Raw genomic sequence first — 230686 nt, 5'->3', positions numbered from 1 at the left:
GCGTAGAGCGCAAAAAAGGCCAGGCGGTACGACTGCCCCCAGGGCGTGGATATCTGCGCATCACGCATCATGGTTTCGCCGTCTCTTTGAGCTCATCCGGCCCCTGCACCAGCGCCCGGAATGGTTCTGCATCGGTGCGCAGCACCATTCGGGTATTGCCGTTGACGATGGTGCTCAGCGTATCCAGCGAACGCAGCAGGTTATAGAGCTGCGGGTCGCTGGCCCAGGCTTTACCGTAAATCGTTGCCGCATCGCGCTGGGCGTTCGCCACAATGGTCGCCGCCTTGACCGAGGCATCGGCCTCCACAATGCGCCCATCACGATCGGCCTGGGAGTGAATCTCCGCCGCCAGACGTTTACCTTCCGCCGTACGCTCCGCCGCGATGGTTTCACGCTCGGCGCGCATGCGGTCAACGGTGGCATTGAGGGTCACCGCCGGTAACGTCAGCCGCTCAATGCCGGTCTGGATAACTTCAATACCGTAGCTATTGAGCAACTGTGCTTTTAGCTGCAACTGAAGCGCCTGCTCCAGCTGAGCGATTTTCACCTTGCTGCTGTCGACGTTGACGATATCCGCCAGCGCGTAGTTACTGGTGGTGGTTTCCAGCGCCGAGCCGATAAAAGTGCGAATCTGGCGTGCCGCTTCATCTGGCTGGTTCTGCACTGCGCGGATAAAACGCAGCACGTTGCCGTCATCCGGCTTCACCTTCCAGATAACCCAAGCCTGCACCAGCACCCGCAGCCCGTCTCGGGTACCCACATCCTGCAAGCCGCTGGAGGTAGAACGCACACGCAGGTCAACGTTGATTGGCGTTTCAAACGGCGCCGGTAAACGCCACGCCAGCCCCGGAGAAAGCAGCACGCGCTCCGGATTGCCAAAACGGGTCACCACCGTCGCGCTGCCCGCGCTGACGTTAAGCAGGCAGGCCGTCAGCACCGCCAGCGTCAGTAAAAAGGCCGCAATACCGAGCCGCAGCGCCCGCTTATTACGCAGCGGCGCGGGAGAGGCCGTCTGACGCACGCCCACTTTTTCCGTACGCTGCGGAGGAACGATAGAATGGATCTTCATGGTTTGCTGGCCTTCTGTGGTGCAGTGCTATCGGAAAGCGCAGGATACTGGCGCATATCCAGAACGGGTTCATTGGTGCCCTGAAGATGACTATCCAGGATGAGAAGCGGCGTATGGGCCAGCGTCTGGCTCAGAATGTGGTAACGGCGCTCAAGAATAAAGGCCTGACCGGCCTGCTGCCAGGCCTGGCTGTCGGCAGCAAACTGCGCGGCAGCGGCCTGGGCGCGGGAAAGATTTTCCGCCGCAAAGGCCTGCGCGTCGTTCTCGCGGGTTTCGGCGTTTTGTCGCGCACCGTTGGTCACCGTCACGGCATAGCCCCGCTCGCGAGCCACTCGAGCGCTGGCAGCAATTTGTGCAGCCTGCACGCCGTGATAGGCGTCGGCGGCCCCGGCTGGCGGATGGATCGCTTCGATACGGGTAGAGAGCAGCTCAACACCGGTATGCAACGCGGTTAAACGCTGCTGGATTTGCTGATTGAGCGTCGTCGCCAGGCTGGCGCGCTGCTCGTTAAGCAGTTCATCGAGCTGCTTGCTGGCAAACTGCGCCACCAGCACCTGACGGGCAATACTGCGGATCAGCACCGGCAAATCTTCTGCCTGATACTGACTGTTGAGCGCATCTTCATTGCGCAGCCCCACGCGCCAGATAAGACGGATATCCATGTTCACTATCTGGAAACTCTGCTTATCGGCGGCCTGGCTGGCAATCACCTGCGACTGGTCGGTCAGATGGCTACTGTCCCACAAACGCCAGCTATTCTGCGGCGCCGGGCCTTCTGCGCTGTCCGGCACGTCGTTACGCGCCTTCTGCTCCGGCTCATCGCTCAGGCGCAGCTCATGCACCGCGCCGAACTCCACGGCGCGAACCCGGCCAAACGGCCAGGGCAGACCGGCGTGCAGCCCCGGCGAGAGCACCGCCATCGGGCGACCAAAGCGCTCGTAAATTCCCCGCTGATGCAGCGGCACCTGCGTCAAGCCGCTTAGCAACCAGCCAAGCACCGCCAGCCCGCAAACCACCGGAACGATGGTTTTACCCATCAGGCGAAATGCCTGAACCTGACGGAGATCGATGCCAAAGCGTTGTTCCAGCGTGTCGAGGACAAAAGCCAGCGGGCGTAGCGGCCAGCGATACTGCGCAGCAAGCAGGCTGCGGGTCAGGAAATGGGGATCGGTGTCCTGCGGCAACGGCGTGGCCATCACCATCAGCACGCGCAGGAAATATTCCAGCGCGACCAGCAGTATCAGTAGACAGCCCAGCTTGATAAGCCACAACGTCAGCGTCGGCGAGTAGGTGACCAATAGCAGTGATCCGGCCAGCAGGAGCAGCAGGTTCAGCATGACGCGCGTCAGCCCGACATATTCCTGCTGGTAGCGCCAGTGGCGGATGGTCTTGAAAGAAATAGTGCGTTCGATAACCAGCAGGCCGAAGCTGATGACCAGCAGAATGCCGGGGATGCCCCGGCTTATCGCCGTGTCGGCTTCACTGGCGGGGCTGCGGTCCGCCAGGCCGGAAACGGCGAAAAATATCGCCAGCAGCGACAGCACTGCGGTCAGCGCCAGGTGGTTTTGGAAATAGTTCAGCCAGCCCTGTATGGCGGGAGGGAGCAACAGACGCTGCCGAGTTGGGGGGGCTTCATCGGTTTGCGCCGCAGGGGCTGGGCTCTCATAGCGTATGGCGTTATCAATAAACGCCAGCGCTACCAGCACGATAGCCAGCAGCAGTCGGAACGTGGGCAGCCAAAGGCCGGTTCCTGCGATTAACAGCAGGAACGCGTAAATCAGGCCGACCAGCAGCAGTACGCCGTAGAGGGAAAATCTAGCAATGGTAAGACGCAAAAACAGGCGCGGATGTGGCGCCTTATTCTGCAATAGCGGTGGTAATGACACCCTGATGCTCCCAATGGTTTCGCCTACCCGGCTGCAACACATCTGGTAATAGCAGGAATGGCAAACGGATGCGGATTTTGGCGTTACGATATAACATCATTATCATATACAAAACAGAATATAATAAGCCGCCGCAACCATTTTCGTATCAATATGTAACCGGATATTCCGTAGGCTTATTCCTGCGCCATCGTGCGGTGCTCTCCGCCTTTGCCTCTCATCACCATCACAAAACACAGCAGCGTAAAGGCCATCATGATCCAGGCCATCGCCCACGGCGTGCCGTCGCTAAACACCGATAGCAGCAGCGATGAGACGATCCCGCTGCCGTACTGCAACGAGCCTATCAGCGCCGAGGCCGAACCCGCCAGATTCGATGGCACCGTATCCAATGCGGCAGCGGTGGAAGCCGCGGCGACAATGCCGTTCATCGAGAAGAAGATAAAGATGGTCAGTACCATCGCCACCATGCCGCCAATATGCGTTTTCACCGACAACGCCAGCAGTACGGTCGCCAGCGCGGCCACAAAGGCGGCTACCCGCAACAGCGTATGCAGCGGGTGGCGCTGCACTAAGCGGCGGTTAACGGAGCTTAGCGCCATCACGCCGATAATATTGACTGCAAACAGCCAACCATAGTGCTGCGGGTCAACGTGGTAATAGCTGATATAGACAAACGGTGAACCGGCGATAAAGGCGTAGGCCGCCACGTAGAAAAAACTCACGCACAGGGTGTAACGCATAAACTCGCGGTTTTTCAACAGTGAAGCATAGTTACCAAACGCGCTGCTGATTGGCGTAGTCAGCCGTTTTTCGCCCGGCAACGTTTCCGGTAGCCACCACAGCGCGATAAACATCGCCGCCCCCATCACCACCAGCAGCCAGAACACCGCGCGCCAGGAAGCAATCGTCACAATCTGTCCACCGAGCAGCGGGCCAACCACTGGCGCAATGGCGCTGATGATCACCAGCGTCGAGAGCATCTGTGCGGCGCGGGTGCGGGCATAGAGGTCACGGATCATTGCGCGCGCCAGCATTGGGCCGGTACAGGCGCCAAACGCCTGAAACACCCGCCAGAATACAATCTGCGGCATGTCGCTCGACAGCGCGCAACCGGCAGATCCAATCACAAACAGAACCATACCAATAAACAACGGGATACGACGGCCAATACGATCGCTAATCGGCCCCCAGATAAGCTGGGCAAACGAGAAGCCAATCAGGAAGCCGGTAATGGTTAATTCGACGTTCCCCTGCAACTCAGCGGCCATCATTGGCATGGCGGGCAGGTAGATATCGGTTGAAAGCGAGGTAAATGCCATCAGCGCACCGAGAATCACAATAAAGAAGATCCCGGAGGTGGCGGCGCGTTTATTCGGCGTTGAGTGCTCTGTTCGGCTCATAATATCCTGACACAAAAGAAGAAACCGGCAGACGCGCGCTGCCGGTGAAGGGGTTACTCGCCAGCGGGGAAATCGGTCGATGCCGCAAGCGCTTGCTGCGTTTCAAAATCGGCAACGCGAGCCCGCAGCGTCGATATCGTGCTTTGCAGTGCCTGCGAGCCCAATACCATACGCAGCGGGGCCGGATTGACCTCCACGCTTTCAATAATGCGTGCCGCCATCCGCGCCGGGTCACCCGGTGCCTGACCGTTCGCCGGGTCGAGCATCTTAAGGAAGCTATGCGCCGGTGTCGCATCGTATTCCGGCATCAGGGTTGCAACCTGCGCGCTGCCGTAACGGAACTCGGTACGCGCACCGCCGGGCTCAACGATAGTCATTCCGATACCAAACGGCGCCACTTCTTGCGCCACGGCTTCGACGAAACCTTCAATGCCCCATTTGGTGGCGTGATACATCGAGTTTCCGGCGAAGGCCACCTGGCCGCCGTAGGAGGAGATCTGAATCACTCGGCCACCGCCCTGGGCGCGCAGATGCGGCAGCGCGCTGCGGATAAGCTGGATAGAACCAAGCAGGTTGGTATCAATCATTTGTTGCACCTGCGCGTCGTTCAACTCTTCCGCCGCGCCAAACAGACCGTACCCGGCGTTGGCAATCACCACGTCAATGCGGCCAAAGCGCGCCCAGGATTCATCAACCACCTGACGCACTGCTGCACCGTCGGTGACATCCAGCAGCGGTGCGCTGAAGGTCTCCGGCCACGCAGCCAGCAGGTCTTCCACCTTCGCCGTGCTGCGCACCGTGCCAATCACGCGTTCACCGCGCGCCAGCAGTTGCTGCGCCATTTCACGACCAAAACCGCTGCTTACGCCTGTAATAAGCCATGTCCGCTGATCCATAAATCCTCCTGCTAACCGTTGATATTTGCGCCGTCAGACGTTGCCGCCCCGCGTTTCGATGCCGTGATTATCCGCCGCAGATTATTACCAGTATATGAATATTTCCTGCTTTCAGAATTCCATTTCTGGATATAATAACCAGTAAACCCTTAATCATCAGGCCACACCATGCTCGATAAACTTGATGCGCTGAAAATTTTCTGTACTGCCGCGCAGACGCTCAAATTCCGCGAAGCTGCCACTCAGTTGGGCCTCGCGCCGCAGCAGGTCACTCGCGGCATCGCCGAGCTGGAAAGCCAGCTCGGCGAGATGCTGTTTTTGCGTAATACCCGGCAAATTAAGCTCACGCCGTTTGGTCAGCAGTTCTGGCCTAAAGCCGAGCGGCTGTTGGCGGAGAGCGAAGCGCTGTTTGCCGAAGGCCAACAGCGTAATGAGCAAGCCATGGCGGGCAAAGTGCGTATCACCCTGCCCCCGCTGTTTGAGAATCGGGATATTATCTGTCAGCTTCTGCATCAGCTGTCGGGCTACCCGGAGATTGCCATCGAGTGGCATAACACCGGTCGTCACCTGAATATTATTGATGAGCAGATTGACATTGGCATTCGTATTGGCGCGGTGCCGGATAACCGCTATATCGTCAAAACGATCCGCCCGGTCGGGGTGCAGATTGTCGCCGCACCAGCGTTAATCCAGCGGATGGGCGAACCCGCTGACCTCAAAGCGCTGCAGCTTCGCTACCCGTTGAGCGCACTCAGCAACAGCAACTCCGGCCGCGTCTGGCCGTGGCAGTTTGCCAACGACAACAGTTTCTTCCCGACCAATCCGGCGTTTGTCGCGTTTGATATCGACAGTGAGCTGGCGGCGGCGCTCGCCGGGCGCACCGTTAGCCAGTTGGCGGATATTTCCGTGCGCCCGTTCCTGCTGCGCGGCGAACTGGTGAATTTGCTGCCAGAGCTAAACTATCAGCCGTGGCAGCTCTATATATTTCGCCCCCATCTGCCGCTGCTCCCTGCCCGCGTGCGGCTGGTGTTTGATCTGCTGACGCAGATCCTGCGCGAGCACTTCGCGCATTAAGCCGAGTGCAGCGTGATCACTTCGCGGTTTCAGCAAGAAACTGCGCCAGAACCGTATTGGCATTGGCCGCCATGTCCGAAGAGCACTTCGCAGCCAGTACGGCGATGAACGCCTGAAGCTGCTCTGGGGTGATGCCGTTATGATGACTGATGGCAAAGTGACTTTTCAGCTGGCTTTCTGCGCCGGGAATGGCGGCCAGCGCAGAAATCGTCGCCAGTTCGCGTGCAGGCCAGTCCAGCACATCGCGCTGGAAGATATCGCCAAACAGATGCGCTTTCAGGTAGGTATCAATAGCCGGAGCAAAATCAAACAGCGGCCCGCTCACCGCTCTGCCCACCAGCGCCGTTTGGGTATCACGCCCGGCGGCCAGGCTATCCCATCCCGCTGCCGCTGGGGTGGCAGCCTTACCTTCTTCATCGACAATGCCCTGCGCCTGGCGCGCGTTCATCACCGACATAAAGCAGCCGAGGCCGTTGAGACTCCGCGGGAAACCGCAGTAAGCATAAAGCTGAACCAGCACTTCTTTGATCTCATTCACGGTCAGCCCAGCGTCCAGTCCTTCATGCAGCGCGGTGGTCAGTCGGGTCATGTCACCGCAGGCGGTCAGCGCGGCAATGGGGATCATCGCCTGCTGGCGGTCATTTAATGGGTTTTGCATCAATGCCTCTCCGAAGGGAGCCCGCAGACTCCCGCATGAACGGGTAAATGGGAAAAGTATAAAGCGTTAGCGTTAGGTTGATTAGCTGGTGAAATCAGAACTGGCCTATGAGCCAGTTTCATGAATGTCATCCGCGAGCGCCTCGAAAAAAAGCAGGATTTTCGCCGGTTATGCCGTCCGCAGTTCGGCGGCAAAACGTGCCTTAAACTCGCTCAGCTTGTCCTTATTACGGGCCGCCACCTCATAGAATGCCAGCGGCGAGCGGTAGTCCATGCCCACATAACGGGCGCTGGCTTTCATCGGGGTGAGCACCTCTTCCATGGTGCTGTTGAGCAGACCTTCATGGGAATAGGTGAATTCGCTCGCCCCCGCCGTGGTAACAATTTGCAGTTGTTTCGCTTTCAGCGCCTCGCCGCCGGGGCCAAAGGCCCAGCCATAGGTCCAGACCGCATTCAAATAGGCTTTGAGCATCGGCGTCAGGTTGAACCAGTGGGTAGGATAGAGGAACACCACCCGGTCAGCCTCCGCATAGGCTGCCTGCTCTGCCGCCACGTCGATATCCGCAGGGTTATCACCGTACAGCGCTTCCAGGTTACGTACCGTCACGTTTTCCGCCTCTTCGGCGGTCTGCTGCAGCGCATGGATCGCGCGGGATTGTGAGAAATAAGGATGGGAAACCACCACCAGTGTTTTCATATGTCGATGACCTTGTCGCGTTTATCTCGAATGACACGCAGTATGCGACGACCTATTGCTAACTTTAATAGGCCCTATGGTTGATGTACTTTCAACCTAAGGTTAATAATAAAGGCCACTACCCCTGCTATCGGAACCGGACATGGATCTTTCTCAGCGCGTACGCGCCATTACCTCGTTTATCGATGCAGCCGATGCAGCCGATGCAGGCAGCTTTGCCGCCGCCGCGCGGCTTCAGGGCGTGAGCGCCGCCGCCATCAGCAAAAATATCGCCGGGCTGGAGCAGGCGCTGGGGGTTCGCTTAATGAACCGCACCACTCGCAAGCTCAGCCTGACCGAAGAGGGGGCGGCCTTTTTGCAGCAGGCACGCATCGCCATCGAGGCGCTGGATACCGCTGTCGATACGGTTGTGGCCGGGAAAATGGAGACGCGCGGGCACGTGCGCATCTCCACCAGCGCGGCCTTTGGGCGCGAACAACTGCTGCCCGCCCTGCCGGGGCTGCGTCAGCGCTATCCCGGCCTTTCCGTTGAGGTGGATTTTGACGATCGGGTGACGGATATCGTCCGCGATGGCTACGATCTGGCTATCCGCGGCGGGCGCATTGTCGATTCGTCGCTGATTTCTCGCCCGGTTTGTCTGCTGAATATGGTGCTGGTGGCGTCACCGGCCTACCTGGCGGAGTGTGGCGTCCCGACCACGCCGGACGCGCTCAGACATCACCATCTGATCGCCCGTCGCTTTCTCGGCGGCAAAGTGTCTCCCTGGAACTTTCACGCGCCCGATGGCAGCCTGATAACGCTGGAACCGGACGCCGCCGTTGTCACCCTCTCAGCCCCCGAAGCCCAGCTTCAGGCGGCGCTACTGGGCCTGGGGATTGCGCAAGTTGGCGTCCACCACGCGCTGGCGTATCTGCAAAACGGTCAGCTAAAAACGCTGCTCTTCGGGCAACACGATACCGGTAGCTATGAAATGGTGATTCAGTACCCGCACCGGGCGCTGGTCGCGCCGCGCGTCAAAATGACCGTCGAATACCTGCTGGAGACGTTCCACCAGGATCCCAGACTGCATTTCCCCGTGGCCAGACTGGCGGAGTTTGCCGCATAGTCCAGAATAGATATATTCATCACACAAATATTGCATTTCATGCCGCATTTTCGGCATTTCATTCCCGTTTTCAGGCCGTTAATGCCTGAAATGTCTGACGGGCGACAAAAAGGCCTACAGTAGCGTTTATTTACAGGTGTGCCCTATGCCGAAGTCTCTGTTGCAACGTGAAAACCTGTTGTCCGGGTTTCAGTGGTTCTTCTTCATTTTCTGCAATACCGTGGTGGTCCCGCCAACGCTGGTTTCCGCTTTCCATCTGCCCGACAGCAGCCTGTTGATGCTGACCCAGTATGCGTTTCTCAGTACCGCAGTCGCCTGTTTACTGCAGGTCTTTTTCGGCCACCGCCGCGCCATTATGGAAGGGCCAACCGGCTTATGGTGGGGTACCATTCTGACCATCACCCTGGCAGAGGCCTCGCGCGGCACGCCGCTGAACGACATCGCCAGCAGCCTGGCGGTAGGGATCGCCATCTCTGCGGTATTGTCCGTTATTATCGGCATCAGCGGCCTCGGTAATCGCCTGTCGCGGTTGTTTACCCCGACGGTGATGGTCGCTTTTATGCTGTTGCTAGGTGCGCAGCTCACCACCATCTTCTTTAAAGGGATGCTGGGGCTGCCGTTTGGTATCGCCAAATCAACCGTCGGCCTGCAGCTTGCGCCGTTCGCCATTTCGACGGCCATTATGTTCTTCGTGATTGGCTTGATTGTTTTCTTACCCGCGCGCATTTCCCGCTATGCCCTGTTGATTGGTACGGTCGTCGGCTGGCTGGTGTGGCGCATCTGTTTCGGCGCGTCGGCCACCTCCTTCGGCGAACTGCACTGGCAACTGTTCCCGCTGGGCAGCCACGGTACGCTGTCGCCGGGGATTATTCTCACTGCGGTTATCACCGGTCTGGTGAACATCAGTAATACCTACGGCGCCGTGCGCGGTACCGATGTGTTCTACCCGCAGAGCCCTGCCAGCAGCGCGCATTATCGCCGCAGCTTTGTGGTTTCCGGGGTGATTACGTTGGTGACAGTGCCGCTGGCGGTGATTCCTTTCTCGCCCTTTGTCTCTTCCGTTGGCCTGTTAACCCAAACCAACGACAGCTCGCGAAAATCCTTTTTCTATGGTGCGCTGTTGTTCCTGCTGGTCGCCATGGTGACCCCACTCACCCGCTTCTTCTGCGCCATTCCGTTAGGTGTTAGCAGCGCGGTAATGCTGGTCTCTTATCTGCCGTTATTATATTCCAGCCTGGTATTTAGCCAGAAGGTGAAGTTCACTTCGCGGAATATCTATCGCCTGGCACTGCCTTTATTTATCGGGCTATTTTTAATGAACCTTCCGCCGGTATATTTACAGGATGTACCGCTCACCATTCGTCCATTGTTAAGTAATGGCTTATTGATGGGGATTTTGTTATCCGTATTGTTAGATAATATTATTCCGTGGGATCGTTTTAAATAATTGCTCCTGCAGCTCCCCGAAACTTCGGGGAGCACACGCGCGTTCTGCCTCACACACCGCTTTACATGCCAGCGTAATGTGCTATTAATAAGTATAGCTGTATGGCAAGTGATTAATTCAAAAACACATAACGCAAGCGTTTCCTGTTGCATAAGAGAGAACGGTAAGAAGCTTTTTATCCCATCCATCAAGATGTAAATAAAGTGTTTCTTTACGTAACCAAATAATAGGCAAATCGTAATGAAAAAACGTATTGATAGCGACAAAATAACAAAAACATTTCTCGAATATACCTTAATTAACACTACCTCCGTTCCCACCAGTCAGAATTTACCGAGTTGTGATAATCAATTTAAACTCGCACAACACGTCGCCAATCAATTTGCTCATCATGCTGGCGTTACCGTTGATATAAACCAACACGCTATCACCACCATTACGCTTCCAGCGAATATTGCCAACGCCCCTTCTATCGTCTTCTTCGCACATCTCGACACCGCACCTGACCATACCGGCGATACCCATGCCATTCGCGTGAACCAGTATGACGGGCAGGCCATCGTCCTGCCGGGCAGCGGCGAACGCTTCTCACCGGAGAACCACCCGGAGCTGCTGGACTACATCGGTCAGGATCTCATCACCACAGATGGCACCAGCCTGCTGGGTGCCGATGACAAAGCGGCGATCGCCGCCGGTGCCGAAGCGCTGCAGTACCTGATTGCCCACCCGGAAGTGCCGCACGGTGATATTCGTCTGGTGCTGCTGCCGGATGAAGAGATCGGCATACGCGGAGCGAAAGCGCTGGACGTGCAAGCGCTGAACGCCGACTTCGGTATCTGCCTCGACTGCTGCGGCGTCGGCGAATACGTGATTGAAAACTGGTACGCTGGGAGCGCACAGATTACGGTTAAAGGCACCACCGCTCACCCGATGAGCGCGAAAGGCAAGCTGGTGAACGCGCTGTGTATCGCCACGGAGGTGATTACCGCCCTGCCGCCAAAAGAGCGCCCAGAGCACACCGAGGGCCGCGAAGGCTACTACTGGCCGCACAAGCTGGTCGGTGATACCGCCAGCGCCACACTGGATATCGCTATCCGTGATTTTGAAATCGACGGCTATCAGCAGCGTAAATCCACGCTGCAGGCGATTGTTGCCGACCTCAAACAGCGCTGGGGCGACGAGCGCGTCTCCATCACGCTGAATGATATTTACGACAACGTGAAGCCGAGCCTCGACAAATCACCGGAGATTCTGGAAAACGTCAAACGGGCGATGCATAACCTCGGCATTACGCCAAAACCGCTGCTGATGCGCGGCGGCTATGACGGCAGCGTGATCACCCCGAAAGGTCTGCCGACCATCAACATCTTTACCGGCGCGCACAACTTCCACTCGACCAAAGAGTTTTTACCCGTTGAATCCCTGCGTCTGGCCGCTGAAATGTTGCTGGAGATGGTGGAACTGAGCACCGGTGAGGTTGGCGCGTGAAAAAGTGGACCATTGAATTCGTACTCTATGCCGTCTACATGGTGTTCGGCGCCGCCTGGGCCACCACTGGTTCAGTGATGCCGCAGATAATGGCTGATTTCAACGTAGATGTGTCGCACGCCGCGCTGATGTCGAACGTTATTCTGTGGGCCAAGATTGTCGGTGCCGTGGGCACTGCCGTGCTGGTTGCCCGCATGGGGACGCGCAAGTCGTACCTGTTGGGCTGCGTAATGATTGGCGTGTCGGTCTTTATTCCCTTCGTCGATAACTTCACCCTGCTGCTGGTTATTCGCTTCCTCGGCGGCCTCGGCGGCGCGGTATGCCTGGTGTCGCTGGTACCAACGGTGGCCCGCTTCTTCGATAACAAGATGGCGGCAACCCTGAACAGCATCAACTGCACCTCAAACATCATCGGCACCATCATTGCGCTGACGCTGGCGGGCTATCTATCCACCTTCTTCGGCGGCTGGCGCAACCTGCTGGCAGCCTACGGGGTGATTACCCTGGCGCTGGGCGTGGTGTGGATGCTGTGCTTTACTGACGAAGAGCGCAGCGAGCAGCATGCGGCGAACCTGAGTCGTGAAAGCAAGATGGCGGTGCTGAAAGAGGCTATTTTCAGCCGCATCGTGTGGGGGATGATTGCCCAGTACGCTGGCGCGATGATCATGATGGTGTTTATGTTCACCTTCCTGCCGCTGTACTACGCCAAATATGCGCATCTGCCAGCAGACTCACACGCACATCTGAGCGGCACGGTGAACCAGGTGGGGATTATGCTCGGCGCGCTGGTGGGGCCGTACTTTAAAAACCGCGGCTATCACTATAAAAACTGGCTGTTTATCTCCAGTATCTTTATGGCGGTAACGACTTTTGCCATGCTGTTCGCCACCAATGACATGGTGATTCTGGTGTGCTCATTCCTGACAGGCGGTATCTTTGCGACCTGGTTTGCGTTTATCTTCTCGATTCCGAAAGAGGGGCTCAAAAACGCCACCACGCAGACCGTCACCTACGCGATGTCCACCTTCTGGGTCTGCACCTTCCTGCTAGCCACCATCAACAGCCAGCTTATCGGCTGGTCGGTTGACCTGACCGGCGGCTTTACCGTGGGCTTTACCTACGTCTTCGCCCTGATGGTGGTTTCACCGATTGTGGCGCTGCTGGTCTTTCCCAAAAAAGCACGATAATCAGAAACAACAACGGGCACGATACTGTGCCCGCTTACCATGAAAAACGGGCCACCCGGCCCGTTAACGATTAACACACTTCAAGTACCTGCCGCTTCGCGCTTTCCGCCTGCGTTCGGTAGAATTCATACCGCGCACAGAACCACGTTCTTTGCTGCTCGTTCATATTGCCGGTTACTGCACCTATATCGACAGGGCGGCCTCGCGACTGCATTTGGGCAAAACTGCGGGCCAAAAAATCAAAGTTCATTAACGCCTGCTGATCCTGTTGTTGCATTGCATATCCCTCCGGTCTGATACTCGTTTTCAAGGCTATATGCTCTACTGTTTCCAGTATTCGCCTGTTATCAGTTACTTTTTGAACACTGCGTGCGCATTCCAGTCGCGCGCCGTCACACTTCAGCCATTTCCCTTTTTTCTTCACGAGCGGATCGTGCTGAATACGCGTACGGGTCCATATGCGGGTACATCAATCAACATTTTTGCAATATACTGTGACAATTGTAGAACAGAGTGAGTACAGGTGAGCGATGGAAATTGATCTCGATAATCTGGTCTTTGATGGACTGGAAGAGGCGCAAGAGCGCAACGCAGAACGTCTTGACGATGCGGACAAGAAAGCGCAGGCGATTGTCGCCGACGATGATTGCGGCGATGCCTGCAAAATCTGATAACAGAAACCGGCCTGAGGGCCGGTTTTTTTATATGGGGCGGGACTCTTTCCCGGCGTCGCTGCGCTCGGCCGGGCTACATATTCGTGACAACGTCACGCCAAATCAATCCGCTGTCTGTTCTCTGGCTAGCGCGACTAGCTTTTTTATCGCTGCGGTGCGCTCCCGTTTGCGGTACAGCAACCACAGCACCGAAGGTATTTCATCACCATCTATCTCCCGATAGCACACGCCGGGCAGATTGATGGTCTGCGCCATCACCGCAGGAACCACCGCCACGCCGTTGCCCAGTGAAACGTTCGCCAGCACCTCAGTCAGCGCTCCGGCCCGTCGGGTGTGTTCAAGAGTAAAGCCGCCGCGTTTTGCCACCTCAACGGTGCCGGAGCGCTGTTCCGGCAGAATAAAGGTTTGCTGACGGAGGCTTTCCGGCGTAATCGCCGCTGTCTGTGCCAGCGGATGACCGTCCCTTAGCGCCAGGCAAAAGTGGTCATGATACAGCGCCAGATGGGTTATTTCAGCGGGCAACGCTAGCGGCCCGCGCACCAATGCGACGTCCAGTTTCCCCTCCACCAACAGTGCCGCCATCCCCTCCATCGGCAGTTCGTTAACCTCAATGGCGACGTCGGGGTACTGCTGGTGATAGCCATTAAACAGAGAACTGAGCACCCCGGACAGCAGCGTCGATGACACATATCCGACACGGAGATACCCGCGTTCACCCCGCGCCGCACTCTGCACCCTCGCCCTCGCCTGATCGGCCTGCGCAAGCGTTGCCTGCGCCTCGTCTCGCAGAATTTCACCTGCCTGCGTCAACGTCACCCGACGCTGGCTGCGTATAAACAGCAGCGTCCCCAGTTCACGCTCAAGCTGCGCTATCTGTACGGAGAGCGTCGGCACGGCGATACCGAGCGCCTCCGCCGCCGCGCCAAAATGCAGGGTGTTAGCCACTTCAAGGAAATAACGCAGATGACGCAGCTCCATGACGACTCCAGATTGTTAGGTTTTACCTAATAATAACGGCAAGTCTCTGGATTGAACAAGGCTGCCGGAACGCCGATGCTAATGGCTATACGAACCTTTTCGGATGCCTGCCATGCTGTATCGTTTTGCCATTTTTAGCGATGTTCACGCCAATTTACCGGCGCTTGATGCCGTCCTCACCGATATTGACCACCATGGCATTACCCAATGCTACTGCCTGGGCGACGTTGTCGATTTCGCCCCCTGGCCGAATGAAGTTATCGCCCGATTACGCGAGCGAGAGATACCCGTTCTGCGTGGCAACCACGACCAGCGGGTCGCCTGCGATGAGCCGGTGACGACCATGGCGGTGCACAGCCCCGAAGAGCGGAATGCCCGGGTAGAAGCCATTGCGTTGAGTAAACGGGTGATCACCGAAGAAAATCGCCGTTGGCTGCAAGCGCTTCCTGATTCGTTACGCCCAGCGCTACCGCTGCCTATTTTGCTGGTGCATGCCAGCCCGCGCTCGCTGTCGGAATATCTGTATGCCGACACCACCGCAGACACGCTGCTGGCCTTTCCACAACTGCACGACGTCGACGCGTTGATTTGCGGACACACCCACTTTGCCTGTGTGCGGGAAATCAACAGAGGTACGAGTCGACCGCTGCTGTTCGCCAACCCCGGCGCCGTCGGGCGCATTAAACCGGGACAGCCGCAGGCAAGCTGGTTGTTAGGGGAAATTCGTGAAGGGAAACTCTCATTGACGGTTAAAACGGTGCAGTACGACGTGGCGCAGGTGGCACAGGCCATCCGCGACAGCGATGTACCGGATTATTATGCCGACGAACTCATGCGCCGCATCGCGCAGTGATAAGCGCCGTTGCGCACCGAGCGGCGCAGAACAGCAGCGATGGTATGCACACCGCCACGCACCAGACGCTGCTCTAACGGGCTGAGACGCAAGTCCAGCATCTCCTGCGCCCAGTCGGGCAGCAGGTCAATCCCCGCCTTCATCAGAATCGTGCCCGCGGGTTGTGCCATTCGTCCCGGCAGACGGGTGGTCATCAGCACGCGAGCGACTTCCCGGGTGCGTTCATCGCATCTTAGCTGAGGCCGCATCTGTTCGAGATAGTCCGCTACTACCTGCGGTGTTTTCGGCACGTTACGCGCGCCCAACCGCTCAGCGATACTCGCGGACTCAATAAAATATTGCGCCTGCCTTGCGGGGCTCACCACTACGCGGCGATAACGTAGATGGGAGGCCATAAACGAGCTGCACTCCGCAACGTGAACCCAGGTCAGCAGATCCGGGTCGCTGGCGGCGTACGGCGTTCCGTCGATGTCCACCCCGCTAACCCGGTCATGAATCGCTTTTACCCTCGCTATTAGCCGCTCAGCATCGGGTTCGGTGGCGAAAGTGGTGGCCGAGATAAACTGGCTGGTGCGGCGCAGACGGCCAAAGATATCTTCACGAAACGAGGAGTGATCCCACACACCGGCCAGCGCCAGTGGGTGCAGCATCTGCAGTAATAACGCGCTGATGCCGCCGCACAGCATGGAGGTGAAATCGCCGTGCACCGGCCAGATAGCCGACTGCGGGCCGAACAGCCCCGGTTCTCCGGCAGGATGCTCAAAGTCGATTTCATTCAGCGCTATCCCCGTCAGGCCTAGCACCTGACGTTCAATACGCTGGCGTACCCACTCCATGCGCGTTCTCCCTTGAGCTTACGCTTTACGCGCGTTATCAAGCCAGGCGTACACCGCCGCCAGATCCTGCTCGGCCAGCCCGCCCTGCGACGCCTGCGTCCACATATCGACGATATCAGCCATCATCGGCATGGTGCCCTGCGAGGCATTTGCCAGCGCCAGACGCGCATCTTTGAGCGCATGCTGAAGCTGCATCTGCGGGGCGTAATCTTCTTTGCGAATCATCTCCAGCTTACCCTTAACGTACGGTGCCGCCAGCGGGCCGCCTTCCAGCGTGTCCCACAGCTGACCCGGGGTAAAGCCAAACTGTTTGGCAAGCTGCATACTTTCCGCCACGCCCTGCATCATCGAAATCAGCCAGGCGTTGATTACCAGCTTCATTTTCTGGCTGTTGCCCGCGTCGCCGTACCACTGGGTGCCGCGAGAAATGGCGTCAAAGACCTGCTGCGCCTCGCCTGCTCGGGATGCGTCACCGCTGGCCATCACCAGAATCTGAGCATTTTCTGCCGGGGCTTTGGTGCCGGAAACCGGCGCATCGAGGTAGAGCATATCGGGACGAAGTGCTTCGAGCAGCGCGATGGCATCGGCGGTTTCCTGAATGCCGATGGTCCCCATCTGGCAGAAGGTTGCACCCTGCGGGCAGGATGGTGCGACGGCGCGGATGGCCGCCAGAGTAGCGTCGCCGTCGGTGAGCATGGCGATAATCACCTGCGCGTCACTCACCGCTTGTGCGGCGGTTTCACACGCGACAAGGCCCGCTGACAGCAAGTCATCGCCACGACCCGGTGTGCGGTTCCAGCCGTATACCGTGAAGCCTTTTTTCAGCAGGTTGGCGGCAAATGCGTGCCCCATCGCGCCTAAACCCAGTACCGCTACCGCGGGCAGTGCCTTCATGTTTCTCTCCTCAGATGGTCGGTCTTTTAGGTAGCGTGATGATTATTCGGCGGAAAAGCAACTGGTTAATGGTTGAGGTTGTTGAGCTTTGGGTTTTAAGCGTAAATTCGCGGGACAGAACCACATATATCAATCTGGCGAAGGGTTCCGTTCACTTTACGTCGGGTGGAATATGACGTTCCTTCACCGGTGAACGGGCCAAGGGGGGCGGCCGCGCCCCCCTTCGCAATCCCCGCGGCCCCGCAGGGAAATCGGTGCTTCGCACTACGCTCGCCTACGACTCCAGCCTGCGGCACGGCGAAACTCGACATCCTGTCTCGGTTCGCCTCAATCCGCCATCCCTGGCGGATTGACCTTGTCTTCCATTCTTCGGCTCGCCGATTTCCAGCGGGGACTCATCGGTTTCAGTAACATTCGTGTGTTTTTTGTGTGTGTTTTTTTGCCGTTAACTTAAAGACCGCACGGTTTTTGGTGGCGTCTAAATCGCCGAAGCGTTTCCCGTAGGCCGGGTCAGCCCACAGGGATGTGGGCTGAGGGCGTGGTTCACAGGGATGTGAACTCACGCCCGACCCGAAGCCGAAGGGAATAAGCTGAGGGAACCACGAAGTGGCGATTTTGCCGCCAGAGCCCGGGGGTGCAGGGGGAGGTGGCGATTGGCCTCCCCCTGCGCGCTCCCTGCGCCCACGCAATTTATATGGCTAGTGCTGGATGGGAGCGCAACAGAGTGATAAGCCTGAATGCAACTCAGAACGAAGGCATTAGCAACGATCGCGCTACCCCCCTTTCCGCCCCCCAGACTTCCCAATCGCCTTATGCAAATCGTTAATTCGCTTCATCGAACGCAGCGTCCGCTGCGAATGGGTAGAGGCCACCGACAGCACCAACATCTCCAGACACACCATCACCGTACCATGCAGCGGTACCCGACCATTCTCTCCGCGCGGGACGTGGATCACCACCTGCGCCATATCGCTAAAACGCGAATCAGTAGCCTGAGTCAGCAAAATCGTTGGGATCCCCAACCGCTCTGCCTCACGCAGCGTCGTCAGCCCTTCCCGGTGCGGCGATTTTTGCCCCATCATAATCAGCACATCCCCTCGTTGCAGCGCAATAAGCTGCTCGGCGAGACTAAAGCCAGTGCGGTTGAGCACACAGGACGGCAGACCAATCCGGCTGAACAGTCGCGCGGTGTACTCGGTCAAAATCCCCGACGCGCCAATGCCAAACAACGCCACCTGACGCGCGTCACCGAGCAGCGCCACCGCCTGGGCTATCGCGGCACGGTTGCTGGTGCTGGCGAGCATCTCACAGGCACGCTGATGCCCTTCCAGCACAAAATCAATGCTGGAGTTCACGTCGCTGGTCAACGCCCCGACCGTCGAAGCCATTTTTTCCGACGAGGTGATGGTCGGGCCAAACCAGTGCTGCATGGTCTGCTTCAGGTCACGCAGCCCGGCGAAGCCGAGCGCCTGGATGGCGCGTACCACGGTGGCATCGGAGGTTTGCGTAGCTGCGGCAATCTCCATCGCCGTGTGGTCGAGCACCGCCTCGCGGTTGTCATCAATCCAGTGCGCGACTGTCAGCAGGCGCGGCGAAAGCTGAGGGGTGCGGCTGCGCAGGCGTTCGCCAAACAGGTCGACCCGGCGTTTCTCTTTACGCATCACCGTCTGGCTCATTTCGCCTCCTTAGGCAGTGGACGACCGGCAATCTGCGACTGCACCTCCGCCACCAGCAGGTTCAACGAAGCATAAGAGTTAGAGATAACCTCGTCGCGCGGCAGCAGGATGTAATGCCCGGTGCGGCAGGCGCGCATAAAGTCGCACCAGCCCGGCATCACTTTTTCCATGTCGTTGAGTTCATCCTGCGGTTTGCCGCCGGTGTCCGAGCGCCAGGTAGCAAACAGGAAATCGGCGTCCAGCTCCGGCAATTGCTCAGCGCTCACATCGATACGCTGGCCATCGGGAATGCCTTCAATCATCGGCGGGAATCGAAAACCTGCGTCGCGCAGCACGCGTCCCAATGAATGATAAGAGTGATGTACCGTCACCTTGCCGTTATTGGCCTGAATCACCGATACGGTGATCTTATTGGTATCGATGGTTTGTTTGAGCTGTTCGATTTGCGTCTGATAGCGGCGCTCAAGGAGTGCCAGCCGCGCCTGTGAGCCGGTCAGTTCGGCAAGTTTGCTGTAGATGCGCGGCGCGCTGCCGAGCAGATGGTCAATGCTCACCGTCGGGGCGATTTTTGCCAGTTGCTCAATCGGCACGTTACGGTTGGGTTCGGTAATAATCAGGTCTGGTTTCGCTGCCGCCACCGCTTCGAGGTCAATATCCGCGGTGCCGATAAACGTAATATCGCTGTTGTCAAAATCGACGCCGGTCAGCATCGCGCTGGAGCGCAGATAGTGGCTACCGTCCGGACGCGTCCGCCCGTGGCTGGCGACCGGCGGCACGCCAAGTTCGATGAGCGGAATCGTAATATCGAGATCGTGCATCGACACGATACGTTTCGGGTGATCGGGAACCTGAACCACACGGCCCAGATCGTCGGTAAACGGGTGCGTTTGTGCAAACGCCGAAACACTAAACAGGCACAACGCTGACATTAGCCCACGTAGGGTCATTCAGAACCTCACAATGCGTCGCGACGACGCCACAGCAGTAAAATAAAGAAGGGGCAGCCAATTAACGAAATAATGATCCCTGCCGGAATTTGTAGCGGCGCGAAGGCCAACCGCCCGAGGGTATCGGTGAGCAGCACCAGCAGCGCACCAATCAGGGCGCTACCGGTAAGCAGCGCGACCTGACCACCGCGCAGCATAAAGCGCGCCATATGCGGAGCCATTAGCCCGACAAAACCGAGGCTACCGACGCAGGAGACGCTTGCCGCCGTTAGCAGCACCGGGGCGAAGAAGCGCAGCAGCGTCAGGCGCGATAACCGCACCCCGAGCCCATTTGCCACCTGGTTGCCCATCAACGCGACGTCTGCCGCCCTTGCCGTCAAATAGAGGATCAGCACCGCCGGCAGCGCCCAGGCCACCGCGACCGCCAGCAGCGACCAGGTGGCAGCGTGCAGGCTTCCCGCAAGCCAGGTCATCGCCGTCTGCACATCGCGGATATCAGCAGTAGTGATAAACAGCCCCATCGCCGCCGACAGCGCCCACGACACGCCGATACCGATCAAAATAAAGCGCGGGCGCGAGAGGTCGCGGGCCAGCGCAATGACCAGCAGCGCCACCAGCACGCCACCGAGCATGCCGACCAGCGGCCGCCAGGCGAGGCTCACAGCAGGGAATGCCAGAATTAAGGTCAGCACCACCACGCTGGTTCCCTCTTTCACGCCAATCAATCCAGGGTCAGCCAGGCCATTACGGGTAATCGACTGCATTGCTGCACCGGCAAGGCCGAGCATGCCGCCACAGAACAGCGCCATCAGCAGCCGGGGTAAGCGGATGTCGCGCACGATGTACACCTGCTGCGCACTTAACGCCTCTGGCATAAACAGCGCCCGCCCGATAGCGCCAGTAGGAATGGGCAGCGAGCCTCGCGTGACGCCGAAAACCACTAATAACACAATCACGGTCATCAGCGCGGCGGCGATGTTCAGCAACCGAGGGCGCAGCAGAATACGTAATGGGCCGATTGTGACGGCGCGAAAGCCCGCCCGAGTCACCGTTCGCGTCATTTAAAGAACCTCACCGCAATCGCGATAAACACCGGCGCACCGACCATCGCGGTCATCACCCCGGTTGCCAGCTCCTGTGGTGCCAAAAGCCAGCGGGCGAGAATATCCGCCAGCAGCAACAGCAACGCCCCGGTAGGTAACGCCAGCAACAGACCGGTGCGGATATCCTGCCCGGCCCAGCGGCGAATAACGTGTGGCACCACCAGTCCGATAAAACCAATTGGCCCGGCTACCGAGACCGCCGCACCGCACAGCAGCGCGATGGCAATCACCCCCAGCACGCGGGTGCGCGCCACCGATACGCCGAGCCCGCTGGCCACCCGGTCGCCGAGCGCCAGAATGTTGAGACGCGGTGCGAGTAACGCCGCCATTAACACGCCGAGCAGAGCAGGCACGCTGGCAATCTGTAGCGTGCCGAGACTAATGCCGGAGAGATCCCCCGCAAGCCAGGTACGCATCGCCTGTAGCGTCTGTTCATCAAGGATCAGAATCGACGCGGTGACAGCCGACGCAAACGCCGACAGCGCCACCCCGCAGAGGGTAATTTTCATCGCCGTCGCACCGACACGCCCGGCGGAAGCCAGCAGCATTACCAGCCCGAACAACGCCGCTGCCCCACAAGCCGCCGCCAGCGGGCGACTCACGCCATAAGAGATCCCCGCCGCAGAGCAGACCACCACCGCCAGCGTTGCTCCGGCGTTGAGGCCGAGAATATGCGGTTCGCCCAGCGGGTTGCGGATCACCGTTTGCAGCAGCAGCCCCGCTGCCCCCAGCGCCGCACCGGTCAACAGTGCCGCCAGCAGGCGCGTCAGACGCAGGTTAATGATGATGCGGTGGTCAAAATTTCGCGGGTCGTAGTGCAGCAGCGCGTCAATCACCACGCCGGGGGCAATGGCACGCGCGCCAAGCCCGAGATGGATCACCGCGCCGAGGCATAGCAGACTGCTAACCAGCAGCAGTGCCCACAGCGGACGAACCGTTTTTGGCCGTTGAATCAGGCTCTGAGTCGCCATCAGGCAGACTCCGGATGGGCGCAGAACGGCATAAATAGTGGTTTGCCGGTTTGCGGGTTAGGCAACATATGCACGTCGACGTCGAAAACCTGTTTGATGATTTCGGCGGTGCAAGGCGCGCTGTCATCCACGATGCTGGCAATCTTCCCCTGCTTCATAAAAATCAGCGTGTCGGCGTAGTTCACCGCAAAGTTGAGATCATGCAGCACGGTCACCACGGTGCGCCCATGTTCACGGGTAAGCTGCTGCAGCAGTTCGAGGATCTCTACCTGATAGCGTAAATCAAGCCAGGTGGTGGGTTCATCCAGCAGAATGGTGGCGGTTTGCTGCGCCAGCGCCATGGCAATCCAGCAGCGCTGGCGCTGGCCGCCAGAGAGGCTATCGACCGGCAGATGCGCAAACTCCAGAGTGCCGGTCAGACGCAGCGCTGTCTCGACCGCCTGTTCATCGTCCGCCGACCATTGGCGAATCAGCCCCTGCCACGGGTAACGCCCGCGCGAGACCAGTTCAAAGACGGTCAGCCCTTCCGGGGTCAACGGCGATTGCGGCAGCAGGCCGAGCTGACGCGCGACCTGTTTTGTTGGCTGTTGATGAATGTCGTGACCGTCCAGGCGAACGCAGCCGCCCAGCGGTTTGAGCATCCGCGCCATGGTGTTGAGTAATGTGGATTTACCGGAACCGTTGGCGCCCGCCAACACCGTCATCTTGCCGACGGGGATGGTCAGGCTGATGTTATCAACGATGCGCTGGTTGCCGTAACCGGCGCAAAGGGACTCCAGCACGATCCCGCGTTCCTGAGGGGCGTTTTGTTGCCGCTGTGGCATGTTTCTTTCTCTCCGGCCGCAACGACGTGGTATCGTTCTGCACTTTAAATAAATCTCATTCTCTTTTGATCATGCAATGCCGTAATGTAGTAGTCAATAGCACTACATTACCACTTCATTTCATAAGGAATAGGTTATGAAACGCGATTTCCGCACCTAACAAAAACCATTAAAATCATTTATATTCAATTAATTATGAATAACACCTCTATTTTCCAGCCTCGCATTTCGGCTCATTTTGAGTCGCCGATAAATTTATTGCCGATTGGATTTACTACTACATTTCTGCATGTTTGAATGATTCTCAATTACATATCCTGAACATCCCGGCTTGATGTGAATGGGTAATTTTGGCTTTTCAGGGCAATGATTTTTATCAATTTTGACTGCCATCCTTCGGCAGTTTTTTTATGGGAAACAGAGAGATGACACAGTTATTCCCGACGTTCACGGGAAAATCCGGACGCGCACTTTTTTCATTGGTTTTTCTGGGGGCGGTCGGCTCCCCTTCGCTGATGGCGGCAGAAAATACCCCGAGCGGCGATAGCGCGAAAAAAGAAGAAGCGATGACGGTTGTAGGCACCGCGCAGGCTGACCAGACGGTTACCGAAGGGTATCAGCCCATCAGCAGCTCCACCGCGACCCTCACCTCGATGCCGCTGCTCGATATTCCGCAGGTGGTCAACACGGTGAGTGACAAAGTGCTGGAGGACCAGCACGCCACTTCACTTGACGAGGCGCTGTATAACGTCGCCAACGTGGTGCAAACCAACACGCTGGGCGGCACCCAGGACGCCTTTACCCGTCGTGGCTTTGGCGCCAACCGCGATGGTTCGATCATGACCAACGGCCTGCGCACCGTGCTGCCGCGCAGCTTTAACGCCGCGACGTCTCGCGTGGAAGTGTTGAAAGGCCCGGCCTCTACTTTGTACGGGATTCTGGATCCAGGCGGCCTGATTAACGTCGTCACCAAACGCCCTGAACGCACCTTCTCCGGCGATATTTCCGCCACTTCCAGTAGTTTTGGCGGCGGCACCGGGCAAATCGACGTGACCGGTCCAATTGAAGGCACCCGTCTGGCGTATCGCCTGATTGGTGAATACCAGAACGAAGATTACTGGCGTAACTTCGGCAAAGAGCGCAGCAGCTTTATTGCGCCTTCCCTGACGTGGTTTGGCGATGATGCTACGGTAAACCTCTCCTGGTCACACCGTAACTACAATACCCCGTTCGACCGTGGCACCATTTTCGACCTCGATACCGGGCATGCGGTGAACGTGTCGAGCAAAGAGCGTTTTGACGAGCCATTCAATATTACCGACGGTAATTCCGATCTGGCGCAGCTTAATGCGGAATACCGCCTGAACAGCCAGTGGACCGCGCGCTTCGATTACAGCTTTAGCCAGGACATGTACAGCGATAACCAGGCGCGCGTGATGGCTTACGATGCGAAGACCGGCAACCTGACCCGACGCGTCGATGCGACCCAGGGCTCTACCCAGCGTATGCACTCCACACGTGCCGATTTACAGGGCAACGTGGTGATTGGCGGCTTCTATAACGAGCTGCTCACCGGTATTGCCTACGAGAATTATGATCTGCTGCGTACCGATATGATTCGCTGCAAGAACATCAAAAATGGCTTTAACATTTATGACCCGGTTTACGGCTCGCTGAGTAAATGTACCAGCGTCTCCGCGGCCGACAGCGACCAGCGCATTCAGCAGGAAACCTACGCTACCTACGTACAGGACGCGCTGTACCTGACCGATAAATGGATCGTGGTGGCCGGCGCGCGCTACCAGTACTACACCCAGTACGCGGGTAAAGGCCGTCCGTTTAAAGAGAACACCGACAGTCAGGATGAGAAGCTGACGCCGAAGCTGGGTATGGTCTACAAGCTGACGCCGAACGTCTCGCTGTTCGGCAACGTAGCGCAGTCGTTTATGCCGCAGTCTTCAATTGCCAGCTACATCGGCGATCTGCCGCCGGAAGAGTCCACAGCCTACGAGATGGGCGCGAAGTTTGATCTGTTCAACGGCGTGACCTCGAATATCACCTTCTTTGATATTCATAAGCGCAACGTGCTGTATACCGAGACCATCGGCGACGAAACCTACGCCAAAACGGCGGGTAAAGTGCGCTCACGCGGGATTGAAGTGGATGTCGCAGGCTCGCTTACCGATAACCTGAACGTGATTGCTAGCTACGGTTATACCGATGCGAAGGTGATTGATGATCCTGATTATGCAGGCAAACCGCTGCCAAACGTTCCGCGCCATACCGGTTCACTGTTCCTGACCTATGACATCAACAACGTCTACGACAGCAACACCCTGACCCTCGGCGGAGGCGGCCATGCATTGAGCCGTCGTTCAGGCACCAACGGCGCGGATTACTACCTGCCGGGCTACGCGGTAGCCGATGTCTTTGCGGCCTATAAAATGAAGCTGCAGTATCCGGTCACGCTTCAGCTGAACGTCAAAAACCTGTTCGACAAGACCTACTACACCTCCTCTATCGCCAGCAACAACCTGGGCAACCAGATTGGCGACCCGCGTGAAGTGCAGTTCACGGTGAAGATGTCCTTCTAACCGCCAGCGGCCCCACTCACGGGGCCGCCTTTACATACTCTTTCAAACCCTTAGCACTTCCCTACAGTTCCCTTCCGCATAATAGTCGCTTTAACTTTTAAGCAACATATTGCGACTTTGAGGGATTAGAGTAATGAAACAAACTCTGCAACTTTCACGCTGGCTACTGGGATTACTTCTCGTCGCCAGCGTTGCGCTGCCCGCCAGCGCCAATAGCTGGCCGTTACCGCCGCCAGGCAGCCGTCTGGTTGGCGAAAACCGTTTCCACGTCGTCGAGAACAACGGCGGTTCACTGGAATCTATCGCCAAAAAATACAACGTTGGTTTCCTGGCCCTGCTTCAGGCCAACCCTGGGGTCGATCCTTACGTGCCCCGCGCCGGTAGCGTACTGACCATTCCGCTGCAAACACTATTGCCGGACGTTCCGCGCGAAGGCATTGTGCTGAATCTGGCTGAGCTGCGTCTGTACTACTATCCGCCGGGCAAAAATACGGTCACCGTCTACCCTATCGGCATCGGCCAGCTAGGCGGCACGACGGTGACGCCAACCATGGTGACTACCGTCTCCGATAAACGTGCCAACCCAACCTGGACGCCAACGGCCAATATCCGCGCCCGCTACAAAGCACAGGGGATCGATCTACCAGCGGTAATGCCTGCGGGTCCAGATAACCCAATGGGCCACCACGCGATTCGCCTTGCGGCCTACGGCGGCGTGTATCTGCTCCACGGCACCAATGCCGATTTTGGTATCGGCATGCGCGTCAGCTCCGGCTGTATTCGTCTGCGTGACGGCGACATTAAAGCGCTGTTTGACCAGGTGACACCGGGCACTAAGGTGACCATTATCAACACACCGATTAAAGCGTCAGTCGAGCCCAACGGTGTGCGTCTGGTGGAGGTTCACCAGCCGCTGTCCGAACATATTGATGACGATCCGCAGACGCTGCCTATTGTGTTAAACGCCAGCATGCAGGCGTTCAGCCAGAATGCGAACACCGACACGGCCGTGATGAACAAAGTGATGGACGTACGCTCCGGGATGCCGGTTGATGTCACCCGTCACCACGACGTCGCGCAGCAAAATATGTAGCAGAACCCATAAAGAAAAAGGCCCTGAGCGGGATACGCTCAGGGCCTTTTTTATGGCAGTGACATAAGCATTATGAGGGTTTTAACGCTTATTTATAGATAACTGCGGTGCCGTGCAGGTTGTTTGGACCGCTTACAGAAGTGATACGGAACGATTTCGCGCCCATGTCATCTGCTTTCTGAGCCAGTTCTTGTTCCAGAGACGCCAGGTTAGGGCCTGCGGAAGCGGAGATGCTGCCGACTTTGTGCTGGTCTGCCGGAGTAGACTGCACTTCTACGGCAGCAAAGCTTGCGAATGATAGGGAGCTCAGTACGGCTGCGATGGCCAGAGTTTTTACGGTTTTCATGATTTTTACCTTTGCAGATGATTTTGTAGGTCAGACGTTATTAACTTAACGATCGATAAAATAATCATAATGAGATCCAGGTCACACGTCAACGTATTTTTATAACGATCGTTTATTTAATTAAGATTCATATATTTTTCATATGAATATGTTCTTTTTATTTTTCCTCACGAAGCGCTAGCCCCTTTCGGGGATTATTTTTATAATGAGCGTTCACTAAACACCGACTAAGGTAGGCGGCACGATGACAACTGACACGCAAAGTTGCGCGAAAAAAGGCCGCGGTCGACCTAAAGTATTCGACCGGGAAGCGGCGCTTGATAAAGCGATGACGCTATTCTGGCAGTATGGCTATGAAGCAACATCCCTCTCCGACCTCGTCGAAGCTACGGGTGCAAAAGCGCCGACGCTATATGCCGAGTTTGTGAATAAAGAGGGGCTGTTCCGCGCCGTTCTCGATCACTACATCACGCACTTTGCCTCAAAAAATGAAGCCTGCTTGTTCTGCGATGAGCAACCGGTAGTGGAAGCGCTACGCAACTACTTCACCGCGGTAGCCACCTGCTTTACCAGTAAGGACACGCCGGCAGGCTGCTTTATGATCAACACCTCGGCGGCGCTGGCGGCGTCATCGAAAGAGATTGCGAAGACCATTAAGTCTCGCCATGCGATACAGGAGCAGACGCTGAACCAGTTTCTTCAGCTGCGCCAATCACGAGGGGAAATTCCGGCGGAGAAAAACGTCACCGAGCTGGCGTTGTTCTTGAGCTGTATTTTGCAGGGCATGTCCATCAGCGCGCGCGAAGGTGCCAGCTTTGATACCCTGATGCAGATAACCGACACCACGCTGCGACTCTGGCCGCAGATGATCGCCCCGTCATAAAAAAAACGCCCCGCCATCTGAGTGATGGCGGGGCGAACAACTGACTACCTGCTATTTTAGGCTTTATTCAGTACCAACTGGCCGTTGCTATCCAGCGGGATCTGGCTACCAGGCTGTTTATCCATACGGATTTTTCCCTGCTGATCGCCAATTTTGTAGGTCACATCATAGCCGAGCGTCTTTTCGGATTTGTCATACACCGTTTTACAGCGCTGCTCGTTGGTGGTGTAGGTGTCATTATTCTGCATCGCACCCTGCACCTGGTTACCGGCATAGCCGCCGCCTAACGCGCCAACTACGGTGGCCACGCTTTTACCGTGCCCGCCACCAAACTGATGACCAATCACGCCGCCTGCCACCGCACCCAGCACGGAACCGGCGATACGGTTTTCATCCTGTACCGGACGACGATGCGTCACCGCGACGTTACGGCACTCCTGACGCGGATTTTTGACGGTTTCCTTGATAGGCGTAGCGGAGATAACCTGCGCATACTGCGGGCCACGATCGAAAACGTTCATACTCGCTACGGCGGCCACCCCAAGCGCGGCGGCAACGCCAATACCTATACCCGCCAACATTGATTTATTCACGGGACATCCTCCTTTGTTGCTATTGCTAACAATTGTGCAACCGATCGTTAGCAGTGCCTATCAGACAAAAACTCAAAAGCAGGATTTTATGTGGGGAGATGGGTGTTTCGGAGGATTCTGAGGATGGAAGCGCAGCTAACTCTTGCCGGCCTGATAAGCGCGCCGCCATCAGGCGAGATGCGAGCACCTGCCGGATGGCGGCGTAAACGCCTTATCCGGCCTACAGGTGTAGGCCGGGAACAGCACGATGATTAATGCAGCTTCAGACGCGGACGAATCACACGGTTGATGCTACCAACCAGCATCATCAGGCCAGTTTTCACGTAGCCGTGCAGCGCAATCTGGTGCATACGGTACAGAGAGATGTAAACCATACGCGCAATGCGTCCTTCAATCATCATCGAACCGCGCATCAGGTTGCCCATCAGGCTGCCGACGGTGGAGTAATTGGAGAGCGATACCAGCGAGCCGTGATCTTTGTAGCTATAGGCTTTCAGCTCTTTACCCTTCATCTGCGCCAGAATGTTATTCAGCGCGCAGGTCGCCATCTGGTGCGCCGCCTGAGCGCGCGGTGGCACAAAGCCGCCTTCCGGACGCGCGCAGGAGGCACAGTCGCCAATCGCGTAGATATCCGGGTCGCGGGTGGTTTGCAGCGTTGGCTCAACCACCAGCTGGTTAATACGGTTGGTTTCCAGGCCGCCGATCTCTTTCATAAAGTCCGGCGCTTTAATACCCGCTGCCCAGACCATCAGATCGGCCTGAATATACTCGCCGTCTTTGGTGTGCAGGCCGCCCGCGTCAGCGCTGGTGACCATCGTTTGGGTCAGCACACGCACGCCCATTTTGGTGAGCTCGCTGTGCGCAGCACCGGAGATACGCGGCGGCAGCGCAGGCAAAATACGCTCACCGGCTTCCACCAGCGTCACGTTCAGCGCTTCGTTGCTTAAGCCTTTATAACCGTAGCTGTGCAGCTGTTTCACCGCATTGTGCAGTTCAGCCGACAGCTCAACACCGGTCGCCCCGCCGCCAACAATCGCAATGTTCACCTTGCCGTTTGCACCCAGGTTTGCAGAGTACTTCAGGAACAGGTTGAGCATTTCCTGATGGAAACGACGCGCCTGATGCGGGTTATCCAGGAAAATGCAGTGCTCTTTCACGCCCGGGGTATTGAAGTCGTTGGAGGTACTGCCCAGCGCCATCACCAGCGTGTCGTACGCCAGCTTACGCTCAGGCACCAGCAGTTCGCCCTTGTCATCGCGCAGTTCAGCGATGGTGAGAGTTTTCGCTTCACGGTTGATATCCATTACAGAGCCCAGTTGGAACTGGAAGTGATGGTTACGCGCATGCGCCAGATAGCTCAGCGCATCCACGCCTTCATCAAGAGAGCCCGTAGCCACTTCGTGCAGCAGCGGTTTCCACAGGTGGCTGTGATTACGATCCACCAGCGTGATTTTCGCTTTTTTACTGCGGCCAAGCTTTCTACCCAGTTGAGTAGCCAGTTCCAGGCCGCCAGCACCACCACCCACAATTACGATTTTTTTCATTGGCGTAGTCATGTGACCCCCTTAAAATTTATTAACCAATTGTTAATTAAAAGTTATGAATATAGCCTTTAATTAACAACAAGTTACTTGTGTGAAACCATTCAGCTGCAATGAGAATAACATGAATGGTGCATTGGTCATACCAAAATTGATGTGCATCAAGTTTTATCGCGCAGAAGTTGAGCGAACGGTATTTTGATAGCCGAAAAACGGGTAGGTTCGGTTAAAAATTAACAAAAAAAGCCCCGACAACGGGGCGTTGCCGGGGCGCTTTGCGGGACGCTTAGCCTAAGGTTTTAAAGGCTTTGATCCGCTGCAGATGCGGGGAGATATTCTTGAACTTATGACCCTGCTCTTCATCCCAGATGATCTCATAGTAATGATGCAGCATGTCGGCTGAACGCTGACTATCCAGCGCATCATCGTGACGCGAGAGAATGGCCAGGCAGCGGTCGCGGTTCTTTTCACGGAAGTTATTCACGCACTTGGTCGCGATATCCATATACTCTTCCGGGCGGTCAATCTTGCCGTCCATGTTCTCGTTCGGGAACAGGTTCGGGTTAAACATCACCTGACGGATATCACACAGGAAGCCAATACGTTCCGCCCAAAAACCACCCAGACCAACGCCGCAGATGAGCGGTCGCTCGTCAGCGTTCAGCTGCAGCATCTTGTCCACTTCCTTGAGCAGATGCTGCATGTCATGTTTCGGATGCCGCGTGCTGTAGCTAATCAACCGCACGTCCGGGTCGATAAACTGTAGCTGCAGCACTTTTTCGTGGTTGCCTGGGCTATTCGAGTCAAAACCGTGTAAATAGATAATCATTTGATCCTCACCACACCATTACTCCCACACCGGGAGGGTTAATGACCAGCCTTCTCTTCCTGCCAGCGTTCGTGGAGTTGCTCCAGCTCAGCGCTAACCGTTTTCCAGCGGGCGGAGTCCATCAGTTCCTGACGGCTAAATGAACCTTTATGATACAACTTCGTAACACGCTCAGCGTTGATCGGCGACAGGTTATCTAACACGCTGACGGCCCCTTTACGATTATTGCAGACGAGGATCATATCGCAACCTGCATCCAGCGATGCCTGGCCGCGCTCGGCGTAGCTGCCCATGATTGCCGCCCCTTCCATCGACAAATCGTCGGAGAAGATCACCCCATCGAAGCCCAGCTCGCCGCGCAGCACGGTTTTCAACCAGTGCGGCGATCCGCTTGCCGGACGCGGGTCGACTTCATCATAGATAACGTGCGCGGGCATAATAGCGTCGAGCGCGTTTTCGGTAATCAACGTTTTGAATACCGCCATATCTTTGGCGCGAATCTCAGCCTCTGAACGCGGGTCATGCGGCGTCTCTTTATGCGAGTCAGCGGTCACCGCGCCGTGGCCGGGGAAGTGTTTACCGGTGGTTTTCATCCCGGCGCTGTGCATGCCGTCAATAAAATGACGTGCCATTGCCAACGCTTTGTGCGGGTCAGCATGATAGGAACGTTCGCCGATGGCGGTGCAGATATGGCCGACGTCCAGTACCGGCGCAAAGCTGATATCAATATCCATGGCGATCATTTCGCTTGCCATCAACCAGCCAGCGTCTACCGCCATGCGCCCGCCCGCCTCTTCGTCCAGCACGGCGGCGAAAGATTGCGCAGCCGGCAAACGGGTGAAACCTTCGCGGAAGCGCTGGACGCGCCCGCCTTCCTGGTCGACCGCTACCACCAGATGATTCCGGGAGGCGCTACGAATCTGGCGAACCAGTTCACGCAGCTGCTCCGGGTCATGATAGTTACGGGTGAAGAGAATTAAGCCGCCTACCAGCGGATGCGCCAGAATCTCACGTTCTTCGGCATCCAGCTCATAGCCTTCAACATCCAACATTACTGGCCCCACACGGCCTCCTTTTTGTCGCTAAGCTGGCACCATATTTCGTTTGCCAGCGTGATGAATTGTTTGTCGCCGCTTTGCCGCCAGCGACACTCGAACCAGCCAGCCATGAGCATCAGCACCCACGGCCGCCAGCGTTTAACTTGTCGCCAGAGCGCTTGCGGCGAAAAATGCGCCTGCTCGGCGTATGCCCACGTCAGTTCGCGGCGCTGCTTCATATCTGCCGTCCAGACGGCGGCAAGCTCCAGCGCCACATCGCCGTCACCCGCATATTCCCAGTCGATCAGCCGCAGCCCGTCGGCAGTATGGACAATGTTGCCCGCATGAACGTCCATATGCAGCGGTGCCAGCCGCAGCGGGCGTGGTTCGCCCTGCTTACGCAGACGCTTAAGCTCCCGCAGCCACAGCGGCGTTCGCCGCGCCGGGTCGCACTGCTCCCAGTACTGCATCAGCAGCGGCTGTAGCGAAAGCGCCCAGCCAAACCGAGGCTGCTGGTGCAAATCATACAGGAGAGCGGCGAGCTGACGATGCGCCGGGAGCACGCTTTTGATCTCACCGGCTAAAAAATCGACGGCCATCCAGCCAGGCGTATAAAAAACCGGCTTTGGCGCCAGTGAGGACGGGAGTTGACGCAGAGCGTGATACTGACGAAGGAAGTCGCTTTCCGGCGCTTGCGGGTCATGGTGCTGACGCAGCACCAGCCGTCGTTCGCCGTGTTGCAGGATGCAGCTACTGCCGCTCAGCCCCGCGGTTTCGGGGCTGGCGACAATCTCATAGTGCGGGAAGACGCGTGACAGGAGTGCGTCACGCGAGAGCTTACTGTTGCGCAACCGCACCCTTACCTGACCAGACGATCTCACCGGTCTGTACCAGCATCAGCTGCATTTGCAGCGTCGGCGCGTTGACGTTACCGGTGGCGTTGGAATAGAGCACGTACTGCGCGCCCACGTTACGGGCGATGCCCATCGCTTTGCTGCGGGAACCGAGGCTATCCTGCGGCGACAGGCCAAGCTGCTGCTTCGCCACCGCCAACTGCTGCGCAGAAACCAGAGTGAATTTACCGTTGCCCGCCAGCGCATTGCGCAGCGCGGTCGTCGCCTCACCGGCGTTCAGCGAACCGTTGGTACGGTTGTTGACGCTATCAACCAGCAGAATGCTGCCCGCGTTAACGCCGCCGGCCTGGAGCATTTTGCCCACCAGCGGCTGTGCGGCGCCGTTCCAGTCATAGTGACGGACGCGCGGCGTTGGCTGCGCAGGCGTTTCACCGCCGTGCTCAATTGGCCCCGGCTGCTGCGGAATCGTCGGCACGCTCGGCACCGTCGGCACCGGCTGCTGCGGTTCCGTTGGCTGCTGCGGCTGCTGTGGATTTGCCGTGTCAACCGGTGCCGGTTGTTCACGCACCGCACACCCGGCGAGGAACATTGCCAGGGAAGCAATTAACGCATAGCGACCCAATTTACTCATTGATAGTTTACCCCTCAGAGATAAAGATAAAGCCGGGCTTTATGCGCCCCAAGACTGTTAGCCGTCCCGTACAGCGTCACCGACCCCATTGCTGGAACCGTGATGCTGCGCGGCGCTTCCAGCGGGTGCATTTCCAGCCCTCTGGCGTCATACCAATAAAAACGATAGTGAACGGTGACCGGCTCTCGCCTTTCATTAAACAGCTTCGCGCTGGCGGTAGACTGGATATCCGATGAACTCAGCACCGGCTTTTCCGCGCTGACCCCCGCCGCCAGGACGTTGGATTCCATGACCAGCGTTTGCTGCTCGCTGACGGCAATTTCCGGGCGCGAATGGCACCCGGCAAGCAGCGTCGCGCAAAGTACAAGACCGAGACAGACCGGTTTCATAGGTTAGCCTTTATGCGCCAGCATTGGCCCCAGCGGGCGACCGCCCACCAGATGCATGTGGATATGGTAAACTTCCTGCCCGCCGTGGCGGTTGCAGTTCATGATCAGACGATAGCCGTCCTCAGCAATCCCTTCATCACGAGCAATTTTCGCCGCCACGGTGACCATACGCCCCAGCGCCTGTTCGTGCTCGGCGGTAACGTCGTTGGTGGTGGCAATCAGCGTGTTAGGAATGATCAGAATATGCGTCGGCGCCTGCGGAGAAATATCGCGGAAGGCGGTGACCAGCTCGTCCTGATAGACGATGTCTGACGGGATTTCACGACGAATGATTTTGCTGAAAATCGTTTCTTCTGCCATTGGGAGTTCCTTTATTATTCTCATGTGCAGCCGGTAAAATCGTTACCGACGAACAGGTTACATGCCAAGAGTATGAGCGAGTTGCCGCCCCTGTTTCAACCGTAATGCGTTTTTTCTTATACGCCCCAGCCTTTACTTCCGCACCCACTGGCCGTTAATGCCCTGGACGTATTCCCCCGGCAGGGCTTTCTCAATCAGCTTTTTCCCAGCCAGACGCGCCACTTCCTGCGACGGCAGGTTGTTACTTTGCGCCAGCTGCTGATAGCTTTGACTGCGCGCTTCATTAATTTTCTTCACCAGCGCCAGCGTCTCGCTATCCTGGGCAATGGCCGCCAGATAGCCCCCCTGCGTTTCTCCCACTCGCCCCTGCTGGCGAGCCTCGGGCAGTGTAAGCGCCAGCGCCTGTAGGCTGAAGAGCGTGAACGCCAGCACGGCGATAATCCCGATTTTTCTCATCATAGCCTCAGAATAGGTCGCTACGGGACTTGAGCAGATCCTCAACGTCCTTATCGGCCTTAATATGGATTTCGTGTTCAATTTTCACGTTCATATTGATGGTGATCGGCTCTTTTGGCGCCGCCACTTCAATGCGCGGCACGCACCCTGATAACAGGCCGGTTGCCATCAATCCCAGTATGGCGATGGATAATTTCATTGTTGCTCCTTACATTCCGTGCCGCTGCGACACGGCACACCGGGAAGGGTTGCGTGTTGCTCGAGCCATGACTGAAGTTTGTCGCCAAAGCGCAGGCTTCGCCACAAATCAAAAACATTCTCCTGGTGCGTGTAGTTCAGACGCACCGTGCTGCGTTTCTCGTCCATCACGCCGGTCCCGGTGACCGTTGCCTGTAGCGTCAGCAGACCGAGACTATCGAGATTGATACGCGTCCACGACCGCGAAATCTCCATATAGCGTAACCAGTTAATCGCAGCCCCGGCGGCAATATTATCGTCGGCGACGGCATCGGCGGTGTCTTTATCCAGTCTCAAGGTCATCGGGCCGGGGTTATGCAACCAGCCGTCTTTGATTATCCATTTACTGTCGTTCAGCCAAAGCGGCAGCGCACCGTCTACCGGACCGGACATGGCGAACTGTTTCGGGTTGACCGCGCTGACCAGTTCGCTGGTCGAAATATGCTGCAAGCGCAGCAGCGCCGCATCGTGCTGCGGCATGCGCAGTTGCTGCATGGTCACCTTGCCGCCGAGCACGTCAACGCTGACATCGCTCAACTGTAATGGAGATGCTTCGCTCCAGGGCCAGGTGCCCTGCAGATCAGCGGTGACATTACGCGCCGTCACCTGGTTGACGATTTCAGCAATACGCAGCGACACCGGGCGACGCGTCCCCAACTGCCATACGCCGGCTTTCAGACGGAACGGCAGCACGAAATCGACGCCGTTGACTTCGTTATCTGGCATCCACGCGCTGCCGTTGCGCAGCACGCCGTGGCCACCGGCCTCAAAACCTTGCCCTACCGCCGCAGAGAACGCCACCTGGGCATACAGCGAACCGTCACGCAGCTTCATTTTCCAGTCCGGTGGCACCAGCGGCTGGAACACCGTCAACGACTGCTTCGGCCACCATGCCTGCCCGCGCAGACGTTCGCCGTCCCAGCGGCCGTTGACGCGAATCGGGCCAATCTCCTGCGCCCTCAGGTCACCTTTAAACTGGAAGAAGGTCGGATCGCGGCCGTCAACGCTGAAATTCAGGGCCGAGACCGGCAAGACGCTGCCGCCGGTAAAGCGGGTCTCTTTGGCATCAAGCGCCAACGCGCCGGTAAAAGAGGGATGCTGTTCGTCGCGGACCCAGTGAATCGGCTGCTGTAGCGTCAAGCGCGGCTGCTCGATGGTCATGGTGCCGTACTGAAGTTTGTCAAAGCCAGTGGAGAGTGCGTTGAGCACAATCGCGCTGTCGCGCCACTCGCCGGTGCCGGTCACGTCCCAGCGCGCCTGCATCGGCGTGAAGTGGCCGTCGCCCCAATAACGCCAGTTCCAGACGCCTTTATCCGGCAAGAAATTGTCGGCCTTACCGTCCAGATGAAGGACAAAATCGCCGGTTTGCTGCTCATGGGCGCGAAGGATTGCCTGCAGACGGCCGTCAATCCCTTGAGTGGAGATTTTGACCCCGGCCAGTGGCCAGCGGACATCATCAATATTAAGAGCATCAATAACGCGGCCGCGCGAACGCAGTAGCGAACCGGGCTGGAAAGCCAGCGTCGGCGCCGAAAGCGGGCCACTTAACTGCGCGGGAAGCTTGGCGTAGAAAATCAGATCGCCCTGCTTGGCCTCACCGACCAGATGCAGCGGCATGTCGCTGTTGTCCATGCTCAGCGTTCCCGGCCCAACGTTCAGCACCGCGACGCCTTTACCGGCATCACCGGAGGTCAGTACGCTTAAGCGACCGGTAATCAGCGTTTTATCGATGCCCTGTTGCCAGTTATCCAGTTTCACGCCCACACGACCACTTAGCGGAATACCCGCCTGATACGGCCAGCTCCAGCGACCGTCGCTGATAACCAACTGCTGTTCGGTAATCTGCCACGGGAAATCGGCAATCGGGTCGTCTTCACCGCGTGCCATCATCACCAGTTGCCCCTGATTTCCGTCCCAGTTCAGCTCAGCATCCACCAGCGACGGCACCTGAGGCACCTGGAATGTCGACTCAAGATGCCCCTTCACCGGCAGCCCATCCGGCACCAGCGGCATGGTAAATTCACCGAGCAGCTTCACCGGCGGCTCACCTTCCAGCAGGCTGGCGTGAAACTCGCTGACCGTCAGCGCCTGCCCGCGCAGGCGGGCGTGCAGGGTCACCTGGTCACCTTCATATTCCAGCTCCTGGTGCTGGGCGGTGAGCGAGACCTTGAGCTTGCCCTGCCACTTTTCCCACGGCGAGATGCTCAACGAGTCGATGGACAGCCAGGTATTCGGCAGCATCGATTGCCATTCCGCCAGCGTGCGCGGCGCACCCGGTACCGCATCGTTTTGCGGGAGCTTATTAAAGCAGACGGAATTGAGATTGACGGCGGCGGCATGCAGCTGCCAGCGGCTAGGATGTGACAGCGTCACGTCTTTCAGCGTGGCGAGCTCGCAATCCCCTACCAGATAACGTAGATCAGGAACGCGTAAGGAGGTGCGGGTGAAACGTGGGCTGTCGTTCAGCGCGATGCGTGTTCCCGCCGGCAGCCAGATGCCGACCAGCGTTGGCACCCAATACCCGAGCGTCATCACCAGCGTCAGCGGCAGGAGTATTAATACCAGGAGTAGCGCAATAACGGCTTTATATTTACCCTTCATGGGTGCAGTGATATCCAGATTAAGCAGGCAGTCATGCCGTGAACGCGCAGCGGGCGATCCAAAGAGGCATATTGTGTCATGTCAGACCTGTGAGTGAAAGCCGCCACCATGGATTAATCATAGCTGCTACAAAATAAAACGTGAGGAATTTCAGTTGATTCTGATTGAGACCGTGAGTTCTCCCCCGCCGATTATCCGCGTATACTGGTGATAGTTTCTTTACGTAACTTTAGCCTTCAAAACATTTTTATATTTTGTAAGATTTTTTGAATTGTGCTAAATTAACGCCAAAATCATTGGAGAAAAGTCTTATGAAAATCGCCGTTTACAGCACCAAGCAGTACGACAAAAAGTACCTGCAAAATGTTAATGAGACATATGGCTTTGAACTCGAATTTTTTGATTTCCTGCTGACGGAAAAAACCGCAAAAACCGCCCACGGCTGTGAAGCAGTTTGTATTTTCGTCAACGATGACGGCAGCCGTCCGGTTCTGGAAGAGCTGAAGAGAATCGGCGTGAAGTACATTGCGCTGCGCTGTGCGGGCTTTAATAACGTCGACCTCGATGCGGCAAAAGAGCTGGGGCTGCGCGTGGTTCGCGTTCCGGCCTATTCGCCGGAAGCCGTTGCGGAACACGCTATTGGCATGATGATGACGCTCAACCGTCGTATTCACCGTGCTTATCAGCGTACCCGTGATGCTAACTTCTCGCTGGAAGGTCTGACCGGCTTTACCATGTTTGGTAAAACCGCTGGGGTGATCGGTACCGGTAAAATTGGCGTTGCCGCCCTGCGCATCCTGAAAGGTTTTGGTATGCGTCTGCTGGCGTTTGACCCGTACCCAAGCGCGGCGGCGCTGGAACTGGGCGTAGAGTACGTTGACCTGCCGACGCTGTTCGCCGAGTCGGACGTTATCTCGCTGCACTGTCCGCTGACCGCAGATAACTATCATCTGCTCAACGCCAGCGCGTTTGAGAAGATGAAAGACGGCGTGATGATCGTCAACACCAGTCGCGGTGCGTTAATTGATTCTCAGGCAGCGATTGAAGCGTTGAAGACGCAGAAAATTGGCGCGCTGGGGATGGACGTGTACGAGAACGAGCGCGATCTGTTCTTTGAAGATAAGTCTAACGACGTGATTCAGGATGACGTGTTCCGCCGCCTCTCCGCCTGTCACAACGTACTGTTTACCGGTCATCAGGCGTTCCTGACTGCGGAGGCGCTGACCAGCATTTCGGAAACGACGCTGGAGAACCTGCGCCAGATTGATACTGGTGCTGATTGCCCTAACGCTATTGCTTGATGCGTTGTGCCTCCCCTGGTTCAGCTATGATCAGGGAGATGTATTTAGGTTTATCACTCCGTTGCGCTCTCTTCCAGCGCTAGCCATATAAATTGCGCTGACGCGGAGAGCGCGCAAGGGGCGGCCAATCGCCGCCGCCCCCTGCACCCCCAGGCTCTGGCGGCAAAATCGCCACTTCGTGGTTCCCTCAGCTTATCCCTTCCGGCTTCGGGTCGGGCGCGAGTTCACATCCATGTGAACCACGCCCTCAGCCCACATCCCTGTGGGCTGACCCGGCCTACAGGGAACGCTTCGGCGATTTAGACGCCACCCAAAATCGTGCGGTCTTTTAGTTAACAGCAAAAACCAGTCTTTCTGAAACCGATGAGTCCCCGCTGGAAATCGGCGAGACAGAGAATGGAAGACAAGGTCAGGACGCCATGGATGGCGGACTGAGGCGAACCGAGACAGGACGTCGAGTTTCGCCGTGCCGCAGGCTGGAGTTCGTAGGCGAGCGCAGTGCGAAGCACCGATTTCCCTGCGGGGCCGCGGGGATTGTTAAGGGGGATGCGGTTATCCCCCTTAACACGTTCACCGGTGAAGGGTCTTCATATTCCGCCTGACGTATAGTGAACGGAACCCTTCTCCAAACTAACATATCTTCTGCCACTAAGAATTTGACTAATAACGTCAGCCCCCCGCCCGGGAAGCATTTTCCGCCAAGTCCCACAGCCCTCTCCGGCTGTACAGTAACCCCTCAGTAACATTCACCTGATCAATATATTTATAAGAAGTCTCAAGCAATGAAGAAAATGTTATTCCTGCTAGCCGCAGCCGCTCTGCTTTCAGGCTGCGTCTATAACAGCAAAATGTCTACCGGCGGTGAACAGCTCCAGCATCACCGCTTCGTACTGGAAAGCGTGAACGGCAAAACCATCAGTAGCACTGATGCTCCGCTTGACGTGAGCTTTGGTGAAAAGCAGCCGCTGTTGAATCACATTTATCTGTCCGGCGAGATGTGCAACCGCTTCTCCGGAACGGCAAAAATCAGCAACGGCGAGCTAAAAGCATCCGATCTGACGATGACGCGCAAGATTTGTAGCGATGCGCAGCTGAACCAACTCGACGCCACGCTGAGCACCATGCTGCGTCAGGGCGCCCAGGTCGATTTAACCGAACAGCAGCTGACGCTGGCGACGGCCGATCAGACGCTCATCTTTAAGCTCGCCGACCTGGTGCATTAAGGCTTAATAATTACCGCAGCTTCCCGCCGCCAGCGATTGCTCGCTGCAGCGCTTACCGTTTGGCAGCGCGCACATGCCGATGCTGGAGCCATCCAGTTGGCGGGCGGCGGAGAGTGACCCACCGATCATCGCGCAGTTTGCTTCGCCTGAGCTGGACATTGCCGCTCTCATCCCTGGCGTCACGTGCGCCGCCGTTGCCTGCTGGGCAGGTTCACTACTACACGCGGATAATAAAAGCGCCGCACACCCGACAAAAAAAGCAGCTCGCATCACTTCCCTCCGAATCGCAAAAATAGGAACAAACCTATGCATCATAGGCAGCGTAGCGGCGCTCGTCGAGAGAGGAAGCGCGCATTTATGCACCTTAGAAACATTTTCTGGCAATTTTGTGGCTAAAAACATTCGCGTCATTGATATAGACGCGCCCCAAGGACACAAAAGCAAAAATGATTCAGCGCGGGGTTTGCTAAACTTCACCTAACATCATCGACAAGAGCGATGTGTCTATTAAGGATAAATTTCCGGCCTTCGGTACGCCCGTGGGCCACTTTTCTGCGCAATGTAAGGTGTCATAACCAATGATCACAACTGACGGTAATGGTGCGGTCGCCTCAGTGGCGTTCCGAACCAGTGAAGTCATCGCCATTTACCCGATCACGCCGAGTTCAACGATGGCCGAACAGGCCGATGCATGGGCGGGGAATGGGCTTAAAAACGTGTGGGGCGATGTCCCGCGCGTGGTCGAAATGCAGTCTGAAGCCGGTGCCATTGCCGCCGTGCATGGCGCGTTGCAAACCGGTGCGCTGTCGACCTCTTTCACCTCATCGCAGGGTCTGCTGCTGATGATCCCAACGCTCTACAAACTGGCCGGTCAGCTGACCCCGTTTGTTCTGCACGTCGCTGCCCGTACCGTAGCGACTCACGCGCTGTCGATTTTCGGCGACCACTCCGACGTCATGGCTATCCGCCAGACCGGCTGCGCGATGCTCTGTGCCGGTAGCGTCCAGGAAGCGCAGGATTTTGCGCTGATTTCGCATATCGCCACGCTGAAAAGCCGCGTGCCGTTTATTCACTTCTTCGACGGCTTCCGCACCTCCCACGAAATCAACAAAATCGTACCGCTGTCGGATAACACCATTCGCGACCTGCTGCCGCAGGATGAAATCACCGCGCACCGTGCGCGAGCGCTGAACCCGGAACATCCGGTGATTCGCGGGACTTCAGCAAACCCGGACACCTACTTCCAGTCTCGCGAAGCCACTAACCCGTGGTACAACGCGGTATACGACCACGTTGAGCAGGCGATGGCTGACTTCGCCGACGCGACTGGCCGTCACTACAAACCGTTCGAATACTACGGCCATCCGCAGGCCGAGCGCGTGATTGTTATCATGGGCTCCGCCATCGGCACCTGTGAAGAGGTGGTGGACGAACTGCTGACCCGCGGCGAGAAAGTCGGCGTGCTGAAAGTGCGCCTCTATCGCCCGTTCTCCGCGCAGCATTTATTGCAAGCGCTGCCGGAAAGCGTGCGCAGCGTGGCCGTGCTAGACCGTACCAAAGAGCCTGGCGCGCTGGCTGAACCGCTGTACCTCGACGTGATGACCGCGCTGGCGGAAGCGTTCAATCAGGGCGAGCGCGAAACCTTACCTTGCGTGATTGGTGGGCGCTACGGCCTGTCGTCAAAAGAGTTTGGCCCGGACTGCGTGCTGGCTATCTTTGATGAGCTGTCACAAGCGAAGCCAAAACCACGCTTCACCGTCGGCATTTACGACGATGTTACCAACCTCTCCCTGCCACTGCCGGAAAATACGCTGCCATCGCGGGCGCGTCTGGAAGCGCTGTTCTACGGCCTTGGCAGTGACGGTAGCGTCTCGGCAACCAAGAACAACATTAAGATCATCGGTAACTCGACGCCGTGGTTTGCGCAGGGTTACTTCGTCTACGACTCCAAAAAGGCCGGCGGCCTGACGGTCTCTCACCTGCGTGTGAGCGACACGCCTATTCGCTCTGCTTATCTGGTTGCGCAGGCCGATTTCGTTGGCTGCCACCAACTGCAGTTTATCGATAAGTACCAGATGGCCGAGCGCCTGAAGCCCGGCGGTATTTTCCTGCTCAACACGCCTTACAGCGCTGATGAAGTGTGGGGACGTCTGCCGCAGGAAGTACAGGCCGTACTGAACCAGAAAAAAGCGCGCTTCTATGTGATTAACGCAGCGAAAATCGCCCGTGAATGCGGGCTGGCCGCACGTATTAACACCGTAATGCAGATGGCGTTCTTCCATCTGACGCAAATCCTGCCGGGTGACAGCGCGCTGATGGAACTGCAAAACGCCATCGCCAAAAGCTACAGCAGCAAAGGTCAGGATCTGGTTGAGCGTAACTGGCAGGCGCTGGCGCTCGCACGCGAGTCGCTGTTTGAAGTGCCGCTACAGCAGGTTAACGCCACCAGCCCGAACCGCCCGCCGGTGGTGTCCGACGCGGCTCCAGATTTCGTCAAAACCGTGACCGCCGCGATGCTCGCCGGGCTTGGCGATGCGCTGCCTGTCTCCGCGCTGCCGCCGGACGGTACCTGGCCTGTGGGTACGACCCGTTGGGAGAAACGCAACATTGCTGAAGAGATCCCTATCTGGAAAGAAGATCTCTGTACCCAGTGTAACCACTGCGTCGCGGCCTGCCCGCACTCGGCGATTCGTGCCAAAGTGGTCTCCCCGGAAGAGATGGAAAACGCCCCGGCCACCCTGCACTCTCTGGACGTGAAGTCCCGCGATATGCGCGGTCAAAAATACGTCCTGCAGGTAGCGCCTGAGGACTGCACCGGATGTAACCTGTGCGTGGAAGTCTGTCCGGCGAAAGATCGTCAGGATCCAAGCATCAAGGCCATCAATATGATGTCCCGCCTGGAGCACGTTGAAGAAGAGAAAGTGAACTATGACTTCTTCCTCGACCTGCCGGAAATCGACCGCAGCAAGCTTGAACGTATCGATATCCGTACTTCGCAGCTGATTACCCCGCTGTTTGAATACTCTGGCGCCTGCTCCGGCTGCGGCGAAACGCCGTATATCAAACTGCTGACCCAGCTGTACGGCGACCGCATGCTGATTGCCAACGCTACCGGCTGTTCTTCTATCTACGGCGGTAACCTGCCTTCCACACCGTACACCACCGATGCTAACGGTCGCGGCCCAGCGTGGGCTAACTCGCTGTTTGAAGATAACGCCGAGTTTGGTCTGGGCTTCCGCTTGACGGTCGATCAGCATCGCCAACGCGTGATGCGCCTGCTGGACGGTTTTGCCGAACATATTCCGGCTGAGCTGAACGACGCGCTGCACGCCGATGCCACACCGGATGTCCGTCGTGAACAGGTTTCACAGTTGCGCAGCGCGTTGAAAGGTGTCGAGGGTGCTGAAGAGCTGCTGACCGATGCCGACGCGCTGGTCGAGAAATCGATCTGGCTGATTGGCGGCGATGGCTGGGCCTACGATATTGGCTTCGGCGGCCTGGATCACGTGATGAGCCTGACCGAGAACGTCAATATTCTGGTGCTGGATACCCAGTGTTATTCCAACACCGGTGGCCAGGCCTCCAAAGCGACCCCGCTTGGCGCAGTCACCAAGTTTGGCGAGCACGGCAAGCGAAAAGCGCGTAAAGATCTGGGCGTCAGCATGATGATGTACGGTCATGTTTATGTGGCGCAGATTTCACTCGGCGCTCAGCTCAACCAGACGGTGAAAGCAATTCAGGAAGCCGAGTCTTATCCAGGCCCATCGCTGATCATCGCCTACAGCCCTTGCGAAGAGCACGGCTACGATCTGGCGCTGAGCCACGATCAGATGCGTCAGCTTACCGCTACCGGCTTCTGGCCGCTGTTCCGCTTCGACCCGCGTCGCGCTGACGAAGGTAAAATCCCGCTGGCGCTGGACTCTCGCCCACCGTCAGATGCGTTAGCCGAAACGCTGATGAACGAGCAGCGCTTCCGCCGTCTGAACAGTCAGCAGCCGGAAGTGGCCGAGCAGTTGTGGAAAGACGCGGCAGAGGACCTGCAAAAACGCTACGACTTCCTCGCGCAACTGGCCGGAAAGGCTGAGAAGACAACGCCGCAAGAGTAACGATTGTTATCGACAGCCGCCTTCTTTATGAAGGCGGTTTTTTTTGCCCGATACGTAGTTAATTCGACCGATACGATCATTCCCCCGCATCGCCATATTTTTTCATGTAACTCCGAACCGAATACAGAAATGACAGAAACATTTAGTTTTATGCTATCGATCACACTATTTAATCTCGCATGGTTAAATTTCCGCCATCCGGTGTGAGAAAGGTATTCAGCCATCGATTTATTATCTACTTCCAGCCGTTTCTTAACGCATCAAATATACAGCGTCATGTCCGTCTACTTTGTGTTTATTGCCTATCAAAAGTCGCCATCAAATAGCACGATAATGATCTGATGAGAGTGTAGATAGAATTGATTTCACCACCAGCAGACACACGCTGCCACGCCGTAAAAAACACATAAAAACAAAGTAATAAAAAAAGCCCGAATGGCTATTCGGGCTTGTCATTTGAGAGTGACGAATCAATAAAATGACACACGGCAACTTAAATACGTTGTGTGACAAAAAGGCATATAACGGAGATAGCTTACGGCAGCGAATATTCTTTGTATAATTTTTATTTTATATGTTTAGACGATAAATATTCATGAAAATTATCATCGTTTCATGGGAATTATATTCTTTAGATTTTACTCATGTTGTAACAAATGTTATTTACCATCTCCGATAGGTCTCCTTTAGCATTGCCTTACTTCCTCTATTTGAGTGGAAGTGCGCGAATAAAAATACTAAAGGAATAATTTCAATGAACAGAAAAGTACTGGCCCTCGTTATCCCTGCGCTGTTAGCAGCAGGCGCAGCTCATGCCGCAGAAGTTTATAATAAAGACGGCAATAAATTAGACATCTATGGCAAGGTAGATGGTCTGCACTATTTCTCCAGCAACTCTGCACACGATGGCGATCAGTCATATTTCCAGGGCGGCTTTAAAGGCGAAACTCAGATTACTGACCAACTGGTTGGCTACGGCCAGTGGGAATATAAAGTCATGGCTAACCAGACCGAAAGCAATTCCGGTACTGGCTTTACCCGTCTGGGCTTTGCTGGTCTGAAATTCGGCGACTACGGCTCATTCGACTACGGTCGTAACTACGGCGTGCTGTACGACGTAGAAGGCTGGACTGATATGTTGCCAGAACAAGGCGGCGACACCTACACCAGCGCTGATAACTTTATGACCGGTCGTGCGAACGGCGTTGCTACCTACCGTAACAATGACTTCTTCGGTCTGGTTGATGGTCTGAACTTTGCCCTGCAGTTCCAGGGTAAAAATGAAAACCAGAGCGGCGCTGATAGCAATATTGGTACCAATAACCGCGCTGATAGCAATAGCGACGTTCGTAAGGACAATGGCGACGGCTTCGGTATGTCCACGTCTTACGATCTGGGCATGGGCGTTAGCGCGGCAGCGGCATACGCAACATCTGACCGTACTAACCAGCAGATCACCGACTCCAACGCTGGCGGTGACAAAGCTGATGCATGGACTCTGGGTCTGAAATACGACGCTAACAACATCTACCTGGCAACCATGTATGCGGAAACCCGTAACATGACTGCATACGGTGACAGCAACGGTGTTGCCGATAAAACTCAGAACTTCGAAGTGACTGCACAGTACCAGTTCGACTTCGGTCTGCGTCCAGAAATCTCTTATCTGCAATCCAAAGGTAAAGATCTGTCCAACACCACCAGCGATCTGAAGAAAGGCCAGAACGTCAGTGGCGACAAAGATCTGGTTAAATACCTGGATCTGGGCGCAACCTACTACTTCAACAAAAACATGTCCACCTACGTTGATTACAAAATCAACCTGCTGGACGGCAACGACAGCTTCTACGCTGATAACGGTATTGCTACCGACAACATCGTTGCGATGGGCCTGGTTTACCAGTTCTAATGCAACAAAAAACCCGCTGGCAACAGCGGGTTTTTTCTTTTATCAGCCAGCACAGCATCACTGCACCGCGCTTTCTCCGTGAATCTCACCCTTAAACCCGGTTTTGGCTATCGCCGCCAGCAGCTGTTGGTTATCGAAATTCTCCGGCACCACCACCTCCGCCTGACGCGTTTTCAGCGACGCTTTCGCCTTAATCACCCCATCGGTCGTACGTAGCGCCTGATTAATCGAAATCACGCACAGCGGGCAGTTCATCTCGCCGATATCAATGGTGACCAGCTTATCGGCGGCCCAGCCCAGCGGCGTAAAGAGCATCAACGCCAGACATACTGCTTTTTTCATTCCATCCACTCCCAAATCCAGGGCAGAACATAAGGATAGGTGATAAGCGCCAGCACCAGCGGTACCGACAGCCAGTAGAGCCACACCAGCACCCGACGACTCACCACGTTCACGCACACCGGCTTCGACGACAAATGCAAACGCCAGAAACCCCGTGCCATCAGCCCTACTGCGACGACGATCATCGGGAACTGTAGCCAGGACGCGCCGGGAATACCCACCAGCCCCGCTGCCGAGATACCGAACAGCAGATACAGCAGCGGACCAATGCAGCACAGCGTCGAGGCACCAGCGGCAACGATCGCCGCCAGTAGCGTCAGGACGCCGCCCTTAATGCTGTTCGACGCTGACATAGTCGTAGCTAAATGCCGCAGGATCGTAGAAGTTCAGCGGATCGCCATCGACCTCGGCGTACGGGTAGCCCAGGTTGTTAACGTCACCCTGCTCTGCCGCTGGCGACAGCGCGAAATCACGCGCGTGGTTGAAGCCCACCCAGTTCATCTCCCAGTTACCGAACAGGTAGTCGTTCACTGCCGTCACCGCCGGGTCGCCGTTCTCTTTTTTCTCGGTCAGACGCATTTTGGTGACGTCCGCCGGGTCGGCAGGCATCCAGCCGAAACCGGCCAGCCAGAACATCGCGCGACAGTGTTGGCCGCCGCTGACTTTTGCCACGCCCTGCGCATCGGCACTGCCGAAGGCTTTTTTAGAGTAGCCGTCGAGTTTGCGGCTCGCGCCCAGGCGAATCCCGAACATTTCACGCGCCGGGATCCCGACCGCGCGGCACAGCGCCACGAATACGGAGTTGATATCGGTGCATTTACCGCCAAGCTTACCGGTTTTCAGGATCTCTCCTACGTCGCCGGTACCGCAGCCAATCACCGCATCGTCACGGTGCATATGCGTGCTTACCCAGTCATGAATCAGACGCGCCTGCTTCAGCGGCGCTTTTTCGCTGCCGATAATTTTCAGCGCGGTTTCTTTGACCAGACCATCAACGGGAATATGGGGAGTCGCCTGCAGGAACGGTTTGATCTCATCAGGGATCACCGCGCCTTCAACCGGCAACTGCCAGTCGGCAAGACGGTTTTCTTTCAGTACTTCCCAATCGCGAGTTTCAATCTCCATTTCGACCTTGATCTCCAGCGGGCCGCTGGAGGCAGGCCAGGTCACAAACAGGACTTTCGCCCCGTAGCGGTTATTCGCGTTGAGGCTAGCGCTTTGATAGTTGCCGCTAAAGGAGAGGTCAAGCAGCTGCTGGAAGGCGGTATCTTCCGGGATGGGGATCCACAAGTTGACCTTGCCTGAAGAACCCTGTGGGGCCTTAAGACTGTAGGTCTGGGTCATCACGAAACGGCGTGATTTGCCGGAAGACGAGACGGCAGGCTTTGCGACGGCTTCGGTTTTAGCAAAAACCGGGCTCACCAGCCCAAGGGTGGAGAGTGCCGCGGCACCTTTCAGAAAGTTACGCCTTTCCATTGTGTTTCCTTCATCACCAGAAAAAGCTGGCGCTTAACCCCGCACCTGCGGAGGTTGGCCGCTATTATGCGGCTACGCATTCATCGCCACAATAAATAACGGGGCATTAAAGGCGCGAAATGCCAAGCGGACGCCAGACAATGCGCCACTCGAGACCTATAATCTGGCATCGTGACAAAAATTGCGGGTATAATCCTCGCCATTATTCATCCTATTCAGAAGCGAAAATGACAAAACTTACCTTACAAGAGCAGATGCTAAAAGCGGGATTAGTCTCCAGTAAAAAAGTGGCCAAGGTCCAGCGTACGGCGAAAAAATCGCGCGTTCAGGCTCGTGAGGCAAGAGAAGCGGTCGAAGAGAATAAGAAGGCGCAGGTTGAACGCGATAAACTGCTCAGCGAGCAGCAAAAGCAGGCCGTGTTATCCAAAGAGTATAAAGCGCAGGTTAAACAGCTGATTGAAATGAACCGCGTCATGCCGGGCCGCGGCGATATTAGCTTTAACTTTACCGACGGCAGCATCATCAAAAAAATCACCGTCGATAAACTGACGCAGACCCAGTTAATTAACGGGCGTCTCGCCATCGCGCGTCTGGCCACTCAGAGCAATGGTGAGAGCGAGTATGCGATTATCCCGGCGGTCGTGGCGGAAAAAATCGCTCAGCGCGATGCCAGCAGCATTGTTCTGCACAGCGCCCTAAGCCAGGAAGTACAGGATGAAGACGATCCGTATGCAGATTTCAAAATCCCTGACGATCTGATGTGGTAAGCATCACCTCGCCAACGTCTTACCAAAAGCCCTCACGGGCTTTTTTAATGTCTAAAACGGGCTAGCATGACGCGCCTTGACCGCTTCACCACTAACGGGATGAACAAAATTCAGCTCGCTGGCATGCAACATCAGCCTGGGTGCTTCTTCTGCACCTGACATCAGTAATCCGCCATACAGATCGCAACCTAAAATCGGATGGCCCAGTTGCTGACAATGAATACGCAGCTGATGCGTGCGCCCGGTTTCCGGCGTTAAGGTAACTCGCGTCAGCGGCAACTGCGCTCCCTCTTTTCCCTGCTGGAAAAAACGCGCTTCAACCCGGTAATGTGACCGTGCCGGTTTTCCCTGCTGCGGGCAAATTGTCATGCGCGGAAACCGCGCGGGATCCTTAGCAATCGCCGCGTCAATAATCCCTTCGTCATATTCAAGATGGCCGCACAGCAGCGCTGTGTATACCTTAGTCACGCTACGCTGGCTGAACTGCTGACACAGCGCGGCATTCATATCTTTGTTACGTGCCACCACCATGAGCCCGGAGGTGCCAAAATCAAGACGGTGAACCAGCGTACAGCCGGGATAATCTTTTACCAGCCGATAGTGTACTGAATCGACGTTCTGCGGATTCTTACCCGATAGGCTCAGCAACCCGCTGGGCTTATTGATAAGCAGCAAATACGCATCTTCATAGAGGATTTCTATCTCGGCGGAACACGGTGGAGCGATAAAGGTATCAACAATCGTAGGCATCAGGCGACCAGCATTGCGAAGGAGTGAGGATCATAGCGAAATTCTCGCCCTCTGGCGAATCAGCAGCGCTTTATTAGCTCACGCGCAAAACGTGCTGACATTCGTCGCCGTAATCCGTACCATACACGCCACACATTCGCTGATTCGCTATTGACCAGTCAGCGCGAGACAGGTCTTTTATCGCAAATCAAATGGATGGGAAGACGCTGTGTTTGGCCTGAACTTCCATTTAGATTTTTGAGTAACCATTAAATGCAACAAAATCAAGAAATTAGCCAAAAAGAAAAATACAATTTAAACAAGTTACAGAAGCGTCTGCGCCGTAACGTGGGCGAAGCCATCGCTGACTTCAACATGATTGAAGACGGCGACCGCATCATGGTTTGCCTGTCCGGTGGTAAAGACAGCTACACCATGCTGGAAATTCTGCGCAACCTGCAGCAGAGCGCCCCTATCAGCTTCAGCCTGGTCGCGGTCAACCTCGACCAAAAACAGCCAGGTTTCCCGGAGCACATTCTGCCAGAGTATCTGGAGAAGCTGGGCGTGGAGTACAAGATTGTCGAAGAAAATACTTACGGCATCGTTAAAGAGAAGATCCCAGAAGGGAAAACCACTTGCTCACTCTGCTCGCGCCTGCGCCGCGGCATTCTGTACCGCACCGCCACGGAACTGGGTGCAACCAAGATTGCGCTCGGCCACCACCGTGATGACATTCTGCAGACGCTGTTCCTGAACATGTTCTACGGCGGCAAAATGAAAGGCATGCCGCCGAAGCTGATGAGCGACGACGGCAAGCATATTGTTATTCGTCCGCTGGCCTACTGCCGCGAAAAAGATATCGAGCGTTTCTCTGAAGCGAAAGGTTTCCCAATCATCCCATGCAACCTGTGCGGCTCGCAGCCAAACCTGCAGCGTCAGGTGATTGCAGATATGCTGCGCGACTGGGATAAACGCTATCCGGGCCGTATTGAGACCATGTTTAGCGCTATGCAGAACGTGGTGCCATCGCACCTGAGCGATATCAACCTGTTCGATTTCAAAGGTCTGACCCACGGCGGTGAAGTGATTGACGGTGGCGATCTGGCGTTTGACCGGGAAGAGATTCCGTTACAGCCAGTAGGCTGGCAGCCGGAAGAAGAAGAAGGTCAGCTGGATGAGCTGCGTCTGAACGTAGTCGAAGTGAAGTAATCAGCTTGTCGCGTCTCAGGTCAGCACCTGAGACGCGTTCTTCTGCCGTTATTTCAGCAGACGCACACGGCACGCCTTGCCTTTGATTTTCCCTTTCTGCAGCAGTTTCCACGCCTGATGCGCCACGCCTTCGCGAACAGCCACGTAAACATGTGCCGGATGCACGTCAATTTTACCGATATCTGCCCCGACCAGACCCACATCACCGGTTAACGCCCCCAGCACATCGCCCGCGCGCATTTTGGCTTTCTTACCGCCGTCGATGCACAAGGTCATCATTTCTGGCTCCAGCGGCACGATACGCGCTTTACCCGGTTCCGCCACCCAGTTGAGTTTAATCTGCAGCATTTCGGCGAGAATATTGGCGCGCTGCGCCTCTTCCGGTGCGCAGAAGCTGATGGCCAGGCCGCTGTTACCGGCACGCGCGGTACGACCAATGCGGTGTACGTGCACTTCCGGATCCCATGCCAGCTCGTAGTTCACGACCATCGCCAGCGATTTAATATCCAGACCGCGAGCGGCAACATCTGTCGCCACCAGAATACGCGCGCTACCGTTAGCAAAGCGCACCAGCGTCTGATCGCGGTCGCGCTGTTCGAGGTCGCCGTGCAGCACAATGGTGCTCTGACCCGCGGCATTCAGTTCCTCAAAGACCGCCTGGCAATCTTTTTTGGTGTTACAGAACACTACGCAGGACGCGGGCTGATGTTGGCTCAACAGCTGCTGCAACAGCGCGATTTTACCGTGACGCGGCACGTCGAAGAACTGCTGTTCAACGGCAGGCAGCGCGTCTACAGAATCAATTTCAATGGTTTCCGGCGAGCGCTGCACGCGACCGCTGATGGCGGCAATCGCCTCCGGCCAGGTGGCGGAAAACAGCAGCGTCTGGCGAGAGGCTGGCGCAAAGCGAATGACTTCATCAATAGCGTCACTGAAGCCCATATCAAGCATCCGGTCTGCTTCGTCCATCACCAGCGTTTGCAGCGCATCCAGAGAGACCGTGCCCTTTTGCAGGTGGTCAAGCAGACGACCCGGCGTCGCCACAATAATATGTGGCGCATGCTGCAGAGAGTCGCGCTGAGCGCCGAACGGCTGGCCGCCACACAGCGTCAGCACTTTAATGTTCGGCAGATAACGGGCCAGGCGACGAATCTCACCGGCGACCTGGTCGGCCAGTTCACGGGTGGGGCACAGCACCAACGATTGGGTCTGGTAGAGACCGGCGTCCACGTGTTGCAGCAGGCCAAGACCAAATGCAGCCGTTTTACCGCTGCCGGTTTTCGCCTGCACCCGCACGTCCTTTCCCGCAAGGATAGCCGGCAGCGATGCCGCCTGTACCGGGGTCATTGAGAGATAGCCCAGGTCATTGAGGTTTTCGAGCTGGGAGGCTGGGAGGATGTTCAGGGAGGCAAAAGCGGTCACGGTGTAGTTCTCACGAATTAGGGGCTGACGTTCAGCAGGCGCGTATCCTCGCAGATCTCGCCGCGGGATGCGACAACTAATCAACGAGTGTAGCCAGGGTAGCGGAAAAAAAGATAAAAAAAAGCCGACTATTCTAAGCCGGCGTCGTACGAATCAATTGTGCTATGCAGTAATTCAAAAAAAGGAAGTAAGACAATATGGAGCGCAACGCCCATCGCTTGACGTTGCATTCACCTGCAGGAACGATATTGCCTCGATTGGGGTGCTGGTTTATTGACCTCGCTCAAATTAAGTCGCGTTATTGGCGCTTAATGGAATAAAAAAGATGACTTTTTACAACCATTTACTGCGATGTAACCACCACGTAACACCACCAATGAGTACTACCAGCATAATACAGAAGAGGGAGAAGCCCAGATGCGATCCGCCGCCGGGAATACCCCCAAGGTTGACCCCAAACAGCCCGGTCAGGAACGTGCTGGGTAAAAACACCATCGCCATCAGCGACATGGTGTAGGTGCGCCGTGAGAGCGACTCCTGCATCATCTGCGCAATTTCATCGGTCATTACCGCCGTCCGCGCAATGCAGCCATCAATCTCATCCAGCCCACGACCCAGACGATCGGCGATATCCTGCATCCGGCGGCGTTGATCATCGGTCATCCAGGACAGGCGCTCGCTGGAGAGCCGGGCATAGACATCCCGTTGCGGTGCCATATAGCGACGCATCACAATCAGCTGTTTACGCAGCAGCGCCAGGAAGCCACGTGGCGGCACCTCCTGCTCCAGCAGGCTGTCTTCCAGATCGATAATCTTGTCGTGCAGCTGTTCGATAAATTCACTGGCATGGTCGGTCAGCGCGTCGCAGACATCCACCAGCCAGGAACCGCAGTCCGTCGGCCCGCTGCCGTCCTGAAGATCGCTGACCACATCATCTAGTGCCAGCACTTTTCTCTGCCGCGTGGAGACGATCATGCGTTCATCTATATAGAGCCGCATTGCCACGAGCTGGTCAGGACGTTCGTCGGTACTACCGTTGATGCAGCGCAGCGTGATTAGCGTCCCTTCGCCTAAACGGCTGACACGCGGGCGGAGGCTTTCGCCAGAGAGCGCATCGCGGACCGTGTTGGGCAAGAGCGGCGTGGTTGCCAACCATTGCGCACTGTCGGGGTGGGTGTAGTTCATGTGTAGCCAGCACGGGTTCTCTTTGCTGACGGTTTCATCATCGGTCAGGGGCCTTACGCCACCCTGCCCGTCAAGCATCCACGCGAATACCGCATCAGGTACGTTGAGATCAGATCCCTTTATGGCTTCCACTTCGCCTCCGGTCAGAACTATTTATCCTGTTAGTCTAGCCATCTGCGTTTGTTAAGCAATATGTGGACGAGGCATCGCGCTGAAATTGTTCATAAAAGGGGGACGGTGAAAGTTACTCAGCAGTAGGCCGGATACGCAAAGCGCCATCCGGCCTAGCCGTTTTTCTGAAAGCGATGAAGCTTTACCCTACGCTAAAACGACTGCCAAAAATCCTTATCATGACTCCCGGCCACCGCTGGCTTAAGTACCGCCGCTCCCGGCGCCGCCTCCACCTTCCGCGGCTCATCCCCGATGCGGAAGTTCTGCGTCCGCGACTGCAGATCGATAACCTGATTTTTCAGAATATCAGAGGACCGCGCCAGCTCCTCCACCACCATCCCGTTACTCTGCGTCACGGTTTCCAGCTCCGTCAGCGCCAGGGTTATCTGATCGATACCTTTCTCCTGCTCGGCGGTCGACACTGCAATCTGCTCCATCAGACTGTTCAGCTCGCCGGATCCGCTCACGATATCCTGCATATTCCGCTCGGCCTCGGCGACAATATTAGCCCCCTGCGTCACGTTATCGCTGGTTACACTAATTAAGGTCTTAATGCTCTTCGCCGCCTCGGCGCTGCGGTGCGCCAGATTCCGCACTTCTCCTGCCACCACCGAGAACCCTTTACCGTGGTCGCCTGCCCTCGCCGCTTCTACCGCCGCGTTCAGCGCCAGAATATTCGTCTGGAAGGCAATCCCATCAATCATGGCGATGATTTCCGTCATCTGTCGCGCACAGTCGGTGATCGACTGCATGTTCGTCGCTACCTCTCCCATCAACTCCCCGCCTTTACGGGCGCATCGGGTAGCTTCACCCGCCCGCTCGCTTGCCAGACGGGTGTGCTCGGCATTGTTTTTGGTCCCAGCCCCAATCTCCTCCATGCTGGATGCGGTATGCATCAGCGTGGCAGACTGCTGCTCGGTCTTCACCGCTAACTCCGCGCTGCGGTTTGCCAGTTGTTCAGACAACGTCATCGCCGTATCGGACGAAGAACGAATCTCCGCCACCAGCGTGGAGATATTATTCGATAAGCTATTGATACCTGGAATTAAGCGCCCAGCACAGTTATTACCAAATATCGGAATACGTACCGATAAATTACCATCATTAACTTCATCAATGCTGCGCTTTACGGCGTTAATCGGCGTAACAAGATATTTGGTCATATAAAGCCAGAGCGAAGCCAGCGCCACCACCCAAACCAGGTTAATGGCTAAATGCAAGAATATATTCTTTGATAATATTAAGCAGATCACATCTACAATAAGGAAAACCGCCAGAATAAATACCAGGATAAACGTTCGGACGCTAATGTTTTTAAACATAATCTTTTCCCCAACACCGTTGTGTCATTTTGTTATATCACCACAAGGGGTATTTTCCAGATTATTTCCATGTTTATAAGGAGTTTAATTGTTAGCAGTGTCAGTTTCACTTTTACCAGACAATTACGCCACCCAAAGTAAAACTAATAACCCTAACCACTAATGAAACACTTAAGCAGCGGTAAAATAAGAATTATATAAAAAAGCAATACTTAACATTCATTGGCATTTCATCAAGGTTTAGCCGTACTTAATTGAGTTCAATTCAGTAAAAAGAGTCGCAGGTTATTGTTATTTCGCTGTGTAAAATTCGGAATTTACTGATAGATTAATTAAACCCCCTTTATGAAAAGGTATGGATTACATGATGCTGCATGCTTCGTGGGACCCGATACTAGTCGGTATTTCATTTTTGGTGGCCTTCATTGCGTCTTTCGTTGCGCTTGATAGTGCTGCAAAAATTGCTGCGTCTAATAAAAAAGCCGCTATCTTCTGGCGCATTACCGGCGGCGCGACGCTGGGTATTGGTATTTGGTCGATGCACTTTATCGGCATGCTGGCGATGAAAATGCCAATGCCGATGAGCTATCACCTTGAGCTCACGGTTATTTCTCTACTGGCAGCCATTATTGCTTCTTCATTAGCGATTAATATCGCGGTTGCAGGCAACACGCTGTCGTTAAAACGCCTCTGCATTGCCACCGCCCTACTCAGCTCTGGCGTCGTCACCATGCACTACGTGGGCATGGCGGCGTTGATGGCCCACGATGATATTGTCTGGAGCATTCCGCTGATTATCGCCTCGGTGGTCATTGCTATCGTGGCCTCCTGCGTCGGGCTGTGGCTGGCCTTCAGCCTGCGGCTCAACAGCAAAGGCGTGCTGTTGACCCGCGTCGGCGCGGCATTCGCCATGGGCATCGCTATCGCCGCCATGCACTACACCGGCATGAGTGCCGCCACCTTTACCGGCCACGGTCATATGACGATGGGCCACGACGCGATGGTCAGCGAAGAAGGGCTCTCTATCTGGGTATCGGTGACTACCCTGCTGCTGCTCGGGCTGATGCTGATGATCTCAATGGTTGACTCGCAGGTGCGTACCGCCCGCCTGACGGAGAATCTACAGCGCCTTAACCAGCAGTTGGAACAGCAGGCCCGCTTTGACGGCCTGACCGGGCTGGCAAACCGCAGCCAGATTGATATGCGGTTGCTGGCCTGTCTGCATCAATCTCGCCTGGCGGGCAGTACGTTTGCGCTGGTGCTGATGGATCTCGACCGCTTTAAGCTGATTAACGACGCCTGGGGTCATCACGTTGGCGATAATCTGCTGGTTTCCGTCGCCAACCGCATGAGTGCCTGCCTTAATCCTAAAATGACACTTGCACGTATCGGCGGTGACGAGTTTATCCTGCTCGCGCCAAACTGCACTGAAGCGGAAATTACCGATATTTGCACCCGCCTGGTGGAGAGCGTCCGCCGCCCGTTCTACCACTCCGGGCAGATCCTACAGATTTCACTCAGCGTGGGGATTAGCCTCTATCCAGGCCACGGTGAAACGCCGCAGGAATTGAAGCTCTCGGCAGATACCGCGATGTATCACGTGAAGCACAATGGTCGTAACGGCTGGGTTTTCTACCATGAGTCAATGCTCGATAGTACCTGGCAGGGGGCGCATTTCCTGCAGGATCTGACCCAGGCACTGGATCGCGGCCAGTTTGAGTTGTGGTACCAGCCTAAGTATCACGTCAAAGAACAGCGAATATACGGCTTTGAAGCGCTGCTGCGCTGGCGACACCCTAAAAAAGGTATCCTGCTGCCCGACGTATTCCTGCCCACGCTACAAAATACCGGGCTCATTGTCCCGGTGGGCAACTGGATAGTCGAACAGGCTAGCCAGCAATTGCATAAGTGGAGCATTGCCGGGCACGACGATTGGACGGTATCGCTGAATATCTCCCCCGTGCAGTTTGAGCAGCAGAACTTTTACGAACGGGTATGCGAGGCGCTGGTACGCCACCACGTCTCCCCAACCCGCTTAACCATCGAGTTGGCAGAAACCACCGCGCTACACGGGTTTGACCGCAGCGTGCAGATTTTCAACGACTTCTGCCGTATCGGCATTACCATCTCCATCGATAACTTCGGCGTGGGTTACTCCAACATGCTGGCGCTTCAGGACCTCCCCGCAGGGGAGCTGAAAATCGATAAGAGCTTTATGAAGGATATGCGGGAAAACAGTAAGCACGTCAAAATCGTCTCGACCATCATCAACATCGCCCACTCAATGAATATGGACGTCGTTGCCGAAGGCGTGGAGACGCAGGAGCAGCAGCGCATCCTCAGCGGGCTGGGCTGTGACGCGCTGCAGGGTTTCTGGTTCTCCGACCCGGTTCCGGCAGAAGATATTGAGACGATGCTGAATAACCTGCCGTTGACCGGCGACCCGAATGCGCCCGCGGCGCTGAGGCGGGATATTTCATCCGGGAAGAAACGGCAGGCCTGAAGTCTGGCGATCGGTTTCACGCCGCTCGCCAACTTATTAATGAATTTTGATCATTACCATTAGTGTATTTCCCCCTCTAATCAAATAAATCCCCACGCGCTATCCTTCTTCTACTCAGAAGAAGGATAACCCCATGCAAACAGTAAAACTGAACAACGGTATTGCGATGCCGCTACAGGGTTTCGGCGTCTACCAGATGACCGATGCTGCCGAGTGTGAACGCGCGGTGCTCGATGCCCTCGAGACCGGCTACCGTTTAATTGATACCGCCGCTTCCTACCAGAATGAAACCCAGGTGGGCAACGCCCTGAAGCGCAGCGGCATTGCCCGCGATGCGCTTTTTATCACCACCAAGCTGTGGCTACAGGGCACCAGCTACGACGGGGCGAAAGCGCAGTTCGAGCGCTCGCTGAACCGCCTCCAGCTTGACTACGTCGACCTCTATCTTATTCATCAGCCCTTCGGCGACGTGCACGGCGCGTGGCGAGCGATGGAGGAACTGCATGAGGCGGGAAAAATCCGCGCCATCGGGGTCAGTAACTTCCAGCCGGACCGGCTGGCCGACCTGATGGCCTTCAACCGCATTGCACCCGCCGTGAACCAGGTCGAAGTGAACCCGTTCAACCAGCAGCTTCACGCCACGCCGTGGATGCAGAGCCGCGGCATTCAACCGGAAGCCTGGGCACCGTTTGCCGAAGGGCGTAACGGCCTGTTTGCGCATCCGGTGCTGACCGCTATCGGTAATAAATATGGCAAAAGCGTGGGCCAGGTCGTTCTGCGCTGGCTGCTCCAGCGCGGCATCGTCTCGCTCGCTAAATCGGTGCGTAAGGAACGTATGGCCGAAAATTTTGCCATCAACGACTTTGCGCTGAGTGCTGACGACATGCTGCACATTGCCGCACTGGATACCGCCACCAGCGCCTTTTTCTCCCATCGTGACCCGGCCATCGTTGAGTGGCTGGCGGCCCGTCAACTCGACGTTTAACGTGATTAAGGAACCCGCAATGCAACAGAGAACCCTCGGCCAGTCTGGCCTGAAAGTGTCCGCACTCGGTCTGGGCTGCATGGGCCTGAGCTATGGCTACGGCCCGGCAACCGATACCCGTCAGGCGGTTGAGCTTATCCGCGCCGCCGTTGAACGCGGCGTGACCTTTTTTGATACCGCCGAAGTGTACGGCCCTTATCTGAATGAAGAAGTGGTCGGCGAAGCGCTGAAGCCGTTTCGCGATCGCGTGGTGATCGCCACCAAATTCGGCTTTACCTTCGGCGATGACAACAAGCAGCAGATTTTAAACAGCCGTCCGGAGCATATCCGCCAGGCCGTTGAAGGCTCGCTTAAGCGCTTAAAAACCGACGTTATTGATCTGCTCTACCAACACCGCGTTGACCCGGAAGTGCCGATTGAAGACGTGGCGGGTGTAGTGAAAGACCTGATTGCCGAAGGCAAGGTGAAACACTTTGGCCTTTCCGAGGCCGGTGCGCAAACCATTCGCCGCGCCCATGCCGTTCAGCCCGTTGCCGCGCTGCAAAGCGAATACTCCATGTGGTGGCGTGAGCCAGAGCGGGAAATTATTCCGCTGCTGGAGGAGCTGGGCATCGGTTTTGTCCCGTTCAGCCCGCTGGGTAAAGGCTTCCTGACCGGAGCCATCACCACCGACACTGCCTTTGGCAGCGATGATTTCCGCAGTAAAGTACCGCGCTTCCAGGCGGAGGCTCGCGAAGCAAACGCCCAACTGCTGACCGTGCTGGGTGACCTGGCCGCCGAACGCGGGATTACCCCAGCGCAGATTGCTCTCGCCTGGCTGCTGGCCCAGAAACCGTGGATTGCCCCTATTCCAGGCACCACAAAACTGCACCGCCTGGAGGAGAATCTGGGGGCGGCCGAGATTGTGCTGGCGGCAAGCGACCTGCAGAAAATCACCCAGGCGCTGGATGCGATTAAGATTGTGGGTGACCGTTATCCGGCGTCCATTCAGGCTCGCGTCGGGCGCTGATTGACCTTCCCGGCGTCGCGATGCTCGGCCGGGCTACGCGACCTCGGGGAATCTCCACGCTTATCGTTCTCCACAACCACCAGTCCGCTGCGGCCAACGCGAGTGAATGAGCAGAACTATACTCCATGCTGGCAGCCTCGCCTGCCGGGTTGAAGTTCATCGTTTCGGTTCGAACATGAGGAGCGTAGTGATGACGGTATTTCAGAACAAATCGGTACTGGTTCTCGGCGGCAGTCGCGGTATTGGCGCGGCGATTGTCCGGCGTTTTCGCGCTGACGGTGCGTCGGTAATATTCAGCTATTCCGGTTCGCAAGAGGCCGCAGAACGTCTGGCAGCCGAAACGGGCAGCACCGCTGAACGGGCCGACAGCGCCGATCGCGATGCGGTTATTGCGCTGGTTCATCACAGCGGCCCGCTGGATATTCTGGTGATCAACGCGGGGATTATTCTTTTCGGCGATGCGCTCGAACAGGACAGCGATGCCGTCGACCGCCTTTTTCGCATCAATATCCATGCCCCGTACCATGCCGCCGTTGAAGCGGCGCGTCGAATGCCCGAAGGCGGACGCATTATCGTGATTGGCTCGGTGAACGGCGATCGCATGCCGCTTCCAGGCCTTGCGGCCTATGCGGTCAGCAAATCAGCGCTACAAGGGTTGGCACGCGGCCTAGCTCGTGATTTCGGCCCGTTAGGGATCACCGTCAACGTCGTCCAGCCCGGCCCCATTGATACCGACGCCAACCCTGAAGACGGGCCGTTGCGGGAGGTGATGCACAGCTTTATGGCGGTTAAACGGCACGGTCGCCCCGAAGAGGTGGCGGGTATGGTCGCCTGGCTCGCGGGGCCAGAAGCGGCTTTTGTCACCGGGGCGATGCACACCATCGACGGCGGATTTGGTGCCTGACCGACAATGGGCGGCTGGCGTCATGCCGCCCTTTTTCACCGCCACAGAATACATCGTCATATCCGTGACGCAGCGCGCGCTTTGCGGTTCGCTATCCCCCCGTCGCCAGGCTATATCTTAGTCATCTTTACTCAACGAGGACGGGTTATGGCAGGCAAAAAGATTCTGATGCTGGTGGGCGATTATGCGGAAGATTATGAAACCATGGTGCCTTTTCAGGCGCTGCAGATGATTGGTCACCAGGTGGACGCGGTCTGCCCGGATAAGCCGAAAGGCGACTACATCATGACGGCAATTCATGATTTCGACGGCGCGCAGACCTACAGCGAAAAACCAGGGCACCGCTTTGTGCTCAACGCCGATTTTGCTAGCGTCAACGAAGCGGATTATGACGCGCTGCTGATCCCCGGTGGGCGTGCGCCGGAGTATCTGCGACTGTACGAGGCGGTTATCAAGCTGGTGCAAGCTTTCGATGTGGCGAACAAACCTATCGCCGCCGTCTGCCATGGCCCGCAGCTGCTGGCCGCCGCTGGCGTGCTGAAGGGACGCACCTGTAGCGCCTATCCGGCCTGCGCCCCGGAAGTACGGCTAAGCGGTGGGGAGTATGCGGAGATTGGTATCGATCAGGCGTATGTCGATGGTAATCTGGTCACTGCCCCAGCGTGGCCGGCGCATCCGCAGTGGCTGGCGAAGTTTGCCGAACTGCTGCGATAGCTGAGATTTGATACTAAAAACAGGCGCTTAAAAGCGCCTGTTTTATCACGAATCAATAAAGCGTCATGAGAGTGGAATAAGTGCACGTTTTACAACACATCCTCCATCACCCATACGCTGACGCTGCCCCCCTGGCAAGTAAAAATCCCCGTGCCTGTCACATCAGTGACCACCGTTTCCTCCCGGTTGTTGAGGAAATCTCTCCAGCTTTTGTTACCATAGTTTTCGCCCAGCGTAATATTTTTTTCGCCATCATCACCGTTGGACATCACAACAACACAGCCCGGCGCCTCCTGGGTACCACTGCGGCTAAATGCAATACAGTTCGGATGATCGAAGAACAACGTCTGGACCCCGTGCGCAAAACGCTGCCGCGCGTCAATCAACTCATGTAACTGGTGAATGACCGGCATATCAATATGGTAGGCATTACCATCCCGACCGGTGTCCTCATAAGAGGCACCAAAAAGATCGGGATAAAACACCGATGGTACCCCATTTTCGCGCAACAGGATTAAGGCGTAAGCCAGCGGTTTAAACCAGGGTTCAACCGGTGCTTCCAGGGCCTGCAAAGGCTGGGTATCGTGATTGGCCACCAGGGTTACAGCATGAAAAGGATCCACTTCAACAAGGGTACCCGTGAAAATCTGGCTCAGGTCGTAGTCTTTTCCTTTACGGGAAGCCTCGTGAAACTTCATCTGCAGGGGCGCATCAAACAAAAGTGTCTGCCCATCGACCTGACTAATATAGTTCTGTAGCTTACCCACCTCGTGCGACCAGTATTCCGCCACAATAAACAGAGATTTTGGCGCCACTTCCTGCACGTGCCCAATCCACTCTTTGTAGAACCAGGCAGGAATGTGTTTTACCGCATCGAGACGGAAACCGTCACACTGCGTTTGTTCCATCATCCAACGGGCCCAGAACTTCAACTCCTCGGTCACGGCGTGATTACGGAAATCTGTGTTGGCCCCCATCAGATAATCAAAGTTACCCATTTCGTCATCGACCTGATCGTTCCAGCCTTCACCGCTATAGTCATTCACGATTTTAAAGACGCCGTTTTCATCAGGATTTTCGATATGGTCAATACCGTTAAAACATTTATGATCCCAGATAAATTGAGAATATTGCCCTGCGCGCGCAGGATAGGTGTACTTAGACCATGCATCACACTCAATCACTTCTTCGTCAATCTGCGTGCGGTCTTGCTCATTAACGCGCTGAACCTGTATACGCTCTTTCTCATCAGCGCCCATTTTATGGTTCAGTACCACATCCATCAGTACCGCGATATCATGCTTTTTTAAGGCTGAAATGGCGGAGAGGAGCTGTGCTTTATCACCGTATTTAGTGGGAACAGACCCTTTTTGATCGAATTCGCCAAGGTCGAACAAGTCGTAGCTATCGTACCCTACCGAATAGCCACCGGACGCACCTTTGTACGCTGGAGGCAACCAAATCATATTAATGCCAATCTCATTCAAGTACGGAGCCAGTTCTTCAACTTCACGCCACAGCTCACCGCCATCTGGATAGTACCAATGAAAGCATTGTAATAACGTGGGGTTGACCATTATCCTTTACTCCCAAAAAGCGTTAATATATTAATGCAGTACGCAATGATTCATTCAGTATAACGAAGTAATCACATTCCACACGACATCCACTCCATTAGATATCGTGATAGATGTTATTGATTGGGGGAGCTAAAAATCAACCTGTTGCTATGCTGAAACCACCCATCGTTTGAATACATCGCTTTTCAGCGTTGTAAAGAAGTTGACGAGATTGGTACAACCTAATTTTGTAATTAACTTTTGTCGATTTTGATAGACTGTTTTGTAATGAAGTTTATTAAGCATGGCAATTTCTTGCACGCTTTTCCCAGAACTAAACTGATCGATAAAAACCTTGTCTCTATCAGTTAGCACTATTTTCTCAGTTCTTTTCCTGACTTTTTCACCATCCGAGGCAATGTCTTTAATGCTACGTTGCAGGGTAGAGAGATCGCTGCGGGCATTAAGCCTGAACATTTTAAAATCGCTGAGAAAATAATACATATCACCCTGTGTCAGTAATACCAGACGATGGGTAGATAAATCATAATTCTGTGCCTTAACGGCATAATAATTTTCGATAGTAAAAAAGACAAAGCGTTTATGTGCTGGCGCTGAGAACGACTTATCAAGCAGTGTCTCAAGCCCACGCTGTAGGTAAACATCACTGACCCAGATATCTGCTGTTTTCACTCGCTTCATTTTAGGCTCCGGATATTTATTGCATTTTATATTTTTGCTACGGCTTACTTCGATGACAACGCGTACAGGGGATTAAAAATCATCAGAGGTATGACTCACAACAATTTCCAGCGTCTTACGAATAATATCTGCCTCAATTACCCCTTCCGCACACTCGAGTGATTTGATGAGACAAATAATCAAATTCTTATTAGTTAATGGCATACCGGCATCAAGCATCCCCTGCGCCACATCGCCCAACAGTTTGGCTTCTTCAGCCATCGCCTCACCGGAGCGTGAGAAAAAGTTTTCGAGCGTTTTGTCAGACAACGCAACGGTAAATGGTTGAGTCTGCATCGTTATTTTTCCTGAGAGGTAGGTTAATGTAATTTATTCATTTTGTGCAAAATTGTGTGATGTCTCTTTTCGTTACCGGGTTTCTCTTCACTGATATCCTCACCGTCTTCCCGGCGTATCATTCCTGCATCTGGCATGAATTTTTTGACGCTTATTGAGAGTTCAGCGATCAACTCCTGCAAAACTTCATGACGTGCTGGGTCGGTCTCCATGTTTTGTATTTTGCGTAGTTGCATAAGCAGCGCGAATTCGGATATCGGACTTTTCTGGCCCAGTAGCGCCAGTATGCCCTGTCCGATAAGTTCGTTACGGATCTGCGTTTTGATTAACGTCTTCATAGCATGGGTGTCTTACTGATATTTCCGGTTTCACAGAAATGATTTAGTCAAACAACATTCCAATCAGACGATTGCAGTGTGCTTCCTCTTCGGTGTTTTGGACTTTATCAAGCCGGGAGAGCAGTTTTGTGCAAATCGCTTTACGATTCAGGCTGCGCCCATCATGTAAAATTTCAGCCACTATCTCACCAAGAATCAGGTGCTGGGTCGGTAACTCCGCCTTAGCAAAGTAACGGGTAATCGCAGCGGCCGAATCGGCGCCTGGAAGTGATTTCTGCATTGTCTCTCCGGTTATTAGCAGGGGGTAATGCTTTCGTTAAATAAACTTAGCAAACTTATACAAAAAATGTGTACAAATTTATTGCGCAACAATTAGCAAAAAGTGCTTACACTTTAAAATCAAATAGATAAGTTGTTTTATTGTTTTTGAAATACCTATGCACCTGTACAGTTAATCAACAACCTTAAAAAAAACCTGTACAAGAATGGGCAATTACCACTTTTGTAGTTAAGGAATCGTGAGAAAAATGTTTATAAAATAAGCATTTGAAGTGTTTGTCTGTTAACATTTCCCTTCCCCTACTTTGTCACTGGACAATCTATGCTCACCACACTTATCTACCGCAGTCGATTATGCGACGCCGTTCCTTTCAGGGACGTCGAGACGATGATCTCCGCGGCCAATCTCAGGAACGAGCATGAAAGCGTTACCGGAATTCTGCTGTTTAATGGGCTTCACTTCTTCCAGCTTTTAGAGGGTCCAGAGCATTCCGTCAAAACTATCTACCAGCAGATCTGCAAAGATGTCAGACATTACAATGTCGTAGAGCTGATGTGTGACTACGCCCCAGCTCGACGCTTTGGAAAAGCCGGGATGGAGCTGTTTGATTTACGTAAACACGATCAGGATGATGTATTGCAGGCGGTATTAGATAAGGGGACCAGTCGGTACCAGTTGACCTACAGCGATCGCGCGCTGCAATTTGTCAGAACCTTCGTGCTGACAGCCGGCAAAGACAGCGTTTATGAGATCCCGCCCGCCGACAGTTGGCATTTTGTACCCAACGTCATCAGCGATCGTACTACCTGCTCTGATGTGGCCGAAGAGATATGCTTTCAGCCATTGATTGACCCGCTATCCCGGGAAATTGTGTCGCTAGAGGCAAGACAGAGCAGCACTGACCAGGCCCTATCTGCCCATGGTTTGACTAATAATGATATCTATCAAGCTGACCTGATGGCCAAAAAAGCGGCTTTTTGCGCGGGTGCTCAGCTTCTGGCACGTTCCGGCGTACTGTCAGTCAGTCTGATGCCCATGACACTGGTAAAAGAACCTGCCGCCGTCGATTTTCTACTTACCGAAATTGCCGCGAATGGCCTGGTTCCCGAGCAGATTGAAGTTCAGTTCACTGAAAATGAAATCATCTCGCGGTTTGATGAATTCGCCGGGGCTGTCAAAGGACTTAAAGCCGCAGGGATAAGTGTGGCCATCGACCATTTCGGCTCAGGTTTTGCGGGTCTACAGCTGTTGGCACGTTTTCAGCCTGACCGTATAAAAATCAGCCAGGATTTGATTACGGATGTCCACAAAAGTGGCCCTCGACAGGCGATTATTCATGCCATTATCAAATGCTGCTCTTCACTTGAAATCCGGCTTTCCGTCGACGGCGTCGTAAACGCAGAAGAGTGGATGTGGCTTGAGTCTGCAGGTATTGAGCACTTTCAGGGGCCGCTTTTTTCAGCGCCCGAATACAACAAAATACCGAACATTGCGTGGCCAGAAAAAAGGTATAATGCCGAAGTCTGACGGTACAATAATCCATTTCGTCATGGACCAGATTCCGAAATATGCCCCAGGAGTTTGACCTCTCTTCGGGCATTGAGTAAATGTTTAGTTCAGTGCTGTATCTTAAAGAGACTTAACGGTCGCTTAACACCGCCTTCATCCGGACAGTGCTTATAGGGGAAATATGTCGAGTTATAGCATTGGTGAAGTTGCCGAGAGATGCGGAATCAACCCGGTCACACTGAGAGCGTGGCAAAGACGTTATGGTCTTCTCAAACCTCAGCGTACTGAGGGTGGCCACCGTCTTTTTGATGAAGAAGATATTCAGCGTATCGAAGAAATTAAGACTCTGATTAAAAGCGGTACATCGGTCGGGAAAATTAAAGCGCTGCTGGATGCAGAAAAATCCGTTCCCGCTGACAACGTCCATGCCTTGCAAGAGAATCTGATGACCGTACTCCGATTAGCCTCCCCAGCAAAACTCCGGGCAAAGCTAGTGATGCTGTCGCGCGAACATTCGGTTCCTGAATTGATCGATAACATTATCAATCCGGTCCGCCAGCGTCTCATGCTAGATAATCAGACGGGTAAAATGGTATCAGGAATGTTTGAAGGCATTCTGACTGAGCTGGTGGCGGCATCGCTGAGTGATTCTCGTCGTAAGTCAGGTAAGGAAGCGTTGATAATGGCATGGGACATCGAAGACAGAACCGGCCTCTGGCTTGAGGCGTGGCGCCTGTCTCAGGAAGGATGGCATCTCACCGTCATACCAGAACTCGTCTCATCGCCCCGCCCGGAGCTGTTTCCTGGGCAAACCTTATATGTCTGGACCGGAAAAACAACGTCTATCAGACAGACTGAACTTCTTCAATACTGGTCAGAACAGGGGTATGTGGTCAAGGTCCACCAGGCCTGATGGCTCAGGCCGGAGTGGCGAAGTGCCATCCGGCAGAACACGCATTAACGATGACATCGTTCAATCGTGGATTTTTACCCCAAGACAGCCGCGTACAAATTCCGGATTAAAATGCTTCACCGCCTCGCCCACATAGCCTAAATCCAGCGCGCTAATCTGCGCCATTTCACCCTCAGTGAGCGAGAAATCCCAGATAGCAAAGTTCTCTTCAATACGTTCCTGGCGGGTAGATTTAGGGATTACCGTAACGCCACGCTGCACGTTCCAGCGCAGGACGACCTGGGCGACGGTTTTTTGATGCGCGTTGGCAATCCCCTGCAGCATTTTATCTTCATGTGCCTGATGTCTGCCGCCGCCTAACGGTGCCCAGGCTTCCGGCTGAACGTTGTAGCGCTTCATGGTTTCAAGCGCTTCAGGCTGTGCAAAATAGGGGTGCAACTCAACCTGGTTTACCATCGGCTTAACGTTGACGGTTTCGCAGAAGTTGGTTAACACGTGGGCATAGAAATTCGATACGCCAATGGCTTTCAGTGTTCCTGCCGCATACGCTTCTTCCAGCGCGTGCCAGGCGCTGAAATAGTCGCCCATCGCCTGATGCAGTAAATAGAGATCAAAATAGGCTAAGCCTGATTTCTTCAGCGATGCGTCAATGCCGGCTTTTGCCGCATCATAGTTTGCCATGTCCTGTACCCACAGCTTAGAGGTGATAAACAACTCCTCGCGGGTGCACAGACCTTCGGCAATCGCTTCACGAACGGCATCGCCCACGGCATCTTCGTTGCCGTAGACGGCGGCGGTATCTATCAGACGATACCCCGTGCGAATCGCGGTTAACACCGACTGCTTGCATTCTTCTTTATCGGTGACCTTAAAAACGCCAAAGCCCAGCATCGGCATTTTGAGGTTGTTACTTAAAACGGAATATTCCACGGTACGGCTCCCGGCAGGTTAAAACATGATTTTAGGACAGAAACATCATGAGGATTAGTCGGTAATCCGTGATTTGACTTATGCAGTGAATTCATCAATAGCGCTTCACCTGTTTTGCAGGTTGCCATTGATTAATGAAAATCTGAGCCGTGATGATAGAGGAAAGAACGAGTGATTGTAGAGGTTAAAAGCGCCAGTGAAGGCGTGTGGCGATGATGCAGAATACATCCCACACGCCGAACAGGTAGCCTATTATGGCATCAGAAACGCTACGCTTAGAATGCCGATCTCAATGATAATTCGAAAATAATCATCTCAGCCTGACAAGAGAACGTCACCGAAGCGTTCAGCTTCACGTCGTTATCGGCTTTCACAACCTGATAAGTCACCACGGCGTCTTCATCCGATGACGCTGCAGCGGCCAGTTTCTTAATTTTCGCCGCGGCGAGTTCGGCTTCATTTTCCGATGGGAAAAAACGCTCGATCACACTGGTGCAATTATCATTCTCAATGATGGTGCCAATATCGATTGCACACCCTTTGGTACTGCATTTATCCACTACGTCTTTCATGATGATAACCTCGTATGTTTCCTCCCAAGATAAGACTCTACCGATGGAAAGTCCAACCATTAATAGGGTTAAAGATTATCGTTTTTGAGATTAAACGCTGCGGATTTTCCAGAAGGTCGATTTTATTGCTTAACCGGAGCAAATGTCTGATGTTTTAAACCTATCAGCGAACTGGGCCGACCGTATCGTCTGGCGGTATTCGATGGCACAGGTTCCAGGTTACAAATGCCAGGAATAAGCATCTACTATCATAATTCTATCCAATATATTATTTAGATTACATTCTCAATAGATATATAATCATGACCTATTCTTCGAATAAGGTTAATGAAATGAAAAAACTATTAGTTTTACTGATCGCTTTTGCATCATATGGTGCGAATGCACAATGCATTGGCACCGATGCGTTATCGACTTGTTATGATAACAACGGAAATACCTACACTGTTAATCGTATGGGAAATACCACAGTAGTAAATGGAAACTCTGCAAACGGCACCAGCTGGTCACAGACCTCCAATACCATAGGAAATAGTACTTATACTAACGGCACAGCCGCAAATGGTGAGAGCTGGAACGAAACACAGACCAATATGGGTGGAGGTAATCGAATTATTTCAGGAACGAACTCACAAGGTGAATCGTACTATCACAATTGCAATCAATACGGTTGCAATTAGTTAACATTTTCAGCCGGGCCATATTCCATTTTCAAATATAATTAATCTGGATAAATAAAAACAATCTTTATGTGACCTATTCACTGAGGATCTAAGACCAGTCTCCCAGTCAAATGCTACTGGCTTGATCGTACTAATGAAATAACAACTAACCGCGACAGAACGGTCCTGCACCATCGCATTACTTTTTTTTGGTAAGGTTAATGAATGAAAAAGATAATAGCACTATTACTGGTTGCCGCATTCGGCATGACCTCTACTTCCACTATGGGCTGTCCTAAAGGCACACATCCGCATGGAGGCACAGGTTCTCACCATAAAGGTGGGACTTGTTACTAAAATTAGGGGTGGCTTCGGTCACCCGTTTTACCTCCTTTGCTTTAGTAAAAAAGCCCCTTACCGCCTCAAACGCACCAGTGACAATCTCACGGGCTTTGTGGGGAAACTTGGCGCATATCTTCCCGAACTCAGAAACGTGCAGGTAACACAGCGTACCGCCACGAAACGACGTACTTACGTAGAGAGAGCCGCCCTTTTTGAATACCAGCTAGCCAGAAGAGTCATTGCTCGCCGTGTTCGCCGCCCTGATTTCCTTCGGCAGCTTGTCATATGCGTACTTCACTTTTTCGCGGAACAAGCGCTTGGCGTCATTCAGCGTATGGGCGATCAGCGCGCACTTTGCCGACTCGAATAGTGCCGCATCGAGTTGAATGATGTACACCTCGGTCGTGAAGCCGAGCTGACGAGCGTTTAGGATGATATTACGGGTGTGGATCCCCTCGAAGTATTCCAGCTACTCAGGCGTCATCCTGAAGCGCGTGGGCTTGCTCTCTTTGTCGGTGAGCCAGTATAGGTTGTTCAGCCGCCAGTCTTTATCGGACAGCAGCTTGAGGTACTCAGGTTTCATTACGCCCCCTGAGAGAGCGAATCCATCAGATCAGACAGTGCGTCCACGACCTTATCTTTTTCGCCTTCATCCATGCTGTAAGCCTGCCGCTCGAGGCCAATGAGATTCTTCAGCGTCTCGCTCAGGGCCTTCATCGACTTAACCCGCCCGGCATACTGATGATGGCATGGTAAACGGTCACGACCGTTCTCGTCTGGCTCCAGCATCAAAGCGCCCAGCTTACGCAACGCCCCAATGTCTGCACACTCGGCTTCAAGCTCATCGAACAGAGAGTTTGCCAGCGTTCTCGCCCGACGGATGTCGCCGCGATGTTCCATGCGTACCGTGGCAATAACCTCGGCGTTGGCCTCAATAAGTTCGCGTTCTGAGGTTGCATTTTCGGTGCGAACCTCTCGCCTGCGAACCAGGTCATCGGCCTTAGCCTGAATCTTTGCAGCTAAGTCTCGCGATCATTCTTCTTTCTTTGCTCGCTTACGGACCGCTGTATCGCTGATGCCGTGCTGCGATGCAATTTCACGAAGGGACATCACTCCGGCCCGGTAAGCCGATTCGATGGCCTCCCAGTCAGGTTTGCTCATTCGTTATACTCAACAATTATGATCGACATCAAAAACGGATATGATGGGTTTAATACAATCGCGGTTTTTGTGGGGTGGTAATGAAAACGATTTTAACAATAGTGTTACTGGCCTTATCCTCGGTTGCCCATGCAACCGCTGTATATGACTGCCAAGGTAAACCCGTGGTACTGACCAATGAGACTGCAATTATTGGACAAACAACATATAGCAACTTAGTTCGTGTGAGTGTACCGACTATGGCAGATGCTACTAATAGCCAGAGCGCGGAGATGCTGAGCGTGATTACTACACCATCACAAGACTTCGCATTTTCTCTTAATAGCACTAAAAATGAGTATGTTTTAGCTGATTATACTGATGCGAGTGAAGGCCTTCGCGTCTGCAAATTGAAGTCAGCAGGATAAACTTGCCCGTTGCCATTACGATGGGCCTACCCATGGTGATGGCAACAAAAAAGCCACCGGTGGATGTCAGTGGCTTGGTGCAGCTTTATTGCTATTTTTCTGCGAGTTTATACAGGTGTAATTCTGGATTTAGCTCACTTTTGCCGGGAGTCTTCCTTACATCCCAAGCCACACGAACTCCACTGTCAAAAACCGAGTACTGGTTGTCATCATCCGCATAGCCTTTAAGAATCCCCACGCTTTTCCCCCTGTAAGTGAACTCCTTACCTGCGAAAGATACATAGGGCCCATTTTTCATAAGATCGTAGAGGTTATCCATGTAATTCTCCTTAAGTTGCTCATACAGGATAGCAACTATAAGCATTATCACAGGCACTCAGTGAATGCCTGCTGCAATGCCCATGGTGATGTGTAAGTATCCCTGCAAAACGGCCCATTCACTTTTAGAGATCTTCCGACATACTGATTATGTCCCCTGAGGAGATCGCTATGCGTAAGATCCGATTCACCGAGCACCAGATCATCGCCGTCCTGAAGTCCGTCAAAGCGGGCAGGACCGTCAAAGATATGTGTCGTGAGGCCGCTATTTCCGAAGCCAGCTACTACAACTGGAAGGCGAAATATGGTGGGATGGAAGCTGCTGATATCAAAAAAATCAAAGACCTTGAGGACGAGAATCGTCGTCTGAAGCAGATGTTTGCCGATCTCAGCCTTGAATGTCGGGCACTGAAAGACGTTATCGAAAAAAGCTTTAAAACCAGCGATAAAGCGGGAGCTCGTCAGCTATCTGACGGCACAGTTTGCCATGAGCATCCGCCAGGCGTGCAGGACATTATCGCTGAGCAGGACGGTGTATTTTTATCAGCCCAATACCCGATGTGATGAACCGGTGATACTTGCGTTGACTGAACTGGCAGAACGCTATCCGCAATACGGTTTTAAGAAGCGGTTTCAGGTGCTACGCAGGCAGGGTAACACCTGGAATCATAAGCGTGTTCACCGGATTTACTGCGTACTGAAGCTGAATTTTCGCCGCAAAGGCAAGCAGCGTCTGCCGGTACGAAACCCTGCGCCACTGGCAAGCCCTGAGGCACTTAATCAGAGCTGGTCCATCGATTTTATGCACGACGCGCTGGTGTGTGGCAGACGCTTCCGTACCTTCAATGTGGTGGACGATTTAAACCGGGAAGCGCTGGCGATAGAAATCGATCTGAATATCCCGGCCCAGCGTGTAGTCCAGGTACTGGACAGGATAGTAGCAAACCGCGGATATCCACTTAAGATGCGAATGGATACACGGGGTGATGCTGGAGTTTATCAGGCCGGGTAAACCGACGCAGAATGCCTTAATCGAACGGTTTAACCGGACGTACCGGACAGAAATACTGGATTTTTATCTCTTCAGAACCCTGAATGAAACACGGGAAATCACTGAGCGATGGCTGGCTGAATATAACAGTGAGCGGCCCCATGAATCCCTGAATAACCTGACGCCAGAAGAGTACCGTCTGATGGCTAAAAACCCGGAAATCTCAAAAAGTGCGTGGAACTAAAACGGGTGTGCTTACAATTCTCCAGATGAGATTAGCTTCTTCGCTTCGTTTAATTTTTCTCTTGCTTCGGCAAGGCTAATGCCCTCTGGCCCATACCTTCTAATAGTTAGCGTTTCACGGCGACCGTTAATGCGATAGTCATAACGAAACGCAACCGTTCCAGCAGCACTGACGGTAACGTACAAGCCATCACGGTCTGATTGTTTGTACATTTTTTTTAGGTTTCAGATTCTTGAGCTTTTTATCGGTAAGCATTGACCGTATCCAGTATCAATAAATACCGTCACAAGTGATGAGCTATGACGGTAAAAACTGGATCTTACCGTAACGGTAATTCGTTGAATACGTCATTTATACCGTCAAAAAAATGAGGTTTTCTGATGTGGTTAGCAAAGGTTAACGAGAGGTGCTGGCGCTACAATCCGCGCCAGCTCTGGTTTTAGATGAGGTTAACGAAGGTTATCAGGAGCATGTATTCAACTAATGCTTCACGATATACATCGTATGCGTATAAGCCACGTCTTCCGGATTGGTAATCGGGTAGCCTTTCACCCACGGCTTGATTAACCGTCCATTGGTGTACTGATAAATAGGCGCAATAGGCGCTTTCTCGGCCAGAATTCTCTCGGCGGTGTTGTAGTCCGCGTTACGCGCCTCGGCCGTGTTCTCCAGCGACGCCTGGCGGATTACTTTGTCATACGCCGGGTCGCTGAAACGGGAAATATTGCCGGTGTTGGTGGAGGTCAGCAGCGACAGGAAGGTTGATGGCTCGTTGTAGTCACCTACCCACGATGCACGGATTACGTCGAAATTGCCGGTATTACGGCTATCGATATAAGTTTTCCACTCCTGGTTTTGCAGCTTCACGTCAACGCCGAGGTTTTTCTTCCACATCGATGCCACCGCGATAGCGATTTTCTGGTGGTTTTCCGAGGTGTTGTACAGCAGCGTCAGTTTCAGTGGGCGATTCGGGCCGTAGCCTGCCGCCTGCAGCAGCATCTTCGCCTGTGCGTTCAGTTCGGCCTGGCTGCTTTGCGCCATCTCAGAGGCCTGCGGCTTAAAACCAGCAGTCACATCAGGGGTGAAGCGCCATGCCGGTTTCTCACCGGTGCCTAAGACCTTCTCGGCGATAATCCGGCGGTCAATGGTCATGCTCAGCGCCAGGCGTACGCGCGCATCGGCGGTTGGCCCTTTTTGGGTGTTAAACGCGTAGTAATAGGTACCCAACTGCGCCGGAGTATAGACCTGGCCCGGTAGCTCTTTGAGCAGCTTCTGATACTGGTTTTTCGGGAAGGATTCGGTGATATCGATATCGCCCGCCAGGTAACGTTTGGTGGCGGAGGACTCCTGGTTGATTGGGATGAAGGTCACTTTCTGGATAACCGTCTTCGCGTTATCCCAATAGTTCTTGTTCGGTACCGCTACCAGCTTCTCATTGACCACGCGGTCAGCCAGCACGTAGGCACCGTTGCCAACAAGTTTACCTGGGCGCGTCCAGTTTTTATCACTCTCGACGTTGGCTTTATTGACCGGATAGAGCGAGAAGTTGGCGGTCAGATTCACAAACCACGGCAGCGGTTTATCCAGCTGTACGCGCAGGGTGTGGGCATCCACCGCGGTTACGCCCAGCGTCTCCGGTTTGGCTTTGCCGTCGAGAATATCCTGAGCGTTTGTAATACCGGCCAGCGCGGCAAACCAGGCAAACGGCGACGTGGTTTTCGGGTCGACCAGACGCTGCCAGCTGTAAACGAAGTCCTGCGCCGTGACCGGCGTACCGTCGGACCATTTTGCATCGTTGCGCAGGGTAAACGTCCAGATACGCTGATCGTTCGTCTGCCAGCGGGTAGCGACGCCTGGAATGATATTGCCGTTGGCATCCTGGTTCACCAGCCCTTCAAACAGATCGCGAATGACCTGAATCTCCGGCAGCCCCACCGCCTTTGCGGGATCTAATGAAGCGGGTTCATCTTTAATATGACGAACCAGCTCCTGCTGCTTCGCCAGCACCGTCCCAGCGGGAACGTCGGCCGCGACGGCGATAGAACTCAGACCTGAAAGCAAGACGGCGCAACAGGTCAAGGTGAACGGTAACTTCATGTCATCCCCTTAAAATTGGCAAACCCACACAACTTGATGAAAATATTATTTGTTTCAGTCTCGGTAATTGCAAACAACATGACACATAAACTTGATATGTCACCAGCAATATCTATCAGGGAAACTATTTGATTCGCGGCGAATTTTGCACAACACTGCTCAATATCCCCATTGCGTATCAGGACTCAGCGTATGTCATCCACCCGCCCTCGCGCCCAGCGCGGCGCGTTCCCGCCCGGAACACAACACTATGGTCGCTCTCTGCTTGGGGCTCCGCTCATCTGGTTCCCCGCCCCATTGGCTGGCCCGCAGAGCGGTTTGATCATTGCCGGCACGCACGGTGACGAAAACTCCTCAGTCGTTACCCTCTCCTGCGCACTGCGTACGCTGGCAACCGATCTTCGCCGTCACCACGTGGTGCTGGCGGTAAACCCGGACGGCTGTCAGTTGGGCCTGCGCGCGAACGCAAACGGCGTGGACCTTAACCGTAACTTCCCGTCGGCAAACTGGAAAGCGGGCGACACGGTGTACCGCTGGAACAGCGCGGCGGAACAACGCGATGTGGTGCTGCAGACCGGCAGCCGTCCCGGCTCAGAACCGGAGAGCCGGGCGCTGTGTCAGCTGATTCATCAGATTAACCCGGCGTGGGTGGTGTCATTTCACGATCCGTTGGCCTGCATTGAGGACAGCCGTCATAGCGAGCTGGGGCAATGGCTTGCCGAAGCATTCAGCCTGCCGCTGGTCAGCAGCGTCGGTTATGAAACGCCGGGATCGTTTGGCAGTTGGTGCGCCGATATTGGCCTGCACTGCATCACCGCCGAGTTCCCACCCGTCTCCTCAGACGAGGCCAGTGAGAAGTATCTGGCGGCGATGACGGCGCTGCTCCACTGGCAGTCAGCGCATCACAAATGAAGTTCACCGCAGGTAAAACGCAGCGCCGGTTCGGCATCGGCTGCCAGCCATGTCGGGCCGTCGAGGTCGGCAAAGCGAACCTGAGGTGCCAACGGTAGCGCGGCTTCAATGGCCCGTGAGGTGCACAGCATGCAGCCGAGCATCAGCGCAAAGCCCTGCGCTTTGGCCTCGGCGGCCAGCGCCAACGCTTCAGTCAGGCCGCCGGTTTTGTCGAGTTTAATGTTGACCATCTCATAGCGCTCGCGCAGCACGGGCAAATCTTCCCGAGTGTGACAGCTTTCATCGGCACAAATCGGCAGCGGATGGATAAAATGGCTGAGCGCCTCGTCTTCCCCGACCGGCAACGGCTGTTCCAGCATAGCGACGTTCAAATCAGCCAGCAGCTGGCAGCGCGCGGCGAGCCCATCGCCGTGCCAGGATTCATTGGCATCAACAATCAGCGTGGCATCCGGCGCGGCAGCACGGATGGCGACCATACGTTCGCTGATAAAGTGGTTATCGAGCTTGACCTTGAGCAGCCGGGCGCCGCTCTCATAAAGCGCTTTCGCACTCGCCGCCATCTGCTCAGGCGTGCCGATCACCACCGTCTGTGCGGTGGTAATGGTCTCCGGCAGACGAATACCCAACTGGGCCACCACGTCGCTTTGTTGCAGGCGGGTTTCCAGGCTCCAGAGCGCACAGTCCACCGCATTACGCGCGGCACCGGCTGGCAGCAGCGTGGCCAGCTGCTCGCGGGTTAACCCCTGCTCAAGCTGTTCACCCAGCGCCATGATCTGCGCCATCACCGAAGCGATGCTTTCGCCGTAGCGCGGATACGGCGTGCACTCACCCACCCCTTTTACGCCATCCTGCTCCAGTTCTACCACCACTACCTTCGCTTCACTGCGGCTACCGCGTGCGATAACGAAGGGGGTATGCAGTGGCCAGGCTTCTTCGAAGACTCGCAGCTTTCTCATTTTTGCTCCTTACAATCAGGCGTAAATAGGGTTTGCCGTGTTAACACCTGTTGTCATACACTAGGGTTGACGTTAACTATATGTAAACAGGAAGATAATCATGTCGCAAACCGTACATTTCCAGGGCAATCCCGTTGCTGTTCAAGGTTCTATCCCACAGGCGGGCGATAAAGCTCAACCGTTTACGCTGGTGGCAAAAGATCTGTCAGACGTCACCCTGGGCCAGTTCGCAGGCCGTCGTAAAGTTCTGAACATTTTCCCAAGCATCGATACCGGCGTCTGCGCGGCATCTGTGCGTAAATTCAACCAACTGGCTGGCGAACTGGCCAACACCGTGGTGCTGTGCGTTTCCGCTGACCTGCCGTTCGCGCAGTCTCGCTTCTGCGGCGCTGAAGGCCTGAGCAACGTAGTTACTCTGTCCACCCTGCGTGCTCCAGAATTCCTGCAGACCTACGGCGTAGGCATCGCAGACGGCGCGCTGAAAGGCCTGGCGGCACGTGCTGTTGTTGTTATCGATGAAAACGACAACGTGGTGTACAGCGAGCTGGTGAACGAAATCACCAACGAGCCAGACTACGATGCAGCACTGGCTGCCCTGAAAGCGTAATACTCTTGTCCTGGCGCTATCAGTGGCCAGGACATTTTCTTATCCCTCAGCCTCTTAGACTATATGATTTGCGGAACGGGAGGGAACTTTTGTCCGATAATTTCGAAAGGGAGTGATAAACCAGGCGTCTTCAGATATTTCTCTGATGCACTAGCCAGAAAGATATCGCGTGTTAATTTCTATTCGGAAGGCTTTCTGCGTTCCTTTCGCTCATCAAGTTTTGCAAATAACCATGACCTGACGGCTGCAGCGGTGCCTACAATAGCACTTACCACAACAACTCGCTTAATATCTGACCGTTCAATAACAACCTCGTGGTGGATAATGAATTTAATAGCGATCAGTGCCAAAGAGAAAAATACCAGGCAACACACAAACAAGTAAACAATGCTGAGTAATAGCGTAAAGATAGTAAGCTTGCTTTTAATCATCTTTGTTCACTCCATCTTTTCCGCATGTCGTTTCTGCGTGAGCCTCCAAAAACTAAGGCTTTATTTTGGAACGGGTAAAAGTCCAGATAACCCCAACGAACCCTACCGTCGGGGTGATTATCAGATATCGACTATTCCTCGCCCTTCTTGTTGCTCAACCCATATTCCCGCAATTTATTAGCAATCGCCGTGTGCGATACGCCCAGACGCTTGGCTAGTTTTCGGGTACTTGGATAGCTGCGATAAAGCTGCGTCAGTACCGAGCGTTCAAAGCGACGAGTAATATCGTCCAGCGAGCCTTCCATCGCCTCTTCCCCTACCGCCGCGCTTGATACATCGTGATCCGGCAGCAGTACGTCTTGCGGACGCAGTTCGTAGCCCTCAAGCTGGGTCAACGCACGGTACACCGCGTTCTTCAGCTGGCGAACGTTGCCCGGCCAGCCGTAGCGGGTGAGCACGGTGTTGAGATCGGCAGAAAGTTTAGGACGGGAGATCCCCTGCTCATCGGCAAAGCGCGCCACAAACAGTTCGGTCAGCGGCATGATGTCCTGCGGACGATCGCGCAGCGGCGGCAGGTTAAGGGTCAGCACATTGAGACGGTAATAGAGATCCTCGCGGAACAGCCCTTTTTGCACCAGCTCGACCAGGTTTTTCTGGGTGGCGCAGATAACGCGAACGTCGACATGCACTTCGTGATCTTCGCCCACGCGGCGGAAGGTGCCATCGTTGAGGAAGCGCAGCAGTTTAGTCTGCATGCGCGGTGACATTTCACCAATTTCATCCAGTAGCACCGAGCCGCCGTTAGCCTGTTCGAAGAACCCTTTTTTACCCTCAGCGGCATCACCGAACAGCTCGCTCTCAACCGCATCTTCCGGAATAGAGCCGCAGTTCAGCGCCAGGTACGGCTTCGCCGCACGTGGACTCGCCAGGTGGCAGGCGTGGGCCAGCAGATCTTTACCGGTGCCGGTTTCCCCGACGATCAGCAATGGCGCAGTCAGCAGCGCCAGCTTGCGCGCCTGATCCACCACCTGGCGCATACGCGGGCTAACGCCCACAATCTGGCTGAAGGCGCTGACATCCTGGGTCGTCATGGTTTGCAGCTGGCGGCCCATACGCAGCGTGGAGCGCAGCATTAGCACCGCCCCGGCCAGCACGCGGGCGTCATTTTCGCCGCTCAGGTAGACTGGCGTGGCTTCCAGCAGGAAGTTCTGGCCGTGGATCACCACATGTTCGGCGTGAGACTCCACTTCGTCGCTCTCGAACCAGCGCGGGAAGTTAAAGCCGCTGATCAGCTGCGCCACGTTATGGTTGCGCATTTTTTCCTGGCTCATGCCAAACAGCTGGCAGCTCGCCGGGTTAGCGCGTTCGATTTTACTGCGCGTGTCCAGCGACAGCACCGGCTCCGGCATCGCTTCCAGCAGCGCGCTCAGCGCCAGATGTTCACGTTCAGAAGGCATCCACGGGACGGTACGAACATCGGTCACGCCCGCAATGCGGCGGATTTCCGCCATCAGACTGCTGAAGCTGGTGAAATCCAGCTCCGCAAAATTTAGGTAGATTCGGCCAACAGGGTCGATATCGATACCGCGCAGGTCAATGCCGCGTAGCACCAGAAGATCGAGCAGTTCACGGGTCAGACCGAGACGGTCTTCACAAAAGACTTCAAGACGCATGGGAGTGTTCACCCTTATAAGCCAAAGACGTATGAATAATAAGACACTTATTCGCTGCCGTGAAGATGAGTGTCAACAATTATTGACAGTATGGCGGAAAAATGGGCGTTGTGCCGTAAAGTTATGCGTTCAGAAAAGAGAAAAAAGTGAAAAACAATAAACCGCACCTGACGGTCCCCTCGCCCCTCTGGGGAGAGGGCTAGGGTGAGGGGAACGGCGCGATAGCCAATCCGTAATGAGGTGACTTTAGCTGCGGTGGCTTAACCCTCACCCCAACCCTCTCCCTTAGAAAGGGAGAGGGGGCAGATTGTGCCAAAACGTTAACTGGTTACCCCATCCGATGCTCGCCGCGTTCCAGCGCGTTGCGGTTAAAGAAGCGTTGAATCACCCCACCCGCCATAAAGGCAGCACGGTCAGACATATGCGCAATCACGTCCGCATCGTGACTCACCAGCAGGTAGGTCATACCGTGGTCCTGTTTCAGGCGGTTGAGCAGATTCAGAATCTCCGCCTGCACCGACATATCCAGCGCCGAGGTGGGTTCGTCGAGCAGCAGGATTTTAGGCCGCAGCAGCAGCGCGCGGGCAATCGCCACGCGCTGACGCTGGCCGCCGGAAAGCTGATGCGGATAACGGCTGGCGGCATCGGCGGGCAACCCCACCTGCTCCAGCGCCGTCTGCACCCGAGCTGCAATGTCAGCTTCACCATGAATACTCAGCGGCTCAGCCAACGTGCGCCATAGCGTATGGTTCGGATGTAGCGAAGCATACGGGTCCTGGAACACCATCTGCACGTTGCGACGAAGTTCACCCTGGAAGCGTGCGCCGGGGGTAATCGGTTTATCGAACAGCGAAACCAGCCCACCCCACTCTCGCTGCAGCCCGGCGATGACCCGCAGGATTGTCGATTTCCCGCAGCCGGACTCACCAATCAGGCTGAACGTTTCGCCAGCGCTGACGTGGAAACTGGCCGCCGACACCGCCGTTTTCTCACCAAACGTCACCTGTAACGCCTGAATATCAACGATCGCCATGCGCCGTCTCCTCAAAGTTCTGACTGCGATCCAGCGTCGGCAGCATCTGACCATAGGTCTGCGCATTCGGGCGGCAGGTCCACAAAGTTCGGGTATAGGGGTGCGTGGCCTGCGGTAGATCACGGGCCGCCATCTCGTCCACGCCATTACCCTGATACATCACCAGTACCCGGTCGCAATGCTGAGCCACCAGCGGTAAATCGTGGCTGATCAGCAGCATCGCCATTTGTCGCTGCTCGCACTGCGCCACCAGCAGCTCAAGGATCTGGTTGCGCAGACGGGCATCCAGCGCCGAAGTAGGTTCATCGGCTATCAGCACTTTGGGATCGTTAATCAGCGCGATCGCAATCATCACCCGCTGCCCCATACCCCCGGACAGCTCGCCCGGATAGCGGTTCAACACCGCCACGTCAAGCCCCATCGCCAGCACCGCGGATTCACACTTCTCCTGCCGCTCGCGGCGGTTCAGCCGCTGATGCAGGGTGAGCGCCTCTTCCAGTTGCTCACGTACCGTTTTCACCGGATTCAGCGCATAGCGTGGATCCTGGAGCACCATGGCGATGTCATTACCCCGCAGCGCGCGCCAGCCGCGCGCATTCAGGGAGAGCACATCATGGCCGAGCACGTTTAGTCGGTCGGCGCTGACGATACCCGGCTTACGCACCAGCCCCATCAACGCCCGCGCGGTCATCGACTTGCCGGACCCGGATTCTCCCACCAGCGCCAGCCGCTCGTTACCGAGCGTAAAGTTCATATTGTTGACCACCCGCGCGCGGGGATAATCAATATTCAGCCCCTGTACGGTAAGGCGTTGCTCAGTCATGTTGCGGCTCCAGAACGTCACGTAAACCATCACCCAGCAGGTTAAACGCCAGGCTGGCAATCAGAATCGCGGCACCTGGTGCGGCGGCAATCCACCACTGATCAAATATTACCTGCATGCCATCAGCAATCATCGCGCCCCACTCTGCCATCGGTGGCCGCGCGCCCAGACCGAGGAAGCCTAACCCCGCTGCGGCCAGAATGATCCCTGCCAGATCCAGCGCCAGACGTACGATCGCCGACGGCAGACACAGCGGCAGAATATGGCCGGCCAGCAGGCGCAGGCCGCGAATCCCCATCATCTCGGCGGCGGCTAAATAGTCGCTATGCCGCAGACGTTGGATTTCGCTACGCGCCTGTCGTGCATAGGCAGGCCAGGTGGTCAGCGCCAGTGCTAACGCGCCGTTAACCAACCCTGGGCCCAGCATCGCCACGAAGGCAAAGGCCAGAATCAGGCGTGGCATCGACATCACGACGTCGGTAAAACGCATCAGAACGCGCTCCAGCCAGCCGCCGTAATAGCCGGAAAGAATGCCAATCAGCAGCCCGACCGGCAGCGTAATCACCGTCACCAGCGCCACCAGACCCAGCGCCGGACGGGTGCCGTAAATCAGCCTCGAGAGCAGGTCGCGCCCGTAGCTGTCGGTGCCGAGCCAGTGCTGCGCGTTGGGCATTTGCAAACGCACGGCGGCGTCCTGCCAGTTGGGATCCTGCGGCGCGAGCCATGGGGCCAACAGCGCCGTGAGTACCAGCACGGTAATAATAATCAACCCGCAGCAGGCCGCAGGCGAGCGCAGTAATCGACGTAAAAACAGAGATGATGGCATCAGCGAACCCTCGGGTCGGTCAGCCGCACCAGCACATCGGTGAGGTTATTAATCAACACAAAGCAAACGCCAATCAGCAGCGTTCCCCCCATAATCGCCGCCGTATCGCCAGCGAACAGCGCCGTCGTCAGATAGCGGCCAATCCCCGGCCAGGAGAACACTGTCTCAGTCAGCACTGCGCCTTCAAGCATCGAGGTATAGGCCAGCGCGATGACCGTCAGCAGCGTGCCACGAATATTCGGCAGCACATGACGCAGCAGAATACTCATCTCGCCTGCCCCTTTGGCGCGTGCCAGCAGGATGTACTCTTTGTTCATCTCGCTCAGGCAGGCAGAGCGCGTGAGACGCGTGATACTGGCAAGCGAATAGTAGGCCAGCAGCAGCACCGGCAGCACCAGATGGCTGAACGCGTTGCGGAAAGCCTCTTTGTCGCCGGAAAGCCAGGTATCAATCAGCGCAAAACCAGTTTTAGGTTCGATGGTGAACTGGTAGATGTCGTCGAGGCGACCGGGGCCAGGACTCCACTGCAGCTTCGCGTAAAACAGCGCCAGCATCAGCAGCCCGAGCCAAAAAATAGGCACCGAGTTACCCAACAGCGTCAGCGTTCGCACCGCAAAATCCCAGGGAGAACCCGCGTAACGGGCGCAAAGGACGCCGGCAATCACGCCGAACACCGCGCCGATAATCAGCGCCAGCGTCGCGAGTTCAAGCGTTGCGGGAAAGGCGGCCAGCAGATCGTGCAGCACCGGTTGCCCGGTGGCGCTGGCGGTGCCGAGATCGCCATGGAACAGGTTGACCAGGTAGTGCCAGAACTGTACCGGTAGAGAACGGTCAAGGCCCAACTGATGGCGAACCTGGTCGTAGGTCGATTGGCTGGCGTGGTCGCCGACAATTTGCAGCACACGGTCAACGGGTGAAAGCGCAGAGAGCGCAAAGGTGGCAAGCAGCAGACCCAGCAGCGTGAGCGCGAGCGTTAGCAGGCCCTGAAAAAGCGCAGACAGTAACCGACGAGTTCGCTGCGCGGTGGGATTCGGTAAAGCGGCGGGCATGGGTATTCCGTATATCAACGAGAAAAACGACAATGGCCCGGACGGCTTACGCCGCCGGGCCAGGGTTATCAGATGGACTATTTCGTCACGCGGTCATACCAGACCATGTCGGCGTTCAGCCCTTGCTGGTAGCCCTTCACGTTGTCGCGAACCACAATCTGCGTTTTGCCCTGATCAATAAAGACGTACGGCGAATTACGCTGCAGCTCTTCCTGCATTTTTTTGTACAGGTCGAGGCGTTTTGCGACGTCCGGTTCCGCGACGGCCGCGAGCGTGGCTTTATTCAGCTCAGGAATTTTCCAGCCGTTCAGGCCCGCCACGGTGCTGGATTTACCGTCGTTAAAGGCAAAGGCGCTCGCGTTGGAGTGCGCGTCAAAGTAGTCCGGGATCCACAGACGAATCGCCGCCTGATGCTGCTTCGCACGTACGCGAGCGTAAACCTGGCTGCCCGCCGCCGGCAGCAGATCCACCTTCACGCCGCCCTGGGCAAAGCTTGCCTGCATCGACTGCGCAATGGTGATAAACGGCGGTTTGTTTTCTACATCGAGAGTGAAGTGGGCGTCTTTGATGCCCGCTTTCGCCAGAATGTCTTTGGCTTTGGCAGGGTCAAATTTAAACGGCGTGTTGTCCAGCGCGCCCGGGAAACCGACCGGCAGGAAACTCTGATGCACAAAGTACTGCCCTTTCAGCAGATCTTTGGTGATGCCGTTGTAGTCCACTAACCAGCGCGCCGCTTCCCAGAACGCGGGATTCGCCAGCAACGGGTTGGCGGTGTTCGCGGTGTTGAACACCACGTAGTTTTGCTCGGCAGACGGAATGCTTAATACCTGTAGACCCGGTTTGCCCTGCAGAGCGTCAATCTGATCGGCGCCGAGGTCGCGCGCCACGTCAGCATCGCCCTGCTGAATCAACAGACGGCGGGAGGCCGGATCCGGCACGTTTTTAATGATCACGCTTTTCAGCTTCGGCGCGCCGGTTGGCGAAGTCTCGTTAGCTTCCAGCACGATAGCCTGATGCGGCTGGTAAACACGCATTTTGAACGCGCCGCTGCCCGCAGAGTGCATTTTCAGCCATTCGTTACCGAAGTCATTGCCCTTCACGTTGGCTGCCACCAGTTTCTCATCCACAATCGAGGCAATCGGCGTAGAGAGAATATTCAGCGCCACCGATGGACTGACGTCAGCAGTCCAGCTTAGCTGCAGCGTATGGTCGTCAATTTTCTTCAGCTGGCTGGCAATGTTGCCTGGCTCCCAGCCGAGGACGTTAAGAATAAACGCCGGGGATTTGTTGAGAGTGACAGCACGGGTGTAGGAGAAGATCACATCTTCCGGACGCAGCGGGTTGCCGGACGCAAATTTGGCATCGCTTTTCAGCTTGATGGTCAGCGTTTTCTTCGCGGCATCCGCCTGCCAGCTTTCCGCCAGAATTGGGGTGATTTTAGCCGGGTCGTTACGGTCAGGCTGAACCAGACGCTGGTAGAGGCTCGGTACCGTCTGGATGCTGGAGAGCTCGTTGGCCTCCGCCGGATCCAGACTCACAATATCGTCCAGACCCTGAGCCACGACCAACGTGTTTGGCGGCGTAGCGGCATAAGCGGAGGCTGACAGCGCGGTCAGCACGAGTAACGGCAGCAGTTTTTTGGTCATCGGGACTTCCTGAAAATGAACGTGTTGTGGACGATTCAGCTAAAGTAGCGCTGGTTGTCACTTTCAGTAAAGATAAGTATAGAAATAGGTTATACAATTTTCGCATAACCATATTTTATCTCGTCAATTATCCCGCTGCGCCGCCGATTTTCCTTTCTGCACCGTCGCTTTCAGTTGCCCAATAAGTTCGCGGCGGAAGTCACCGAGACGCGGCTTATCGTTGTCGATCCACGGCAGCGGTCGGCAAAGCTCCATCGCCTTGATCCCAAGACGCGCGGTAAGCAGCCCGGCACCAATCCCCTGCGCCGCACGGGTCGACAGGCGCGCGGCGAGATCCTGAGACATCCAGTCCATACCGATTTCCCGCACCAGTTCACTGGCCCCGGCGAAGGCGATGTTGATCAACACCAGTCGGAACAGGCGCAGACGGCTGTAGTAACCCAGCTCAATACCGTAGAGGTTAGCGATGCGGTTAATCAGCCGCAGGTTACGCCACGCAATAAAGCCCATATCTACCAGCGCCAGTGGGCTGACGGCAATCATCAGCGTCGATTCCGCCGCCGAGCGGCTGATTTCGCGGCGCGCCTGCGCATCCAGTACCGGCTGCACCAGATGGGCGTACAGGCTGACCACTTCGCGGTCGCTTTGGGTTTCGTGGATAGCCGCGTACCAGCGCTGTAGCGCCGGGTGCGACTGGTCCAGCCCCGCCTGACGCGCCAGCCCCTCGCAGAACGCACGTCCTTTGCCCACGCTGTGACTGTGCATTAAGGTCCGCGCTTCATCGCGTTCTTCCGCGCGCTGGCGTAAGCGCCAGAGTCGACGCCATTCGGTGACCACCGAACCGACACCCGCGCCGACGATAAGCGCCCCGGCGGCACAGCCACCAAGCGCCGCCCAGTCGTTGGTTTGCCAGGCGGTCATCGTCCACTGTACGCCCTGGGCAACCACGCTGATGCCAAACAGACCGAGCCCCGCGGTGACCATTTTGCGCCACAGGCTACGCTTCGGGCGCAGCGCCGCGTCGAGAGTGGCTTCCACCTGCCCTTCCTGCTCGGGTTCGTCGTCGAGCATCACCGGCGCGAATTTCTCCGCCGTCACGTCGTCAAACGCCTGCGAAGTTTTAAACTGTTCCGGCTTCACCTCATCAAGCGGGCCATCAAAGTCAATTCGTGGTTTATAGGCGTCGTTCATCGCAGCTTATCTCCAATCAAAAACTCCAGCGCGGCATCCAGACGGATATGCGGCAGCGGCTGGTCAACGTCCATCGTCTGCGGACGGAAGGCCTCAAACTGAAAACCTTGTTTATCCCAGAACGCCTGTCCGGGAAGGCGCGCCGGTACCTCACCTGGGTAAACGGTGAGCGGCTGGCCGTCACTCAAGCGATGACCGCGTAGCGCCGGGATCTTCTCACCATTCACCTCAATTAGCCCACTCTGCGTTGCCTGCACCGAGGCCAGCCCCAGACAGTCCATGGTAATGCCTTCAAAAGCGGCGTTCTGCCAGGCGTCCTGAATCAGCTGTTGCAGCAGCGACACCATATTGCCGTGCTGATCGACGGTGACGTGATCCGCCTTAGTGGCAGCAAACAGCAGCTTGTCGATAACCGGCGAAAACAGGCGACGGAACAGGGTGCGCTGCCCGTAATGGAAGCTGTGCATCAGCTGTGTCAGCGCCAGGCGCATATCGTTAAACGCCTGCGGGCCGCTGTTGAGCGGCTGCAGACAGTCGACCAGCACAATCTGGCGGTCGAAGCGCAGGAAGTGATCCCGGTAGAACCCCTTCACCACTTTTTCGCAGTAGTAATGGAAGCGTTCGCGCAGCATACCGGCATTGCTGTGTTTGTCCGCCTGCGCGAGCTTTGACTCACCGATGGCATCGACATCCGGCCATGGGAAAAACTGCAGCGCCGGGGCACCTGCCAGGTCACCCGGCAACACAAAGCGGCCCGGCTGAATAAAATGCAGCCCTTCCTGCTTGCACTGGTGCAGGTAGTCGGTCCAGGCCTGGGCAATTTCCGCCAGTCGGTTCTCGTCAGCGGGTGCGAACGGATCCAGCCCTTCGCAGAGCTGTCGCCATTTTGCCGACCACTCGGCACGCTGGCCGGTCAACAGCCCGGTCATCTGGCGCGACCAGCCCAGGTAGTCCTGGTTGAGCATCGGTAAGTCGAGCAGCCACTCGCCGGGATAATCGACAATCTCCAGATAGAGCGTGGAGGTCTCTTTAAAGTGACGCAGTAGCGAGTCGTTCGATTTGTAGCGCAGCGCCAGGCGAATTTCGCTCACCCCGCGCGTCGGCGTCGGCCAGGACGGCGGTTGGCCGTACAGCTGCGCCAGCCCTTCGTCGTAGGTGAATCGCGGGATACCAAGATCACGCTGAGGAATACGTTTGACGCCGAGCAGGCGCTCTTCGCGCACCGCGCTCAACAGCGGCAAGCGCGCACCGGTATGAATATTGAGTAGCTGATTCACCAGGCCGGTGATAAAGGCGGTCTTACCGCTGCGGCTGAGGCCGGTAACGGCAAGACGAAGATGCCGGTCAACGCCACGGTTGACCAGCGCATTGAATTCATTTTTGAGTCGCTTCATTGCTTATCAGACACTCCTCGCTACGCCGATAGCCCTATTTTGCCATGGGGAAATAACGTTTGGCGAGGCGGGACAACAGCGGTTCCAGCGCCACCGCCAGAAACATCTTCAGCGGACGGCGGGCGACGGACTTCACCGCCCATCCGGCTACGCCTGCCGGGCCGTAACGCAGGGCCGTCAGGAGCGCCAGCTTGCCAACGATTTTCAAACCGGGCTTCACCTTCTGGCCTGCCCGCTGCCATTTATTATTCATCAGTAGCCTCTTGCTCAGAGCTGACGGAACCGGCTGCGCAGGGTAAAAGTGTCAGATGTCACGTAACGTTCCATCTCGCGCAGTCGCTGCTCGCCAGCGGCTAATTCAGCATCCACCGCATCCAGCAAATCGCGGCTGGAGGGTTGATGCGGGTTGTTCATCGCCCCTTCCGGCATCGGGTCGAGGGCGAAGGTCAAAATCACGTAGGCGACGACGACAAAGAAAAACAGACCAAACAGCATCGCCAGCACGGTAATAATACGAATCAGCTTTACCGGCACGTCGAGGTAGTCGGCAATACCGGCGCAGACCCCTTTCACCATGCCTCGCTGCGGGATACGCCACAGCTTTTTGTTCAGATCCAGCGCCATTATTTGTCCCTCCAGTTTGGATGTTCTGCATCCAGAATGGCTTCCAGCGCCTGAATACGCTCGCGCATCCGTTTCGCGTCATCGGTCAACTGCATCAGCCGCTGCTGCTCGCCCTGTGAAAGCTCGCCGGAGCGGGAGCGATTGCTATAGTGAAGCCACAGCCAAATCGGCAATACAAACAGCACAAACAACGTCAGGGGAATGCCGAGGAAAAGCGCGCTCATAGAAACTCCTTATATATTATGAGCAGCGGCACGGTCAGTGCCGCCGGAATGATTATTCGTTGTCCTGCTTCATTTTGGCTTTCAGTGCCGCCAGCTGCTCGCTGATTTCATCATCCGCTTTCAGCTCGGCAAACTGCTGGTCCAGCGACGGTGTTTTACCAAAACGATGGCTTTCGGCTTCCGCTTCCATATGGTCGATGCGACGTTCAAAGGATTCAAAGCGAGCCATTGCTTCATCCAGTTTACCGCTGTCCAGCTGGCGACGCACATCGCGGGATGAACTCGCCGCCTGATGACGCAGCGCCAGAGACTGCTGACGAGCGCGGGTTTCGCTGAGTTTATTTTCCAGCTCGCCGATCTCTTTTTTCATACGCGCCAGGGTTTCATCCACCAGCGTCACTTCATGCTCCAGCGTGCCGATAACATCGGTCAGCTTCTGTTTTTCAATCAGCGCCGCACGTGCCAGATCGTCTTTCTCTTTACGCAGCGCCAGTTCGGCCTTCTCCTGCCATTCAACCTGCTGCGCCTGCGCACGTTCCACACGGCGGGACAGGTCTTTCTTTTCTGCCAGCGCACGGGCAGAGGTGGAGCGTACTTCCACCAGGGTGTCTTCCATCTCCTGGATCATCAAGCGGACCAGTTTCTGCGGGTCTTCCGCTTTTTCCAGCAGCGAGTTGATGTTGGCGTTCACGATGTCGGCAAAACGAGAAAAAATACCCATTGTTCAATCCTCTTAGTTCTGTGTATCGGGCTGAGCCCTGCGTAAAGACTATTACAACTTCCGTGCCAACTTTTTATCTTATTGATTATCAAAGAGGTGATTGAAATTCAGCCGCTAAACGCCTACAGTGAAATGGCGAATTACACCAACATGTGGCGAATTTCATCATGGCAGATAACAAAGATACCCTCCTCGGCGAAGCGAACCGCTTTATTGAGGTGCTGGAACAGGTTTCCCGATTGGCGCCGCTGAACAAACCGGTGCTGATTATCGGCGAGCGCGGGACGGGCAAGGAGCTTATCGCCAACCGCCTGCACTACCTCTCCTCCTGCTGGCAGGGGCCGTTTATTTCGCTTAACTGCGCGGCGTTAAATGAAAACCTGCTCGACTCCGAGCTGTTCGGTCATGAAGCCGGGGCATTTACCGGGGCGCAAAAGCGTCACCCGGGGCGTTTTGAGCGCGCCGACGGTGGCACGCTGTTTCTCGATGAGCTGGCCACCGCGCCGATGCTGGTGCAGGAAAAACTGCTGCGAGTGATTGAATACGGCGAACTTGAACGCGTCGGCGGCAGCCAGCCCTTGCAGGTCAACGTGCGCCTGGTGTGCGCGACCAATGCGGATTTGCCGCAACTGGTCGAAGAAGGCACCTTCCGTGCCGACCTGCTCGACCGGCTGGCCTTTGACGTGGTGCTGCTACCGTCGCTGCGCGAACGTCAGAGCGACATTATGTTGATGGCGGAACACTTCGCGATTCAGATGTGCCGTGAACTGGGTCTGCCGCTGTTTCCCGGCTTTACCGAACGCGCCCGCGAAACGCTGCTGCACTACCGCTGGCCGGGGAATATCCGTGAGCTGAAAAACGTGGTGGAGCGCTCGGTCTACCGCCACGGCTCCATTGATGAACCGCTGGACGATATTATTATCGATCCGTTCCGTCGTTCGCCTGCCGTCGTGCCGCCCATCGCCACACAAAGCAGCGGCCCGGCGCTACCGTTAGACCTGCGTCAGTTTCAGCTCAGCCAGGAGAAAACGCTGCTGGAACAGAGCTTGCAGCAGGCGCGATTCAACCAAAAACAGGCCGCCGATCTGTTAGGGCTGACCTATCACCAGTTACGGGCTCTGCTGAAAAAACACGCCCTGTAGACTGCTTTGCAGGCAATCCCCGGTAAAAGTGGCGACTTTTAAGCCAGTCACCTTCAGACTTTTGTACCTGGTAGCCGTAAGTGCGATACACTTTGCAGATCAATCGAAAATATAACGAAACTATGCGCCTGAATTTGCCATCCTTCCTCGCCGCATTGGGGCTCTTTTGCGGCCAGGCGATTGCCGCACCGCAACCGCTAGCCCCCCCTCGCGCCGATATTCGCGACAGCGGATTTGTCTACTGCGTCAGCGGGCAGGTCAACACCTTCAACCCGCAAAAGGCGGGCAGCGGGCTGATTGTCGACACGCTGGCGGCTCAGCTATACGACCGTCTACTGGACGTTGACCCTTACACCTATCGTCTGGTGCCGGAGCTTGCCGAAAGCTGGGAGGTGCTGGATAACGGTGCAACCTACCGCTTCCACCTGCGAAACAACGTGCAGTTCCAGACCACCCGCTGGTTTACGCCAACGCGCGCACTGAACGCCGACGATGTGGTCTTTACCTTTGAACGTATTTTCGATCGCCATCATCCGTGGCATAACGTCAACGGCGGCGCCTTCCCTTACTTCGACAGCCTGCAGTTTGCCGATAGCGTGCAGAGCGTGCGCAAGCTGGATAACCACACCGTGGAGTTTCGTCTGACCCGCCCGGACGCCTCGTTCCTCTGGCATCTGGCAACCCACTACGCCTCGGTGATGTCCGCCGAGTACGCCGACAAGCTGACCAAACAGGACCACCAGGAGCTGCTCGACCGCCAGCCGGTCGGCACCGGACCGTTCCAGCTTGATGAGTATCGGGCCGGGCAGTACATCCGTTTACAGCGCCACCCGACATTCTGGCGCGGCACCCCGCTGATGCCGCAGGTGGTGGTCGATTTAGGCTCCGGCGGTACCGGGCGGTTGTCCAAACTGCTGACCGGTGAATGCGACGTGCTGGCCTGGCCTGCCGCCAGCCAGTTGACCATTCTGCGCGACGACCCACGCCTGCGCCTGACGCTGCGTCCGGGGATGAACATCGCCTATCTGGCGTTTAACACCGACAAACCACCGCTGAATAACCCTGAAGTGCGTCACGCCCTGTCGCTGGCTATCAACAACCAGCGCCTGATGCAGTCGATCTACTACGGTACGGCGGAAACCGCGGCCTCCATTTTGCCGCGCGCCTCCTGGGCTTACGATAACGAAGCTAAAATTACTGAATACAATCCGAAGGAAGCGCGTCGTCGTCTTGAGGCATTAGGTCTGCAAAAGCTGACGCTGCACCTGTGGGTGCCGACCAGTTCGCAGGCCTGGAACCCGAGCCCGCTCAAAACCGCCGAGCTGATTCAGGCGGATATGGCGCAGATTGGCGTGAAAGTGGTGATCGTGCCGGTGGAAGGCCGTTTCCAGGAAGCACGGCTGATGGACATGAACCATGACCTGACGCTCTCCGGCTGGGCTACCGACAGTAACGACCCGGACAGCTTCTTCCGCCCGCTGCTAAGCTGTGCGGCCATCACCTCGCAGACCAATCTGGCGCACTGGTGTAACCGCGAGTTCGACAGCGTGCTGCGCAAAGCGCTGGACTCCCAGCAACTGGCGTCGCGCATTGATGCCTACGATGAGGCCCAGCAGATCCTCGCCCGCGAACTGCCGGTGCTGCCGCTGGCTTCGTCGCTGCGTCTGCAGGCCTATCGCTACGATATGAAAGGGCTGGTGCTAAGTCCGTTTGGTAACGCCTCGTTCGCGGGCGTGTCGCGGGAAAAAGAAGAGAAGGTGCAGAAACCATGATTATTTTCACTCTTCGTCGCCTGTTGCTGCTGCTGGTTACGCTCTTTTTCCTGACCTTTGTCGGCTTCAGCCTGAGCTATTTCACCCCCCATGCGCCGCTGCAAGGGGCCTCACTCTGGAACGCATGGGTGTTCTGGTTTGAAAGCGTGATGCACTGGGACTTCGGCGTCTCCAGCATTAACGGCCAGCCGATTTCCGAACAGCTGCGGGAAGTGTTCCCGGCAACCATGGAGCTTTGCATCCTGGCGTTTGGCTTCGCCCTGCTGGTCGGCATTCCCGTCGGTATGCTGGCCGGGATCACCCGCAACAAGTGGCAGGATAAAGTCATCAGCTTCTTCGCGCTGCTGGGCTTTTCTATTCCGGTGTTCTGGCTGGCGCTGCTACTTACCCTGTTCTTCTCACTGACGCTGGGCTGGCTGCCGGTTTCCGGGCGCTTTGACCTGCTATATGAAGTTAAAAACGTCACCGGCTTCGCGCTGATTGATGCCTGGCTTTCCGACTCGCCGTGGCGACATGAAATGATCATCAGTGCCCTGCGCCATATGGTGCTGCCGGTGCTGACGCTGGCGGTTGCGCCAACCACCGAAGTGGTGCGCCTGATGCGTATCAGCACCATTGCAGTGTATGACACCAACTACGTGAAAGCCGCCGCGACGCGCGGGGTTTCTCGTCTGACCATTCTGCGCCGTCACGTGCTGCACAACGCCCTGCCGCCAGTGATCCCGCGTCTGGGGCTACAGTTTTCCACCATGCTGACGCTGGCGATGATCACCGAAATGGTGTTTAGCTGGCCGGGTCTGGGACGCTGGCTGATTAACGCCATTCGCCAGCAGGACTATGCGGCGATCTCCGCCGGTGTGATGGTGATTGGCGCGCTGGTGATCATCGTGAACGTGATCTCCGATATATTGGGTGCTATGGCTAACCCGCTGAAACATAAGGAATGGTATGCCTTACGATAGCGTCTATCTCGAGAAGCGTACGCCAGGTGCCCTACGCACCGTGTGGCGTAAGTTCTACGGCGATACCACCGCGATGATTGGCTTTTACGGCTGCATCGGGTTGGTGCTGGTGTGCGTATTCGGCGGCTGGTTTGCTCCGTACGGCATCGACCAGCAGTTCCTCGGTTATCAACTGCTACCGCCGTCATGGTCGCGCTACGGTGAAGTGTCATTCTTCCTTGGCACCGATGACCTGGGCCGCGATGTGTTAAGCCGCCTGCTGAGCGGCGCGGCGCCCACCGTTGGCGGTGCGTTTGTGGTTACGCTGGGAGCGACAGTTTTCGGTCTGGGTCTCGGTGCCTTTGCCGGCTCCACCCGCGGCCTGCGCTCGGCGGTGCTGAACCATATTCTCGACACCCTGCTCTCCATCCCTTCGCTGCTGCTGGCGATTATCGTGGTGGCCTTTGCCGGCCCGCATCTGTCGCATGCCATGTTCGCCGTCTGGCTGGCGCTGCTGCCGCGTATGGTACGCTCGATTTACAGCATGGTGCACGACGAGCTGGAGCGCGATTACGTCATCGCTGCCCGCCTCGACGGCGCTTCAACGCTGAACATTCTGTGGTTTGCAATTTTGCCGAACATTGCCGCAGGGCTAGTGACCGAGATCACCCGCGCGCTGTCGATGGCGATTCTGGATATCGCCGCGCTGGGCTTCCTTGACCTGGGCGCGCAGCTGCCCTCCCCGGAATGGGGCGCCATGCTGGGCGACGCGCTGGAGCTTATCTACGTCGCGCCGTGGACGGTGATGCTGCCAGGCGCGGCCATTATGGTCAGCGTCCTGCTGGTTAACCTGCTGGGCGACGGTATTCGCCGCGCCATCAACGCGGGGGTGGAATAATGCCGTTACTTGATATTCGCAATCTGACCATCGAATTTAAGACCAACGAAGGCTGGGTGAAGGCTGTGGACCGCGTCAGCATGACGCTGGCCGAAGGCGAAATTCGCGGTCTGGTCGGCGAGTCCGGTTCGGGCAAGAGCCTGATCGCCAAAGCGATTTGCGGCGTGACCAAAGATAACTGGCGCGTGACCGCTGACCGTATGCGTTTTGATGATATCGACCTGCTGCGCCTGTCCAACCGCGAACGCCGCAAGCTGGTCGGCCACAACGTGTCGATGATTTTCCAGGAGCCGCAGTCCTGTCTCGATCCGTCTGAACGTATCGGCGAACAGCTGATGCAGAATATTCCCGGCTGGACCTTTAAAGGCCACTGGTGGCAGCGCCTGGGCTGGCGTAAACGCCGTGCTATTGAACTGCTGCACCGCGTGGGGATTAAAGACCACAAAGACGCGATGCGCAGCTTCCCCTATGAGCTGACCGAAGGGGAATGTCAGAAGGTGATGATCGCTATCGCGCTGGCCAACCAGCCGCGTCTGCTGATTGCCGATGAGCCGACCAACGCCATGGAACCGACCACTCAGGCGCAGATTTTCCGCCTGCTTACCGGTCTTAACCAGAACAACAACACCACCATTTTGCTTATCTCTCACGATTTGCAGATGCTGACCCACTGGGCGGATAAGATTAACGTCATGTACTGCGGGCAGACGGTGGAAAGTGCACCGAGCGAAGAGCTGGTGACCATCCCGCATCACCCGTATACCCAGGCGCTGATCCGTGCGATTCCTGACTTTGGCCGTTCCATGCCGCATAAAAGCCGCCTGAACACGCTTTCCGGCGCGATCCCGCTGTTGGAACAGCTGCCGATGGGCTGCCGCCTGGGGCCGCGCTGCCCTTACGCCCAGCGCAAATGTATTGAAACCCCGCGCCTGACGGGTGCGAAGAACCACCTGTTCGCCTGTCATTTCCCGCTGAACATGGAGAAAGAGTGAAATGGTCGAAACCTTGCTTGAAGTACGAAATCTGAGTAAGACCTTTCGCTACCGCACCGGATGGTTCCACCGTCAGACGCTACAGGCGGTCAAACCGCTGAGCTTTACCCTGCGTGAAAAGCAGACGCTGGCGATTATCGGTGAGAACGGCTCGGGCAAATCAACGCTGGCAAAAATGCTGGCGGGGATGGTAGAACCGACCACCGGAGAACTGTTGATTGACGACCATCCACTGGAGTTCGGCGACTACTCGTTCCGCAGCCAGCGTATCCGCATGATCTTCCAGGATCCGAGCACCTCGCTGAACCCGCGTCAGCGTATTTCCCAGATCCTCGATTTCCCGCTACGTCTCAACACCGATCTCGAACCGGAAGCGCGCCAGAAGCAGATTATCGACACCCTGCGCCTGGTCGGCCTGCTGCCGGACCACGTCAGCTACTACCCGCATATGCTGGCGCCGGGGCAGAAGCAGCGTCTGGGTTTAGCCCGTGCGTTGATCCTGCGCCCGAAGGTGATTATCTGCGATGAAGCGCTGGCTTCGCTGGATATGTCGATGCGCTCGCAGCTGGTGAACCTGATGCTGGAGCTGCAGGAAAAACAGGGTATCTCCTATATTTACGTGACCCAGCATTTGGGCATGATGAAGCACATTAGCGACCAGGTGCTGGTGATGCACCAGGGGGAAGTGGTGGAACGCGGCAGCACCGCCGACGTGCTGGCCTCCCCGCTGCACGATTTAACCAAGCGCCTGATTGCGGGCCACTTTGGCGAGGCGCTGACAGCTGACGCCTGGCGTAAAGACCGCTAACACTGAATAGAAGGATTAAACACGATGGGTTTTCTTTCCGGTAAACGTATTCTGATTACGGGCGTCGCCAGCAAGCTCTCCATCGCCTATGGTATCGCCCAGGCGATGGAGCGCGAAGGAGCCGAGCTGGCGTTTACCTACCAGAACGACAAACTGAAAGGTCGCGTAGAAGCGTTCGCCGCCTCTCTGAACTCCAGCATCGTCCTGCCGTGCGACGTGGCGGATGATGCAAGCATCGAATCCCTGTTCACCGAGCTGGCTAAGGTCTGGCCGACGTTTGACGGTTTCGTTCACTCCATCGGCTTTGCGCCGGCGGATCAACTGGACGGCGACTACGTCAACGCGGTAACCCGTGAAGGCTTCAAAATCGCCCACGACATCAGCGCCTACAGCTTTGTGGCAATGGCGAAAGCCTGCCGCAGCATGCTGAACCCCGGCTCTGCCCTGCTGACCCTCTCCTATCTGGGCGCTGAACGTGCGATTCCGAACTACAACGTAATGGGGCTGGCAAAAGCATCTCTGGAAGCCAACGTGCGCTATATGGCGAACGCTATGGGACCAGAGGGGGTGCGAGTAAACGCAATTTCAGCCGGTCCGATTCGAACTCTGGCCGCCTCCGGCATCAAGGATTTCCGAAAAATGCTGGCACACTGCGAAGCGGTAACCCCAATTCGTCGCACTGTGACCATCGAAGATGTTGGCAATTCAGCGGCGTTCCTGTGCTCTGACCTTTCTGCCGGGATAACCGGGGAAGTGGTGCACGTCGACGGCGGTTTCAGCATTGCTGCGATGAACGAGCTCGAACTGTAGGCCGGATAAGGCAACGCCGCCATCCGGTAATGTGTTCCGCATTGCCGGATGGCGCTACGCTTATCAGGCCTATATTCCCCGCTTCTTACCCCTCTGTTATTCCAGTCAGTTATTAATTATCGCCGAACAATATTTTCTCCCTCGCCACGCATGCGCCAGGATATTTACCTATAACGATCCGGCAACCCTCTCTCAATACCCGCCGGCTCGCCACCTATAGATCAAGGAATACCCATGGAGCCACGCCGCGTTTACGGCAAAAGCCACTGGTATCACGAAACCCAGTCGAGAGCCCAACACAGCGACGTGATGCCGCTGGTTCCCGAAGCCGCACACGTTGACGACCGTTTTTTACTGGACCTCACGTTACCTGATGCCCTTTACAGCGCCAATCAGCGCTGGCTGCGCGTTGCCCGTACGTTCGCCCAAACGCTGTTCCCGGATGTGGTCACCGTCAATCGCCTGCGCACCTTTAGCGCCTACGATCGTCTGAGCACCGCGCTCACCGTCGCGCAGGTTTCCGGGGTTCAACGTTTGTGTAACCACTACGCTGCGCGTCTGGCGCCGCTGCCGGGGCCGGACTCATCGCGCGAAAGCAACCATCGGTTGGCGCAAATCACCCAGTACGCCCGCCAGCTTGCCAGCTCTCCGTCGGTGATCACCCCACGCGAACGTCAACAGCTGGACGGCGTAGGGCTTACCGCACACGATATTATTCTGATTAACCAGGTGGTTGGCTTCGTCGGCTTCCAGGCGCGCGTTATCGCCATTTTCCAGGCACATCTCGGTTTCCCGGTGCGCTGGATACCCGGTATGCCGGTGCAGGAGGATGCTGACGCAGAACGCTTCCAGAGTGAAAGCGCGCCGTGGCATACCGACTTTGTCAGCACCGCGCCGCACCAGGCCAATACCCCGCAGGGTGACGCGCTAGCGCGCTGGCAGCAGCTACCCGAACTCACGGACCTGGCAAACGTACTGGTCGCCGAAGAGACGCTGCTGGAGGGGCTGGGTGAGCTTATCGACGCCCTCGCCTTCGCGCATCCGCTTCAGCCGCTGGCCGCGCTTATCCCGGCACGCATCAACGGCAGCGCGAGCTGTTTTCACTACTACAGCGGTCAGTGGCAAGGTGCCAGCGGCCTGCCCGAAGCGGTGCGCAACGGCGAGCGCGCCATCCAGGCCTGGAGCCACCACTATCCGCGTGAGCGGGCAATGGCACAGGCCACGCAGCTTTTAACCCGCGCGCCGGACCGCTTTAGCGCCGCGCAATTGACGCCACTCATCGAGCAAAGTCTTTCGGTACCGGATGCCATCACGCTGCTTGCCTGGAGCGCATTGAGCGGGTGGCTAAACCGCCTGCGCATCGCCCTTGGCAACGCGCAACAAGTTACGTAAAAGGGTGAAAGAGCGCTTGCTGCAACCTATAGATTCGCGTAAAAATGTCAGCCGCTCTTTTGGCCACGAAAATAGATCAATATGCTTCAGGACAACCCGCTGCTCGCGCAGCTAAAACAGCAACTTCACTCCCAGACGCCACGTGCTGAAGGGGTCGTAAAAGCCACGGAAAAAGGTTTCGGTTTCCTCGAAGTCGACGCGCAGAAAAGCTATTTTATTCCGCCGCCGCAGATGAAAAAAGTGATGCACGGCGACCGTATTATCGCAGTCATCCACTCTGAAAAAGAGAAAGAGAGCGCCGAGCCGGAAGAATTGGTTGAGCCTTTCCTGACCCGTTTTGTCGGAAAGATTCACCGCAAGGATGACAGACTGTCTATCGTTCCTGATCATCCGCTGTTAAAAGATGCCATTCCATGCCGCGCTGAACGCGGTGTGACACACGATTTCAAAGAGGGTGACTGGGCCGTTGCTGAAATGCGCCGTCATCCACTGAAAGGCGATCGTAGCTTCTACGCTGAGCTGACCAAATTCATCACCTTTGGTGACGACCACTTTGTGCCGTGGTGGGTTACCCTCGCCCGTCATAACCTGGAAAAAGAAGCCCCGAACGGCGTGGCGACCGAAATGCAGGATGAAGGCCTGGAGCGTCGCGATCTGACCGCTCTCGACTTCGTCACCATCGACAGCGCCAGCACCGAAGATATGGACGATGCGCTGTTTGTGGAAGAAGCCGCCGACGGCAAGCTGCTGCTGACCGTGGCCATCGCCGACCCGACTGCCTGGATTGTGGAAGGCAGCAAGCTGGACGACGCCGCGAAAATTCGCGCCTTCACCAACTACCTGCCGGGCTTCAACATCCCGATGCTGCCGCGTGAGCTGTCCGACGACCTCTGCTCGCTGCGCGCGGAAGTGGTTCGCCCGGTACTGGCCTGCCGCATGACGCTGGCGGCCGATGGCACCATCGAAGACAACATTGAGTTCTTCGCCGCTAACATCGAATCAAAAGCCAAACTGGTTTATGACGACGTTTCCAACTGGCTGGAAAACACCGGCGACTGGAAGCCGCAGACCGATGCCATCGCGCGTCAGATTACCCTGCTGCAGCGCGTTTGCCAGATTCGTAGCGAATGGCGTAAAACCCATGCGCTGGTCTTCAAAGACCGTCCTGACTACCGTTTCGTGTTGGGTGAGAAAGGCGAAGTGCTGGATATCGTCGCCGAACCGCGCCGCATTGCTAACCGCATCGTTGAAGAGTCGATGATTGCGGCCAACATTTGCGCCGCTCGCGTGCTGCGCGACAAGCTGGGCTTTGGTATCTACAACGTCCACACCGGCTTTGCACCAGACAACACCGAAGCGCTGGCTGCGCTGCTGAAAACCCACGACGTTCACGTCGACCCGGTTGAAGTGCTGACCCTGGACGGTTTCTGCAAGCTGCGCCGCGAGCTTGACGCTCAGCCTTCCGGCTTCCTTGACAGCCGTATTCGCCGCTTCCAGTCATTTGCGGAAATCAGCATCGATCCGGGCCCGCACTTTGGTTTAGGCCTCGAAGCGTACGCGACCTGGACTTCACCGATTCGTAAGTACGGCGACATGGTGAACCATCGTCTGCTGAAAGCGATCATCAAAGGCGAAAACCCTTCCCGTCCGAAAGAAGATGTGACCGTGCAGATGGCCGAGCGTCGTCGCCTGAACCGCATGGCGGAACGCGATGTGGCTGACTGGCTGTACGCCCGTTATCTGAATCCGCAGGCGGGTAAAGATACCCGTTTCGCAGCGGAGATCATCGACGTTAGCCGTGGCGGCATGCGTGTACGCCTGGTGGATAACGGCGCGGTTGCCTTTATCCCTGCGCCATTCCTGCACGCCGTGCGTGATGAGATGGTTTGCAGCCAGGAGAGCGGCACCGTGCAGATCAAAGGCGAAGTGGTCTACAAGGTCACTGACGTCATTGATGTCACCATTGCAGAAGTGCGCATGGAGACTCGCAGCGTGATTGCGCGCCCAGCGGCGTAAGTAACGAGAATCTGCATTAAACGGCCCCTTTTGGGGCCGTTTTTGTATCCGTTATTAAAAAGTTTGGCAGAAAGAGTCACTGGTGTATTTAGCCAGAATACAGAACAGACGCTCTCATCAACTTAATTCCCCCTTCTAACGCTACGACATTACAACCAGGAATTTAAAGTATCGTCTCGTGTAAACAGACAGTAAACGAAGAGAGAATTCCTGCATCGCTTTTATTTGAAGCACGCATAGCACGACTCAAAAACCATTCTAAAATATTGAAAATATTCAATTTAATCACCATTTTTGCTACAAGCATGAAAACAATGATCAAAGTCAATTTTTGGAATATACTTCCATATAAAAATGATTAACGCGAAATTAAATACTGATTAAGTGACAAATATATAGAATTAAAACCAATAAAAAATGAGCATTATCAGAATTTAATCCTTTAACAAGCATTAGGGGAGCTCATCATGAAAAACCAACACAACAAAACCCAAGCGGTAGCGTTATTTGTTTTTTCAGGGGATTTAGGACTAGCGAAGAAATACAGGCGCTACGAATTTGTCCGCAAGGGTTCTCAGAAATAGCAGTCACCACGCTGGTGGATTCACTTATAGTCGTAGTCAGTCTGAGTATTATCACACTGAAAATCATAACACTCTATTGTAAAGCACCTATAAATCAATCAGCTTAATGTGAAGGTATCATGAAGAAATATATGGTATTAACCATCGTCATATTCCTGTGCTCCTGCACTCAATACCAATGGGTTAAACCAGGAACAACACAGAGACAGTTGCAACTTGATGAGACTGCCTGCCAGGCCAGGTCACTAAAAGAACTTCATCCCGATAATGTTGTTATGGATAAAAACACAACCTATGACAGGGAGTTTGATGAAATTGACACTTCCTATTCGCGAGAAGATGCGAATGAAGAAGCAAGAGAGACTCTCATCCGTGATTGCATGTATCAAAAAGGATGGACACAAGAAGTCGTACGCTAGCATCGATTGAAACGTTCCGGCGTGAACATGTCCGGGAACCCGCATAGAGGCAGGTATTAATATGTGTCAGAAGCACTGAGGCGCATTAACGGCAAATATTGCTCTCGCATGCCACTTCAATCACTGAAAAGCGGTCTTGAGTCTAGACCTCATCATTTTAGACGTCGCGACCTAAACCTCAATGTGATCTTCACTGCCGCCTTAGAGCCGGTTCCCTGTTCTTTGTTTTAAGTGATGCTGGCTTTGCCTCAAGCCCAACATCGCCCCTCTTTTTTCTACGCGAAATTTCAAAAAACGTTCACACTGAATACCATGGTATTGGATTCGAACGCATTCGAATGCAGGTGTACGAGGAGCACACATGGTGAAGTCTCTGGCACAAAATCTGCTCGACCCAACCCCCAGTGAAACCAGTCTCTACTGGCGTTTGTCGCGTGCCGAACCCACTCTTTACCTGAGCATAGACCCCGATACCGGTGCCGGATCCGACCTCGCCATCCCCCTCAGCGAAGAAAATGCCCAGCGCATTCATACCATGAGCGTCACCACCTCAAGCCTGGCGGTCAATATTCAGGTCAACGGCCATGATGTGCCCATTCATCTTATTGGCCGCAAGGTCAGCTGTACGGAATGGGCCGGTACAGCGTCTTCCTGGTTTGATACCTCCTCCGTGGCCCGCGACCTGCTGCAGGGACTGCTGTTTGCCGAACAGGTGGTGTCCGAAGCGAATTCGGTAATTGTTATTCTCGACCGGGAAGGCAAAATTCAACGCTTCAACCGACTGTGCGAAGAGTACACCGGGGTAAAAGAGCAGGACGTGATCGGCAAAACCGCGTTTGAGCTTTTTATGTCTGCGCCGGAAGCCGCCGCCGCGCGGGAGAACGTGAGCCGTTTTTTTAGCAACGGTGGGCCCTATGAAGTGGAACGCTGGATCAAAACCCGCAAAGGGCCGCGTCTTTTTCTGTTTCGCAACCGTTTCGTCCACAGCGGTAGCGGTAAGAATGAGATCTACCTTATCTGTTCCGGTACCGACATCACCGAGGAGCGCAAAGCGCAGGAGCGGTTGCGGGTGCTGGCGAACACCGACACCATCACCGGGCTACCCAACCGTCATGCCATCAATGAGCTGATCGGCAGTGCCATCGACACCCGCCAGCCTGATGAACAAGTTGGCCTGGTCTATTTCGATCTCGATAACTTCAAGAAGGTGAACGACGCCTACGGACACGTCTTTGGCGATCAGCTGTTGCAGTCGGTAGCGCTGTCGATTTTAAGCTGTCTGGAAGAGAACCAGACCCTCGCGCGTCTGGGCGGCGATGAGTTTATCGTCCTTGCCACCCACACGTCGCAGAGCGCGCTGGAGGCGATGGCATCCAGGGTGCTAACCCGTCTGCGCGATCCTTTCCGCATCGGCCTGATTGAGGTCTATAGCGGCTGTTCTCTGGGTATCTCAATCGCTCCGCAGCATGGAGAAGATCGAGAGAGCCTGATTCGCAACGCCGACACGGCGATGTACACCGCCAAAGAGAACGGACGCGGGCGCTTTAGCGTCTTTAAACCGGAGATGAACCTGCGGGTATTCGAGTATCTGTGGCTGGATACCAACCTGCGCAAAGCCCTGCAGTGCGACCAGCTGGTTATCTATTATCAACCTAAGGTGGACTTAAACGGCGAGGTACATAGCCTGGAGGCGCTGGTGCGCTGGAACTCGCCCGAACGTGGGCTTATCCCACCGATGGATTTTATCTCTTACGCCGAGGAGTCCGGGCTGATTGTGCCGTTGGGGCGCTGGGTAATGCTGGACGCTATTCGCCAGGTGGCGCAGTGGCGCGACCGGGGCATTGACCTGCGCGTGGCGGTTAACGTCTCTGCAAGGCAACTGGTCGATCACGCCATATTCAGCGATCTGAAACAGGCGATGACCGCCCAGGGGTTCGAGACGTGCCCGATTGATATTGAGCTGACAGAAAGCTGCCTTATCGATAACGCCGAACAGGCGCTGGCGGTGATGGAACAGTTTCGCGCATTGGGGGCGCAAATCCATTTAGATGATTTCGGCACCGGCTATTCGTCGCTATCGCAGCTTGCCCGCTTCCCTATTGATACCATTAAGCTCGACCATATTTTTGTGCAGAGCGTGCACGACCATTCAGTCTCCCAATCGCTGGTAGTGGCGATTATTGCCGTGGCCCGGGCGTTGAATTTGCGTATTATCGCGGAAGGCGTCGAGGACGCGGCTGACGATGCGTTTTTGAAGCTGCACGGCGTAGATGAACGACAGGGCTACCTTTTTGCGCGCCCAATGCCCGTCGCCGAGCTGGAGCGCTGGCTGAGGGAGCATTCGGGGTTATAAGGTAAGCCATTTTTTCACTTCTCTTTTGTCGGTAAATTTTGCATCATTGATTTCAATCGAATTTATCAACAGGATCCCACTATGTCCGAGCTCGATGCGCGTCAGGTAGCCCAACGTATTGATACCGTACTTGATATTCTGGTTGGCGGCGACACCCATTCCGCAATCAATAATCTTGAAATACTCAAAGCGGAATTACTGGCCTACGCGGCAGACGAACGCGACAGCCGAACAGGTCAGCCAAAATCCCCGTGGGAAATCTGACACCATTCGCCCTGCGAGCGGCGGGTTAATCATCGCTTCCGCCCTTGCCCTAAAAATTGATGCATTGATTATGAATTCCCGACAGCAAACCATATTACAACTGGTGATTGATAAAGGCCGGATGAGCGTCGCCGATTTGGCGAAGATGACCGGCGTTTCGGAAGTCACTATTCGTCAGGACCTGAATCTGCTGGAAAAGCAGAGCTATCTGAGACGTACGCACGGTTTCGCCGTTCCTCTGGACAGCGAAGACGTGGAAACACGCATGATGAACAACTTTGCGCTCAAGCGTGAACTGGCGGCCTTTGCGGCCTCGCTGGTGCGTCCGGGCGAAACGGTGTTTATTGAGAACGGTAGCAGCAATGCGCTGCTGGCGCGCGAACTGGCAAAGCAGCCGGATATTACCATCATCACCGTCAGCAGCTATATCGCACACCTGCTGAAAGAGACCCCGGGTGAAGTTATCCTACTCGGCGGGATCTACCAGAAGAAAAGCGAAAGCATGGTTGGCCCATTGACGCGTCAGTACATCCAGCAGGTGCATTTCAGCAAAGCATTTATCGGTATTGACGGCTGGCAACCGGAAACCGGCTTTACCGGTCGCGATATGATGCGCGCCGATATTGTCAATGCGGTGCTGGAAAAAGGCAGTGAAGCCATTGTTCTGACCGACAGCTCCAAGTTCGGCGCGACGCATCCGTATCCGCTTGGGCCGATGAGCCACTTCAATCGTTTGATTACCGACGATAATTTATCCACGGAAAAACAGCTGCAGCTGGAGCAAACCGGACTTACCGTGAATATCGTGATGCGTCCTTAGTCACCCCGCCCGATGCCTGCTGGCGTCGGGTTTTCTCCGTTTTATCTCCCCCCGATTTACCCCGCTTCGCTATGAGACTTTTCCTACGCCGGAATTAAGACTTTTTCCCTGGAACTTACATCACAAATTCGTAAAATTAATGTTAGCGATATAACAGGAAGTAACTATCACTTGCGTGACTTTTAGCAACAAAATTTACAACCTGCGCAACAAGCTTCACGGAATACGCACTAAGTACTGGTGGCAACTGCTATAGTTAAAGGGCTTTTTCCGTGAATAGAATATTCAGGAGAAAAAAATGACTTCAATGAAAAAAATGACGGCTGCTGTTTTAGCGGTAACACTGGTAATGTCGCTGAGTGCATGTTCTAACTGGTCCAAACGTGACCGTAATACCGCGCTGGGTGCTGGTGCAGGTGCAATCGGTGGCGCCGTGTTAACGGACGGTAGCGCGCTGGGTACGCTGGGCGGCGCGGCGGTAGGTGGTATTATCGGCCATCAGGTCGGCAAATAAACCGCAATTCGAATATCAGGGCTCCGATGAGAATCGGGGCCCTTTTTATTTCATCAAGAATGAGGGTGACATTCCCAGGGTCGCATGCGCTCGCCCGGACTACAGGATGGGTAGGCCGGATAAGGCAACGCCGCCATCCGGCAATTAACCGCCTGCCAGCTTGACCTTCATCCCCTTGGCTTCCAGCAGCGTTTTGAGCAAATCGCGTTTGTCGCCCTGAATTTCAATCACGCCGTCTTTCAACGCACCGCCGCAGCCGCATTTCTTTTTCAGCTCGGCGGCAAGTTTGGTCAGCTCGTCGTCGTTGAGATCGATACCGGTGATGAGACAAACGCCCTTCCCTTTACGCCCGCTGGTCTGGCGCTGAATTCTCACCACGCCGTCGCCTTTCGGACGCACCACGGCGGCTTTAGGCTCATCGATACGGCCGGTTTCCGTCGAGTAGACCAGACGGCTGTTGTTGTCGCTCATTATGCCCCCAGATTCAGCGATGCATTAATGTCGCGCAGAGTTTGCGCCGGGTCGGCAGACTGCGTGACCGGGCGACCGATAACCATATAGTCTACGCCTGCGGTCAGCGCCTGCTCTGGCGTCATAATACGACGCTGATCGCCAGCTTCACTGCCGGTTGGGCGAATGCCTGGGGTCACCAGCTTAAACGCCTGGCCCAGCTCCTGCTTAAAGCGAACGGCTTCCTGTGCCGAGCATACCACGCCATCCAGACCGCAGTTTTTGGTCAACGTTGCCAGCTTCAAGGCGTAGTCCGCCGGAGACAGTGCAATGCCCAGGTCCTGCAGATCGCTGGACTCCATGCTGGTCAGCACGGTAACCGCAATCAGCAGCGGCGCATCGGCGCCAAACGCCGTCAGCGCTTCACGCGCGGCGGTCATCATTCGAGCCCCGCCGGACGCGTGTACGTTTACCATCCAGACGCCCAGATCCGCCGCGGCGGCAACCGCATGGGCGGTGGTGTTCGGAATATCGTGGAATTTCAGGTCCAGGAAAATCTCAAAGCCACGCTGCTGCAGGTCACGCACAAACTGCGGGCCAAACAGCGTAAACATCTCTTTGCCCACTTTTAAGCGGCAGTCACGCGGGTCAATGCGGTCAACAAAGGCGAGCGCGTTGTCGCGATTATTGTAGTCAAGGGCAACAACAACGGGAGAGGTGGTGACAACACGAGAAGAAGATGAAGCAACGGACATGACTGGACCTTCTTATTGATGGGCACGCGGGGTGCGGAAAAGGTAAACGGGCAGCATTCTACCTGCGTGACCGGACAGGCACAATGCCGAGGGATAAACGAAGGGGAAATTAAAGTATGTTGTAACTATACCCGTCATACTTCAAGTTGCAGGTGCGTTGGCTGCATTCGCTCACCCCAGTCACTTACTAGAGTAAGCTCCTGGGGATTCACTCCCTTGCCGCCTTCCTGCAACTCGAATTATTTAGGGTATAAGCGGGTTATTTTTAGAAATTATTGGCCGTCCAGCCCGCGAATAGGCTTAATGGTCGACCAGGAGCGGCAGGATGGGCAGTGCCAGTAGAGCGTATAGGCGGTAAAACCGCACTTCTGGCAGCGATAGCGCGGCTTGCTGCGTACCTGTTCACCAACCATGTCACGCAGCACCATCAGGCTCTCTTTGGCGCGCCCTTCTTCCGCCTCGTTGAGGTGGTAGTCCATCAGCTTGTGGAACACGCGCATGGTTGGGTGACGCTGCAGTTGGCGCGTCACATAGGTTTGCGCCGCTTCTCCGCCTTTACTCTGTTCCATCACCTGCGCCAGCATCAGCTCCGCCGTGGCACCGGTGTTCTCTTCCACACAGCGCTGGAGGAAATGCTCCCACTCTTTGTCTTTGCCGAGCTGGTGATAGCAGGTTTGCAGCATTTCCAGCGTTTCGCTGACCAGTTCTTTATCCTGGTCAATCACTCGCAGCAGGCTGTCCATCGCTTTGGTGTAGTCGCCCTTTGCCATCCACGCGCGCCCCATCATGATGGACACTCGCGCGCTTGACGGGTCGGCCGCCGCGCCGCGCTTGAGCAGCGACATGGCTTTATCGAGATCGTCATTGCCCATTTGCTGCAGCGCCAGCTCGCACCAGAAGTGAGCGATGTCGCCGCGATGTTTATCTTTACCCAGTTTCACCAGGCGCTCGGCGGTATCGATAGCCTTTTGCCAGTCGCTGGTAGCCTGGTAGATTTGCAGCAGCTGCTGCAGCGCGCTGATGCGGAAGTCGGTTTCGTCCACCAGCTGATTAAACATGTCTTCGGCACGGTCATACAGCCCGGCGGCCATATAATCACGCCCCAGCTGCTGCACCGCCAGCAGGCGCTGGTCGTAGGTCAGAGAGGCGCTTTCCATCAGCGTCTGGTGGATGCGGATAGCGCGGTCAACCTCGCCGCGCGAGCGGAACAGGTTGCCCAGCGTCAGGTGAGCTTCCACGGTGCCGGTATCCTCTTTGAGCATGTCGAGGAACAGGTCAACCGCTTTATCCTGCTGGTTGCTTAAAAGAAAGTTCACCCCTGCCACGTAGTCACGCGACAAGCGGTTCGCTTCGTCCTGTTTGGACTGTTGTGCACTTCTGCGGCCCATATACCAGCCATAGGCTGCTGCTACGGGTAAAAGCAGAAACAACAACTCCAGCATGTAATTATTCCTTCGCCGCCGGAACGGCCGGGGTTACCGGGGCCGTCGCGTCGGGCGTCATTTGATGTTCGAGTCTTTTGATTTTACGTTCGGCACGCAGCAGCGAGACCCGCACGCGCAGCCAGAACAGGCCGCAGACCAGCCAGCCAATCGCGAAGCCCACGGCAAACAGCACCGCCAGCAGCGTGGAAATTCTGAATTCGCCCTGAGCAAGCAGGTAGTTAAAGGTTACCAGCTGATCGTTTTGTGCACCCAGCGTCACCGAAATGACAAAAATCGCTAACACCAATAAGAAAATGAGTAGGTATTTCACATGACTTCCCGTTATGTGGCTTTGGCAGTGTCGACACCGCACCCAGCCTTATAAAATAACATCTTCACCGCGACGACGAAATGGAAAAGCGCACTGAGAGTGCTTAGATCTGTGGTTAGCCACGATGGAAATCAACCCTTTCCCCTGAATTCTCTTCGCCGCGCCCGCGTTTATGCCGTTTTTTCCAGCGGCCCACACCAGTAGCGCACCAGCCAACAGGCCACCGTTGCCAGCAGCCACGACATCACCGTCGCTACCATCAAATCCAGCGGCCAATGCATGCCCAACAGCAGACGACTGCCCATCACGCCTATCGCCCAGACCATCGCCAGCGCCACCGTCAGCACCTGACGACGCGGCCACAGCAGCCCCACCATCAGCAGCGCCCAGGTTGCCGCAAACATGGTGTGACCGGAGGGAAAGGCAAATCCGGTCTCTTTTTGCCAGTGATGGCGCAAAAAGCCGGGAATATCATTTTGTTGCGCCAGCTGTTCTTTCACCAGCGCCGCCCTTTCTTTACGCTTTAAAGTGTAGAACTGTGCAACGGGAATTTGCTGCGTTTTTTCCAGCCAGACGACAAAAGGCCGCGGTTCCTGCACCTGCTCTTTCACCAGTGATTTTGCCCCCTGGCCCAGCAGTACCGTCGCGCTGAGTACCAGAACCAGGATAATCGCATTGCGCCGTCCAGGCCGCAACATCGCGATAACCAGCACGCACAGCAGCAAATGGGTAATAATGCCCCACGGTTGGGTCACGGTTTCCGTTATTGCATACAGCGCGTGTAGCCCCCATCCGCTCGGCGCTGGCAGCCACTGCCAGCCGGAAAGCCACACCGCCAGCGGCATCAATAACAGTAGAATGGCGGCAATGGTCGTTCGTCCCGCGATGGTGCGCATTTCTCTTCCCTCTTGCATCAATGTCATCGTCCAACCTAAGGATAAAGTGTCAAATTTGTGCGCTTTACGAGCGGTCACCCGCGCACAATTAGGTGAAGTAAAGCACGTTGTGGCAAAATAAGGAAAACAGAAGGCGCTGATCGCGCTGAGATAATCTGGAGAATCACATGCAGCTTAAACGAGTGGCAGAAGCCAAACTGCCAACCCCCTGGGGCGATTTCCTGATGGTGGGCTTTGAAGAACTGGCAACCGGGCACGACCACGTCGCGCTGGTTTTTGGTGATATTACCGGGCAGACCCCGGTGCTGTCGCGGGTTCACTCTGAGTGTCTGACCGGCGATGCGCTTTTCAGCCTGCGCTGTGATTGTGGTTTCCAGCTTGAAGCCGCGCTGTCGCACATTGCAGAAGAAGGCCGTGGGATCCTGCTGTACCATCGCCAGGAAGGTCGTAACATCGGTTTGCTCAATAAAATCCGCGCCTACGCGCTGCAGGATCAGGGCTACGACACCGTTGAGGCAAACCACCAGCTGGGTTTCGCCGCCGATGAGCGTGATTTCACCCTGTGCGCCGATATGTTTAAACTGCTGGGCGTAGACGCGGTGCGTCTGCTGACCAACAACCCGAAAAAGGTCGAGATCCTGACCGAAGCGGGCATCAATATCGTTGAGCGTGTACCGCTGATCGTGGGCCGTAACCCGAAAAATGCCCACTATCTCGATACCAAAGCGGCCAAGATGGGGCATTTGCTCGATAAATAAGGTCGTGGTCGCCGCTTATCACTAAACGGCGACCTCTTTATTCCCTCTGCTTAAAGTGAAATATTCAGCTCGCTCTCGGCATCAAAAATATGGCATTTCGCCATCTCAAAGCGGAACCATACCTGGCTATTCAGCCCGGCATCCAGAATAGGCTTCACCTGATCGGAAGGCATACGTGCCGTCAGTTCAAAATCCCCCACCTGCAGGTAGAGAAAGAACTCGTGGCCCATATTCTCAACGCGGATAAGCGTGCCCCGACCGCCGCCTTCAGCAAACGGCTGCGTTGAGACGTGAACGTACTCGGGGCGAATCCCAAAGCAGACCGCTTTATCGACGTAGTGCGCCACCTTTTCCTGCTGCTGTGCGTTGAGCGGCAGCGTGTCGTGGCCGACGGTGATGTGCAGCCCGTCATCTTTACGCACAATCCTGGCCGGTTTGATGTTCATCTCCGGTGCGCCGATAAACCCGGCCACGAACATATTTTGCGGATAGTGGTAGAGGTTATCCGGTGTATCAACCTGCATGATATGGCCAAGCTTCATTACGCAGATACGGTCGCCCATGGTCATCGCTTCGGTCTGGTCGTGGGTGACATAAACGGTGGTCGCCGGTTTCCCGGAGCGTTTGAGCGATTTATGCAGATCGGAAATACGAATACGCATTGAAGCGCGCAGTTTGGCATCGAGGTTCGACAGCGGTTCATCAAACAGGAACACGTCCGGCTTTTTCACGATCGCGCGGCCTACCGCCACGCGCTGCGCCTGGCCGCCGGAGAGCTGGCGTGGCAGGCGGTCGAGCAAATCTTCCAGTTCAAGAATTTTCGCGGCTTCGTTCACCTGTGCCTCAATCTGCGCTTTCGGCAGCTTGCTCAGCTTCAGGCCGAATGCCAGGTTTTCACGAACGGTCATATGTGGATAGAGCGCATAGTTCTGGAACACCATCGCAATCCCACGCTCTTTCGGCGGCAGGTTGTTGACAATCTTCTCGCCAATGCGCACCTCCCCGCCGCTAATGGTTTCCAGCCCCGCCAGCATACGTAAGGTTGTCGATTTGGCGCAGCCGGACGGGCCGACAATCACCATAAACTCCCCTTCCGCAATCTTAAGGTCGATACCATGTACCGCTTTGAAGCCGTTGGAGTACACTTTTTCCAGTTTGTTGAAAATCACTTCAGCCATGATAGTTCCCTCTTAACCTTTAATTCCGCTGCTGGAGACACCCTGGACGAAGTAGCGCTGCGCCAGGAAGAAGACAATGATTGACGGCAGAATGGAGATGCTCGCCATTGCCAGAATTTCGTTCCACGGCGCGCCTTCGGTCACGTCGATGGACATTTTCAGCGCCAGAGCAATCGGATATTTATCCACGCTGTAGACGTAAATCAGCGGCCCGATAAAGTCGTTCATCGACCACATAAACTGGAACAGCGCCACGGAGATAATCGCCGGTTTAAGGATGGGCACCACCACGTACCACAGCACCTGCCAGGAGTTACAGCCGTCAATCTGCGCCGCCTCTTCCATGTCACGCGGCACGCCGCGTAGGAACTGGATCAGCATAAAGACGAAGAACCCTTGCGTGGCAAACGCCGTCGGCAGATAGAGCGGCAGATAGCTGTTGAGCATGCCCATTTCGCGGAACATCAGGTACTGCGGGATGAGCAGAACGGTACTCGGCAACAGCATGGTGGCAATCAGCGTGGCAAACCAGAATTTCTTCCACGGGATCTCGAAGCGGGCAAAGCCGTAGGCCACGATGGTGGAAGAGACGATAGTCAGGATCACCTTCGGAATAACGTATTTGAAGGTGTTAATCATGTAGTGACCGAAGTCGTATTCCGTCCCCGTTTTCCAGCCGTTGATAAACCCATCCCAGGTCGCATGGACCGGCCAAAGGTTCAGGGTGGTGAAAATTTCGTGGTTTGGTTTAAACGATGCCGAGAACATCCACGCCAGCGGGTAGAGCATCATCAGCCCGACCACCAGCAGAATGGTATAACGCAGCGATCGACTCACTTTTTCGCGGCGCAGCGTGCGGGCCACTTCACGTGCGGCCTCCTGCTCGGTCGCAGACATGGTTTGCAGATCAGCCATTTTTGCCTCCCTTATCGGCGGAGTAGAAGACCCAGTATTTCGATGATTTGAAAGCTACGGCGGCAAAGGCAGCCACCACCAGGAACAGGACCCACGCCAGCGCAGCGCCGTAGCCCATATCGAAATATTTAAACGCGGTATCGTAGATATAGAGCGAGAACAGATAGGTGTAGTAGGTCGGTCCCCCGCCGGTAATCACGTACGGCCCGGTAAATTCCTGGAAAGTGCCGCTGGTCTGCATGATGAAGTTAAAGAAGATTACCGGCGTAATCAGCGGTACCGTCACCTTGAGGAACATCTGCCATTTCGACGCGCCGTCAATCATCGCCGCTTCATACTGCGACTGCGGGACGTTTTGTAGCGCCGCCAGGAAAATAACCATCGCCGAACCAAACTGCCAGACGCGCAGCAGCGTAACGGAAATCAGCGCCAGCGAGGGTTCACCCAGCCAGTTGATCGGATCTACGCCAATCGCCCCCAGCATGCTGTTGAACAGGCCGTCGATGGCGAACAGCGCTCGCCATAGGACCGCAATAGCTACCGAACTACCAAGAATCGACGGAATGTAGTACGCGGTGCGAAAGAAACCGATGCCCCGCAGTTTGAAATTGAGCACGAAGGCAATGCCCAGTGCGAACGCCAATTTGACGGGAATGGTCAGGAACACGTAGACAAAGGTCACCGCCATAGATTTCCAGAACAGTGGGTCTTCCGTCAGCATGTAACGATAATTTTCAATGCCGTTAAATTCTGGCGGACTCATTAAGTCGTACTGGGTAAAACTCAATAAAAAGGACGAAATAAAGGGAAAAGCGGTGAACACCACTAACCCTATTATGTACGGTGAGATCCATGCCAGCCCTAATAACTTATTCTCGTTCATAGATTCCTCTAATATAATAAAGATATCTTGAGTAACGACACCGTGTTTACGGTTCGCATAGTGATCTTTATCACATTTAATATTATCTGATTAATTTTCGCCGTGAACTCCAGCAGAATAATGAAAAAACATTTCATTTTTTAAAAATTAAAACCTATAGTCAGAAAATAATCTCTCTGCTGAAGGCTATTGCTATGGCATTGCGTCGTCATTCCACCTATTTCCCTGAAAATGCGTCACTGATGATTAAGCACATCGCTGACCAGGATGTCTGTCCGCTGCACGCCCATGACTTTTATGAAATGGTCTGTGTCTCCTCCGGGAGCGGGATGCACGTCATTGACGGGATTTCCTGGCCTATCAGCTGCGGTTCGGTATTTATCGTCTCGCCCAATGAAGAGCATTATTTTGAAAAAGTCGAAAAGCTGTCGCTCCTCAATATTCTCATTCATCCGGATTTTCTCACCGAGACCCTGCTGTCGCTGTTAGCCGACTTCGCGCCAAATAAGCAATTTATGGCCACCCATCAAACCATCGTACATAGTGCATTTTATACCAACCTATTAAATGAAGAATTAAACAAAGATTTAGCCTGGCGCGCCATTATGCTGGAAACGTTATTTACGCAACTCGCCGTATTCTTACAGCGTGGTCATGTGAGTCAAACCGCTCATCGCTGTGCCAAGGAAGATTCAATTATCTATTTGCTAAATTATTTGCATCACAATTATGCAAATGATCAATTAAGCATTGATTATCTGGCACAAAAATTTAATATTCAAAAGCGCATGCTGGAGCGAAAAGTACAATCTATTACCGCCTTAACGCCCAATGATTACATCACCCACGTCCGCTTGTGCCATGCCATGAATCTGTTAGTCACTTCGGAACAGTCCATTACCGAGATTGCCTACCTGTGCGGTTTTAACGACAGCAACTACTTCTCCCATCGCTTCAAACTCTTTTTCGGCATGCCGCCGCGCACGGTACGCAAGTACGGACTGTTCCCACTGATAAACCACCGTACGGCTCTCCAGTCCTGAGACCAGGAGCCGTAGCGACTTAGATAAACAGATGCTGATACTCGATTAACGCCAGCATCGCCATTGCCTGCCCGTACGGCATAGAGGTACGTTCGATGTTGCGGTAGTAGTCAAGATCTTTGCCCATTCCGGTACCGAAGGAGACGTTCGCCAATTCGCCCTGCGGGGTAATCTGGCGCATGACCCCTTCTGCCGCCGCCACCCCGGTCGCCAGGAAGCGTTTATCGATATAACGCTTACGAACCGCCTTCAGAATGCCGTAGGCAAAACCTGCTGAGGCGGAAGATTCCAGGTAGGAGGTGGGATCGTCCAGCAACGTATGCCACAGCCCGCTCTCTTGATCCTGACGCTCCGCCAGCGCGGCTACCTGACGGGAAAGCTGCCCTAACAAGAACTCGCGTACCGGGTCACCCTGCGGGAGATCGAGCATCTCGATGAAGTCAGGGATCGCCACCGTCACCCAGCTATTACCGCGCCCCCACAACGCTTTGGCATAGTGATGTCGACCTTCGAAGTTCCAGCCGTGGTACCACAGTCCCGTAGGCGCATCGCACAGATACTGCGAGTGCAGCAGGAACTGCCGTTTGGCCTCTTCAACCCATTCCGGGCGATTCAGTACCAGGCCCGCTTTCGCCAGCGGCATCACGCTCATCATTAGCGTGTCATCCCACAGTTGCTGATGGTGCGCATAGTTAAAGGTCATATGCTGCAGCCCACCCAGCTCGGTGCGCGGCATTTCGTACATTACCCAGTTAGCCCAGCATTCGATATAACGCTTCCACGGCGTGTAGCCGTTCTCTTCATACACTGAGGCCAGGGTCAGCATTGGCGCCATGGTGTTGACGTTTTTGGTTGGCGTACCTTCACGGAAACGATCCGTGAACCACTGTTCGATAATCGCCAGCCAGCGCGGGTCGCGGGTTTGCTGCCAGTACTGCCAGAGCCCGTACAGCCCCACGCCGTGGGTCCATTCCCAACCGCCCCACCCTTTGGTGTCGACCACGCGCCCATCGGCCAGCGTCATCAAAAATGCGCCGTTTTCGTCGCGAATATTCACCAGCGCATCGATCAGCTTTTCGGTCATCAGCACCGTTTTATCGGCGCTAAACTGCAGTTGTTTCCTCTCCATGAACTCCCCTTACTTCGTCGGTGCATGTTTACGCAGCGCGCGCTTCGCCGTGCGTTCAAACTCTTTTGCTGCATCTTCAGCGCTGATTTTGCCGTAGTCGATCCGCTGGGTGAGATCCAGCCAGTACTGTTCGATCTCCGGGTTTTTGAAGTACGGCGAGACGTAGACGTTGTCCGACGGCATGCTTTCCACCAGCTTCAGGCCGGTGATCACCGGGTCGTTCGGCTGCGCCATCTCGGTTTTCATCACGAAGTCCGCCGCCGCTTTACTGACCGGGAAGCCACGTTCCAGCCCCATTAGCTGCACGCCTTCCGGCTGGTTGACCATAAAATCAAGCAGCATGGCCGCCTCTTTCGGGTGTTGCGTGTTGCGGCTGATAGCAAAGATCATCGATGGCTTAATAAACAGCCCTGCATCTTTAGCGCCCGGCAGCAGCGGATAAGGTCCCACTTCCAGTTTCGCCGGCGGCGTCAGGGTATCTTCATATTTGGCAACCGCCGAGCTCATCAGGTTCGAGCCGCCAAATTCGCCGTTGATCCACGGTTTCATCTCAAACGGCTGCGCTTTGCCAAAAGATTGAATGTACTTCTGGCTTGGCAGAACGTGCTCGGCAACCAGTTTCTGGTAGACCTGCACAAATTCCAGCCACTGGGCTTCGCTGTAGGTGAACTCGCCTTTTTCATTGAGCATCGGCTGGTTGTATTTCTGCACCATCCACGAGTTAATAAGCTCCATTGAGGTGGTGACGATCGCCGGGTAGTAGTTATCGCCGAGCTTCTCTTTAAACACGTGTCCGGCGGCGAAGAGTTCATCCCAGGTTTTTGGATAAGCCAGCCCGGCTTTCTTCCAGGTTTCCGTGTTGTAGTAAAGAATGGGTGCCACCAGCGACACCGGCAGCCCCTGCACTTTACCATTGACAGTGACGGTGCCGAGCTTGCCCGCGTAGTTATCCAGCCCCACCTCCTTGCTCAGTTGGTGGAGGTCGTAAAAGCCGTTGCCAGAGCGTGAGAACACCTGAATCCAGCTCCAGTCGAGCTGCATGACATCGGGTTCATTCTTCCCGGCAATTTGCGTGGAAAGGCGCGACACAAAGCCATCCCAGCCGGTGTATTCCGCTTTCACTTTGATATTCGGGTGTGCCTGTTCAAAGGCACGAATGGTTTTGAGGGTGTTCTGGTGACGGGAGTTAGCACCCCACCAGGCCACGCGCAGCGTCACCGTGTCGCTGTCGTCCGCAAACGCCGGGGCCGTGCACAGCATGCCGCTACAGGCAAGCATTAACGAGAAGGCAATTTTTTTCATTTCAAGCTTCCTTTCAATAAAGGGGCAATCTCCGCCAGATAGACGGCAGGCAGACCATCACGGTCAGAGGTGTAGAGCACGTGGCTTAAATCCGGGCTAAAAGAGGGATGCGGGTGGCTCGCCTGACACTGCCCGTCAATGACGCGCCAGGAGGCGTCGTGACGGGTAATTTTGCGCGTTTGCTTTTGGCCTGGCTCAAACAGGTAGAGCCACGGGTCGGTTAACGCCGTGTAGCCGCCCTCATCGGTTAAATCAACCGGCGTACCGCAGCCGTCACCGACCAGTAGCGACCCGTCGTCGTTACTCATCAGGTGCGAACAGGCTGGCATTTCCATCACCTTCTCGCTCTGCGCGCTGCCGGCCATCGTCTGGCAGATATGGCGTTGATGCGTCTCTTTATTCAGCGAGACGAAAATGATGCGCGAACCGTCAGGCACCCAGAATTCATGGGTAAAGGTTTCCGCCTCAGGCTGGCTTACCGGCCCAGAGAGGCCGGTCTGACGATCGTACAACCAGATTCGGTTGCGAATCAGGTCATGCGGCCCTTCATGGCAGTACATGATGGTATTGGTGTCATTCGGACGAAAGCCGGGGTGGCCCAGCCAGCGTGGCTCTTCAAACAGCACCTCCGAATGCCCGGTGGCAAGATCGATAACCTCACAGCGGGTGGTCGGGTTCAGGTGATATTGCCGCTGGAAATCGTTCCAGTCGTTCAGTGGGATCCAGGTATCCGCTGACAGCGACATGCCAATCATCTTGCTGCCGGTGCTGTCCGGTGCCCAGGCGCTGGTGCTGACCCACTGCGCGGGCAGCTCGTAGAGCACCTCTTCGCGTAGGGTATCCAACTCAACCCTGACAATATGGCGGTTGTGGCGCATAAAAATCAGGGCACGGTCATCTTCGGTGATAAAGCCGTCAAAGCTGTTGTCACCCGGCCCTTCCGTCAGTTGACGCAGGGTATGCTGTTGCAGATCCAGCAGCCAGTAGTTCCAGTTGCCATCATCGACGCCGCCAATCAGCAGCTGCGTGCCCCCCTGCAGGAAGCACTTCTGATAGAAGTAATTGCGGTGAAAAATACGATCCCGCGGGGTTAGCCGGACCACGCGAACGTGCGTGACGGGGTCAATTTCAGATGTAAACGTCAGTGGAGTGACATCACCCTTTGCCATAGTGTCCTCAATGTCAGGAGTTGTCGGGTCGGTTCAAAGGCATCTCAGGATGCAAATTCTCCCGTCAGTCTTAGCTGACAGGATCAGTTCACAGCATGCCGGGACGTACCGGCAATAACCTTTGAAATAATGACAAAGCCCGTTACTGGATGACGCAATAACTAAGGTTTCAGCGTTATCATGAATAATTTCAGGCATGCTCACATTCTTAACACGATAAATATCTTTCTTAGCTTTCCCGACAAAAAATCAAAATAGTTGGTAATTTTATAAAGGTTTTAACGTCGCAGCGGATGCTTAACTACGTGCGTTCATTTAGCGAAAGCTTGCCAGTAGTGGCAATTAATACATCGACAGGCTCACGCAGGATAAACCGAGTGCATTGTGCAATGCATTATTCAAATAATAATGAGGGAATAATTGTTATGTTATCCGGTAAATACCTTATAGCAGGTTGCGTTTTATTAACCAGCAACGTTGTGCTGGCTGAAGAATATACCTCTCCGATCCGCTCACTCAGCCTTGATTACCGGCATGAGTATCGCGTCCGCGACCGTACCCACTACGACAAGCTGAACATGTCTGCAGCGCTACCGGACAATTACAATTTTGCGATTGAGACCAAATACAAAACCGGTGGTGATGACCCACAGGATAAATGGTATAACGACCCGGTTATTAACGCCGTGGAATTAACGCTATCGAAATCATTTACCTTCGGTAATTTCAAGATCGCACCATTAATCCAACCAGAATTTAACAATGAAAGAACGGAGTGGAAATTTGGTTTTGTACCATGGTATACGTTTAATGAAAATTGGGCTGTCGGCGGGATGTACCGTTTTGAAATGACCGATTATGCTAACGATCCCGACTGCGGATATAACGGGGATAAATCCTGTAGCACCAATAAACACCGTACCGTTAACCGTGGCGATCTCTATCTGCGCTACACCCTCGACCGTTTCTCCACGACCTACAAATTTATCTATAAGCATGGCGACGAGATTTTGTGGGGGAACCAGCATTATGACTATGAGCAGGAGTGGCAGTTCGACTACACCCTCGGGGATAAAAAAGAGTGGAAGCCGTACGTCACCTTTGGCGACATTGGCCGCTCATCCCGCTCTACCGAACGTCAGTTCCGTCTGCGTATGGGTGTGGTTTACACCTTTAAATAAGCAGAAAACCTCTCACACCTGATAGGGGTGAGAGGCGAGTTTCTGTTCAACATGCCGCTATCGTTTTCTTTTGCTTCTGTTATTGCCATCGTCCGTTTTGGGGCCAGATTCTGGCCCCTTTTTTATCCCAGCATGTTACGAATGACATAGTGCAGGATGCCATCGTTCTGGTAGTAGGTGAGCTCCGTCGCCGTATCAATACGGCAGCGACACGCCAGCGTCTGCTGCTTTCCGTCTGGTCTGGTGATCAGCACCGGAATGGTCGCCCCCGGCTTCAACTGTTGTAGCCCGGCGATATCAATCTGCTCTTCACCGGTCAGCTTCAGCGTTTTACGATCTTCCCCCTGCGGGAACTCCAGCGGCAGAATGCCCATACCAATCAGGTTCGAACGGTGAATACGTTCGAACGATTCGGCGATGACCACCCTGACACCCAGCAGGCGCGGACCTTTTGCCGCCCAGTCGCGGCTAGAGCCGGAGCCGTACTCTTTCCCGGCAATCACCGCCAGCGGCGTACCCTGCTGCTGATAGGCCATCGCGGCATCGTAAATCGACATCACCTTATCGCCCGGCAGCAGGCGCGTCATGCCCCCCTCCACGCCGGGTACCATTTCATTGCGAATACGGATATTGGCAAAGGTGCCGCGCATCATCACCAGGTGGTTACCACGACGAGAACCGTAGGAGTTGAAATCGCGGCTGGCAACGCCGTTGTCCTGCAGGTAGCGGCCTGCCGGGCTGTCGGCCTTGATACTGCCTGCCGGCGAGATATGGTCAGTGGTGACGGAGTCTCCCAGCATCGCCAGCACGCGTGCGCCGTGGATATCCTGCACCGGATCGGGCGTCACATCCATTTCATCAAAGAACGGCGACAGTCGGATATAGGTGGAATCATCCTGCCATTCATAGGTGTCGGAAGCGGGAATGTCGATCGCCTGCCACTCCGGCGTTCCGGCAAAGACCGCCGCATATTCTTTGTGGAACATCCCGGTAGAGACCTGCTGCACCGCTTCGGCTATCTCGGCGCTGCTCGGCCAGATATCTTTCAGGTAGACCGGGTTCCCCTTGCTATCCTGCCCCAGCGGATCGTGGGTCAGATCCACCCGCATATTCCCGGCCAGCGCGTAGGCCACCACCAGCGGAGGCGAAGCCAGCCAGTTGGTTTTCACCAGTGGGTGAATGCGGCCCTCAAAGTTACGGTTACCGGAAAGCACCGCGCCAACCGTCAAATCCCCCTGCTTGATGGCGTTCTCAATCGGATCCGGCAGCGGGCCGGAGTTACCGATACAGGTGGTACAGCCATAGCCGACGAGGTTAAAACCAAGCTTATCAAGATAAGGCGTAAGACCCGCGTGGGCCAGATAGTCAGAGACTACCTTCGACCCTGGTGCCAGCGAGGCCTTGACCCACGCTTTTGGCTGCAAGCCCAGCGCGACGGCTTTTTTCGCCAGCAGGCCAGCGGCCATTAGCACGCTAGGGTTCGAGGTGTTGGTACAGGAGGTAATTGCGGCAATCACTACCGCGCCTTCAGGAAGCGCATGCGTTTCGCCGTTAAGCGTAAATTCGACGGCGTTTTTCCCCGTTGAACCCTGATTTACCGCCAGCTCGGTCGTGGCGTTAAACGCCTGCGGTACCTGAGCCAACGCGACGCGATCCTGCGGGCGTTTCGGCCCGGCGAGGCTGGCTTCAACGTCGTTCATATCCAATGCCAGCGTCTGGCTGAATACCGGTTCATCGCCCTTGCGTCGCCACATCCCCTGTGCTTTCGCATAGGCTTCAACCAGCGCTACCTGCTCGTCGCTGCGTCCGCTGAGGCGCATATACGACAGGGTAATGTCATCAATCGGGAAGAAGCCGCAGGTGGCGCCGTATTCCGGTGCCATGTTGGCAATCGTGGCTCGGTCGGCCAGCGGCAGAGAATCCAGCCCGTCACCGTAGAACTCGACAAATTTACCCACCACGCCAAGCTTACGCAGCATCTGTGTGACCGTCAGCACCAGGTCGGTGGCGGTGATCCCTTCGCGTAGCTTGCCGCTGAGCTTAAAGCCGACTACGTCAGGAATGAGCATGGATACCGGCTGCCCCAGCATCGCGGCTTCCGCTTCAATACCGCCTACGCCCCAGCCCAGTACGCCGAGACCATTAATCATCGTGGTGTGTGAGTCGGTCCCGACCAGGGTGTCGGGATAAGCAACCCATTCATCGCCCTGCTGCTCGCTCCACACCGCGCGCCCCAGATATTCCAGGTTTACCTGGTGGCAGATCCCAGTGCCCGGCGGCACGACGCGGAACTGACTGAAAGCCTGCTGCCCCCAGCGTAAAAAGGTGTAGCGTTCGTGGTTGCGTGACATCTCCAGACGTACGTTCTCATCAAACGCTTCGTCGTCGCCAAAACGGTCCACCGTCACCGAGTGGTCGATGACCAGATCAACGGGCGACAGCGGGTTCACTTTGCGGGTATCCCCGCCGAGGCGTTTCACCGCTTCGCGCATGGCGGCGAGATCGACCACCGCCGGTACGCCGGTAAAGTCCTGCATCAGGACGCGGGCGGGACGGTAGGCAATTTCACGATCGGCGTGGGCCTGTTTAAGCCACCCTGCCAGCGCCTGAATATCTTCAGCGGTGACCGAATCGCCATCCTGCCAACGAAGCAGGTTTTCCAGGAGAACTTTGAGTGATTTAGGCAGGCGGGTGATGTCACCCAGGGTTTTAGCAGCCAGCGGCAGGCTGTAGTAACGGTAGGTTTTATTATCGACCTGTAGTGTATCCTTGCAGGTCTCTCGTAGTGTTGACGACATAGCTCCTCCTTAAATGGCGGGAATTGCAGTACTCTGACACTCCTCATGGTCTATATAAAAGATAACACACTCAGGGGAAAGCGCTGGAAAAGGGCTCGGATTGGTAAATTCAATCAATGGGTTATTAAGAATAACACCCGGATGGAATTAATAGCAGGGAAAGGATTTATTTCGTTTGGCGGCGTGAAAATGAAAGTAAAAAATAACCATAAAGTTATTGTTTCTTATTCTCATCCTGATTGAAGAGATCGATAAATTCTTTTTGATCGCGCGTCAGATTCCATTCATCAGGAATATTGACCTTACTATTTTTGTCATCTTGCGGTTTTTTTTCTACCGGAGCGGAGGGCTTCACCGGCTTGACGCGTTCAGACGTAAGCACGGTTAGCCCCAGATTTTCCAGACCAGCAGCGCTACCGCTACCCAGAACAGCGCAGAGCCCAGGAATACGCTCAGCCAGGCTTTGCGTTTCACACGAGAACCGTTATTTTCTGACACCATTACTGCCCTCTCACAATCGATATTACTTATCATTTTCACACCAATCAATTGTTACAACTAATCATCGTTGAGATAAATCCTAAGTAAATTTTAAGCAAAAATCCAGAGGTTTTACGAATATTACATGGAGATTAATTTAATCTTTTGAGCTCAATGAGATATTTGAAAAGAGAAGTTTGCCTAACCCTAAATTTATTTCTACTTTTGCTACGTCATGAGTAATAGAAACAATTCTTAGTCCGGATTATGCGCGATGAGGAAGGGGAAAAAGACGCGGCAGAGCAAGGATATAAGTGCTTCCGCCTCTTCCGGGAAGAGGCGGATAATTAAATCAGGCTTATTTTTCCGGCAGCTTAATATCTTTAAACATGGCTTCAATGTCTTCATTCGAGCGCAGCGCTACGGCGGTATCGACCACATCACGCGTCAGATGTGGGGCAAATCGCTGAATAAAATCATACATATAGCTACGCAGGAAGGTGCTGCGACGGAAGCCAATTTTGGTGGTGCTATGGCTGAAAATACCTTCTGCATCCAGCTTAACCAGATCCGGGTCAGAAACAGGATCGACGGCCATGCTGGCAATTACCCCCACCCCTAATCCCAGACGGACGTAAGTTTTAATCACATCGGCGTCGGTGGCGGTAAAGACAATACGCGGCGTCAGACCGGCGCGGTTAAAGGCGGTGTCCAGCTCGGAACGCCCGGTAAAACCAAAGGTGTAGGTGACCAGCGGATACTGCGCCAGTTCCTCAATGGTGACGGAAGTTTTGGAGGCCAGCGGGTGCTCCGGCGTGACGACAATCGAACGGTTCCAGTGATAGCACGGCAGCATCACCAGATCGTCATACAGATGCAGCGCTTCGGTAGCGATGGCAAAGTCGGCATTCCCTTTAGAGACCGCTTCGGCAATTTGCGTCGGCGACCCTTGATGCATGTGCAGCGATACGCGTGGGTAACGCTCGATAAAGCCTTTAATCACACCTGGCAGCGCATAACGAGCCTGGGTGTGGGTGGTCGCCACGTACAGCGAGCCTTTATCAGGCCAGGTATGCTCACCGGCAACGGACTTAATCGCATCCACTTTCGACAGCACTTCTCGCGCGATACGGATGATTTCCTGACCCGCTGGCGTAACCTGCGTCAGATGCTTACCGCTACGGGCAAAAATCTGAATCCCCAGCTCATCCTCCAGCATTCTGACCTGCTTACTGATACCCGGCTGCGAGGTATACAGACCTTCAGCGGTGGAGGAGACGTTAAGGTTATGATTGACCACCTCAACGATATAGCGGAGTTGCTGTAATTTCATGCGGTTGTATCCAGTCTGCGCTCAGGAATCGGTCATAAAGACGATTTAATCATAAGAAATGCATTGGCTATAACCACTATATCATTTATAGCAAGTGTGTATAGATGGAAACAAAAAATAATAACGAGGTTATAAAAAAGGGCCGCAAATGCGGCCCTTTGTGATGCTATTGGCAAAAAACGCTACTTTTTCGCTTCAACCCATTTACCGTCAACGAAGAACGCTGACCAGCCGGTCGCCTTGCCTTCTTTCTCAGAAGCGACGTACTGCTGTTTGGTTTTACGGCTAAAACGAACCATCGTTTTGTTGCCCGCCGGATCCTGCTGAGGCGCATCGGCCAGATAACGCAGTTTTTCCGGCAGACGGTCACGGAAGCGGAACAGCTCTTCTACCAGCGGCGCGCGGGTTTCACGTGATTTCGGGAAGGTGTTGGCCGCCAGGAATACCCCAGCCGCACCATCACGCAACACGAAATACGCATCCGATTTCTCGCACGGCAGCTCTGGCAGCGGAACAGGGTCTTCCTTCGGCGGAGCCACTTCACCGCTACGCAGAATTTTACGCGTGTTCTTACACTCTTCGTTGGTACAGGCCATGTACTTACCGAAACGTCCCATTTTCAGGTGCATTTCAGAACCACATTTTTCGCACTCAACGATGGGGCCGTCATAGCCCTTGATGCGGAACTCGCCCTCTTCAATCTCGTAGCCGTCGCAGGTCGGGTTGTTACCACAGACGTGCAGCTTACGCTTCGGATCGATAAGGTAGCTGTCCATCGCCGTGCCGCACTTCTGGCAACGACGTTTGGCGCGCAGCGCGTTGGTTTCCGCGTCATCGCCTTCCAGCACGTTCAGCACTTCGTTTTCCGGCACCAGGTTAATGGTGGTTTTGCAGCGCTCTTTCGGCGACAACGCGTAGCCGGAGCAACCGAGGAACACGCCGGTGCTGGCGGTACGGATCCCCATTTTACGGCCGCAGGTTGGGCAGTCGATGCTGGTCAACACCATCTGGTTCGGCTGCATGCCGCCCTCTTCTGGTGCCTTCTCAGCGGTTTCCAGCTGCTTGGTGAAATCACCAAAGAACAGATCCAGAACCTGCTTCCACTCGGCTTCGTGGTTGGCCACGCGGTCGAGATGATCTTCCATCTGCGCGGTAAAGTCGTAGTTCATCAGCTCGCGGAAGTTCTCTTCCAGACGATCGGTGACGATCTCGCCCATTTTTTCCGCATAGAAACGACGATTTTCGGTACGCACATAGCCACGATCCTGGATGGTCGAGATGATCGACGCATAGGTGGACGGGCGACCGATGCCGCGTTTTTCCAACTCTTTAACCAGCGAAGCTTCGCTAAAGCGAGCAGGCGGTTTGGTGAAGTGCTGCGCCGGAGTCAGTTCAACCAGGCTCAGCTTATCACCCTGATTCACCACCGGCAGCGTACGGTCTTCATCGCCCTTACGCAGCGCAGGCATCACTTTGGTCCAGCCGTCAAAGCGCAGGGTACGACCGCGTGCTTTGAGTTTGAAATCACCCGCTTTCACGGTCAGCGTGGTGGAATCGTACTGCGCTGGCGTCATCTGACAGGCCACGAACTGACGCCAGATAAGCTGGTACAGTTTCTGCGCATCTGCTTCCATATCTTTCAACGCTTCCGCCTGAACGGAAACATCAGAAGGACGAATCGCTTCGTGCGCTTCCTGCGAGTTTTCTTTGCTAGCGTACTGATTCGGGTTCTCCGGCAGGTATTTTTTGCCGAAGTTATCGCCGATAAAGTCGCGAACCATGTTGACCGCATCCTGACTCAGGTTGGTGGAGTCGGTACGCATGTAGGTGATGTAGCCCGCTTCATACAGACGCTGCGCCATCATCATGGTTTTCTTCACGCCAAAGCCCAGACGGGTGCTTGCCGCCTGCTGCAGCGTGGAGGTAATAAACGGTGCGCCAGGCTTGCTGCTGGTCGGCTTATCTTCACGCTCAAGGACGCTGTAGCTGGCTTTTTCCAGCAGGCTGACCGCCGCCATCGTTTCGTCACGGTTGACAGGACGGAACGGTTTATCACCCTGGTGGGTCACTTCCAGCGGCAGCGCATCGCCGCCCGGCGTGGTCGTGCTGGCGTCAATTTCCCAGAACTCTTCCGGCACAAACGCTTTAATCTCACGTTCGCGTTCCACCACCAGACGAACCGCCACGGACTGAACGCGACCGGCGGATAAACCGCGGGCAATCTTTTTCCACAACAGCGGCGAGACCATGTAGCCCACAACGCGGTCCATAAAGCGACGCGCCTGCTGAGCGTTAACACGGTCGATATTCAGCTCACCCGGCTTTTCGAACGCCTGACGGATCGCATTTTTCGTAATTTCGTTAAACACCACGCGGCTATAGCGTGATTCATCACCACCGATCACTTCCCGCAGGTGCCATGCAATGGCCTCCCCTTCGCGGTCAAGGTCAGTTGCGAGATAGATGTGGTCGGCTTTTTCCGCCAACTGTTTGAGTTCTGATACTACCTTTTCTTTGCCAGGCAGCACTTCATAATGTGCCGCCCAGTCATGCCATGGGTCGACGCCCATGCGGTTAACCAGCGCGCCTCGTTCATCCTTTTTAGGCTTTTTGGCCGTTTTGGTGGAGGTAGAGTCAGCGCTCTTTTTGGCGGCTGAGCCACTTGTCGGCAAATCGCGGATATGACCGACGCTGGACTTAACCACGTAGTCATTACCCAGATACTTATTGATCGTTTTGGCTTTTGCCGGGGACTCAACGATAACGAGAGCTTTACCCATATTCACCTTACCTAATTTGATTCTTCCAGGAATACATCGCACATGTTCCACATTCCACTGGCGACAAGCCTTGTATGTTGCGGCAATACCAATGGATATCAACCCTTTACCGACTGGCTTTTGAGACAAGTAGCCAGGTAGCTGAGTTTACAGACTTTTTTTCGTCAGGGTCTATAGCACGAAGAATATTTGGTCGAATGTCAAGCAAATCTGTTGCCAGATCGCCGAAAGCGTCACACTGTACCTGATAAAATTCGTTACGCAACTTTATTAGCATGCAATCACCAATCATGCCAACTCTGAGGTAAAATGCTTGTCCCTGGTAAACGTCGGGAATATTTGCCGGAAGACGGCGCCCGGCGTAGACTAGCGCAGGAATTTTGAGGAGTTGAATATGTCAAATAATAGCCAACCTATCGATCGTCAGACACTGCTTATTGAAGCAAACCGCCTCATTCGTGAGCATGAAGATACTATGGCGGGTATTGAAGCCACCGGCGTGGAACAGCGCAACGGCGTGCTGGTCTTCAGCGGTGAATATTACCTGGATGAACAGGGCCTGCCGACGCCGAAAAGCACGGCGGTGTTTAATATGTTCAAGTATCTCGCCCACCAGCTGTCTGAAAAGTATCACCTGGTTGACTGAACGTAGGGCTCACGCCTGAGCAGTCTGATATGGCCCGGTAAACCTGGTTTACCGGGCCATAGAGTAGAAAGGTATAGAGTAGAAAGGAACCGTTACAGCAGTGGTTTCTGACCACGCTGCCACCAGCGCATCATCAGTTTATCAGCGCTTTCTGCCGCACTTCCGGTAAACCGATCCATCATTTTCTTACGCTGCGCATAGCGCACGCCGAAAACGTCACGCCCTTCCATCAGGCCGAGCAGCAGTTCATCACTGGTGCCCACTTCATCAACCAGCCCTTTTTCCTGCGCCTGTGTGCCGTACCAGTGCTCACCGGTGGCAACCTGGTCGATGTCCAGAGATGGACGCATCCGCTTTACAAAATCTTTAAACAGGTGGTGCGTTTCGTTCAGCTCTTCACGAAACTTCTGGCGCCCCTCTTCGGTATTTTCACCTAGCAGGGTCAGCGTCCGCTTGTACTGACCGGCGGTATGCAGTTCGACGTCGATATCTTTATTTTTCAGGAAGCGGTTGAGGTTCGGGATCTGCGCCACCACGCCAATCGACCCGAGAATAGCAAACGGTGCCGCCACAATTTTGTCGGCCACGCAGGCCATCATATAGCCGCCGCTGGCCGCCACTTTATCGACCGCTACCGTCAGCGGAATCTGCTTATCGCGGATACGCTGCAGCTGCGATGCCGCCAGGCCATAGCCGTGAACGACGCCGCCAGGGCTCTCCAGACGCACGACCACCTGATCCTGTGGCGTGGCGACAGTCAGCACGGCGGTAATCTCTTCACGCAGGGAGGAGACTTCATGCGCATCCATACTACCTTTAAAGTCGATAACCCAGACGCGCGGTTTGGTTGCTGCCGTGGTGTCGCCCTGCTTCGCTTTGGCTTTGGCCGCTTTCGCTTCCAGCTTCAGTTTCTTCTTTTGTGTCTTATGCCAGAGCTTTTGCTGCGGCGCGTCGAGCAGCGCTACGGCTAAATCTTCCTGCATATCCTTGTGCTGCTCGCTTAAGTTGGTGATTCGCAATTCACCACGCTGGCGTTTGCGCTGGGTGACGTTGACAATCAGTACGGCAACCACCGCAATGGCGACAACGACAGTGACGATTTTCGCCAGAAAAAGACCATATTGAAAAAGTAATTCCACACATCCACCTTGTACAAAAATCACAGAATCTACCGCTCAGTGTACAACACCGCGTTCAGTACGTCTCGACTGCAGTATCAGGCCTCGAGGCGCATTCCAGATTACTTTTTTGCTGATGAAATCATTGCAAATTGTTAATTACTCGTTGTCTCTCCCGTGCGCCGATTGAAATAGCGCGCAGATTCAGGCATAAAGCCCAAAAGCCATGAAAAGTACATGAAATATGGCGGGTATACGCCATAAAGGAGTCACCGTGCACTATCAACCTCAGCTCGATTTGTTGCAAAACCGTATCATTCTGGTCACCGGCGCCAGCGATGGTATCGGTCGTGAAGCGGCAATCACCTATGCCCGTTACGGTGCCAGCGTTATTTTGCTCGGGCGCAGCGATGAAAAACTGCGTGCGGTTGCGCAAGAAATAGATCATGAAGGTTTACGGCCAGCCCGCTGGTTTACCCTCGACCTGCTCACCTGTACGCCGCAGGAATGTCAGCACATTGCTCAGCAGGTTAGTTTGCACTATCCGCATCTTGACGGCGTGCTGCACAACGCCGGGCTTCTGGGTGACGTAGTACCGATGGACCAGCAGAACCCCGCCGTCTGGCAGCAGGTGATGCAGGTCAACGTCAACGGCACCTTTATGCTCACCCAGGCGCTGCTACCGCTGCTGCTGAAAGCAGAATCCGGTTCACTGGTCTTTACCTCATCAAGCGTCGGCCGCGAAGGCCGCGCCAACTGGGGTGCCTATGCGGTGTCAAAATTTGCCACCGAAGGGATGATGCAGGTACTCGCCGAAGAGTATAAAAATCGACCTCTGCGGGTGAACTGTATTAATCCCGGCGGTACGCGCACCAAAATGCGTGCCAGCGCCTTCCCAACGGAAGACGCGTTGAAGCTGAAAACCCCTGCCGATATTATGCCGCTCTATCTGTGGCTGATGGGTGACGATAGCCGTCGTAAAACCGGTATGACTTTTGATGCCCAGCCAGGGCGTAAACCAGGAATTGCACAATGAGTGATGAACGTTACCGCGAGCGTCAGCAGCGCGTAAAAGAGCGCGTTGCCGCCCGCGTGGCTGCCGCCCAGGATACCCGTGGCATCGTTATCGTCTTTACCGGCAACGGTAAAGGCAAAACCACCGCCGCCTTCGGTACCGCGACCCGCGCGGTTGGCCACGGTCATAACGTTGGGGTGATCCAATTTATTAAAGGCACCTGGCCTAACGGCGAGCGCAACCTGCTTGAGCCTCTCGGCGTCGAGTTTCAGGTCATGGCCACCGGTTTTACCTGGGACACCCAGAATCGGGAGAGCGATACCGAAGCCTGCCTCGCCGTCTGGGAACATGCGAAACGGATGCTGGCCGACGATACGCTGGATATGGTGTTGCTCGATGAGCTGACCTATATGGTGGCGTACGACTATCTGCCGTTAGAAGAGGTATTAACCGCGCTGAAAAACCGGCCGCATCATCAGACGGTGATCATCACCGGTCGCGGGTGCCACCGGGATATTCTTGAGTACGCCGATACGGTCAGCGAGCTGCGTCCGGTGAAGCATGCGTTTGAAGCCGGTATTAAGGCGCAGATTGGAATTGATTACTGACCGCTAATCGGTCGAGAAGCGCATGATTGAGCGGCAGGCACAGGCAGTCCTCACCCTGTGCCAGCGCGACCTCCGTCAGATTCTGGCGCGAAATAAAGCGCTTGCGATACTCCGTCGGCGTTAGCCCGCAGTATTTATTAAAGGCGGCAATCAGCAGCTTGTGTTCCTGAAAACCGCAGCTGTGGCTGATGTCGGTAATCGGCGTGCGCGTGTCGCGCAGTAACGTGCGGGCTTTGTTCAGCCTGACCAGCGTCAGATACTCTTTGAAATTGTGCCGACTGACCTTTTTAAACAGTCGGGAGAACCATGAGTAGCTCATCCCGCAATGCTCAGCAACATCGCTGAGGGTCAGCGGTTGATCAAAGTGTTGATTAATATACTCAATCCCTTCTTTAATCATCGCCTCTTCCCGCAGCGTGCTTTCCCCTCGCTCAATAGGCTGCCCAGCAGCCACCAGCGCATCCAGGAGCAGATAGATAGCGGCGATACGCTGAAACGGCGCGTGATTATCAATGATGCGTTCCAGCAGCGCCGTCAGCCGCTGGAAAACTGCGCGGTCGGCCCCGCTCATGGCCAATTCATGAGTGCGCCACTCCAGCAGCGGCGCAGGATGTAGCTCATCAAAAAGCCCGGGGGAGAACTGTACCGTGACCAGTTGGCTCCCCTCTTCCTCCGCGTTCAGTTCATGCACTTCTTCGGCATTGATATAGAGCATCTCGCCCTGTTGCAGCATCACGTTTTGCTGGCCGACGGTCAGAGAAAAACGCCCGTTCAGCACCGTAATCAGCTCCGGTGCCGGATGCCAGTGCGGCTCGCAGTAGCGAACCTCAGCGGCAAACACATTCAGCTTTTCCGCGTCAAAAGCAATCAGCTCATAGCCGCTATTCGCCGTCTGCCGCCCGGCATGTGTTGCCGGATGGGGATGCGTCACTGAAAATGGGAACACGCGCTCTCTCCTGTTGTGGGCCGTTATTGGGGTTCAGCCAGCACGGCGTTTAGCTCATCGCGGTCGATGTCCAGCGCCAGGAACTCGGTCAGCGCAATCAGCAGGCCGCAGAACAGATCCGGGGCCAGGCGAATCAGCTTTTCTCGTACCTGCTCCGGCGGCAGCTGGCTCTTATCGGCAATCAGCTGTACTACGCGAGCAAAGGCTTTCGGTTGCTGAATCAGCTGCTGTAACGAGTTATCGTCACGCAGTGGCACATAGCGGGCCGGGCAATTTACCGTAAACGTCGCGCTCAGCGGCAGGTCGCGGGAAGAACCACCAATATGTACCTGCCAGTTCCCCGGTGTTATCACCCAATCGCCAAGACCAGGATGGTAGCAAGCCAATTCGCTAATCGGTAGCTGCAGGCTGACGCGTTGGGTCTCACCCGCCGCAAGGGCTATCTTATCAAACCCTTTCAGTGCACGGACTTCACGGATCAATTCACCCTCCGGTGCAGAAACGTACAGCTGCACAATCTCTTTGCCGTTTACCGCGCCGATATTGCTTAGCTCAAAGGTAACGGTGAGCGTGTCATCTGCGCCAAGCGTCTCCGCCGACAATGACAGGTTGCGGTAGCTAAATTGGGTATAGCTTAAGCCGAATCCAAACGGGAAGCGTGGCGTCAGGCAGCGTTTATCGTAGTAGCGATAGCCAACAAATAACCCTTCACCGTAGTGATGGCGCAGGTTTTCGCCAGGGTAGTTCAGCCAGGCTGGCGTCTCTTCCAGAGTGTTAGGCACGGTCACCGTTAGCTTGCCGCTTGGGTTACGCTGCCCGAACAGAATTTCTGCCACCGCACGCCCCATGCCCTGCCCGGCAAAGAAGGTTTCCAGCAGCGCTTTGCATTCACCAAGCCATGGCATCACCACCGCATCACTGTTCGCCAGCACCACCACCACGTTGGGCTGTACCGACGCCACTTCGCGAATCAGCCGCTCATGCACCGCCAGAATATTCAGATCGTGACGGTCGCCGTTCTCACCGTCTTCACCCACCGCCGTGCTGACGAAGATCACCGCTACATCGGCCTCCTGCGCCACCGCTTTCGCCTGCGTCAGCGCAGCTTCGTCACTCTGCAGGTCGTCCGGTGCGCCGACGGCCCAGCTTACGCTGAATGCTTCACCGGCAAGGTCGAAAATCTCATCCAGCGGACGGTCAAGCAGATACGGCACCGTAGTCGCGCAGCCGGATCCCTGAATCACTGGCTCCTGCGCCGGTTTACCCAGCACGGCGATACGCGGTGTCTTCTCCGGACGCAGTGGCAGGAGATTGTCGTCATTTTTCAGCAGAACGATAGATTCCGCCGCCAACTGCTGTGAAAGACGGTGATGTGCGGAGAAATCGGCCTGAGTACCTGAACGGCGGTGGCGCTGTACTTTGTCCAGCAGCTCAAGCATTCGCAGGCAGGCGCTATCGACCACCGACATTGGCACCTCGCCCGCGTTGATGGCCGCCAGCAGCGTCTGCTTATCGCGGCGAGTTTCCGGCATTGCCAGATCGTTCCCCGCCATCAGCGATGCAGGACGATCTTTAATACCGTACCAGTCGGACATCACCAGGCCATCATAGCCCCACTCATCGCGCAGCACCTGCGTCAGCAGGAACGGGTCCTGCGAAGTCTGCACGCCGTTCAGGCGGTTATAGGAGGACATCACCGTCCACGGCTGCGATTTGGCAATCGCCCGCTGGAAGCCCGCCAGGTAAATTTCCCGCAGTGCGCGCTCTTCAATAATGGAGTCCATTTCGGTGCGGCGGTATTCCGAGTTGTTGGCCGCAAAATGCTTCAGGCTGGCGCCCACGCCCTCATCCTGTAAGCCGTTGATAAGCGCAGCAGCAATATCGCCGCTTACTACTGGATCTTCGGCATAGTATTCGTAGCCGCGCCCCGCCAGCGGCGTGCGGCGAATATTAATCCCCGGCCCCAGTAAAATCCCGACGCCCATATGCTGGCATTCGCGTCCTAGCGCCTGGCCCATCTGATAGACCAGATCAATATCCCAGCTACAGGCAAGGCTTGAGCCGTTAGGGAAACAGGTGGCCGGTAGCGAGGCGCTGAACAGCGCTTCACTGCCCCCTTTCGCTGCCGGTTCTTCGGCGTTAGCGCGGTCGGCGGTTTGGGTGATCACGGAGATAAAATCATCCATGCTCCACTTTTCGTTGCCGTCTATCTGCGCGCTGCTGTAACGCACGCCGTAGGTACCGTCGGTCATCACGATATCGTCGATGCCGTGCTGCGGCAGGCTCGCCGTGCGCCACAGCCCACTGCCGGTCAGCAGCGCCACTTTCTCTTCTGCATTCATTGCCGCAATAAGCGTTTTAAAATCACGATTCATTTCTCTGGCTCCCTGAGGTTAAAGCGCGTTCTGCTTGCGCAGGCTAATTTTCTGCACGATGTCGCGGTAGGTTTTTTCATCCAGCGAGTAGCTGGCAACGAAGATGGCGCTAATCGCAAACATGGCGCCTGGGAACAGCGTCATCAGAATATTGATGCCGCTCAACGCGTCGGCACTAATATTGGCAGCGTCATAGTGGTAATAATCCAGCATCCACCCAGCGCAGCCGCCGCCGATGGCCATCGCTATTTTGGTAATAAAGTTGAAGAAGCCGTAAATAGCGCCTTCCGTGCGCACGCCGTGATGCCATTCAGCATATTCCACGGTATCGGCAATCATTGACCACATGGCGACAAATCCCATGCCCAGCGTAATACTGAACAGGCACACTCCAGTCATGATCAGCCAGATATTATTACCGGCAACGAAATACTGCATCAGCACGCCCAGCACACCAATCAACAGCGCCACCAGCGTCATTTTCTTTTTGCCGATAACGGCAATCACTTTCTCTGAAACCACCGTCCCCAAAATATAGGCGGCGGACTGAATCATAAAGAACGAGGCGGTAAAACCTTCATTGCCAATGATGTACTTAATAAAGTAAATCGCGATCGCCATCCACACGGTGTAGGCGATATAAAAGAAGACGGTAAATAACGACAGGTTAATCAGCGGCGCATTGCCCATCACCGCGCGGAACATTTCACGCAGCGTCGGCGCCGGCGCGTCTTCCTCTTCCCCCACGCGCTCTTTGGTCATGCCAAAGCAGGCAAGGAACAGGAACGTCGCCAGCAGCGCAAAGCAGGAGACGGCAAAGACGTAGCCCAGCTGTTTGTCGTCAAACGGCGAAATCAGAATATCCGCGGTGGTTGAGACAATCAGGTAGCCGACAATCGCCATCACAAAGCGGTAGACCGACAGCGACGAACGTGAGGCCTCGTGCTGGGTTAACCGGTTGGTCAGCGCCGAATACGGCGTGTTGACCGCGGTGTACGCCAGGCAGTAGATAGTGTAGGAGCAGAGCGCGAACCAGAATTTGGCTTCGCCGCCAAACGGCAGGAAGCACAGTACGGTTAACAACCCCAGTGGCACCGAGCCATATAATAACCACGGACGCAGCTTGCCGTAGCGGCTGTGGGTTTTATCAATGGCAAAGCCAATCAGGATATTAAAAATCGCATCAACGACTCGCGCAATAACAAAGATCAGGCTCGCCTGAACCGCGCTAATACCGTAAATATTGGTGTAGAAGAATAATAAAAAGAGAGAGACAAAACCGAAGGATAAATTAGAGGCAAAGTCACCGAAGCCGTAGCCAATCTTTTCTTTAACGCCGATAACCACATAGCTTGCCGAGAGTTTTTGAGTTGTATCCATTTCGGGCTACCTGTTTGAGTAATCTGTGGCAACAGTATATGGCGAGGGTTATTTTATCACTTTGCGTTCTTTGTCCGGGGAATTCCTGTTTTTTGTCTTTATAAAGAAGTGTGAATGGCATCACAGGAGGATATTAACATGGGGGAAGTATTCCGGCGGAAGCCCGCCGGAACTGACGTCGTTAGCCTTTCGGGTTATTACGGGTGCTGGAACGACGGTTATTATTGTTGTTGCCGGTATTACCACCCGTCGTGGTATGACGCTTCACCGCGCGACGAATCTGGTTCGCCTTCATGCGACGACGGTCTTTTTCTACCGCCACTTTCGACGTGGTTTCGGCCGGCAGTTCTACCAGCTCACGCAGGTAGTTGGTCTGCGCCAGATCCAGCTCGGTATAACCACCGCGCGGCAGGCCTTTTGGCAGCGGGATGTCACCGTAGCGAACGCGGATAAGACGGCTCACCTGCACGCCGACTGCTTCCCACAGACGACGAACTTCACGGTTACGGCCTTCGGTCAGGGTCACGTTGTACCACTGGTTGATGCCTTCGCCGCCGCTGAATTTGATGGTTTTGAATGCCGCCGGGCCATCTTCCAGCTGAACGCCACGGGAGAGCTGACGCACTTTCGTGTCGTCCACTTCGCCGAATACGCGCACGGCGTATTCACGTTCAACTTCACGGCTTGGGTGCATCAGGCGGTTTGCCAGCTCACCGTCAGTGGTGAACAGCAGCAGGCCGCAGGTGTTCACGTCCAGACGACCAACGGCAATCCAGCGTGCGCCACGCAGCTTCGGCAGACGGTCGAATACGGTCGGGCGACCTTCCGGGTCGTTACGCGTACACAGCTCGCCTTCCGGCTTGTAGTACGCCAGTACGCGGCAGATTTGTTCTACGGATTCTTTGACGGAGATGAGGTGCCCGTCGATACGAATTTTGAGGCCGGGGATCACTTCAACGCGATCGCCCAGTTTGGCGATTTTGCCGTCCACGCTAACGCGGCCCGCTTCAATAATCGTTTCAATTTCACGACGGGAGCCGTGGCCGGCGCGTGCCAGCACTTTTTGCAGTTTTTCGCTTTTATCGCTTTTAACGCTTTTATCGCTCATAGAGCTTCCTTCCGGTGTCGCCTTCACAGGCGTCTTAGAGACTTCATCAGCAACGCGGGATATCAGCACCGGGTTGCATAAGGAGGCAGGCAGCGGCGTTTTTTTCGTGACGCAGGCTACCCACCCAAAATGGTGACCGCACATACTACACGAATTTTAGGAGAAAAGGGCAGCTTGTTCCTGCCCTTTTGTTTCACTTTATCGGCCCTCGCGGCGAAAAGAAGTCTGATGGCGCGGTAATACGCTAAATCCCCTGCACCATTTCAAACCACTCCTCCCCACCGTGCGTCGAGTCAGACTTTTTAAGGAACTGATAGCCGAAGCGTTTATACATCTCAAGATACTGCGCTTTACACATCAGGTAGATGGCCGTTTTGCCCTGCTCGCGCATATGTTCGATAAACGCCTGCATCAGCGCGGTGGAAAGGCCTTTACCCTGGTAGTCAGGGTGCAGCACCACCGACATAATCACCGCGTTCGGCGCCTGCGGGTCATGGCCCACCAGCTCTTTGAACGCTTCATCCGACATCACCACCTCCCAGGCGCAGCCTGCATTGATAAAGCCGATGATGTCGCCATCGTGCTCCATGCACAGGAAGCCCTGTGGATAGCGGGCGATGCGAATGGCAATTTTCTCCCGCGTTGCCGCTTCATCTGCCGGATAGGCTGCGGATTCAATTTCATAACAACGGTCGATGTCGGACGGAGTGGCCTGACGGAAAGTAGCGTGTGACACAATGCCTCCAGAGATACGGTGTTCAGTTGATGGTCGCTATTCTAGCGCCAGCGTGATATGAATACGCTGCATTCTTTTCAACGGTAAAATGAATATCATGCATCGCAATCTTCGTCTGCTGGATCTTAATCTACTGCTGGTCTTCGACGCCCTCTATCGCCATCGCCGGGTGGCCGAAGCCGCCAGCGAGCTTGCCATGAGCCCTTCAGCATTCAGCCACGCATTAAGTCGCCTGCGTAGCTCACTCAACGATCCGTTATTCAGCCGTCAGGGTAGCCAGATGCAGCCGACGCCACGCGCCGAATCGCTGTTTCCTGCCATTGCCGGAGCATTATCGGCGCTGAACGGCGAGTTGGGTCAGGCCGATCATTTTCAGCCTGAAACCAGCAACCAGACCTTCACCTTTGCCGCCACCGATTACACCGCCGCGGTATTTTTCCCCGAGTTGATATCCCGGCTTCAGGCCTGCGCGCCCGGCATTCGTACGCGGATTGTCTATTCCCGCGAATATGACGCGCTGGAAGAACTGCTGACCGGCAGAGTCAATTTCGCCATCGGTTTTGAGGAAGAGAACGTGCAGCCCCGCCACGGCTTAGCGTCGCTGGAGCTGTTTACCGACGATTATGTGGTGGCGGTGCGCAAAGGCCACCCGTTGGCGCACGAGACGCTGACGGCAGAAACCTATTTGCAGCTGGGTCACGTGGTGGTCAGCCCGTGGAACGAGCACCATCGGCCCATTGATAGCTATCTTGCCTCGCGCCACGTGAGCCGCCGTACGGTGGTGGAACTGCCGAGCGTGATGTCGGCACCGTTTATCGTCAGCCGCACGGATCTGGCCATCACGCTACCGCGACGCGGGGTGCACCAGCTTTTTGATACCCGCCAGCTCACCCTGCACACGCCGCCGTTCCCTATTCCGCCCTACACCCTGAAAGTGTATTACCGCCCGGCGAGCGGACAGGCAAAAGCGCAGCAGTGGATGCTGGAGCAGATAAGTCAGCTGGAATAGAAGAAGTACCCGGCGAGGAGGCCGCCGGGTCAGAAAGGATCAGAGAAACGGTTTGACGTCGCCAACGCCTTCACGCACCACGACCGGGGAATCTTCGGTCAGGTCGATAACGGTAGTCGGCTGTTGGCCGAGGTAGCCACCGTGGATGATCAGATCCACCAGCTTCTCCAGACGATCTTTAATCTCTTCCGGGTCGGATTCAGTGAAATCACTGCCCGGCAGCATCAGAGAGGTCGACAGCATCGGTTCGCCTAAGGTTTCCAGCAGCGCCTGAGCAATCGGGTTTGACGGCACGCGCATCCCGATGGTCTTACGCTTTTCCTGTAGCAGGCGGCGCGGCACTTCTTTGGTCCCCTTCAGGATGAAGGTGTAGTTGCCCGGCGTGTTGTTTTTGATTAAGCGAAACGCCACGTTATCGACGTAGGAGTAGGTCGACAGCTCGGACAGGTCGCGGCACATCAGCGTAAAGTTGTGGCCGTCCGGCAGATGGCGGATGCGGCAGATACGCTCCATCGCGCCTTTGTCTTCAATTTTGCAGCCCAGCGCGTAGCCGGAGTCGGTTGGGTAGACGATGACGCCGCCCTTACGCACAATCTCGACCGCCTGGTTAATCAGACGCGCCTGCGGGTTATCCGGATGGATATAAAAAAACTGACTCATGCTTCCCTCTCAGTTGAATTCTGCGGCTGCTCCCAGCGCTGCCAGACACCCTCGACGCCTGCGGGTAACCACAGTTTGCGGCCCAGTTCAATCCACGGGCAGGGCTGATGGAAATCCGACCCTTGTGACGCCAGTAAACCGTATTCGCGGGCATAGGTGGCAAGCTGAGCGCGCTCGTGAGGCGCTTGCTGACACTGGGCGACTTCCATCGCATCGCCACCGTGTTCGCTAAAGTGTGCCAGCAGTCTTTTCAGCCACTTGGCGGACAAATTGTACCGCCCCGGATGGGCTAATACCGCTACCCCACCCGAATGATGAATGACATCAATAGCTTCCTTTATTGTACACCACTGCGGCGGAACGTATCCGGTTTTCCCACGTGCGAGGTACTTTTTAAAAACGTCGCCAATATTACTCGCTTTGCCCTGCTCGACGAGGAAACGCGCGAAGTGCGCCCGCGTCACCGCCCCGCCATCGGCATACTTCTGCGCGGCCTCCCAGGCGCCGGGGATATGCGCTTTTTCCAGCCGCTCGGCGATCATCACCCCACGCTGCTCGCGGCGCGCTATCTGTGCGCTTAAAAACGCGGTGAGCGCCGGATTAGCAATATCAATATTCAGGCCAACAATATGAATCTCGTGGTTTTCCCACAGGGTCGAGATTTCTACGCCGCTAATCAGCGTCAGCGGCAAACCGGCGCGGGCGATTTCCGCTCGCGCGGCAGGAATGGCAGCGACAGAATCATGGTCGGTGATCGCCAGCGTGCCTACGCGGTTTTCCAGCGCACGATGCACCAGCGCTTCCGGCGTCAGTCGTCCGTCGGAGGCGACCGTGTGGCTATGCAGGTCATAAATGATGGCGTATTCGTTGTCGCTCAAAACAGCTCCCATTGGACTACCTATAAGGATTCGCGGCCTATCATAACGGCATTGCGTGAAATTCTAAAATCAGGGGTTGACTTTGCCCTCTCGAACTAGTTAACTAGTACGCAAGTTCACTTAGTAGAAGGTATCTCAAAATGACGCATAAAATCATTGCTCTGCACGGCGGTTGGTGGCGTACTTCCCAGTAGGGCGGAGTCATCACGTCTGCGTTATGCATACAGATACCCGGCCCGCCAATGAGCGGGCTTTTTATTAAGTAAAAATTATTCAGAACAGGCGAGAACAACGATGCAAACACAAAAACCTATGCTCGAGCTTCTGACCAGTGACGCGATTTACCGTGAAAATCCCACCGCGCTGTTCCATCAGCTGTGCGGTGCACGCCCGGCGACGCTGCTGCTTGAATCAGCCGACATTGATAGCAAAAACGATTTAAAGAGCCTGCTGCTGGTCGATAGCGCGCTGCGCATCACCGCGCTGGGTGATACCGTCACCATTCAGGCGCTGTCCGATAACGGTGCCTCTCTGCTGCCGCTGCTTGATGCCGCGCTGCCAGCGGGCGTTGAAAACAACCGCCAGCCAACCTGCCGCGTTCTGCGCTTCCCGGCGGTGAGTACGCTGCTGGATGAAGATGCTCGCCTGTGTTCGCTGTCAGTGTTCGACGCCTTCCGCCTGTTACAAGAGCTGGTGACCGTTCCGCAAAACGAACGTGAAGCGATGTTCTTCGGCGGCCTGTTTGCCTACGACCTGGTCGCGGGTTTCGAAGATCTGCCGCAGCTGGAAAGCGACACCAGTTGCCCGGACTACTGCTTCTATCTGGCCGAAACGCTGTTGGTGATTGACCACCAGACCAAGAACACCCGTATTCAGGCCAGCCTGTTTACACCATCAGAATCAGAAAAAGACCGCCTGCAGCAGCGTATTGCTCAGGTTCGCCAGCAGCTGAACGAGCCGCCATCCGCGCTGCCGGTGCATGAAATTAGCACCATGCGCTGCGAAACGAACCAAAGCGACGAAGCGTACGGTGACGTAGTGCGTAAGATGCAAAAAGCGATTCGCGCCGGGGAAATCTTCCAGGTAGTACCGTCTCGCCGCTTCTCGCTGCCTTGCCCTTCTCCGCTCGCCGCCTACGACGTGCTGAAGAAGAGCAATCCAAGCCCGTATATGTTCTTTATGCAGGACAATGATTTCACCCTGTTCGGTGCCTCACCAGAAAGCTCGCTGAAGTATGATGCGACCAACCGCCAGATTGAGATCTACCCGATTGCCGGTACCCGCCCACGCGGCCGCCGCGCTGACGGCTCGCTGGATCGTGACCTCGACAGCCGCATTGAGCTGGAAATGCGTACCGACCATAAAGAGCTCTCTGAGCATCTGATGCTGGTTGACCTGGCGCGTAACGACCTGGCGCGTATCTGTACGCCGGGCAGCCGCTACGTGGCAGACCTGACCAAAGTTGACCGTTACTCCTTTGTAATGCACCTCGTCTCCCGCGTGGTTGGCGAGCTGCGTAAAGACCTCGACGTGCTGCACGCCTACCGCGCCTGCATGAACATGGGCACCCTGAGCGGCGCGCCGAAAGTGCGTGCGATGCAGCTGATTGCTGCCGCTGAAGGTAAACGTCGTGGTAGCTACGGCGGCGCGGTGGGTTACTTCACCGCCCACGGCGACCTCGATACCTGCATCGTTATCCGCTCCGCGTTCGTTGAAAACGGCATTGCGACCGTTCAGGCAGGTGCTGGGGTGGTTCTGGATTCCGTTCCGCAGTCTGAAGCCGACGAAACCCGTAATAAAGCTCGTGCGGTTCTGCGCGCCATCGCCACCGCTCATCATGCACAGGAGATTTTCTGATGGCTGACATTCTGCTGCTCGATAACATCGACTCCTTTACTTACAACCTGGCAGATCAGCTGCGCGCAAACGGCCACAACGTGGTGATTTACCGTAATCACGTGCCAGCACAGACCTTAATTGAGCGTCTGGGCACCATGGATAACCCGGTGCTGATGCTCTCTCCTGGCCCCGGAGCCCCGTCTGAAGCGGGCTGTATGCCTGAACTGCTGACCCGCATGCGTGGCAAACTGCCAATTATCGGCATCTGCCTCGGTCATCAGGCCATTGTTGAAGCCTATGGCGGCTACGTCGGTCAGGCAGGCGAAATCCTGCACGGCAAGGCCTCCAGCATTGAACACGACGGCCAGGCAATGTTTGCCGGCTTAAGCAACCCGCTGCCGGTGGCGCGCTACCACTCATTGGTAGGCAGCAACATTCCGGCCGGTTTAACCATCAACGCCCATTTCAATGGCATGGTGATGGCAGTACGTCACGACGCAGACCGCGTCTGCGGCTTCCAGTTCCACCCGGAATCGATTCTGACCACGCAAGGCGCTCGCCTGCTGGAACAAACGCTGGCGTGGGCGCTGCAAAAGCTGGAGCAGAGCAATACGCTGCAGCCGATTCTGGAAAAACTGTATCAGGCCGAAACCCTGACTCAGCAGGAAAGCCATCAGCTCTTCTCCGCCGTGGTGCGCGGTGAAGTGAAACCAGAACAGCTGGCCGCCGCGCTGGTGAGCATGAAAATTCGTGGTGAGAGCCCGAATGAGATTGCCGGTGCCGCCACCGCCCTGCTGGAAAATGCCGCACCGTTCCCACGTCCGGACTATCCGTTTGCCGATATCGTTGGCACCGGCGGGGACGGCAGCAACAGCATCAACATCTCCACCGCCAGCGCCTTTGTCGCCGCCGCGTGTGGGCTGAAGGTTGCTAAACACGGTAACCGCAGCGTCTCCAGTAAGTCTGGCTCTTCTGACCTGCTTGCCGCTTTCGGCATTAATCTCGATATGAATGCCGACAAATCACGTCAGGCGCTGGATGAACTCGGGGTGTGTTTCCTGTTTGCACCGAAGTATCACACTGGTTTCCGCCACGCCATGCCGGTTCGCCAGCAGTTGAAAACCCGCACCCTGTTCAACGTGCTGGGGCCGCTGATTAACCCAGCGCACCCGCCGCTGGCGCTGATTGGCGTCTACAGCCCGGAGCTGGTGCTGCCGATTGCTGAAACCCTGCGCGTGCTGGGTTACCAGCGTGCCGCCGTCGTTCACAGCGGCGGAATGGATGAAGTGTCGCTGCACGCGCCAACGGTCGTCGCTGAGCTGAATGAGGGCGAAATTAAGAGCTACCAGCTGACCGCCGATGACTTTGGCCTCAAGCCTTATCATCAGGCTGAACTGGCCGGTGGCACGCCGGAAGAAAACCGTGACATTCTGACGCGCTTGCTACAAGGTAAAGGTGAAGCGGCCCATGAGTCCGCGGTGGCGGTCAACGTCGCCATGCTGATGCGCCTGTACGGTCATGAAGACCTGAAAGCCAACGTACAACAAGTGCTGGATGTTCTGCACAGTGGTGCAGCCTACGACCGCGTCACCGCATTAGCGGCAAGAGGATAAGAAATGCAGACCGTATTAGCAAAAATCGTTGCCGATAAAGCGATTTGGGTAGAAGCCCGCAAACAGCAACAACCGTTAGCCTCGTTCCAGAACGATGTACAGCCAAGCCAGCGCAGCTTCTATGATGCGCTGCGCGGCACCCGCACCGCGTTTATTCTGGAGTGCAAAAAAGCCTCTCCATCGAAAGGGGTGATCCGCGATGATTTCGACCCGGCGCGCATTGCTAACGTTTATAAGCACTACGCTTCGGCGATTTCCGTACTGACCGATGAGAAGTATTTCCAGGGCAGCTTCGACTTCCTGCCTATCGTCAGCGGCATCGCGCCGCAGCCGATTCTGTGCAAAGACTTTATTATCGATGCCTACCAGATCTACCTGGCGCGTTTCTACCAGGCTGACGCCTGTCTGCTGATGCTCTCCGTACTGGACGACGAGCAGTATCGTCAACTGGCGGCAGTCGCTCATAGTCTGAACATGGGCGTGCTGACCGAAGTCAGCAACGAAGAAGAGCTGGAGCGCGCAATTGCGCTGAAGGCAAAAGTTGTGGGTATCAACAACCGCGACCTCCGCGATCTCTCTATCGATTTGAACCGCACTCGCCAGCTGGCACCGCGTCTGGGCCACGATGTCACGGTGATCAGTGAATCCGGCATCAATACCAACGCACAGGTTCGTGACCTGAGCCACTACGCCAACGGCTTCCTGATTGGTTCGGCGATGATGGCCTACGATGACCTGAACGCCGCCGTTCGCCGCGTCCTGCTGGGCGAAAACAAAGTCTGCGGGCTGACCCGCCCGCAGGATGCGCTGGCGGCCTATGAAGCCGGTGCTATCTACGGCGGCCTGATTTTTGTGCCAACCTCACCGCGCGCGGTAAACGATGCGCAGGCGCGTGAAGTGATGAATGGCGCCCCGCTCGCCTACGTGGGCGTGTTCCGGAATACCCCAACGACCGAGGTCGTGGAACGTGCGACGGCATTACAGCTGAAAGCCGTTCAACTGCACGGCAGCGAAGACCAGGCTTATATCGATGCCCTGCGCGCCGAACTGCCTGCCAGCGTGCAAATCTGGAAAGCGCTGAGCGTCGCCGACACGCTGCCACCTCGTGACCTCAACCATGTCGATAAATACGTGTTCGACAACGGTCAGGGCGGTTCCGGGCAGCGTTTCGACTGGGCACTGTTACAAGGTCAGGATCTGAGCAACGTGATTCTGGCCGGTGGTTTAAGCGCAGATAACTGCGTAGAAGCGGCCAAAAGCGGCTGCGTCGGGCTGGATTTCAATTCAGGCGTAGAGTCACAGCCGGGTATTAAAGATGCCAGCAAATTGGCCTCGGCATTTCAAACGCTGCGCGCATATTAAGGAGCAATAATGAGCACTTTACTGAACCCCTATTTTGGTGAATTTGGCGGGATGTACGTTCCGCAGATTCTGATGCCCGCCCTGCGCCAGCTGGAAGAGGCTTTCGTCAGCGCCCAGAAAGACCCTGCGTTTCAGGCAGAGTTTACTGACCTGCTGAAAAACTATGCCGGTCGTCCAACGGCCCTGACCAAGTGTCGTAACCTGACGGAAGGCACCAAAACCACGCTGTACCTCAAGCGTGAAGATTTACTGCACGGCGGTGCGCACAAAACCAACCAGGTGCTGGGTCAGGCGTTGCTGGCAAAACGCATGGGCAAAACTGAGATCATCGCCGAAACCGGCGCCGGTCAACACGGCGTGGCTTCCGCACTCGCCTGCGCCCTGCTCGGCCTGAAGTGCCGCATCTATATGGGCGCGAAAGATATCGAACGTCAGTCGCCGAACGTTTTCCGTATGCGCCTGATGGGTGCAGAAGTTATCGCGGTACACAGCGGCTCCGCTACGCTGAAAGATGCCTGTAACGAAGCGCTGCGCGACTGGTCTGGCAGCTATGAAACTGCGCACTACATGCTCGGCACCGCAGCGGGCCCGCACCCGTTCCCAACCATCGTGCGTGAATTCCAGCGCATGATTGGCGAAGAGACCAAAGTGCAGATCCGCGAAAAAGAAGGTCGCCTGCCGGATGCCGTGATTGCCTGCGTCGGCGGCGGTTCTAACGCTATCGGTATGTTCGCCGACTTTATCGACGAAACCAGCGTTGGCCTGATTGGCGTTGAGCCAGCCGGTCATGGTATCGAAACCGGCGAACACGGTGCACCGCTGAAGCACGGTCGCGTTGGCATCTACTTCGGTATGAAATCGCCGATGATGCAGACCGATGAAGGCCAGATTGAAGAGTCTTACTCTATCTCTGCCGGTCTGGACTTCCCGTCCGTTGGGCCGCAGCACGCCTTCCTGAACAGCATTGGTCGCGCCGAGTACGTGTCAATTACCGATAACGAAGCGCTGGACGCCTTCAAGGAACTCAGCCGCCACGAAGGGATTATCCCGGCGCTGGAGTCTTCTCACGCCCTGGCCCACGCGCTGAAAATGATGCGTGAAAACCCAGAAAAAGAGCAGCTGCTGGTCGTGAACCTGTCCGGTCGCGGCGACAAAGACATCTTTACCGTACACGATATTCTGAAAGCGCGAGGGGAAATCTGATGGAACGCTATGACAACCTGTTTGCTCAACTGAAGGCCCGCAAGGAAGGCGCGTTTGTTCCCTTCGTCACCCTCGGCGACCCAAACCCGGAGCAGTCGCTGAAGATTATCGACACGCTGATTGCCGCCGGTGCCGACGCGCTGGAGCTGGGGATCCCATTCTCTGACCCGCTGGCCGATGGTCCAACGATTCAGAACGCCACCCTACGCGCCTTTGCGTCGGGCGTCACACCGACCCAGTGCTTCGAAATGCTGGCAGCGATTCGCCACAAGCACCCGACGATTCCGATTGGCCTGCTGATGTACGCCAACCTGGTCTTCAACCGCGGTATCGATGCGTTCTACGCCGAGTGCGCTCGCGTCGGCGTCGATTCCGTACTGGTTGCCGACGTGCCGGTGGAAGAGTCCGCGCCGTTCCGTCAGGCCGCGATGCGCCATAACGTCGCGCCTATCTTCATCTGCCCGCCAAACGCCGACGATGAACTGCTGCGCCAGATTGCCGAGCATGGCCGGGGTTATACCTACCTGCTCTCCCGCGCAGGCGTAACCGGTACCGAAACCCGCGCCGCGCTACCGCTGCATCATCTGGTGGAAAAACTGGCTGAGTACAACGCAGCACCGCCGCTGCAGGGCTTTGGTATCTCCGCGCCGGACCAGGTGACGGCGACTATCGACGCTGGCGCTGCCGGTGCTATCTCGGGCTCTGCGATTGTCAAAATCATTGAGCGTAACGTCGAGAACCCGCAGGCAATGCTGGATGAGCTTTCAAGCTTTGTCACCAGTATGAAAGCGGCAACCAAATCGGCGTAATGTCCCAGACCGCCTGACGCTCGTCAGGCGGTTTATTGCTGCTTCAGGCTATCGGCGTATTTACGCGTTAGCGTGAACAGCGCCTGCACCTCTTCCGGCGACCAGTTCGCCAGCACCCGATTCATCAGCGTTTGTCTCGCTACCGCTATCTGCGCAAAAATCGCCAGCCCGTGTTCGCTCAGCGTCACTTCGCTAATCCGCCTGTCACTTGCATTCGGCTGCTTATGCGCCAACCCCTGCGCTTCAAGCTTCTTCACCTGGCGGCTAACGGTGGTGTAATCCCGTCCGAGGTTATCGGCTAACTCCACCACCCCTATCGGCCCACGGCGGCCAATCGCCACCAGCAGCGGAAACAGCAGCTGTTCCAGCTGCACGCCTGCCGCCTGTAACAGCTGCTCATCGCGTGCGGGTTGGTTCATCACGCCGATGATATCCAGCAGCGCGCCGTGAAAATCCGTGATGTCATAATTATTATGTGCATATTGCATATATTTACCAACCGAGTATAGTGCCGTTATCTGATATGTGCATTTTACACATAAATATCCTATGGAGACAGAATTATGAAAGCAGCCGTGGTCTTTGACCTCGCCCAGGGCCCGGTATGGGCTGATTTTGATGAACCGCAGGTGGGGGAGCAGCAGACGCTGATTCGCGTCCGCGCCGCCGCCATCAGCCACGTGGTGAAAAGCCGCGCCTCCGGCAAACACTACAGCTTTGACGGCACGCTGCCGTTTGTAGTGGGTATCGACGGTACCGGCACGCTCCCTACCGGCGAGCGGGTCTATTTTGCCTTCCCAACCGCGCCGTGGGGCAGCATGGCGCAGTACGCGCCTGTCGCCCGTCAGAACTGCTTTGCGCTGCCGGATGGCTTAGATGATGTCACCGCCGCAGCAATGGCCAACCCGGGGATGTCCGCCTGGGCGGCGCTGGTGAAGCGCGCGAATTTCCAGGCTGGTGAAACCGTCCTGGTAAACGGCGCTACCGGCAGTGCCGGGCAGCTAGCGGTGCAGATTGCCCGCTATCTCGGCGCCAAAAAGGTGATCGCCACTGGGCGTAATGCCAGCGCCCTCGCGACGCTGGGCGCTGATGCCACCATTCTGCTCACCGGTGATGACACCACTCTCAGCGCGGAATTCGCCGTTCAGGCCAACCAGGGCATTGATGTCGTCGTCGATTATCTCTGGGGGCATAGCGCAGAACGACTGCTGCCCGCGCTGGCGAAATACAGCCCCGGCAACACACCGATTCGCTACGTACAGGTCGGGTCGCTCGCGGGAAACGATATTGCCCTTAACGGCGCGGTGCTGCGTTCTGCCCCGCTCCAGATAATGGGTAGCGGGATTGGCAGCCTGCCGATGGCGCATCTGTTGCAGGCTACCGGTGAGATGCTGAATGCGGCGGTCGCAGGCGGTTTTACCATCGCGACCACGCCCGTGGCGCTGCAAAACATTGCTACAGCCTGGCCGCTGGATGACAGTCAGAAACGTACGGTTTTCACCCTTGAATAAAAAAAATCGCTTTCACACAAAAGATAGGGTTGATATCTTAAATGAGAAATATTATCTTTCTCATTACCGAATAGTTGAGCAAATCACTCAGGTATTCGGTACGACATTGCTCACATTGCTTCCAGTATTTTTGCCCGCATTTGATGCGGGCTTTTTTTTGGCCGCGTGCAGGCCCCGGGGTCGGCGTAAACGCCTCGCCCAGGCAAAGCGCCGCCGGGAGCCGCGACCTACTAACAATTGTCTCGCCCGCTTTCATCAGACGTCGTAGTATAAAAACTCCTCGCCCCGCTGGAGTTACCCATGTCAGAGTCCCACAACATTCTCGCTTTCGCCCTCGTCTCACTCGGCATGGCGCTCACCCCCGGTCCCAATATGATCTACCTGATTTCACGTTCTATTTCGCAGGGGCGCACTGCGGGGCTGGTTTCGCTCGGCGGCGTAGCCCTGGGTTTTATCTTCTATATGGTCAGCGCCGCTTTTGGTTTAACCGCGCTGATGATGGCGGTACCCTATGCCTATGATGCGCTGCGCATTGCCGGTGTCGCCTATCTACTGTGGATGGCGTGGCAGTCGGTGCGCCCTGGCGGACGTTCGCCGTTTCAGCTTAAAGAACTGCCCCAGCACAGCCCGCGCAAGCTGTTCCTGATGGGCTTTCTGACCAATCTGCTGAACCCTAAAATTGCCATCGTCTACCTTTCGCTACTGCCGCAGTTTATCAACCCTGCCAGCGGCAGCGTGCTGACGCAGTCGTTGATGCTCGGCATGACGCAGATTGTGATTAGCGTATCGATCAACGCGCTGGTGGCGCTCTCCGCCGGAACCATTGCGCTGTTTCTGGTGCGTCGCCCCTCGTTTGGCACCATTCAGCGCTGGCTGATGGGCGGCGTTTTGACGGGGTTGGCTATCAAGATTGCCACCGAATCACGCCGCTAACGGTCTGCACTATTCAACCACCACCCTGACCTTGGGTTTCGACAGAAGGATTTTGACTAGCTCAGGCAGGGATACGGGTTTGAAAAAATAGTATCCCTGCAGGTAGGTGATGTTATTTCGGCTGAGGTAATCGAGTTGTGCCTGGGTCTCAACACCTTCAGCAACGATGCTGATTGAGAGTTTACGCGCCAGTTCGAGCACGGAATCCAGAATCAGCGTCGAGTCTTCATAGGCATTTACCCGGCCGACAAAGCTCTGATCGATTTTGATATAGTCGATATGCAGGTCGTGCAGATAAGAGAGCCCGGAGTAACCGGTGCCAAAATCATCCAGCGCAATAGCGAAGCCATTTTCATGCAGCACGTTCAGCGTCTGAATCAGATGCTCATCGACATGCAGCGGTTCCCGCTCCGTGACTTCAATCACCAGATTCAGATCCTGGCGGGAAAAATTCTGCTTGTACGCCAGACACTCGGCCACAAAACCTGGCGCCACAATATGCGACGCACTGAAATTAATCCCGATGTGAAAACCTTCCGGTAACTTGCTCTCAATGGCATTCATATGCACCACAACCTGCGCCATCAGGTAGCGAGTCAGGGGCACAATCAAGCCCGATTTTTCGGCTGCGGGAATAAAGACCGAGGGCGAGATAAAGCCCGCTTTGGGGTGTTTCCAGCGGGCCAACACCTCCACGCCGCGCAGCGTCCCTTCCCGACCGTTTACGATGGGCTGGTAGTAAGGCACGATTTCTCCTTTAGCAATCGCTTTGCGCAGCGTCTCTTCCGGTGTCGTGCTTTTATTGAGGTATTTAAACAGCGCATAGGCGGCGACACCGGAGAGCAGCAGCAGGAAAATCAGAATCCCGCCCCCTTGATGAATCAGCCGCCCGCCGCTGAACAGCATGGGGAGGTTGTACTGGATACTGAAAGGATAACGTTCCGCGCTCACCATGCTGTGGCCGGGGAGATTCTCTGGCCGAGGATAGATATCGCCGTACAGGCCCATCACCTGGTTATCGACCACCAGTGAATAATTTGCCTCGCGAAGCGGCGTATTGAGTACGTCGCGAATATGTCGGTCGCTCACGGTGATGATGATCCGTTTGCCGGCATAACGGCGCTGAAATAGGAGCACCGGACGATCGTCAACCGTGTTCGCTTTAGACAATAACAGCAACGATTTCTCTGGGATCTCCGCCACATGCAGTAGCAGTACGTGATTACCCGGCAACGAGGAGCACCACACCCTGCCATCGTTAAAGATAAGGAGCGTACGTAGATGCGGCTGTAGCGCCGCTTCAGTGCCCAACTGATACTGCCCTCGGGCATCACAACCTTTGGTAATGACCTCATCCGCTACCCCACTGGCTTCCTGCGCTTCATCCAGCATGGTGGCAATATTCCGCGCCGCGTAGTGTGCCCCCGCCAGGCGCTCAGAACGCAGCGAATACCAGAGCTGGGCATTGAGGATAAAAATACCGAAAATCAGCAGAAGCACCGCGGCGATGATGGGAATAAGGACATTGCGCATTAACGCTACCTGGCTATAAGTGAGTGCGGCGACGCGATAAACTTTATACCTTGAGCATGGTAGAAAACCGCCTGAAATGCCATGCGGGCTGTGACGTGAATGAAAAACGTCAATCCCCGCCATGAATACTATCGCTTTCTACGCTAATGATTAATTCCAAACTATTTTTTGCGTCACCCGCGCGTTTCAAGTATTAAAGCTGCTTGTTTATTTTTGATATTAATCAAATATCGATCATTTTTCTTATGCCCATAAAACGACGTGTCTCCGTTATTTTTTAAAAAACTGTTGCGAGAAAATTGACCATTTCGTACTAGCAACCTGGCTACAAAGCCGCTAATTTCATATTAAATAATGAATAACGACGCGAGGAGGATGAATAAATCATACAAAATTGGGGGAGCATTTCCCTACTCCTTAAGATAACGTAATGCGTTGCCCAGACTGAATTTTCTTCTGTTCGATAACCAGACGAGATCTACCGCACATTTTTGCCGCGTTCAATCCCGCTTCAAAATGTAACTTCGGGCATCAAAAAATAACTGGAGCTTCATTACACACCGCCAAACCTTTCATTCGGAACAAATGTCGGATAACCCTCGCCATACTTAACGTTTTTAATACAATACCTAAGCCATTACTCGTACGTTGACATGTCATTTACGCGCATTCATATTTCATACAGAAAAATAATGTCTCGGGTGACGTGGAGAATTGTATGAAACACGCCAGAACCTATCCTGCTCAGCGCCGACGCCGTGGCGAAAGCCTGAATGCGGGGCTGACAATGCTGAGTGCGCGTGTCGCAGACGAGCTTTGTGAATACGTTCGTGAAGTGGCCAGCCAAACACGAAAAAGTAAGCAGCAGATTATTACCGAAGCACTCGTACTGTATCGGGAAAACAATCCTGAGATAGCCGAGTAAATAGGCCCGTTTATTTATGTCGACTGACGGCAGGTCAACGTAATCACTTTTAAGTGAAAATTAAAAAACGCTGATGTTTTTACAAGTTATCCGTGCGCGGAATATATAATTTATTAGCGACATAATTACACCATGGCGATTAAACGGTATTGTTCACGATATTCTATTTTCGTCACAGCTGACTAAAGCACAGTAGCGTGTTTGATGTAGAGGGTTTTCAAAATGGTATTACTACGCGCTTGCTGTTCGCTAGGTTGGATTATGGGCATTACGTTCGCATTGACGATGGCGGTGATTACCGTTTCGCTAACGACGTTAAACCTGACCATGACGCTCTCCCAGGGATTGGTGGCTATGCCGATGAAGGCGTTAGTTCACTCCCTAATCGTCGCCTTAGTGTCCCTGTTGCACTCTGTGCCTCAAACACATTTGAGCTATTCATCATTCATTTTTAGTCTGTGGTAGACGGCCCCCCTGGTGATGGGGGGGATTTTTTGTGAGGTCATACGATGTGCATCAATCTGTACGATAATGCTCGTCGCTATCGCGATGAGAAAAAGTAGTCATCAATAGAATACGGTTGTCGCTGTTATTTTACGACGGACTGATTGGCACAATACCCTTCAGTTTTTAGTGCATAAAAACGGCAATGGATATAACGAAATACACAACACAGGCATCATCCTTAATGAAAAAAATCATGCTTTCCGCGCTGGCCTTCACCGTCGTTGCCTCCGCTCCAGCTCACGCGATTAATGCCAAATATCGCGAGCAGCTCATCCGTTCCGGCTGTACACAGATGACGGAAGGCGTCACCTGCGACATCAACAAAACCAAGGAACAGAACGCCGCCAATGCAGGCAAACCGCTTGCCAAAACAGCGCCTAAACCCGCCACTACCGCGAAGACAAAGTATGGTCAGATCGTAGGCGAAGCAGAAAACATTCTGGGTTTGAAGACCATTGCCGCTGAAGAATATCTGGTCGAAAGAGGCTGGCGCCAGCAGTCTAACGGCGACTGGGGAAAAGCAGGTCACCTGCTGCGGATCGTGGAAGATAAGGGCTTCGTACGCAACGCTCAGCTCGTTAAATAATAATAAGGCTCCTAACGGAGCCTTATTATTACCATCCGTAGTTCATTACGTATTACGCTACTTTGGTCACGCGTAAAAAACGCTGTGGCAATTCACCCTCCACCACCAGCAGCACAGATTTCAACTCGATCTTCATACTCTGCTTAATGGCGGCGGCCTTTAAACTGGTCGACTCCCGCTGAAAACCACCATCGTTATAGGGCACTATCAGAATACTATCCCCTGGTGCTTTCAACTGCCGAAGTGCTTCCGTTCGCGTGTTGTAATTGAGGTATTTGTTTGCCATTCCTGTTCTCTTTTTCGCACCCACCGTTAAAGCTGACTTCATTGATAAAATAGTGCGCTATCAATAGTAAGGGCTTTTATTTACGGTGACTAAGAAAAAGGAATGTATACTTTAAATACGGAACATTCCTGGCGAGAGAATACGCTGACCATAGAATGACCAGCGTTGCCAGAAGCGTTAGAACCGATAGCCCGCCGAGAACATAAATACCCACGGGTCAAGACGCGTACTCACGCTCTGGTTGACCCCTCCCGCTTTAAATTTAACGTTAGTATCAATATCCATATACCAGACCGACATGTTCAGCAGCCAGTCGCGGTTAATCAGATAATCCAGACCAACCTGCCCTGCAGCTCCCCAGGAGTCGTCGAGGCTCAGGTCAGAAAGCCCGGCTTTTTTACCGGTATCGTTAAAGTCGTTATCAAAGAAGGTGGTGTAGTTGATACCCGCGCCAATATACGGGCGTACCTTGCTCTGCGCGTCGCCAAAGTACCACTGCGCCATCAGCGTCGGTGGCAGTTGGTGCACGGTGGCGATATTCCCCGTCGGCCCGGTTCCAACCTTATGGCGAAACGGTGTAGCGGCCAGCAGCTCAATACCGATGTTGTCCGTGGCCATGTAGGTAAAGGTCAAGCCGAGCTGCGTATTGTTGCTAACGTTAAAGCTACCGAGGCTACCCAATACGTTATCAGACCCTTCCGTTGGCCTGACGGTCGCCGAACCTGCACGGATGAAAAACTCACCTGCTTCGTGCGCCCAGACGCCGCCGGAAAAGGTACTCAACATTAATGCAACCGCTGCTAACTTTTTCATATCCACTTCCTCATTATGGTTTTTCAAGCGCGGCAAATATACCCATAACGAGTTACCTTTGATCCTACCCAGATCACACTAAATCATTAGATTTAACATTTATTGATCCAGATTAATTTTTGCCATTTTCTGCAAATGCGTCATTTGCACTCATATCAATTCTATGATTTCCCCAGGAAAATCGGCTATGTCATCGTTTTTACAGCAATCGTTGAATGATAAGAACGCTGGAACAATGTACTGCGGAAACCGACACGCGCTTACCGTGCACCCTGCCGTGAGTTTCTCTTTACAAAGATATACTTAGCCCGGCTCGCGCGGGACGTGCTACGGCAACACGATTTGCGGTACAATTGCCGGCTAATCAACACCTGCCATACTCAAGGAGAGTGCATGTCTATCACGGCGCAGTCTGTATACCGTGACACGGGTAATTTTTTCCGTAATCAGTTTGTCACCATCTTACTGATTGCTTTGCTCTGTTCATTTATCACCGTAGTGCTCGGCCATGCCTTCTCACCTAGCGACGATCAGCTGGCAACGCTAACCGTTGGGGATAACCTGGCGGGCAGCACCGGCCTGTTCGATCTGGTACAGAACATGACCCCGGAGCAGCAGCAAATTCTGCTGCGCTCCTCAGCGGCCTCAACTTTTTCGGGGCTCATCGGTAACGCGGTTCTCGCGGGCGGAATTTTGCTGCTTATTCAGCTGATCTCTGCCGGACACCGCGTCAGCGCCCTGCGCGCTATCGGCGCAAGCGCACCGGTGCTGCCGAAGCTGTTTGTGCTTATCTTTATCAGTACCTTCCTGATCCAGATGGGTATGATGCTGGTTATCGTCCCGGGCATTCTGCTGGCTATCGTGCTGGCGTTCGCGCCAATCATCCTGGTGCAGGATAAGCTTGGCGTGTTCTCTGCCGTGCGCGTCAGTACGCGTCTGGGCTGGGCGAATATCCGTCTTATCGCACCGGCGGTTATCGGTTGGATGCTGGCAAAAACGCTGCTGCTGCTTATGGCTTCCAGCTTTGCCGTGCTGACGCCTTACCTCGGCGCGGTGGTGGTAAATACCCTTAGCAACCTTGTTTCCGCACTGTTGCTGATCTATTTATTCCGCGTGTATATGCTTATTCGTCAATAAACTGATGCTGCCCATCGGTGGGCAGCGCTGAACTACGGAATCGAAGTATGAAGCAGTTTCTGGATTTCTTACCGCTGGTTGTCTTCTTCGCCTTTTACAAGATTTATGACATCTATGCGGCCACCAGCGCCCTGATCGTGGCCACCGCCGTGGTGCTGATCTACAGCTGGGTACGCTATCGCAAAGTTGAAAAAATGGCGCTGATCACCTTTATTCTGGTGGCGGTGTTTGGCGGTCTGACTATCTTCTTCCATAACGATGAGTTTATTAAATGGAAGGTGACGGTGATTTATGCCCTCTTTGCTGGCGCGCTGCTGGTGAGCCAATGGGTGATGAAAAAGCCGTTGATCCAGCGCATGCTGGGAAAAGAGCTCACCCTGCCGGAAACCGTATGGTCACGGTTGAATCTGGCCTGGGCGGTGTTCTTTATTCTCTGCGGCCTGGCCAATATCTATATCGCTTTCTGGTTGCCACAGGAAATTTGGGTAAACTTTAAGGTGTTTGGCTTAACCGCCCTGACGCTGGTGTTCACCGTGCTGAGCGGCGTGTACATCTATCGCCATATGCCGCAAGACGACCATAAGTAAGTACAGAGAAGAACCATGACACAACAAAATGACGCGCCTCAGGGTGAGCTGGTATTACGCACGTTAGCTATGCCTGCGGATACCAACGCCAACGGTGATATTTTCGGCGGTTGGTTAATGTCGCAAATGGATATTGGTGGCGCCATTATGGCGAAGGAAGTGGCTCACGGTCGCGTAGTGACCGTCCGGGTCGATGGCATGACCTTCCTGCGTCCCGTTGCGGTAGGTGATGTGGTGTGCTGCTACGCACGCTGCGTAAAGCGTGGTAACACCTCAGTCACTATCAATATTGAAGTGTGGGTGAAAAAGGTCTCGTCGGAGCCAATTGGCCAGCGCTACAAGGCCACCGAAGCGCTGTTTATCTACGTCGCGGTTGACCCTCAGGGTAAACCGCGCGCTATTCCAGCGGCATAAAACAACAAGCCCGGCGATTGCCGGGCTTGTTGTTTGTAGGCCAAGTGGTGGCGGGCTTAAAGAAAACCCAGCACCTTTAAAACAAAGTAGCCAATCACGATGATGATAATCGGCAAAATATAGAGCGGGAAAAACTGTACCAGAATCGTGTGACGCGGCACTTCGACTCGTGCTTCCAGCGCTTCACGACTGAGCCCTTCTGCCCCTTTCGCCTTCTCCAGAATCAGCTGATCGTTCACCCCTTCCCGCAAATATTTCGCCTGACGCGACATCCGCGCGCCGGAGTCCTGCAGCGCCAGCGCGACAAAAATCAGCGCATAGATAACCCAGAACATGATGTTCAGCCCGTTGTGAAAATCCGGCTGTGGCGAGTTGTACCAGAAGATATTTAAGAATGGCGTATTGAAACGCATCATTTCGACCATCACGTGCACGAAATCCATCATGACAGCATCGATTCCCGGCTGTTTTGCGCTGTGTTCGTACATAAATTTGAGTACGGAAATCAGCGTTGAGATCACCGCAGGTATAAAGATAACCCACCCGGCAATCCGCTTCAGAATGGCAATGCGTCCAGCTTGTTGATACGTCATGGGTTCCCCTTGTTAAGACGCCTGTTCTCGGGCTACGTGCTTATTGAGTCTATCCGTAGAAGGTGACTTTCGCCCGACTTTACGCGCGATATGATATACCATTGCTGAACTTGTTACCCTAAAGGAGAGGAAGTTATGTCCACCGAGCGTCAAATACGTGCCGCGATTTTCGATATGGATGGCTTGTTGATTGATTCAGAACCGTTGTGGGAACAGAGCGAACACGAAATTCTCGGCGCACTGGGCGTGGATTTTACCCGCCGTCATGAGCTTCCTGACACCCGCGGTCTGCGCATCGATCTGGTGGTGGATCTCTGGTTCGGGCAACAACCGTGGACGGGGCCAGACTGCGCCACTGTCGTAGAGCGTATTATTTCGCGCGTAATTTCACTGGTGGAAGAAAAACGTCCGCTGCTGCCGGGCGTCCGCGAAGCCGTCACGCTATGCAAAGCGCAGGGGCTGAAAGTGGGTCTCGCGTCGGCCTCCCCGCTGTATATGCTGGAAAAAGTACTGACCATGTTCGACCTGCGCCATCAGTTTGACGCGCTGGCCTCTGCCGACAAACTCGATTACAGCAAACCGCACCCATTGGTTTACCTCAACTGCGCGGCCGAGCTCGGCGTTAGCCCACTGCAGTGCGTGGCGCTGGAAGATTCCGTCAACGGTATGATTGCCAGCAAAGCGGCGCGTATGCGCTCTATTGTCGTGCCCGCTGCTGAAAGCCAGCTCGACCCGCGTTTCAGCCTGGCGGACGTCAAGCTGCCGACGCTGGCGTTTCTGACCCGCGAAGATCTGCTCGGGTAATAATTTTGCGGGCATTCATCGTGCCCGCAAATGATACCTTCATCATAAAAAATGAAACGCTGTTTTATTTTTATTTGAATATTCGATTCTACCCTTCTATGCTTTAGCCCTGTAGGTCATCTCATAACGATAAAAACCGCATACAGGGGTCGACATGATTCTTCACGCTTTTAATCTGCAAGGTAAAGTAGCGCTCGTGACCGGGTGCGATAAAGGTTTGGGCCAGGGCATGGCACTGGGGCTGGCGGAAGCCGGGTGCGATATTGTCAGCGTTAGTCGCCGGATACCGCAGGAGACTGCGGAAAAAGTCGCGGCGCTGGGCCGACGCCTTTACAGTATTCAGGCCGATCTCAGCCAGCCTGAAAGCATCGCCGATATTGTACCTGCCGCCATAGCTGCTGCCGGGCGTATCGATATTCTGGTCAACAACGCCGGGACTATTCGCCGGGAAGATGCCCTCTCCTTTAGCGAAAAGGACTGGGATGAAGTGATGAACCTCAATATCAAATCAGTATTCTTTCTTTCCCAGGCCGTTGCGAAGCAGTTTCTGAAACAGGGCGATGGCGGAAAAATTATTAATATTGCCTCAATGCTCTCTTTCCAGGGCGGCATTCGTGTGCCATCCTACACCGCCTCAAAAAGCGGTGTGCTCGGCATTACGCGCCTGTTGGCTAACGAATGGGCTCAGCATCAGATTAACGTCAACGCCATTGCGCCAGGGTATATGGCCACCAACAATACCCAGCAGCTGCGCGAAGACGCCGAACGCAGCAAAGCAATCCTCGACCGCATCCCGGCCGGACGCTGGGGTTCGCCGGACGATCTGAAGGGCCCGGTGGTCTTCCTCGCCTCATCCGCCTCTGATTACATCAATGGCTACACCATTGCCGTCGACGGTGGCTGGCTGGCGCGCTAATTTTTGACAAAGAGTTACACTGTAACCTCTTCCGCCTACTGTATAAAAACCCTATACTGTATGAATTTACAGAATAACGGGTTTTATCATGACGGCGGAAGGTCATCTGCTCTTTTCCATCGCCTGCGCGGTGTTTGCTAAAAATGCCGAGCTCACGCCAGTTCTCGCTCAGGGGGACTGGTGGCATATTGTGCCGTCGGCGATATTGACCTGTCTGCTCCCGGATATCGATCACCCGCGCTCGCTGCTCGGGCAGCGGCTTAGCTGGCTCTCCAAACCCATCGCACGACTCTGCGGACACCGGGGTTTCACCCACAGTCTGCTCGCCGTCTTTGGCGCGCTGACGCTGTTCTATCTGAAAGTGCCCGACAGCTGGATTGTTCCGGCCGATGCGGTACAGGGGATGGTGCTGGGCTATCTCAGCCATATTCTTGCCGATATGCTTACCCCTGCGGGTGTGCCGCTGCTCTGGCCATGCCGCTGGCGTTTTCGTTTGCCGATTCTCGCTCCGCGTAAAGGCAACCAGCTTGAGCGCGTGCTGTGCATGGCGCTGTTCGCCTACGCCGTCTTTATGCCCCAGTCGCTGCCGGACAACGGCGCGGTGCGCTGGTCATCGTCGATGATCAATATGCTGCAGACGGACTTCAATCGCTTTATTGGTCGACACGTTGAACAATAATCCAGCGAAAATCACACTTTTGGCATAATCCATTCCATTTGGATATAAGCGGACTAATACACTTCTGTTAACCTTCTCACATCCAGACAAATCTTTACGGATTTGATCTAAAAAAACACGCGTCGCGGCTTTCTCTATTGCCGCTGAACGCCGTGGATAATACTTCAGGAGAACGGGGATGAATTTTCCATTAATAGCGAACATTATCGTGTTCGTGGTACTGCTGTTTGCTCTGGCGCAGACTCGCCATAAGCAGTGGAGTCTGGCTAAAAAAGTACTGGTCGGCCTGGTCATTGGTGTGGTCTTCGGCCTCGCCTTGCAGCTGATCTACGGTTCCGATAACCCGGTGCTGAAAGATTCCATCCAGTGGTTCAACATTGTCGGCAACGGCTATGTACAGCTGCTGCAAATGATCGTCATGCCGCTGGTCTTCGCCTCTATTCTGAGCGCCGTTGCCCGCCTGCATAACGCCTCTCAGCTCGGTAAAATCAGCTTCCTGACCATCGGTACGCTGCTGTTCACCACGCTGATTGCGGCGCTGGTCGGTGTGCTGGTCACCAACCTCTTCGGCCTGACCGCTGAAGGTCTGGTGCAGGGTTCTGCGGAAACCGCGCGTCTGAACGCGATTCAGAGCAACTACGTCGGCAAGCTCGCAGATCTGACCGTGCCGCAGCTGCTGCTTTCCTTCGTGCCGAAAAACCCGTTTGCCGATCTGACGGGCGCTAACCCGACCTCCATCATCAGCATCGTTATCTTCTCCGCTTTCCTCGGCGTGGCCGCGCTGAAGCTGCTGAAAGATGACGAGCCGAAAGGCAAGCGTGTGCTGACCGCTATCGATACCCTGCAGGGCTGGGTAATGAAGCTGGTTCGCCTGGTCATGCAGCTGACGCCATACGGCGTGCTGGCGCTGATGACCAAAGTGGTTGCCGGTTCTAACCTGCAGGACATCATCAAGCTGGGCAGCTTTGTTATCGCCTCTTACCTGGGCCTGCTGATTATGTTCGTGGTACACGGCCTTCTGCTGGGTGCCAACGGCGTTAGCCCGCTGAAATACTTCCGTAAAGTCTGGCCGGTGCTGACCTTCGCCTTCACCAGCCGTTCCAGCGCCGCGTCCATTCCGCTGAACGTGGAAGCGCAGACCCGTCGTCTGGGCGTGCCAGAGTCTATCGCCAGCTTCTCTGCTTCCTTTGGTGCCACCATTGGTCAGAACGGTTGTGCAGGTCTGTACCCGGCAATGCTGGCGGTGATGGTTGCGCCAACCGTAGGCATTAACCCGCTGGATCCGGTCTGGATTGCTACGCTCGTCGGCATCGTGACCGTCAGCTCCGCTGGGGTTGCAGGCGTGGGCGGCGGCGCCACCTTCGCTGCGCTTATCGTGCTGCCAGCAATGGGCCTGCCGGTGACGCTGGTTGCGCTGCTGATTTCCGTCGAACCGTTGATCGACATGGGCCGTACTGCACTGAACGTGAGCGGTTCCATGACTGCCGGTACCCTGACCAGCCAGTGGCTGCGCCAGACCGACAAAGATGTGCTGAATAGCGAAGAAGACGCCGAGTTAGCTCACCGCTAACCCGTAGCCCGGCCGAGCGAAAGCGACGCCGGGGCGATCCCGGAGTTGGCGTTCCGCCTTGTCCGGGCGACAAAAAAACCGCTGGTTTTCACCAGCGGTTTTTTTATATCTGTATCACGCCGTTACGCGTCGATATCCCCTTCCTGCCGCATCTGCACTGCCCAACGCTGGGCCGACTCCGGAATAGAGAACGCCTGCGAGCGACAAAACGCGCTACCCATCAGCACAAACGCCACATACTTGCCGCGCAAAAGCCAGACGTCGCGAAAGCCTTCGACTTTAACGGCGTGGTCGGGCGGAGCGGGTTCGGTACGCGGTACATAGCTGATAATCTGCCGTTTTTGTTGGCGAAGCGGTTTCATAAGCAGTTAAATTCACAATCATTAATGGCAAAAGCAGGAAAGTCTTATGATAGCAGGAATCGTCCGGGCGCGTCATACACAAAAAAGCCCGGCAGGAATGCTGCCGGGCAAGGGTTGAGGGGGTAACACAAGACACGTCTTACACGTCGCGGTAGGTTCCGAGACGATAACCTCGTTCAGCAATCGCGTACTTCAGCGATTCGGAGGTCAGCACATCCAGCTCATCCAGACGCGGGTAGCAATACGCGCTGCCCATAATCGTCCGGTCGACAAACGCCGGATGGCACATCACTTCCAGAGACTGCTCCTGGCGCGCCATAGAGGCGTCCAGAACCTGCAGGAACAGCGCTTCGGTCACGGCATCACCGTAGAACTCGCTGCTGAATGCCGCGGTGCTTCGTATTCCTTCCGGGATCTCAAAGGGATACGGAATGGTGCGGTCAATACGCAGCGCAATGCCTTTCGATTTCGCAAATTCGGCCACCAGCGGGAAGATTTGCGGGATCATATGCACATGGTGATGGCTGTCAAAATGTGTCGGCTCGGCATCGAACAGGTCGATAAAGCGACGATACTGACACTCCAGCTCATGGGCAATTTCATCCATCGGCAGCGAACCCTCTTCCGCCATCTGCCAGATCCACTTGCCGAGTTTGCCCTCGCGGGTCAGCCCCGGCATGGATGACAGCGGTTCGCCCAGAGTCAGCACAAAGTGCATGCCAACGGCGAGCTCCGGCGTACGGCGGCTGATGCGCGCCGCGTGGTCGATAGCCGCGCCGTTCACCAGCGCGGTTGTCGACGTGACGAGGCCATGCTTGCAGGCATCAAGGATGCCGTAGTTCTGGCCTTTGCTCAGACCGAAATCGTCGGCATTGACGATTAACAGACGTTCCATCATGCCTCCTGTCACTGTTTCAGTTTCTCCACGGTGGCAGCGAAGTTCGGCAGCCATTCTTCATGGGCCAGAATCAATTCGCGTGCCAGAACCTCTGCATCTTTATCAGAGTGGATGAGCGGGCTTAAGTTCAGCGCCAGCAGCACGTCATTGAACTCACCGCTCAACGCCGCCTGGCTTGCCGCCACTTCGAAACCCTTGATGGTGTGGATAAGGCCCAACACTTTTTCATCAAAATGGGTCACGCGTGGATGCGGTTTTGCACCATCACGGCCCAGAATGGAGGTCACTTCGATAGACCAGTCTGCCGGGATGTTATCAATGTGACCGTGGTGTGGAATGTTGACGTAGTGTTCAGTCTGCTTATCGTTGTAGATAGCGTTGATCACCTCGCACGCCGCATCGGAATAATACGCCCCGCCGCGCAGTTCCAGCTCTTTTGGCTTCACGTTCAGATCCGGGTTTTTGTACAGTTCGAAGAGCTGTTTCTCGACTTTCTGTACCACCTGGGCGCGCGCGCCGCCTTTGTAGTATTCGCCCATTTCGATGGCCAACATCTCTTTTTGCTTGAAGTAGTACAGCAGATAAGAGCATGGCAGCAGGTTCAGGGAGCGCAGCAGCCCTTCGCTGAACGGCATATCGAAGATGTTTTTCACGGTATTCGCCGACAGCGTACCGGAGGCGACGCCGTCCAGCAGTTCCGCAAAGCGAGACTCGCCGTTGACCAGCACGTCGCGCACGAACACCATGTGGTTCAGGCCGAACAGGTCGATGGAGAGGTCGTCTTTCTCGGTCAGGCGCAGCACGTCGGTGAAGAACATCTTCATGCCGATTGGAATGTTGCACACGCCGATAAAGCGTTTAAAGTCAGTGTGACGATAAACCGCTTCGGTCACCATCCCGGCCGGGTTGGTGAAGTTGATGACCCACGCGTCCGGGCAGACTTCCTGAACATCTTTAATGATGTCGAAGATCACCGGAATGGTGCGCAGACCTTTAAACAGGCCGCCCGCGCCGTTGGTTTCCTGGCCCAGGTAACCGTGGCTCAGCGGGATACGTTCGTCTTTTTCACGGGCTTTCAGCTGGCCTACGCGCAGCTGGGTGGTGACAAAGTTGGCGTCTTTCAGCGCTTCACGGCGATTCAGCGTCTTATAGACCTTCATCGGCACACCGGCTTTTTCCACCATGCGCTCGCACAGTGCGTGGATGATATCCAGCTTCTCCTGGCCGCCTTCGACGTCAACCAGCCACAGTTCCGTTACCGGCAGCTCATGATAGCGTTTAAGAAAACCTTCCAGTAATTCCGGCGTATAGCTGCTACCACCACCAATAGTAACGACTTTCAATTTCTGGCTCATACTTTTCTCCCTCGAGATCCACAAGCTAAACGTGGCTTACCCGCCGCATAATATGCGGTGAGCTAAATACTTTGTTTCAGAACTACGAAATAATTTCGTAGCGCGTTATTTGATAACTGTCAGTTTCTTCCGATAATTACTTGGCGTGAATGAGGTCAGCTTCTTGAATGTTTTGATAAACAGACTTGGACTGCTGTAACCTGACTCATACGCAATATCGGTTACCGAGTAGTTGGTTATTTCCAGTTGTTTCTTGGCAAAGTTAATGCGGATATCATTAATAATCTGCATCGGTGTTTTGCCATAATATCGCTGGGTGGCTCGCGTTAAATATTCCTGGGTTTTCCCGGATAATGCGACCATATTTTCCAGCGCGCCCTCACCAAATTTTAATTTATCGTGCATGGCTTCTACGGTGGCTTTTAACCACGGCGGCGTCACATCCTGCGCCTGCTCTTCCCGGTGATGGCGTAAGCGATTAATCACGTAGAAGGAAACCAGTTCAATAAATTCGTCGAATTCCGTTTCGCGAAAGTGTAGTGAGGCAATAACCGACTCGATGTAACTCAGAAACGTGCTTTTGATCGAATAGACTTGCGAAGCAACCAGCGCAAACGGAATCAGCGACTGATAGTGCGTATCGAAGAAATCTTTGCTGATCCCCACGTTGAGAATGCGCGTGGCACCGAACTCATAGAAGCTCTGGTGATGCGACCCCATCGGGATGAAAACAAAGTCTCCTCGCTCCAGCATGACCCGCTTACCGTTTATCACCTGATAATAGCGGCCGGTCAGTACGATAGTGAACTCGTAGTAATCGTGCTGGTGTAACCCACTGATACTTTCCGTTTTGTTGTAGATGAAGACATGAAAATTTTTACCGTTAAAGAGCTGTTGTTCTCGGGCGGTGTTGATTTCCATGGTGATCATCTTTGGTTGCCTCATAGGGAAAAGCCTATTGTACCTTCTCGTGAAGTTCGATCAATTCAGCAACCAGCTCGCGAGCTAACATTGAAGTCATAAGATGATCTTGCGCATGGACCAGCACCAGGCTGACCTTCATTTTGCCTTCGCCTTCGTCGCTCTCAATCAGCTGAGTCTGCACGCGGTGCGCTTCGCTCAGCGCAATGCGGGACTGGTCCATCGTGGCTTTAGCGGTTTCAAAATCGCCCTGCTTCGCCTGTTTCAGCGCGGCGTATGCCAGGCTGCGAGCCTGCCCTGAGTTGATAATCAGGCCCATCACCACTTCTTCGAGATCGTTTTCCTGCACGTCCTCAGCAACAACATTATCCAGATCAAACATAACTATTCCCTTTTGTGAGGGCGGTATGGAGGTTCGCTCCATACCGCATTGGCATTAGAATTTCAGAGAGGCAGCGATGTCTTCTTCGCTTTCTTCTTCTTCAATGGTGGCCTGCGCCTTGTTCGAAATCATCACGAATGGCAGGTAAACCAGCGTCGAGACACCAAGGTTGAACAGCGCAACAATCAGGGCGGCAACGCTACCGTTACTGTTGAAGAATGCGCCCAGGCCGGTAGGCATGGTCCACGGTGCCAGGTTAGTCACCGGAGGAATGATGCCCATGGAGTAGGCCGCCAGGGTGATAGCTGCCAGAATCGGCTGTACCAGTACGAACGGGATGAACATCACCGGGTTCATGATGATCGGCAGACCAAACAGAATCGGTTCGTTAATCTGGAAGATACCGGATGGCAGAGCCAGTTTTGCCACCTGACGATGGTCAGCGCGACGGGATGCAATGAAGATAGCGATAATCAGACCCAAGGTCGCACCGGAACCACCCAGCAGGATGTAGGAGTCGAGCATCGGTTTCGCCCAGAAGTGGAACTGTTGACCAGCGGCAATCGCAGCGTCAACGGAACCGTACTGGTTGTACAGCGCGATGTTTTCCAGCGCCCATGGGGTCATGATGCCGTTATCCAGCGCCGTCAGCGCCAGGGAACCGTGTACACCGAAGAACCACAGCAGGCTGTTGAATACCACATACGCCCAACCTACCACGCCACCCATCGCCGCCAGCGGCTTGGAGATGGAGTCCATGATGATCTGGTGGAAGTTGCTGCCGTAAGAGGTCAGAATCCAGGAGAGAATCCCGAAGATAGACAGGATCAGGAAGCCCGGAATTAACGCCGAGAAGGAGCGCGCAACCGAAGACGGTACGCTCGACGGCAGGGTAATCACCCAGTTACGACGGATAACGAAGGTGAACAGTTCCGCCACAACCAGACCGATGATCATACCGGAAATAATGTTTTGACCACCCAGCCAGTTTGCACCGACAGCGTAGGCATCGCCGACGCTGTATGGGGTGACGGTCATAAATGCCGCTACCGCCAGCAGGCCTGCTGCCATTGGGTCAACTTTACGTTCTTCTGCTAATGCAGAGCCGATAAAGAAAGGCGCCATCAGCGACATAATGCCTAAGGTACCGTTATAAACGTTACCGCCGATGGCTTTAAAGCTGTCTAAGGTCGCAATGGTTGATGGATCCAGGCGGACCCCCATTGAATAAAAGAATGACCCCTCACCAAAACTCAGGAAAACGTTATTAATTAAGACGAACATGGCCCCCGCAAGGGTCAGCGGCATTAATTTAATAAAACCGTTTTTAATGGCATTGATGTGGGGCTGCTTTCCTATTTTAACAGCAAAAGGAAGGAGTACCTTTTCAAGCGAATCGATCACTTTACTCATAGAAAAATACCCTTAAAAGGCCGCAACCAATATTGCGGCGATTAATTATGAAATAACTCTTTGACGGGAAAAATAAATATAAAATTACTGCGCAGCTGACTTCTTAATTGCAGCAACAGCTGCTTTTAACACACCTAAACCATCGACCTTGCCGTAAAGCGTTGAGTCAATAACTTCAACCGGCTTGTTTGGCAGAATCTTTTTAATATCGTTCAGCATATAGCCGATTTGTGGACCAAGCAGAACAACATCTGCCTCTGGGCCTTTTTCTGCAGCGAACGCTTCAGAGAATGCTTCAATAATTACTGGCACTTCGTATTTCTCAGCCTGAGCTCGCATTTTGGAGACCAGTAATGAAGTGGACATGCCTGCAGAACAAAATAGATAGATATGTTTCTTTTCCATTCACGCTTCCTCAACTTGTGAAATCTGTCATCACCGGGCGATGTTCCATGTGCCCACTACCCTCGTATGTAACAGATGAGTTTCTTCTGTTTATGGGATGAGTATACGGCAACAATTTGTGTACGGATAATTCTCAACACCCAAAAATTGTCTCTCATTGACCTCTCGTTTTGACTACCTTCACACTTTACTCAAAATAATTCGCGACAAGAAATAAGCATCATTTCTCATAAAAAAGCCCGACACACGGGTCGGGCTTTCGTACGAATCCTATAAATGCACGAGGATCACTTCTTGGCGGCAGGGTCTGTGTCGTACTCGGCGCAGGTCTGGTAGCCAGAGTTGATGACGTGGCCGGTGTCATCCAGCGCCACAAAGTAGGTTTCTGTTTTACCATCTCTTTGACCCAGAATGTAGGTCTGGCAGGTTCCACGAGCATGAATCATCTTAATTTCAGTGGATGGCTTACCGGCAATCTGCATCACCTGAGAGCGGCTCATCCCTTTTTTCACATCTTTGACCACCGGTTGCGTGAACTGATCGGCGGTACGGTCGTAGGCGGTACAGCCTGCCAGCATGGTCATTACCGCTGCTGCACCCAGAAGCCCTGCTATATTCTTGTTCATCTTCCCTCTCCTTTTTTGTTGGTGTCCATTAAGCCTGGAATAAATATTGCTATTTATCAAATTACAAGGCGCATTGATTACCGTAACCCACGGTAAATCGGACTAATATCCAGCAGTCAAAACGGTGATCCTTGTCGTTTTACCGTCAAAGAGGTAGTTTTAACACCTTGTTCTGATGGGCCAACGACACGCGATTTTCAGGCTGGCACACACATTCCGGAGGGGTAAATGGCATTACAACAAGACATTATTCAGGCACTCGGCGCAAAACCACAGATTGACGCGCAACAAGAGATCCGCCGCAGCGTAGACTTTCTCAAGGATTATCTGAAAACCTATCCATTTATCAAATCGTTAGTTCTTGGCATCAGCGGCGGTCAGGATTCTACCCTTACCGGCAAACTGTGCCAGCAGGCGATTAATGAACTGCGCGCCGAAACCGGCGACAGCGCACTGCAGTTTATCGCCGTGCGTCTGCCTTACGGCGTGCAGGCCGACGAGCAGGACTGCCAGGACGCGATCACCTTTATCCAACCCGATCGCGTGCTGACCGTTAATATTAAAGGTGCCGTGCTGGCCAGCGAGCAGGCGCTGCGCGAAGCCGGTATTGAACTGAGCGACTTTGTTCGCGGCAATGAAAAAGCCCGTGAACGTATGAAGGCCCAGTACAGCATCGCCGGTATGACGCATGGCGTCGTCGTGGGTACCGACCATGCGGCCGAGGCCATCACCGGCTTCTTCACCAAGTACGGCGATGGCGGCACCGACATCAACCCGATTTTCCGCCTCAACAAACGCCAGGGGAAACGGCTACTGGCCGAACTTGGCTGCCCGGAACACCTTTATAAGAAAGCGCCAACCGCCGACCTTGAAGACGACCGACCTTCTCTGCCGGATGAAGCCGCGCTTGGCGTCAGCTACGACAATATTGATGACTATCTGGAAGGCAAAACGCTGCCAGCGGAAATCGCCAAAACGATCGAAGGCTGGTATCTGAAGACCGAGCACAAGCGCCGCACGCCGATTACCGTATTCGACGATTTCTGGAAGAAATAATTACTTGATTTACCGGCAATAAAAAACCGCCGGAGCTGCCCATTGCCTGATGGCGTTTATGGGCAACTCCGGCGGTCTTAAGACAGTGCGCTGAAGATATTATTCAGCAGGCGCAGGCGGCATTTTACCTTCATGCGCTTTGTGTTCTGTCAGACGCTTCTCAAAATTGGCATTAAATTGCTTTTTCTGATCCGGCGTTAAGATGTTGTAAATCTTGTTCTGGGTTTCCAGACGAGACAGCATCATCTCTTTATGCTGTGCTTCCATCTTGTTGATTTGCGCTTCAGCTTTCGCTTTGTCGAAGCTGTCGCTGGCAATCAGGTTGTGCATCTCGCGCATCTCTTCCTGCGGCGGACGCTTCATATGCTGGCGACTCTCTTTCATGATGTCGCGAACTTGCTGTTTCTGCGCATCGGTCAGGTTCAGCCCCTGGAACATCATGTCATGACGTGGGCCCATTTTACCTTTGTGATGATGCATCATCGTACCGTTCGGCTGCGCCGCGTCGGTGGTGGTCGTCGAGGTGGTGTCCGCAGCGTGAGCCAGGTTAGCCGCGCCCAGAGCCAGCGTAGAGGCAACAAACAGAGCAGTTAATTTTTTCATCATCGAATCCTTACTTTCAGTTATTCTGACGGCGCATCGCCGTGTTGACGAGATTAACTTTACGGGGTTTATCGTCAATTAATCAGAGCGTGCGTAAAACAATGAAAGTGTAAAAAACGATTTCGTGCCAATTATGAGGAAATTAAGGAAAAAATATGGAGAGTTGCAACAAAAATAATCAACTAACTGATTAAGAAGAGATTTTGAAGAAGTATAAAGCAGACATGATTAATAATAAAGCACAACCTTAAGAATAATCCGCAATAAATCCTGGCACAAATAATCAAAGCCGCAGCGCCCCCACGTGCGGCCCAGTTTAATTAATCCATTGGAGGGCAACGTTCCAGCATCAATCCCGCCCGCAGCCCCAGCGCCACCTCAGGATTAGGAAAAAGCACATATTCGCAAGGTGATGACACCACGTAACGCGTATCGCCATCCTCCGCCAACAGCGTCCCCCTGGCAAAAGGGGTAAAGTTTAGCGTCTGCGCTGACATATACAGCCGGAAGTCGGCGCTGCGGCGGGTAATCTGCTGCACGACACGGTAATAAAGCGGCACCGTGTCGGCGCCACCGCCCATCTCCCCCGCCAGCAAATGCCTGAGCTGCCGCGTCACCAGAGCAAACTGGCCTAAATCATTTTGCCCAAACGGTTTGGCTTTCCCCAGCTCAAGGGTACAGGCCAGCGCACCAAAATATTCGCAGCTAAAGTGAGTAAAGGTACCGCCGGGCGACTGATGAAACACCAGCGCCTGCAGACCTGCGGAACCCAGCCAGCGGAGAAACGGCGTTTCCCACGGTGATTCCCGCGCTGGCAGTACACCAAAGCGTTGATGATGCGAACCGCGAATAGCGGTATGCAGATCCAGATGCCAACGCACCTCCGCCAGGCAGCGCTGGTAGAACGCGGTAACCGTCTGCTCAAGGCTGGCGGCACGGATGGTTTCGTCACTGACGGGAAAATGCCGCCAGCGCGCACCGAACATGCGGTTCATATCGCTATGCAGATAGCGCTTGTTATCGCGCAGCGCCGGTGGGTTACCCAGTACCACCAGCAGATGCCAACGCAGCTTAAACTCACCGTTTAAAAGCGCCTTCAGCAAATAATCGACGATCTCCACCGGTGCGGTCTCATTGCCATGAATGCCCGCGGACAGCACCAACGCCTGTGAACAGGGTTCGTGCGGCGTCAGTTGCAGCACGCCGGCTTCACGCCACTCCCAATGGAAGTACGCCGTGTCTCCCTCAGGCTGCTCCGGCAGCCTCCCCGCAAGCGTCAAGGCCAGAAACTGTTTCATACCGCCTCCTTAGCGCTGGAACGGGTAGAGCGAGCCCAGACGCAGTATCTGGGTTAAGCGGTCAAGCGCCTCTCGCCCTTCTTGCAATAGCTGCGGGTCAGCAAGATCGGCCTGAGTTAGCCGGTCCCGGTAGTAGCAATCAACCCAATCATTCAGCGTGGCGAACAGCGTGTCGTTCATCATTACCGCCGGATTCACCGCCTGGCGTTCAGCCTCGGTAAGCACCACGCGTAGACGCAGACAGGCCGGGCCGCCGCCGTTGGCCATGCTTTCACGCAGGTCGAACACCCGCAGTGCGTCTATCGGGTTATCCTGCGCCAGCAGATCGTTAAGGTAGCGCCACACCCGCGGGTGCTCCTGCGCTTCACCCGGCAGTACCAGCATCATGCTGCCGTCAGGCTTGCTTAGCAGCTGGCTGTTGAACAGATAGGTCGACACCGCGTCATCCACCGTTACTCTGGAGGACGGAACTTCTATCGGCATAAATTCCGGCACTTTTTTCGCCAGTTCGCCCATCAGCGCGGACTGGTTCACAAAGGCTTCAGCATGGCAGAACAGCACCTGCCGATTGCTTACCGCGATAACATCATTATGGAACACGCCACGGTCAATGACCTGTGGATTTTGCTGCGCAAAAATCGCCTGATTCGGGTTGATCTGGTTCAGCCGGGCCACCGCTTCGCTTGCCGCCCGCGTTTGCCGAGCCGGATAGCGCTGCGGCTGGTTGCCCTGCCCGCCGTCACGACCATAGACAAACAGCTGCACCCCCGGTTGACCATAATCCCGCCCCAGGCGGTTGTGGTTAGCGGCCCCTTCATCCCCAAACGCCGCCACCGAAGGCAGCGCGCGGTGCAGGGCGAAATGATCAGGGTTGGCAAAAATACCCTCCAGAATGGCCTGAGTGGTCGGCGCCTCACTGGCGCGGTGCAGCAGGCTGCTCAGATTTGCCACCGTCAGGTGCACCTTGCCGTCCAGCGCATCCGCCGAAGGACAAACCGTCGCCGCATTGGCTACCCACATCGCTGAGGCCGAACTGGCGGCGCTCAGCAGTTCAGGAGCCTGCGCGGCCGCTTTGGCGATCACCTGCTCGTCGCGCCCGCTAAAGCCAAGCTGGCGTAGCAGCGCAACGTTCGGTCGCTCCTGCGGTGGGATCACCCCTTGCGGAAATCCCGCGTCCGCCAGCGCTTTCATCTTTAATAGCCCCTGCTTCGCCGCGCGCTGCGGGTTAGAAACCTGATATTGATGCTTCGTCGAGGCTTCATTGCCAAACGACAGCCCGGCGTAATGGTGAGTTAACCCCGGCAGACCGTCAAAGTTCACTTCCCAGGCGTTCATGATGGCACCTCATGCTGAAAATCAAGCCCAGGGTTGAGCGTCGCGGGCAGGGTCAGCAATGGCGATTCGAGGCTGGCCATTGGCCACGCACAGTAGTCCGCGGCGTACCATGCGCCAGGGCGATGGTTGCCGGAGGCACCGGTGCCGCCAAACGGTGCGGTGCTCGCCGCCCCCGTCAGCGGTTTGTTCCAGTTGACGATCCCGGCGCGTGCCTCCAGCAGCAGGCGCTCAAACTTTTCACGATCCGGTGAGATAAGCCCGCAGGAAAGACCGTAGCGCGTGGCGTTAGCCAACCTAATCGCCTCATCAAAATCATCATAGCGCCACACCCCAAGCAGCGGCCCAAAAACTTCTTCATCGGCAATATCGTGCGCTTCACTGAGCTCAACCATCCCCGGCGTCAGCAGCGACGTTCCCGGCTTGAGTAACCGTGGTGCCAGCAGCGTTTTGCCGCCCTTTTCTACCTGCATCTGCCAGGCCTGGTAGACCCGCTCCGCGGCCAGCGGTGAGATAAGCCCGCCGATAAAGGGCTGCGGGTCGGCGTTCCACGCGCCCGGTATAATGCGCCCCGTCACCTCAACCAACCGCTGAAGAAACGCATCGCCCTGCACACCACGCTTCACCAGCAGGCGGCGCGCACAGGTGCAGCGTTGCCCAGCAGTGACGAACGCCGACTGAATGGTCAGGTGCACTGCGGCATCCAGATCAGCAACGTCATCGACAATCAGCGGGTTGTTGCCGCCCATTTCCAGAGCAAGCATTTTTTGTGGTTGCCCGGCAAGCTGGCGATGCAGATGGAACCCTGTTGCTGAACTGCCGGTAAACAGCACGCCGTCGAGCCCCGGCTGAGCACTGAGCGCTTCACCGGTTTCCCGCCCGCCCTGGACTAGATTCAGCACGCCCGCCGGTAACCCAGCCTGCTCCCACAGCTTAACCACCGCCTCGCCGCACGCAGGCGTCAGTTCGCTCGGCTTAAACACCAGCGTATTGCCCGCCAGCAGCGCCGGCACGATATGGCCGTTTGGCAGATGTCCAGGGAAGTTATAGGGGCCAAATACCGCCAGCACGCCGTGCGGTCGATGGCGTAAGGTCGCCGCGCCGTCGGCCATTTCGGTATGGCTCTCCCCGGTACGGCTATGGTAGGCCTTGATAGAGATGGCAATTTTGTTGATCATCGCCGTGACTTCCGTCGCAGCTTCCCAGCGCGGCTTTCCGGTTTCGCGGGCGATGGTGTCGGCCAGCGCGGTTTTATGGGCCTCCAGCAGCGCAGCAAAGCCTTCGACGATGGCCTGACGTTCGCTGAATGGCCGACGTGCCCAGGTGGGAAACACTGAACGCGCGGCGGCAACGGCCTGCTCAACCTGAGCGGCATCGGCGTCATTGCCCTGCCATACCGCTTCTGCCGTCACCGGGTTTGCACTACGACGCGCCTCGCCGTGACCGGGCAGCCAGCGACCATTTATCCATAGGCTCATTATTTTTTCTCCTCAGGGCATAAGCGCACCAGGCGAACGGCGTCGCCCGGGTGACAGTTCAGGGCATCGGACTGCTCGGCGTTCAGGGTCAGTACCTCTGCCTGCGGGTCGGCATGGACCAGCATCGCGCGGTAGTGTTGATACTGTTCGTTGGCGACCACGCACAGCGGTAAATCGGCCCCTGCTGGTTCACCTGCCGTCACCGTCACCAGACGGCTTTTACGCACCGCCCTTACGCGGTCGATATCACACTCCAGCGTTGGGCCACCGTCAAAAATGTCGACATAGTCGCGGTAGCGGAAGCCCTCTTTTTCCAGCACGGCGCGCGCGGGCGCCGTTTGCGGATGCACCTGCCCAATCACCGCCCGTGCCTCTTCGCTGAGAAAATCGGTGTAGATCGGGTGTTTTGGCATCAGCTCAGCGATAAACGCCTTCTGCCCGGTGCCACAGAGATAATCCGCGCGGGCAAACTCCATCGAGAAAAAGCGCTTGCCAAGGCTTTCCCAGAACGGTGAATAGCCGTGGTCATCAATCACCCCGCGCATCTCCGCCACCACCTTGTGGTTAAAGCAGTCGCGGAACGCTGCCATAAACAGAAAACGTGAGGATGACAGCAGGTGTCCGTTGCTCTCTTTACGCCATTCCGGGTCGAGAAACAGCGAGCACAGTTCGCTGCTGCCGGTGTGATCGTTGGTCAGAAACAGCGTTGGCAGCGCGTTGTAGACGTTCAGCTCTTTTGACGCATGCACCAGCGTCCCTACCCGATAGTTATACCAGGGGTCGTTAATGCCGACGGCCACTTCGATGGCGCACACGCCCACCACGTCACCGCTGCGGGTATCTTCCATCACAAACACATAGCCCTGGTCACCGCGCGGCAACGTGCCCTGCCAGGTCGCCTGCGAGCGAGCAATTCGCGCCGCCAGTGTATGTTCATCCTGCGGCAGCGAGGTCAGCCCGCCGCCGGTTTTTCCGGCCAGTTTCAGCAGGCCGGGCAGATCGCCGGACGCGATGGGACGGATAATCATCATGATGACTCTCCCGCGACAAAACGTTCACAGGCCGCGGCGAAACGGTTGAGACCGAGCGTCACGTCCTCTTCTTTGACGATGAGCGCCGGGGCAAAACGCACCACATTCGCCCCGGCAATCAGCACCATCAGCCCCTCTTCCGCTGCCAGCAGGCTTATCTGCTTCGCTTTCCCGGCGTATTCGTCACGCAGCGCGCAGCCAATTAACAGGCCGATGCCGCGAATCTCTTTAAATAATCCAAACTGGGCGTTGATGGCCTGCAGTCGTTCTTTAAACCACTGCTCGCGCTGTTTGACGCCGCTCAGCACCGCAAGTGTGTTAATAATAGAAAGCACTTCACCTGCCACCGCGCAGGCCAGCGGGTTACCGCCGTAGGTCGTGCCGTGGGTACCAACGGTCATGACGCTCGCCATCTCTTCGCGCGCTAGCATCGCACCAATCGGGAATCCGCCGCCCAGCGCTTTCGCGGTGGTCAGCAGATCCGGCGTGATGCCGTAGTGCATATAGGCGTACAGTTCACCGGTACGGCCCACGCCGGTCTGCACTTCATCGAAAATCAGCACCGCATGATGGCGATCGCACAGCTCGCGCAGCTCACGTAAAAACTCAAGCGTCGCCGGAATCACCCCACCTTCGCCCTGAATCGGCTCAACAATTACCGCACAGGTGCTGTCATCAATCAGCATGCGCGCGGATTCAAGATCGTTATAAACCCCGTGACGAACGTCCGGCGGCAACGGCGCAAAGTCCTGAGAATAGGTGGGCTGTCCGCCTGCGGTGACGGTAAACAGCGTGCGCCCGTGGAACGCATTCTTGAAGGCTACAATGCCGCTTTTATGCGCACCGAAACGGTCGTGGGCGAACTTACGCGCCGTTTTCAGCGCCGCTTCGTTGGCCTCAGCTCCGGAGTTACAGAAGAAAATGCGGTCAGCAAAGGTGGCGTCAATCAGCTGCTTCGCCAGTTTCAACGCTGGCTCATTGGTATAGCCGTTGCCGGTATGCCAGAACTTCGTCGCCTGCTCGGTCAGGGCGCGGACCATCGCTGGGTGCGCATGCCCCAGGGCGTTTACTGCAATACCGCCAGCAAAATCGATATACCCTTTGCCCTCTTGATCCCACAGCCAGGCCCCCTCACCGCGAACAGGAATAAACGCTGCCGGGGCGTAAACCGGCATCATCCACTGATCAAAATTTTGACGGCTGATTGACTGAGACATAGCGACCTCGATAAGTAAATAAATGGTTTATTTTATGTTAATGAATTGATGTTTTTCCCTTTAAATGTAGATTGCACGGTTCGTGCCAGCGAGAGGTAAAAATGCATAAACGGAGTTTGATAACGGAATATCAATAAGTTACAAAAATCACTTATTCACTATAAGTGCATAAAAAGTGAATATTAGTGACATCAGTCGATGATTGCAGGGTGAAATTAAGAAATATTATGCATCCGCAAAATATCATTCTGGATTTGTGATCAACTGCGAAATTTATCGTAGATTTACGCCTTATTACGGCGCAGATTGCCTCAATCTGGTGCAGATTTTGCTCTGCAACATGGCAGCGGCAATAAAAGAAATTGGCGATACCGCCGGGCGAAGGCAGCGAGGTACGTTAAATTCTGCTACTATCCCGTCACAATTCACCAGGTAAAGTGACGACCACTATGAAATTTGTCTCTTTTAATATCAACGGCCTGCGTGCCCGCCCTCATCAACTGCAAGCCATCGTTGAAAAACATCAGCCTGATGTGATTGGCCTGCAGGAGACCAAGGTTCACGACGACATGTTCCCTCTGGAAGAGGTAGCAAAGCTCGGTTACCACGTGTTCTACCACGGACAAAAAGGCCACTATGGCGTCGCGCTGCTGACCAAAGCCGAACCGATTGCCGTGCACCGTGGTTTCCCGACCGATGATCCCGAGGCGCAGCGTCGCCTGATCATCGCCGAAGTGCCATCACCATTCGGCAACGTGACGGTGATGAACGGCTATTTCCCGCAGGGGGAGAGCCGTGACCATGAAACCAAATTCCCGGCCAAAACCAAGTTTTACCAGGATTTGCAGGACTATCTGGAAACCCGTCTGAGTAAAGAGAACCCGGTGCTGATTATGGGCGATATGAACATCAGCCCGACCGATCTCGATATCGGTATTGGTGAAGATAGCCGTAAGCGCTGGCTACGCACCGGTAAGTGTTCGTTCCTGCCGGAAGAGCGCGAGTGGATGCAGCGTCTGCTGGGCTGGGGTCTGGTGGATACGTTCCGTAATGCCAATCCAGAAACCAACGATCGTTTCTCGTGGTTTGATTACCGCTCCAAAGGGTTTGATGATAACCGTGGGCTGCGTATTGATTTGCTGCTGGCAAGCCAGCCGCTGGCGGCGCACTGCGTGGAGACGGGGATTGATTATGAGATCCGTGGGATGGAGAAGCCGTCGGATCATGCGCCGGTGTGGGCGACGTTTAAATAAGCTCGTATTTGCTAGTTTAGTACCCCGGCCTACAGGGAACGCTTCGGCGATTTAGACGCCACCAAAAACCGTGCGGTTTTTTAGCTAACAGCAAAAACCAAAGTCACTGAAACCGATGAGTCCCCGCTGGAAATCGGCGAGCCGTAGCACGGAAGGCAAGGTCAGGACGCCATGGATGGCGGACTGAGGCGAACCGAGACAGGGACGTCGAGTTTCGCCGTGCCGCAGGCTGGAGTCGTAGGCGAGCGCAGTGCGAAGCACCGATTTCCCTGCGGGGCCGCAGGGATTGTTAAGGGGGATGCGGTTATCCCCCCTTAACCCGTTCACAGATGAAGAAGCGCCATGTTCTACCCAACATAAAGTGAACGGAACCCCGCACCCAACCCGAAAACCATTTCACCAACCAAAAATTCTGAGCAAAATCAATAAACCAACGCTAATATCTTGCAGTGGCCACTAATCTATAATACCGTCGCGCGCACTTTTTCTTCCCGGCAGGAGGACCCCCATGCAAAAGAAGTCACTACCACACAGCCACTAAGCTCCTGCTCATTGTCGCTGTCATCAGCCTGCTCGCTACCCTGATCCACACCTTCGGCCTCGCGGACCTGGTCACCAACTTCCGCCACCTGCAGGCACTGGTACGCCAAAGCGGCGCTCTTGGCTATGCCATCTATATCGCCCTGTTTATCCTCGCCACGGTATGCCTGCTGCCCGGCAGCGTGCTGGTACTCGTCGGCGGTATTGCCTTTGGCCCGTGGCTCGGCACGCTGCTATCGCTGATTGCCGCCACCGTCGCCTCGGCAGTCTCCTTCCTGCTTGCCCGCTGGCTCGGACGGGCGCTTCTGCTTAAATACGTCGGGCACACCACCACCTTTCAGGCGATTGAGCGCGGTATCGCCCGCAGCGGCATCGACTTTTTGATTCTTACCCGGCTCATTCCGCTCTTTCCGTACAATATCCAAAACTACGCCTACGGATTGACCGCCATTCCTTTCTGGCCCTACACCCTGGTCTCTGCGCTGACCACGCTGCCGGGAATTTTTATCTATACACTGATGGCGAGCGAACTGGCGACACATGGCCTGACGCTGGCGTTTATTCTCAAACTGAGCCTCGCCGGGCTGGCGCTGTTTGCGCTGGTACAGGCTGCCAAACGCTATGCCCGACATAAACGCGTGGATCTTTCTAAGGAGGAACGCTGATGGCATCACGCAACGCCACACTGTTTTTCCGTCTGCTGCTGCTCACCGCGTTTATCGCACTGCTGCTGGCCTGGTGGTGTATTCCGAGCGTGAATGCGTTTATCGATCAGAGCCTGACCGCATTTCTCGCCGTCGACCAACAGGGCATCGAGCGGTTTATCCACTCCTATGGCTCACAGGCCGCCGCCGTCTCCTTTGTGCTAATGATTTTTCAGGCCGTTGCCGCCCCGCTGCCTGCTTTTCTTATCACCTTCGCCAACGCCTCGCTGTTCGGCGCGTTCTGGGGCGCAGTGCTCTCGTGGACCAGCTCGATGGCCGGGGCCGCGCTATGCTTCTACATCGCCCGGCTGATGGGGCGCGGGGTGGTCGAAAAGTTGACCGGAAAAATAGTGCTTAACAGCATCGACGGCTTCTTTGAACGCTACGGCAAGCACACCATTTTAGTCTGCCGCCTGCTGCCTTTCGTCCCCTTCGACCCGGTGAGCTACGCCGCCGGGCTGACGTCGCTGCGCTTTCGTCACTTTTTTATCGCCACGGGTATTGGTCAGCTTCCCGCCACTATCGTCTATTCATGGGTCGGCAGCCTGCTCACCGGCGGCACCTTCTGGTTTGTCACCGGGCTGTTTATTTTGTTCGCACTGACTATCGTTATCGTTGTCGCTAAGACGTTCTATCACGAACGACAAAAGAGGAATTCCTGATGCGTTATCACGCAGATATACATCGCCTGCGCGCTGGGCTGCTGGGGCTTGGCCTATTGGCCCTGAGTCCGTTCGCGGCTTACGCGCAAAGCTGGCAGCAGGTGGAAAACGAAGCCAAAGGGCAAACCGTCTGGTTTAACGCCTGGGGCGGCGACGAAGCGGTGAACCACTATCTTGACTGGGTGAGCGGTGAGGTGAAACGCGATTACGCCATTAACCTACGCATCGTACACATTGCCGATGCGGCAGACACCGTAAAGCGTATTCAGACCGAAGCGCAGGCTGGGCGTAAAACCAATGGCTCGGTCGATTTACTGTGGGTCAACGGTGAAAACTTCCGTGCGCTGAAAGAGGCCAACCTGCTGCGTACAGGCTGGGCGGAGCAGTTACCGAACTGGCGCTATGTGGATGTGAGCAAACCGGTGCGGGAAGATTTCTCGGTACCGGTGGAAGGCGCAGAGTCGCCCTGGGGCAGCGCGCAGCTGACCTTTATTGCTCGCCAGCAGCAAACGCCGCAGCCGCCGGACTCGCCACAGGCGCTGCTCGAATTTGCTAAAGCCCACCCTGGTACGGTCACCTACCCGCGCCCGCCGGATTTTACCGGCACCGCGCTGCTTGAGCAGCTGTTAATAAACCTCACCACCCAGCCGGATGCGCTGAAGCAGCAGCCGGAAGCGAAGACCTTTGCCGCTGTAACCGCACCGCTGTGGGCCTATCTTGATACCTTGCATCCGCTGCTGTGGCGCAATGGTAAAGACTTCCCCCCTTCACCAGCACGAATGGACGCCATGCTGAGCAATGGTTCGCTACGCCTCTCCCTTACTTTTAACCCGATGCATGCAAAGCAGAAGGTGGCAAAAGGCGAGCTGCCGAAGGACAGCTACAGCTTTGGCTTCCAGCGCGGCATGCTGGGCAACGTGCACTTCGTGACCATTCCGGCAAACGCTTCCGCCAGCGCCGGAGCCCTGGTGGTGGCAAACTTCCTGCTCTCACCTGAAGCACAGTTGCGCAAGGCCGATCCGGCAGTATGGGGCGACCCCAGCGTACTGGATCCGGCGAAGCTAACTTCCGAACAGCAAAAAACGCTGCAATCGCTTATCCCGGAACACGCGCCAAAGGTGCTGGCTGAGCCGCACGCTGCCTGGGTGAATGCGCTGGAGCAGGAATGGCTGCGCCGTTACGGTACGCACTGACTCTGCTCTGCTGGGGCATGATGCTGATTATCTATCTGCCCCTGCTTCCTGCCGCCGGTCTGCTGTTAAGACCGGCGTTTTCGCTCGCCGACTGGCAACATCTCCTAACCGACCCACAGCTGATACAGGCACTGACCGCGACCATTGTTTCCACCCTGCTGGCCGTCGTCGGCGCGCTGCTGTTGGCGCTGTTGGTCATTGCGACTCTCTGGCCTTCTGCAGGCTGGCAACGGCTCTCTTCCCGGCTGCCGTGGTTGCTGGCGCTGCCGCACGTGGCCTTCGCCACCTGCGCGCTGCTGCTGTTTGCCGAAGGTGGCGCGCTCTATCGTTTGCTGCCGATGCTCAGCCCATTTCAGGACCGTTACGGTATCGGGCTGGGTCTGGTGCTGGCGGTCAAAGAGAGCGGTTTTTTACTGTGGGTGTGCTGGGCGCTACTCGGCGAACGCCGGTTGGCAGAACAGGTGGTGGTGTTTAAAAGCCTTGGCTACGGGCGCGGGCAGTGCCTGACCCGGGTTATTCTTCCGGCATTGATACCTTCGCTCAAGGTGGCGCTGCTGGCCACCGCGGCCTGGACGCTGTCGGTAGTCGATGTGGCGACAATTATTGGCCCCGGCAACCCGCCGACGCTGGCAGTGCTGGCCTGGCAGTGGCTGAACTCGGCGGCCCCGGAGGATCAGGTCAAAGGTGAACTGGCCTGCCTGCTATTACTGGTGTTATTGGCGCTGCTTGCCGGTGCCGCCGCAGGCTTCTGGTTGCTTTGGCAACGGCGACTGCCCACGTTGAGCAACGTACGACACCCCACCTTCCCGCGACGCCCTGGGCGCGCGGTCGGCATCCTGCTACCGTGCAGCGGGCTATTCTGCACACTATTTCTAATCTCACAGGCGCATGCCGCTCTGCCCGACGCCGATACCTTCAACAATAGCCTGTGGCTGGCACTGCTGTCCGCGCCGATCGGCGCGGTAGTCTGCCTGCTGTGGCTGGAATGGGGACCACGCCGGGTACAGGGTTGGCTCAATCTGCCACTTCTGTTACCCGCACTGCCGCTGGCCGCAGGACAATATCAACTGGCGCTTTATGGCTGGCTCGACGGGCAGTTCGCCACCGTGCTGTGGGGGCATTTGCTGTGGGTGGTACCGTGGATGCTGTTTGTGCTTCGCCCGGCGTGGCAAAAAATTGACCCACGCCAGATACTGCTCGCAAAAACGCTTGGCTGGCAGCGCGGGGCGATTTTCCTACGGTTAAAGTGCCCGCTGATCGTTCGCCCGCTGCTGTCGGCGCTGGCGGTCGGCTTTTCCGTGAGTATCGCCCAGTATCTGCCCACCCAATGGCTTGGCGGTGGACGCATACCCACGCTGACCACCGAAGCCGTGGCGCTCAGCAGCGGCGGTGTAACCGCGACGCTTGCCGCCCAGGCGCTATGGCAGCTGTTGCTGCCGATGGGCTTCTTTTTGCTTACCGCGCTGCTGGCGCGCCGTATCGGCCATTTACGCCGGGGATTACGCTAATGTTGCAGGTCAACAATCTGACGCTCACGCTCGGCGGTCAGCCGCTGTTGCGTGAGGTTAACTTCACCGTCGCGGCAGGAGAAATTGTCACGCTGATGGGGCCGTCAGGCTGCGGAAAGTCGACGCTGTTTTCGTGGATGGTCGGCGCGCTCGATAGCGCCTTTCGCGCACAAGGCGAGCTGTGGCTTAACGGCCGCCGCTGCGATCCGCTACCTACTGAGAAACGGCGCATCGGCGTGCTGTTCCAGGACGCGCTGCTGTTCGACAATATGAGCGTCGGGCAGAACCTGCAGCTAGCGTTGCCAGCGACCGTTCCCCGCCATGCCCGCCAGCCTCGCGTTGAGCTAGCGCTGGCGCAGGCGGGGTTGGACGGTTTTTATCGTCGTGACCCGGCCACCCTTTCCGGCGGCCAGCGCGCCCGCGTGGCGCTGCTGCGCGCGCTGCTGGCAGAGCCCGACGCGCTGCTGCTGGATGAACCATTTAGCCGCCTCGACGGTCCGCTACGCGGCAGTTTTCGCCAATGGGTGTTCGACGAACTTCGCCAGTTGCACATTCCCGTGGTGCAGGTTACTCATGACCCGGATGATGTCCCCGCCGCCGCCGTCTGTTTGCAGTTAGCAAACTGGCATTGACGCGGGAAATACTGCGTTAACGCAAGGTATTTCCCCCTTTAGAGGTTCAGAATGATGCTCCTTTTTTCCTCGTCGGATGATTTGATGAAACGTGTTTCTCAACTGACCGCGCTGGCCGTTGCGCTTGGCCTCGCTTCCTCTGTCTTTGCTGCCGAAACGGCAAAAACCTTAACCTTGACCCACCTGCTGCAGCAAAATGGCACCGCCATTGATACACGCATGAGCGCGTTTTACAACGGCTGGCCTCAGCATGCCAACGGCACGCAGGGCCACGAACCGGGCGCGTTAAACCTCTCCGCCAGCTGGCTCTCCGCGATGAACGACGAGCAGCTTAGCGCGTGGGCGCAGCAGCATCAGCTGAGTAAAACCACCGACATCGCACTTTACGGCGACAGTAAAGACAACGAGGCGGTCGCCAACCGCTTGAAACACGCGGGCTTTAACAATATATCCACCCTGAGCGATGCGCTCGAGCAGCCAGACCGTCTGCAAAAGCTGCCGCACTTCGAGCAACTGGTTTATCCGCAGTGGCTGCATGATTTACAGCAGGGGAAAAATGTTCCGGCAAAACCGGCGGGCGACGTTAAAGTGATTGAAGCCGCCTGGGGCGCACCGAAACTTTACCTGGTCAGCCATATTCCGAACGCAGGCTATATCGACACCAACGAGGTGGAAAGCGAGCCGCTGTGGAATAAGGTTTCTGACGATAAGCTCAAAGCGATGCTGGCGAAACACGGCATCCGCCATGACACCACCGTTATTCTTTACGGTCGCGATGTCTATGCGGCAGCGCGCGTCGCACAAATTATGCTGTATGCGGGCGTGAAAGATGTGCGCCTGCTGGACGGCGGCTGGAAAACCTGGTCCGACGCAGGTCTGCCGGTGGAACGCGGTCTGCCGAAAGACGTGACTCCGGCGCCAGACTTCGGCATCACTATCCCGGCCCAACCGCAGCTGATGCTGGATATGGAACAGGCTCGCGGCCTGCTGCATCGTCAGGATGCGTCGCTGGTCAGCATTCGCTCGTGGCCGGAATTTATCGGTACCACCAGCGGTTACAGCTACATAAAGCCAAAAGGTGAGATTGCTGGCGCTCGTTGGGGCCATGCGGGTAGCGACTCCACCCATATGGAAGATTTCCATAACCCGGACGGCACCATGCGCAGCGCAGACGATATCGCAGCGATGTGGAAATCCTGGAATATCCTGCCAACCCAGCAGGTCTCCTTCTACTGCGGCACCGGCTGGCGCGCGTCTGAGACCTTTATGTACGCTCGTGCGATGGGCTGGCAGAACGTCAGCGTCTACGACGGCGGCTGGTACGAGTGGAGCAGCAACCCTAAAAACCCGGTTTCCACCGGTGACCGCGGCCCGGATAGCTCTCGCTAATCCGTCTCTTCATGACGCTGGAGATTCTTCAGCGTCATGTAGCCTCCCCACACCCGATTAAACGTCGTCAGCCAACACAGCGCGCCAAAGATCCACGCCATCCACGCGAACCACGCCGGAAACAAGCAACCCAGCACAAACAGCAAAATCGTCTCGGTGCCTTCGGTTAAACCGCCAAGGTAGTAAAACGATTTGTGCGCATAGCCAGGGTTATCAATCTGATGCTTCGCCGCCAGCGCCGCAAATGCCAGAAAGCTGCTGCCGGTGCCCATAAACGCAAACAACAACCAGCCCCCCGCCAGGGCATTCGCCGTCGGATCTGCCAGCATAAAACCGAACGGCACCAGCGCGTAGAACAGAAAATCAAGGGCGATATCCAGAAAACCGCCGGCATCCGTCAGCCCACGCCGCCGGGCCAGCGCGCCGTCAAGCCCGTCCAGCAACCGATTTGCCACAATGGCCACCAGCGCCGCGCCGTACCAGCCCAGCGCCAGAAACGGCAGCGCCAGAACGCCAATCGCAAAGCCCAGCAGCGTAATGCCGTCGGCGGAAACACCGGGTTTATCCAGCGCCTGCGCCGCGCGATTTAACAGTGGCTTCAGGCGCGGGTGAAGATGTTTATCCAGCATCGTGCTCTCCCGTCGTGCGGCACAGCCCCTGTGAAGGGATCTCCAGTGCGGCATTAAAGCGCGCCGACAAATTCTGAAATGCCACCAGCGCGGTCATCTCGGTGATTTGTTCATCATTAAAGTGACAGTGTAACGATTCTTTCTGTGCCGCAGAAATCAGCGGCGGCGTCGCGGTCATCGCATCAGCGTAGCCCAGCGCCGCGCGTTCAGCAGGAGAAAACAGCGTCGACGTTTGCCAATCTCCCAGCGCCAGCACTTTATCCATCGCCCCGCTACGCTGTGCCAGACGCAGGCTGTTGGCATCAATGCAAAATGCGCAGTCGCACTGCTGAGAAACGCGGGTCATCAACAGCGCCCGCAGCGTGGGGTCCAGACGCGCTTTTTTACGTTCCAGATAGCCAACGAACAATGCCACTAACCAGAAGAGCCAGGGCATTCGCCCCCACCAGCGGGTGGGATTCAATACGCTGCCGTAATGTTTCTGCTGCATGGCAACAATAGGTTTCAGACTGAGGGGTAACTGACTGAGCGGTTGCACCCAGGGTTGTTTATTTTTCACCCGGAGACTCCTGCAAGGCTTTAGCTAACAACAAAGCAGCGATAATATGGCATTCCTTTTATCAAGTCTTTGACCGCTATGCTGAAAACCATTGATGTTGTTGCCGCCATTATCGAACAAAACGGCAAAATTCTGCTGGCCCAGCGCCCGCCGCATGCCGATCAGGCCGGGCTTTGGGAGTTCGCAGGTGGAAAAGTTGAGGCCGGCGAAAGCCAGCCGGAAGCGCTGGTGCGCGAACTACAGGAAGAGCTGGCGATCCGCGCCTGGCCTGGCCGTTACGTTGCCAGCCATCAGCGTGAAGTCTCCGGGCGGATCATTCATCTTCACGCCTGGCACGTGCCCCGCTTTGACGGTGAAATCATCGCCCGCGAACACAGTGCGCTGGTGTGGTGCACGCCAGAGGAGGCCTTTAGCTATGCGCTAGCCCCCGCCGACGTGCCGCTGCTTGAGGCGTTTATGGCTTTACCCGACGCCAGACCAGCGGGTTCGTGCTGATGGTCCGTTCATCGCGCTGACACTGTAACAGTACGCCCTCGGCCTTAATCACCGCCCCTTCCGAGTAGTTCTGGTTCTCATAAATACAGCACTGGGTGCACGGCTGCGCCCGCTGGGTGGTGTTGCTGTTGCTGTTGCTGAACACCTCTGGCGGGACGTTCACCTCAAGCTGCGGCCGCGCCTGCGCCGCATGACAAAACAGCGCCAGAGCGCCCGCTATCCAGAACGTTTTCATCCCTTAATCTCCTGAAAAATCGTCTCTTAATACTATCGACCAAATTCGGGCCTTACTTAAGTTTTTTACATCATCGTTTTTAGTTATGACCCCCTCCCGAATATTAATTTTATTTTGGTCCTGGAATTTACTTGTCATACGTTAGCTGGGTAATGATATAGTCGAAAAAATGACACTTTATTAAACACAACCATAACAACTACATACATCTACAATCATAAGAGGTACTTATACTTATGGATAAGGTTTGCTCCCTGGATTCCTTCCTGGCTCATGTTCAACAACGCGACCCACACCAGACCGAGTTTGCTCAGGCTGTCCGTGAAGTCATGACAACGCTCTGGCCGTTTCTGGAACAGAACCCGCGCTATCGCCAGCTCTCTCTGCTGGAGCGATTAGTTGAGCCTGAGCGTGTTATTCAATTCCGCGTCGTGTGGGTAGACGACCGCAATCAGGTACAGGTTAACCGCGCATGGCGCGTGCAGTTCAGTTCGGCGATTGGGCCGTACAAAGGGGGAATGCGCTTCCACCCATCGGTAAACCTCTCTATTCTCAAGTTCCTTGGTTTCGAACAGACCTTCAAAAACGCCCTGACCACCCTGCCTATGGGCGGCGGTAAAGGCGGTTCTGACTTCGATCCGAAAGGTAAAAGCGAAGGCGAAGTCATGCGCTTCTGCCAGTCGCTGATGACCGAACTCTATCGTCATCTGGGCTCAGACACCGATGTTCCAGCGGGCGATATCGGTGTGGGCGGGCGTGAAGTCGGCTTTATGGCCGGGATGATGAAAAAACTCTCCAACGACACCGCCTGCGTGTTTACCGGCAAAGGCCTGTCGTTTGGCGGCAGCCTGATTCGCCCGGAAGCTACCGGCTACGGTCTGGTGTACTTCACTGAAGCGATGCTTAAGCGTCACGGCCTGGGCTTTGAAGGGATGCGTGTCGCAGTTTCCGGTTCCGGCAACGTGGCGCAGTACGCTATCGAAAAAGCGATGGAGTTTGGCGCCCGCGTGGTGACCGCCTCCGATTCCAGCGGTACCGTAGTTGACGAAGCTGGCTTCACTAAAGAGAAGCTGGCGCGTCTGTGCGAAATCAAAGCCAGCCGTGACGGTCGCGTAGCCGATTATGCGCGCGAATTTGGTCTGGTCTATCTGGAAGGTCAGCAGCCGTGGAGCGTGCCAGTCGATATCGCGCTGCCGTGCGCTACCCAGAACGAGCTGGACGTTGACGCGGCACGCGTGCTGATTGCCAACGGCGTGAAGGCTGTCGCGGAAGGTGCCAACATGCCAACCACCATCGAAGCGACCGATCTGTTCCTCGAAGCAGGCGTGCTGTTCGCGCCGGGTAAAGCAGCGAACGCTGGCGGCGTAGCAACCTCTGGCCTGGAGATGGCGCAGAACGCGGCCCGTATGAGCTGGAAAGCGGAGAAAGTGGATGCGCGTCTGCACCACATCATGCTGGATATCCACCACGCCTGCGTTGAGCACGGTGGTGAATCTGCACAGACCAACTACGTTCGCGGTGCGAACATTGCAGGCTTCGTGAAAGTGGCCGACGCGATGCTGGCTCAGGGCGTGATTTAATCTTGTCGGTAGCCCGGACGAGACGCTTTAGCGCCAACTCCGGGTTTTCCCCGGCGTCGCTTCGCTCGGCCGGGCTACATAACATCATCAGGCAGTCGGGGCGATTACGCGTCTTGTTCCGGGCTTGCCGTCGGTTTCTTACTCTTCCCTTTGCCCTTACTGAACGACTTCTTCGCGCCGCCTGGCGCCGCTAATCCACGGAACTGTCTCACCGGCGTACTGCGCGCCTGCTCGATAAGCTGGAACAACGTGCCCACTAGCGGCTGCATAAAGTCCTGATAGCGGCACTGCTTTTCGCTGATTTGCGTCAACGTGGACTCCCAGTGCGCCGTCATATCCGGGCGCGTGGCCATCTCTGGCAGCGAATGGAACAACGCTTTTCCCGCATCGGTCGAGTGAATGTAGCGCCCTTTCTTGGTCAGAAAACCGCGCTTAAATAGCAGTTCAATAATCCCGGCGCGAGTCGCTTCAGTACCTAACCCGTCGGTGGCGCGCAGGATTTTTTTCAGGTCCTTATCCTGCACAAAACGGGCAATCCCGGTCATTGCCGACAGCAGCGTGGCATCGGTAAAATGGCGTGGAGGCTGCGTTTGTCGCTCTACCACTTCGCCGTTTTCACACAACAGTTCATCTGCTTTCGCCACCACTGGCAGCGGTGTACCGTCATTCTCTTCGTCGCGCTCTTTCGCCCCCAGCAGCGTGCGCCAGCCGGCTTCTGCCAGGAAACGCGCCTTCGCCACAAACTTACCGTTGGCAATATCGAGATCGATCTGACACTTGCGATACACCGCATCCGCGCAGAACTGCATCAGATACTGACGTGCGACGAGGTTATAAACCTTCGCTTCGTTGTCGGTGAGGTTAACCTTGCTGGCGCGCGCCGTAGGAATAATGGCGTGGTGAGCGTCGACCTTTTTATCGTCCCAGCAACGGTTGCGGGTATCAGTGTTCACCACCGGCTGCGGCAGCAAATCTGGGGCGTGTACGCCGATAGCGTTGATCACTGCGTGTCGGCCGGCGAAATGTTCTTCCGGTAGATAGCGGCTATCGGAACGTGGATAGGTGATGAGCTTATGGGTTTCGTACAGCTTCTGACAGATATCCAGCACGTTCTGGGCGCTGAGGCCAAAGCGTTTGGCCGCTTCAATCTGCAAGGCCGACAGCGAAAACGGTAGCGGTGCGGGTTCGGAGTCGCGCTTATCGTTGTAAGCGGTAACCAGTGCGGGCTGCCCGCCTATACGCTTCACCACGTGCTCGGCCAGCGCGCGGTTCAGCAAACGCCCCTCTTCATCCTGATGCGGCTCGCAGGCTTCGCTCGGCTGCCAGGTGGCGGTAAAGCGTTCGTCTTTTGGCGTCACGATATGCGCTTTCACTTCGAAGAAGTCTTTCGAAACGAAATGCTCGATCTCTTCATCGCGGCGCACCACCAGCCCCAGCACTGGGGTCTGCACGCGCCCAACCGAGAGCACGCCCTGATAGCCCGCATTGCGCCCAAGAATGGTGTAGGCGCGAGTCATATTGATACCGTACAACCAGTCGGCACGAGCGCGGGCCAGCGCCGACACGCACAGCGGGATAAACTCGCTGTTGGCGCGCAGGCGGGAAATCGCCCGTTCCACCGCCTGCGGGTTCAGGTCGTTGATTAAACAGCGCTGCACCTGATGGCGTTTTTCTGCCGACAGCTGCAAATAGTCCAGCACTTCATCCACCAGCAGTTGCCCTTCTCTATCAGGGTCACCTGCGTGGATGACTTCACTGGCTTCATGCAGAAAGCGCTTAATAACGTTGAGCTGTTTGGTGACCGACGGCCGGGGCTGTAGCTGCCACTTTTCCGGCACAATCGGCAGGTCCTGCAGATTCCAGCGCGCATAGCGGCTGTCATAGACATCAGGCTGCGCCTGCTCCAGAAGGTGGCCAATACACCAGGTCACGACCTGACCGTTGCCGCATTCGATAAAGCCGTCGCCCTTGCGATGGGGCTTCGGCAGCACGTCAGCAATGGCGCGAGCCAGGCTCGGTTTTTCCGCTATGAACAACCGCATCGGTTCAGCGCAGCTCGATCATCGGACGGCCACCGCGTGCGGTCACCAGTTCGCCGATGGCGGTCAGGTTGATACCAAATTCCGCAGCCGCCGCATGCACCGCCTCTTCGGCATCCGGCGTGACCGCCAGCAGCAAGCCGCCGGAGGTTTGCGGGTCGCAGAGCAGCGCGCGCTGTGAGGCCGTCATGGTGCCCATCAGGTGACCATAGCTGGCAAAGTTACGCTCGGTCCCGCCCGGCACGGCGCCGAGCTCAATATATTCGGCTACGCCCGGCAGTTTCGGCACCGCGTCGAAGTCAATCTGTGCCTGTACGCCTGCGCCCTGACACATTTCGCTCAGGTGGCCGAGCAGACCAAAACCGGTCACATCGGTCATCGCTTTGACGCCTTCGATATTGGCAAACGCCGAGCCCACCAGGTTCATCTGGCACATCACTTCCGTCGCCAGCCCCTGATGTTCTGGTTTCAGCAGCGATTTTTTCTCAGCGGTGGTCAGCACGCCAATCCCCAACGGTTTGGTCAGAAACAGCTTGCAGCCCGCCTGCGCGGTACTGTTTTTCTTCACCCGTTCGGTCGGGACGATACCGGTGACTGCCAGGCCGAAAATCGGTTCCGGCGCGTCGATGGAGTGACCACCCGCCAGCGCAATACCGGCCTGTTTGCAGGCAAAGCGCCCGCCTTCGGTCACTTCACGAGCAATTTCCGGTGCCAGGGTATTAATTGGCCAGCCGAGGATGGCAATGGCCATAATCGGCTTACCGCCCATCGCGAAGATATCGCTGATGGCGTTGGTCGCCGCAATGCGGCCAAAGTCGAACGGGTTGTCGACAATCGGCATAAAGAAATCGGTGGTGCTGATGACCGAGGTACCATTACCCAGGTCGTAAACGGCGGCATCGTCGCGAGTTTCGTTACCGACAAGCAGGTTCGGGTCGATAAACTTCGTCTGCTCGCTGTGCAGGATAGTTTCCAGCACCTTCGGTGAAATTTTACAACCGCAACCCGCTCCGTGGCTGTACTGCGTTAAACGAATGGCCTGCTCGCTCATGGACAACTCCTGTCATTGCTCTGGCATTTGCATAGGGGCTGTATGTTAACGCCAGAACAGAGCCGTGATAAGTACGACTGTCTGAATTCGCGGGCAGTTGCCTATATTCCAGACAATCGTAACGGTTTTTCTAAAGATAACGCACGAACGGTGCCGTATCCGGGAAGGTAATGGTCGTCGACGCTTTGAGCTGCGGCGTGCCGAGATAGAGGAAGCCGACAATTTTATCCTGCTCGCCACATTGCAGCCCATCGCGCACCACCGGACTCTCGGTCAGCGCACCGCTGCGCCAGATACCGTTAAAGCCCTGAGCAACGGCGGCCATCTGCATCGCCATCACCGCGCAGCCTGCCGACATTTCCTGCTCCCACTTCGGCACTTTTGGGTGATCCTGGCATTTGGCAATCACGGTGATAATCATCGGCGCACGAAACGGCGCATTGCGCGCTTTTTCGATAGCCTTCTCATCGCTTTGCGCAGCAATCGCGCCCTGCTCAAGCAGTTGACTGAAACGTTCGCGGCCCTCGCCTTCAATCACCACAAACTGCCACGGCTGCAAGGTGCCGTGATCCGGGGCACGCATCCCGGCGCGGAGGATGTTTTCCAGCGCTTCGCCCGCCGGTGCGGGTTCTGCCAGACGGGAAGCGCTGCGGCGATTAACGAGTAGTTCAAGTGCGTCCATTGAGTAACCCTCTCATGTTATTTTTCATAAAATTAACATGCGCGAGGATTTTGTTACAGCGCCGAAGGCGATTCCTGCTGACAAGCGGCGGCGGTCTATTTAGGATAGCCACACGTTTTGCCGTTTCGGTAAACCTTTTATTTCTTGCAGGGAGAATACATGCGAACCCTATGGCGCTTTATTGCCGGATTCTTTAAATGGACGTGGCGGCTGCTCAACTTCGTACGCGAGTTGGTACTGAACCTGTTCTTTATTCTGCTGGTGCTGGTTGGCGTCGGCATCTGGTTACAGGTCAGTAGCAGTACCACCAGCGAGCGTAGCAGCCGCGGTGCGCTGCTGCTGGACATCAGCGGCGTGGTGGTGGATAAGCCTTCCGCCAGCAGCAAGCTTAGCGTGATTGGCCGCCAGATTTTCGGGGCCAGCGGCGATCGCCTGCAGGAAAACTCGCTGTTTGATATCGTGCAGACCATTCGCCAGGCCAAAGATGACCGCAATATCACCGGCATCGTGCTGGATCTGAAAAACTTCGCCGGTGGCGATCAGCCGTCGATGCAGTATATCGGTAAGGCGTTGCGCGAATTCCGCGACACCGGCAAACCGGTCTACGCCGTCGGCGATAGCTACAGCCAGGGGCAGTATTATCTGGCGAGCTTCGCCAACAAAATCTGGCTGTCGCCGCAGGGCGTGGTTGACCTGCACGGTTTCGCCACCAACGGCCTGTACTACAAGTCGCTGCTTGATAAGCTGAAAGTCTCAACCCACGTGTTCCGCGTTGGCACCTATAAATCGGCCGTTGAGCCGTTTATCCGTGACGATATGTCCCCTGCCGCGCGTGAAGCGGACAGCCGCTGGATTGGCGAGCTGTGGCAGAACTACCTGAATACCATTGCCGCTAACCGTCAGATTACCGCACAGCAGGTCTTCCCTGGCGCGCAGGGGCTGCTCGACGGGCTGCGTAAAGTGGACGGCGACACGGCAAAATACGCGCTCGACAACAAGCTGGTTGATGCGCTGGGCTCAAGCGCGGATATCGAAAAAGCGATGACCAAAGCGTTTGGCTGGAGCAAGACCGATAACAACTACCGCGCCATCAGCATGTATGACTACGCGGTGAAAACCCCGGCAGATACCGGCTCAAGCATCGCCGTTATCTTCGCGAACGGCGCGATCATGGACGGTGAAGAAACCCCGGGTAACGTCGGCGGTGACACCACCGCATCGCAGATTCGCGATGCGCGTCTGGATCCGAAAGTGAAAGCCATCGTACTGCGTGTGAACAGTCCTGGCGGCAGCGTTAGCGCCTCTGAGGTGATCCGCGAAGAGCTGGCTGCGGCCAAAGCGGCTGGCAAACCGGTAGTCGTTTCGATGGGCGGTATGGCCGCTTCCGGTGGCTACTGGATCTCTACGCCAGCGGATTACATTGTCGCCAGCCCGAGCACGCTGACCGGCTCGATTGGCATCTTCGGGGTGATCAATACCGTTGAAAACACGCTGGACTCCATCGGCGTACACACCGACGGCGTGGCAACCTCACCGCTGGCCGATATGGCAGTGACCAAAGCCCTACCGCCGGAAGTGCAGCAGATGATGCAGCTCAGCATCGAAAACGGCTACAAGCGCTTTATCACTCTCGTGGCACAGGCACGTAAGAGTACGCCTGAAGCAATCGACAAGATTGCGCAGGGCCACGTGTGGACCGGTGAAGATGCGAAGGCTAACGGGTTGGTTGATAGCCTCGGTGATTTCGACGATGCAGTAGCGAAAGCCGCTGAACTGGCGAAAGTGAAATCCTGGCATGTTGACTACTATCAGAGCGAACCGACGTTCTTTGATATGGTGATGGATAGCGTATCCGGTTCGGTGCGCGCCTCGCTGCCTGAGGCCATGCAGGCCTATCTGCCTGCCCCGCTCGCCGCCGCCGCCAATACGGTAAAGGCCGAGAGCGACAAGCTGGCGGTGTTTAACGATCCGCAAAATCGCTATGCATTTTGCCTGACCTGCGCCAATATTCGCTAATCGCAATCCCCTCCGCATGGAGGGGATTTTCTTTCGATTAATCAATAGACGACCCCATGCAAAAAAAATCCATTTACGTCGCCTACACTGGCGGGACCATCGGGATGCAGCGCTCCGACCACGGCTACATTCCGGTTTCCGGTCATCTCCAGCGCCAGCTGGCGCTGATGCCCGAGTTCCATCGCCCCGAAATGCCGGACTTCACGATCCACGAATACGATCCGCTGATGGACTCTTCCGACATGACGCCGGAAGACTGGCAGCACATCGCCGACGACATCAAAGCGCACTACGACGAGTATGACGGCTTTGTGATTCTGCACGGCACCGACACCATGGCGTTCACCGCCTCGGCGCTCTCATTCATGCTGGAGAACCTGGGCAAACCGGTTATCGTCACCGGCTCACAGATCCCGCTGGCTGAGCTGCGTTCCGACGGACAGATCAACCTGCTGAACTCGCTGTACGTCGCCGCGAACTATCCGATTAATGAAGTGACCCTGTTCTTCAATAATCGCCTCTATCGCGGTAACCGAACCACCAAAGCGCATGCCGATGGCTTTGATGCTTTTGCTTCACCAAACCTGCAGCCGCTGCTGGAAGCCGGGATTCATATCCGCAAATTAGGCACCCCGCCTGCGCCACACGGTGAAGGCGAACTGATTGTGCATCCGATCACGCCGCAGCCGATTGGCGTGGTGACGATTTATCCCGGCATCTCCGCCGATGTGGTGCGTAACTTCCTGCTTCAGCCGGTCAAAGCGCTGATTCTGCGCTCTTACGGCGTAGGCAATGCCCCGCAAAACGGCGTTTTCGTCAATGAACTGGCGGAAGCAAGCAAGCGCGGTATCGTGGTAGTGAACCTTACCCAGTGCATGTCTGGTAAAGTGAACATGGGCGGCTACGCTACCGGTAACGCGCTGGCGCAGGCGGGGGTGATTAGCGGTTCAGACATGACGGTTGAAGCCACGCTGACCAAACTGCACTACCTGTTAAGCCAGGGGCTGGATGCCGACGCTATCCGCAGCGCCATGCAGCAGAACCTGCGCGGTGAACTGACCCCAGACGAATAAGGAGAGCGAGATGACGCAACGCGCACTGTTATTGGTCGATTTACAGAATGATTTCTGCGCCGGTGGGGCACTTGCCGTCGCCGACGGTGACAGCACCGTCGACGTGGCAAACCTGCTCATCCGCGCCGCGAAGATTCGCGGTGATGTGGTCGTCGCAAGCCAGGACTGGCACCCCGCCAACCACGGCAGTTTTGCCAGCCAGCACGCGGTCGCCGTCTACAGCCAGGGCACGCTCGATGGCCTTCCTCAGACCTTCTGGCCGGATCACTGCGTGCAGCACAGCGACGGCGCGGCGCTGCATCCACTGTTGACGACTCAGGAGATCGATGCCGTGTTCCACAAAGGTGAAAGCGTCAATATCGACAGCTACAGCGCCTTTTTCGACAACGGCCATCGCCAGAAAACCGGTCTCGACGCATGGCTACGTGAGCGCGGTATCGACGAACTTGTGGTGTTAGGGCTGGCAACCGATTACTGCGTGAAGTTCACCGTGCTGGATGCATTACAGCTTGGCTATACGGTCAACGTTATCACCGACGGCTGCCGCGGCGTCAATATTCAGCCGCAGGACAGCGCCAATGCGTTTATGGAGATGGCGGTCGAAGGCGCTACGCTATATACGCTGGATGACTGGCTGGAAATTCAAGGTTAACACGTAGGCCGGATAAGCAAAGCGCCATCCGGCAGACGTCAGGCACATTGCCGGATGGCGCTTTGCTTATCCGGCCTACAATTTCACATTTTCCTTTCTCCCCCTCGTGAACCATCTCGCAGATTTAACCCAGCGGCAGTGATATGTTCGAACGGCTGTTTTTTCGCCACGCCATTTCCGTGGCGTGTTTGCTTTTTTAATGTCAAAGAGGACCGTTTATGAAACTTTTGCCTTTGCTGGCAGCATTACCCCTGCTCTGCGCCTCGGTTGTTTCCGCGAATTCCTTGATGTCCGTCGGCTACTTCAACGGTGGCGGTGACGTGACGGCTGGGCCTGGTGGCGACATCGATAAGCTCGACGTTCGCCAGATTACCCACCTGAACTACTCGTTTGGCCTTATCTACAACGATGAGAAAGACGAAACCAACGACGCGTTAAAAGACCCAACCAAACTGCACCAAATCTGGCTCTCGCCGAAAGTGCAGGCCGATTTAGAAAAAATCCCTACGTTGCGCAAACAGAACCCTGATCTGAAAGTGCTGCTGTCCGTCGGCGGCTGGGGTGCTCGTGGCTTCTCTGGCGCGGCGGCCACGCCAGAATCTCGGGCGGTATTTGTCCGCTCGGTGCAGGATGTGGTGGCAAAATATGGTTTAGATGGTATCGACCTTGACTGGGAATACCCGGTCAACGGCGCGTGGGGCCTGGTCGCCAGCCAACCGGCGGACCGGGATAACTTCACGACGTTACTTAAAGAACTGCGCGACGCGTTTGGTCATAAAAAGCTGGTGACCATTGCCGTAGGCGCCAATGCGGAAAGCCCGAAAAGCTGGGTGGACGTGAAAGCCATTGCGCCGCTGCTCGATTACATCAACCTGATGACCTACGACATGGCGTACGGCACCCAGTACTTCAACTCTAACCTGTATGATTCGACCCAGTGGCCGACGGTAGCCGCGGCGGATAAGTACAGCGCCGACTTCGTGGTAAATAACTATCTGGCTGCCGGGCTAAAGCCAAGCCAGATGAACCTCGGCATCGGTTTCTATGGCCGGGTGCCAAAACGTACCGTCGAGCCGGGCATTGACTGGAGCAAGCCGGATGCACAGAAAAACCCGGTGACTCAGCCTTACTTTGGGCCGCACGAGGTAGACCTGTTTAAATCGCTGGGCGTAGATCTCAGCAAAGATACCTACGTGAAGTACAACGATATTGTCAGCAAACTGCTGAACGACCCGCAGAAACGCTTTACCGAGCACTGGGATGACCAGGCTAAGGTGCCGTGGCTGTCGGTGCAGTCAACGGACGGCAAGCCGCTGTTCGCGCTCTCCTATGAGAACCCGCGTTCGGTGAGCATCAAGGCCGAGTACATCAAGAGCAAAGGGCTGGCTGGCGCGATGTTCTGGGAGTACGGCGCCGATGACAACAACCAGTTGGCGAAGCAACTGGCCGAATCGCTGGGGATCAAACACTAAGCGGTAGCCCGGACGAGGCGTTTCGCCGACTCCGGGATGGCTCGGTGCCATATCAAACATCGAGCCATTCCCGGCGGCGGTTCGGTGCCGACTCAGGTTAGACCGGCGTTAAAATCCCGCTTTGTTCATGAATACGGTAACCGGCTCCCGGATGCGGCGCCTGCAACCGGGCGCTGCCGCCGAATAGCTTCTCGCGCAGCGTGCCCTGGCTATACGCCTGCTTGTACACTCCGCGTTTTTGCAGCTCTGGAATTAAGAGTTCCACAACATCGGTGAACGTTTCATGGGTCACCGCGTAGGCCAGGTTAAAACCGTCCACGTCCGTCTCTTCCACCCACGATTGCAGTTCGTCCGCCACCGTCTGTGCGCTCCCCACCATCAGCGGGCCAAAGCCGCCAATGCCCACCCAGTCCGCCATCGCTTTCACCGACCACTGGCGCTCCGGATCGGCGGTTGAGAAGGTATCCACCACCGATTGAATCGCGTTGGTTTTCGCATAGGTAAAGACCTCATCCGGCTGATACTGGCCAAAATCAATCCCCGTCCAGCCGGAAATGAGCGCCAGAGCGCCTTCGTAGCTGGTCCAGTGTTTATACTCCTGCCACTTGGCCTGCGCCGCTTTGTCGGTTTCACCCACGATCACCGTTTGCATATTGAAGATCAGAATGCTGCGCGGATCGCGCCCGGCCTCTTCAGCGCGACGGCGAATATCCGCCACCGTCCGCTTCAGCGCACTTTTCGACGGCGAGGCGACAAAGACGCACTCGGCGTGGCTGGCAGCAAACTGCTTGCCTCGGCTGGATGCCCCCGCCTGATAAAGCACCGGCGTACGCTGTGGCGAGGGTTCGCACAGATGGTAGCCCGGTATGTCGAAAAACTTACCATGGTGGTTAATCGCGTGAATCTTGTTCGGGTCGCTGAAGATTCGTCGCTCGCGGTCGCGCAGAATCGCTCCCTCTTCCCAGCTACCTTCCAGCAGCTTGTAGACAACCTCCAGATATTCATCGGCGTAGTCGTAACGGGCATCATGCGCCGTCTGTGCCTGCTGGCCGATATTGCGCGCCCCGCTCTCCAGATAGGAGGTGACGATGTTCCAGCCCACGCGCCCTTTGGTCAGGTGATCCAGCGTCGAGAGACGACGGGCAAACGGATACGGGTGCTCAAACGACAGCGATGCCGTCAGGCCAAAACCCAGATGCTCGGTGACCAGCGCCATTGGCGTCACCAACGCCAGCGGATCGTTCACCGGCACCTGCGCCGCCTGGCGAATGGCCGCATCACCGTTGCCGTTGTAGACGTCGTAGACCCCCAGCACGTCGGCAATAAACAGGCCGTCAAACTTGCCTCGTTCCAGCAGGCGCGCCAGATCGACCCAATAATCCAGATCCTTATACTGCCAGGAGCGGTCACGCGGATGGGCCCACAGCCCCGGAGATTGGTGGCCGACACAGTTCATATCGAAAGCGTTCAGACGAATTTCACGTTGTGATGGCATTGCGTTTTCCCCTTACGCCCGGTCATGCCCCGGCGCAAAAATAGTGTTGGTAAAGTTACGATAAAACGGGCTGACGGCAATCAAGCCGTTCCAGTAATGACTGCGCGACCTGCTGGGCGTGATCCGCTACCTGCGGTAGCCCCATCAGTTCGCCAAAGCGCCCACGCGCCGCCGGACCAGCGACCCAGATGGGGAATGTGCAGCCCTCGGGCTGAGACTGCGCGTCCACCCCAATGCCCATACCCAGCGCGTCGGCACGAATCATCCCAGCCTGTTCAAGCGCCCGGAAAAAGGGCTGACTGCTAATCAACTGGCTATGCGCAGGCCCGGTGGTCAGCACCAGATAGTCCACCGTTTCGGACTGAGGCTGACCGCCACGTGGCTGCAACTGCAGACGTAGCGCATCACCTTCCGCCGTGACAGCATTTAACCGGGCAGCCTGTACGCGCAGCAGCCCCGCACACTGGCGCTCGGCAATGGCCTGCGATACCTGCGGCGCAATGCGGTAGCGATGCACATCCCAGAACCGCCGCAGGTGACGTAAAAACTGCCGCTTCTCTGCCTCACTCATCTGCTGCCAGATGGCCTGCCCCTGGCTGCGCACCGCGTCCAGCACCACTTGCCAGGGCAGCCTTTGCTCTGCCGCCCGGCGAATATCCCGGCGGATATGCGCCAGCCGCTGGCGCAGCGTGCCCCCCAGATAATCCGCCGTCCACTTGGGCAGATTCGTGGGCGCATTGGGCCGCGAGAGCAGCCCATGGCGCGAAAAGGCAATGATCTCGCCCTGATGTCCAAGCCGCTCCAGCGAGGCCACTACGTCCCCCATGCTCAGCGCAGTGCCCATAATGGCGACGCGTGCACTGGCGGGGATCGCCTCGAGCGCGCTGCTCTGCCAGGGGTTCGCAATCAGCCGTGGGTGAGTCGCCAGCTCGCGGACGGCACCCGGTAGCTGCGGCGGCGGATGGCTAATCGCCAGTACCAGGCTATCGGGCCGAAGCCGCTCGCCTTTTTCTGTCACCACCCGACCGTCCTGCCAGCCAACGGCGCTGTCCTGTAGATGCACCACACGACCACGATGCGCACGGGTTTCAGCCGTCAGCCTGGCCTGAAGATAACGGCCAAACGCACCACGCTGCGGATAGACGCTGCCGTCTGCAAGCTGCGCCTGCGGATCCTGTGGAAAGTCGCCGTGGCGGCGATACCAGCGATCAAAAGCGCCGTCGTCATCCCCGGCGAGCTGCATTCGCGCGGCGGGGACGTTAATCCGGTGCGCCGGGTCGGTAGCCGAATAGGCCACGCCCAGTCCCAGTGCGCGACGAGGTTCAATGATGCTGATACGCAGCGGTCGTGCCGCCTCCCGCAGCAGGTGAATAGCAACTGCCGTACCGCTAAACCCGCCCCCGACGATCACCACATGGGGTTCACTCATCCGTTGCTGCATCGCATCGCCCCTTCAGCTCGCGCTGACCTGTTTAACAGGGCGTTTCGCCCCGCCGATGGTTTCACCAAACGGCCCGGTGTTGAGCTGCCCCTTCGATGAGCGCGGCTGAGTGCTGGTTGGGAGCAGCGGCATCACCAGTTCTGCAAATCGGTGTGCCTCCTCCAGATGCGGATAGCCAGAGAAAATAAAGTTAGTGATGCCCAACGCCTGATATTCGCGGATACGTTCCGCAACCTGCTGTGGGCTGCCCACCAGCGCGGTTCCGGCCCCGCCGCGCACCAACCCGACGCCCGCCCAGAGATTCGGTGCAATACGTAGGTTGTCACGGTTGCCGTTATGCAATGCACTCATCCGCGCCTGGCCGGTGGAGTCCATACGAGAGAAAATCTGCTGCGCCTGCGCGATAGTCTCATCATCCAGGTGCGCAATCAGTTTGTCGGCGGCGGCCCAGGCCTCCTCTTCCGTTTCCCGTACAATCACGTGCAGGCGGATGCCGTACTCCAGCGTGCGTCCTTTCTCTTCGGCGCGTGCTTTCACCACAGCCAGCTTTTCCGCCACCTGCGCCGGTGGTTCTCCCCAGGTGAGATAGGCATCGATATGATCGGCCGCCACCTCAATGGCTTGCGGCGATGAACCGCCAAAGTAGAGCGGCGGCCCGTTGCGCTGCACCGTCGGGAACAACACTTCCGCCCCCTCTACCTGAATATGCTCACCGTGATAGTCCACTTTTTCCCCAGCCAGCAGGCGGCGGTAGACTTCCAGAAATTCGTGGGTTACTTCATAGCGCTCGCTGTGGCTCAAGAAGATACCATCGCCTTTGTTTTCCACCGGATCGCCACCGGTAACGACGTTTATCAGCAAACGCCCTTCGGAAAGACGGTCTAGGGTGGCCGCCATGCGCGCTGCCAGCGTCGGCGGCTGCAATCCAGGGCGAACGGCGACCAGATAGCGTAAATTTCGGGTGATGGGCGCCAGCGCCGCCGCCACTAGCCAGGAGTCCTCACAGCTTTTACCGGTCGGGATCAGCACGCCGTAGTAGCCGAGGCTGTCGGCGGCCAGCGCCACCTGCTGCAGATAGGGAAGATCCACCGGGCGCCCCCCTTCGGTGGTGCCCAGATAGCGCCCATCGCCGTGGGTCGGCAGGAACCAGAAGATATTGATGCTCTCAGCGGCTTGTACGGTCATTATCCATTTCCTTTATAACTATATTTGGTATTTATAGAAGCGGTTATTTAAGTCAGTTATAAAGAGAATAGCGAAATGCATGCCAGTTTTTTAAAAAGAAAATAGTCTTTTAGTTCATAGAGTTATAAGAGTCTCTTTCACGACGAGGCTGTTGCAAATGCAACACCGCGTCGGCAAAAATTGCTGCAATGGCGACAAATCCTGCCTTCCCCCCTCTGGCAAATTCAGCGCGCAAAAGATACCGTCCAGACAGGAATTAGCCGGAGACTCACCATGCTCAACGCAGAACTCACGTCATCAGGCCCGGAGCTGGTTGATCCCGCTTCGAAGGCCTTTCAGAAGGTACTCAACCGGCTTGCACCAACCGATGCCACGGTGCTTATCATTGGCGAAACCGGCACCGGCAAAGAGGTGGTGGCGCGCTATCTGCATCGACATAGCCTGCGCGCCAACGCGCCGTTTCTGGCGGTGAACTGCGGGGCGTTAACCGAGTCGCTGGCGGAGTCAGAACTGTTCGGTCATGAGAAAGGCGCGTTCAGCGGCGCGACGCACCGCCATCAGGGCTGGTTTGAGGCGGCAGAGGGCGGCACCCTGCTGCTAGATGAAATTGGCGAACTGAGCCCGGCGCTACAGGTCAAGCTGCTGCGCGTACTTCAGGAGCGGGAAATTACCCGCGTCGGCTCACATAAGCCCGTTCGTATCAACGTCCGGGTGATTGCTGCGACACACGTTGACCTTCAGCGTGCCATTCAGGAGCGGCGCTTCCGCGAAGATCTCTTTTACCGCCTGAACATCGCCGCCGTTAACCTGCCGCCGCTGCGTCAGCGAAAACAGGATATCCCGGTGCTGGCCGATCACTTTATCCAGCTCTATGCCCGTCGACTCGGGCACACCGAGCAGAAAATTGCCCCGGAAACGCTGGCAATGATGCTGGACTATCCCTGGCCGGGTAATATCCGCGAGCTGGAAAACACGCTGCATAATGCGATATTGCTGAACCCCGATTTATGGCTACTGCCGGAGCATCTGCGGCTTACGTCAGCCGCGTCATCCCCTCAGCCTGCGCAGGAAGAGAGCGATGAGCTGACGGCCTTTATGCACCGTCAGCTTCAGACGCACAGCGGCGCGCTGTACGATCGTATGCTGCGGGCGATGATCCACACCGCCATGAGTCAAAGCGACAACAACCAGAGCCAGGCAGCCTCACTGCTCGGCATGAGCCGTCACACGCTGCGTACGCAGCTGGCACATCTGGGGGTGATTAAGCAGCGGCGTAAACCTGGCGAGCTACCGCCGCCTGCACCGCGCGAACGCGAGTTGCGCATTGGCTACCAGCGCTTTGGTAATCTTGGCGTGCTGAAAGCTCGTCAGCTGCTGGAACAGTCGTTTGCTGATTTAGGGGTGAACGTGCTGTGGAGCGAATATCCCGCGGGCCCGCAGCTACTGCAGGCACTGGGTAATGATGAGATAGATTTTGGCACCACTGGCGAAGCGCCGCCGATTTTCGCGCAGGCGAAGGACAACGCCCTGCTGTACGTCGCCTGGGAGCCTCCCGCCCCACGCAGCGTCGCAATGGTGGTGCCGCATGACAGCGATATCCGCACGCCGGAGCAGCTTAAAGGCAAACGCATTGCGCTGAACAAAGGTTCCAACGTGCACTGGCTGCTGGTACAGATTCTGGAAGAGGCCGGGCTGGGGCTGGACGACGTGAAGGTGGTGTACGCGCCGCCAAAGTATCCGTTAACCGCCAGCGACTACCTGGCGGCAGACGCGTGGATGATGTGGGACCCGGTGCTGAGCGCGGCGGAACGCAGCGGCACACTACGGGTGCTGGCGACCGGCGAAGGGCGGGTCAATAACCATCAGTTTTATATCACCCGACGTCAGTACGCGCAGCATAACGAAGAGATCATCACCGGGATCGTGGCGGCGCTGGTGAAAACCGGCAAATTTATTGACCGCCATCGTCATGAAGCGGCACAGCTGTTGGCAAGTGAGCTGGGGCTGGATACCGGATCGCTGGCCTGCGCGCTGGCGCGGCGCAGCCATCAGACCCGTGAGATGGATATGCAGGCAATACGCGCGCAGCAGACCATCGCTGACCGCTTCTACGCGCTGGGCCTGCTGAACAGGCCCGTGGCGGTCAGAGAAGCGCTCTGGTATGCCAAAGCGCGGCTGATTGAGCCGTGGGCAGCGGCTTAATGCTGTTTGAAGGTAGCGATGGGCTTCGGTGCGATGCCGAAGTCCTCTTTCAACTGCTGCTTGCTCTTCATCACCATCTGGCCCTGGGTATCGATGGTCATGTGTTGAGCATCTTCGTTGTTGCGTGACTGCCAGAGCATCACCAGCTGTAAACAGTTCTCTTTCTGTTCTGCGGTTAACGCCACGCCGTCAGGCCATTTTCCCAACTCCACCGCCGTGGCGAGACGCTGGTAAATTTCCGGCGTCATCGTCTCGATCATTTGCTCAATACTCATGCCCCGCTCCTTTTTTCAGGAATAATTTGCTGAATCGTTTCTTCAACCCTTAGTGGCATCGCCGTTTTCGTCATCCGTGAAGCTCAGCGACGCCGAGTTGACGCAAAAACGTTCGCCGGTCGGTTGCGGACCGTCAGGGAAAACGTGCCCAAGATGCGCGTCGCAATTTCCACAACGGATTTCAGTACGTTGCATGCCGTGGGAGTAATCATTGAGATAACGAATGGCCGTATCGCTCACCGGCTCATAAAAACTCGGCCAGCCGCATCCGGAATCAAACTTGCTTTGGGAATGAAATAACGGTGCGTCACACACCAGGCAATGGTAAATCCCATCACGCTTGTTGTGCAGTAAACGCCCGGTAAACGGCGGTTCTGTGCCATGTTTCTGGGTGACATAGAACTGCATTTCACTGAGGGTATTTTTCAGTTCTTCTGGGGTGGGTTTCTTCACCATTTTGCTCACATCTCACTATGAAAAATACATTAGCCAGACGATTCTAACAAAACATTAACAATGAAACCTGAACTTTTGTTCTAAACTTAATCGGCGTGAAAAGGCAGCCGGGTAATTGTGACCTGAATCACATTTTTATCTTCTGCGCCCTTTAAAATCCCCGGCGCCGCCCTCATGTGGTTTCAAGCTCATAGGAAGAGTGAGACACGTCAGTCGACCAAAGCTTAGGCAGAGGATTGATTTGTCGCAATGATTGACACGATTCCGCTTGACGCTGCGTAAGGTTTTTGTAATTTTACAGGCAACCTTTTATTCACTAACAAATAGCTGGTGGAATATATGACTATCAAAGTAGGTATCAACGGTTTTGGCCGTATCGGTCGCATTGTTTTCCGTGCTGCTCAGGAACGTTCTGACATCGAGATCGTTGCAATCAACGATCTGTTAGACGCAGACTACATGGCTTACATGCTGAAATATGACTCCACTCACGGCCGTTTCAACGGTACCGTTGAAGTGAAAGACGGTCATCTGATCGTTAACGGTAAAAAAATCCGTGTTACCGCTGAGCGTGATCCGGCTAACCTGAAGTGGAACGAAGCAGGCGTTGACGTTGTTGCTGAAGCAACTGGTCTGTTCCTGACTGACGAAACCGCTCGTAAGCACATTGCTGCTGGCGCGAAAAAAGTTGTTCTGACTGGTCCTTCCAAAGACAACACCCCTATGTTTGTTAAAGGCGCTAACTTTGACAAATACGAAGGCCAGGACATCGTTTCTAACGCATCCTGCACCACCAACTGCCTGGCACCGCTGGCTAAAGTTATCAACGACAACTTCGGCATCATCGAAGGTCTGATGACTACTGTTCACGCGACCACCGCTACTCAGAAAACCGTTGATGGCCCGTCTCACAAAGACTGGCGCGGCGGCCGCGGCGCAGCTCAGAACATCATCCCATCCTCTACCGGTGCTGCTAAAGCAGTAGGTAAAGTACTGCCAGAACTGAATGGCAAACTGACTGGTATGGCGTTCCGCGTTCCAACCCCTAACGTATCCGTAGTTGACCTGACCGTTCGTCTGGAAAAAGCTGCTTCTTATGAAGAAATTAAGAAAGCAATCAAAGCTGCTTCCGAAGGCGCAATGAAAGGCGTTCTGGGCTACACCGAAGACGACGTTGTATCTACTGATTTCAACGGTGAAGTTTGCACTTCCGTATTCGATGCTAAAGCAGGTATCGCTCTGAACGACAACTTCGTTAAACTGGTTTCCTGGTACGACAACGAAACTGGTTACTCTAACAAAGTACTGGACCTGATCGCTCACATCTCCAAATAAGTTGAGATGAGAATCTGATCCAAAAAGGCGACTTCGGTCGCCTTTTTTTATGGCCAAAAATCTTAAAACACCAAGGATTGCATCATGATTAACACAATTTTCGCTCTCCCGGTCATTGAACAGCTTACCCCTGTCCTCTCCCGCCGCCAGCTTGATGAGCTGGAGCTTATCGTTGTTGACCACCCAAAAGTTAAAGCTTCCCTCGCCTTCCAGGGCGCGCACCTGCTCTCCTGGAAACCAGCGGGCGAAGAAGAAGTACTGTGGCTGAGCAACAACACCCCGTTCAAAGACGGCGTGGCGCTGCGCGGCGGCGTACCAATCTGCTGGCCATGGTTTGGCCCAGCGGCTCAGCAGGGTTTCCCGGCGCACGGCTTTGCCCGTAACCTGCCCTGGGAACTGAAAGCCCATAACGAAGACGACAACGGCGTAGTGCTGACCTTCGAACTGAAAAGCAGCGAGGCAACCCGTCAATACTGGCCGCACGAGTTCACCCTGCTCGCTCGCTTCAAGCTGGGTAAAACCTGCGAGATGGAACTGGAAGCGCACGGTGAGTTCGAAACGACCACCGCGCTGCATACCTACTTCAACGTTGGCGATATTCACGCGGTGAAAGTCAGCGGCCTCGGCGACCGTTATATCGACAAAGTGCAGAACGCTGAAATTGGCGAACTGAGCGACGGCGTTCAGACCTTCCCGGATCGTACCGACCGCGTGTATCTGAACCCGGAAGCATGCAGCGTGATCAGCGATACGTCTCTGAACCGTACCATCGACGTAATCCACCATCACCACGTCAACGTCGTTGGCTGGAACCCAGGCCCAGCGCTGTCCGTCAGCATGGCCGATATGCCGGATGATGGTTACAAAACCTTCGTCTGCGTCGAAACAGCCTGCGCCAGCGCAACGCAAAAAGCCACCGAACAAAAACCAGCTCGTCTGAGCCAGACCATCCGCGTCGTTAAACGCTAATCCCCTCCCCCTATCTCTCGCCGGGCAATAGCACATTGCCCGGCGCTTTTCTTCTACCACACATCAACGAACTTATTTAATCCAATAAAGTTACCGGTAACATTACCTGGATCAAGCAGACTGAAACATCCTGAAATAGGATTATTATTAGGTGATATTCTTACCTCACAACAAAAATACACTAGTAATACTTAAATAGTCACAATATTCATCCAGATAAACCTCACTCTCATTCCCTTATCTACTGTGCGGCATTTCGATGTTTGCATGTCTGATTCACCGTCAGCCCCGCAGCGCTTAACAACGTTATTTTGTTTTTTGTCGAGGATAATCATGCCTGTTTTTCACACGCTTCCTTTTCGGCGTAGCACCCTGGCTCTCACCATGGGGCTTGCGCTCTATGCCCTGACGCCTGTCGGGGCGAATGCTGCCGATGGCGCGGACGGCAGTGCCGCAACGCCTGATGCCAGCGCTCAGGGCGGCCAAGGCGGCGATATGGATTTAGTGACCGGTGCCGGTGGCCACGGCGGCGCGGGCGGCTCAGGGGGGCGTGGACAGGCGAGCAGTGACGGGCAAAGCGGTGAAACAGGCAATCTGAGCGGCAGTCAGATCGCCGCCGGTAACGGCGGGATTCACCAGGAACCTGACCGCGTCGCCAATAGCGGTGCGGGTGCTGCCGGCGGTGGCGGTGGCGGCGGTGCGGCTGGAGCCGTAATGGACGGCACTGGACCGACACAAAACGACAGCACCATTCAGGGTGGCAACGGTGGACGCGGCGGTAACGGCGGCTCCAACACTACGGACGTCGCCGATGCGGGCAACGGCGGCAACGGCGGTGATGGCGGTGGCGGAGGGAGCGGCGTGCTGCTCACCACCAGCGGCAGTTACGACAACAGCGGGACAATAAACGGCGGTAATGGCGGCACCGGGGGGAATACCGGTAGCGCCAGCGCGAACGACAAAACCAGCAACGGTATCACTATCCATGCCGGCAGCGGCGGCGCGGGCGGTAAAGGTGGTGACGGCGTTACCGCAACCCAGGGCGGCAACGTGACTAATAGCGGCACCATCAGCGGCGGTAACGGCGCTACCGGTGGTCTGGCGGCCAACGCTAACAGCCAGCAGAACACCACGGTCACCGGCGTCGGCGGTACGGGCGGTAAAGCCGCCAGCGGCGGTAACGGCGTATGGCTCAGCGATACCAGCTCCATCACCAATAACGGCAAGATTACAGGCGGTATCGGTGGCAATGGCGGCAACGGCGGCGCGGTTGAGGCCGGTCAGGGTAGCGGCGTTGTCGGCTATGGCGCCATCGGCGGCAACGGCGGCAGTGGGATCACCGTGGTCAACAGCGGTACCATCACCAACCAGGTGGGTGGCGAGGTGATCGGCGGCTATGCCGGGACCGGCGGCGGCGGTAACTCCAACAGCAGCGGCCTGAATCTCAGCGGCGGCGATGGCGGTGACGGCGGTAACGGCGGCATCGGTATCGCGCTGGAAAACGGCGGTACGGTCTCTAACTTCGGTAACGTGATAGGCGGCGCGGGCAACCGTGGCGGCGGCAGCGGCAACCTGACAACCTCCCGCGGCGGCGACTCCGGCATTGGCGGCACCGGGATTGATATCACCCAGCAAGGTAACGTGACTAACGAAACGTCAGGGAAAGTCCTGGGCGGCAAAGGCGGCGATGACTCTGCGGGCGGCGGTGGCGTCGGCGGCGTTGGCGGTACCGCCGTGAATATTACCGGCGCGGGCGATGTGCTTAACAAAGGAGAGTTCACCGGCGGCGATGGCGGCGCGGGGGCCAACGCAAACGGTACCAACGCCGACGGCGGAACCGGCGGTCAGGGCGGCAACGGTCTGGCCATTCACGGCCAGGGTACCGTGACTAACGCAGGCAGCGCCACGGTCCACGGCGGCATGGGTGGTACCGGTGGGGGCGGTAGCGTCGGCAACGGCGGCGTCGGCGGTAAAGGCGGTAACGGCGTACTGATTGGTGCAGGTGGCACGGTAGCCAACGACGGCACGATTATCGGCGGGACCGGGAATCGCGGCGGCGGCGGTGGCCAGGCTGACGGCGGCAGCGGCGGTGACGGCGTACATATCGAAACGGGTGGCGGCACGCTTGATAACCGCGGCACCATTTCCGGTGGTAGCGGCGGCAATGCGGGTACTGCCACCGGCAGTACGGGTGCAGGCGGCATCGGCGTATACGGCAGCGATATGACCATTATCAACAGCGGTACGCTTCAGGGCGGAATGAGCCAGGACGGCACCACCCGCTCTCAGGCCGTGATGTTTACCTCCGGCACCAACTCGCTGGCCCTGCACGCGGGCTACAACGTGGTGGGCGACGTGAGCGCAGGTAACGGCGATGATACGCTGATCCTTGGCGGCGAACGTGACGCAGAGTTTGATGCCGCGAGTATTGGTGACAGCGCCCAGTATCAGGGCTTCGACCATTTCAGCAAAGAGGATGGCAGCACCTGGCTTTTGAAAAACAGTACTGATTCTGTCACGCCCTGGACGCTGAAAGGCGGCGTATTACAGGTTGCCAAAGCCGATAGCCTCGGTCAGGCCGGAAGCGCGCTGACCTTCGACGGCGGTACGCTCCAGTTGCTCGACAACGTCTCACTGGATGCTTCACGCCCGATCGCTATCGGTAGCGCTGGCGGTACGCTGGATACCCAGGGTTACCACTCCACCATAGAGCAAGGTATCACCGGCAGCGGGAACTTCACCAAACAAGGTTCTGGTGCCCTGACGCTTACCGGTGACAGCACCTTTGACGGTGAAACCACGCTTGCCGAAGGCAGTATGGATGTTATTGGTTCACTCCAAAGTACGGTAACGGCGCAAAGCGCTACCGCCCTCTCCGGCATCGGCAGCGTTGGCAGCACAACACTTGAGGGTGGCAGTTCACTGACCGTGGGTTCGCCCACCGAGAGCGATGACGCCGACGCAACCTTTACGGTTAACGGTGACCTCAGCAACAGTGGCAGCGTCACGCTATCACGCAGCTTGCTGCATGCGGGCAACAAGCTGGATGTCAGCGGTAATTATCGCGGCGGCAGCGATAGCACGCTGAATCTCAATACCGTGCTGGGCGATGATGCTTCGCAAACCGATCATCTCAGCATCGCAGGCGATACCTCCGGTACCACGCGCGTGACGGTCAATAACGTGGGTGGTCTCGGCGCACAGACCAATCAGGGGATTGAGGTCATCAGCGTTGGCGGACAATCCGCTGCCAATGCTTTCGTCCAGGCGAACCGTGTGGTGGCTGGCCCGTGGGATTACAGCCTGGTGCAAAAAGGTCAGAACTGGTATCTGACCTCAATCAACACCAGTCCGGTAACGCCGCAGTATCGCCCGGAGGCCGGGAGTTATCTGGTCAACCTGGCAGCCGCCAATACCCTCTTCAGCCTGGCGCTGGACGATCGTGAAGGGGCCACGGAGTACACGCCACAGGACGCGCAGCGCTCTGCCCTGGCAAGCACCTTCTGGCTGCGTCAGGAAGGCGGGCAGAACCGTTCACGCGCGGCAGGCGGGCAGATTCGCTCTCGCGCCAACCGTTATGTGGCTCAGATGGGTAACGAGTTCTGGCACGGCAGCCACAACGGCAACGATCGCTGGGGCGCGGGACTGATGGCCGGTTACGGCAACGCCTCCGGCTTATCGTCATCCTCCCTGACCGGCTACCGTTCTCGCAGCCATATGGCAGGTTATAGCGTGGGTGCGTACAGCACCTGGTATCAGAACGCGGTCAGCCGACAGGGCCTGTATCTCGATAGCTGGGTGAACTACAACTGGTTTACTAACCGGGTCAATGGCGACGAATTGCAGCGTGAAACCTATAACAGTCGCGGCTTCACCGCCTCGGTGGAAACGGGCTATAACATGCTGCTGCGAGAACAGCCACGCCAGGCAATCTATCTTGAACCGCAGGCCCAGCTCACGTGGATGGGGGTAAAAAGTCCGGACCATACCGAAGCAAACGGTACGCAGGTTAAGGACAATAGCAAAGGCAACCTGCAGTCTCGTCTGGGGATGCGCCTCTATTTACGCGGTCATCGTACCGAGGACGACGACAAGGGACGTGAGTTCAAGCCGTACGTAGAGGCCGACTGGCTGCACAACACCCATTTTGCCGAAATCCGCATGGGCAATACGTCGATTCATCAGGAAGGCGCGACCAACATTGCGCAGCTGAAACTCGGCGTGCAGGGGCAGATCACCCCGTCGCTGAATCTGTGGGGCGGTACCGCCGTTCAGGTGGGTGACCACAGCTATAGCGATGCGTCGATTATGATGGGGGTAAAATACGCCTTTAAATAAAAAAGCCCCACCACGGTGCAGCGCACCACGATGAGGCCCTTGAGTAGTGCAACCCCGACGCGTAATGCGTTGGGGTTCATCACCCTGAAATTTGGGATAATTTAGAAGGTGTAGGTGACACCTGTAGAAAGTAACCCGGTCCAGCTCTTGTCCACCATCGGGCTGTCGGTAACCTCATCAGACAGACGTGTATAGCGCGCGGTACCGTAAACGCTCCAGCTACCAGCGAAGCGATAGTTCGCCGTCAGCTCCAGATATGGGCTCCAGCTGTTGCTTGGGTCGTAGCTTCTCAGGCCGCTTTTCGCCGCTTCATGATGAGAAACGCCGTAGTAGTACTGGTTCTGATTTTCGCTGTTCCACTCAACACCGATACCCGGCGTTAAGGTCAGGCCGCCGTTGGTGTAGCGATAAACCCATGCGGTATCCCACACAATGCCGTTACTGTTATCCAGAATGTCACCAGAAAGCGCGGTACGCAGAGAACCATACTGCGTGTGGTGCATCCAGGAAACGCCCGCCATTACGGTAGATTTACGTTTATCCAGTCGACGCAGTTGACTATTGTCGCTATCGCCTGGCTTGAAGTACATCGGAGACCAGTAGCCCATCACGGAGAGTTGGTCAGTACCGTCGTTCCACAGGTAGTAGCCGCCGCCCAGACCGTGGAACCAGAAGTTATCCCCTTCATAGCTGATAACTGGTACAGGGTACACATCATGGTCGTACTGCTTATATGGATGCTCAACAATCCCGACACCCGCACCCAGAGTCAGCTTACTTTCCGCCTGTACTGCGGTAGCAGAAGTGGCAATCAGGACCCCTAAAGCTAGAAGTTTGATTCGATTCACAATCTGTCATTCCTTTTTTCAACATTTCAGCGGACTGAAGTTTACCTTTCACACTGTCTGACGACAAATTTTTTACCTGTAATATCAGAAGATGACTCATCATTATCTCGCCCAATGATGGCAGCACGCTTGCAAATACGTGACAGCACTATGAAAGCGTAAAAAATAGTAAAAGAATTAATGCCCGTATTTTTTGATGAGTTATTGATATGTCATTGAAAATCGTTTTTCTCGCCATGCAAGTTTTGCAAATGCCATCTACGCTTAATTTTAGAAGGTGTAATCGCAGCGCACGTTACCGTTAATCGTCCGACAACCTGGCACACGGGTTGCTGGATAAGGAGTGAGCGTCGTTCGGCTTACCTCTTCCGGGAGCCCCCATTATTCATACCAACGGCTCTTAACCTGTGCTAAAAAAACGAAAGGACGGCATGCCATGAATATATTCGATCACTATCGCCAGCGCTATGAAGCTGCCAAGGACGAAGAGTTCACACTGCAGGAGTTTCTTACCATTTGTCGGCAAGATCGCAGTGCCTATGCTAACGCAGCAGAACGGCTATTGACCGCTATCGGCGAGCCCGTAATGGTTGATACTGCCCAGGAACCGCGGCTTTCCCGTCTCTTTTCGAACCGAGTCATCGGGCGCTACCCGGCGTTCGAAGAATTCTACGGCATGGAAGAAGCGATTGAACAGATCGTCTCCTATTTGAAACATGCCGCCCAGGGACTGGAAGAAAAGAAACAAATCCTCTACTTATTGGGCCCGGTCGGCGGTGGTAAATCCTCGCTGGCAGAGCGTCTTAAAGCGCTGATGCAGCGCGTACCTATTTACGTGCTGAGCGCCAACGGCGAGCGCAGCCCGGTTAACGATCACCCTCTGTGCCTGTTTAACCCGCAGGAAGACGCGCAAATTCTGGAAAAAGAGTACGGCGTGCCAACCCGCTATTTGGGCACCATTATGTCGCCGTGGGCCGCGAAGCGCCTGCACGAATTCGGCGGCGATATCACCAAATTCCGCGTGGTAAAAGTCTGGCCGTCGATCCTTGAACAGATTGCGATTGCCAAAACCGAACCGGGCGATGAAAACAACCAGGATATCTCCGCGCTGGTCGGTAAAGTTGATATCCGTAAGCTGGAACACTACGCGCAGAACGACCCGGATGCCTACGGCTATTCCGGCGCGCTGTGCCGCGCCAACCAGGGGATTATGGAATTCGTCGAGATGTTTAAAGCCCCCATCAAGGTGCTGCATCCATTGCTGACGGCCACCCAGGAAGGTAACTACAACGGGACCGAAGGGATCTCTGCCCTGCCCTTTAACGGTATTATCCTGGCGCACTCGAACGAATCTGAGTGGGTCACCTTCCGTAATAACAAAAACAACGAGGCGTTCCTCGACCGTGTGTACATCGTCAAGGTGCCTTACTGCTTACGCATTTCCGAAGAGATCAAGATTTACGAAAAACTGCTTAACAACAGTGAACTGACCCACGCGCCTTGCGCACCGGGCACGCTGGAAACCCTGTCACGCTTCTCGATTCTTTCACGTCTGAAAGAACCGGAAAACTCCAGCATTTACTCGAAAATGCGCGTGTACGACGGGGAGAGCCTGAAAGATACCGACCCGAAAGCGAAGTCCTACCAGGAGTATCGCGACTATGCGGGCGTGGACGAAGGGATGAACGGTCTCTCGACCCGTTTCGCCTTTAAGATCCTGTCTCGCGTGTTCAACTTCGACCACGCCGAAGTGGCGGCAAACCCGGTACATCTGTTCTACGTGCTGGAGCAGCAGATCGAACGTGAGCAGTTCCCACAGGAGCAGTCAGAGCGCTACCTGGAGTTCCTGAAAGGCTATCTGATCCCGAAATACGCCGAGTTTATCGGCAAAGAGATCCAGACCGCGTACCTCGAATCCTACTCGGAATACGGGCAGAACATTTTCGACCGTTATGTCACCTACGCCGACTTCTGGATTCAGGATCAGGAGTACCGCGACCCGGATACCGGACAGCTGTTCGACCGTGAATCGCTGAACGCTGAACTGGAGAAAATTGAGAAGCCTGCCGGGATCAGCAACCCGAAAGACTTCCGTAACGAGATAGTCAACTTTGTGCTGCGCGCCCGCGCCAACAACAGCGGCCGTAACCCGAACTGGACAAGCTACGAGAAGCTGCGCACGGTTATTGAGAAGAAAATGTTCTCCAATACCGAAGAGCTGCTGCCGGTGATTTCGTTTAACGCGAAAACCTCAACCGATGAGCAGAAAAAGCACGACGATTTTGTCGATCGGATGATGGAAAAAGGCTATACGCGTAAGCAGGTTCGCCTGTTATGTGAATGGTATCTGCGCGTGCGTAAATCGTCATAACCACGCTGTACCCGGTAGCGTTCGCGCTACCGGGTCTACAACAATGTCCCGTAGGCCGGGCCACCCGGCACTTACAGGCGCAGTAAGTTGGCAAAAAGCAGTTCAGGAGGGGCTATGACCTGGTTCATTGACCGGCGTCTGAACGGCAAAAACAAGAGTGCGGTTAACCGCCAGCGCTTCTTGCGCCGTTATAAAGCGCAAATAAAACAGTCGATCTCCGAGGCCATCAACAAACGTTCGGTGACCGATATCGACAGCGGTGAATCTGTCTCCATTCCGACGGATGATATTAGCGAGCCGATGTTCCATCAGGGACGCGGCGGGTTGCGGCATCGGGTTCATCCCGGTAACGACCACTTCGTACAAAACGATCGTATCGAACGACCACAGGGCGGCGGCGGCGGTGGCGGTAGCGGTCAGGGCCAGGCCAGCGCCGACGGTGAGGGTCAGGATGAGTTCGTGTTCCAGATCTCCAAAGATGAGTATCTGGACCTGCTGTTTGAAGATCTGGCGCTGCCGAATCTCAAGCGTAATCAGCAACGTCAGTTAACCGAGTTTAAAACGCACCGCGCAGGCTTCACCGCCAACGGTGTGCCTGCCAATATCAGCGTCGTTCGTTCGCTGCAAAACTCCCTTGCCCGCCGCACGGCAATGACAGCAGGTAAACGTCGCGAGCTGCACGCGCTGGAAGCCACGCTGGATGAGGTCGCCAAAAGCGAACCGGTGCAGTTGCTGGAGGAAGAGCGTTTACGTAAAGAGATTGCCGAGCTGCGGGCTAAAATAGACCGTGTGCCGTTTATCGACACCTTCGACCTGCGCTACAAGAACTACGAAAAACGCCCTGAGCCTTCCAGCCAGGCGGTGATGTTCTGCCTGATGGACGTTTCCGGTTCGATGGACCAATCCACCAAAGATATGGCCAAACGCTTTTACATCCTGCTTTATCTGTTCCTGAGCCGGACCTATAAAAACGTCGAGGTGGTCTATATTCGCCACCATACTCAGGCCAAAGAGGTGGACGAGCATGAGTTCTTCTACTCGCAGGAGACCGGCGGCACTATCGTCTCGAGCGCATTGAAGCTGATGGATGAAGTGGTGAAAGCCCGCTACGACCCGGCGCAGTGGAACATCTACGCCGCGCAGGCATCGGATGGCGATAACTGGGCAGACGACTCCCCGCTGTGCCATGAGATTCTGGCGAAGAAAATCCTGCCGGTGGTGCGTTACTACAGCTATATCGAAATCACCCGGCGGGCGCATCAGACGCTGTGGCGCGAATATGAGCATCTGCAGCAGACGTTTGATAACTTTGCCATTCAGCATATTCGCGATCAGGAGGATATCTACCCGGTATTCCGCGAACTGTTCCATAAACAAGGCAGTGAAAAATAACGTTATTCGGCTGTCTCTTCGGAGACAGCCCCTTCTTGATCTTTGCAAAACATTTCTATCGCTAATGCATCGCTAGAGATAGCGAGACTCCCATGTTAAAATTCCGGCTGACACGGAAGAACATTTAATTTCACCATGAAACTGCAGAATAAAATACTGCGATTTGTCATTTCATCAGGCGTTGTCATTTTGACCTCCTCCTTCCTGATTTATGAATTAATCGCCAGTCATCGGGATATGTCCGAATATATGCGATATATCGTCGATAAAGGAGAGTCGGCCTTTCTCTATGAGAAGTATCAAAACCAGCTGATCATATCGCAGTTCGCACAGAAGCTGGATGAATGGCCTACCCCTGAGGCCGCCGCACGGGCCTGCGCCAGCGTGCAGCATCGTGGCGAAGTGAACGGCCTGAACATTGACGGTGAAAGCTACTCGCTGCTGGAAGGATCGCTCACCGCCGGAAAAACGCCCTGTGATACATGGGTGAAGAGCCTCCCGGCCTTAGAGGCGTTTGACGCCGCTATTGAGAATAATGAAGTCTGGAAACCGATGCTGCCCGATGAAGAAGGACAGCAAAAACGGTTTCGTTATTATATTGATATCGTGAATCAATATATCTATTTCAATTCACAAGTCACTATTAACGACCCGACATTAACCAGCTGGAATTTTCTCTACGGTAACCGACTGGGAATATCACCAGCCAGCCTCGAAAACTTATTCCTTGGGCGTACGGTGGTGTCGAGTATCTATATTGATACCTTCACTCATAAGAATATTTTAACGTTTTTAACACCACTTTATCATCATGAAAACCTGCAGGGGATCGTGATGGTCGACCTGTCACATCAGGATCTGCACGATATTCTCTATACCCGCGACCGCCCTCATTTCTGGCGCTATCTGGATATCGCCATTATTGATTCCGACAACGACGCCCATATTGTTATCCATCGCAGCGCCTCTCACCTGCTGAGCTACGTGAATTACACCCGGCCGCTGGCGGAAAACATGCGCGTAGAGCTGTCGCTGGACGTGATGTACTTCCTGTTAAGTTCGTGGAAACTGTTCCTGTTTTATCTGGCCTCTACCGCCGCATTATTGCAGCTGGTCCGCACCCATTTCCGTCTCTACCGGACGGTCAGCAAAGAGAACATCAGCGATTCCCTCACCGGGCTATACAACCGGAAAATCCTCTCGCCGGTGCAGAGCATGCGCCTGCAGCGCCTGACGGAACAGGGCGTAGGGATTGTGGTCATCGCCCTCGACTGCGACAAGCTGAAGCAGATTAACGATACCTGGGGTCATGATGAAGGCGACCGTGCGATCATCATGCTGGCCCAGGCTATCTCCGCTACCATCCGTAAAAGTGATTATGGCGTTCGGCTTGGCGGCGACGAATTTTGTATTATCCTCATCGACTACGAAGAGGCCGAAGCGAAGGTGATTACCGACAGAATTCAGGAGCAGCTGGTGATTATCGATACCGAAAACCGCGTCAGCTTCTCCTGGGGCGCCTATAAAATGCGTCTGGGGGATAATCTTGAACAGGCGATGAAAATCGCCGACCAGCGCCTCTATCAGCATAAAAAACAGCGTAACCGCACGCCTTCGGCGGAACACAGGAGAGAACACCATGATTGAACCCGTCGCAGCCGATATTCACCAACGACTGCTAAACCTGCTCGACCGCCACCAGGCCCGCTACCGCATCATGGCGCACGAGGCGGTCGGTAAATGTGAGGCCGTGTCTGAAATTCGCGGCACCGCATTAGGTCAGGGGGCAAAAGCGTTGGTGTGCAAAGTGAAAGGCAACGGCATGAACCAGCACGTGCTGGCGATCCTCGCTGCTGACCAGCAGGCCGACCTCGCACAGCTGGCGCAGCACATTGGCGGCCTGAAAGCGTCGCTGGCAAGCCCAGCAGAAGTGGATGCCCTCACCGCCTGCGTGTTTGGCGCCATCCCGCCGTTCAGCTTCCATCCCGCTTTGCGTCTTATCGCCGACCCGCTGCTGTTTGACCGCTTTGAAGAGATCGCCTTTAACGCCGGTAGCCTCGAAAAATCGGTGATCCTCAATACCCAAGATTACCTGCGCATTGCCCAGCCGGAGCTGATTGCCTTCCGCCGCCAGTCCTGACGCCCCCTTGCGCTTCTCATTCTGTAGGCCGGATAAGCGAAGCGCCATCCGGCAATGGGTGGCGCTTCGCTTATCCGGCCTATATTCTTCTTGCCCTTAACTAACCACGTTTCACCATTTTTGTTACCGGTATCACGCAAAGCAGTTTACGTAAGCGTAATACGGAATATCGCAATTGTTAACCTTCCCCCTTCATCCACACTATATGGCGTCTTTCCCCACTATCGTGCTGTAACGACACCAGGTGATACGATGAACACAAAAGTTACCCGTAAAGAAAAAATCAGCTATGGATTAGGCGATATGGCCAGTCATATCGGTCTGGATAACGTCATAATATTCTTAACCTTCTACTATACCGATGTAGTCGGCCTTCCCGCTGCCTTCGTGGGCACCATGTTTTTACTGGCCCGTACCGCCGATGCGATTATCGACCCGGCGATGGGCTATATGGCCGACCGCACGCGCTCCCGCTGGGGCAAATTCCGCCCCTGGATGCTCTGGCTGGCGCTGCCTTTCGGGGTGAGCTGTCTGCTGACCTATGCCGTACCGCAGTCGCTGAATATGTCCGGTAAGATGATTTTCGCCAGCGTCAGCTATACCTTCATGATGCTGATGTACACCGCCATCAATATCCCCTACTGCTCGATGGGCGCGGTCATCACGCCAGACAACGATGAGCGCATCTCCCTGCAATCCTGGCGCTTTTTCCTGGCCACCCTTGGCGGCGCGATGTCGACCTTCTTTATGATGCCGCTGGCCGAGTATCTGGGTGGTGATGACAAACTGATGGGTTACCGCTCGGCGATGGCGATTATGGCCTGCGTCGCCGTGGTGATGTTCTGGATCTGTTTTGCCAATACCCGCGAGCGCATTAAGGCTCCGGCTACTCACAACAACTATCTCGCCGAACTGCGCGATCTGCTGCGTAACGATCAGTGGCGCGTCGTTGCCGTATTGGTTATCACCAACATTGGCTTCGGCGTCATTCGCCTTGGCGCGATGATGTACTTCGTCACCTACTACCTTGGCAGCGCGGCTTACTTCATGTGGATGCTGGCCGCGCACATCATCGGTAAAGCCGCCGGCAGCCTGCTGGCCAAACGTCTGACCCGCAACGCCAACAAAGTACAGATGTTCGGCTACTGCGCGGTGCTCGCCGGGGTGCTGAGCATCGGACTGTTCTTCGCACCAAAATCCATCTTCGTGTTGGTGCCCCTGACGTTCATCGTTTCCACCCTTTATCAATCCACCACCACCCTGATGTGGGTGATGATGGCCGACGTCGCCGACTACGGTGAATGGCGTCAGGGCAAACGTATGGACGGCATTATCTTCTCGACTTTCCTCGCCGTGCTCAAGCTGGGTATGGCACTCAGCGGCGCTATTGTCGGCTGGACGCTTGGTTTTAGCGGCTACGTCGCCAACGCGCCGGAGCAAACGCCGCTGGCGATGCACTGCATTGTCGCCCTCTTTACCGTGGTTCCGGGCCTGCTGTCGCTAGGCGCGTTCATCACCCTGCGCTGGTACAAGTTGGACGATCACACCATGCAGGAAATCAATCTCGCGAAAACCCAATCTCTTGTTAAAGGATGAGTCAACCATGAGCGAATTACTTCAGTACGCGAACGCTATCGAGTGGCGCTTTGAACGGCAGATACTGCGCGTAGAGCCGTGGGGGGAACACAGCCTTCGCGTGCGCGCCACCTGCGCTTCGGCCTTCAGCGAGGCGCTGCATGCCCTGCTGCCGCAGGATAACGGCCAGCCCATTATTCAGCAGGATGCGGAAACGCTGACCCTCACCCACGGCAACATCCGCGCGGTGCTAAACCTCAAAGGTCAGCTGGCATTTTATAATCAGCACGGCGAACTGTTGCTCGAAGAGATGTGGCGTCAGCGCTCAACGGTGGGCATTGGTGCCAGTGAAAAGAGTCAGGATAAATACGTCAGCGCCCTGAAGCTTGATGGGCGCGAATTCAAGCCGCTACCCGGCGGCAAGTATCAGTTGACCGTGCGTTTCGAGTCCCGGGAGGGCGAACGTCTTTACGGAATGGGCCAGTATCAGCAGCCGTGGCTGGATCTGAAAGGCTGCTCGCTGGAGCTTGCTCAGCGTAACTCACAGGCCAGCGTGCCGTTTTTACAATCCAGCCTCGGTTACGGCCTGCTGTGGAACAACCCAGCGATTGGTGAAGCGACGCTGGCGAAAAACCATACCTGGTGGACGGCGCGCGTCACCGAAGAGATGGACTACTGGATAACCGCCGGTGATACCGTCGCGCAGGTCACCCGTCAATATGCTCGAGCCACCGGAACGCCCCCACCGGCGCCGGGCTTTATCAGCGGCCTGTGGCAGTGCAAGCTGCGCTACCGTAACCAGCAAGAGGTACTGGAGGTGGCTCGTGAATACCGCCGCCGTAGCCTGCCGCTATCGGTGATGGTCATCGACTTCTTCCATTGGCCAAACCAGGGTACCTGGTGCTTTGACCCGGTTGACTGGCCGGATCCACGCGCAATGGTTGAGGAACTGGAATCGCTCGGTATTAAGCTGATGGTTTCCGTCTGGCCAACGGTAGAAGCCCGCAGCCCGCTGTTCCCGCATATGAAAGCCAAAGGCTGGCTGGTGACCAGCGATCGCGGCGTGCAGGTCAATCTCGACTTTATGGGCAACACCACTTTCTTTGACGCGACTCATCCGCAGGCGCGGCAGTTTGTCTGGGAGACGGTAAAGAAAAACTACTACGACCTCGGGATTAAATTGTTCTGGCTGGATGAAGCGGAGCCTGAATACCGCGCCTACGATTTTGATAACTATCGCTACCATGCCGGCCCGGTGCTGGAAGTCGGCAACCGCTATCCGCGCGATTTTGCCCAGGGATTCTACGACGGGCTCCACGAGGCGGGCGAGCGCGATATCGTCAACCTGGTGCGCTGCAGCTGGGCCGGTAGCCAGCGCTATGGCGTACTGGCGTGGTCCGGCGACGTCCACTCCTCTTTCCATGCCTTCCGTAACCAACTGGCTGCCGGGCTGAATATGGGGCTCGCAGGCATACCGTGGTGGACGACGGATATTGGCGGCTTCCAGGGCGGCAACATTCACGACCCGGCGTTCCACGAACTGCTAATCCGCTGGTTCCAGTGGGCAGTGTTCTGCCCGGTACTGCGTATGCACGGCTACCGTGAACCACGCGTACAGCCGCCGGAAAGCTACCGTCACGGTATTCCTCAGTGTGACAGCGGCTCGCCAAACGAACTGTGGAGCTACGGCGAAGAGAATTTCGCCATTATGCAACACTGGCTCGGGGTACGAGAAAGCCTGCGCCCGTACATTGATGCACTTTATGATAATGCGCACCGCCACGGTGACCCGCTGATGCGCCCGCTGTTCTGGCACTACCCGGACGACGAGCAAAGCTGGCAGACAGAAGATCAGTATCTGTTCGGTGAGGATCTGCTGGTTGCTCCGGTGATGCATGCCGGGCAGCGTCAGCGCGATGTCTGGTTACCAAGTGGTCACGCGTGGGTCGGGCTCGACGGAGAACGCTATCAGGGCGGGCAACGAATCACCGTCGCTGCCGGGCTAGAGACGATTCCGCTGTTTATTCGTGAAGGCAGCCCATTAATGACGGTATTGGTTAAATAATCAGGCAAATGCCTGAAATCCTCGATAAAGATTGAAAAAGACCTGTCTACGCCCCGCTTCTTGCGTACAGTAGAGTGACTAACAAGTAGCCCGGCCGAGCGCCGCGACGCCGGGCGACGATAATGCACTCTCTTTTTCGCTTTCTGGCAAGGATTACCGTTTTATGATCGATACCACCCTACTGATCCTTCTGGGTCTGGCGGCGCTGGGCTTTATTAGTCACAACACCACCGTCGCCGTCTCAATCCTGGTTCTGATTATTCTTCGCGTCACCCCGCTCAGCACCTTCTTTCCTTGGGTCGAAAAACAAGGACTTAGCATCGGGATTATCATTCTGACCATCAGCGTGATGGCCCCTATCGCCAGCGGCACGCTGCCCGCCTCGACGTTGATTCACTCTTTCGCCAACTGGAAATCGCTGGTTGCCATCGGCGTCGGCGTATTTGTCTCGTGGCTCGGTGGACGCGGCGTGACGCTGATGGGTACTCAGCCGCATCTGGTGGCCGGACTATTGGTTGGCACCGTGCTAGGCGTGGCGCTGTTTCGCGGCGTGCCGGTGGGGCCGCTGATTGCTGCGGGCCTGGTGTCGCTGCTTATTGGGAAGTCGTAGTCAGCGCCGCCAGATAGCGCCCCGGCGTCTGCCCAAGCCCTTTACGGAACATGGTGATAAACGCCGTGGTGGAGTCATAGCCCAGCGATAGCGCCACCTGCTGGACGTTCAGGCCGCGCACCAGCATTTGCAGCGCAAGGATCAACTGCAACTGATGACGCCAGCGACGGAAATTCAACCCGGTCTCTTTCACCACCAGCCGGGCGAGGTTACGCTCGCTCATGGCAAAGTGCTGGGCCCATTGTGCCAGCGTCTGCCACCGGTCAGGCTCTGCTTCCATGGTCTCAACCATCAGCCGAATTTTGGGGTGCGTAGAAACCGGCAGCTGTAACTGCTGTTCCGGCTGCTGTGGTAGCTCATCGAACAGCACCTGAATCAACCGCTGCGTCTCCAGCTGCTGGCGTTGTGCTTCATCCCGTTGCGCCAGTGACAGAATCAGCTCACGCACCAACGGCGATATTTTCAGCGTGCAGCAGTGCGCCGGCATCTGCGCTGCGCCAGGTTCAATAAACAAAAAGCACAGTTCAGCCTGCGGCGTGGCGCGATTGCTGTGCGGCACTTCGCCGGGAACCCACACCGCAAACTGCGGCGGCACCATCCATAAGGCGTTTTCCACTTCACAGGTAATAGCGCCGTGCAGCGCGAGGATCAGCTGGCCTTTACGGTGCTGATGCAGCGGAATGTACTGCTCCTCTTGCGCCACTTGAATCCCAAACGCCACGGCGGCATCCTGATGGCTATCCGGGTGATAGCCGCCTAATCCGAGTCCCAGCATTATTTTGTCCGAATTCAGCGATAATCTGTCATTTTAGCTTGATTTCAACAATGGCTAAAGCGGGTATTGTAGTGCTCCCACCCTTTTGTCGAGATGACTATGTCTGAAGTTACGACGTCTGCCAGCCGCCGCTGGCTGCTGATTATTGGTATTTTATTGATTGCCTCGACGCTGCGCGTCACCTTTACCGGCGCCGCGCCTTTGCTCGACGCCATTCGCGATGAATATGGTCTGACTACCGCACAAACCGGGCTGTTAACCACCCTGCCGCTGCTGGCGTTTGGCCTTGTCTCTCCGCTGGCCGCCGGGGTTGCCCGTCGCATCGGCATGGAGCGCAGCCTGTTTATCGCCATGCTGCTGATTTGCGCCGGGATCGCCGTGCGTTCCCTGCCGTCGGTGACGCTGATGTTTACCGGTACCGCCATCATTGGCTGCGGGATTGCGCTAGGCAACGTGCTGCTGCCCGGGTTAATCAAACGTGATTTTGCCTCGCAGGTGGCAAAGTTTACCGGTGCTTACTCGGTGACAATGGGCGCGGCGGCGGCGTTAGGCTCGGCGCTGGTGGTGCCGATTGCGCTCAGCGGTTTTGGCTGGCGCGGCGCGTTGCTGATGCTGATGGTCTTCCCGGTGCTGGCGCTACTGTTCTGGCTGCCACAGTGGAGAGCAGCAAAAACTACGGCTATCTCCGGCAACGGTGCCATGCATAACCGCGGCATCTGGCGCTCGGCGCTGGCCTGGCAGGTGACGCTGTTCCTGGGTCTGAACTCGCTGGTCTACTACGTGATTATCGGCTGGCTACCGGCGATTCTGATTAGCCAGGGCTACAGCGAAGCGCATGCCGGTTCTCTGCACGGCCTCCTGCAGCTTGCCACCGCCGCCCCCGGTTTTGTAGTGCCGCTGATCCTGCATCGGATGAAAGATCAACGTGGGATCGCCATCACCGTGGCGCTGATGTGCGCCGTCAGCGCGCTGGGCTACTGGCTCTTTCCCTCACAGGCGGTACTCTGGACGATTATCTTTGGCTTTGGTTCTGGCGCCACAATGATTCTGGGTCTGACCTTTATCGGGCTGCGCGCCAGCTCGGCGCACCAGGCCGCAGCGCTTTCGGGGATGGCACAGGCGGTGGGGTATCTGCTGGCGGCCTGTGGGCCTCCGCTGATGGGGAAAATTCACGATGCGACTGGCGCATGGCACCTTTCATTAATGGCGGTGGCGATTATTGCGCTGGTGATGGCGGTGTTCGGCGGGCTTGCCGGGCGAGACCGAGAGATAAACGTTGAATAAAACGTAGCCCGGACAAGGCGGTACGCCGGGATTTCCCCGGCGTCGCTGCGCTCGGCCGGGCTACCTTTTTACTGGGCGGCGGCGTGCAGGAATGCCTGCACCAGCGGTGCCGGACGACCTGCCAGAGCGTTGCGCTCGTGCTGGAACAGCGTTGCCACGAAGAACGGATGCGTCACCAGTTCCACCGCACGAATATCCCCGTTATCGTCCCAGCCGGTTACCCGCAGCGGCAGCGATGTCAGCGCCTCGGCGAAGTCGGCAGAGATACCGTAGCTGCAGTGATAGCCCTCTTCGATGCTGTCCCGGCCATAAGCGCGCGCAATCAGCGTGTTGGCACGCAGTTCAATGGTGTCGCTCTTTTCCACCAGTGAGCAGGTCAGCGGCGCAATCACCATCCGGCCTTCAGTATCCGTTTCCGCATGAGCCGCATCTTCCCAACCCATCACGTTGCGCGCGTACTCCAGAATAGCGTGCTGGAACCCGCCGCAGGTGCCGAGGAATGGCAGGCTGTTTTCGCGGGCGTAGCGTACGGCGAGTAATGCCCCTTCGGTATTCTGATACGGGCTAGCAGGCACCAGCCAGATGCCGTCAAAATCAGCGAGGTTATCGGCGCTGTGCACATCACGCGTGGCAACCCAGCGGTATTCAACGGGCACTTCCAGCACCGCGGCGGCATCGTCAAGCGCCAGTGGGATCGCCTGATGAGCAATCACATCAGCGTTGTAGTCGCCCACGAGGGCAATGCGAAGAACGGGGGTCACTGCAGAGTTTTCCATGAGAGATCCTTATGTGCAGAGGTTTCGAACGGCATAAGGAGCCTCAGACTAGCGATGTCGTCGCACTTTAGCAATACCCGAAGGGCGAACCCAACCAATCTTTGTGGTATGGTCGAATGGAACAAGGGAGGAAGGATATGATCCAGTGTAAACGCGTATATGACGACGCAGCACCTGACGATGGTTACCGTGTCCTGGTAGACCGGTTGTGGCCGCGCGGTATCAAAAAGGAAAACCTTATCTACGATGAATGGTGCAAAGACCTTGCCCCTTCAGCCGAGCTGCGCAAGGCTTATCACGGTGAGGTCATCGACTTTGCCACCTTCTGCCAGCACTACCGCGAAGAGCTTTCGCATCATCAGGATGTAGGCCAGCGTCTGGCCGACATCGCACAAAAGCAGGGGCTTACGCTAATTTACGCCGCCGCGAACACCGCACAAAACCACGCTCGCGTGCTGGCCGACTGGCTGAAAAATCGCTAACGCCTGAACGCGATGTCTGCGGACATCGCGTTATCCTACCAGTGCAGCCTGCTCCTTCGCCATCAGCGCATCCGGCGTTAACGGCAGCAAATATTCTGAACGCACAAAAGCAAAGCCCTGTTGCCCTTCACCTGCGCTCACTTCACCGGTCACCAGCCACAGCGCACGCGGCGAGTCGGCGGCCAGTTCAGTCATCACCCCGTTTACCGGGTTCAGACAGCGTTCTCCTGGCTTAATCAGCGCAAACAGTTCAACACTCTTGCCGATATTAGCCCGGCCAGCGGCGGTACGGGCACCGATAATAATGGCGATGGTGCCCGGCTTCAGCGAAAACATACGTCTCTCGTTAATCAGAATTATCCTGGAGGCGCAGTGTACTGGATAAGGAATGTACTGTCATTTTTTCTGCGGATGATCGCGCCGCCACAGCGCCCACTCCTCAATCGTTTCGCCACTCGGCAGCTTACAAAGGCTGAACTCGCCCTGAGCATTGACCTGACGAATACTTTCGCCTCCCTTCTGCTGGCAGTACACCGCAGCAGGATTAGCCATACCGATTTGCGGCGGTGGTGGTGCGTCCGGTTCGGCCGATTTTGCACACCCAACAAGCAGCAGAGGCAGTAGTAAAACGTAGCGACTGGACATCATTTCTCCTTGGTTTCACGCTGGAATTTAGCTTTAAACTCCATAATTTCTTCAAATTAGCTACACTTTTGCGACGTAAAGTACGTCTCGTTCTCAACTGACCAGAGAACAGAACATTCCATAATCAATGAGTTATTTTGCCCCATCTCCCCCGATGGGGCTTTTTTTATCTGTAATAAGAAACAGATAACCTTCCGTTACACACCTTTTAGCCACACAGTGCTTACGTTCTGGATACATAATGTATAAAATTTAGTGAGTCCGGATTTCATTTAGGGCGAAAAAACACCACTCACGCTATCGTAGGGACCCTTGTTTTCATGTCAGATATTATTCTTGCCCGGGTATCACAAACGCTTGCCTCTGAACAATCGCTTGAGAGTCTTGTTCGCCAACTGCTTGAGATGCTTGAACTGGTGACCAATATGGAATCCACCTATCTGACGAAAATTGATACTCAGGCCGACCTGCAGCACATCGTATACTCGCGCAACAGCGGCGAGATGAACATCCCGGAAAACCTCTCCGTTCCCTGGGGTGATACCCTGTGCAAACGTGCGATGGACGACGGCTGTTTTTACAGCGACCACGTGCCGGAGCAGTGGGCCGACTGCGATGCGGCAAAAGCGCTGGGGATCACCACCTTCCTCAGCACGCCTATTCATCTGACCGACGGCTCCCTGTTCGGCACGCTGTGCGCTACCAGTACCCAACAAAAGCCGCTCAGCTTTAACAGCGAGCATGTGCTACAGCTGTTTGCCAGCATCATTGCCCGCTATATCGAAAAAGAGTCGCTGGTTTCGCAGCTTCAGGAAGCTAACGCCGCGCTGATTTATCACTCCTACACCGACGCGCTGACCGGCCTACCGAACCGCCGTGCGGTGTTTGAAAATCTGGAGACCTTGTTCTCCCTCGCCCGGCATCTGAATCATTCGGTGCTGCTGGCGTTTATCGACCTCGATAAATTTAAGATGATCAACGACTGCTATGGCCACCAGGCTGGCGATGCGTTTTTACAGCAGGTGGGCCAACGGCTAAAGCTCGGCATCTCGCCTGATGACCAGCTTGGCAGACTGGGTGGCGATGAGTTTATGGTCGCTACCCTTGCCCGCGCGACGGTGCAGCTTGAGCAGTTTGCCGAAACGCTGCGTCAACTCCTGGTTGGCGATTACCTGCTCGGCGATACGCTAATTCACTATCCCGGTGCCAGCATTGGCGCCGTTGTGGTCGATCCTCACCTGATGGACCCTGACAGCGCGCTTCGTGCCGCCGACAGCGAAATGTATCAGGATAAAAAATTCCGTCATCGCCCGGAAATTAGCGCCCAACGGGTCGAATAATTACAGTATCATACGCGCTGTTTTGGACAACATTCAGGATGTCACAATGAGATTGGGTATCGCCTTTCCCATCGTTATCTTTATTATCGCCGTGATCTTTCTGGCCTGGTTTTTTATAGGCGGTTACGCACTGCCGGGAGGAGCACAATGAGAAAGACCACGATTATTATGCTGATCGTCGCCGTCATTACCGTCGTGGGCGTTCAGCTCGGCTGGTGGTAAACCGGAGATAAGCCGCGCCCCCTGCCCGGCTTATCGTCTTTCGTCACGACGTTTTTTCATCTGATACATCTCTTCGTCAGCCTGTTGGATCGCGGCATCCAGCGTCGTGACGCACGGCGCTACGCCCCAGGACACAGATAGCGGCACCGACTGTCCCTGTGGGCTGAACGGAAATACTGCAATCTTTGCCGCAATTCGCTCGGCAACCATATGCGCATGGGCGATATCTGTCCGGCTCAGCAATACCACGAACTCATCGCCGCCGCTGCGAATGACCCAATCTCCGTTCGCTCGAACATCGTTCAACATACACTGCGAGATGGCCTGCAGCGCCCGGTCTCCGGCCTGGTGGCCATAATTATCGTTGATCGCCTTAAACTTGTTACAGTCAAAAAGAATAACCGTCATAAAAGGCAGCCCGCGCTCCTGAATAAGGGCAAAAATATTGCGCGTAAAGCAGCCGGTTAGCGGATCGCGGTAAAACCGCAGGTCAGCGTGGTTAAGGTGATAGCGGATCAACAGGAACAGTAAAAGCAGCAGCACCGGCGCCATTGCCAGAATCGCCAACGCATAGGGGTTGTGCGTGATAAATAGCCACACCGGGAGCGCATATTTAATTTCATAGCGCGATGAGACCGTATGAATACGGTAGCTATCCAGCCATTGACAGTTGCCGACAATGCACAGCACCTCTCCGGTTTCACGACTTTGATAGCCCAGAATCAGCCCCGATGGCACCTGCTGGTTAAACGCCTGGTTCAGTATCCGCTGCAACTCGACTCGCGAAAGGTCATAGGCCAGATAGCCAATGATATGGTTGCTTGGTTCACCTTCAGAGAGATCGTAGATATAGCTCACCACGCTGTAAGCCTTATCGCCGGTAATTTTGTCGGCGTAAAAGGTGGTTGAGCTAAGGGATTTTTTACGCATGCTTTTTTGCAGCACGCGGTCATAGAACATTTCCGGTTCATGGAAGAACTGGCGCGGGTCGTTAGCCATCTGCGAGGTTTCAAAGCTAAACGGCACAGAATCCGTGGGCGTAAACCAATAAAACCAGCGGCCGTCGCTGGCAATAATATAGCGATGAATATCGTGCTGCTCAGGGTTGAGCGCCCGGATTTTATCCCGGATATATTCGGCAGCCACATAGATACAGCGGGCGCTGCGCTCGGGGCTACGGGAAATCAGCGCACCATGCTGTTTATCGATATTTTTTGGATCGGCGTTAATTCCCCAGGCGCCGCCACGGGGCTCGAAAACATCAGCATCGCCGCACAGATAGTGGCGGCTTATCTGCTGGTAACGTACGCCCGCGGCTTCCGCCATCAGTTCGTTATCGTTAAACATCGTCACCATCTGACTTTGCATCGCGTTAACCCCCTCGCTCACCTGCGACATCGTACGCTGGTACAAGAAGAAAACGGCAAGGCAGATGAGCAGAGAAGTTACCGCCACCGAGGCAAACAGAGACTGCTTTTTACGCAAACTATCCTGAATAATTCTCACTGATACCCCGTACGGATGGGTTAATTCCCTGAAACGCCACCCGCGCACTCAGCCGCTGCGTCCGGTACGTCTTCGATACGTATCAGATCATTATGGCTGAGAACTTTCGCAAGCGAGAATTTGATCCTGTCAGGAGTTAAGCGGAATGGCAATACCCATTCGGGCGGGTGAGCGCAGGGGCTCACCCGAGGTGATTACTGCTGTTCTTCGGAGCCTAAGAAGTAAAATCCCAGCGGGATAGAGCACAGGACGGTAAATATTGAGCTGTAAACCATCACCATCGCCCCTTGCAGGACAAACATGCCGGTTGTCCACTCGGCGTATGGCAGATTATATTCTCTGACCACACCACCAAAAGTTGCTCGCCCTACCACCACTAAAGCAATGGCAAATACTACTACCGCACACAGCAGGAATTTCTTGCCGTTTGGTGTTCGCAGTTTTTCCAGAATCATCGCATCCTCCCGACGCCGATCGCATGATATTTCGCTGTATTTGTAACATCAATGAAGCATAAATTGAATGCTTTTGTTTGCGATGAGTAAAGAACTGGCAATAAAAAACGGGCGCTCGCGGCTCCCGTTTTGAGTGCTGTCATCATGCTAAAGCATGAGCGCAGACGGCCAGATTCAGTCTTTCGCCGGAGCGCCCTTCTTCTCCTGTTTGCCATGTTTAAAACAACGGCAGCGGAGGACAAGGCAATGGCCTGGCAACCTTTTCTTTATGTGATTACGAATGCGTCGCCCCGGCGCTCTGCAAAACGCGGCAAGCTGAGACTGGTGAAAAACCGTTAACGCTGCCCGCAGGCAGCGCCCGGTGGCGATTACTCGAAGAAGACTTCCGGGTTATCGGCCAGGGAGACGAACGTTTTGCTGTTTTTATCCAGTGCACGAATGGCACCGCTTTCGATGTCATATACCCAGCCGTGCAGGCGAATCGCGTTGTCGCGCAGGCCAACGGCCACTGATGGATGCGTCTTAATGTTGTTCAACTGAGCAATCACGTTCTCTTCCACCATCGCGTTCACCTTATCGGTTTCAGTCGCGTAGGTTTTCTTCTCGACAACCGCTTTCGCCGCGTCGGAATAGCGCAGCCAATGGGAAACCGCAGGCATCGGCTCCAGACACTGGCAGGTAGCAATGGCTTTCATTGCGCCGCAGTTAGAGTGGCCGCAGATAACAATATCGGTCACGCCCAGCGCGACAACCGCATACTCAATCGTCGCGGACACCCCGCCTGGCTCCGGGCCGAAGGACGGTACGATATTACCGGCGTTACGGATGACGAACAGCTGCCCCGGCTCCTGCTGGGTGACTAACTCTGGCACCAGACGGCTGTCGGAACAGGAGATGAACAGCGCTTTAGGATTCTGGCTGGAAGCCAGGCTACGGAAGAGTTCCTTACGTTGAGGAAAAACTTCTTTCTGAAAGTTGAGGAACCCTTCAATGATATGTTGCATAGCAGTATCTCTTTTTCGTTTTTACGCAGGTCATGATGAAAATCACATTTTCAGTGTACCACCTGCGCGCAGAAGGGAAAGTACTCAATCGTGTAACCTGACGTTACTTGCTGACAACAACTTTGTTTCGCCCACTCTCCTTCGCGGCGTATAACGCCTTGTCAGCAAAAGAAATGCACTCATCGGCGGTGAAACGCCTGTCTAATGAGGTAAAGACGCCGATGCTCACCGTCATCGGCTCCGGGGTCAGATTCGCTCCCGCTTTTGCCGTCTCCGATTCGATACGCCCACGAATGCGCTCTGCTACCGTCAGCGCCACCTGCGCAGAGGCGTTATGCATCAACACGGCAAACTCTTCGCCGCCAATGCGCGCCAGAATATCGCATTCACGGGTGGCGTTTTTTGCCAGCGCCACAACGCTGCGTATCACCTCATCCCCTGCCGGGTGGCCATAACGGTCATTGATACGTTTAAAGTGATCGATATCCAGAATCATCAGACTGATGCTCTCACCCGATGCGATCAGCTGCTGTAGCTCTTTATAGAAATAAGCACGGTTGTAGATACCGGTCAGTGGATCGTGTATCGAGAGCATGGTGGAATTTTTGTGCATCAGGAAGATGTCATAGAGCAGCACGATGATCACAAAGAAGGTGCAGACCACCTCAATACCGCGACTCAGATACCAGACGGAGAAATTGTACTCGTTCAGGTTCAGTAAAATCAGATTGCTGAAGAGGCTCGAGATGCAGAATGCCGCAATGCTCACCCACAGCAGGTTCCTGAGTTGAGTGATGATAATAGCCAGCAGCAGCGTCATAAACCAGCCCGCCACAATCAACGCGCTGTAGTAACTGCTCCAGGCATTACGGACGTGACCGTTCGCTTTATTAATCAGATTCAGCGAGATCTGCGGATTGTAGCTGGACAGGTTGTGGGCAAATATCGCCAGAAAGAAAACCGCGAATGCCAGAACGATGACCAGGGCTTCGTCTTTACCATTCGGGCTAATGTTCTTCTTCAGCAAATAGGCGTAGTAAAGCGCAAAAAGGATGGCGACGATAAACGTGACCTGGCGAAAAAGATAAAATATAGCCAGATCGTTGGTAATCGCATTAAGTGGAATGCACACGGAGATAAGTTTCTGGATTAGCGTTACGGCCTCTACGCAATAAATATCAGAACCTAAAAAACCTAATCCAAGAATAGCTACATATAGTAGTTTTCTATTACAGATAAACTGGAAAAACATAAAGAAGAAGATAATCGCATCCAGCAGTAAAAGCAGTCCCGTAAATACCAGATAGTAAATATCAGGGATCACAATCCGATAGGTTGTCAGATGGTTAGCCAGCACAAACATGCCAACAAGTATCAGGCATGCAATGATTAAGAAAAAACTAACCCGAGGGGGTATTCGATGACAGCACTGGCTCATATAGAGTCCTCCATGACTACTTCGACTGTTATAGTCCTCTGTCATGTATGAGCATATTGCGTTTAATCAAAATTTATTTTTATAAATCTTTATCAACCATAATATTAATTGAATAAGGTTGACCCTTCGCCAACAAAAATAAAAACAACGAGGATGTTTTTTATCCAGCAATAGCATATTTGCTGTCAGGGGGGAGTCCTCAACCGCCCGAAGGCGGTATCGGAACGTTACTCTGCGATTTCCAGCGCATCCTGGATAGCATCGGCGAGTGCGGCAACTTCCTGCGACACGTTGCGCAGATCCATCTGGGAGCGGATCCCCGAGTTTGCGGTGGACGCAGAAACGGAGGCTTTGGAGATCTCCAGAGCGGCCTGAACGGCCAGTAAGCGCTTGTGGTTTTCAGCGGCATCGACGCCGGTGGCGCCGTCGAGATCGAAGTACCCTTCTAACATTGTTCTCTCCTTATGATTTCTTGCCCAGTGTAGGGTGATATGTGCGATCGCGCTATCAAATTCGCCATCGGCAATAGCAATACTTAGTAACAATTAGAATACTATTACCATTCCCTTGCAGACCTTAAAATGTCAGCCGTAAACTATTAGAATTTTAATTTATTTACAAGTTAACTATTCATCACCACAATTCAATCAAATAATAATAAACATCAATACAACATATGGCATACATCAGGAGCGTAAATGGAATTTAATGAAATGCTCAGAGGATTTTTTGAGCAGGTCCGAAATGAATCAGACTTCCTGCAATTCTTAACAGAATTAAAACAAAATAATATCTCATATTACATCTACTTCGTTGCCACGGGGAACGTAAAGGTTGTGACCTCTTCTGATTCTTACGTTTCAATGAAAAGTGACCGCGGGCTCATTAAAATTCACTCAGAGGCCAGCAGTTGCCTGACGCGAATTGCCGCCAAGCGCCATTTCACCCACGTTACCGCCTTTGATCAGTATTGTCGGGAGCTTGCCAGGGCCGGTGTGTTTAAATGGGTGGTGGATGTCAATGAGGTGAATCGCTATTACTGGTCAAAAGACAACCAGTTGTTGCACACGGAAAATATCATTAATCCTACGTAATTATTATTAGAAATAATAAAAAACCGTTAAGTACTGCGTTAGCATAGTGACGAAACGTTTTATTATCGCAATAAGATGACCGCCGAAGCGGTCATCTGAGTACTGATAGTCATACACCGTGAACCATTAAATGACTGGCGTATCCGGTTTCGCCATCAGGCTATTAATATCGAAATCCCCGGCAGAGCAGTTCTCAACCGTGATGCTCATTGTGGCCCCAGAGTTTATCTGCCCATTGGTATTGATTTCGATAACCGCATTACCGTTATTGTCATTCGTGATTCTGATATAAGAAGCGAGATCGGTCTCGGCAACATCACCCAGCAGATCGCTTAAATCAATGCGATCGCCTTCGTCGGCTCTGAAGTCTTTAATAACATCGTGCCCGTCATCGCCTTTAAGCCAGGTGAACGTATCACTGCCACTTCCGCCGTACAGCGTGTCATCGCCTTTACCGCCAATCAGGGTATCGTTGCCTGTTCCGCCGTAGAGGATGTCATCACCCTCGCCGCCGTACAGCATGTCGTTTCCGCCACCGCCAACCAGGATATCGTTACCCTCTCCACCGTAGAGAACGTCATTGCCTGACCCCATTGCGCCAAGTTCTTCGCTATTCTGAGTGACATAGTCGACAACCTTATCAAACGTCAGTTGATCCACGGTCATATTCATATGGCTAGCCATTTCGCTCATAGAATCAAAACCATCGCCAATCAGGATGTCATTACCTTTGCCGCCAAAGAGGACATCATCGCCGCTTCCTCCGACAAGGATATCGTCACCACCGCCGCCGTAGAGGATATCGTTACCCACGCCACCGAACAGAACGTCTCTGCCGCCATCGACCTGAGACTGATCAAATTCAGCAGGATGTTCGGTGATGTATTGCGCAATATGCGACACATCCAGTTGGCTCACATCAACATTCAGCTGCCCTGCAACATACTCTTTAATGGCTGCAAAACCTGTCTTGTCACCAAATACCACCATATCGCCGAACAGGATATCGTTCCCCGCATTGCCATGGACCGTATCCTGCGCGCCAGCCATCTGGACATAATCCCCTCCCAGAATAACCTTCGCGAGATCCTGCGCCGATATCCCGGCAGTCACCACTTTGTCAGAGTCGTAGTCAATAAGATCGCTAGCGCTAATGCCATTTTTGATACCAATAGCTTCAACGTTAGCGCATGCCATGATTAACAGCGCGAAGGCATCTTTCGAGTTACTGCTGGTTTGCGTCGTGGTAGAACTGCCGTCCCCAGCGCGGGTTGATATTTCATACCCTCCTTTACCATCGGCACGCATGGAACCAATATTTGTCCTCGAATTCCCATTCCAGCTATAGACGTTACCATTCGCATCAATCACCACCCGGCTCGTTCCATTGATATCCATGGAGATAACTTTCCCTGGTTGATAATCAATTTTCGTCACATCAAGTGTGACCACCTGGTTCTTTCCGGTTCGTCCATCAACGTCAACGCTGGTCTTATCATCCTGATAATAGGTAGGCTTACCATCCGTAATAAAGTAGGTTAGGTTTTCACTCCCTTCAGAAGAGACGTCATTAAACCAGTTCGCCGTCGCTTTAAAGGCGTCTTCATAGTTAGTCCCGCCCCCACTGGTCATTTTGGCTAATGCATCGGTCAGTGTTTTTAATGCCCCCTGGTCTTTGAGATTTACCGATACGGCAAAGTTGACCTGCGTATCGAAATCAACCAACAGGATTTTGACGTCCCCTGATCCCGTTAGCTGGGTGTTGTTATAGAGCGCATTAAAGACCTCAGTCAGTGAAGCGATCACGTTTTTGATGTCAGTGGCACCCACACTACCGGAGCTGTCCACAATAAAGGCGATATTGTAATCCTGCCCCGGTAGCTGCTGGAAGCCTTGGGTATCTGCAATGATAATGTCGCTATTCTCACTCCCCTGAATCACGTTGTCTTTTTCATCCCCGGTAATGAGGCTACCGGTTTCAACCGCGACCGTGCGTTCTGCAGAATGACTGGCTTCGTTACCGGCAGGATCCCGAATGCTAATTGATGCCGTGACATCCGGGTTTTTCATCAGATTCTCTGCCGTAAACTCGCTCTCCCAGACCAATTTACCATTGCCGTTATCCTTGACCTGTACCTGATGCGTGACGTTCCCTACCGTCACATCAACAACATCACCGACCTGCGCATCACCTGTAACAGTACCGGTCACTTTAATAACTGGCTCACTCTGCCCTGGCAGTTGGTTAGTTTCCGAGAAGCTCAGGAAATCGTCACCCGTAACAGGATCGATAGTGACGGTAACGTCAATGTCCGTATCAATCACCACGGGTTCAACATCGGTGTCGGTGGCTTCGTTACCCGCCTCGTCCCGGATTGTGATGGTGCCGTTCACCAGCGGATCCGCCAGCAGATCGGCGGTGCTCACTTCCGTCTGCCAGACCAGCTTGCCGTCCGCATCTTCGGTGACGGTTGCGGTGTACGCCTTGTCGTTCACCTCCAGATGGACAATATCCCCGGCCTTCGCGTCCCCGCTGACGGTGCCGCTGACGGTGGTGGTCTCAGTTTTGGCCTCGTCGGCGTTGATATAGCCGTCGCTGATGGTGTCGATATTCAGGGTCACGGTCAGTTCGGTGGTGCTCAGGGTCACCGGCTCGCTGTCGGTGTCGGTGGCTTCGTTACCCGCTTCGTCCCGGATTGTGATGGTGCCGTTCACCAGCGGATCCGCCAGCAGATCGGCGG

218 protein-coding genes, 6 pseudogenes and 1 other annotated feature (1 of these 225 cut by a window edge) are annotated in these 230686 nt (G+C 55.4%); of the genes and pseudogenes, 96 read left to right on the top strand and 128 right to left on the bottom strand.

The features are described 5' to 3' along the window. From hflK (V6940_RS15410) to V6940_RS15390, 5 genes are all read right to left on the bottom strand, one after another. Positions 1-71 carry the start of a protease modulator HflK gene (gene hflK / locus V6940_RS15410; RefSeq protein WP_333496457.1) on the bottom strand. It extends 1000 nt beyond the left edge of the window, so 71 of the gene's 1071 nt are visible here — the first part of the coding sequence; the start codon lies at positions 69-71; its stop codon lies beyond the left edge, outside the window. Further along, positions 68-1069, bottom strand: a complete 1002-nt coding sequence (hflC, locus tag V6940_RS15405) for a protease modulator HflC (RefSeq protein ID WP_333496456.1) — start codon at positions 1067-1069, stop codon at positions 68-70. Before hflC ends, hflK (V6940_RS15410) begins: the two co-directional genes overlap by 4 nt. Then, the gene (gene hflK, locus V6940_RS15400; RefSeq protein WP_333496455.1) at positions 1066-2955 is read right to left on the bottom strand and encodes a protease modulator HflK; all 1890 of its coding nucleotides are present in this window, start codon (positions 2953-2955) and stop codon (positions 1066-1068) included. Before hflK (V6940_RS15400) ends, hflC begins: the two co-directional genes overlap by 4 nt. A 176-nt stretch (positions 2956-3131) precedes the next feature. Next, entirely contained in the window at positions 3132-4358 is a 1227-nt protein-coding gene (locus tag V6940_RS15395) for a multidrug effflux MFS transporter (protein WP_333496454.1), read from the bottom strand. Positions 4359-4411: 53 nt separating this feature from the next. Further along, complete coding sequence (locus V6940_RS15390; protein ID WP_333496453.1) at positions 4412-5254, bottom strand: SDR family oxidoreductase; 843 nt, start codon at positions 5252-5254, stop codon at positions 4412-4414. A 168-nt stretch (positions 5255-5422) separates the two neighbouring features. Here V6940_RS15390 and V6940_RS15385 point away from each other — a divergent pair, with 168 nt between their 5' ends. After that, the gene (locus V6940_RS15385; RefSeq protein WP_333496452.1) at positions 5423-6328 is read left to right on the top strand and encodes a LysR family transcriptional regulator; all 906 of its coding nucleotides are present in this window, start codon (positions 5423-5425) and stop codon (positions 6326-6328) included. A 16-nt stretch (positions 6329-6344) separates the two neighbouring features. On the opposite strand, the gene V6940_RS15380 is transcribed toward V6940_RS15385, so the two are convergent. Both V6940_RS15380 and V6940_RS15375 read right to left on the bottom strand, forming a co-directional pair. Then, entirely contained in the window at positions 6345-7013 is a 669-nt protein-coding gene (locus V6940_RS15380; RefSeq protein ID WP_442910825.1) for a carboxymuconolactone decarboxylase family protein, read from the bottom strand. A gap of 141 nt (positions 7014-7154) precedes the next feature. After that, a complete protein-coding gene (locus V6940_RS15375) occupies positions 7155-7682 on the bottom strand; it encodes an NAD(P)H-dependent oxidoreductase (RefSeq protein ID WP_333496450.1) in 528 nt (175 codons plus the stop codon). 142 nt (positions 7683-7824) lie between these two features. On the opposite strand from V6940_RS15375, the gene V6940_RS15370 reads away from it, so the two are divergent. The 4 genes from V6940_RS15370 (at position 7825) to V6940_RS15355 (ending at position 12909) form a co-directional block, all read left to right on the top strand. Next, positions 7825-8787 carry a LysR family transcriptional regulator gene (locus V6940_RS15370; RefSeq protein ID WP_333496449.1) on the top strand — a complete coding sequence of 321 codons (963 nt, stop codon included), beginning with the start codon at positions 7825-7827 and terminating at the stop codon, positions 8785-8787. A 145-nt stretch (positions 8788-8932) separates the two neighbouring features. After that, the gene (locus V6940_RS15365) at positions 8933-10234 is read left to right on the top strand and encodes a uracil/xanthine transporter (protein ID WP_333496448.1); all 1302 of its coding nucleotides are present in this window, start codon (positions 8933-8935) and stop codon (positions 10232-10234) included. A 240-nt stretch (positions 10235-10474) separates the two neighbouring features. Next, positions 10475-11722 (top strand): peptidase T, encoded by a 1248-nt coding sequence (pepT, locus tag V6940_RS15360; RefSeq protein ID WP_333496447.1) that lies wholly within the window; start codon positions 10475-10477, stop codon positions 11720-11722. Continuing rightward, positions 11719-12909 carry an MFS transporter gene (locus V6940_RS15355; protein WP_333496446.1) on the top strand — a complete coding sequence of 397 codons (1191 nt, stop codon included), beginning with the start codon at positions 11719-11721 and terminating at the stop codon, positions 12907-12909. Before pepT ends, V6940_RS15355 begins: the two co-directional genes overlap by 4 nt. A 70-nt stretch (positions 12910-12979) precedes the next feature. On the opposite strand, the gene V6940_RS15350 is transcribed toward V6940_RS15355, so the two are convergent. Next, complete coding sequence (locus tag V6940_RS15350; RefSeq protein ID WP_333496445.1) at positions 12980-13186, bottom strand: glycogen synthesis protein GlgS; 207 nt, start codon at positions 13184-13186, stop codon at positions 12980-12982. A gap of 253 nt (positions 13187-13439) precedes the next feature. Here V6940_RS15350 and V6940_RS15345 point away from each other — a divergent pair, with 253 nt between their 5' ends. Then, a complete protein-coding gene (locus V6940_RS15345) occupies positions 13440-13580 on the top strand; it encodes a hypothetical protein (RefSeq protein ID WP_112205122.1) in 141 nt (46 codons plus the stop codon). A 105-nt stretch (positions 13581-13685) separates the two neighbouring features. Here V6940_RS15345 and V6940_RS15340 read toward each other — a convergent pair whose 3' ends face one another. Beyond that, positions 13686-14561: a LysR substrate-binding domain-containing protein gene (locus tag V6940_RS15340; RefSeq protein WP_333496444.1), complete on the bottom strand. Its 876-nt coding sequence runs from the start codon at positions 14559-14561 to the stop codon at positions 13686-13688. Positions 14562-14673: 112 nt separating this feature from the next. On the opposite strand from V6940_RS15340, the gene V6940_RS15335 reads away from it, so the two are divergent. Then, entirely contained in the window at positions 14674-15414 is a 741-nt protein-coding gene (locus tag V6940_RS15335; RefSeq protein WP_333496443.1) for a metallophosphoesterase family protein, read from the top strand. On the opposite strand, the gene V6940_RS15330 is transcribed toward V6940_RS15335, so the two are convergent. The 7 genes from V6940_RS15330 to V6940_RS15300 form a co-directional block, all read right to left on the bottom strand. Beyond that, positions 15378-16250: an oxygenase MpaB family protein gene (locus V6940_RS15330; RefSeq protein ID WP_333496442.1), complete on the bottom strand. Its 873-nt coding sequence runs from the start codon at positions 16248-16250 to the stop codon at positions 15378-15380. The two genes, V6940_RS15335 and V6940_RS15330, sit on opposite strands and share 37 nt — an antisense overlap. Positions 16251-16268: 18 nt before the next feature. Beyond that, positions 16269-17144 carry an NAD(P)-dependent oxidoreductase gene (locus V6940_RS15325; protein WP_333496441.1) on the bottom strand — a complete coding sequence of 292 codons (876 nt, stop codon included), beginning with the start codon at positions 17142-17144 and terminating at the stop codon, positions 16269-16271. Between the two features lie 773 nt (positions 17145-17917). Continuing rightward, positions 17918-18820 carry a MurR/RpiR family transcriptional regulator gene (locus V6940_RS15320; RefSeq protein ID WP_442910824.1) on the bottom strand — a complete coding sequence of 301 codons (903 nt, stop codon included), beginning with the start codon at positions 18818-18820 and terminating at the stop codon, positions 17918-17920. Then, a complete protein-coding gene (locus tag V6940_RS15315) occupies positions 18817-19767 on the bottom strand; it encodes an ABC transporter substrate-binding protein (RefSeq protein WP_442910823.1) in 951 nt (316 codons plus the stop codon). The genes V6940_RS15320 and V6940_RS15315 overlap by 4 nt, the downstream gene beginning before the upstream one ends. 8 nt (positions 19768-19775) lie before the next feature. Beyond that, positions 19776-20828 (bottom strand): FecCD family ABC transporter permease, encoded by a 1053-nt coding sequence (locus V6940_RS15310; protein WP_333496440.1) that lies wholly within the window; start codon positions 20826-20828, stop codon positions 19776-19778. Further along, positions 20825-21841: a FecCD family ABC transporter permease gene (locus V6940_RS15305; protein ID WP_333496439.1), complete on the bottom strand. Its 1017-nt coding sequence runs from the start codon at positions 21839-21841 to the stop codon at positions 20825-20827. Before V6940_RS15305 ends, V6940_RS15310 begins: the two co-directional genes overlap by 4 nt. Beyond that, positions 21841-22665 carry an ABC transporter ATP-binding protein gene (locus V6940_RS15300; RefSeq protein WP_333496438.1) on the bottom strand — a complete coding sequence of 275 codons (825 nt, stop codon included), beginning with the start codon at positions 22663-22665 and terminating at the stop codon, positions 21841-21843. Before V6940_RS15300 ends, V6940_RS15305 begins: the two co-directional genes overlap by 1 nt. Before the next feature lie 515 nt (positions 22666-23180). Between V6940_RS15300 and V6940_RS15295 the strand changes: the two genes are divergently transcribed. Beyond that, complete coding sequence (locus V6940_RS15295) at positions 23181-25259, top strand: TonB-dependent siderophore receptor (RefSeq protein WP_333496501.1); 2079 nt, start codon at positions 23181-23183, stop codon at positions 25257-25259. Positions 25260-25392: 133 nt separating this feature from the next. Next, positions 25393-26352: a L,D-transpeptidase LdtC gene (gene ldtC, locus V6940_RS15290; protein ID WP_333496437.1), complete on the top strand. Its 960-nt coding sequence runs from the start codon at positions 25393-25395 to the stop codon at positions 26350-26352. Between the two features lie 88 nt (positions 26353-26440). On the opposite strand, the gene bhsA is transcribed toward ldtC, so the two are convergent. Continuing rightward, a complete protein-coding gene (bhsA, locus tag V6940_RS15285; protein ID WP_185666106.1) occupies positions 26441-26698 on the bottom strand; it encodes a multiple stress resistance protein BhsA in 258 nt (85 codons plus the stop codon). 244 nt (positions 26699-26942) lie between these two features. Here bhsA and V6940_RS15280 point away from each other — a divergent pair, with 244 nt between their 5' ends. Beyond that, positions 26943-27581, top strand: a complete 639-nt coding sequence (locus V6940_RS15280; protein ID WP_333496436.1) for a TetR/AcrR family transcriptional regulator — start codon at positions 26943-26945, stop codon at positions 27579-27581. Positions 27582-27637: 56 nt separating this feature from the next. Here V6940_RS15280 and V6940_RS15275 read toward each other — a convergent pair whose 3' ends face one another. The 11 genes from V6940_RS15275 to V6940_RS15225 all read right to left on the bottom strand — a co-directional run bounded on the left by V6940_RS15275 (position 27638) and on the right by V6940_RS15225 (position 37109). Next, positions 27638-28174, bottom strand: coding sequence for a glycine zipper 2TM domain-containing protein (locus V6940_RS15275; protein ID WP_185666104.1), 537 nt, complete (start codon positions 28172-28174; stop codon positions 27638-27640). 251 nt (positions 28175-28425) lie between these two features. Then, positions 28426-29730: an NAD(P)/FAD-dependent oxidoreductase gene (locus tag V6940_RS15270; RefSeq protein WP_333496435.1), complete on the bottom strand. Its 1305-nt coding sequence runs from the start codon at positions 29728-29730 to the stop codon at positions 28426-28428. A gap of 271 nt (positions 29731-30001) precedes the next feature. Next, entirely contained in the window at positions 30002-30544 is a 543-nt protein-coding gene (gene ycfP / locus V6940_RS15265; protein WP_185666102.1) for an alpha/beta hydrolase YcfP, read from the bottom strand. 38 nt (positions 30545-30582) lie between these two features. Further along, a complete protein-coding gene (gene nagZ / locus V6940_RS15260; protein ID WP_333496434.1) occupies positions 30583-31608 on the bottom strand; it encodes a beta-N-acetylhexosaminidase in 1026 nt (341 codons plus the stop codon). Further along, positions 31596-32438 (bottom strand): thiamine kinase, encoded by an 843-nt coding sequence (gene thiK / locus V6940_RS15255; RefSeq protein WP_333496500.1) that lies wholly within the window; start codon positions 32436-32438, stop codon positions 31596-31598. Before thiK ends, nagZ begins: the two co-directional genes overlap by 13 nt. Continuing rightward, positions 32419-33057, bottom strand: a complete 639-nt coding sequence (lpoB, locus tag V6940_RS15250; RefSeq protein WP_333496499.1) for a penicillin-binding protein activator LpoB — start codon at positions 33055-33057, stop codon at positions 32419-32421. The genes thiK and lpoB overlap by 20 nt, the downstream gene beginning before the upstream one ends. A gap of 23 nt (positions 33058-33080) precedes the next feature. Beyond that, positions 33081-33455 (bottom strand): YcfL family protein, encoded by a 375-nt coding sequence (locus V6940_RS15245; RefSeq protein ID WP_220439786.1) that lies wholly within the window; start codon positions 33453-33455, stop codon positions 33081-33083. A 3-nt stretch (positions 33456-33458) separates the two neighbouring features. After that, the gene (gene hinT / locus V6940_RS15240) at positions 33459-33815 is read right to left on the bottom strand and encodes a purine nucleoside phosphoramidase (protein ID WP_333496433.1); all 357 of its coding nucleotides are present in this window, start codon (positions 33813-33815) and stop codon (positions 33459-33461) included. Between the two features lie 132 nt (positions 33816-33947). Further along, positions 33948-34271, bottom strand: a complete 324-nt coding sequence (locus V6940_RS15235) for a YdbL family protein (RefSeq protein ID WP_333496498.1) — start codon at positions 34269-34271, stop codon at positions 33948-33950. Between the two features lie 7 nt (positions 34272-34278). Next, positions 34279-34470, bottom strand: a complete 192-nt coding sequence (locus tag V6940_RS15230) for a YnbE family lipoprotein (RefSeq protein WP_185666098.1) — start codon at positions 34468-34470, stop codon at positions 34279-34281. Further along, positions 34467-37109 carry a YdbH family protein gene (locus V6940_RS15225; RefSeq protein ID WP_333496432.1) on the bottom strand — a complete coding sequence of 881 codons (2643 nt, stop codon included), beginning with the start codon at positions 37107-37109 and terminating at the stop codon, positions 34467-34469. The genes V6940_RS15230 and V6940_RS15225 overlap by 4 nt, the downstream gene beginning before the upstream one ends. Positions 37110-37420: 311 nt before the next feature. Between V6940_RS15225 and V6940_RS15220 the strand changes: the two genes are divergently transcribed. Then, positions 37421-38410 (top strand): 2-hydroxyacid dehydrogenase, encoded by a 990-nt coding sequence (locus V6940_RS15220; RefSeq protein WP_185666096.1) that lies wholly within the window; start codon positions 37421-37423, stop codon positions 38408-38410. A gap of 782 nt (positions 38411-39192) precedes the next feature. Further along, entirely contained in the window at positions 39193-39633 is a 441-nt protein-coding gene (gene hslJ / locus V6940_RS15215; protein WP_333496431.1) for a heat shock protein HslJ, read from the top strand. Positions 39634-39636: 3 nt separating this feature from the next. On the opposite strand, the gene V6940_RS15210 is transcribed toward hslJ, so the two are convergent. Further along, positions 39637-39903, bottom strand: coding sequence for a putative hemolysin (locus V6940_RS15210; protein WP_333496430.1), 267 nt, complete (start codon positions 39901-39903; stop codon positions 39637-39639). Between the two features lie 308 nt (positions 39904-40211). Here V6940_RS15210 and nifJ point away from each other — a divergent pair, with 308 nt between their 5' ends. Further along, positions 40212-43739 carry a pyruvate:ferredoxin (flavodoxin) oxidoreductase gene (nifJ, locus tag V6940_RS15205; protein ID WP_333496429.1) on the top strand — a complete coding sequence of 1176 codons (3528 nt, stop codon included), beginning with the start codon at positions 40212-40214 and terminating at the stop codon, positions 43737-43739. A 754-nt stretch (positions 43740-44493) separates the two neighbouring features. Beyond that, positions 44494-45648, top strand: coding sequence for a porin OmpC (ompC, locus tag V6940_RS15200; protein WP_333496428.1), 1155 nt, complete (start codon positions 44494-44496; stop codon positions 45646-45648). A 57-nt stretch (positions 45649-45705) separates the two neighbouring features. Here ompC and V6940_RS15195 read toward each other — a convergent pair whose 3' ends face one another. The 3 genes from V6940_RS15195 to V6940_RS15185 are packed head-to-tail and all read right to left on the bottom strand — an operon-like array spanning position 45706 to position 47466. Then, positions 45706-45990, bottom strand: coding sequence for a heavy-metal-associated domain-containing protein (locus V6940_RS15195; RefSeq protein WP_035895277.1), 285 nt, complete (start codon positions 45988-45990; stop codon positions 45706-45708). After that, positions 45987-46343, bottom strand: a complete 357-nt coding sequence (locus V6940_RS15190; RefSeq protein ID WP_115074230.1) for a hypothetical protein — start codon at positions 46341-46343, stop codon at positions 45987-45989. Before V6940_RS15190 ends, V6940_RS15195 begins: the two co-directional genes overlap by 4 nt. Next, entirely contained in the window at positions 46321-47466 is a 1146-nt protein-coding gene (locus V6940_RS15185) for a transglutaminase-like domain-containing protein (protein WP_333496427.1), read from the bottom strand. The genes V6940_RS15190 and V6940_RS15185 overlap by 23 nt, the downstream gene beginning before the upstream one ends. 227 nt (positions 47467-47693) lie before the next feature. On the opposite strand from V6940_RS15185, the gene V6940_RS15180 reads away from it, so the two are divergent. Next, positions 47694-48233, top strand: a complete 540-nt coding sequence (locus V6940_RS15180) for a DUF2058 domain-containing protein (protein WP_333496426.1) — start codon at positions 47694-47696, stop codon at positions 48231-48233. Between the two features lie 51 nt (positions 48234-48284). On the opposite strand, the gene V6940_RS15175 is transcribed toward V6940_RS15180, so the two are convergent. Then, the gene (locus V6940_RS15175; RefSeq protein WP_333496425.1) at positions 48285-48983 is read right to left on the bottom strand and encodes an RluA family pseudouridine synthase; all 699 of its coding nucleotides are present in this window, start codon (positions 48981-48983) and stop codon (positions 48285-48287) included. A 75-nt stretch (positions 48984-49058) separates the two neighbouring features. Between V6940_RS15175 and V6940_RS15170 the strand changes: the two are divergent. After that, positions 49059-49189, top strand: a pseudogene (locus tag V6940_RS15170) (site-specific integrase); the annotation flags it as partial. A gap of 46 nt (positions 49190-49235) precedes the next feature. After that, positions 49236-50171, top strand: coding sequence for a tRNA 2-thiocytidine(32) synthetase TtcA (gene ttcA / locus V6940_RS15165; RefSeq protein ID WP_333496424.1), 936 nt, complete (start codon positions 49236-49238; stop codon positions 50169-50171). A 48-nt stretch (positions 50172-50219) separates the two neighbouring features. On the opposite strand, the gene dbpA is transcribed toward ttcA, so the two are convergent. The 3 genes from dbpA to V6940_RS15150 form a co-directional block, all read right to left on the bottom strand. Continuing rightward, the gene (gene dbpA / locus V6940_RS15160) at positions 50220-51593 is read right to left on the bottom strand and encodes an ATP-dependent RNA helicase DbpA (protein WP_220439795.1); all 1374 of its coding nucleotides are present in this window, start codon (positions 51591-51593) and stop codon (positions 50220-50222) included. Positions 51594-51926: 333 nt separating this feature from the next. Further along, positions 51927-52910: a zinc transporter ZntB gene (zntB, locus tag V6940_RS15155; RefSeq protein ID WP_220439796.1), complete on the bottom strand. Its 984-nt coding sequence runs from the start codon at positions 52908-52910 to the stop codon at positions 51927-51929. Positions 52911-53101: 191 nt separating this feature from the next. After that, on the bottom strand, positions 53102-54271 hold the full coding sequence (locus V6940_RS15150) for a methyl-accepting chemotaxis protein (RefSeq protein ID WP_333011737.1): 1170 nt from the start codon (positions 54269-54271) through the stop codon (positions 53102-53104). A 364-nt stretch (positions 54272-54635) separates the two neighbouring features. On the opposite strand from V6940_RS15150, the gene V6940_RS15145 reads away from it, so the two are divergent. From V6940_RS15145 to V6940_RS15125, 5 genes are all read left to right on the top strand, one after another. Then, positions 54636-56774 (top strand): putative bifunctional diguanylate cyclase/phosphodiesterase, encoded by a 2139-nt coding sequence (locus V6940_RS15145; RefSeq protein WP_333496423.1) that lies wholly within the window; start codon positions 54636-54638, stop codon positions 56772-56774. Positions 56775-56907: 133 nt separating this feature from the next. Continuing rightward, entirely contained in the window at positions 56908-57759 is an 852-nt protein-coding gene (locus V6940_RS15140) for an aldo/keto reductase (protein ID WP_333496422.1), read from the top strand. 19 nt (positions 57760-57778) lie between these two features. Next, complete coding sequence (locus V6940_RS15135; RefSeq protein ID WP_333496421.1) at positions 57779-58768, top strand: aldo/keto reductase; 990 nt, start codon at positions 57779-57781, stop codon at positions 58766-58768. Between the two features lie 190 nt (positions 58769-58958). Continuing rightward, entirely contained in the window at positions 58959-59672 is a 714-nt protein-coding gene (gene bdcA, locus V6940_RS15130; RefSeq protein WP_333496420.1) for an SDR family oxidoreductase, read from the top strand. Positions 59673-59819: 147 nt separating this feature from the next. Continuing rightward, positions 59820-60386: a DJ-1/PfpI family protein gene (locus V6940_RS15125; RefSeq protein ID WP_185666079.1), complete on the top strand. Its 567-nt coding sequence runs from the start codon at positions 59820-59822 to the stop codon at positions 60384-60386. Between the two features lie 89 nt (positions 60387-60475). On the opposite strand, the gene amyA is transcribed toward V6940_RS15125, so the two are convergent. From amyA to ycgZ, 5 genes are all read right to left on the bottom strand, one after another. Next, entirely contained in the window at positions 60476-61963 is a 1488-nt protein-coding gene (gene amyA, locus V6940_RS15120) for an alpha-amylase (RefSeq protein ID WP_333496419.1), read from the bottom strand. Between the two features lie 150 nt (positions 61964-62113). Continuing rightward, positions 62114-62647, bottom strand: a complete 534-nt coding sequence (locus V6940_RS15115; RefSeq protein ID WP_333496418.1) for a LuxR C-terminal-related transcriptional regulator — start codon at positions 62645-62647, stop codon at positions 62114-62116. Positions 62648-62719: 72 nt separating this feature from the next. Beyond that, entirely contained in the window at positions 62720-62983 is a 264-nt protein-coding gene (locus V6940_RS15110; protein WP_333496417.1) for a biofilm development regulator YmgB/AriR family protein, read from the bottom strand. A gap of 23 nt (positions 62984-63006) precedes the next feature. Continuing rightward, positions 63007-63321 carry a hypothetical protein gene (locus V6940_RS15105; RefSeq protein WP_333496416.1) on the bottom strand — a complete coding sequence of 105 codons (315 nt, stop codon included), beginning with the start codon at positions 63319-63321 and terminating at the stop codon, positions 63007-63009. A 43-nt stretch (positions 63322-63364) separates the two neighbouring features. Then, positions 63365-63601 carry a regulatory protein YcgZ gene (ycgZ, locus tag V6940_RS15100; RefSeq protein ID WP_333496415.1) on the bottom strand — a complete coding sequence of 79 codons (237 nt, stop codon included), beginning with the start codon at positions 63599-63601 and terminating at the stop codon, positions 63365-63367. 321 nt (positions 63602-63922) lie between these two features. Here ycgZ and V6940_RS15095 point away from each other — a divergent pair, with 321 nt between their 5' ends. After that, positions 63923-65128: a diguanylate phosphodiesterase gene (locus tag V6940_RS15095; RefSeq protein WP_333496414.1), complete on the top strand. Its 1206-nt coding sequence runs from the start codon at positions 63923-63925 to the stop codon at positions 65126-65128. A 163-nt stretch (positions 65129-65291) separates the two neighbouring features. Beyond that, a complete protein-coding gene (locus tag V6940_RS15090; protein ID WP_333496413.1) occupies positions 65292-66023 on the top strand; it encodes a MerR family transcriptional regulator in 732 nt (243 codons plus the stop codon). 60 nt (positions 66024-66083) lie between these two features. Here the strand turns inward: V6940_RS15090 and V6940_RS15085 are convergent, their stop codons facing one another. Both V6940_RS15085 and V6940_RS15080 read right to left on the bottom strand, forming a co-directional pair. Further along, on the bottom strand, positions 66084-66953 hold the full coding sequence (locus tag V6940_RS15085; protein WP_333496412.1) for an aldo/keto reductase: 870 nt from the start codon (positions 66951-66953) through the stop codon (positions 66084-66086). A 275-nt stretch (positions 66954-67228) separates the two neighbouring features. Beyond that, on the bottom strand, positions 67229-67525 hold the full coding sequence (locus tag V6940_RS15080) for a DUF406 domain-containing protein (protein ID WP_333496411.1): 297 nt from the start codon (positions 67523-67525) through the stop codon (positions 67229-67231). A gap of 332 nt (positions 67526-67857) precedes the next feature. Between V6940_RS15080 and V6940_RS15075 the strand changes: the two genes are divergently transcribed. Then, positions 67858-68205 (top strand): hypothetical protein, encoded by a 348-nt coding sequence (locus V6940_RS15075; protein ID WP_333496410.1) that lies wholly within the window; start codon positions 67858-67860, stop codon positions 68203-68205. 397 nt (positions 68206-68602) lie between these two features. Here the strand turns inward: V6940_RS15075 and V6940_RS15070 are convergent. Next, positions 68603-69112, bottom strand: a pseudogene (locus V6940_RS15070) (terminase); the annotation flags it as partial. Further along, positions 69112-69690 (bottom strand): annotated as a pseudogene (locus V6940_RS15065) (hypothetical protein). The pseudogenes V6940_RS15065 and V6940_RS15070, both read right to left, overlap by 1 nt. Positions 69691-69770: 80 nt before the next feature. Here V6940_RS15065 and V6940_RS15060 point away from each other — a divergent pair. After that, positions 69771-70097: a hypothetical protein gene (locus V6940_RS15060; protein WP_333496409.1), complete on the top strand. Its 327-nt coding sequence runs from the start codon at positions 69771-69773 to the stop codon at positions 70095-70097. Between the two features lie 91 nt (positions 70098-70188). Here V6940_RS15060 and V6940_RS15055 read toward each other — a convergent pair whose 3' ends face one another. Beyond that, on the bottom strand, positions 70189-70416 hold the full coding sequence (locus tag V6940_RS15055) for a hypothetical protein (protein ID WP_333496408.1): 228 nt from the start codon (positions 70414-70416) through the stop codon (positions 70189-70191). Positions 70417-70586: 170 nt separating this feature from the next. On the opposite strand from V6940_RS15055, the pseudogene V6940_RS15050 reads away from it, so the two are divergent. Then, positions 70587-71650, top strand: a pseudogene (locus V6940_RS15050) (IS3 family transposase). 17 nt (positions 71651-71667) lie between these two features. Here V6940_RS15050 and V6940_RS15045 read toward each other — a convergent pair. Both V6940_RS15045 and V6940_RS15040 read right to left on the bottom strand, forming a co-directional pair. Next, positions 71668-71905 (bottom strand): annotated as a pseudogene (locus tag V6940_RS15045) (Arm DNA-binding domain-containing protein); the annotation flags it as partial. Positions 71906-72130: 225 nt separating this feature from the next. Next, positions 72131-73747 carry a peptide ABC transporter substrate-binding protein gene (locus tag V6940_RS15040; protein WP_333496407.1) on the bottom strand — a complete coding sequence of 539 codons (1617 nt, stop codon included), beginning with the start codon at positions 73745-73747 and terminating at the stop codon, positions 72131-72133. 192 nt (positions 73748-73939) lie between these two features. Here V6940_RS15040 and mpaA point away from each other — a divergent pair, with 192 nt between their 5' ends. Continuing rightward, entirely contained in the window at positions 73940-74659 is a 720-nt protein-coding gene (gene mpaA / locus V6940_RS15035; protein ID WP_333496406.1) for a murein tripeptide amidase MpaA, read from the top strand. On the opposite strand, the gene ycjG is transcribed toward mpaA, so the two are convergent. Continuing rightward, the gene (gene ycjG, locus V6940_RS15030) at positions 74650-75615 is read right to left on the bottom strand and encodes an L-Ala-D/L-Glu epimerase (protein ID WP_333496405.1); all 966 of its coding nucleotides are present in this window, start codon (positions 75613-75615) and stop codon (positions 74650-74652) included. The two genes, mpaA and ycjG, sit on opposite strands and share 10 nt — an antisense overlap. Positions 75616-75715: 100 nt before the next feature. On the opposite strand from ycjG, the gene tpx reads away from it, so the two are divergent. Then, positions 75716-76222: a thiol peroxidase gene (gene tpx / locus V6940_RS15025; protein ID WP_333496404.1), complete on the top strand. Its 507-nt coding sequence runs from the start codon at positions 75716-75718 to the stop codon at positions 76220-76222. A gap of 179 nt (positions 76223-76401) precedes the next feature. On the opposite strand, the gene V6940_RS15020 is transcribed toward tpx, so the two are convergent. From V6940_RS15020 to pspA, 13 genes are all read right to left on the bottom strand, one after another. Further along, on the bottom strand, positions 76402-76653 hold the full coding sequence (locus V6940_RS15020; RefSeq protein ID WP_333496403.1) for a hypothetical protein: 252 nt from the start codon (positions 76651-76653) through the stop codon (positions 76402-76404). A gap of 131 nt (positions 76654-76784) precedes the next feature. Further along, positions 76785-78326, bottom strand: a complete 1542-nt coding sequence (tyrR, locus tag V6940_RS15015) for a transcriptional regulator TyrR (RefSeq protein ID WP_333496402.1) — start codon at positions 78324-78326, stop codon at positions 76785-76787. Between the two features lie 328 nt (positions 78327-78654). Beyond that, on the bottom strand, positions 78655-79359 hold the full coding sequence (locus V6940_RS15010; protein WP_333496401.1) for an ABC transporter ATP-binding protein: 705 nt from the start codon (positions 79357-79359) through the stop codon (positions 78655-78657). Next, positions 79346-80182: an ABC transporter ATP-binding protein gene (locus tag V6940_RS15005; RefSeq protein WP_333496400.1), complete on the bottom strand. Its 837-nt coding sequence runs from the start codon at positions 80180-80182 to the stop codon at positions 79346-79348. Before V6940_RS15005 ends, V6940_RS15010 begins: the two co-directional genes overlap by 14 nt. Further along, positions 80175-81008, bottom strand: coding sequence for an ABC transporter permease (locus tag V6940_RS15000; protein WP_333496399.1), 834 nt, complete (start codon positions 81006-81008; stop codon positions 80175-80177). Before V6940_RS15000 ends, V6940_RS15005 begins: the two co-directional genes overlap by 8 nt. After that, positions 81008-82057 (bottom strand): ABC transporter permease, encoded by a 1050-nt coding sequence (locus tag V6940_RS14995; protein ID WP_333496398.1) that lies wholly within the window; start codon positions 82055-82057, stop codon positions 81008-81010. Before V6940_RS14995 ends, V6940_RS15000 begins: the two co-directional genes overlap by 1 nt. A gap of 77 nt (positions 82058-82134) precedes the next feature. Next, positions 82135-83703 carry an ABC transporter substrate-binding protein gene (locus tag V6940_RS14990; protein WP_333496397.1) on the bottom strand — a complete coding sequence of 523 codons (1569 nt, stop codon included), beginning with the start codon at positions 83701-83703 and terminating at the stop codon, positions 82135-82137. Positions 83704-83826: 123 nt separating this feature from the next. Further along, a complete protein-coding gene (locus V6940_RS14985) occupies positions 83827-84894 on the bottom strand; it encodes a YcjF family protein (protein ID WP_333496396.1) in 1068 nt (355 codons plus the stop codon). Next, positions 84891-86288, bottom strand: coding sequence for a YcjX family protein (locus V6940_RS14980; protein ID WP_333496395.1), 1398 nt, complete (start codon positions 86286-86288; stop codon positions 84891-84893). The genes V6940_RS14985 and V6940_RS14980 overlap by 4 nt, the downstream gene beginning before the upstream one ends. A 34-nt stretch (positions 86289-86322) precedes the next feature. Then, complete coding sequence (gene pspD, locus V6940_RS14975; RefSeq protein WP_185666061.1) at positions 86323-86541, bottom strand: phage shock protein PspD; 219 nt, start codon at positions 86539-86541, stop codon at positions 86323-86325. A gap of 14 nt (positions 86542-86555) precedes the next feature. Further along, positions 86556-86915: an envelope stress response membrane protein PspC gene (gene pspC, locus V6940_RS14970; RefSeq protein WP_333496497.1), complete on the bottom strand. Its 360-nt coding sequence runs from the start codon at positions 86913-86915 to the stop codon at positions 86556-86558. Further along, positions 86912-87136: an envelope stress response membrane protein PspB gene (gene pspB, locus V6940_RS14965; RefSeq protein WP_035894063.1), complete on the bottom strand. Its 225-nt coding sequence runs from the start codon at positions 87134-87136 to the stop codon at positions 86912-86914. Before pspB ends, pspC begins: the two co-directional genes overlap by 4 nt. A 52-nt stretch (positions 87137-87188) precedes the next feature. Then, positions 87189-87857, bottom strand: a complete 669-nt coding sequence (gene pspA, locus V6940_RS14960; protein ID WP_185666060.1) for a phage shock protein PspA — start codon at positions 87855-87857, stop codon at positions 87189-87191. 167 nt (positions 87858-88024) lie between these two features. Here pspA and pspF point away from each other — a divergent pair, with 167 nt between their 5' ends. From pspF to osmB, 14 genes are all read left to right on the top strand, one after another. Then, entirely contained in the window at positions 88025-88999 is a 975-nt protein-coding gene (pspF, locus tag V6940_RS14955) for a phage shock protein operon transcriptional activator (RefSeq protein WP_333496394.1), read from the top strand. A gap of 122 nt (positions 89000-89121) precedes the next feature. Then, entirely contained in the window at positions 89122-90771 is a 1650-nt protein-coding gene (gene sapA, locus V6940_RS14950; protein WP_333496393.1) for an ABC transporter substrate-binding protein SapA, read from the top strand. Next, a complete protein-coding gene (gene sapB / locus V6940_RS14945) occupies positions 90768-91733 on the top strand; it encodes a putrescine export ABC transporter permease SapB (protein ID WP_185666055.1) in 966 nt (321 codons plus the stop codon). The genes sapA and sapB overlap by 4 nt, the downstream gene beginning before the upstream one ends. Then, positions 91720-92610, top strand: a complete 891-nt coding sequence (sapC, locus tag V6940_RS14940; RefSeq protein ID WP_185666054.1) for a putrescine export ABC transporter permease SapC — start codon at positions 91720-91722, stop codon at positions 92608-92610. Before sapB ends, sapC begins: the two co-directional genes overlap by 14 nt. Continuing rightward, on the top strand, positions 92610-93602 hold the full coding sequence (gene sapD / locus V6940_RS14935; protein WP_185666053.1) for a putrescine export ABC transporter ATP-binding protein SapD: 993 nt from the start codon (positions 92610-92612) through the stop codon (positions 93600-93602). The genes sapC and sapD overlap by 1 nt, the downstream gene beginning before the upstream one ends. Before the next feature lies 1 nt (position 93603). Next, a complete protein-coding gene (gene sapF / locus V6940_RS14930) occupies positions 93604-94410 on the top strand; it encodes a putrescine export ABC transporter ATP-binding protein SapF (RefSeq protein WP_106928998.1) in 807 nt (268 codons plus the stop codon). A 24-nt stretch (positions 94411-94434) separates the two neighbouring features. Then, entirely contained in the window at positions 94435-95220 is a 786-nt protein-coding gene (gene fabI / locus V6940_RS14925) for an enoyl-ACP reductase FabI (RefSeq protein WP_333496392.1), read from the top strand. 234 nt (positions 95221-95454) lie between these two features. Then, positions 95455-96612: a CMD domain-containing protein gene (locus tag V6940_RS14920; RefSeq protein ID WP_333496391.1), complete on the top strand. Its 1158-nt coding sequence runs from the start codon at positions 95455-95457 to the stop codon at positions 96610-96612. Between the two features lie 81 nt (positions 96613-96693). Further along, positions 96694-98628 (top strand): exoribonuclease II, encoded by a 1935-nt coding sequence (locus tag V6940_RS14915; RefSeq protein ID WP_333496390.1) that lies wholly within the window; start codon positions 96694-96696, stop codon positions 98626-98628. A 703-nt stretch (positions 98629-99331) separates the two neighbouring features. After that, positions 99332-99631, top strand: coding sequence for a hypothetical protein (locus V6940_RS14910; RefSeq protein ID WP_333496389.1), 300 nt, complete (start codon positions 99332-99334; stop codon positions 99629-99631). Positions 99632-99992: 361 nt separating this feature from the next. Further along, the gene (pdeR, locus tag V6940_RS14905) at positions 99993-101984 is read left to right on the top strand and encodes a cyclic di-GMP phosphodiesterase (RefSeq protein ID WP_333496388.1); all 1992 of its coding nucleotides are present in this window, start codon (positions 99993-99995) and stop codon (positions 101982-101984) included. An 81-nt stretch (positions 101985-102065) separates the two neighbouring features. Next, positions 102066-102248, top strand: a complete 183-nt coding sequence (locus V6940_RS14900) for a YciZ family protein (protein WP_035896315.1) — start codon at positions 102066-102068, stop codon at positions 102246-102248. Between the two features lie 70 nt (positions 102249-102318). Next, a complete protein-coding gene (gene yciT / locus V6940_RS14895) occupies positions 102319-103068 on the top strand; it encodes a DNA-binding transcriptional regulator YciT (RefSeq protein ID WP_333496387.1) in 750 nt (249 codons plus the stop codon). 298 nt (positions 103069-103366) lie between these two features. Further along, positions 103367-103582, top strand: coding sequence for an osmotically-inducible lipoprotein OsmB (gene osmB / locus V6940_RS14890; RefSeq protein WP_035896313.1), 216 nt, complete (start codon positions 103367-103369; stop codon positions 103580-103582). Between the two features lie 144 nt (positions 103583-103726). On the opposite strand, the gene yciH is transcribed toward osmB, so the two are convergent. The 5 genes from yciH to pgpB all read right to left on the bottom strand — a co-directional run bounded on the left by yciH (position 103727) and on the right by pgpB (position 107438). Next, positions 103727-104053: a stress response translation initiation inhibitor YciH gene (gene yciH, locus V6940_RS14885; protein ID WP_185666047.1), complete on the bottom strand. Its 327-nt coding sequence runs from the start codon at positions 104051-104053 to the stop codon at positions 103727-103729. Beyond that, the gene (gene pyrF, locus V6940_RS14880) at positions 104053-104787 is read right to left on the bottom strand and encodes an orotidine-5'-phosphate decarboxylase (RefSeq protein ID WP_220440557.1); all 735 of its coding nucleotides are present in this window, start codon (positions 104785-104787) and stop codon (positions 104053-104055) included. Before pyrF ends, yciH begins: the two co-directional genes overlap by 1 nt. A 272-nt stretch (positions 104788-105059) precedes the next feature. After that, positions 105060-106229 carry a lipopolysaccharide assembly protein LapB gene (lapB, locus tag V6940_RS14875; RefSeq protein ID WP_333496386.1) on the bottom strand — a complete coding sequence of 390 codons (1170 nt, stop codon included), beginning with the start codon at positions 106227-106229 and terminating at the stop codon, positions 105060-105062. A gap of 4 nt (positions 106230-106233) precedes the next feature. Further along, positions 106234-106542, bottom strand: a complete 309-nt coding sequence (locus tag V6940_RS14870) for a LapA family protein (RefSeq protein ID WP_185666044.1) — start codon at positions 106540-106542, stop codon at positions 106234-106236. Positions 106543-106712: 170 nt separating this feature from the next. Next, positions 106713-107438: a phosphatidylglycerophosphatase B gene (gene pgpB, locus V6940_RS14865; protein WP_333496385.1), complete on the bottom strand. Its 726-nt coding sequence runs from the start codon at positions 107436-107438 to the stop codon at positions 106713-106715. A gap of 167 nt (positions 107439-107605) precedes the next feature. On the opposite strand from pgpB, the gene ribA reads away from it, so the two are divergent. Then, entirely contained in the window at positions 107606-108196 is a 591-nt protein-coding gene (gene ribA / locus V6940_RS14860) for a GTP cyclohydrolase II (protein ID WP_333496384.1), read from the top strand. Between the two features lie 50 nt (positions 108197-108246). On the opposite strand, the gene V6940_RS14855 is transcribed toward ribA, so the two are convergent. Genes V6940_RS14855 through V6940_RS14845 form a run of 3 tightly spaced genes read right to left on the bottom strand, consistent with a single transcriptional unit; the run spans position 108247 to position 111172 of the window. Beyond that, positions 108247-109374 (bottom strand): ABC transporter ATP-binding protein, encoded by a 1128-nt coding sequence (locus V6940_RS14855; protein WP_333496383.1) that lies wholly within the window; start codon positions 109372-109374, stop codon positions 108247-108249. 12 nt (positions 109375-109386) lie between these two features. Next, positions 109387-110289 carry a carbohydrate ABC transporter permease gene (locus V6940_RS14850; RefSeq protein ID WP_220440558.1) on the bottom strand — a complete coding sequence of 301 codons (903 nt, stop codon included), beginning with the start codon at positions 110287-110289 and terminating at the stop codon, positions 109387-109389. After that, entirely contained in the window at positions 110282-111172 is an 891-nt protein-coding gene (locus tag V6940_RS14845; RefSeq protein WP_035892909.1) for a carbohydrate ABC transporter permease, read from the bottom strand. The genes V6940_RS14850 and V6940_RS14845 overlap by 8 nt, the downstream gene beginning before the upstream one ends. A 194-nt stretch (positions 111173-111366) precedes the next feature. On the opposite strand from V6940_RS14845, the gene V6940_RS14840 reads away from it, so the two are divergent. Then, positions 111367-112215 (top strand): helix-turn-helix domain-containing protein, encoded by an 849-nt coding sequence (locus V6940_RS14840; RefSeq protein WP_333496382.1) that lies wholly within the window; start codon positions 111367-111369, stop codon positions 112213-112215. Positions 112216-112234: 19 nt separating this feature from the next. On the opposite strand, the gene bglB is transcribed toward V6940_RS14840, so the two are convergent. The 3 genes from bglB to V6940_RS14825 are packed head-to-tail and all read right to left on the bottom strand — an operon-like array spanning position 112235 to position 115815. Continuing rightward, positions 112235-113344, bottom strand: a complete 1110-nt coding sequence (gene bglB / locus V6940_RS14835; protein ID WP_333496381.1) for a beta-galactosidase BglB — start codon at positions 113342-113344, stop codon at positions 112235-112237. Positions 113345-113353: 9 nt separating this feature from the next. Further along, positions 113354-114646, bottom strand: coding sequence for an ABC transporter substrate-binding protein (locus V6940_RS14830; RefSeq protein WP_333496380.1), 1293 nt, complete (start codon positions 114644-114646; stop codon positions 113354-113356). Beyond that, positions 114643-115815 carry an oligogalacturonate lyase family protein gene (locus tag V6940_RS14825; RefSeq protein WP_333496379.1) on the bottom strand — a complete coding sequence of 391 codons (1173 nt, stop codon included), beginning with the start codon at positions 115813-115815 and terminating at the stop codon, positions 114643-114645. Before V6940_RS14825 ends, V6940_RS14830 begins: the two co-directional genes overlap by 4 nt. A gap of 425 nt (positions 115816-116240) precedes the next feature. Here V6940_RS14825 and V6940_RS14820 point away from each other — a divergent pair, with 425 nt between their 5' ends. Beyond that, on the top strand, positions 116241-116996 hold the full coding sequence (locus V6940_RS14820; RefSeq protein WP_185666036.1) for an oligogalacturonate-specific porin KdgM family protein: 756 nt from the start codon (positions 116241-116243) through the stop codon (positions 116994-116996). A 122-nt stretch (positions 116997-117118) separates the two neighbouring features. Here the strand turns inward: V6940_RS14820 and acnA are convergent, their stop codons facing one another. From acnA to topA, 5 genes are all read right to left on the bottom strand, one after another. Further along, positions 117119-119794 (bottom strand): aconitate hydratase AcnA, encoded by a 2676-nt coding sequence (acnA, locus tag V6940_RS14815; RefSeq protein ID WP_333496378.1) that lies wholly within the window; start codon positions 119792-119794, stop codon positions 117119-117121. A gap of 214 nt (positions 119795-120008) precedes the next feature. Continuing rightward, positions 120009-120176, bottom strand: coding sequence for a hypothetical protein (locus V6940_RS14810; protein WP_185666034.1), 168 nt, complete (start codon positions 120174-120176; stop codon positions 120009-120011). A 2-nt stretch (positions 120177-120178) separates the two neighbouring features. Continuing rightward, complete coding sequence (locus tag V6940_RS14805) at positions 120179-120295, bottom strand: YmiA family putative membrane protein (RefSeq protein WP_220440560.1); 117 nt, start codon at positions 120293-120295, stop codon at positions 120179-120181. 337 nt (positions 120296-120632) lie between these two features. Beyond that, positions 120633-121607, bottom strand: a complete 975-nt coding sequence (gene cysB / locus V6940_RS14800; RefSeq protein WP_185666032.1) for an HTH-type transcriptional regulator CysB — start codon at positions 121605-121607, stop codon at positions 120633-120635. 182 nt (positions 121608-121789) lie between these two features. Beyond that, positions 121790-124387, bottom strand: coding sequence for a type I DNA topoisomerase (topA, locus tag V6940_RS14795; RefSeq protein WP_333496377.1), 2598 nt, complete (start codon positions 124385-124387; stop codon positions 121790-121792). A gap of 394 nt (positions 124388-124781) precedes the next feature. Between topA and V6940_RS14790 the strand changes: the two genes are divergently transcribed. After that, positions 124782-125033 (top strand): YciN family protein, encoded by a 252-nt coding sequence (locus V6940_RS14790; protein WP_035892923.1) that lies wholly within the window; start codon positions 124782-124784, stop codon positions 125031-125033. A gap of 92 nt (positions 125034-125125) precedes the next feature. Here the strand turns inward: V6940_RS14790 and sohB are convergent, their stop codons facing one another. After that, entirely contained in the window at positions 125126-126172 is a 1047-nt protein-coding gene (gene sohB, locus V6940_RS14785) for a protease SohB (RefSeq protein WP_220440562.1), read from the bottom strand. A gap of 253 nt (positions 126173-126425) precedes the next feature. Between sohB and V6940_RS14780 the strand changes: the two genes are divergently transcribed. Both V6940_RS14780 and cobO read left to right on the top strand, forming a co-directional pair. Next, the gene (locus tag V6940_RS14780) at positions 126426-127187 is read left to right on the top strand and encodes a YciK family oxidoreductase (protein ID WP_333496376.1); all 762 of its coding nucleotides are present in this window, start codon (positions 126426-126428) and stop codon (positions 127185-127187) included. After that, positions 127184-127774: a cob(I)yrinic acid a,c-diamide adenosyltransferase gene (cobO, locus tag V6940_RS14775; RefSeq protein WP_185666028.1), complete on the top strand. Its 591-nt coding sequence runs from the start codon at positions 127184-127186 to the stop codon at positions 127772-127774. The genes V6940_RS14780 and cobO overlap by 4 nt, the downstream gene beginning before the upstream one ends. On the opposite strand, the gene V6940_RS14770 is transcribed toward cobO, so the two are convergent. The 5 genes from V6940_RS14770 to V6940_RS14750 all read right to left on the bottom strand — a co-directional run bounded on the left by V6940_RS14770 (position 127746) and on the right by V6940_RS14750 (position 134319). Continuing rightward, on the bottom strand, positions 127746-128720 hold the full coding sequence (locus tag V6940_RS14770; protein WP_333496375.1) for an AraC family transcriptional regulator: 975 nt from the start codon (positions 128718-128720) through the stop codon (positions 127746-127748). The genes cobO and V6940_RS14770 overlap by 29 nt on opposite strands. Before the next feature lie 23 nt (positions 128721-128743). Then, entirely contained in the window at positions 128744-131095 is a 2352-nt protein-coding gene (locus V6940_RS14765) for a beta-glucosidase (RefSeq protein ID WP_333496374.1), read from the bottom strand. 18 nt (positions 131096-131113) lie between these two features. Next, positions 131114-132475, bottom strand: a complete 1362-nt coding sequence (locus tag V6940_RS14760) for an MFS transporter (protein ID WP_333496373.1) — start codon at positions 132473-132475, stop codon at positions 131114-131116. A gap of 181 nt (positions 132476-132656) precedes the next feature. Next, a complete protein-coding gene (gene rluB, locus V6940_RS14755) occupies positions 132657-133583 on the bottom strand; it encodes a 23S rRNA pseudouridine(2605) synthase RluB (protein WP_333496372.1) in 927 nt (308 codons plus the stop codon). Between the two features lie 244 nt (positions 133584-133827). After that, entirely contained in the window at positions 133828-134319 is a 492-nt protein-coding gene (locus V6940_RS14750) for a GNAT family N-acetyltransferase (protein WP_333496371.1), read from the bottom strand. 97 nt (positions 134320-134416) lie between these two features. On the opposite strand from V6940_RS14750, the gene V6940_RS14745 reads away from it, so the two are divergent. Beyond that, a complete protein-coding gene (locus tag V6940_RS14745) occupies positions 134417-135328 on the top strand; it encodes a LysR family transcriptional regulator (protein WP_333496370.1) in 912 nt (303 codons plus the stop codon). A 39-nt stretch (positions 135329-135367) separates the two neighbouring features. Here V6940_RS14745 and V6940_RS14740 read toward each other — a convergent pair whose 3' ends face one another. Together V6940_RS14740 and rnm are read right to left on the bottom strand one after the other, a co-directional pair. Then, complete coding sequence (locus tag V6940_RS14740; RefSeq protein ID WP_185666021.1) at positions 135368-135988, bottom strand: L-threonylcarbamoyladenylate synthase; 621 nt, start codon at positions 135986-135988, stop codon at positions 135368-135370. After that, complete coding sequence (gene rnm, locus V6940_RS14735; RefSeq protein ID WP_333496369.1) at positions 135985-136866, bottom strand: RNase RNM; 882 nt, start codon at positions 136864-136866, stop codon at positions 135985-135987. Before rnm ends, V6940_RS14740 begins: the two co-directional genes overlap by 4 nt. Positions 136867-137033: 167 nt before the next feature. After that, positions 137034-137126, top strand: a sequence feature (Trp leader region). A 34-nt stretch (positions 137127-137160) separates the two neighbouring features. On the opposite strand from rnm, the gene V6940_RS14730 reads away from it, so the two are divergent. Genes V6940_RS14730 through trpA form a run of 5 tightly spaced genes read left to right on the top strand, consistent with a single transcriptional unit; the run spans position 137161 to position 143692 of the window. After that, positions 137161-138723, top strand: coding sequence for an anthranilate synthase component 1 (locus tag V6940_RS14730; RefSeq protein WP_333496368.1), 1563 nt, complete (start codon positions 137161-137163; stop codon positions 138721-138723). After that, positions 138723-140318, top strand: coding sequence for a bifunctional anthranilate synthase glutamate amidotransferase component TrpG/anthranilate phosphoribosyltransferase TrpD (gene trpD, locus V6940_RS14725; RefSeq protein ID WP_220440568.1), 1596 nt, complete (start codon positions 138723-138725; stop codon positions 140316-140318). Before V6940_RS14730 ends, trpD begins: the two co-directional genes overlap by 1 nt. A gap of 3 nt (positions 140319-140321) precedes the next feature. Further along, positions 140322-141680, top strand: coding sequence for a bifunctional indole-3-glycerol-phosphate synthase TrpC/phosphoribosylanthranilate isomerase TrpF (trpCF, locus tag V6940_RS14720; protein WP_333496367.1), 1359 nt, complete (start codon positions 140322-140324; stop codon positions 141678-141680). A gap of 9 nt (positions 141681-141689) precedes the next feature. After that, positions 141690-142883 (top strand): tryptophan synthase subunit beta, encoded by a 1194-nt coding sequence (gene trpB, locus V6940_RS14715; RefSeq protein WP_312658163.1) that lies wholly within the window; start codon positions 141690-141692, stop codon positions 142881-142883. After that, positions 142883-143692: a tryptophan synthase subunit alpha gene (trpA, locus tag V6940_RS14710; protein ID WP_333011811.1), complete on the top strand. Its 810-nt coding sequence runs from the start codon at positions 142883-142885 to the stop codon at positions 143690-143692. Before trpB ends, trpA begins: the two co-directional genes overlap by 1 nt. Before the next feature lie 32 nt (positions 143693-143724). On the opposite strand, the gene V6940_RS14705 is transcribed toward trpA, so the two are convergent. Further along, the gene (locus V6940_RS14705) at positions 143725-144180 is read right to left on the bottom strand and encodes a MarR family winged helix-turn-helix transcriptional regulator (RefSeq protein ID WP_333496366.1); all 456 of its coding nucleotides are present in this window, start codon (positions 144178-144180) and stop codon (positions 143725-143727) included. Between the two features lie 75 nt (positions 144181-144255). On the opposite strand from V6940_RS14705, the gene V6940_RS14700 reads away from it, so the two are divergent. Continuing rightward, on the top strand, positions 144256-145203 hold the full coding sequence (locus V6940_RS14700; protein ID WP_333496365.1) for a quinone oxidoreductase family protein: 948 nt from the start codon (positions 144256-144258) through the stop codon (positions 145201-145203). Positions 145204-145503: 300 nt separating this feature from the next. Beyond that, positions 145504-146136 carry a LysE family translocator gene (locus V6940_RS14695; RefSeq protein WP_333496364.1) on the top strand — a complete coding sequence of 211 codons (633 nt, stop codon included), beginning with the start codon at positions 145504-145506 and terminating at the stop codon, positions 146134-146136. 9 nt (positions 146137-146145) lie between these two features. Here the strand turns inward: V6940_RS14695 and V6940_RS14690 are convergent, their stop codons facing one another. Beyond that, positions 146146-147669, bottom strand: coding sequence for an EAL domain-containing protein (locus V6940_RS14690; RefSeq protein WP_333496363.1), 1524 nt, complete (start codon positions 147667-147669; stop codon positions 146146-146148). 718 nt (positions 147670-148387) lie between these two features. On the opposite strand from V6940_RS14690, the gene V6940_RS14685 reads away from it, so the two are divergent. After that, on the top strand, positions 148388-148594 hold the full coding sequence (locus tag V6940_RS14685) for a hypothetical protein (protein WP_333496362.1): 207 nt from the start codon (positions 148388-148390) through the stop codon (positions 148592-148594). A gap of 688 nt (positions 148595-149282) precedes the next feature. Then, positions 149283-149454 (top strand): annotated as a pseudogene (locus tag V6940_RS14680) (hypothetical protein); the annotation flags it as partial. 285 nt (positions 149455-149739) lie between these two features. On the opposite strand, the gene V6940_RS14675 reads toward V6940_RS14680, so the two are convergent. After that, positions 149740-149973, bottom strand: coding sequence for a hypothetical protein (locus V6940_RS14675; RefSeq protein ID WP_185666011.1), 234 nt, complete (start codon positions 149971-149973; stop codon positions 149740-149742). Positions 149974-150150: 177 nt separating this feature from the next. Further along, entirely contained in the window at positions 150151-150786 is a 636-nt protein-coding gene (ompW, locus tag V6940_RS14670; protein ID WP_333496361.1) for an outer membrane protein OmpW, read from the bottom strand. Between the two features lie 393 nt (positions 150787-151179). Between ompW and V6940_RS14665 the strand changes: the two genes are divergently transcribed. Genes V6940_RS14665 through yciA form a run of 3 tightly spaced genes read left to right on the top strand, consistent with a single transcriptional unit; the run spans position 151180 to position 152924 of the window. Then, positions 151180-151923 (top strand): YciC family protein, encoded by a 744-nt coding sequence (locus tag V6940_RS14665; RefSeq protein WP_333496360.1) that lies wholly within the window; start codon positions 151180-151182, stop codon positions 151921-151923. Between the two features lie 47 nt (positions 151924-151970). After that, complete coding sequence (locus V6940_RS14660) at positions 151971-152510, top strand: septation protein A (protein WP_185666008.1); 540 nt, start codon at positions 151971-151973, stop codon at positions 152508-152510. A 15-nt stretch (positions 152511-152525) separates the two neighbouring features. Beyond that, complete coding sequence (gene yciA, locus V6940_RS14655; protein ID WP_333496359.1) at positions 152526-152924, top strand: acyl-CoA thioester hydrolase YciA; 399 nt, start codon at positions 152526-152528, stop codon at positions 152922-152924. Between the two features lie 56 nt (positions 152925-152980). Here yciA and V6940_RS14650 read toward each other — a convergent pair whose 3' ends face one another. Beyond that, entirely contained in the window at positions 152981-153517 is a 537-nt protein-coding gene (locus V6940_RS14650) for a YniB family protein (RefSeq protein WP_333496358.1), read from the bottom strand. Positions 153518-153652: 135 nt separating this feature from the next. Between V6940_RS14650 and hxpB the strand changes: the two genes are divergently transcribed. The 4 genes from hxpB to V6940_RS14630 all read left to right on the top strand — a co-directional run bounded on the left by hxpB (position 153653) and on the right by V6940_RS14630 (position 157486). After that, a complete protein-coding gene (hxpB, locus tag V6940_RS14645; protein WP_333496357.1) occupies positions 153653-154321 on the top strand; it encodes a hexitol phosphatase HxpB in 669 nt (222 codons plus the stop codon). A gap of 154 nt (positions 154322-154475) precedes the next feature. Further along, the gene (gene kduD, locus V6940_RS14640; protein ID WP_333496356.1) at positions 154476-155237 is read left to right on the top strand and encodes a 2-dehydro-3-deoxy-D-gluconate 5-dehydrogenase KduD; all 762 of its coding nucleotides are present in this window, start codon (positions 154476-154478) and stop codon (positions 155235-155237) included. An 88-nt stretch (positions 155238-155325) separates the two neighbouring features. Then, on the top strand, positions 155326-155916 hold the full coding sequence (locus V6940_RS14635; protein WP_185666003.1) for a metal-dependent hydrolase: 591 nt from the start codon (positions 155326-155328) through the stop codon (positions 155914-155916). A gap of 178 nt (positions 155917-156094) precedes the next feature. Beyond that, entirely contained in the window at positions 156095-157486 is a 1392-nt protein-coding gene (locus tag V6940_RS14630) for an L-cystine transporter (protein ID WP_185666002.1), read from the top strand. Between the two features lie 122 nt (positions 157487-157608). Here V6940_RS14630 and cedA read toward each other — a convergent pair whose 3' ends face one another. The 8 genes from cedA to osmE all read right to left on the bottom strand — a co-directional run bounded on the left by cedA (position 157609) and on the right by osmE (position 163848). Then, on the bottom strand, positions 157609-157848 hold the full coding sequence (gene cedA / locus V6940_RS14625; protein ID WP_185666001.1) for a cell division activator CedA: 240 nt from the start codon (positions 157846-157848) through the stop codon (positions 157609-157611). 139 nt (positions 157849-157987) lie between these two features. Next, positions 157988-158743: a chitin disaccharide deacetylase gene (chbG, locus tag V6940_RS14620; protein WP_185666000.1), complete on the bottom strand. Its 756-nt coding sequence runs from the start codon at positions 158741-158743 to the stop codon at positions 157988-157990. A gap of 11 nt (positions 158744-158754) precedes the next feature. Beyond that, positions 158755-160101, bottom strand: coding sequence for a 6-phospho-beta-glucosidase (locus V6940_RS14615; RefSeq protein ID WP_185665999.1), 1347 nt, complete (start codon positions 160099-160101; stop codon positions 158755-158757). 105 nt (positions 160102-160206) lie between these two features. Further along, entirely contained in the window at positions 160207-161031 is an 825-nt protein-coding gene (gene chbR, locus V6940_RS14610; protein WP_333496355.1) for a transcriptional regulator ChbR, read from the bottom strand. Between the two features lie 25 nt (positions 161032-161056). After that, a complete protein-coding gene (chbA, locus tag V6940_RS14605) occupies positions 161057-161404 on the bottom strand; it encodes a PTS N,N'-diacetylchitobiose transporter subunit IIA (RefSeq protein WP_333496354.1) in 348 nt (115 codons plus the stop codon). Between the two features lie 54 nt (positions 161405-161458). Continuing rightward, the gene (chbC, locus tag V6940_RS14600; RefSeq protein WP_333496353.1) at positions 161459-162817 is read right to left on the bottom strand and encodes a PTS N,N'-diacetylchitobiose transporter subunit IIC; all 1359 of its coding nucleotides are present in this window, start codon (positions 162815-162817) and stop codon (positions 161459-161461) included. An 84-nt stretch (positions 162818-162901) separates the two neighbouring features. Then, the gene (locus V6940_RS14595; protein WP_035897020.1) at positions 162902-163222 is read right to left on the bottom strand and encodes a PTS sugar transporter subunit IIB; all 321 of its coding nucleotides are present in this window, start codon (positions 163220-163222) and stop codon (positions 162902-162904) included. Positions 163223-163509: 287 nt separating this feature from the next. Continuing rightward, on the bottom strand, positions 163510-163848 hold the full coding sequence (gene osmE / locus V6940_RS14590; protein ID WP_333496352.1) for an osmotically-inducible lipoprotein OsmE: 339 nt from the start codon (positions 163846-163848) through the stop codon (positions 163510-163512). A 228-nt stretch (positions 163849-164076) separates the two neighbouring features. Between osmE and nadE the strand changes: the two genes are divergently transcribed. Then, positions 164077-164904 (top strand): ammonia-dependent NAD(+) synthetase, encoded by an 828-nt coding sequence (gene nadE / locus V6940_RS14585; RefSeq protein ID WP_333496351.1) that lies wholly within the window; start codon positions 164077-164079, stop codon positions 164902-164904. A 99-nt stretch (positions 164905-165003) separates the two neighbouring features. Here the strand turns inward: nadE and spy are convergent, their stop codons facing one another. The 6 genes from spy to V6940_RS14555 form a co-directional block, all read right to left on the bottom strand. After that, positions 165004-165510 (bottom strand): ATP-independent periplasmic protein-refolding chaperone Spy, encoded by a 507-nt coding sequence (gene spy, locus V6940_RS14580; RefSeq protein WP_333496350.1) that lies wholly within the window; start codon positions 165508-165510, stop codon positions 165004-165006. A gap of 317 nt (positions 165511-165827) precedes the next feature. Continuing rightward, positions 165828-166805 (bottom strand): succinylglutamate desuccinylase, encoded by a 978-nt coding sequence (astE, locus tag V6940_RS14575; RefSeq protein ID WP_333496349.1) that lies wholly within the window; start codon positions 166803-166805, stop codon positions 165828-165830. A gap of 9 nt (positions 166806-166814) precedes the next feature. Beyond that, positions 166815-168140 (bottom strand): N-succinylarginine dihydrolase, encoded by a 1326-nt coding sequence (gene astB, locus V6940_RS14570; RefSeq protein WP_333496348.1) that lies wholly within the window; start codon positions 168138-168140, stop codon positions 166815-166817. Continuing rightward, positions 168137-169615: a succinylglutamate-semialdehyde dehydrogenase gene (astD, locus tag V6940_RS14565; RefSeq protein ID WP_333496347.1), complete on the bottom strand. Its 1479-nt coding sequence runs from the start codon at positions 169613-169615 to the stop codon at positions 168137-168139. Before astD ends, astB begins: the two co-directional genes overlap by 4 nt. Next, positions 169615-170646 (bottom strand): arginine N-succinyltransferase, encoded by a 1032-nt coding sequence (gene astA, locus V6940_RS14560; RefSeq protein WP_333496346.1) that lies wholly within the window; start codon positions 170644-170646, stop codon positions 169615-169617. The genes astD and astA overlap by 1 nt, the downstream gene beginning before the upstream one ends. After that, positions 170643-171863, bottom strand: a complete 1221-nt coding sequence (locus V6940_RS14555; RefSeq protein WP_333496345.1) for an aspartate aminotransferase family protein — start codon at positions 171861-171863, stop codon at positions 170643-170645. The genes astA and V6940_RS14555 overlap by 4 nt, the downstream gene beginning before the upstream one ends. Positions 171864-172312: 449 nt before the next feature. On the opposite strand from V6940_RS14555, the gene xthA reads away from it, so the two are divergent. Then, a complete protein-coding gene (xthA, locus tag V6940_RS14550) occupies positions 172313-173116 on the top strand; it encodes an exodeoxyribonuclease III (protein WP_185665988.1) in 804 nt (267 codons plus the stop codon). Positions 173117-173577: 461 nt separating this feature from the next. Here the strand turns inward: xthA and V6940_RS14545 are convergent, their stop codons facing one another. Further along, positions 173578-173766 (bottom strand): hypothetical protein, encoded by a 189-nt coding sequence (locus tag V6940_RS14545; protein WP_333496344.1) that lies wholly within the window; start codon positions 173764-173766, stop codon positions 173578-173580. On the opposite strand from V6940_RS14545, the gene V6940_RS14540 reads away from it, so the two are divergent. The 6 genes from V6940_RS14540 to V6940_RS14515 all read left to right on the top strand — a co-directional run bounded on the left by V6940_RS14540 (position 173680) and on the right by V6940_RS14515 (position 179744). Further along, positions 173680-174321 (top strand): TVP38/TMEM64 family protein, encoded by a 642-nt coding sequence (locus V6940_RS14540; protein WP_333496496.1) that lies wholly within the window; start codon positions 173680-173682, stop codon positions 174319-174321. The genes V6940_RS14545 and V6940_RS14540 overlap by 87 nt on opposite strands. After that, a complete protein-coding gene (locus V6940_RS14535) occupies positions 174321-175022 on the top strand; it encodes a TVP38/TMEM64 family protein (RefSeq protein WP_333496343.1) in 702 nt (233 codons plus the stop codon). The genes V6940_RS14540 and V6940_RS14535 overlap by 1 nt, the downstream gene beginning before the upstream one ends. Further along, a complete protein-coding gene (locus V6940_RS14530) occupies positions 175022-176215 on the top strand; it encodes an ABC transporter substrate-binding protein (protein WP_333496342.1) in 1194 nt (397 codons plus the stop codon). The genes V6940_RS14535 and V6940_RS14530 overlap by 1 nt, the downstream gene beginning before the upstream one ends. After that, complete coding sequence (locus V6940_RS14525; RefSeq protein WP_333496341.1) at positions 176188-177723, top strand: thiamine ABC transporter permease; 1536 nt, start codon at positions 176188-176190, stop codon at positions 177721-177723. The genes V6940_RS14530 and V6940_RS14525 overlap by 28 nt, the downstream gene beginning before the upstream one ends. Beyond that, positions 177723-178355, top strand: a complete 633-nt coding sequence (locus tag V6940_RS14520) for an ATP-binding cassette domain-containing protein (RefSeq protein ID WP_333496340.1) — start codon at positions 177723-177725, stop codon at positions 178353-178355. The genes V6940_RS14525 and V6940_RS14520 overlap by 1 nt, the downstream gene beginning before the upstream one ends. Before the next feature lie 84 nt (positions 178356-178439). Further along, positions 178440-179744, top strand: coding sequence for a rhodanese-like domain-containing protein (locus V6940_RS14515; protein ID WP_333496339.1), 1305 nt, complete (start codon positions 178440-178442; stop codon positions 179742-179744). Here V6940_RS14515 and V6940_RS14510 read toward each other — a convergent pair. Both V6940_RS14510 and V6940_RS14505 read right to left on the bottom strand, forming a co-directional pair. Further along, positions 179741-180373 carry a CDP-alcohol phosphatidyltransferase family protein gene (locus V6940_RS14510; RefSeq protein WP_333496338.1) on the bottom strand — a complete coding sequence of 211 codons (633 nt, stop codon included), beginning with the start codon at positions 180371-180373 and terminating at the stop codon, positions 179741-179743. The two genes, V6940_RS14515 and V6940_RS14510, sit on opposite strands and share 4 nt — an antisense overlap. Next, the gene (locus tag V6940_RS14505) at positions 180363-180932 is read right to left on the bottom strand and encodes a carboxymuconolactone decarboxylase family protein (RefSeq protein WP_333496337.1); all 570 of its coding nucleotides are present in this window, start codon (positions 180930-180932) and stop codon (positions 180363-180365) included. The genes V6940_RS14510 and V6940_RS14505 overlap by 11 nt, the downstream gene beginning before the upstream one ends. A 78-nt stretch (positions 180933-181010) precedes the next feature. On the opposite strand from V6940_RS14505, the gene V6940_RS14500 reads away from it, so the two are divergent. Further along, positions 181011-181427: a pyrimidine (deoxy)nucleoside triphosphate diphosphatase gene (locus tag V6940_RS14500; protein ID WP_333496336.1), complete on the top strand. Its 417-nt coding sequence runs from the start codon at positions 181011-181013 to the stop codon at positions 181425-181427. On the opposite strand, the gene V6940_RS14495 is transcribed toward V6940_RS14500, so the two are convergent. Further along, positions 181387-181662, bottom strand: coding sequence for a YnjH family protein (locus tag V6940_RS14495; RefSeq protein WP_220440595.1), 276 nt, complete (start codon positions 181660-181662; stop codon positions 181387-181389). The genes V6940_RS14500 and V6940_RS14495 overlap by 41 nt on opposite strands. Before the next feature lie 236 nt (positions 181663-181898). Here V6940_RS14495 and gdhA point away from each other — a divergent pair, with 236 nt between their 5' ends. Then, positions 181899-183242 (top strand): NADP-specific glutamate dehydrogenase, encoded by a 1344-nt coding sequence (gdhA, locus tag V6940_RS14490; RefSeq protein WP_185665980.1) that lies wholly within the window; start codon positions 181899-181901, stop codon positions 183240-183242. A 104-nt stretch (positions 183243-183346) separates the two neighbouring features. Here gdhA and V6940_RS14485 read toward each other — a convergent pair whose 3' ends face one another. The 3 genes from V6940_RS14485 to V6940_RS14475 all read right to left on the bottom strand — a co-directional run bounded on the left by V6940_RS14485 (position 183347) and on the right by V6940_RS14475 (position 187014). Then, positions 183347-185284 (bottom strand): DNA topoisomerase III, encoded by a 1938-nt coding sequence (locus V6940_RS14485; protein WP_333496335.1) that lies wholly within the window; start codon positions 185282-185284, stop codon positions 183347-183349. 4 nt (positions 185285-185288) lie between these two features. Further along, the gene (selD, locus tag V6940_RS14480) at positions 185289-186332 is read right to left on the bottom strand and encodes a selenide, water dikinase SelD (RefSeq protein ID WP_220440598.1); all 1044 of its coding nucleotides are present in this window, start codon (positions 186330-186332) and stop codon (positions 185289-185291) included. A gap of 130 nt (positions 186333-186462) precedes the next feature. Next, entirely contained in the window at positions 186463-187014 is a 552-nt protein-coding gene (locus V6940_RS14475) for an NAD(P)H nitroreductase (protein ID WP_333496334.1), read from the bottom strand. Between the two features lie 159 nt (positions 187015-187173). Between V6940_RS14475 and sppA the strand changes: the two genes are divergently transcribed. From sppA to V6940_RS14455, 4 genes are all read left to right on the top strand, one after another. Continuing rightward, positions 187174-189030, top strand: coding sequence for a signal peptide peptidase SppA (gene sppA, locus V6940_RS14470; RefSeq protein WP_333496333.1), 1857 nt, complete (start codon positions 187174-187176; stop codon positions 189028-189030). Between the two features lie 56 nt (positions 189031-189086). After that, positions 189087-190103, top strand: coding sequence for an asparaginase (gene ansA / locus V6940_RS14465; RefSeq protein ID WP_220440599.1), 1017 nt, complete (start codon positions 189087-189089; stop codon positions 190101-190103). A 10-nt stretch (positions 190104-190113) separates the two neighbouring features. Next, positions 190114-190755, top strand: a complete 642-nt coding sequence (gene pncA / locus V6940_RS14460) for a bifunctional nicotinamidase/pyrazinamidase (protein ID WP_333496332.1) — start codon at positions 190114-190116, stop codon at positions 190753-190755. 218 nt (positions 190756-190973) lie between these two features. Next, positions 190974-192227: a glycoside hydrolase family 18 protein gene (locus V6940_RS14455; RefSeq protein WP_333496331.1), complete on the top strand. Its 1254-nt coding sequence runs from the start codon at positions 190974-190976 to the stop codon at positions 192225-192227. A 97-nt stretch (positions 192228-192324) separates the two neighbouring features. Here V6940_RS14455 and V6940_RS14450 read toward each other — a convergent pair whose 3' ends face one another. The 3 genes from V6940_RS14450 to ssuD are packed head-to-tail and all read right to left on the bottom strand — an operon-like array spanning position 192325 to position 196348. Next, positions 192325-193722 carry an LLM class flavin-dependent oxidoreductase gene (locus tag V6940_RS14450; protein ID WP_333496330.1) on the bottom strand — a complete coding sequence of 466 codons (1398 nt, stop codon included), beginning with the start codon at positions 193720-193722 and terminating at the stop codon, positions 192325-192327. A gap of 55 nt (positions 193723-193777) precedes the next feature. After that, positions 193778-195151: an FAD/NAD(P)-binding protein gene (locus V6940_RS14445; RefSeq protein WP_333496329.1), complete on the bottom strand. Its 1374-nt coding sequence runs from the start codon at positions 195149-195151 to the stop codon at positions 193778-193780. Between the two features lie 24 nt (positions 195152-195175). Further along, on the bottom strand, positions 195176-196348 hold the full coding sequence (ssuD, locus tag V6940_RS14440) for an FMNH2-dependent alkanesulfonate monooxygenase (protein ID WP_333496328.1): 1173 nt from the start codon (positions 196346-196348) through the stop codon (positions 195176-195178). 273 nt (positions 196349-196621) lie between these two features. Between ssuD and V6940_RS14435 the strand changes: the two genes are divergently transcribed. Next, the gene (locus tag V6940_RS14435) at positions 196622-198550 is read left to right on the top strand and encodes a sigma-54-dependent Fis family transcriptional regulator (protein WP_333496327.1); all 1929 of its coding nucleotides are present in this window, start codon (positions 196622-196624) and stop codon (positions 198548-198550) included. Here V6940_RS14435 and V6940_RS14430 read toward each other — a convergent pair. Next, a complete protein-coding gene (locus tag V6940_RS14430) occupies positions 198547-198825 on the bottom strand; it encodes a YeaC family protein (protein ID WP_333496326.1) in 279 nt (92 codons plus the stop codon). The two genes, V6940_RS14435 and V6940_RS14430, sit on opposite strands and share 4 nt — an antisense overlap. Before the next feature lie 42 nt (positions 198826-198867). Continuing rightward, a complete protein-coding gene (msrB, locus tag V6940_RS14425; RefSeq protein ID WP_220440604.1) occupies positions 198868-199281 on the bottom strand; it encodes a peptide-methionine (R)-S-oxide reductase MsrB in 414 nt (137 codons plus the stop codon). Positions 199282-199620: 339 nt separating this feature from the next. On the opposite strand from msrB, the gene gapA reads away from it, so the two are divergent. From gapA to V6940_RS14410, 3 genes are all read left to right on the top strand, one after another. Continuing rightward, positions 199621-200616: a glyceraldehyde-3-phosphate dehydrogenase gene (gene gapA / locus V6940_RS14420; RefSeq protein ID WP_035894601.1), complete on the top strand. Its 996-nt coding sequence runs from the start codon at positions 199621-199623 to the stop codon at positions 200614-200616. A gap of 84 nt (positions 200617-200700) precedes the next feature. Then, positions 200701-201585 (top strand): D-hexose-6-phosphate mutarotase, encoded by an 885-nt coding sequence (locus tag V6940_RS14415; protein WP_333496325.1) that lies wholly within the window; start codon positions 200701-200703, stop codon positions 201583-201585. Between the two features lie 333 nt (positions 201586-201918). Further along, on the top strand, positions 201919-205923 hold the full coding sequence (locus tag V6940_RS14410) for an autotransporter outer membrane beta-barrel domain-containing protein (RefSeq protein WP_333496324.1): 4005 nt from the start codon (positions 201919-201921) through the stop codon (positions 205921-205923). Positions 205924-206024: 101 nt separating this feature from the next. Here the strand turns inward: V6940_RS14410 and V6940_RS14405 are convergent, their stop codons facing one another. Then, a complete protein-coding gene (locus V6940_RS14405) occupies positions 206025-206771 on the bottom strand; it encodes a MipA/OmpV family protein (protein ID WP_333496323.1) in 747 nt (248 codons plus the stop codon). A 436-nt stretch (positions 206772-207207) separates the two neighbouring features. Between V6940_RS14405 and yeaG the strand changes: the two genes are divergently transcribed. The 7 genes from yeaG to V6940_RS14370 all read left to right on the top strand — a co-directional run bounded on the left by yeaG (position 207208) and on the right by V6940_RS14370 (position 216924). Beyond that, positions 207208-209142: a protein kinase YeaG gene (gene yeaG, locus V6940_RS14400; RefSeq protein ID WP_333496322.1), complete on the top strand. Its 1935-nt coding sequence runs from the start codon at positions 207208-207210 to the stop codon at positions 209140-209142. A gap of 114 nt (positions 209143-209256) precedes the next feature. Next, positions 209257-210534, top strand: coding sequence for a YeaH/YhbH family protein (locus tag V6940_RS14395; protein WP_185665960.1), 1278 nt, complete (start codon positions 209257-209259; stop codon positions 210532-210534). A 135-nt stretch (positions 210535-210669) separates the two neighbouring features. Next, entirely contained in the window at positions 210670-212181 is a 1512-nt protein-coding gene (gene dgcJ / locus V6940_RS14390; RefSeq protein WP_333496321.1) for a diguanylate cyclase DgcJ, read from the top strand. After that, positions 212174-212674 (top strand): YbaK/prolyl-tRNA synthetase associated domain-containing protein, encoded by a 501-nt coding sequence (locus V6940_RS14385; RefSeq protein ID WP_333496320.1) that lies wholly within the window; start codon positions 212174-212176, stop codon positions 212672-212674. Before dgcJ ends, V6940_RS14385 begins: the two co-directional genes overlap by 8 nt. 252 nt (positions 212675-212926) lie before the next feature. Continuing rightward, positions 212927-214270, top strand: a complete 1344-nt coding sequence (locus V6940_RS14380) for a glycoside-pentoside-hexuronide (GPH):cation symporter (protein ID WP_333496319.1) — start codon at positions 212927-212929, stop codon at positions 214268-214270. Between the two features lie 7 nt (positions 214271-214277). Further along, positions 214278-216314, top strand: coding sequence for a glycoside hydrolase family 31 protein (locus tag V6940_RS14375; protein WP_333496318.1), 2037 nt, complete (start codon positions 214278-214280; stop codon positions 216312-216314). A gap of 163 nt (positions 216315-216477) precedes the next feature. Continuing rightward, a complete protein-coding gene (locus V6940_RS14370; RefSeq protein ID WP_333496317.1) occupies positions 216478-216924 on the top strand; it encodes a DUF441 domain-containing protein in 447 nt (148 codons plus the stop codon). On the opposite strand, the gene V6940_RS14365 is transcribed toward V6940_RS14370, so the two are convergent. After that, complete coding sequence (locus V6940_RS14365; protein WP_333496316.1) at positions 216908-217699, bottom strand: AraC family transcriptional regulator; 792 nt, start codon at positions 217697-217699, stop codon at positions 216908-216910. The genes V6940_RS14370 and V6940_RS14365 overlap by 17 nt on opposite strands. A 99-nt stretch (positions 217700-217798) precedes the next feature. Between V6940_RS14365 and V6940_RS14360 the strand changes: the two genes are divergently transcribed. Next, positions 217799-218983: a CynX/NimT family MFS transporter gene (locus V6940_RS14360; protein WP_333496315.1), complete on the top strand. Its 1185-nt coding sequence runs from the start codon at positions 217799-217801 to the stop codon at positions 218981-218983. A gap of 68 nt (positions 218984-219051) precedes the next feature. Here V6940_RS14360 and V6940_RS14355 read toward each other — a convergent pair whose 3' ends face one another. Further along, positions 219052-219759, bottom strand: a complete 708-nt coding sequence (locus V6940_RS14355; RefSeq protein WP_442910822.1) for a CTP synthase C-terminal region-related (seleno)protein — start codon at positions 219757-219759, stop codon at positions 219052-219054. A gap of 137 nt (positions 219760-219896) precedes the next feature. Here V6940_RS14355 and V6940_RS14350 point away from each other — a divergent pair, with 137 nt between their 5' ends. Next, the gene (locus V6940_RS14350) at positions 219897-220241 is read left to right on the top strand and encodes a DUF488 domain-containing protein (RefSeq protein WP_185665954.1); all 345 of its coding nucleotides are present in this window, start codon (positions 219897-219899) and stop codon (positions 220239-220241) included. A 30-nt stretch (positions 220242-220271) separates the two neighbouring features. Here V6940_RS14350 and V6940_RS14345 read toward each other — a convergent pair whose 3' ends face one another. Both V6940_RS14345 and V6940_RS14340 read right to left on the bottom strand, forming a co-directional pair. Next, positions 220272-220577 carry a hypothetical protein gene (locus tag V6940_RS14345; RefSeq protein ID WP_333496314.1) on the bottom strand — a complete coding sequence of 102 codons (306 nt, stop codon included), beginning with the start codon at positions 220575-220577 and terminating at the stop codon, positions 220272-220274. Between the two features lie 60 nt (positions 220578-220637). Next, a complete protein-coding gene (locus V6940_RS14340) occupies positions 220638-220886 on the bottom strand; it encodes a putative hemolysin (RefSeq protein WP_333496313.1) in 249 nt (82 codons plus the stop codon). Positions 220887-221206: 320 nt separating this feature from the next. On the opposite strand from V6940_RS14340, the gene V6940_RS14335 reads away from it, so the two are divergent. Together V6940_RS14335 and V6940_RS14330 are read left to right on the top strand one after the other, a co-directional pair. Beyond that, a complete protein-coding gene (locus V6940_RS14335; RefSeq protein WP_333496312.1) occupies positions 221207-222226 on the top strand; it encodes a sensor domain-containing diguanylate cyclase in 1020 nt (339 codons plus the stop codon). 46 nt (positions 222227-222272) lie between these two features. Further along, positions 222273-222377 (top strand): YoaK family small membrane protein, encoded by a 105-nt coding sequence (locus V6940_RS14330; RefSeq protein WP_035897158.1) that lies wholly within the window; start codon positions 222273-222275, stop codon positions 222375-222377. 101 nt (positions 222378-222478) lie between these two features. Here the strand turns inward: V6940_RS14330 and V6940_RS14325 are convergent, their stop codons facing one another. From V6940_RS14325 to V6940_RS14305, 5 genes are all read right to left on the bottom strand, one after another. Then, positions 222479-223954, bottom strand: a complete 1476-nt coding sequence (locus tag V6940_RS14325; RefSeq protein WP_333496311.1) for a GGDEF domain-containing protein — start codon at positions 223952-223954, stop codon at positions 222479-222481. Positions 223955-224148: 194 nt separating this feature from the next. Beyond that, positions 224149-224409 carry a DUF2534 family protein gene (locus V6940_RS14320; protein ID WP_185665949.1) on the bottom strand — a complete coding sequence of 87 codons (261 nt, stop codon included), beginning with the start codon at positions 224407-224409 and terminating at the stop codon, positions 224149-224151. Between the two features lie 368 nt (positions 224410-224777). Further along, positions 224778-225413, bottom strand: a complete 636-nt coding sequence (locus V6940_RS14315) for a carbonic anhydrase (protein ID WP_185665948.1) — start codon at positions 225411-225413, stop codon at positions 224778-224780. Positions 225414-225516: 103 nt separating this feature from the next. Further along, positions 225517-226776 (bottom strand): sensor domain-containing diguanylate cyclase, encoded by a 1260-nt coding sequence (locus V6940_RS14310; RefSeq protein WP_333496310.1) that lies wholly within the window; start codon positions 226774-226776, stop codon positions 225517-225519. Positions 226777-227078: 302 nt separating this feature from the next. Then, on the bottom strand, positions 227079-227303 hold the full coding sequence (locus tag V6940_RS14305; RefSeq protein ID WP_333496309.1) for a hypothetical protein: 225 nt from the start codon (positions 227301-227303) through the stop codon (positions 227079-227081). A gap of 246 nt (positions 227304-227549) precedes the next feature. On the opposite strand from V6940_RS14305, the gene V6940_RS14300 reads away from it, so the two are divergent. Next, positions 227550-227945 (top strand): DUF1398 family protein, encoded by a 396-nt coding sequence (locus V6940_RS14300; RefSeq protein ID WP_333496308.1) that lies wholly within the window; start codon positions 227550-227552, stop codon positions 227943-227945. Positions 227946-228071: 126 nt separating this feature from the next. Here the strand turns inward: V6940_RS14300 and V6940_RS14295 are convergent. Further along, positions 228072-230686 (bottom strand): Ig-like domain-containing protein (locus V6940_RS14295; RefSeq protein WP_333496307.1); only part of this gene is annotated, 2615 nt, incomplete at its 5' end.

Origin of the sequence: Kluyvera sp. CHPC 1.251 (genome assembly GCF_036759945.1) — a bacterium.
Classification (GTDB): domain Bacteria; phylum Pseudomonadota; class Gammaproteobacteria; order Enterobacterales; family Enterobacteriaceae; genus Kluyvera; species Kluyvera sichuanensis.
This window is presented reverse-complemented; position numbering and strand designations above follow the sequence as displayed.

Excerpts from the sequence above, each read along its gene's own strand:
- pspD (WP_185666061.1), bottom strand. The coding sequence starts at position 86,541 with ATGAATAATAAATGGCAGCGGGCAGGCCAGAAGGTGAAGCCCGGTTTG.
- V6940_RS15145 (WP_333496423.1), top strand. The coding sequence starts at position 54,636 with ATGATGCTGCATGCTTCGTGGGACCCGATACTAGTCGGTATTTCATTT.
- V6940_RS14840 (WP_333496382.1), top strand. The coding sequence starts at position 111,367 with ATGGCATTGCGTCGTCATTCCACCTATTTCCCTGAAAATGCGTCACTG.
- V6940_RS15110 (WP_333496417.1), bottom strand. The coding sequence starts at position 62,983 with ATGCAGACTCAACCATTTACCGTTGCGTTGTCTGACAAAACGCTCGAA.
- V6940_RS15220 (WP_185666096.1), top strand. The coding sequence starts at position 37,421 with ATGAAAATCGCCGTTTACAGCACCAAGCAGTACGACAAAAAGTACCTG.
- dgcJ (WP_333496321.1), top strand. The coding sequence starts at position 210,670 with ATGAAACTGCAGAATAAAATACTGCGATTTGTCATTTCATCAGGCGTT.
- pncA (WP_333496332.1), top strand. The coding sequence starts at position 190,114 with ATGACGCAACGCGCACTGTTATTGGTCGATTTACAGAATGATTTCTGC.
- V6940_RS14740 (WP_185666021.1), bottom strand. The coding sequence starts at position 135,988 with ATGAGTCAGTTTTTTTATATCCATCCGGATAACCCGCAGGCGCGTCTG.
- V6940_RS14375 (WP_333496318.1), top strand. The coding sequence starts at position 214,278 with ATGAGCGAATTACTTCAGTACGCGAACGCTATCGAGTGGCGCTTTGAA.
- V6940_RS15000 (WP_333496399.1), bottom strand. The coding sequence starts at position 81,008 with ATGCCATCATCTCTGTTTTTACGTCGATTACTGCGCTCGCCTGCGGCC.
- V6940_RS14915 (WP_333496390.1), top strand. The coding sequence starts at position 96,694 with ATGCTTCAGGACAACCCGCTGCTCGCGCAGCTAAAACAGCAACTTCAC.
- V6940_RS15195 (WP_035895277.1), bottom strand. The coding sequence starts at position 45,990 with ATGAAAAAAGCAGTATGTCTGGCGTTGATGCTCTTTACGCCGCTGGGC.
- sapB (WP_185666055.1), top strand. The coding sequence starts at position 90,768 with ATGATTATTTTCACTCTTCGTCGCCTGTTGCTGCTGCTGGTTACGCTC.
- astB (WP_333496348.1), bottom strand. The coding sequence starts at position 168,140 with ATGAACGCCTGGGAAGTGAACTTTGACGGTCTGCCGGGGTTAACTCAC.
- V6940_RS14455 (WP_333496331.1), top strand. The coding sequence starts at position 190,974 with ATGAAACTTTTGCCTTTGCTGGCAGCATTACCCCTGCTCTGCGCCTCG.
- V6940_RS14705 (WP_333496366.1), bottom strand. The coding sequence starts at position 144,180 with ATGCAATATGCACATAATAATTATGACATCACGGATTTTCACGGCGCG.
- V6940_RS14745 (WP_333496370.1), top strand. The coding sequence starts at position 134,417 with ATGCATCGCAATCTTCGTCTGCTGGATCTTAATCTACTGCTGGTCTTC.
- chbR (WP_333496355.1), bottom strand. The coding sequence starts at position 161,031 with ATGATCACCATGGAAATCAACACCGCCCGAGAACAACAGCTCTTTAAC.
- lapB (WP_333496386.1), bottom strand. The coding sequence starts at position 106,229 with ATGCTGGAGTTGTTGTTTCTGCTTTTACCCGTAGCAGCAGCCTATGGC.
- ansA (WP_220440599.1), top strand. The coding sequence starts at position 189,087 with ATGCAAAAAAAATCCATTTACGTCGCCTACACTGGCGGGACCATCGGG.
- V6940_RS14410 (WP_333496324.1), top strand. The coding sequence starts at position 201,919 with ATGCCTGTTTTTCACACGCTTCCTTTTCGGCGTAGCACCCTGGCTCTC.
- V6940_RS14385 (WP_333496320.1), top strand. The coding sequence starts at position 212,174 with ATGATTGAACCCGTCGCAGCCGATATTCACCAACGACTGCTAAACCTG.
- V6940_RS15175 (WP_333496425.1), bottom strand. The coding sequence starts at position 48,983 with ATGCCTACGATTGTTGATACCTTTATCGCTCCACCGTGTTCCGCCGAG.
- V6940_RS15320 (WP_442910824.1), bottom strand. The coding sequence starts at position 18,820 with ATGAGCCAGACGGTGATGCGTAAAGAGAAACGCCGGGTCGACCTGTTT.
- V6940_RS15225 (WP_333496432.1), bottom strand. The coding sequence starts at position 37,109 with ATGAAGGGTAAATATAAAGCCGTTATTGCGCTACTCCTGGTATTAATA.
- V6940_RS14990 (WP_333496397.1), bottom strand. The coding sequence starts at position 83,703 with ATGACCAAAAAACTGCTGCCGTTACTCGTGCTGACCGCGCTGTCAGCC.
- V6940_RS15390 (WP_333496453.1), bottom strand. The coding sequence starts at position 5,254 with ATGGATCAGCGGACATGGCTTATTACAGGCGTAAGCAGCGGTTTTGGT.
- V6940_RS14380 (WP_333496319.1), top strand. The coding sequence starts at position 212,927 with ATGAACACAAAAGTTACCCGTAAAGAAAAAATCAGCTATGGATTAGGC.
- V6940_RS14665 (WP_333496360.1), top strand. The coding sequence starts at position 151,180 with ATGTCTATCACGGCGCAGTCTGTATACCGTGACACGGGTAATTTTTTC.
- V6940_RS14695 (WP_333496364.1), top strand. The coding sequence starts at position 145,504 with ATGTCAGAGTCCCACAACATTCTCGCTTTCGCCCTCGTCTCACTCGGC.
- V6940_RS14445 (WP_333496329.1), bottom strand. The coding sequence starts at position 195,151 with ATGAGTGAACCCCATGTGGTGATCGTCGGGGGCGGGTTTAGCGGTACG.
- V6940_RS15305 (WP_333496439.1), bottom strand. The coding sequence starts at position 21,841 with ATGGCGACTCAGAGCCTGATTCAACGGCCAAAAACGGTTCGTCCGCTG.
- sapF (WP_106928998.1), top strand. The coding sequence starts at position 93,604 with ATGGTCGAAACCTTGCTTGAAGTACGAAATCTGAGTAAGACCTTTCGC.
- V6940_RS14345 (WP_333496314.1), bottom strand. The coding sequence starts at position 220,577 with ATGTTTTCGCTGAAGCCGGGCACCATCGCCATTATTATCGGTGCCCGT.
- V6940_RS15125 (WP_185666079.1), top strand. The coding sequence starts at position 59,820 with ATGGCAGGCAAAAAGATTCTGATGCTGGTGGGCGATTATGCGGAAGAT.
- V6940_RS15315 (WP_442910823.1), bottom strand. The coding sequence starts at position 19,767 with ATGACCCTACGTGGGCTAATGTCAGCGTTGTGCCTGTTTAGTGTTTCG.
- gdhA (WP_185665980.1), top strand. The coding sequence starts at position 181,899 with ATGGATAAGGTTTGCTCCCTGGATTCCTTCCTGGCTCATGTTCAACAA.
- V6940_RS15095 (WP_333496414.1), top strand. The coding sequence starts at position 63,923 with ATGCTCACCACACTTATCTACCGCAGTCGATTATGCGACGCCGTTCCT.
- osmE (WP_333496352.1), bottom strand. The coding sequence starts at position 163,848 with ATGAACAAGAATATAGCAGGGCTTCTGGGTGCAGCAGCGGTAATGACC.
- V6940_RS14850 (WP_220440558.1), bottom strand. The coding sequence starts at position 110,289 with ATGGCTGATCTGCAAACCATGTCTGCGACCGAGCAGGAGGCCGCACGT.
- hinT (WP_333496433.1), bottom strand. The coding sequence starts at position 33,815 with ATGGCAGAAGAAACGATTTTCAGCAAAATCATTCGTCGTGAAATCCCG.
- nadE (WP_333496351.1), top strand. The coding sequence starts at position 164,077 with ATGGCATTACAACAAGACATTATTCAGGCACTCGGCGCAAAACCACAG.
- yciH (WP_185666047.1), bottom strand. The coding sequence starts at position 104,053 with ATGAGCGACAACAACAGCCGTCTGGTCTACTCGACGGAAACCGGCCGT.
- V6940_RS15020 (WP_333496403.1), bottom strand. The coding sequence starts at position 76,653 with ATGATTAAAAGCAAGCTTACTATCTTTACGCTATTACTCAGCATTGTT.
- V6940_RS15055 (WP_333496408.1), bottom strand. The coding sequence starts at position 70,416 with ATGGATAACCTCTACGATCTTATGAAAAATGGGCCCTATGTATCTTTC.
- V6940_RS15385 (WP_333496452.1), top strand. The coding sequence starts at position 5,423 with ATGCTCGATAAACTTGATGCGCTGAAAATTTTCTGTACTGCCGCGCAG.
- tyrR (WP_333496402.1), bottom strand. The coding sequence starts at position 78,326 with ATGCGTCTTGAAGTCTTTTGTGAAGACCGTCTCGGTCTGACCCGTGAA.
- ompC (WP_333496428.1), top strand. The coding sequence starts at position 44,494 with ATGAACAGAAAAGTACTGGCCCTCGTTATCCCTGCGCTGTTAGCAGCA.
- V6940_RS15080 (WP_333496411.1), bottom strand. The coding sequence starts at position 67,525 with ATGAAAGACGTAGTGGATAAATGCAGTACCAAAGGGTGTGCAATCGAT.
- V6940_RS14335 (WP_333496312.1), top strand. The coding sequence starts at position 221,207 with ATGTCAGATATTATTCTTGCCCGGGTATCACAAACGCTTGCCTCTGAA.
- V6940_RS14700 (WP_333496365.1), top strand. The coding sequence starts at position 144,256 with ATGAAAGCAGCCGTGGTCTTTGACCTCGCCCAGGGCCCGGTATGGGCT.
- pepT (WP_333496447.1), top strand. The coding sequence starts at position 10,475 with ATGAAAAAACGTATTGATAGCGACAAAATAACAAAAACATTTCTCGAA.
- V6940_RS14525 (WP_333496341.1), top strand. The coding sequence starts at position 176,188 with ATGGCTGCGCCGTTACGGTACGCACTGACTCTGCTCTGCTGGGGCATG.
- V6940_RS14630 (WP_185666002.1), top strand. The coding sequence starts at position 156,095 with ATGAATTTTCCATTAATAGCGAACATTATCGTGTTCGTGGTACTGCTG.
- ribA (WP_333496384.1), top strand. The coding sequence starts at position 107,606 with ATGCAGCTTAAACGAGTGGCAGAAGCCAAACTGCCAACCCCCTGGGGC.
- V6940_RS14650 (WP_333496358.1), bottom strand. The coding sequence starts at position 153,517 with ATGACGTATCAACAAGCTGGACGCATTGCCATTCTGAAGCGGATTGCC.
- V6940_RS14305 (WP_333496309.1), bottom strand. The coding sequence starts at position 227,303 with ATGTTAGAAGGGTACTTCGATCTCGACGGCGCCACCGGCGTCGATGCC.
- trpB (WP_312658163.1), top strand. The coding sequence starts at position 141,690 with ATGAGCACTTTACTGAACCCCTATTTTGGTGAATTTGGCGGGATGTAC.
- yciA (WP_333496359.1), top strand. The coding sequence starts at position 152,526 with ATGACACAACAAAATGACGCGCCTCAGGGTGAGCTGGTATTACGCACG.
- V6940_RS14765 (WP_333496374.1), bottom strand. The coding sequence starts at position 131,095 with ATGAATCGTGATTTTAAAACGCTTATTGCGGCAATGAATGCAGAAGAG.
- V6940_RS14900 (WP_035896315.1), top strand. The coding sequence starts at position 102,066 with ATGTCCGAGCTCGATGCGCGTCAGGTAGCCCAACGTATTGATACCGTA.
- ttcA (WP_333496424.1), top strand. The coding sequence starts at position 49,236 with ATGCAACAAAATCAAGAAATTAGCCAAAAAGAAAAATACAATTTAAAC.
- V6940_RS14350 (WP_185665954.1), top strand. The coding sequence starts at position 219,897 with ATGATCCAGTGTAAACGCGTATATGACGACGCAGCACCTGACGATGGT.
- pyrF (WP_220440557.1), bottom strand. The coding sequence starts at position 104,787 with ATGTCCGTTGCTTCATCTTCTTCTCGTGTTGTCACCACCTCTCCCGTT.
- V6940_RS15090 (WP_333496413.1), top strand. The coding sequence starts at position 65,292 with ATGTCGAGTTATAGCATTGGTGAAGTTGCCGAGAGATGCGGAATCAAC.
- V6940_RS14370 (WP_333496317.1), top strand. The coding sequence starts at position 216,478 with ATGATCGATACCACCCTACTGATCCTTCTGGGTCTGGCGGCGCTGGGC.
- V6940_RS14980 (WP_333496395.1), bottom strand. The coding sequence starts at position 86,288 with ATGAAGCGACTCAAAAATGAATTCAATGCGCTGGTCAACCGTGGCGTT.
- cysB (WP_185666032.1), bottom strand. The coding sequence starts at position 121,607 with ATGAAATTACAGCAACTCCGCTATATCGTTGAGGTGGTCAATCATAAC.
- V6940_RS15190 (WP_115074230.1), bottom strand. The coding sequence starts at position 46,343 with ATGTCAGCGTCGAACAGCATTAAGGGCGGCGTCCTGACGCTACTGGCG.
- V6940_RS14790 (WP_035892923.1), top strand. The coding sequence starts at position 124,782 with ATGTCAAATAATAGCCAACCTATCGATCGTCAGACACTGCTTATTGAA.
- V6940_RS14685 (WP_333496362.1), top strand. The coding sequence starts at position 148,388 with ATGAAACACGCCAGAACCTATCCTGCTCAGCGCCGACGCCGTGGCGAA.
- rluB (WP_333496372.1), bottom strand. The coding sequence starts at position 133,583 with ATGAGCGATAAAAGCGTTAAAAGCGATAAAAGCGAAAAACTGCAAAAA.
- V6940_RS14730 (WP_333496368.1), top strand. The coding sequence starts at position 137,161 with ATGCAAACACAAAAACCTATGCTCGAGCTTCTGACCAGTGACGCGATT.
- V6940_RS15280 (WP_333496436.1), top strand. The coding sequence starts at position 26,943 with ATGACAACTGACACGCAAAGTTGCGCGAAAAAAGGCCGCGGTCGACCT.
- V6940_RS14475 (WP_333496334.1), bottom strand. The coding sequence starts at position 187,014 with ATGGACGCACTTGAACTACTCGTTAATCGCCGCAGCGCTTCCCGTCTG.
- chbG (WP_185666000.1), bottom strand. The coding sequence starts at position 158,743 with ATGGAACGTCTGTTAATCGTCAATGCCGACGATTTCGGTCTGAGCAAA.
- V6940_RS14360 (WP_333496315.1), top strand. The coding sequence starts at position 217,799 with ATGTCTGAAGTTACGACGTCTGCCAGCCGCCGCTGGCTGCTGATTATT.
- V6940_RS15375 (WP_333496450.1), bottom strand. The coding sequence starts at position 7,682 with ATGAAAACACTGGTGGTGGTTTCCCATCCTTATTTCTCACAATCCCGC.
- nifJ (WP_333496429.1), top strand. The coding sequence starts at position 40,212 with ATGATCACAACTGACGGTAATGGTGCGGTCGCCTCAGTGGCGTTCCGA.
- hflC (WP_333496456.1), bottom strand. The coding sequence starts at position 1,069 with ATGAAGATCCATTCTATCGTTCCTCCGCAGCGTACGGAAAAAGTGGGC.
- V6940_RS14435 (WP_333496327.1), top strand. The coding sequence starts at position 196,622 with ATGCTCAACGCAGAACTCACGTCATCAGGCCCGGAGCTGGTTGATCCC.
- V6940_RS14920 (WP_333496391.1), top strand. The coding sequence starts at position 95,455 with ATGGAGCCACGCCGCGTTTACGGCAAAAGCCACTGGTATCACGAAACC.
- V6940_RS15180 (WP_333496426.1), top strand. The coding sequence starts at position 47,694 with ATGACAAAACTTACCTTACAAGAGCAGATGCTAAAAGCGGGATTAGTC.
- V6940_RS14820 (WP_185666036.1), top strand. The coding sequence starts at position 116,241 with ATGTTATCCGGTAAATACCTTATAGCAGGTTGCGTTTTATTAACCAGC.
- pspB (WP_035894063.1), bottom strand. The coding sequence starts at position 87,136 with ATGAGCGCGCTTTTCCTCGGCATTCCCCTGACGTTGTTTGTGCTGTTT.
- V6940_RS15270 (WP_333496435.1), bottom strand. The coding sequence starts at position 29,730 with ATGACTACGCCAATGAAAAAAATCGTAATTGTGGGTGGTGGTGCTGGC.
- V6940_RS14855 (WP_333496383.1), bottom strand. The coding sequence starts at position 109,374 with ATGGCTGAAGTGATTTTCAACAAACTGGAAAAAGTGTACTCCAACGGC.
- V6940_RS14830 (WP_333496380.1), bottom strand. The coding sequence starts at position 114,646 with ATGAAAAAAATTGCCTTCTCGTTAATGCTTGCCTGTAGCGGCATGCTG.
- V6940_RS14500 (WP_333496336.1), top strand. The coding sequence starts at position 181,011 with ATGCTGAAAACCATTGATGTTGTTGCCGCCATTATCGAACAAAACGGC.
- V6940_RS15310 (WP_333496440.1), bottom strand. The coding sequence starts at position 20,828 with ATGACGCGAACGGTGACTCGGGCGGGCTTTCGCGCCGTCACAATCGGC.
- spy (WP_333496350.1), bottom strand. The coding sequence starts at position 165,510 with ATGATGAAAAAATTAACTGCTCTGTTTGTTGCCTCTACGCTGGCTCTG.
- V6940_RS14300 (WP_333496308.1), top strand. The coding sequence starts at position 227,550 with ATGGAATTTAATGAAATGCTCAGAGGATTTTTTGAGCAGGTCCGAAAT.
- astA (WP_333496346.1), bottom strand. The coding sequence starts at position 170,646 with ATGATGATTATCCGTCCCATCGCGTCCGGCGATCTGCCCGGCCTGCTG.
- trpA (WP_333011811.1), top strand. The coding sequence starts at position 142,883 with ATGGAACGCTATGACAACCTGTTTGCTCAACTGAAGGCCCGCAAGGAA.
- bhsA (WP_185666106.1), bottom strand. The coding sequence starts at position 26,698 with ATGAAAACCGTAAAAACTCTGGCCATCGCAGCCGTACTGAGCTCCCTA.
- ompW (WP_333496361.1), bottom strand. The coding sequence starts at position 150,786 with ATGAAAAAGTTAGCAGCGGTTGCATTAATGTTGAGTACCTTTTCCGGC.
- V6940_RS15140 (WP_333496422.1), top strand. The coding sequence starts at position 56,908 with ATGCAAACAGTAAAACTGAACAACGGTATTGCGATGCCGCTACAGGGT.
- cedA (WP_185666001.1), bottom strand. The coding sequence starts at position 157,848 with ATGAAACCGCTTCGCCAACAAAAACGGCAGATTATCAGCTATGTACCG.
- V6940_RS14660 (WP_185666008.1), top strand. The coding sequence starts at position 151,971 with ATGAAGCAGTTTCTGGATTTCTTACCGCTGGTTGTCTTCTTCGCCTTT.
- kduD (WP_333496356.1), top strand. The coding sequence starts at position 154,476 with ATGATTCTTCACGCTTTTAATCTGCAAGGTAAAGTAGCGCTCGTGACC.
- yciT (WP_333496387.1), top strand. The coding sequence starts at position 102,319 with ATGAATTCCCGACAGCAAACCATATTACAACTGGTGATTGATAAAGGC.
- V6940_RS15235 (WP_333496498.1), bottom strand. The coding sequence starts at position 34,271 with ATGAGAAAAATCGGGATTATCGCCGTGCTGGCGTTCACGCTCTTCAGC.
- sapA (WP_333496393.1), top strand. The coding sequence starts at position 89,122 with ATGCGCCTGAATTTGCCATCCTTCCTCGCCGCATTGGGGCTCTTTTGC.
- V6940_RS15005 (WP_333496400.1), bottom strand. The coding sequence starts at position 80,182 with ATGACTGAGCAACGCCTTACCGTACAGGGGCTGAATATTGATTATCCC.
- V6940_RS14760 (WP_333496373.1), bottom strand. The coding sequence starts at position 132,475 with ATGGATACAACTCAAAAACTCTCGGCAAGCTATGTGGTTATCGGCGTT.
- V6940_RS14845 (WP_035892909.1), bottom strand. The coding sequence starts at position 111,172 with ATGAACGAGAATAAGTTATTAGGGCTGGCATGGATCTCACCGTACATA.
- V6940_RS15330 (WP_333496442.1), bottom strand. The coding sequence starts at position 16,250 with ATGGAGTGGGTACGCCAGCGTATTGAACGTCAGGTGCTAGGCCTGACG.
- V6940_RS14520 (WP_333496340.1), top strand. The coding sequence starts at position 177,723 with ATGTTGCAGGTCAACAATCTGACGCTCACGCTCGGCGGTCAGCCGCTG.
- sppA (WP_333496333.1), top strand. The coding sequence starts at position 187,174 with ATGCGAACCCTATGGCGCTTTATTGCCGGATTCTTTAAATGGACGTGG.
- V6940_RS14320 (WP_185665949.1), bottom strand. The coding sequence starts at position 224,409 with ATGATTCTGGAAAAACTGCGAACACCAAACGGCAAGAAATTCCTGCTG.
- V6940_RS15135 (WP_333496421.1), top strand. The coding sequence starts at position 57,779 with ATGCAACAGAGAACCCTCGGCCAGTCTGGCCTGAAAGTGTCCGCACTC.
- hslJ (WP_333496431.1), top strand. The coding sequence starts at position 39,193 with ATGAAGAAAATGTTATTCCTGCTAGCCGCAGCCGCTCTGCTTTCAGGC.
- V6940_RS15295 (WP_333496501.1), top strand. The coding sequence starts at position 23,181 with ATGGCGGCAGAAAATACCCCGAGCGGCGATAGCGCGAAAAAAGAAGAA.
- astD (WP_333496347.1), bottom strand. The coding sequence starts at position 169,615 with ATGAGCCTATGGATAAATGGTCGCTGGCTGCCCGGTCACGGCGAGGCG.
- sapD (WP_185666053.1), top strand. The coding sequence starts at position 92,610 with ATGCCGTTACTTGATATTCGCAATCTGACCATCGAATTTAAGACCAAC.
- V6940_RS14315 (WP_185665948.1), bottom strand. The coding sequence starts at position 225,413 with ATGCAACATATCATTGAAGGGTTCCTCAACTTTCAGAAAGAAGTTTTT.
- V6940_RS15040 (WP_333496407.1), bottom strand. The coding sequence starts at position 73,747 with ATGAAGTTACCGTTCACCTTGACCTGTTGCGCCGTCTTGCTTTCAGGT.
- yeaG (WP_333496322.1), top strand. The coding sequence starts at position 207,208 with ATGAATATATTCGATCACTATCGCCAGCGCTATGAAGCTGCCAAGGAC.
- V6940_RS15150 (WP_333011737.1), bottom strand. The coding sequence starts at position 54,271 with ATGTTTAAAAACATTAGCGTCCGAACGTTTATCCTGGTATTTATTCTG.
- osmB (WP_035896313.1), top strand. The coding sequence starts at position 103,367 with ATGACTTCAATGAAAAAAATGACGGCTGCTGTTTTAGCGGTAACACTG.
- V6940_RS15075 (WP_333496410.1), top strand. The coding sequence starts at position 67,858 with ATGAAAAAACTATTAGTTTTACTGATCGCTTTTGCATCATATGGTGCG.
- ycfP (WP_185666102.1), bottom strand. The coding sequence starts at position 30,544 with ATGATTATCTATTTACACGGTTTTGACTCGAATAGCCCAGGCAACCAC.
- sapC (WP_185666054.1), top strand. The coding sequence starts at position 91,720 with ATGCCTTACGATAGCGTCTATCTCGAGAAGCGTACGCCAGGTGCCCTA.
- V6940_RS14995 (WP_333496398.1), bottom strand. The coding sequence starts at position 82,057 with ATGCCCGCCGCTTTACCGAATCCCACCGCGCAGCGAACTCGTCGGTTA.
- V6940_RS14825 (WP_333496379.1), bottom strand. The coding sequence starts at position 115,815 with ATGGCAAAGGGTGATGTCACTCCACTGACGTTTACATCTGAAATTGAC.
- V6940_RS15350 (WP_333496445.1), bottom strand. The coding sequence starts at position 13,186 with ATGCAACAACAGGATCAGCAGGCGTTAATGAACTTTGATTTTTTGGCC.
- selD (WP_220440598.1), bottom strand. The coding sequence starts at position 186,332 with ATGAGCGAGCAGGCCATTCGTTTAACGCAGTACAGCCACGGAGCGGGT.
- trpD (WP_220440568.1), top strand. The coding sequence starts at position 138,723 with ATGGCTGACATTCTGCTGCTCGATAACATCGACTCCTTTACTTACAAC.
- V6940_RS14910 (WP_333496389.1), top strand. The coding sequence starts at position 99,332 with ATGAAGAAATATATGGTATTAACCATCGTCATATTCCTGTGCTCCTGC.
- acnA (WP_333496378.1), bottom strand. The coding sequence starts at position 119,794 with ATGTCGTCAACACTACGAGAGACCTGCAAGGATACACTACAGGTCGAT.
- V6940_RS15185 (WP_333496427.1), bottom strand. The coding sequence starts at position 47,466 with ATGGAAAGGCGTAACTTTCTGAAAGGTGCCGCGGCACTCTCCACCCTT.
- V6940_RS15340 (WP_333496444.1), bottom strand. The coding sequence starts at position 14,561 with ATGGAGCTGCGTCATCTGCGTTATTTCCTTGAAGTGGCTAACACCCTG.
- V6940_RS14495 (WP_220440595.1), bottom strand. The coding sequence starts at position 181,662 with ATGAAAACGTTCTGGATAGCGGGCGCTCTGGCGCTGTTTTGTCATGCG.
- xthA (WP_185665988.1), top strand. The coding sequence starts at position 172,313 with ATGAAATTTGTCTCTTTTAATATCAACGGCCTGCGTGCCCGCCCTCAT.
- V6940_RS15335 (WP_333496443.1), top strand. The coding sequence starts at position 14,674 with ATGCTGTATCGTTTTGCCATTTTTAGCGATGTTCACGCCAATTTACCG.
- V6940_RS15395 (WP_333496454.1), bottom strand. The coding sequence starts at position 4,358 with ATGAGCCGAACAGAGCACTCAACGCCGAATAAACGCGCCGCCACCTCC.
- V6940_RS14340 (WP_333496313.1), bottom strand. The coding sequence starts at position 220,886 with ATGTCCAGTCGCTACGTTTTACTACTGCCTCTGCTGCTTGTTGGGTGT.
- bdcA (WP_333496420.1), top strand. The coding sequence starts at position 58,959 with ATGACGGTATTTCAGAACAAATCGGTACTGGTTCTCGGCGGCAGTCGC.
- V6940_RS14395 (WP_185665960.1), top strand. The coding sequence starts at position 209,257 with ATGACCTGGTTCATTGACCGGCGTCTGAACGGCAAAAACAAGAGTGCG.
- V6940_RS15370 (WP_333496449.1), top strand. The coding sequence starts at position 7,825 with ATGGATCTTTCTCAGCGCGTACGCGCCATTACCTCGTTTATCGATGCA.
- cobO (WP_185666028.1), top strand. The coding sequence starts at position 127,184 with ATGAGTGATGAACGTTACCGCGAGCGTCAGCAGCGCGTAAAAGAGCGC.
- V6940_RS14515 (WP_333496339.1), top strand. The coding sequence starts at position 178,440 with ATGAAACGTGTTTCTCAACTGACCGCGCTGGCCGTTGCGCTTGGCCTC.
- trpCF (WP_333496367.1), top strand. The coding sequence starts at position 140,322 with ATGCAGACCGTATTAGCAAAAATCGTTGCCGATAAAGCGATTTGGGTA.
- astE (WP_333496349.1), bottom strand. The coding sequence starts at position 166,805 with ATGAAACAGTTTCTGGCCTTGACGCTTGCGGGGAGGCTGCCGGAGCAG.
- V6940_RS14415 (WP_333496325.1), top strand. The coding sequence starts at position 200,701 with ATGATTAACACAATTTTCGCTCTCCCGGTCATTGAACAGCTTACCCCT.
- V6940_RS14355 (WP_442910822.1), bottom strand. The coding sequence starts at position 219,759 with ATGGAAAACTCTGCAGTGACCCCCGTTCTTCGCATTGCCCTCGTGGGC.
- V6940_RS14635 (WP_185666003.1), top strand. The coding sequence starts at position 155,326 with ATGACGGCGGAAGGTCATCTGCTCTTTTCCATCGCCTGCGCGGTGTTT.
- V6940_RS14310 (WP_333496310.1), bottom strand. The coding sequence starts at position 226,776 with ATGTTTGTGCTGGCTAACCATCTGACAACCTATCGGATTGTGATCCCT.
- V6940_RS14555 (WP_333496345.1), bottom strand. The coding sequence starts at position 171,863 with ATGTCTCAGTCAATCAGCCGTCAAAATTTTGATCAGTGGATGATGCCG.
- V6940_RS14450 (WP_333496330.1), bottom strand. The coding sequence starts at position 193,722 with ATGCCATCACAACGTGAAATTCGTCTGAACGCTTTCGATATGAACTGT.
- V6940_RS14330 (WP_035897158.1), top strand. The coding sequence starts at position 222,273 with ATGAGATTGGGTATCGCCTTTCCCATCGTTATCTTTATTATCGCCGTG.
- V6940_RS15060 (WP_333496409.1), top strand. The coding sequence starts at position 69,771 with ATGAAAACGATTTTAACAATAGTGTTACTGGCCTTATCCTCGGTTGCC.
- pspF (WP_333496394.1), top strand. The coding sequence starts at position 88,025 with ATGGCAGATAACAAAGATACCCTCCTCGGCGAAGCGAACCGCTTTATT.
- V6940_RS14530 (WP_333496342.1), top strand. The coding sequence starts at position 175,022 with ATGCGTTATCACGCAGATATACATCGCCTGCGCGCTGGGCTGCTGGGG.
- V6940_RS14690 (WP_333496363.1), bottom strand. The coding sequence starts at position 147,669 with ATGCGCAATGTCCTTATTCCCATCATCGCCGCGGTGCTTCTGCTGATT.
- hxpB (WP_333496357.1), top strand. The coding sequence starts at position 153,653 with ATGTCCACCGAGCGTCAAATACGTGCCGCGATTTTCGATATGGATGGC.
- V6940_RS15105 (WP_333496416.1), bottom strand. The coding sequence starts at position 63,321 with ATGAAGACGTTAATCAAAACGCAGATCCGTAACGAACTTATCGGACAG.
- pdeR (WP_333496388.1), top strand. The coding sequence starts at position 99,993 with ATGGTGAAGTCTCTGGCACAAAATCTGCTCGACCCAACCCCCAGTGAA.
- V6940_RS15300 (WP_333496438.1), bottom strand. The coding sequence starts at position 22,665 with ATGCCACAGCGGCAACAAAACGCCCCTCAGGAACGCGGGATCGTGCTG.
- V6940_RS14430 (WP_333496326.1), bottom strand. The coding sequence starts at position 198,825 with ATGAGTATTGAGCAAATGATCGAGACGATGACGCCGGAAATTTACCAG.
- amyA (WP_333496419.1), bottom strand. The coding sequence starts at position 61,963 with ATGGTCAACCCCACGTTATTACAATGCTTTCATTGGTACTATCCAGAT.
- pgpB (WP_333496385.1), bottom strand. The coding sequence starts at position 107,438 with ATGCGCACCATCGCGGGACGAACGACCATTGCCGCCATTCTACTGTTA.
- V6940_RS15210 (WP_333496430.1), bottom strand. The coding sequence starts at position 39,903 with ATGCGAGCTGCTTTTTTTGTCGGGTGTGCGGCGCTTTTATTATCCGCG.
- V6940_RS15230 (WP_185666098.1), bottom strand. The coding sequence starts at position 34,470 with ATGAAATTATCCATCGCCATACTGGGATTGATGGCAACCGGCCTGTTA.
- bglB (WP_333496381.1), bottom strand. The coding sequence starts at position 113,344 with ATGGAGAGGAAACAACTGCAGTTTAGCGCCGATAAAACGGTGCTGATG.
- V6940_RS15345 (WP_112205122.1), top strand. The coding sequence starts at position 13,440 with ATGGAAATTGATCTCGATAATCTGGTCTTTGATGGACTGGAAGAGGCG.
- V6940_RS14365 (WP_333496316.1), bottom strand. The coding sequence starts at position 217,699 with ATGCTGGGACTCGGATTAGGCGGCTATCACCCGGATAGCCATCAGGAT.
- msrB (WP_220440604.1), bottom strand. The coding sequence starts at position 199,281 with ATGGTGAAGAAACCCACCCCAGAAGAACTGAAAAATACCCTCAGTGAA.
- ldtC (WP_333496437.1), top strand. The coding sequence starts at position 25,393 with ATGAAACAAACTCTGCAACTTTCACGCTGGCTACTGGGATTACTTCTC.
- tpx (WP_333496404.1), top strand. The coding sequence starts at position 75,716 with ATGTCGCAAACCGTACATTTCCAGGGCAATCCCGTTGCTGTTCAAGGT.
- V6940_RS15245 (WP_220439786.1), bottom strand. The coding sequence starts at position 33,455 with ATGAAACCGGTCTGTCTCGGTCTTGTACTTTGCGCGACGCTGCTTGCC.
- ycgZ (WP_333496415.1), bottom strand. The coding sequence starts at position 63,601 with ATGCAGAAATCACTTCCAGGCGCCGATTCGGCCGCTGCGATTACCCGT.
- V6940_RS15115 (WP_333496418.1), bottom strand. The coding sequence starts at position 62,647 with ATGAAGCGAGTGAAAACAGCAGATATCTGGGTCAGTGATGTTTACCTA.
- V6940_RS14510 (WP_333496338.1), bottom strand. The coding sequence starts at position 180,373 with ATGCTGGATAAACATCTTCACCCGCGCCTGAAGCCACTGTTAAATCGC.
- topA (WP_333496377.1), bottom strand. The coding sequence starts at position 124,387 with ATGGGTAAAGCTCTCGTTATCGTTGAGTCCCCGGCAAAAGCCAAAACG.
- V6940_RS15365 (WP_333496448.1), top strand. The coding sequence starts at position 8,933 with ATGCCGAAGTCTCTGTTGCAACGTGAAAACCTGTTGTCCGGGTTTCAG.
- ssuD (WP_333496328.1), bottom strand. The coding sequence starts at position 196,348 with ATGACCGTACAAGCCGCTGAGAGCATCAATATCTTCTGGTTCCTGCCG.
- pspA (WP_185666060.1), bottom strand. The coding sequence starts at position 87,857 with ATGGGTATTTTTTCTCGTTTTGCCGACATCGTGAACGCCAACATCAAC.
- V6940_RS14675 (WP_185666011.1), bottom strand. The coding sequence starts at position 149,973 with ATGGCAAACAAATACCTCAATTACAACACGCGAACGGAAGCACTTCGG.
- chbC (WP_333496353.1), bottom strand. The coding sequence starts at position 162,817 with ATGAGTAAAGTGATCGATTCGCTTGAAAAGGTACTCCTTCCTTTTGCT.
- V6940_RS14805 (WP_220440560.1), bottom strand. The coding sequence starts at position 120,295 with ATGGTGTCAGAAAATAACGGTTCTCGTGTGAAACGCAAAGCCTGGCTG.
- V6940_RS15010 (WP_333496401.1), bottom strand. The coding sequence starts at position 79,359 with ATGGCGATCGTTGATATTCAGGCGTTACAGGTGACGTTTGGTGAGAAA.
- gapA (WP_035894601.1), top strand. The coding sequence starts at position 199,621 with ATGACTATCAAAGTAGGTATCAACGGTTTTGGCCGTATCGGTCGCATT.
- V6940_RS14985 (WP_333496396.1), bottom strand. The coding sequence starts at position 84,894 with ATGAACGACGCCTATAAACCACGAATTGACTTTGATGGCCCGCTTGAT.
- V6940_RS14595 (WP_035897020.1), bottom strand. The coding sequence starts at position 163,222 with ATGGAAAAGAAACATATCTATCTATTTTGTTCTGCAGGCATGTCCACT.
- V6940_RS14615 (WP_185665999.1), bottom strand. The coding sequence starts at position 160,101 with ATGAGCCAGAAATTGAAAGTCGTTACTATTGGTGGTGGTAGCAGCTAT.
- fabI (WP_333496392.1), top strand. The coding sequence starts at position 94,435 with ATGGGTTTTCTTTCCGGTAAACGTATTCTGATTACGGGCGTCGCCAGC.
- V6940_RS14485 (WP_333496335.1), bottom strand. The coding sequence starts at position 185,284 with ATGCGGTTGTTCATAGCGGAAAAACCGAGCCTGGCTCGCGCCATTGCT.
- V6940_RS15325 (WP_333496441.1), bottom strand. The coding sequence starts at position 17,144 with ATGAAGGCACTGCCCGCGGTAGCGGTACTGGGTTTAGGCGCGATGGGG.
- mpaA (WP_333496406.1), top strand. The coding sequence starts at position 73,940 with ATGTCATCCACCCGCCCTCGCGCCCAGCGCGGCGCGTTCCCGCCCGGA.
- V6940_RS14535 (WP_333496343.1), top strand. The coding sequence starts at position 174,321 with ATGGCATCACGCAACGCCACACTGTTTTTCCGTCTGCTGCTGCTCACC.
- ycjG (WP_333496405.1), bottom strand. The coding sequence starts at position 75,615 with ATGAGAAAGCTGCGAGTCTTCGAAGAAGCCTGGCCACTGCATACCCCC.
- chbA (WP_333496354.1), bottom strand. The coding sequence starts at position 161,404 with ATGTTTGATCTGGATAATGTTGTTGCTGAGGACGTGCAGGAAAACGAT.